This window comes from Cohnella abietis, from assembly GCF_004295585.1.
Classification (GTDB): Bacteria; Bacillota; Bacilli; order Paenibacillales; family Paenibacillaceae; genus Cohnella; species Cohnella abietis.
The window spans coordinates 4,254,803-4,485,488 of the sequence record NZ_AP019400.1; the positions used below are offsets into that span (position 1 = coordinate 4,254,803).

At 45.3% G+C, this 230,686-nt stretch carries 237 protein-coding genes, 5 tRNA genes, 2 pseudogenes and 1 riboswitch (2 of these 245 cut by a window edge); of the genes and pseudogenes, 45 read left to right on the forward strand and 199 right to left on the reverse strand.

Features of this window, described 5'->3' with window-relative positions:
* From proS to KCTCHS21_RS19015, 88 genes are all read right to left on the reverse strand, one after another.
* Positions 1–1,051, reverse strand: the 5' portion of a protein-coding gene (proS, locus tag KCTCHS21_RS18580) for a proline--tRNA ligase (RefSeq protein ID WP_130611643.1). 398 nt of this gene lie to the left of the window's left edge; only the first 1,051 of its 1,449 coding nucleotides appear in the window; the start codon lies at positions 1,049–1,051; its stop codon lies off the left edge, out of view.
* A gap of 64 nt (positions 1,052–1,115) precedes the next feature.
* The gene (gene rseP / locus KCTCHS21_RS18585; protein WP_130611646.1) at positions 1,116–2,378 is read right to left on the reverse strand and encodes an RIP metalloprotease RseP; all 1,263 of its coding nucleotides are present in this window, start codon (positions 2,376–2,378) and stop codon (positions 1,116–1,118) included.
* Between the two features lie 181 nt (positions 2,379–2,559).
* The gene (locus KCTCHS21_RS18590; RefSeq protein WP_130611649.1) at positions 2,560–3,702 is read right to left on the reverse strand and encodes a 1-deoxy-D-xylulose-5-phosphate reductoisomerase; all 1,143 of its coding nucleotides are present in this window, start codon (positions 3,700–3,702) and stop codon (positions 2,560–2,562) included.
* A gap of 47 nt (positions 3,703–3,749) precedes the next feature.
* Positions 3,750–4,538 (reverse strand): phosphatidate cytidylyltransferase, encoded by a 789-nt coding sequence (locus KCTCHS21_RS18595; RefSeq protein WP_130611652.1) that lies wholly within the window; start codon positions 4,536–4,538, stop codon positions 3,750–3,752.
* Positions 4,539–4,542: 4 nt separating this feature from the next.
* Positions 4,543–5,283: an undecaprenyl pyrophosphate synthase gene (locus KCTCHS21_RS18600; protein WP_130616581.1), complete on the reverse strand. Its 741-nt coding sequence runs from the start codon at positions 5,281–5,283 to the stop codon at positions 4,543–4,545.
* Between the two features lie 152 nt (positions 5,284–5,435).
* Entirely contained in the window at positions 5,436–5,990 is a 555-nt protein-coding gene (gene frr, locus KCTCHS21_RS18605; protein ID WP_130611655.1) for a ribosome recycling factor, read from the reverse strand.
* Positions 5,990–6,718 (reverse strand): UMP kinase, encoded by a 729-nt coding sequence (pyrH, locus tag KCTCHS21_RS18610; RefSeq protein ID WP_130611658.1) that lies wholly within the window; start codon positions 6,716–6,718, stop codon positions 5,990–5,992. Before pyrH ends, frr begins: the two co-directional genes overlap by 1 nt.
* A 69-nt stretch (positions 6,719–6,787) precedes the next feature.
* Positions 6,788–7,438, reverse strand: coding sequence for a translation elongation factor Ts (gene tsf / locus KCTCHS21_RS18615; RefSeq protein WP_130611661.1), 651 nt, complete (start codon positions 7,436–7,438; stop codon positions 6,788–6,790).
* A gap of 139 nt (positions 7,439–7,577) precedes the next feature.
* Positions 7,578–8,282 (reverse strand): 30S ribosomal protein S2, encoded by a 705-nt coding sequence (gene rpsB / locus KCTCHS21_RS18620; RefSeq protein WP_130611664.1) that lies wholly within the window; start codon positions 8,280–8,282, stop codon positions 7,578–7,580.
* Between the two features lie 207 nt (positions 8,283–8,489).
* Positions 8,490–9,056: a hypothetical protein gene (locus tag KCTCHS21_RS18625; protein WP_130611667.1), complete on the reverse strand. Its 567-nt coding sequence runs from the start codon at positions 9,054–9,056 to the stop codon at positions 8,490–8,492.
* Positions 9,049–9,651: a hypothetical protein gene (locus KCTCHS21_RS18630; protein ID WP_130611670.1), complete on the reverse strand. Its 603-nt coding sequence runs from the start codon at positions 9,649–9,651 to the stop codon at positions 9,049–9,051. The genes KCTCHS21_RS18625 and KCTCHS21_RS18630 overlap by 8 nt, the downstream gene beginning before the upstream one ends.
* Positions 9,652–9,678: 27 nt before the next feature.
* Positions 9,679–9,996, reverse strand: a complete 318-nt coding sequence (locus KCTCHS21_RS18635; RefSeq protein WP_130611673.1) for a hypothetical protein — start codon at positions 9,994–9,996, stop codon at positions 9,679–9,681.
* Between the two features lie 52 nt (positions 9,997–10,048).
* The gene (locus KCTCHS21_RS18640) at positions 10,049–11,464 is read right to left on the reverse strand and encodes a flagellar assembly protein A (RefSeq protein WP_130611676.1); all 1,416 of its coding nucleotides are present in this window, start codon (positions 11,462–11,464) and stop codon (positions 10,049–10,051) included.
* A gap of 26 nt (positions 11,465–11,490) precedes the next feature.
* Entirely contained in the window at positions 11,491–12,279 is a 789-nt protein-coding gene (locus KCTCHS21_RS18645) for a FliA/WhiG family RNA polymerase sigma factor (RefSeq protein WP_130611679.1), read from the reverse strand.
* A gap of 16 nt (positions 12,280–12,295) precedes the next feature.
* A complete protein-coding gene (locus KCTCHS21_RS18650) occupies positions 12,296–12,712 on the reverse strand; it encodes a hypothetical protein (protein WP_130611682.1) in 417 nt (138 codons plus the stop codon).
* A 1-nt stretch (position 12,713) separates the two neighbouring features.
* Positions 12,714–13,208 (reverse strand): chemotaxis protein CheD, encoded by a 495-nt coding sequence (locus KCTCHS21_RS18655; RefSeq protein ID WP_130611685.1) that lies wholly within the window; start codon positions 13,206–13,208, stop codon positions 12,714–12,716.
* The gene (locus KCTCHS21_RS18660; protein WP_130611688.1) at positions 13,208–13,825 is read right to left on the reverse strand and encodes a chemotaxis protein CheC; all 618 of its coding nucleotides are present in this window, start codon (positions 13,823–13,825) and stop codon (positions 13,208–13,210) included. Before KCTCHS21_RS18660 ends, KCTCHS21_RS18655 begins: the two co-directional genes overlap by 1 nt.
* A 4-nt stretch (positions 13,826–13,829) precedes the next feature.
* The gene (locus tag KCTCHS21_RS18665; RefSeq protein WP_130611691.1) at positions 13,830–14,291 is read right to left on the reverse strand and encodes a chemotaxis protein CheW; all 462 of its coding nucleotides are present in this window, start codon (positions 14,289–14,291) and stop codon (positions 13,830–13,832) included.
* A 30-nt stretch (positions 14,292–14,321) separates the two neighbouring features.
* Positions 14,322–16,400, reverse strand: a complete 2,079-nt coding sequence (locus KCTCHS21_RS18670; protein WP_130611695.1) for a chemotaxis protein CheA — start codon at positions 16,398–16,400, stop codon at positions 14,322–14,324.
* A 42-nt stretch (positions 16,401–16,442) separates the two neighbouring features.
* Complete coding sequence (locus tag KCTCHS21_RS18675) at positions 16,443–17,900, reverse strand: protein-glutamate methylesterase/protein-glutamine glutaminase (RefSeq protein ID WP_130611698.1); 1,458 nt, start codon at positions 17,898–17,900, stop codon at positions 16,443–16,445.
* Between the two features lie 73 nt (positions 17,901–17,973).
* The gene (locus KCTCHS21_RS18680) at positions 17,974–18,837 is read right to left on the reverse strand and encodes a MinD/ParA family protein (RefSeq protein ID WP_130611701.1); all 864 of its coding nucleotides are present in this window, start codon (positions 18,835–18,837) and stop codon (positions 17,974–17,976) included.
* On the reverse strand, positions 18,830–20,254 hold the full coding sequence (flhF, locus tag KCTCHS21_RS18685; RefSeq protein WP_130611704.1) for a flagellar biosynthesis GTPase FlhF: 1,425 nt from the start codon (positions 20,252–20,254) through the stop codon (positions 18,830–18,832). Before flhF ends, KCTCHS21_RS18680 begins: the two co-directional genes overlap by 8 nt.
* Positions 20,251–22,284: a flagellar biosynthesis protein FlhA gene (flhA, locus tag KCTCHS21_RS18690; RefSeq protein ID WP_130611707.1), complete on the reverse strand. Its 2,034-nt coding sequence runs from the start codon at positions 22,282–22,284 to the stop codon at positions 20,251–20,253. The genes flhF and flhA overlap by 4 nt, the downstream gene beginning before the upstream one ends.
* Before the next feature lie 197 nt (positions 22,285–22,481).
* Positions 22,482–23,570 (reverse strand): flagellar biosynthesis protein FlhB, encoded by a 1,089-nt coding sequence (gene flhB / locus KCTCHS21_RS18695; RefSeq protein ID WP_130611710.1) that lies wholly within the window; start codon positions 23,568–23,570, stop codon positions 22,482–22,484.
* A 24-nt stretch (positions 23,571–23,594) separates the two neighbouring features.
* A complete protein-coding gene (gene fliR, locus KCTCHS21_RS18700; protein WP_130611713.1) occupies positions 23,595–24,386 on the reverse strand; it encodes a flagellar biosynthetic protein FliR in 792 nt (263 codons plus the stop codon).
* Positions 24,387–24,392: 6 nt separating this feature from the next.
* Positions 24,393–24,662 carry a flagellar biosynthesis protein FliQ gene (fliQ, locus tag KCTCHS21_RS18705; protein WP_130611716.1) on the reverse strand — a complete coding sequence of 90 codons (270 nt, stop codon included), beginning with the start codon at positions 24,660–24,662 and terminating at the stop codon, positions 24,393–24,395.
* A 33-nt stretch (positions 24,663–24,695) separates the two neighbouring features.
* A complete protein-coding gene (fliP, locus tag KCTCHS21_RS18710) occupies positions 24,696–25,442 on the reverse strand; it encodes a flagellar type III secretion system pore protein FliP (RefSeq protein WP_130611719.1) in 747 nt (248 codons plus the stop codon).
* The gene (locus KCTCHS21_RS18715) at positions 25,439–25,981 is read right to left on the reverse strand and encodes a flagellar biosynthetic protein FliO (protein WP_130611722.1); all 543 of its coding nucleotides are present in this window, start codon (positions 25,979–25,981) and stop codon (positions 25,439–25,441) included. Before KCTCHS21_RS18715 ends, fliP begins: the two co-directional genes overlap by 4 nt.
* Positions 25,982–26,007: 26 nt before the next feature.
* Positions 26,008–26,370 carry a response regulator gene (locus tag KCTCHS21_RS18720; protein ID WP_130611725.1) on the reverse strand — a complete coding sequence of 121 codons (363 nt, stop codon included), beginning with the start codon at positions 26,368–26,370 and terminating at the stop codon, positions 26,008–26,010.
* A 21-nt stretch (positions 26,371–26,391) separates the two neighbouring features.
* Complete coding sequence (fliY, locus tag KCTCHS21_RS18725; protein WP_130611728.1) at positions 26,392–27,615, reverse strand: flagellar motor switch phosphatase FliY; 1,224 nt, start codon at positions 27,613–27,615, stop codon at positions 26,392–26,394.
* Entirely contained in the window at positions 27,605–28,606 is a 1,002-nt protein-coding gene (gene fliM / locus KCTCHS21_RS18730; protein WP_130611731.1) for a flagellar motor switch protein FliM, read from the reverse strand. Before fliM ends, fliY begins: the two co-directional genes overlap by 11 nt.
* A 94-nt stretch (positions 28,607–28,700) precedes the next feature.
* Entirely contained in the window at positions 28,701–29,183 is a 483-nt protein-coding gene (locus tag KCTCHS21_RS18735; RefSeq protein ID WP_130611734.1) for a flagellar basal body-associated FliL family protein, read from the reverse strand.
* On the reverse strand, positions 29,180–29,413 hold the full coding sequence (locus KCTCHS21_RS18740; protein ID WP_130611737.1) for a flagellar FlbD family protein: 234 nt from the start codon (positions 29,411–29,413) through the stop codon (positions 29,180–29,182). The genes KCTCHS21_RS18735 and KCTCHS21_RS18740 overlap by 4 nt, the downstream gene beginning before the upstream one ends.
* Before the next feature lie 61 nt (positions 29,414–29,474).
* On the reverse strand, positions 29,475–30,296 hold the full coding sequence (gene flgG, locus KCTCHS21_RS18745; protein WP_130611740.1) for a flagellar basal body rod protein FlgG: 822 nt from the start codon (positions 30,294–30,296) through the stop codon (positions 29,475–29,477).
* A 93-nt stretch (positions 30,297–30,389) separates the two neighbouring features.
* The gene (locus KCTCHS21_RS18750) at positions 30,390–30,776 is read right to left on the reverse strand and encodes a TIGR02530 family flagellar biosynthesis protein (RefSeq protein ID WP_130611743.1); all 387 of its coding nucleotides are present in this window, start codon (positions 30,774–30,776) and stop codon (positions 30,390–30,392) included.
* Positions 30,769–31,236: a flagellar hook capping FlgD N-terminal domain-containing protein gene (locus tag KCTCHS21_RS18755; RefSeq protein WP_130611746.1), complete on the reverse strand. Its 468-nt coding sequence runs from the start codon at positions 31,234–31,236 to the stop codon at positions 30,769–30,771. Before KCTCHS21_RS18755 ends, KCTCHS21_RS18750 begins: the two co-directional genes overlap by 8 nt.
* 23 nt (positions 31,237–31,259) lie before the next feature.
* Positions 31,260–32,672, reverse strand: a complete 1,413-nt coding sequence (locus KCTCHS21_RS18760) for a flagellar hook-length control protein FliK (RefSeq protein ID WP_130611749.1) — start codon at positions 32,670–32,672, stop codon at positions 31,260–31,262.
* Between the two features lie 33 nt (positions 32,673–32,705).
* Entirely contained in the window at positions 32,706–33,617 is a 912-nt protein-coding gene (locus KCTCHS21_RS18765) for a MotE family protein (RefSeq protein ID WP_130611753.1), read from the reverse strand.
* A 44-nt stretch (positions 33,618–33,661) separates the two neighbouring features.
* Positions 33,662–34,108, reverse strand: coding sequence for a flagellar export protein FliJ (gene fliJ, locus KCTCHS21_RS18770; RefSeq protein WP_130611756.1), 447 nt, complete (start codon positions 34,106–34,108; stop codon positions 33,662–33,664).
* Between the two features lie 12 nt (positions 34,109–34,120).
* Positions 34,121–35,440 carry a flagellar protein export ATPase FliI gene (fliI, locus tag KCTCHS21_RS18775; protein WP_130611760.1) on the reverse strand — a complete coding sequence of 440 codons (1,320 nt, stop codon included), beginning with the start codon at positions 35,438–35,440 and terminating at the stop codon, positions 34,121–34,123.
* The gene (gene fliH / locus KCTCHS21_RS18780; RefSeq protein WP_130611764.1) at positions 35,427–36,269 is read right to left on the reverse strand and encodes a flagellar assembly protein FliH; all 843 of its coding nucleotides are present in this window, start codon (positions 36,267–36,269) and stop codon (positions 35,427–35,429) included. The genes fliI and fliH overlap by 14 nt, the downstream gene beginning before the upstream one ends.
* Positions 36,262–37,272: a flagellar motor switch protein FliG gene (gene fliG, locus KCTCHS21_RS18785; RefSeq protein ID WP_130611767.1), complete on the reverse strand. Its 1,011-nt coding sequence runs from the start codon at positions 37,270–37,272 to the stop codon at positions 36,262–36,264. The genes fliH and fliG overlap by 8 nt, the downstream gene beginning before the upstream one ends.
* An 11-nt stretch (positions 37,273–37,283) precedes the next feature.
* A complete protein-coding gene (fliF, locus tag KCTCHS21_RS18790) occupies positions 37,284–38,852 on the reverse strand; it encodes a flagellar basal-body MS-ring/collar protein FliF (RefSeq protein ID WP_130611770.1) in 1,569 nt (522 codons plus the stop codon).
* Positions 38,853–38,939: 87 nt separating this feature from the next.
* Positions 38,940–39,242, reverse strand: coding sequence for a flagellar hook-basal body complex protein FliE (fliE, locus tag KCTCHS21_RS18795; RefSeq protein WP_130611773.1), 303 nt, complete (start codon positions 39,240–39,242; stop codon positions 38,940–38,942).
* Positions 39,243–39,286: 44 nt separating this feature from the next.
* On the reverse strand, positions 39,287–39,730 hold the full coding sequence (gene flgC, locus KCTCHS21_RS18800) for a flagellar basal body rod protein FlgC (protein ID WP_130611776.1): 444 nt from the start codon (positions 39,728–39,730) through the stop codon (positions 39,287–39,289).
* Between the two features lie 3 nt (positions 39,731–39,733).
* Complete coding sequence (flgB, locus tag KCTCHS21_RS18805; RefSeq protein ID WP_130611779.1) at positions 39,734–40,147, reverse strand: flagellar basal body rod protein FlgB; 414 nt, start codon at positions 40,145–40,147, stop codon at positions 39,734–39,736.
* Between the two features lie 247 nt (positions 40,148–40,394).
* Positions 40,395–41,165, reverse strand: a complete 771-nt coding sequence (gene codY / locus KCTCHS21_RS18810; protein WP_130611782.1) for a GTP-sensing pleiotropic transcriptional regulator CodY — start codon at positions 41,163–41,165, stop codon at positions 40,395–40,397.
* A 74-nt stretch (positions 41,166–41,239) separates the two neighbouring features.
* On the reverse strand, positions 41,240–42,628 hold the full coding sequence (hslU, locus tag KCTCHS21_RS18815; RefSeq protein ID WP_130611785.1) for an ATP-dependent protease ATPase subunit HslU: 1,389 nt from the start codon (positions 42,626–42,628) through the stop codon (positions 41,240–41,242).
* 26 nt (positions 42,629–42,654) lie between these two features.
* Entirely contained in the window at positions 42,655–43,200 is a 546-nt protein-coding gene (gene hslV, locus KCTCHS21_RS18820; RefSeq protein WP_130611788.1) for an ATP-dependent protease subunit HslV, read from the reverse strand.
* A gap of 83 nt (positions 43,201–43,283) precedes the next feature.
* Complete coding sequence (gene trmFO / locus KCTCHS21_RS18825) at positions 43,284–44,615, reverse strand: FADH(2)-oxidizing methylenetetrahydrofolate--tRNA-(uracil(54)-C(5))-methyltransferase TrmFO (protein ID WP_130611791.1); 1,332 nt, start codon at positions 44,613–44,615, stop codon at positions 43,284–43,286.
* 30 nt (positions 44,616–44,645) lie between these two features.
* Positions 44,646–46,742, reverse strand: a complete 2,097-nt coding sequence (gene topA / locus KCTCHS21_RS18830) for a type I DNA topoisomerase (RefSeq protein ID WP_130611794.1) — start codon at positions 46,740–46,742, stop codon at positions 44,646–44,648.
* A gap of 59 nt (positions 46,743–46,801) precedes the next feature.
* Positions 46,802–47,974 (reverse strand): DNA-processing protein DprA, encoded by a 1,173-nt coding sequence (gene dprA, locus KCTCHS21_RS18835; RefSeq protein WP_130611797.1) that lies wholly within the window; start codon positions 47,972–47,974, stop codon positions 46,802–46,804.
* Between the two features lie 153 nt (positions 47,975–48,127).
* On the reverse strand, positions 48,128–49,054 hold the full coding sequence (gene sucD, locus KCTCHS21_RS18840; RefSeq protein WP_130611800.1) for a succinate--CoA ligase subunit alpha: 927 nt from the start codon (positions 49,052–49,054) through the stop codon (positions 48,128–48,130).
* Positions 49,055–49,085: 31 nt separating this feature from the next.
* Positions 49,086–50,246, reverse strand: a complete 1,161-nt coding sequence (gene sucC, locus KCTCHS21_RS18845) for an ADP-forming succinate--CoA ligase subunit beta (protein WP_130611803.1) — start codon at positions 50,244–50,246, stop codon at positions 49,086–49,088.
* A gap of 363 nt (positions 50,247–50,609) precedes the next feature.
* Entirely contained in the window at positions 50,610–52,172 is a 1,563-nt protein-coding gene (locus KCTCHS21_RS18850) for a YifB family Mg chelatase-like AAA ATPase (RefSeq protein WP_232057882.1), read from the reverse strand.
* Between the two features lie 143 nt (positions 52,173–52,315).
* On the reverse strand, positions 52,316–53,059 hold the full coding sequence (locus KCTCHS21_RS18855) for a GTP pyrophosphokinase (protein WP_130611809.1): 744 nt from the start codon (positions 53,057–53,059) through the stop codon (positions 52,316–52,318).
* A gap of 37 nt (positions 53,060–53,096) precedes the next feature.
* On the reverse strand, positions 53,097–53,963 hold the full coding sequence (gene hflC, locus KCTCHS21_RS18860) for a protease modulator HflC (protein ID WP_130611812.1): 867 nt from the start codon (positions 53,961–53,963) through the stop codon (positions 53,097–53,099).
* Positions 53,960–55,027: an FtsH protease activity modulator HflK gene (hflK, locus tag KCTCHS21_RS18865; RefSeq protein WP_130611815.1), complete on the reverse strand. Its 1,068-nt coding sequence runs from the start codon at positions 55,025–55,027 to the stop codon at positions 53,960–53,962. Before hflK ends, hflC begins: the two co-directional genes overlap by 4 nt.
* A gap of 999 nt (positions 55,028–56,026) precedes the next feature.
* A complete protein-coding gene (locus KCTCHS21_RS18870) occupies positions 56,027–56,452 on the reverse strand; it encodes a YraN family protein (RefSeq protein ID WP_232057883.1) in 426 nt (141 codons plus the stop codon).
* A 37-nt stretch (positions 56,453–56,489) separates the two neighbouring features.
* Positions 56,490–56,789 (reverse strand): EscU/YscU/HrcU family type III secretion system export apparatus switch protein, encoded by a 300-nt coding sequence (locus KCTCHS21_RS18875; RefSeq protein WP_130611818.1) that lies wholly within the window; start codon positions 56,787–56,789, stop codon positions 56,490–56,492.
* Positions 56,786–58,654: a hypothetical protein gene (locus tag KCTCHS21_RS30935; protein ID WP_157994075.1), complete on the reverse strand. Its 1,869-nt coding sequence runs from the start codon at positions 58,652–58,654 to the stop codon at positions 56,786–56,788. Before KCTCHS21_RS30935 ends, KCTCHS21_RS18875 begins: the two co-directional genes overlap by 4 nt.
* 87 nt (positions 58,655–58,741) lie before the next feature.
* Positions 58,742–59,386 (reverse strand): ribonuclease HII, encoded by a 645-nt coding sequence (locus KCTCHS21_RS18885; RefSeq protein ID WP_130611821.1) that lies wholly within the window; start codon positions 59,384–59,386, stop codon positions 58,742–58,744.
* Between the two features lie 119 nt (positions 59,387–59,505).
* The gene (locus KCTCHS21_RS18890; RefSeq protein ID WP_130611826.1) at positions 59,506–60,183 is read right to left on the reverse strand and encodes a DUF4166 domain-containing protein; all 678 of its coding nucleotides are present in this window, start codon (positions 60,181–60,183) and stop codon (positions 59,506–59,508) included.
* Between the two features lie 37 nt (positions 60,184–60,220).
* Positions 60,221–61,138 carry a DoxX-like family protein gene (locus KCTCHS21_RS18895; protein ID WP_130611829.1) on the reverse strand — a complete coding sequence of 306 codons (918 nt, stop codon included), beginning with the start codon at positions 61,136–61,138 and terminating at the stop codon, positions 60,221–60,223.
* On the reverse strand, positions 61,113–61,580 hold the full coding sequence (locus tag KCTCHS21_RS18900) for a thiol-disulfide oxidoreductase DCC family protein (RefSeq protein ID WP_130611832.1): 468 nt from the start codon (positions 61,578–61,580) through the stop codon (positions 61,113–61,115). Before KCTCHS21_RS18900 ends, KCTCHS21_RS18895 begins: the two co-directional genes overlap by 26 nt.
* 601 nt (positions 61,581–62,181) lie before the next feature.
* A complete protein-coding gene (locus tag KCTCHS21_RS18905; RefSeq protein WP_130611835.1) occupies positions 62,182–62,808 on the reverse strand; it encodes a response regulator transcription factor in 627 nt (208 codons plus the stop codon).
* Between the two features lie 11 nt (positions 62,809–62,819).
* Positions 62,820–64,181, reverse strand: a complete 1,362-nt coding sequence (locus tag KCTCHS21_RS18910; protein WP_232057884.1) for a sensor histidine kinase — start codon at positions 64,179–64,181, stop codon at positions 62,820–62,822.
* Positions 64,182–64,280: 99 nt separating this feature from the next.
* Complete coding sequence (gene ylqF, locus KCTCHS21_RS18915) at positions 64,281–65,144, reverse strand: ribosome biogenesis GTPase YlqF (RefSeq protein ID WP_130611838.1); 864 nt, start codon at positions 65,142–65,144, stop codon at positions 64,281–64,283.
* A 53-nt stretch (positions 65,145–65,197) separates the two neighbouring features.
* Complete coding sequence (lepB, locus tag KCTCHS21_RS18920; RefSeq protein WP_130611842.1) at positions 65,198–65,941, reverse strand: signal peptidase I; 744 nt, start codon at positions 65,939–65,941, stop codon at positions 65,198–65,200.
* Between the two features lie 98 nt (positions 65,942–66,039).
* The gene (gene rplS, locus KCTCHS21_RS18925) at positions 66,040–66,384 is read right to left on the reverse strand and encodes a 50S ribosomal protein L19 (RefSeq protein ID WP_130611845.1); all 345 of its coding nucleotides are present in this window, start codon (positions 66,382–66,384) and stop codon (positions 66,040–66,042) included.
* Positions 66,385–66,559: 175 nt separating this feature from the next.
* Entirely contained in the window at positions 66,560–67,369 is an 810-nt protein-coding gene (gene trmD / locus KCTCHS21_RS18930; RefSeq protein ID WP_130611848.1) for a tRNA (guanosine(37)-N1)-methyltransferase TrmD, read from the reverse strand.
* Between the two features lie 2 nt (positions 67,370–67,371).
* Entirely contained in the window at positions 67,372–67,893 is a 522-nt protein-coding gene (gene rimM, locus KCTCHS21_RS18935) for a ribosome maturation factor RimM (protein WP_130611851.1), read from the reverse strand.
* 65 nt (positions 67,894–67,958) lie between these two features.
* Positions 67,959–68,192, reverse strand: a complete 234-nt coding sequence (locus KCTCHS21_RS18940) for a KH domain-containing protein (RefSeq protein WP_130611854.1) — start codon at positions 68,190–68,192, stop codon at positions 67,959–67,961.
* A gap of 26 nt (positions 68,193–68,218) precedes the next feature.
* Entirely contained in the window at positions 68,219–68,491 is a 273-nt protein-coding gene (gene rpsP / locus KCTCHS21_RS18945) for a 30S ribosomal protein S16 (RefSeq protein ID WP_130611858.1), read from the reverse strand.
* Between the two features lie 36 nt (positions 68,492–68,527).
* Positions 68,528–69,907 (reverse strand): signal recognition particle protein, encoded by a 1,380-nt coding sequence (ffh, locus tag KCTCHS21_RS18950; protein ID WP_130611862.1) that lies wholly within the window; start codon positions 69,905–69,907, stop codon positions 68,528–68,530.
* 62 nt (positions 69,908–69,969) lie between these two features.
* On the reverse strand, positions 69,970–70,320 hold the full coding sequence (gene ylxM, locus KCTCHS21_RS18955) for a YlxM family DNA-binding protein (protein ID WP_130611865.1): 351 nt from the start codon (positions 70,318–70,320) through the stop codon (positions 69,970–69,972).
* Positions 70,321–70,484: 164 nt separating this feature from the next.
* Positions 70,485–71,489 carry a signal recognition particle-docking protein FtsY gene (ftsY, locus tag KCTCHS21_RS18960; protein ID WP_130611868.1) on the reverse strand — a complete coding sequence of 335 codons (1,005 nt, stop codon included), beginning with the start codon at positions 71,487–71,489 and terminating at the stop codon, positions 70,485–70,487.
* Positions 71,490–71,536: 47 nt separating this feature from the next.
* Entirely contained in the window at positions 71,537–75,112 is a 3,576-nt protein-coding gene (gene smc / locus KCTCHS21_RS18965; RefSeq protein ID WP_130611871.1) for a chromosome segregation protein SMC, read from the reverse strand.
* Positions 75,113–75,141: 29 nt separating this feature from the next.
* Positions 75,142–75,843 carry a ribonuclease III gene (rnc, locus tag KCTCHS21_RS18970; RefSeq protein ID WP_130611874.1) on the reverse strand — a complete coding sequence of 234 codons (702 nt, stop codon included), beginning with the start codon at positions 75,841–75,843 and terminating at the stop codon, positions 75,142–75,144.
* A gap of 79 nt (positions 75,844–75,922) precedes the next feature.
* Positions 75,923–77,161: a beta-ketoacyl-ACP synthase II gene (gene fabF, locus KCTCHS21_RS18975; RefSeq protein ID WP_130616585.1), complete on the reverse strand. Its 1,239-nt coding sequence runs from the start codon at positions 77,159–77,161 to the stop codon at positions 75,923–75,925.
* A 100-nt stretch (positions 77,162–77,261) separates the two neighbouring features.
* Positions 77,262–77,495: an acyl carrier protein gene (gene acpP, locus KCTCHS21_RS18980; RefSeq protein ID WP_115990925.1), complete on the reverse strand. Its 234-nt coding sequence runs from the start codon at positions 77,493–77,495 to the stop codon at positions 77,262–77,264.
* 152 nt (positions 77,496–77,647) lie between these two features.
* Positions 77,648–78,394: a 3-oxoacyl-[acyl-carrier-protein] reductase gene (gene fabG / locus KCTCHS21_RS18985; protein WP_130616586.1), complete on the reverse strand. Its 747-nt coding sequence runs from the start codon at positions 78,392–78,394 to the stop codon at positions 77,648–77,650.
* A 45-nt stretch (positions 78,395–78,439) separates the two neighbouring features.
* Positions 78,440–79,360: an ACP S-malonyltransferase gene (gene fabD / locus KCTCHS21_RS18990; protein WP_130611877.1), complete on the reverse strand. Its 921-nt coding sequence runs from the start codon at positions 79,358–79,360 to the stop codon at positions 78,440–78,442.
* A 45-nt stretch (positions 79,361–79,405) separates the two neighbouring features.
* Positions 79,406–80,392, reverse strand: a complete 987-nt coding sequence (locus tag KCTCHS21_RS18995; RefSeq protein ID WP_130611880.1) for a beta-ketoacyl-ACP synthase III — start codon at positions 80,390–80,392, stop codon at positions 79,406–79,408.
* A 10-nt stretch (positions 80,393–80,402) separates the two neighbouring features.
* Positions 80,403–81,392: a phosphate acyltransferase PlsX gene (plsX, locus tag KCTCHS21_RS19000; protein WP_130611883.1), complete on the reverse strand. Its 990-nt coding sequence runs from the start codon at positions 81,390–81,392 to the stop codon at positions 80,403–80,405.
* A 13-nt stretch (positions 81,393–81,405) separates the two neighbouring features.
* Positions 81,406–81,981 carry a transcription factor FapR gene (gene fapR, locus KCTCHS21_RS19005; protein WP_130611886.1) on the reverse strand — a complete coding sequence of 192 codons (576 nt, stop codon included), beginning with the start codon at positions 81,979–81,981 and terminating at the stop codon, positions 81,406–81,408.
* A 157-nt stretch (positions 81,982–82,138) separates the two neighbouring features.
* Positions 82,139–82,312 carry a 50S ribosomal protein L32 gene (gene rpmF, locus KCTCHS21_RS19010; protein WP_130611889.1) on the reverse strand — a complete coding sequence of 58 codons (174 nt, stop codon included), beginning with the start codon at positions 82,310–82,312 and terminating at the stop codon, positions 82,139–82,141.
* Positions 82,313–82,364: 52 nt separating this feature from the next.
* Positions 82,365–82,883, reverse strand: coding sequence for a YceD family protein (locus KCTCHS21_RS19015; protein WP_130611892.1), 519 nt, complete (start codon positions 82,881–82,883; stop codon positions 82,365–82,367).
* A 286-nt stretch (positions 82,884–83,169) separates the two neighbouring features.
* Between KCTCHS21_RS19015 and KCTCHS21_RS19020 the strand changes: the two genes are divergently transcribed.
* Positions 83,170–84,405, forward strand: coding sequence for a nucleotidyltransferase (locus KCTCHS21_RS19020; protein WP_130611895.1), 1,236 nt, complete (start codon positions 83,170–83,172; stop codon positions 84,403–84,405).
* Positions 84,406–84,494: 89 nt separating this feature from the next.
* On the forward strand, positions 84,495–85,751 hold the full coding sequence (locus tag KCTCHS21_RS19025) for a hypothetical protein (RefSeq protein WP_130611898.1): 1,257 nt from the start codon (positions 84,495–84,497) through the stop codon (positions 85,749–85,751).
* 724 nt (positions 85,752–86,475) lie between these two features.
* Here KCTCHS21_RS19025 and coaD read toward each other — a convergent pair.
* The 3 genes from coaD to KCTCHS21_RS19040 form a co-directional block, all read right to left on the reverse strand.
* A complete protein-coding gene (gene coaD / locus KCTCHS21_RS19030) occupies positions 86,476–87,009 on the reverse strand; it encodes a pantetheine-phosphate adenylyltransferase (RefSeq protein ID WP_130611901.1) in 534 nt (177 codons plus the stop codon).
* Positions 87,009–87,614 (reverse strand): 16S rRNA (guanine(966)-N(2))-methyltransferase RsmD, encoded by a 606-nt coding sequence (gene rsmD, locus KCTCHS21_RS19035; protein ID WP_130611904.1) that lies wholly within the window; start codon positions 87,612–87,614, stop codon positions 87,009–87,011. The genes coaD and rsmD overlap by 1 nt, the downstream gene beginning before the upstream one ends.
* Positions 87,615–88,240: 626 nt before the next feature.
* Complete coding sequence (locus KCTCHS21_RS19040) at positions 88,241–88,690, reverse strand: ASCH domain-containing protein (RefSeq protein WP_130611907.1); 450 nt, start codon at positions 88,688–88,690, stop codon at positions 88,241–88,243.
* Between the two features lie 269 nt (positions 88,691–88,959).
* On the opposite strand from KCTCHS21_RS19040, the gene KCTCHS21_RS19045 reads away from it, so the two are divergent.
* Positions 88,960–89,184 (forward strand): hypothetical protein, encoded by a 225-nt coding sequence (locus KCTCHS21_RS19045; protein ID WP_130611910.1) that lies wholly within the window; start codon positions 88,960–88,962, stop codon positions 89,182–89,184.
* Here the strand turns inward: KCTCHS21_RS19045 and KCTCHS21_RS19050 are convergent.
* Complete coding sequence (locus KCTCHS21_RS19050; protein ID WP_130611913.1) at positions 89,170–89,391, reverse strand: hypothetical protein; 222 nt, start codon at positions 89,389–89,391, stop codon at positions 89,170–89,172. The two genes, KCTCHS21_RS19045 and KCTCHS21_RS19050, sit on opposite strands and share 15 nt — an antisense overlap.
* A 604-nt stretch (positions 89,392–89,995) precedes the next feature.
* On the opposite strand from KCTCHS21_RS19050, the gene KCTCHS21_RS19055 reads away from it, so the two are divergent.
* Both KCTCHS21_RS19055 and KCTCHS21_RS19060 read left to right on the forward strand, forming a co-directional pair.
* Complete coding sequence (locus tag KCTCHS21_RS19055) at positions 89,996–90,499, forward strand: GNAT family N-acetyltransferase (protein ID WP_130611916.1); 504 nt, start codon at positions 89,996–89,998, stop codon at positions 90,497–90,499.
* Positions 90,500–90,552: 53 nt separating this feature from the next.
* On the forward strand, positions 90,553–91,032 hold the full coding sequence (locus KCTCHS21_RS19060) for a GNAT family N-acetyltransferase (protein ID WP_130611919.1): 480 nt from the start codon (positions 90,553–90,555) through the stop codon (positions 91,030–91,032).
* Between the two features lie 87 nt (positions 91,033–91,119).
* Here the strand turns inward: KCTCHS21_RS19060 and KCTCHS21_RS30940 are convergent, their stop codons facing one another.
* The 3 genes from KCTCHS21_RS30940 to KCTCHS21_RS19070 all read right to left on the reverse strand — a co-directional run bounded on the left by KCTCHS21_RS30940 (position 91,120) and on the right by KCTCHS21_RS19070 (position 92,056).
* Positions 91,120–91,272 carry a hypothetical protein gene (locus KCTCHS21_RS30940; RefSeq protein ID WP_157994076.1) on the reverse strand — a complete coding sequence of 51 codons (153 nt, stop codon included), beginning with the start codon at positions 91,270–91,272 and terminating at the stop codon, positions 91,120–91,122.
* 114 nt (positions 91,273–91,386) lie between these two features.
* The gene (locus tag KCTCHS21_RS19065; RefSeq protein WP_232057885.1) at positions 91,387–91,617 is read right to left on the reverse strand and encodes a DUF2642 domain-containing protein; all 231 of its coding nucleotides are present in this window, start codon (positions 91,615–91,617) and stop codon (positions 91,387–91,389) included.
* A gap of 169 nt (positions 91,618–91,786) precedes the next feature.
* Entirely contained in the window at positions 91,787–92,056 is a 270-nt protein-coding gene (locus KCTCHS21_RS19070) for a YolD-like family protein (RefSeq protein ID WP_130611922.1), read from the reverse strand.
* A gap of 186 nt (positions 92,057–92,242) precedes the next feature.
* Between KCTCHS21_RS19070 and KCTCHS21_RS19075 the strand changes: the two genes are divergently transcribed.
* From KCTCHS21_RS19075 to KCTCHS21_RS19085, 3 genes are all read left to right on the forward strand, one after another.
* Positions 92,243–92,569: a YnfA family protein gene (locus KCTCHS21_RS19075; protein WP_130611925.1), complete on the forward strand. Its 327-nt coding sequence runs from the start codon at positions 92,243–92,245 to the stop codon at positions 92,567–92,569.
* A gap of 468 nt (positions 92,570–93,037) precedes the next feature.
* On the forward strand, positions 93,038–93,175 hold the full coding sequence (locus KCTCHS21_RS19080; protein ID WP_130611928.1) for a sporulation protein YjcZ: 138 nt from the start codon (positions 93,038–93,040) through the stop codon (positions 93,173–93,175).
* Positions 93,176–93,357: 182 nt separating this feature from the next.
* Complete coding sequence (locus KCTCHS21_RS19085) at positions 93,358–94,119, forward strand: HAD-IIB family hydrolase (RefSeq protein WP_130611931.1); 762 nt, start codon at positions 93,358–93,360, stop codon at positions 94,117–94,119.
* Positions 94,120–94,124: 5 nt separating this feature from the next.
* Here KCTCHS21_RS19085 and KCTCHS21_RS19090 read toward each other — a convergent pair whose 3' ends face one another.
* From KCTCHS21_RS19090 to KCTCHS21_RS19175, 18 genes are all read right to left on the reverse strand, one after another.
* Positions 94,125–95,216: a GerAB/ArcD/ProY family transporter gene (locus KCTCHS21_RS19090; protein ID WP_130611934.1), complete on the reverse strand. Its 1,092-nt coding sequence runs from the start codon at positions 95,214–95,216 to the stop codon at positions 94,125–94,127.
* Between the two features lie 28 nt (positions 95,217–95,244).
* Positions 95,245–95,469 (reverse strand): hypothetical protein, encoded by a 225-nt coding sequence (locus KCTCHS21_RS19095; RefSeq protein ID WP_130611937.1) that lies wholly within the window; start codon positions 95,467–95,469, stop codon positions 95,245–95,247.
* On the reverse strand, positions 95,466–96,692 hold the full coding sequence (locus KCTCHS21_RS19100) for a Ger(x)C family spore germination protein (protein ID WP_130611940.1): 1,227 nt from the start codon (positions 96,690–96,692) through the stop codon (positions 95,466–95,468). The genes KCTCHS21_RS19095 and KCTCHS21_RS19100 overlap by 4 nt, the downstream gene beginning before the upstream one ends.
* A complete protein-coding gene (locus tag KCTCHS21_RS19105; protein WP_162309351.1) occupies positions 96,692–98,083 on the reverse strand; it encodes a spore germination protein in 1,392 nt (463 codons plus the stop codon). The genes KCTCHS21_RS19100 and KCTCHS21_RS19105 overlap by 1 nt, the downstream gene beginning before the upstream one ends.
* A gap of 788 nt (positions 98,084–98,871) precedes the next feature.
* Positions 98,872–99,657, reverse strand: a complete 786-nt coding sequence (locus tag KCTCHS21_RS19110) for an ABC transporter ATP-binding protein (protein WP_130611945.1) — start codon at positions 99,655–99,657, stop codon at positions 98,872–98,874.
* The gene (locus KCTCHS21_RS19115; RefSeq protein ID WP_130611948.1) at positions 99,657–100,439 is read right to left on the reverse strand and encodes an ABC transporter permease; all 783 of its coding nucleotides are present in this window, start codon (positions 100,437–100,439) and stop codon (positions 99,657–99,659) included. Before KCTCHS21_RS19115 ends, KCTCHS21_RS19110 begins: the two co-directional genes overlap by 1 nt.
* Positions 100,429–100,731 carry a thiamine-binding protein gene (locus KCTCHS21_RS19120; RefSeq protein ID WP_130611951.1) on the reverse strand — a complete coding sequence of 101 codons (303 nt, stop codon included), beginning with the start codon at positions 100,729–100,731 and terminating at the stop codon, positions 100,429–100,431. The genes KCTCHS21_RS19115 and KCTCHS21_RS19120 overlap by 11 nt, the downstream gene beginning before the upstream one ends.
* Positions 100,732–100,761: 30 nt before the next feature.
* Entirely contained in the window at positions 100,762–101,811 is a 1,050-nt protein-coding gene (locus KCTCHS21_RS19125) for an ABC transporter substrate-binding protein (RefSeq protein WP_232057886.1), read from the reverse strand.
* A gap of 119 nt (positions 101,812–101,930) precedes the next feature.
* Positions 101,931–102,045, reverse strand: a riboswitch (TPP riboswitch).
* Between the two features lie 75 nt (positions 102,046–102,120).
* Positions 102,121–103,623, reverse strand: a complete 1,503-nt coding sequence (locus KCTCHS21_RS19130; RefSeq protein WP_130611954.1) for a glycosyltransferase — start codon at positions 103,621–103,623, stop codon at positions 102,121–102,123.
* Between the two features lie 12 nt (positions 103,624–103,635).
* A complete protein-coding gene (locus KCTCHS21_RS19135) occupies positions 103,636–104,397 on the reverse strand; it encodes a TylF/MycF/NovP-related O-methyltransferase (protein WP_130611956.1) in 762 nt (253 codons plus the stop codon).
* A 22-nt stretch (positions 104,398–104,419) separates the two neighbouring features.
* A complete protein-coding gene (locus KCTCHS21_RS19140; RefSeq protein WP_130611958.1) occupies positions 104,420–106,654 on the reverse strand; it encodes a methyltransferase domain-containing protein in 2,235 nt (744 codons plus the stop codon).
* Positions 106,651–107,739, reverse strand: coding sequence for a glycosyltransferase family 2 protein (locus KCTCHS21_RS19145; protein ID WP_130611960.1), 1,089 nt, complete (start codon positions 107,737–107,739; stop codon positions 106,651–106,653). The genes KCTCHS21_RS19140 and KCTCHS21_RS19145 overlap by 4 nt, the downstream gene beginning before the upstream one ends.
* Positions 107,740–107,886: 147 nt before the next feature.
* Positions 107,887–108,327: a hypothetical protein gene (locus KCTCHS21_RS19150; protein WP_130611962.1), complete on the reverse strand. Its 441-nt coding sequence runs from the start codon at positions 108,325–108,327 to the stop codon at positions 107,887–107,889.
* 162 nt (positions 108,328–108,489) lie between these two features.
* The gene (locus KCTCHS21_RS19155) at positions 108,490–108,783 is read right to left on the reverse strand and encodes a stage VI sporulation protein F (protein WP_269472717.1); all 294 of its coding nucleotides are present in this window, start codon (positions 108,781–108,783) and stop codon (positions 108,490–108,492) included.
* Between the two features lie 97 nt (positions 108,784–108,880).
* On the reverse strand, positions 108,881–110,932 hold the full coding sequence (gene recG, locus KCTCHS21_RS19160) for an ATP-dependent DNA helicase RecG (protein ID WP_179952625.1): 2,052 nt from the start codon (positions 110,930–110,932) through the stop codon (positions 108,881–108,883).
* A gap of 33 nt (positions 110,933–110,965) precedes the next feature.
* Positions 110,966–111,820 (reverse strand): DegV family protein, encoded by an 855-nt coding sequence (locus KCTCHS21_RS19165; RefSeq protein WP_130611964.1) that lies wholly within the window; start codon positions 111,818–111,820, stop codon positions 110,966–110,968.
* Positions 111,821–111,850: 30 nt separating this feature from the next.
* Positions 111,851–113,671 carry a DAK2 domain-containing protein gene (locus tag KCTCHS21_RS19170; RefSeq protein WP_130611966.1) on the reverse strand — a complete coding sequence of 607 codons (1,821 nt, stop codon included), beginning with the start codon at positions 113,669–113,671 and terminating at the stop codon, positions 111,851–111,853.
* 24 nt (positions 113,672–113,695) lie between these two features.
* A complete protein-coding gene (locus tag KCTCHS21_RS19175) occupies positions 113,696–114,055 on the reverse strand; it encodes an Asp23/Gls24 family envelope stress response protein (RefSeq protein WP_130611968.1) in 360 nt (119 codons plus the stop codon).
* A 201-nt stretch (positions 114,056–114,256) separates the two neighbouring features.
* Here KCTCHS21_RS19175 and rpmB point away from each other — a divergent pair, with 201 nt between their 5' ends.
* On the forward strand, positions 114,257–114,445 hold the full coding sequence (rpmB, locus tag KCTCHS21_RS19180) for a 50S ribosomal protein L28 (RefSeq protein WP_130611971.1): 189 nt from the start codon (positions 114,257–114,259) through the stop codon (positions 114,443–114,445).
* Positions 114,446–114,528: 83 nt separating this feature from the next.
* On the opposite strand, the gene spoVM is transcribed toward rpmB, so the two are convergent.
* From spoVM to KCTCHS21_RS19285, 20 genes are all read right to left on the reverse strand, one after another.
* On the reverse strand, positions 114,529–114,609 hold the full coding sequence (gene spoVM / locus KCTCHS21_RS19185) for a stage V sporulation protein SpoVM (protein WP_041064529.1): 81 nt from the start codon (positions 114,607–114,609) through the stop codon (positions 114,529–114,531).
* Positions 114,610–114,748: 139 nt separating this feature from the next.
* Complete coding sequence (gene rpe / locus KCTCHS21_RS19190; RefSeq protein WP_130611974.1) at positions 114,749–115,393, reverse strand: ribulose-phosphate 3-epimerase; 645 nt, start codon at positions 115,391–115,393, stop codon at positions 114,749–114,751.
* A 1-nt stretch (position 115,394) separates the two neighbouring features.
* The gene (rsgA, locus tag KCTCHS21_RS19195; RefSeq protein WP_130611977.1) at positions 115,395–116,300 is read right to left on the reverse strand and encodes a ribosome small subunit-dependent GTPase A; all 906 of its coding nucleotides are present in this window, start codon (positions 116,298–116,300) and stop codon (positions 115,395–115,397) included.
* A gap of 64 nt (positions 116,301–116,364) precedes the next feature.
* Positions 116,365–118,437 (reverse strand): Stk1 family PASTA domain-containing Ser/Thr kinase, encoded by a 2,073-nt coding sequence (gene pknB / locus KCTCHS21_RS19200; protein ID WP_130611980.1) that lies wholly within the window; start codon positions 118,435–118,437, stop codon positions 116,365–116,367.
* Positions 118,434–119,201, reverse strand: coding sequence for a Stp1/IreP family PP2C-type Ser/Thr phosphatase (locus KCTCHS21_RS19205; RefSeq protein WP_130616591.1), 768 nt, complete (start codon positions 119,199–119,201; stop codon positions 118,434–118,436). The genes pknB and KCTCHS21_RS19205 overlap by 4 nt, the downstream gene beginning before the upstream one ends.
* A gap of 7 nt (positions 119,202–119,208) precedes the next feature.
* Positions 119,209–120,264: a dual-specificity RNA methyltransferase RlmN gene (rlmN, locus tag KCTCHS21_RS19210; protein WP_408621811.1), complete on the reverse strand. Its 1,056-nt coding sequence runs from the start codon at positions 120,262–120,264 to the stop codon at positions 119,209–119,211.
* Positions 120,265–120,306: 42 nt separating this feature from the next.
* Positions 120,307–121,704 carry a 16S rRNA (cytosine(967)-C(5))-methyltransferase RsmB gene (gene rsmB / locus KCTCHS21_RS19215; protein ID WP_170211435.1) on the reverse strand — a complete coding sequence of 466 codons (1,398 nt, stop codon included), beginning with the start codon at positions 121,702–121,704 and terminating at the stop codon, positions 120,307–120,309.
* Between the two features lie 566 nt (positions 121,705–122,270).
* Positions 122,271–123,224, reverse strand: coding sequence for a methionyl-tRNA formyltransferase (gene fmt / locus KCTCHS21_RS19225; protein WP_130611992.1), 954 nt, complete (start codon positions 123,222–123,224; stop codon positions 122,271–122,273).
* 1 nt (position 123,225) lies between these two features.
* A complete protein-coding gene (def, locus tag KCTCHS21_RS19230; RefSeq protein WP_130611995.1) occupies positions 123,226–123,726 on the reverse strand; it encodes a peptide deformylase in 501 nt (166 codons plus the stop codon).
* 20 nt (positions 123,727–123,746) lie between these two features.
* Positions 123,747–126,242: a primosomal protein N' gene (gene priA / locus KCTCHS21_RS19235; RefSeq protein ID WP_130611998.1), complete on the reverse strand. Its 2,496-nt coding sequence runs from the start codon at positions 126,240–126,242 to the stop codon at positions 123,747–123,749.
* Positions 126,239–127,498 (reverse strand): bifunctional phosphopantothenoylcysteine decarboxylase/phosphopantothenate--cysteine ligase CoaBC, encoded by a 1,260-nt coding sequence (gene coaBC / locus KCTCHS21_RS19240; protein WP_130612001.1) that lies wholly within the window; start codon positions 127,496–127,498, stop codon positions 126,239–126,241. The genes priA and coaBC overlap by 4 nt, the downstream gene beginning before the upstream one ends.
* 191 nt (positions 127,499–127,689) lie before the next feature.
* Positions 127,690–127,908: a DNA-directed RNA polymerase subunit omega gene (gene rpoZ, locus KCTCHS21_RS19245; RefSeq protein ID WP_130612004.1), complete on the reverse strand. Its 219-nt coding sequence runs from the start codon at positions 127,906–127,908 to the stop codon at positions 127,690–127,692.
* A gap of 18 nt (positions 127,909–127,926) precedes the next feature.
* Entirely contained in the window at positions 127,927–128,553 is a 627-nt protein-coding gene (gmk, locus tag KCTCHS21_RS19250; RefSeq protein WP_130612007.1) for a guanylate kinase, read from the reverse strand.
* A 13-nt stretch (positions 128,554–128,566) separates the two neighbouring features.
* Entirely contained in the window at positions 128,567–128,827 is a 261-nt protein-coding gene (gene remA / locus KCTCHS21_RS19255; RefSeq protein ID WP_027084220.1) for an extracellular matrix/biofilm regulator RemA, read from the reverse strand.
* A gap of 182 nt (positions 128,828–129,009) precedes the next feature.
* Complete coding sequence (locus KCTCHS21_RS19260; protein ID WP_130612012.1) at positions 129,010–130,902, reverse strand: bifunctional homocysteine S-methyltransferase/methylenetetrahydrofolate reductase; 1,893 nt, start codon at positions 130,900–130,902, stop codon at positions 129,010–129,012.
* Positions 130,903–131,017: 115 nt separating this feature from the next.
* Positions 131,018–132,229, reverse strand: a complete 1,212-nt coding sequence (locus KCTCHS21_RS19265) for an MFS transporter (RefSeq protein WP_130612015.1) — start codon at positions 132,227–132,229, stop codon at positions 131,018–131,020.
* Positions 132,230–132,398: 169 nt separating this feature from the next.
* The gene (locus tag KCTCHS21_RS19270; RefSeq protein ID WP_130616592.1) at positions 132,399–132,689 is read right to left on the reverse strand and encodes an ArsR/SmtB family transcription factor; all 291 of its coding nucleotides are present in this window, start codon (positions 132,687–132,689) and stop codon (positions 132,399–132,401) included.
* 171 nt (positions 132,690–132,860) lie between these two features.
* Entirely contained in the window at positions 132,861–133,691 is an 831-nt protein-coding gene (gene dapF, locus KCTCHS21_RS19275) for a diaminopimelate epimerase (RefSeq protein ID WP_130612018.1), read from the reverse strand.
* A gap of 118 nt (positions 133,692–133,809) precedes the next feature.
* Positions 133,810–134,970 (reverse strand): phosphoribosylglycinamide formyltransferase 2, encoded by a 1,161-nt coding sequence (gene purT / locus KCTCHS21_RS19280; RefSeq protein WP_130612021.1) that lies wholly within the window; start codon positions 134,968–134,970, stop codon positions 133,810–133,812.
* A gap of 164 nt (positions 134,971–135,134) precedes the next feature.
* Positions 135,135–137,957, reverse strand: a complete 2,823-nt coding sequence (locus KCTCHS21_RS19285) for a calcium-translocating P-type ATPase, SERCA-type (RefSeq protein WP_408621716.1) — start codon at positions 137,955–137,957, stop codon at positions 135,135–135,137.
* 174 nt (positions 137,958–138,131) lie between these two features.
* On the opposite strand from KCTCHS21_RS19285, the gene KCTCHS21_RS19290 reads away from it, so the two are divergent.
* A complete protein-coding gene (locus KCTCHS21_RS19290; RefSeq protein WP_130612027.1) occupies positions 138,132–139,883 on the forward strand; it encodes an Rqc2 family fibronectin-binding protein in 1,752 nt (583 codons plus the stop codon).
* Positions 139,884–139,948: 65 nt separating this feature from the next.
* Here the strand turns inward: KCTCHS21_RS19290 and KCTCHS21_RS19295 are convergent, their stop codons facing one another.
* From KCTCHS21_RS19295 to KCTCHS21_RS19330, 8 genes are all read right to left on the reverse strand, one after another.
* Positions 139,949–140,779 carry a PHP domain-containing protein gene (locus KCTCHS21_RS19295; RefSeq protein WP_130612030.1) on the reverse strand — a complete coding sequence of 277 codons (831 nt, stop codon included), beginning with the start codon at positions 140,777–140,779 and terminating at the stop codon, positions 139,949–139,951.
* Positions 140,769–141,674 (reverse strand): LysR family transcriptional regulator, encoded by a 906-nt coding sequence (locus tag KCTCHS21_RS19300; RefSeq protein ID WP_130612033.1) that lies wholly within the window; start codon positions 141,672–141,674, stop codon positions 140,769–140,771. Before KCTCHS21_RS19300 ends, KCTCHS21_RS19295 begins: the two co-directional genes overlap by 11 nt.
* Before the next feature lie 209 nt (positions 141,675–141,883).
* The gene (locus KCTCHS21_RS19305; protein ID WP_130612036.1) at positions 141,884–142,321 is read right to left on the reverse strand and encodes a hypothetical protein; all 438 of its coding nucleotides are present in this window, start codon (positions 142,319–142,321) and stop codon (positions 141,884–141,886) included.
* A gap of 1,392 nt (positions 142,322–143,713) precedes the next feature.
* Positions 143,714–143,977 carry a YlbG family protein gene (locus tag KCTCHS21_RS19310; RefSeq protein WP_130612039.1) on the reverse strand — a complete coding sequence of 88 codons (264 nt, stop codon included), beginning with the start codon at positions 143,975–143,977 and terminating at the stop codon, positions 143,714–143,716.
* Between the two features lie 28 nt (positions 143,978–144,005).
* Positions 144,006–144,503, reverse strand: a complete 498-nt coding sequence (locus tag KCTCHS21_RS19315) for a YlbF/YmcA family competence regulator (protein ID WP_130612042.1) — start codon at positions 144,501–144,503, stop codon at positions 144,006–144,008.
* A 65-nt stretch (positions 144,504–144,568) separates the two neighbouring features.
* The gene (locus KCTCHS21_RS19320; RefSeq protein WP_157994078.1) at positions 144,569–146,521 is read right to left on the reverse strand and encodes a helicase-associated domain-containing protein; all 1,953 of its coding nucleotides are present in this window, start codon (positions 146,519–146,521) and stop codon (positions 144,569–144,571) included.
* Positions 146,518–148,242 carry a DNA repair helicase XPB gene (locus KCTCHS21_RS19325; protein WP_130612048.1) on the reverse strand — a complete coding sequence of 575 codons (1,725 nt, stop codon included), beginning with the start codon at positions 148,240–148,242 and terminating at the stop codon, positions 146,518–146,520. The genes KCTCHS21_RS19320 and KCTCHS21_RS19325 overlap by 4 nt, the downstream gene beginning before the upstream one ends.
* 184 nt (positions 148,243–148,426) lie before the next feature.
* The gene (locus KCTCHS21_RS19330) at positions 148,427–149,602 is read right to left on the reverse strand and encodes an amidohydrolase (protein WP_130612051.1); all 1,176 of its coding nucleotides are present in this window, start codon (positions 149,600–149,602) and stop codon (positions 148,427–148,429) included.
* Positions 149,603–149,804: 202 nt separating this feature from the next.
* Here KCTCHS21_RS19330 and KCTCHS21_RS19335 point away from each other — a divergent pair, with 202 nt between their 5' ends.
* Both KCTCHS21_RS19335 and ftsW read left to right on the forward strand, forming a co-directional pair.
* Positions 149,805–150,149: a YugN family protein gene (locus tag KCTCHS21_RS19335; protein WP_130612053.1), complete on the forward strand. Its 345-nt coding sequence runs from the start codon at positions 149,805–149,807 to the stop codon at positions 150,147–150,149.
* Between the two features lie 19 nt (positions 150,150–150,168).
* Positions 150,169–151,350, forward strand: a complete 1,182-nt coding sequence (gene ftsW, locus KCTCHS21_RS19340) for a putative lipid II flippase FtsW (RefSeq protein ID WP_130612056.1) — start codon at positions 150,169–150,171, stop codon at positions 151,348–151,350.
* Between the two features lie 60 nt (positions 151,351–151,410).
* Here ftsW and KCTCHS21_RS19345 read toward each other — a convergent pair whose 3' ends face one another.
* Entirely contained in the window at positions 151,411–151,788 is a 378-nt protein-coding gene (locus tag KCTCHS21_RS19345; protein ID WP_130612059.1) for an Asp23/Gls24 family envelope stress response protein, read from the reverse strand.
* Positions 151,789–151,980: 192 nt separating this feature from the next.
* Here KCTCHS21_RS19345 and cax point away from each other — a divergent pair, with 192 nt between their 5' ends.
* A complete protein-coding gene (cax, locus tag KCTCHS21_RS19350) occupies positions 151,981–153,042 on the forward strand; it encodes a calcium/proton exchanger (RefSeq protein WP_130612062.1) in 1,062 nt (353 codons plus the stop codon).
* Positions 153,043–153,508: 466 nt separating this feature from the next.
* Here the strand turns inward: cax and KCTCHS21_RS19355 are convergent, their stop codons facing one another.
* From KCTCHS21_RS19355 to KCTCHS21_RS19375, 5 genes are all read right to left on the reverse strand, one after another.
* Complete coding sequence (locus KCTCHS21_RS19355; RefSeq protein WP_130612065.1) at positions 153,509–153,799, reverse strand: Fpa/YlaN family protein; 291 nt, start codon at positions 153,797–153,799, stop codon at positions 153,509–153,511.
* A 209-nt stretch (positions 153,800–154,008) separates the two neighbouring features.
* Complete coding sequence (locus tag KCTCHS21_RS19360) at positions 154,009–154,248, reverse strand: HPr family phosphocarrier protein (protein WP_130612068.1); 240 nt, start codon at positions 154,246–154,248, stop codon at positions 154,009–154,011.
* Between the two features lie 84 nt (positions 154,249–154,332).
* Complete coding sequence (locus KCTCHS21_RS19365) at positions 154,333–155,448, reverse strand: aminopeptidase (protein ID WP_130612071.1); 1,116 nt, start codon at positions 155,446–155,448, stop codon at positions 154,333–154,335.
* Between the two features lie 22 nt (positions 155,449–155,470).
* Positions 155,471–156,361, reverse strand: a complete 891-nt coding sequence (locus KCTCHS21_RS19370) for a hypothetical protein (RefSeq protein ID WP_130612074.1) — start codon at positions 156,359–156,361, stop codon at positions 155,471–155,473.
* A gap of 801 nt (positions 156,362–157,162) precedes the next feature.
* A complete protein-coding gene (locus KCTCHS21_RS19375; RefSeq protein WP_130612077.1) occupies positions 157,163–159,142 on the reverse strand; it encodes a diguanylate cyclase in 1,980 nt (659 codons plus the stop codon).
* A 324-nt stretch (positions 159,143–159,466) separates the two neighbouring features.
* Here KCTCHS21_RS19375 and rpsD point away from each other — a divergent pair, with 324 nt between their 5' ends.
* The 4 genes from rpsD (at position 159,467) to KCTCHS21_RS19395 (ending at position 164,484) form a co-directional block, all read left to right on the forward strand.
* On the forward strand, positions 159,467–160,066 hold the full coding sequence (rpsD, locus tag KCTCHS21_RS19380; protein WP_130612080.1) for a 30S ribosomal protein S4: 600 nt from the start codon (positions 159,467–159,469) through the stop codon (positions 160,064–160,066).
* A 198-nt stretch (positions 160,067–160,264) separates the two neighbouring features.
* Entirely contained in the window at positions 160,265–160,489 is a 225-nt protein-coding gene (locus tag KCTCHS21_RS19385; protein WP_130616593.1) for a DUF1450 domain-containing protein, read from the forward strand.
* A 62-nt stretch (positions 160,490–160,551) separates the two neighbouring features.
* On the forward strand, positions 160,552–161,058 hold the full coding sequence (locus tag KCTCHS21_RS19390) for a ferritin (RefSeq protein WP_130612083.1): 507 nt from the start codon (positions 160,552–160,554) through the stop codon (positions 161,056–161,058).
* A 315-nt stretch (positions 161,059–161,373) separates the two neighbouring features.
* The gene (locus tag KCTCHS21_RS19395; RefSeq protein ID WP_130612086.1) at positions 161,374–164,484 is read left to right on the forward strand and encodes a penicillin-binding protein 1A; all 3,111 of its coding nucleotides are present in this window, start codon (positions 161,374–161,376) and stop codon (positions 164,482–164,484) included.
* 87 nt (positions 164,485–164,571) lie between these two features.
* Here the strand turns inward: KCTCHS21_RS19395 and acsA are convergent, their stop codons facing one another.
* On the reverse strand, positions 164,572–166,329 hold the full coding sequence (gene acsA / locus KCTCHS21_RS19400) for an acetate--CoA ligase (protein ID WP_130612090.1): 1,758 nt from the start codon (positions 166,327–166,329) through the stop codon (positions 164,572–164,574).
* A gap of 213 nt (positions 166,330–166,542) precedes the next feature.
* On the opposite strand from acsA, the gene KCTCHS21_RS19405 reads away from it, so the two are divergent.
* Together KCTCHS21_RS19405 and KCTCHS21_RS19410 are read left to right on the forward strand one after the other, a co-directional pair.
* Entirely contained in the window at positions 166,543–167,175 is a 633-nt protein-coding gene (locus tag KCTCHS21_RS19405) for a GNAT family N-acetyltransferase (protein WP_130612093.1), read from the forward strand.
* Positions 167,176–168,390 (forward strand): acetoin utilization protein AcuC, encoded by a 1,215-nt coding sequence (locus KCTCHS21_RS19410; RefSeq protein ID WP_130612096.1) that lies wholly within the window; start codon positions 167,176–167,178, stop codon positions 168,388–168,390.
* A 643-nt stretch (positions 168,391–169,033) separates the two neighbouring features.
* Here the strand turns inward: KCTCHS21_RS19410 and KCTCHS21_RS19415 are convergent.
* The 5 genes from KCTCHS21_RS19415 to KCTCHS21_RS19435 all read right to left on the reverse strand — a co-directional run bounded on the left by KCTCHS21_RS19415 (position 169,034) and on the right by KCTCHS21_RS19435 (position 172,309).
* Positions 169,034–169,735, reverse strand: coding sequence for a 5'-methylthioadenosine/adenosylhomocysteine nucleosidase (locus KCTCHS21_RS19415; RefSeq protein WP_130612099.1), 702 nt, complete (start codon positions 169,733–169,735; stop codon positions 169,034–169,036).
* Positions 169,736–169,823: 88 nt separating this feature from the next.
* Positions 169,824–170,837 (reverse strand): catabolite control protein A, encoded by a 1,014-nt coding sequence (gene ccpA / locus KCTCHS21_RS19420; protein WP_130616594.1) that lies wholly within the window; start codon positions 170,835–170,837, stop codon positions 169,824–169,826.
* A gap of 130 nt (positions 170,838–170,967) precedes the next feature.
* The gene (gene ytxJ / locus KCTCHS21_RS19425; RefSeq protein WP_130612102.1) at positions 170,968–171,327 is read right to left on the reverse strand and encodes a bacillithiol system redox-active protein YtxJ; all 360 of its coding nucleotides are present in this window, start codon (positions 171,325–171,327) and stop codon (positions 170,968–170,970) included.
* A 91-nt stretch (positions 171,328–171,418) separates the two neighbouring features.
* Positions 171,419–171,829 (reverse strand): TraR/DksA C4-type zinc finger protein, encoded by a 411-nt coding sequence (locus KCTCHS21_RS19430; protein WP_130612105.1) that lies wholly within the window; start codon positions 171,827–171,829, stop codon positions 171,419–171,421.
* 69 nt (positions 171,830–171,898) lie between these two features.
* Positions 171,899–172,309 carry a VanZ family protein gene (locus KCTCHS21_RS19435; protein ID WP_130612109.1) on the reverse strand — a complete coding sequence of 137 codons (411 nt, stop codon included), beginning with the start codon at positions 172,307–172,309 and terminating at the stop codon, positions 171,899–171,901.
* A gap of 155 nt (positions 172,310–172,464) precedes the next feature.
* Here KCTCHS21_RS19435 and KCTCHS21_RS19440 point away from each other — a divergent pair, with 155 nt between their 5' ends.
* Positions 172,465–172,986 (forward strand): type 1 glutamine amidotransferase domain-containing protein, encoded by a 522-nt coding sequence (locus KCTCHS21_RS19440; RefSeq protein WP_130612112.1) that lies wholly within the window; start codon positions 172,465–172,467, stop codon positions 172,984–172,986.
* 67 nt (positions 172,987–173,053) lie between these two features.
* On the opposite strand, the gene ptsP is transcribed toward KCTCHS21_RS19440, so the two are convergent.
* The 6 genes from ptsP to KCTCHS21_RS19470 all read right to left on the reverse strand — a co-directional run bounded on the left by ptsP (position 173,054) and on the right by KCTCHS21_RS19470 (position 179,304).
* Entirely contained in the window at positions 173,054–174,808 is a 1,755-nt protein-coding gene (ptsP, locus tag KCTCHS21_RS19445) for a phosphoenolpyruvate--protein phosphotransferase (protein WP_130612115.1), read from the reverse strand.
* Positions 174,805–176,652 carry a glucose PTS transporter subunit IIA gene (locus KCTCHS21_RS19450; RefSeq protein ID WP_408621813.1) on the reverse strand — a complete coding sequence of 616 codons (1,848 nt, stop codon included), beginning with the start codon at positions 176,650–176,652 and terminating at the stop codon, positions 174,805–174,807. The genes ptsP and KCTCHS21_RS19450 overlap by 4 nt, the downstream gene beginning before the upstream one ends.
* A gap of 108 nt (positions 176,653–176,760) precedes the next feature.
* Complete coding sequence (locus KCTCHS21_RS19455; RefSeq protein ID WP_130612121.1) at positions 176,761–177,195, reverse strand: CoA-binding protein; 435 nt, start codon at positions 177,193–177,195, stop codon at positions 176,761–176,763.
* A 36-nt stretch (positions 177,196–177,231) separates the two neighbouring features.
* Positions 177,232–178,524: a 3-phosphoshikimate 1-carboxyvinyltransferase gene (aroA, locus tag KCTCHS21_RS19460; RefSeq protein WP_130612124.1), complete on the reverse strand. Its 1,293-nt coding sequence runs from the start codon at positions 178,522–178,524 to the stop codon at positions 177,232–177,234.
* Between the two features lie 22 nt (positions 178,525–178,546).
* Positions 178,547–178,927: a fluoride efflux transporter FluC gene (locus KCTCHS21_RS19465; protein WP_130612127.1), complete on the reverse strand. Its 381-nt coding sequence runs from the start codon at positions 178,925–178,927 to the stop codon at positions 178,547–178,549.
* The gene (locus KCTCHS21_RS19470) at positions 178,924–179,304 is read right to left on the reverse strand and encodes a fluoride efflux transporter FluC (RefSeq protein ID WP_130612130.1); all 381 of its coding nucleotides are present in this window, start codon (positions 179,302–179,304) and stop codon (positions 178,924–178,926) included. The genes KCTCHS21_RS19465 and KCTCHS21_RS19470 overlap by 4 nt, the downstream gene beginning before the upstream one ends.
* A gap of 80 nt (positions 179,305–179,384) precedes the next feature.
* Between KCTCHS21_RS19470 and KCTCHS21_RS19475 the strand changes: the two genes are divergently transcribed.
* A complete protein-coding gene (locus KCTCHS21_RS19475; RefSeq protein WP_130612133.1) occupies positions 179,385–179,690 on the forward strand; it encodes a rhodanese-like domain-containing protein in 306 nt (101 codons plus the stop codon).
* Here KCTCHS21_RS19475 and KCTCHS21_RS19480 read toward each other — a convergent pair.
* On the reverse strand, positions 179,687–180,223 hold the full coding sequence (locus tag KCTCHS21_RS19480) for a shikimate kinase (protein WP_269472718.1): 537 nt from the start codon (positions 180,221–180,223) through the stop codon (positions 179,687–179,689). The two genes, KCTCHS21_RS19475 and KCTCHS21_RS19480, sit on opposite strands and share 4 nt — an antisense overlap.
* 412 nt (positions 180,224–180,635) lie before the next feature.
* Positions 180,636–182,051: an NADP-dependent phosphogluconate dehydrogenase gene (gndA, locus tag KCTCHS21_RS19485; RefSeq protein WP_130612136.1), complete on the reverse strand. Its 1,416-nt coding sequence runs from the start codon at positions 182,049–182,051 to the stop codon at positions 180,636–180,638.
* Between the two features lie 181 nt (positions 182,052–182,232).
* On the opposite strand from gndA, the gene KCTCHS21_RS19490 reads away from it, so the two are divergent.
* Positions 182,233–182,763: a YceI family protein gene (locus KCTCHS21_RS19490; RefSeq protein ID WP_130612139.1), complete on the forward strand. Its 531-nt coding sequence runs from the start codon at positions 182,233–182,235 to the stop codon at positions 182,761–182,763.
* Between the two features lie 74 nt (positions 182,764–182,837).
* Here the strand turns inward: KCTCHS21_RS19490 and KCTCHS21_RS19495 are convergent, their stop codons facing one another.
* The 4 genes from KCTCHS21_RS19495 to KCTCHS21_RS19510 form a co-directional block, all read right to left on the reverse strand.
* Positions 182,838–183,437, reverse strand: coding sequence for a hypothetical protein (locus tag KCTCHS21_RS19495; protein ID WP_130612142.1), 600 nt, complete (start codon positions 183,435–183,437; stop codon positions 182,838–182,840).
* Between the two features lie 186 nt (positions 183,438–183,623).
* On the reverse strand, positions 183,624–184,781 hold the full coding sequence (locus tag KCTCHS21_RS19500; protein ID WP_130612145.1) for an ABC transporter permease: 1,158 nt from the start codon (positions 184,779–184,781) through the stop codon (positions 183,624–183,626).
* The gene (locus tag KCTCHS21_RS19505; protein WP_130612148.1) at positions 184,778–185,911 is read right to left on the reverse strand and encodes an ABC transporter permease; all 1,134 of its coding nucleotides are present in this window, start codon (positions 185,909–185,911) and stop codon (positions 184,778–184,780) included. The genes KCTCHS21_RS19500 and KCTCHS21_RS19505 overlap by 4 nt, the downstream gene beginning before the upstream one ends.
* 30 nt (positions 185,912–185,941) lie before the next feature.
* Positions 185,942–186,886 carry an ABC transporter ATP-binding protein gene (locus tag KCTCHS21_RS19510; protein WP_130612151.1) on the reverse strand — a complete coding sequence of 315 codons (945 nt, stop codon included), beginning with the start codon at positions 186,884–186,886 and terminating at the stop codon, positions 185,942–185,944.
* Positions 186,887–187,044: 158 nt separating this feature from the next.
* Here KCTCHS21_RS19510 and KCTCHS21_RS19515 point away from each other — a divergent pair, with 158 nt between their 5' ends.
* The 6 genes from KCTCHS21_RS19515 to KCTCHS21_RS31195 all read left to right on the forward strand — a co-directional run bounded on the left by KCTCHS21_RS19515 (position 187,045) and on the right by KCTCHS21_RS31195 (position 190,349).
* Positions 187,045–188,193, forward strand: coding sequence for a sensor histidine kinase (locus KCTCHS21_RS19515; protein ID WP_130612153.1), 1,149 nt, complete (start codon positions 187,045–187,047; stop codon positions 188,191–188,193).
* Positions 188,194–188,196: 3 nt separating this feature from the next.
* On the forward strand, positions 188,197–188,859 hold the full coding sequence (locus KCTCHS21_RS19520; RefSeq protein ID WP_130612156.1) for a response regulator: 663 nt from the start codon (positions 188,197–188,199) through the stop codon (positions 188,857–188,859).
* A gap of 20 nt (positions 188,860–188,879) precedes the next feature.
* Positions 188,880–189,521, forward strand: a complete 642-nt coding sequence (locus KCTCHS21_RS19525) for a YktB family protein (RefSeq protein ID WP_130612159.1) — start codon at positions 188,880–188,882, stop codon at positions 189,519–189,521.
* A 117-nt stretch (positions 189,522–189,638) separates the two neighbouring features.
* Entirely contained in the window at positions 189,639–189,938 is a 300-nt protein-coding gene (locus tag KCTCHS21_RS19530; protein WP_130612162.1) for a hypothetical protein, read from the forward strand.
* 57 nt (positions 189,939–189,995) lie between these two features.
* A complete protein-coding gene (locus tag KCTCHS21_RS31190) occupies positions 189,996–190,178 on the forward strand; it encodes a hypothetical protein (protein WP_130612165.1) in 183 nt (60 codons plus the stop codon).
* A gap of 21 nt (positions 190,179–190,199) precedes the next feature.
* Positions 190,200–190,349, forward strand: a complete 150-nt coding sequence (locus KCTCHS21_RS31195) for a hypothetical protein (protein WP_162309352.1) — start codon at positions 190,200–190,202, stop codon at positions 190,347–190,349.
* Between the two features lie 100 nt (positions 190,350–190,449).
* On the opposite strand, the gene KCTCHS21_RS19540 is transcribed toward KCTCHS21_RS31195, so the two are convergent.
* Both KCTCHS21_RS19540 and KCTCHS21_RS19545 read right to left on the reverse strand, forming a co-directional pair.
* Positions 190,450–193,467, reverse strand: coding sequence for an efflux RND transporter permease subunit (locus tag KCTCHS21_RS19540; RefSeq protein WP_232057888.1), 3,018 nt, complete (start codon positions 193,465–193,467; stop codon positions 190,450–190,452).
* A 251-nt stretch (positions 193,468–193,718) separates the two neighbouring features.
* Positions 193,719–194,891, reverse strand: a complete 1,173-nt coding sequence (locus tag KCTCHS21_RS19545; RefSeq protein ID WP_130612173.1) for an MFS transporter — start codon at positions 194,889–194,891, stop codon at positions 193,719–193,721.
* A gap of 238 nt (positions 194,892–195,129) precedes the next feature.
* Here KCTCHS21_RS19545 and KCTCHS21_RS19550 point away from each other — a divergent pair, with 238 nt between their 5' ends.
* Positions 195,130–196,602, forward strand: a complete 1,473-nt coding sequence (locus tag KCTCHS21_RS19550; protein WP_130612176.1) for an aminotransferase class I/II-fold pyridoxal phosphate-dependent enzyme — start codon at positions 195,130–195,132, stop codon at positions 196,600–196,602.
* Positions 196,603–196,674: 72 nt separating this feature from the next.
* On the opposite strand, the gene KCTCHS21_RS19555 is transcribed toward KCTCHS21_RS19550, so the two are convergent.
* On the reverse strand, positions 196,675–196,962 hold the full coding sequence (locus KCTCHS21_RS19555) for a DUF3055 domain-containing protein (protein ID WP_130612179.1): 288 nt from the start codon (positions 196,960–196,962) through the stop codon (positions 196,675–196,677).
* Positions 196,963–197,095: 133 nt separating this feature from the next.
* Here KCTCHS21_RS19555 and KCTCHS21_RS19560 point away from each other — a divergent pair, with 133 nt between their 5' ends.
* Complete coding sequence (locus KCTCHS21_RS19560) at positions 197,096–197,515, forward strand: DUF1885 family protein (protein WP_130612182.1); 420 nt, start codon at positions 197,096–197,098, stop codon at positions 197,513–197,515.
* A 91-nt stretch (positions 197,516–197,606) separates the two neighbouring features.
* Here the strand turns inward: KCTCHS21_RS19560 and KCTCHS21_RS19565 are convergent, their stop codons facing one another.
* From KCTCHS21_RS19565 to KCTCHS21_RS19575, 3 genes are all read right to left on the reverse strand, one after another.
* The gene (locus KCTCHS21_RS19565; protein WP_130612185.1) at positions 197,607–197,906 is read right to left on the reverse strand and encodes a DUF1292 domain-containing protein; all 300 of its coding nucleotides are present in this window, start codon (positions 197,904–197,906) and stop codon (positions 197,607–197,609) included.
* A gap of 120 nt (positions 197,907–198,026) precedes the next feature.
* The gene (locus KCTCHS21_RS19570) at positions 198,027–198,614 is read right to left on the reverse strand and encodes a hypothetical protein (protein ID WP_130612188.1); all 588 of its coding nucleotides are present in this window, start codon (positions 198,612–198,614) and stop codon (positions 198,027–198,029) included.
* Positions 198,615–198,823: 209 nt separating this feature from the next.
* On the reverse strand, positions 198,824–199,024 hold the full coding sequence (locus KCTCHS21_RS19575) for a hypothetical protein (RefSeq protein WP_130612191.1): 201 nt from the start codon (positions 199,022–199,024) through the stop codon (positions 198,824–198,826).
* A gap of 174 nt (positions 199,025–199,198) precedes the next feature.
* Here KCTCHS21_RS19575 and KCTCHS21_RS19580 point away from each other — a divergent pair, with 174 nt between their 5' ends.
* The gene (locus KCTCHS21_RS19580) at positions 199,199–199,963 is read left to right on the forward strand and encodes an MBL fold metallo-hydrolase (protein ID WP_130612194.1); all 765 of its coding nucleotides are present in this window, start codon (positions 199,199–199,201) and stop codon (positions 199,961–199,963) included.
* A gap of 189 nt (positions 199,964–200,152) precedes the next feature.
* Here the strand turns inward: KCTCHS21_RS19580 and KCTCHS21_RS19585 are convergent, their stop codons facing one another.
* A complete protein-coding gene (locus tag KCTCHS21_RS19585) occupies positions 200,153–200,350 on the reverse strand; it encodes a hypothetical protein (protein WP_130612197.1) in 198 nt (65 codons plus the stop codon).
* 142 nt (positions 200,351–200,492) lie between these two features.
* On the opposite strand from KCTCHS21_RS19585, the gene KCTCHS21_RS19590 reads away from it, so the two are divergent.
* A tRNA-Val gene (locus KCTCHS21_RS19590) sits at positions 200,493–200,568 on the forward strand.
* A 141-nt stretch (positions 200,569–200,709) separates the two neighbouring features.
* Here KCTCHS21_RS19590 and KCTCHS21_RS31200 read toward each other — a convergent pair.
* From KCTCHS21_RS31200 to KCTCHS21_RS30945, 3 genes are all read right to left on the reverse strand, one after another.
* Complete coding sequence (locus KCTCHS21_RS31200) at positions 200,710–200,889, reverse strand: hypothetical protein (protein ID WP_130612200.1); 180 nt, start codon at positions 200,887–200,889, stop codon at positions 200,710–200,712.
* A gap of 111 nt (positions 200,890–201,000) precedes the next feature.
* Positions 201,001–201,438, reverse strand: a complete 438-nt coding sequence (locus KCTCHS21_RS19600) for a hypothetical protein (protein ID WP_130612204.1) — start codon at positions 201,436–201,438, stop codon at positions 201,001–201,003.
* 832 nt (positions 201,439–202,270) lie between these two features.
* Entirely contained in the window at positions 202,271–202,411 is a 141-nt protein-coding gene (locus KCTCHS21_RS30945; RefSeq protein WP_157994079.1) for a hypothetical protein, read from the reverse strand.
* Between the two features lie 458 nt (positions 202,412–202,869).
* Between KCTCHS21_RS30945 and KCTCHS21_RS19605 the strand changes: the two genes are divergently transcribed.
* Entirely contained in the window at positions 202,870–203,442 is a 573-nt protein-coding gene (locus tag KCTCHS21_RS19605) for a hypothetical protein (protein ID WP_130612207.1), read from the forward strand.
* A 78-nt stretch (positions 203,443–203,520) separates the two neighbouring features.
* On the forward strand, positions 203,521–204,324 hold the full coding sequence (locus KCTCHS21_RS19610) for a hypothetical protein (RefSeq protein ID WP_130612210.1): 804 nt from the start codon (positions 203,521–203,523) through the stop codon (positions 204,322–204,324).
* A gap of 69 nt (positions 204,325–204,393) precedes the next feature.
* Here the strand turns inward: KCTCHS21_RS19610 and KCTCHS21_RS19615 are convergent, their stop codons facing one another.
* The gene (locus KCTCHS21_RS19615; protein ID WP_145988963.1) at positions 204,394–204,780 is read right to left on the reverse strand and encodes a hypothetical protein; all 387 of its coding nucleotides are present in this window, start codon (positions 204,778–204,780) and stop codon (positions 204,394–204,396) included.
* Positions 204,781–205,070: 290 nt separating this feature from the next.
* On the opposite strand from KCTCHS21_RS19615, the gene KCTCHS21_RS19620 reads away from it, so the two are divergent.
* A complete protein-coding gene (locus KCTCHS21_RS19620; RefSeq protein WP_130612216.1) occupies positions 205,071–205,325 on the forward strand; it encodes a hypothetical protein in 255 nt (84 codons plus the stop codon).
* A gap of 26 nt (positions 205,326–205,351) precedes the next feature.
* Here the strand turns inward: KCTCHS21_RS19620 and KCTCHS21_RS19625 are convergent, their stop codons facing one another.
* Positions 205,352–206,389 carry an acyltransferase family protein gene (locus KCTCHS21_RS19625; protein ID WP_157994080.1) on the reverse strand — a complete coding sequence of 346 codons (1,038 nt, stop codon included), beginning with the start codon at positions 206,387–206,389 and terminating at the stop codon, positions 205,352–205,354.
* Between the two features lie 107 nt (positions 206,390–206,496).
* Positions 206,497–208,431, reverse strand: a complete 1,935-nt coding sequence (locus KCTCHS21_RS19630) for a hypothetical protein (RefSeq protein ID WP_130612222.1) — start codon at positions 208,429–208,431, stop codon at positions 206,497–206,499.
* A 364-nt stretch (positions 208,432–208,795) separates the two neighbouring features.
* Here KCTCHS21_RS19630 and KCTCHS21_RS32040 point away from each other — a divergent pair.
* A pseudogene (locus KCTCHS21_RS32040) lies at positions 208,796–208,942 on the forward strand (sporulation membrane protein YtaF); the annotation flags it as partial.
* Between the two features lie 84 nt (positions 208,943–209,026).
* Here KCTCHS21_RS32040 and KCTCHS21_RS31750 read toward each other — a convergent pair.
* Positions 209,027–209,122: pseudogene (locus KCTCHS21_RS31750) on the reverse strand (sporulation membrane protein YtaF); the annotation flags it as partial.
* A 175-nt stretch (positions 209,123–209,297) separates the two neighbouring features.
* Between KCTCHS21_RS31750 and KCTCHS21_RS19645 the strand changes: the two are divergent.
* Positions 209,298–209,960 (forward strand): helix-turn-helix domain-containing protein, encoded by a 663-nt coding sequence (locus tag KCTCHS21_RS19645; protein WP_130612225.1) that lies wholly within the window; start codon positions 209,298–209,300, stop codon positions 209,958–209,960.
* A gap of 130 nt (positions 209,961–210,090) precedes the next feature.
* Here the strand turns inward: KCTCHS21_RS19645 and KCTCHS21_RS19650 are convergent, their stop codons facing one another.
* Positions 210,091–210,318 (reverse strand): alpha/beta-type small acid-soluble spore protein, encoded by a 228-nt coding sequence (locus tag KCTCHS21_RS19650; protein ID WP_130612228.1) that lies wholly within the window; start codon positions 210,316–210,318, stop codon positions 210,091–210,093.
* Positions 210,319–210,453: 135 nt separating this feature from the next.
* Between KCTCHS21_RS19650 and KCTCHS21_RS19655 the strand changes: the two genes are divergently transcribed.
* Positions 210,454–211,305, forward strand: a complete 852-nt coding sequence (locus KCTCHS21_RS19655; protein WP_130612231.1) for an ATP-dependent DNA ligase — start codon at positions 210,454–210,456, stop codon at positions 211,303–211,305.
* Positions 211,306–211,428: 123 nt separating this feature from the next.
* Here the strand turns inward: KCTCHS21_RS19655 and KCTCHS21_RS19660 are convergent, their stop codons facing one another.
* Entirely contained in the window at positions 211,429–211,629 is a 201-nt protein-coding gene (locus KCTCHS21_RS19660; RefSeq protein ID WP_130612234.1) for a DUF378 domain-containing protein, read from the reverse strand.
* Between the two features lie 191 nt (positions 211,630–211,820).
* Here KCTCHS21_RS19660 and KCTCHS21_RS19665 point away from each other — a divergent pair, with 191 nt between their 5' ends.
* Positions 211,821–212,276 carry an acetyltransferase gene (locus KCTCHS21_RS19665; protein ID WP_130612237.1) on the forward strand — a complete coding sequence of 152 codons (456 nt, stop codon included), beginning with the start codon at positions 211,821–211,823 and terminating at the stop codon, positions 212,274–212,276.
* A gap of 365 nt (positions 212,277–212,641) precedes the next feature.
* Entirely contained in the window at positions 212,642–214,285 is a 1,644-nt protein-coding gene (locus KCTCHS21_RS19670; protein WP_157994081.1) for an amidase, read from the forward strand.
* Positions 214,286–214,379: 94 nt separating this feature from the next.
* On the opposite strand, the gene KCTCHS21_RS19675 is transcribed toward KCTCHS21_RS19670, so the two are convergent.
* The 8 genes from KCTCHS21_RS19675 to KCTCHS21_RS19710 all read right to left on the reverse strand — a co-directional run bounded on the left by KCTCHS21_RS19675 (position 214,380) and on the right by KCTCHS21_RS19710 (position 222,091).
* Entirely contained in the window at positions 214,380–215,384 is a 1,005-nt protein-coding gene (locus KCTCHS21_RS19675) for a PHP domain-containing protein (protein ID WP_130612243.1), read from the reverse strand.
* Between the two features lie 56 nt (positions 215,385–215,440).
* A complete protein-coding gene (locus tag KCTCHS21_RS19680) occupies positions 215,441–216,277 on the reverse strand; it encodes an alkaline phosphatase family protein (RefSeq protein ID WP_130616596.1) in 837 nt (278 codons plus the stop codon).
* Positions 216,274–217,059: a DeoR/GlpR family DNA-binding transcription regulator gene (locus tag KCTCHS21_RS19685; RefSeq protein ID WP_130612246.1), complete on the reverse strand. Its 786-nt coding sequence runs from the start codon at positions 217,057–217,059 to the stop codon at positions 216,274–216,276. The genes KCTCHS21_RS19680 and KCTCHS21_RS19685 overlap by 4 nt, the downstream gene beginning before the upstream one ends.
* Before the next feature lie 5 nt (positions 217,060–217,064).
* Entirely contained in the window at positions 217,065–218,108 is a 1,044-nt protein-coding gene (locus KCTCHS21_RS19690) for an ABC transporter ATP-binding protein (protein ID WP_130612250.1), read from the reverse strand.
* Complete coding sequence (locus tag KCTCHS21_RS19695; RefSeq protein ID WP_130612253.1) at positions 218,105–218,911, reverse strand: ABC transporter permease; 807 nt, start codon at positions 218,909–218,911, stop codon at positions 218,105–218,107. The genes KCTCHS21_RS19690 and KCTCHS21_RS19695 overlap by 4 nt, the downstream gene beginning before the upstream one ends.
* Positions 218,911–219,837, reverse strand: coding sequence for an ABC transporter permease (locus tag KCTCHS21_RS19700; protein WP_130612256.1), 927 nt, complete (start codon positions 219,835–219,837; stop codon positions 218,911–218,913). Before KCTCHS21_RS19700 ends, KCTCHS21_RS19695 begins: the two co-directional genes overlap by 1 nt.
* 110 nt (positions 219,838–219,947) lie before the next feature.
* Positions 219,948–221,054, reverse strand: coding sequence for an ABC transporter substrate-binding protein (locus KCTCHS21_RS19705; RefSeq protein ID WP_130612259.1), 1,107 nt, complete (start codon positions 221,052–221,054; stop codon positions 219,948–219,950).
* 596 nt (positions 221,055–221,650) lie between these two features.
* Positions 221,651–222,091: a hypothetical protein gene (locus KCTCHS21_RS19710; protein WP_130612262.1), complete on the reverse strand. Its 441-nt coding sequence runs from the start codon at positions 222,089–222,091 to the stop codon at positions 221,651–221,653.
* Positions 222,092–222,295: 204 nt separating this feature from the next.
* Between KCTCHS21_RS19710 and KCTCHS21_RS19715 the strand changes: the two genes are divergently transcribed.
* A complete protein-coding gene (locus tag KCTCHS21_RS19715) occupies positions 222,296–222,469 on the forward strand; it encodes an aspartyl-phosphate phosphatase Spo0E family protein (protein ID WP_197726476.1) in 174 nt (57 codons plus the stop codon).
* A gap of 86 nt (positions 222,470–222,555) precedes the next feature.
* Here the strand turns inward: KCTCHS21_RS19715 and KCTCHS21_RS19720 are convergent, their stop codons facing one another.
* On the reverse strand, positions 222,556–223,170 hold the full coding sequence (locus KCTCHS21_RS19720) for a manganese efflux pump (RefSeq protein ID WP_130612265.1): 615 nt from the start codon (positions 223,168–223,170) through the stop codon (positions 222,556–222,558).
* A 294-nt stretch (positions 223,171–223,464) separates the two neighbouring features.
* Here KCTCHS21_RS19720 and KCTCHS21_RS19725 point away from each other — a divergent pair, with 294 nt between their 5' ends.
* The 4 genes from KCTCHS21_RS19725 to KCTCHS21_RS19740 all read left to right on the forward strand — a co-directional run bounded on the left by KCTCHS21_RS19725 (position 223,465) and on the right by KCTCHS21_RS19740 (position 226,439).
* Entirely contained in the window at positions 223,465–224,496 is a 1,032-nt protein-coding gene (locus KCTCHS21_RS19725) for an MBL fold metallo-hydrolase (protein ID WP_232057890.1), read from the forward strand.
* A 1-nt stretch (position 224,497) separates the two neighbouring features.
* Positions 224,498–224,710, forward strand: coding sequence for a DUF3006 domain-containing protein (locus KCTCHS21_RS19730; RefSeq protein ID WP_130612268.1), 213 nt, complete (start codon positions 224,498–224,500; stop codon positions 224,708–224,710).
* Positions 224,711–224,817: 107 nt separating this feature from the next.
* Entirely contained in the window at positions 224,818–225,219 is a 402-nt protein-coding gene (locus KCTCHS21_RS31500) for a hypothetical protein (protein ID WP_130612271.1), read from the forward strand.
* Positions 225,220–225,602: 383 nt separating this feature from the next.
* A complete protein-coding gene (locus tag KCTCHS21_RS19740) occupies positions 225,603–226,439 on the forward strand; it encodes an S-layer homology domain-containing protein (RefSeq protein WP_130612274.1) in 837 nt (278 codons plus the stop codon).
* 68 nt (positions 226,440–226,507) lie between these two features.
* Here KCTCHS21_RS19740 and KCTCHS21_RS19745 read toward each other — a convergent pair whose 3' ends face one another.
* The 9 genes from KCTCHS21_RS19745 to KCTCHS21_RS19780 all read right to left on the reverse strand — a co-directional run.
* Entirely contained in the window at positions 226,508–227,197 is a 690-nt protein-coding gene (locus tag KCTCHS21_RS19745; RefSeq protein WP_408621718.1) for a uracil-DNA glycosylase, read from the reverse strand.
* A 124-nt stretch (positions 227,198–227,321) separates the two neighbouring features.
* Positions 227,322–227,410: transfer RNA gene (locus KCTCHS21_RS19750), tRNA-Leu, on the reverse strand.
* A 144-nt stretch (positions 227,411–227,554) separates the two neighbouring features.
* Entirely contained in the window at positions 227,555–228,469 is a 915-nt protein-coding gene (locus KCTCHS21_RS31955) for a methyl-accepting chemotaxis protein (RefSeq protein ID WP_130612277.1), read from the reverse strand.
* 275 nt (positions 228,470–228,744) lie between these two features.
* Positions 228,745–228,833 (reverse strand) — tRNA-Leu (locus KCTCHS21_RS19760).
* Positions 228,834–228,905: 72 nt separating this feature from the next.
* Positions 228,906–228,982, reverse strand: a tRNA-Ile gene (locus KCTCHS21_RS19765).
* A 23-nt stretch (positions 228,983–229,005) separates the two neighbouring features.
* Positions 229,006–229,082, reverse strand: a tRNA-Met gene (locus KCTCHS21_RS19770).
* Positions 229,083–229,158: 76 nt separating this feature from the next.
* Positions 229,159–229,326 carry a YycC family protein gene (locus KCTCHS21_RS19775; protein WP_130612280.1) on the reverse strand — a complete coding sequence of 56 codons (168 nt, stop codon included), beginning with the start codon at positions 229,324–229,326 and terminating at the stop codon, positions 229,159–229,161.
* Positions 229,327–229,402: 76 nt separating this feature from the next.
* Entirely contained in the window at positions 229,403–229,567 is a 165-nt protein-coding gene (locus KCTCHS21_RS31405; protein ID WP_170211436.1) for a hypothetical protein, read from the reverse strand.
* Positions 229,568–229,696: 129 nt separating this feature from the next.
* Positions 229,697–230,686, reverse strand: the 3' portion of a protein-coding gene (locus KCTCHS21_RS19780; protein WP_232057891.1) for an ABC transporter substrate-binding protein. 576 nt of this gene lie beyond the right edge of the window; 990 of the gene's 1,566 nt are visible here — the last part of the coding sequence; its start codon lies beyond the right edge, outside the window — the gene reads right to left on this strand; its stop codon occupies positions 229,697–229,699.

Sequence of the window (230,686 nt, forward strand, 5' to 3'; positions counted from 1 at the left end):
GAATTGGAATTCCCCGCATCTCGTATTCATTAAACTTCCAGCCAGGAGATACATCAGAACGATCGTCCACACGAACGCGGATACCTGCAGCCTTTAATTGGGCATATAGCTCGTCCGTCTTAGCAATAACGACATCTCGAGTTTTAGGCGGTCCAATCGGAATCATAATGACCTGTGTCGCTGCTACCTTAGGCGGCAGAACTAGACCGCGATCATCACCATGTACCATAATGAGAGCACCAATTAGACGGGTGCTAACTCCCCATGATGTCGTATGACAAAACTGCTGTGTATTCTCACGATCAAGATATTTGATATCGAATGCCACAGCAAATTTCGTGCCGAGATAATGAGATGTACCCGCTTGAACAGCGCGCCCGTCCTTCATCATTGCTTCGATAGAATAAGTATCTACAGCACCAGCGAATCGCTCAGATGGCGTTTTCTGGCCTTTAATAACAGGTATAGCTAGAACATTCTGCACGAAATCCGTATAAACCTCGAGCATCTGCATCGTTTCTTTGCGTGCATCCTCTTCATCCTCATGAGCAGTATGACCTTCCTGCCAGAGGAATTCACTTGTTCTTAGGAATGGAAGTGTTCTTTTCTCCCAACGCACGACATTAGCCCATTGATTAATTAAGAGGGGCAGATCGCGATAGGAATTAATCCACTTCGCATACATATGGCCGAACATCGTCTCAGACGTTGGACGAATGGCAAGTCTCTCTTCCAGCTTCTCTCCAGCCGCTTCCGTTACCCAAGGCAGCTCAGGGTTAAAGCCCTCAACATGCTCCTTTTCCTTCTGAAAGAAGCTCTCAGGAATGAATAAAGGGAAATAAGCATTGCGATGACCAGTATCCTTGAAGCGCTGATCAAGCTCCTTCTGCATATTCTCCCACAGCTCATATCCGTCTGGACGGAATACGATACAGCCACGAACGGGCGAGTAATCCATTAATTCCGCTTTCTTAATGACGTCAATATACCAGCGGGAAAAGTCCTCGCTCTGTGGCGTAATTTCCGTTACAAATCCTTTATCCTTCGACATGATGGCCCTCCAGCTCCCGGCTTATGCTTACATAGTGCGTCTCTTACGAAACGCTTTAAACGGTTTATCTTCTAACCAATCCTATAATATCGTTATAGGTTACTACAATCATAAGGAGCATGAGCATGGCAAACCCGATGAAATGTACCATACTTTCTCGGTTCGGATCAATCGGTCTTCCCCTTATCGCTTCCAAGCCAAGGAAAAGCAGCCGGCTTCCATCGAGCGCAGGTATAGGCAATAGATTGAAAATCCCCAAGTACAAGCTTAACACGGCAGCCCAAAGTGTCAGCTGGTCAATTCCCTCTTTGGCGATTTCAACAGTAACCTTCGTCGTCTTCACTGGTCCGCCGAGATCATCGAGCTTAAATTCACCAAATATCAATTTCCGGAAGCCTTCGAAAATCCGCTTAGTCATTTCAACCATGGATTTGCTTGCGAAGCTTATCGTCTCGCCTGCGCTTGGCTTTTTCATCTCTCCCGTAGGATAGATGCCGATTTTACCTGTTTGAGCATCTGGAGTCACTTTAAGAGTAACTTCAGTACCGTCCCGCTCGACAATCCAGTTCATTGGCTTACCCGCTGAGTCATTAATTTGCTTGACGAATTTATCAACATCGCCGCCAATTGGCTCACCGTTAATAGATTTCACCCAGTCCCCGTTTACCAGACCCGATTGCTGCGCCGGAGTATCGGGCAGGACTTTCGAAATAAACACTTTAGATGAGTTTTCAACAGGAACGCCTTGTAAGACCAAGTAGGTAGCAAATAACACGAATGCCAATAGGAAGTTCATAACCGGTCCCGCGAAAATAGCAAGTGCACGTTTACCAACAGACTTATGTCCGAATTGACGGTCGATAGGTGCAATTTGTGTTTCTCGGCCTCTGGCTATAATTAAAGCTTGAGGGTGGATGGAATAACGTTCTATTTCACCGTCGACATCAAGGGTAATGAATAGATCCCTCTCCAGATCAAGCGATTTCACTTCTCCGCGCATAACACCTGAGCGTTCATCAAGGCGATCTAAATATATGCGGGTAACCAAGTCATCCTTCACTCGAACAGCTAATGTCTGCCCTGGCTGAACCTCTACTATTTCCGGATCTTCACCCGCCATTCGTACAAATCCACCGATGGGGAGTAAACGAAGGGTGTATCGCGTTTCTCCACGCTTAATGGAGAACAGCTTTGGCCCGAATCCAATTGCGAATTCGCGTACCAGAATCCCCGCTCTACGAGCAAAATAGAAGTGACCCCATTCATGAAGCGACACCAGTAAAAAGAACATTAGCACGGTCAAGAGAGCGACCTGTATATTTTCCATCCTTCCAACCCCTTCTAAAACGATTTAGAACGTATACGCCTTTCTGTATCCTGATCTAAATCGTTTAGATACAAACGTATGTGCCCGTCCAAGAACAAAGAAGCTCTAATTTATTCCTGTACAACTGATCTTAGATTAACATTATTCTCCGAGGCGATACAAGAGAATACCAGCTTGCACATTATTCTAACGCTGCAGCTTCCAGACGAGCCCATCCATCTGTCTCTAGAATGGTTTCCAAGTCAGGAGCAGCAATCTTCGTATGGCGGGAAAGCACCTCTTCGATAATACGATCAATCGCCAGGAACGGGATTTCTCTCTTAAGAAACCGAGCTACCGCAATTTCGTTGGCTGCATTAAATACAGTTGTAGCTGTCCCTCCGCTTCGCCCAGCTTCATAAGCTAGCCGCAAGCAAGGATAGCGGTTGAAATCCATCTCCCGAAAATGTAGCGTTCCTTGCTTAAGCAAATCTAAAGCTGAGGCCGGTGAAGGCTTACGCTCTGGATAAGTTAGTGCGTATTGAATAGGAACTCTCATGTCCGGATTACCAAGCTGTGCCATCACGCTAGTATCCACAAACTCCACCATGGAGTGTATGATACTTTCTGGGTGAATGACTACATCAATTTGGTCGTAGTCCAAATCAAACAGCCAACGAGCTTCAATGACTTCAAGACCTTTATTCGCCATCGTTGCCGAATCGATCGTTACCTTGGCGCCCATGCTCCAGTTCGGATGCTTTAGTGCATCTTCTACTGTTACGTTGTTTAATTGATCACGCGTAAGATCCCGAAAGCTTCCACCGGAGGCTGTCAGCATTAGTCGCTTAATCGTTTTATGACTTTCTCCGTTGAGGCATTGAAATATAGCAGAGTGCTCACTATCAACTGGAACAATCGACACACCCTTGTCCTTCGCCCTCTGCATGACCAGATGACCCGCGGTCACCAAGGTCTCTTTATTAGCTAGACCGATATTAGCGCCTGCTTCAATAGCTGCCAAGGTCGATGTTAATCCTAAGCTCCCTACTAATGCACATACGACATAGTCCGCACCAGAATTTCCTGCGATTTCTATTAGTCCTGCTTCACCGTACACAACACGCACCTGCGAGGGTACTTGGGATTTGATTTGATCTGCTAAAGCTTCAGTCCCGGCAGAAACCCATTTCGGCTTGAACGTCCGTACCTGCTCGAGTAACAAAGATATATTGTTACCCGCAGCCAGTCCCACAACCTCGAAGTCCTCAGGATGGCGAGAGATGACGTCTAGCGTCTGAGTCCCAATCGACCCTGTACTCCCAAGCACCGTTATCTTTTTCATGGATGGGAACCTCCACTGCTCTTATGTACTCTTTGTTAAATAAATAATTACGTTAGAAGGCCGAGCAAATGCACTAATGGAAAGACGATTAGCCAGCTGTCTGTCCGGTCCAGCACTCCGCCGTGACCTGGCAGCAATTGACCAGAATCTTTAATATTGCGGAAACGCTTGTATGCGGATTGAACAAGATCACCAAGCTGACCTGCAACCGCTGCTGTTAGGCCGATAAGCACCGCTTGACCATAACCAAGCCAGTCCGGTTGACAGTAAGCCAAGATCAAGCCAGTAATAACAGCAATTACTACTCCACCTAAAGCCCCTTCAATCGTCTTATTAGGACTAATTGACGGCCAAAGCTTCGTTCTTCCAATCGCTTTCCCGACAAAGTAAGCTCCCGCATCCGATGCCCAGATACAAGCGAAGGTAAGAGCAGACCAGAATATCCCGTGCTCTAGCTCTCGAGTTAGCGCCATATAATGAAAGCCCGAGCCTACATAGACAGCACCTAGAAACAATATGCTTACATGCTCTAATTGTATACGGTTTTTACTGAATACCGTTCCACAAAGTAGAACAAACATTAGAAGCCAGGCTATCGTTGTAAAGGAAGGCATGTCCCATTCAAAGGGGAGTTTTGGTAAAGTAATTAAAGCTACCGCTGCGAACCCTATCAGTACGTCCAGACGAGTCCAGGCTTGTCCATTAAGCCGTGCATATTCCCAATAGCCAATAAGCGCCATAAGGAGCAGCAGGGCTGTATAATACCAGCCTCCGGCAGCAAGCAGACCGATGAACGCCGCGCCGGCAATAACTCCGGTAATTAAACGCTGACGCATAATGTCATAGCCCCCCGTAACGGCGCGCACGCCGCTGGTATTCGCGAATCGCGTCGAATAAATGTTGTTCGCTGAATTCTGGCCAATACACATCGGTAAACCAGAACTCACTATAAGCAGCCTGCCAGAGCATAAAATTGCTTAACCTTAATTCTCCGCTAGTCCTTATGAGTAAATCTGGATCAGGAAGTCCACTGGACAGCAATAAGCTTTCAAAATCAGCTTCCTCTATTTCATTCGGATCTATTTCTCCAGCGACAGCTTTACGTGCAAGCTCTCGAGCCGCTTCCACCATCTCTACTCTACTGCCGTAATTCAAAGCGAAATTAAGAATTAATCCGGTATTATGAGCTGTTTTGCGCACGGCTTCCTCAATAGCATGAATGGTATGGTCCGGCAATAGCTCTCGGTTACCCATCATTCTAACTTGGACATTGTTCTCGACCAGCTCATCTAACTCTAATGATAAAAATTCCTGCGGCAATTTCATTAAAAATTCGACTTCTGCTTTCGGACGTTTCCAATTTTCTGTCGAGAAAGCATATAAGGTCAGCACTTTTACACCGACACGATTAGCGGCTTTTGTAATTCGTTTAACTGCCTTCATCCCGTTGTGATGCCCAGCAATACGAGGTAATCCTCTTGCTTTGGCCCAGCGTCCATTTCCGTCCATGATAATGGCGATATGTCCCGGGATGCTGTCTCCTGTTGGCTCTTCCTCTGTTTTCACCTGATTGCGATTCATATCGCTTTCTGTGAAAACTCCGAAACGTAGCTTACCGAGCCATTTGCTGAACAAACTCATGGTTCTTCCCCCTAAGAGCGAGGCAATGCTCACTCGCTAGCTAACCAAAAGAGAATAAACCCCACCTGTCGGAGGGGTCTTACGAGTTCAAATCATACTTCCATGATTTCTTTTTCTTTGGCAACCAAGATTTTGTCGACTTCTGCAACGAAGCGGTCCGTTATTTTCTGAACGTCCTCTTGGTGACGGCGCGATTCATCCTCAGAGATGTCGCCTTTTTCTTTTTTCTTAATTTCATCGTTAGCATCACGACGGATGTTACGAATAGCTACTTTTGCTTCCTCGCCGAATTTCTTCGTTGATTTAACCAAGTCAGCGCGACGCTCTTCCGTAAGTGGCGGAATATTAAGACGAATGATGGAACCATCATTCGCAGGCGTCAAGCCAAGATCCGACTTCTGAATCGCCTTCTCTATAGCGGCTAAAGCAGTTTTATCCCAAGGAGTAATAATCAGTGTACGTGAATCAGGCGTGTTAATCGAACCCATCTGATTGATTGGCGTTGGTGTACCATAATAATCAACTTGAATCCGATCAAGCATTGCTCCTGATGCACGGCCTGCTCTTAAAGTTGTCAAATCGCGTTTCAAAGCGCCTAGCGCTTTCTCCATACGCTCTTCTGCATCCTTCTTAATTTCCTGAGGCATTAGTCGATACTCCCCTTCACGATTGTGCCGATTTTCTCACCTAAAATGGCACGTTTAATGTTTCCTTTCTCGGTAATTGCAAATACGAGAAGAGGAATATTGTTATCCATGCATAACGAGGAAGCGGTAGAATCCATTACGCCTAGATTTTTGTTCAATACATCCATATAAGTAAGCTGCTCATATTTCACTGCAGTAGCATCCTTAAATGGATCTGCGCTATATACGCCGTCTACTTTGTTTTTGGCCATAAGAATGACCTCAGCCTCGATCTCTGCAGCTCTAAGCGCTGCAGTCGTATCCGTCGAGAAGAACGGGTTGCCTGTACCAGCAGCGAAGATAACGACACGCCCCTTTTCCAAGTGACGGATGGCGCGACGACGAATGTAAGGCTCGGCGATTTGCTGCATAGCAATGGACGTTTGTACACGACTAGGTACATCCATTTGCTCTAAAGCATCCTGCAAAGCTAGGGAATTCATGACAGTTGCCAGCATGCCCATGTAATCGGCTGTTGCGCGGTCTATCCCCTTCTGGCTGCCTGCAATTCCACGCCAGATGTTTCCGCCTCCACATACAATAGCAACCTCAACACCTAATGCTACTACTTCTTTGATCTGCTCGGCAATCGACAAGATGGTCGTCGCGTCGATGCCGTACCCGTTCAATCCAGATAACGACTCTCCGCTCACCTTTAATACTACACGTTTATAAACAGGTTGTTGCAACGTTTGTACCTCCATCATGTCTTAAGTTTAAAAAATAGGGAACACACTGTGCCCCCTAGATTAGCTGTATTAGTGTTTAACTTGAGCCATAACTTCTTCTACAAAGTTATCGACTTTTTTCTCTAAGCCTTCGCCAAGCTCATAACGAGCAAATCTACGAATGGAGATTTTCTCTCCAATAGCGCTAATTTTCTCATTGAGCAAAGTTGTGATCGTTTTGTCTTGATCTTTAACGAACACTTGCTCCATAAGACAATTTTCTTCGTAGTATTTGTTCATACGGCCTTCAACCATTTTGTCAACAATTTTCTCTGGCTTGCCTTCGTTAAGCGCTTGGTTGCGAAGAATTTCTTTTTCCTTGTCTAGCTCGGCTTGGGAAACCTCTTCACGAGATAAGAATTTAGGATTAGCTGCAGCAATTTGCATCGCAATATCCTTAACGAAAGAACGGAACTGTTCTGTTTTACCAACGAAGTCCGTTTCGCAGTTAACTTCTACAAGAACTCCGATACGACCGCCAGCGTGAATATAGGATTCAACAATGCCTTCAGTTGCGATACGATCGCCCTTCTTAGCTGCTGCTGCAAGACCCTTCTCACGAAGAAGCTCAGCTGCTTTGGTCAAATCGCCGTTAGCTTCTTCCAGCGCTTTCTTACAATCCAACATGCCTGCTCCGGTTCTCTCGCGGAGTGATTTAACATCTGCTGCATTAACTGCCACGTGAATTCCTCCTGTACGGCTGCTCTCGCTGGCTCATGCCATTGCGACAAGCAACTCGATATTTTTTGAGAAAAAGGGCGGTGAGAAGGTTCTCTTCTGACCACCCTTTGCTAGTTTTTTTTATAGATGTTAGTGGCTATTAAGCCGTTGTTGTGTTGTCTTCGCCTTGACGCGTTTCAACGATTGCATCAGCCATCTTAGCTGTCAAAAGCTTAACAGCACGGATTGCATCATCGTTACCCGGGATAACATAATCGATTTCATCTGGATCACAGTTTGTATCCACGATTCCAACGATTGGAATACCAAGCTTGCGTGCTTCAGCAACAGCGATACGCTCTTTACGAGGATCGATGATGAACAAAGCATCAGGCAGTCTACGCATATTTTTAATACCGCCGAGGAATTTTTCAAGGCGCTCTTTCTCTTTACGGAGAATGATAACCTCTTTCTTAGGCAGTACTTCGAATGTACCGTCTTGTTCCCATTTGTCCAATTGGTGCAAACGATCTGTACGTTTTTGGATTGTGGAGAAGTTAGTCAATGTACCACCCAACCAACGTTGGTTGATGTAGTATTGACCGGAGCGCTCAGCTTCTTCCTTAACGGAATCTTGAGCTTGCTTTTTCGTACCTACGAACAGCATAGTACCGCCGTTCTCTCCAAGCTGACGCACGAAGTTATAAGCCTCGTCTACTTTTTTAACTGTTTTTTGCAAATCGATAATGTAAATTCCGTTACGTTCAGTAAAGATGTATTTATCCATTTTCGGGTTCCAACGACGTGTTTGGTGACCGAAATGTACCCCTGCTTCGAGCAGTTGTTTCATGGAAATTACTGCCATCTTCCTGCACCTCCTAATGGTTTTTGGTGAATCTCCGCCGCAATTCGCTTCTTTCGTCAAAACTCTCTCGTTTCTCACAAGATGAGCACCATTAACGAAATTGAAATGCGTGTGTTTTTTACACCGAAAAATAATATACCACATCGAGTAGTCTTGCGCAATGGCTGAAGAGCAATAAAGACGTTTTTTCCTTGAAAAAACGTAAGTTTAGTACTCTTTTTTGCGTGTAAGCTCGGTCATAATCTGCTCATATGTCGGTTTTCCGGTAAATACCGCTGTGCCAATATTCATTTTTTTCGATATTGGCCTTGCTTTATTAATAAAACCGTCAGTATCGTCAATAACACCAAGCTTCACTAGCTCTTTCGCAACTTCTGTTAACGTCATCATATGACGAACATATAAGGTCACAGCTTCAGAGGCTTCTAGGTCCGAAGTATTCGCAGCTGGCAATTCGCTGCCTTCCTTATTCTGCTCAGCAGGCTTCGACTCTTCCTTCACAGCTTCATCTTTTATAGTACTCTGATTTGCAAGAGCGGTGGCAACTGCTTCGTCAATTTTCGTTTCCAGCTGCTTCTGTGTGTAAGTAACCTCATTAGCTGGCACAATAACATAGCCTGATTTTTGTGCTTCTTTACTCAATTGCTCCTGAGTTAAGGTTTCATCAGTTAGCTTTCCCGATTGCTCTTGGGCGAATAAGATGAATTGTAGCATCGATGCTCCCAAAACCAATCCCATTCCTAGTCCCATCAATAAGCTCCGATATTTACGCATGCTGCTGTTCCTCCCGACGAACAAGCTGCACGATTAGTTGCACCTCTCCTTTGTTCATGCCCATTGCTTTAGCTATTTTATCGATTGAACTACCTTTATCGTGCATTTCAAGTAATTCCCTATACCTACCGCGAATTGTAGTAGGCGGGGACATGATTTCCTCAGTAGCGGTCATTTCCTCAGCTGTAGCGGAAGGATAAGCATCAGAGTTACTCATCTTATGTTCTATATCATTTGGTGCCACGAATAACTCATTAAAGGGAGACGTCGAGTGTTTTTCCGTAGTAGAAGGATTTGAATCGGGTACTATAGCTGGGTTTGAAGGCCCCGACCAATTTTTCATTTGCTGCTCCATATCGATGATACGTCGCCCTAGCTTTTCTACAGTATCATCTTGTTCCTTCTTGAACTTAGCAACCGCATCAAGCAGCTCTCGATTCTCATCCTCAAGATCTTCAAGCAATTGATTGTAGGCTGCTTCGCTTGAGAAATCTGATTGTTGCTCTTTCTCTTTATTGCTTGTCTTGGGCATCAAAAATGCATAACCTGTAATGGCTATGCCTATCAGCACAATGGTAATCCACGGAGAATTCACTTTGACACCCCTTTCTAACCAGAAAAATCAGCCCATGAAGTCGATATGCTTTCCTTTATAAGGGTGGTCAGTCCCTTTACTTTCCTCAGAGGATTCTTCATCCCCTTCTTGCTTCTTTGATGAGGAATGTTTATTGCGATTACGAGGCTGCCGCTCAGAAATTGTTCCATTCGACGTCGATTCCGTCTTCGCGCTTCGTTTGGCCTGCTCCTCTGCCGTTTTTACCGCTTGCTGGCCTAACAAAGTTTGCTCAGTCGCTGAACGCTGCTGCTGTTGGTGTTGAAGTGGCGTCATTTCCATAGAGCGGGGCATAGAAACCTGTAAATCGATCGGCCTATAGCTCATCGCAAGTTCACCTCGCACATATTTAATAGGAAGATCTTGATCCTTTTAACGTTTAATAATAGGGGACCATCACAATATCTCCATCCGAAAACCGAAAGGAAACTCTTTGACAAGCATCCTTAACAAAACGGGTATATCTCCCTATAACAATTTTAGTGCCTCCCCAAAGGGTATGAACAGCATCCACTCTTGCTGTCGTGGCATCTTCTAGCGTCTTCTCAATCTCTAGCACACGTTCCTTCGCTATGACAAGCTCTTCAAGAGTCTGACGCTTTGTTGCTGATAGCTTCACTCTCAAAGCAAGCTTATCTGGGGGCAGCTGCCCCAGAGATGCCATGTGATCTAGCATAGTGAGCGCTTTCTCAGATTTATCCACATTATCCGTTAACTGCCTCATAGTTACTTTCAGCTCGTTTAATTCCTGACGCATCTCCGGACGCACGCCGACCTCAATCACCGTTGCCGTAGACATTGAGTTGCCAATCATTCTAGCGGTAACACGATCTCCAGCTTGAATGTTTCCTCCAACAATAAGACCCTTAGATCCAACACATTTAACCGATTTTCCCGCACGAACATTGGAATGCATAATACTTTGCGAGACAAGAATATCCTCGCCCGCTATTGCATTCCCTTCCTGAATAAAGGAACAGCGGATGTTACGTCCAGCCTTGACATGCCCTTTATTACTGCCAATGATACCGCCTGAAATTTCGATAGATCCTTCAGACTCTACCTCCGCCCCTTCGATACCCCCGGTTACCCGAATATCTCCTGAAGCTTTAACTCTAAATCCGGTTAGAATATTACCTCTAATAACAACGGTTCCTACAAAATCAATATTACCAACACTGTAGTCGACATCTCCGTTTACCTCGAACACCGGAAATACATTCAGCTTATCTTTGTCGGTCTTGGTCACAAGTCCGTCAATGGCGGAATACATCGCTATTTTTTCAGCATTAACGACAACGTTTTTCCCGATCTTAAATTGGGCGTCGCGGCCCTCCTTAGGCGGAATATCATCACCTGTGACAGCCTTACCTGGAATACCATGAATGGCTTCGACTCTCTCAGCTATTAATTGTCCTGCTCTTACGTTAGCCAGCTGCGTAACTTCTTTATAGTCTACGCTGCCATCCTCTCTCTCCGTTGGACGGTGCCCTTCACCTTTGGATTCCCCGAAAAGAACATTAACGTAGCCATCCTTACCTGGCTGTGGCGGGACTCCGATAGCAACGATATTTTGTGAAAAGTAGTAATCCTGAGGCTTTTGAGAAATTAAATAAAGAGTATCCGTCTGAATCCCAAATTTAACCCCTTGTGACAATAGGTGTTGCTCCAATTGCCGAGAGGTTAGCTTTAAGTCACCTTCCACTCGCTTAAAAGTTAAATAAGCTTGCATTCTATCTTCAGAAATAGTGATCTGGAGACATTCCGCCAATGGAAAGCTTTCATTGCTAGACATGAATTGCGCCCCCTTATTGTGTCCGTTTATCCGTTATGAAGCAGTTGCTCCTTCTGCTTGGCAAGCGCTCCTCTGAGCCTAAGAATAGCTTTAGAGTGAAGCTGTGATATGCGTGAAGGTGATAAGCACATAACTTCGGCTATTTCACTTAAGGAGAGATCTTCATAATAGAACAAAGAAACTACCGTGCGTTCCTTCTCAGTCAATTTCTGAATGCCATATAACAAGGAGTCCTTCAGATAAGTCTCATGGACCTTTGACTCGGGATTTACAGCCTTTTCATCTATAAGAAGAGATAGTCTCGTTTCCGACTCTTCCTCACGAATGGGATCCTCAAGAGAAAAAACCGCAGCAACTGCAACCTCTTGCAGCATTTGTTGAAACTCTTTGTCGCTAATATTCAAATAGGCGCATATTTCGTCATCCGAAGCCGATCGTAAATTCATCTGCTCCAGCACTGCATAAGCGTCCTCCATTTTTTTCGCTTTATCACGTACAGAACGAGGAACCCAATCACCTTGGCGAAGGCCATCTATAATAGAACCACGGATTCTCCACGAGGCATAAGTTTCGAATTGAAGCCCTCGACGATGATCAAACTTCGCAATCGCATCGATTAAGCCCATGGCGCCATTACTCGCCAGGTCATCCTTTGTTACATTTTTGGGCAAGCCAACAGCCATTCGACTGGATACATAATCCACGAGTGGCAAATAGTGCTCGATCAGAAGTTTTCTCGCATCCGGATCATCGTCTTCTTTGCAACGCTGCCATAAATCTTGATGGGATAACCGTGAGCGTGTTTGATCGACCATACTAGCTTCACCATCCTTATTCGTCCGTCAGACGACGAATCGCCTGAACCACTTCCTGTGGATTGGGGTTGTCAAGAGAGACCAATCGCGTGGGCTGCAAGGGCTCGAAACCACTAGCTGCTGTTTCGCCCTTGCCTTCTGCCCATTGTTCCTTCATCATTTCTGATAATGAATCACCATCATCGGGGGTTGAGATATCAAGTACTGTTCCACGATCTTCTTCGGGAGCATCTATTGCTTCCATTTTTTTCACCGGATTCATCAGTTGCCCAAATACAAGTCGCACAACGAATGCTATCGCTGCAAATACTAGAAACGCATAAAAGCTACGAATACAAGTCGTACCTATAGGATTGTTCGATAGGGAAAACAAAAAGGTCAATATCGCACCGAATACACCAAATCCGATATTTAAGCGCCAGGAACCTACCATATTAAATCTCCTTTACTCCGAACTGAACGCTTCGAATGCTGAATATACCAGTCTGAATGCTCAGTTCAACCGTGCGACCATAGCTTCCTCCAGTATCTTCTGAAACAAGAGGAATCGAGTAATGCGCCAACGCCAGCTTCGTAGCTTCTACATTGCGTGGACCAATACGCATCGTATCGGAGCCACCCATGAAAGCAAACATCTGCGCTCCACCAGCCATTTTCGCAATTAAACGCGCCGTGATCGCTCCTTTGCTTTTCATCCGCTGCAGTAGCTCAGGCACAGCCGTATCTGCATATTTGGCAAGATTCAGCTGTCCTTCGCGGGCAATATCTGATGAGGGCAGCATAATATGGGCCATCCCACCAATCCGCAGCTGAGGGTCATATAGAGCTAAGCCAACACATGAGCCCAAGCCAGTAGTCTTTAGCACCGAGCCATCATGTGCAATGTTTAAATCAGCCATCCCTACTTTTACAAGGGTGCCTTCCATCATTAGATTGGCACTCCCAACGCACGGAATAGCTTATCGAACGACTCAGGATCAGGAATGAGGAAGAAATGACCTTCCGCTTCTTGATGTCCTTCCAAAAATGTCGTATCGATGAGAAGGGCATCTTCGCCCATCGTGCCGAACTGAAGTAAGCCAAAACTCAAAATCGCGCCTGCCATATCGACTGCTAGTGATGGAACCGTTGGCGACATATGTAGACCAGTGAAATCGGCAAGGGAGGACAAGTAGGAGCCTGCCAGAATATTCCCAATTTCACTAAGTGCCGATAATTCTAGCTCGCTGTATTGATCGTTCTCCGCTGCATTAAAGCCAAGTAAGCCTTGTAGAATGCGTCGAGCAGGCTCACGATTGATAATAAAGAACATATTCCCAGGAGCGTCGCCATCTACCCTTAGGAAAATGGCGATAACTACAGCTTCTGAGCCTCCAACACGATCTGCAATCTCTTCAAATGGAATAAAGTTGACCGTTGGTACGGCCATATCTACCGGCTTGTTAAGTAAAGTCGACAATGCAGTTGCGGCATTGCCTGCTCCGATATTTCCGACTTCCCTAAGCACATCCATCTTGAAATCCGCGTTATTCTTAAAAAGGCTCACTGGCTTATTCTCCGAACTGTTCTAATTGGATGATTTCACTACGGCTTAGAACCTCTACCAGGTTCAACAAAATGAGTAAGCGGCTTTCACCAATTTTGGCAACTCCGCTAATGTACTTCGCCTTGATTCCACCTAACACCTCCGGTGGATTCTCAATGGCGTCGCTCATCACATCCATAACATCATTGGCAGAATCAACGATAAAGCCAACCTCTAGATCATTAGCAGCGACAATAATAATACGTGAGTTTTCGGTTTGCTCAGCTTCTACAAGTCCAAAACGTCCACGTAAGTCTATAACTGGAATAACAATACCGCGTAGGTTAATAACTCCCTTAACGAATACAGGCGTTTTCGGCACTCGTGTAATGGGAACCATCCGCTCTATCGTGCGAACCTTATCCACCTCGATACCGTACTCCTCTTGCGCTAGCGTAAATACGATGACCTTTATTTCCTCTGCCATGGATAAATCCTCCCTTACAATCCGGTATTTTTATTTAATTAGTGCATTAGGATCTACAATCAAAGCAACCTGACCATCTCCGAGAATAGTCGCTCCTGAGACGACGCTTACGGTGCCTGCCATATACTTTCCAAGCGGCTTCAAGACGATTTCACTTTGCCCTATGAACTCATCTACTAGAATAGCAGCGAGCTTGTCCCCTTTGCGGATGACTAGCATTTCCGTCTCGTTCTCTTCCTCGTCGCTATAATCAGGAGAATCTACCAGAACAGCCAATGATACAACTGGAATGATAGAGTTGCGATAATCAATCATTCGGTTTCCATGTAACGTTCGAATATCTGATCTCTTAACAGATCCTGTTTCTACGATAGAGGAAAGCGGGAAAGCATATTTCTCTGAGCCTAGCTTGATGAGCATTGCTGCAATAATGGATAAGGTAAGCGGGAGTTGAATAGAAAATCTTGTACCGGTACCCCAATTCGAGTGCACGGTAACATGACCGCCCAGTGAAGAAATTTTGGATTTAACTACGTCAAGCCCAACGCCCCTGCCTGACACATCCGATACTTTATCTGCTGTACTAAAGCCAGCTGCGAATATAAGCATGTTTGTTTCTTCATCGGTTAGATTTTTAGCTTCTTCTGCTGACAAGACACCGCGCTTAATCGCAGTTTCCAACACCTTAGGACGGTTAATACCTTTGCCATCCTCTTCGATTTCAATGAAAACGTGATTTCCGCTATGGTAAGCTCGCAGATGAACTGTACCGACTTCTGACTTCCCTGCTTTGACCCGATCGGCAATTGACTCTATACCATGATCGACAGCATTACGGATGAGGTGAACGAGTGGATCCCCAATCTCGTCAATAACTGTACGATCTAATTCTGTCTCTGCTCCGACAATAACCAGATCAACCTTCTTATCTAGTGATTTGGCCAAATCGCGAACCATCCGAGGGAAACGGTTAAAGACACTCTCTACGGGTACCATGCGCAGCTTCAGAACGATATTCTGCAAATCCGCGCTAACTCGTGCCATATGCTCTACCGTCTCCGTCAAATCATTGCGGCGAACCTCTGAAGCAAGCTGTTCAAGGCGAACGCGATCTATGAGCAGCTCACTAAACAAATTCATAAGCGAATCCAGTCGTTCGATATCTACTCGAATGGTTCGTGGTGCCGCATTGCCTGAGGAAGCTGCTGCTGCTGGGGTCCGAGGAGCCGCACTTGTAGCAGCGCTTGGCGCTGTAGGCGAAATAGCAACAGCAGGCTCTGCCGCTGCTGCAACTTCACTAGCTGCCTCTTCTGATGGTGTAGAGCTGTCTTGTGAATGACCCAATTCAGCAAGAGAATCCCTGTCAACTAAAGTCAACACAACGGATTCAATCTCAGAAACTCTTGAAATTTGATCGCGTAGCAAGCTTTCTTCTGCCTGAGAAATATAGTAAACCGAGAAGCCACGATCGAACTGCTCCTGCTCAATCTCTTGCACGGATGGGAATGATTTGATTACTTCTCCGTTTCGCTCTAACACATCGAAAACCATGTATGCTCGTGCTGCTTTAAGCAAGCAATCTTCTCTTACCTTTACTTCAATATAATAAGCCTTATGTCCACTATCCAACGACTGATCCAGAATCGAGAGCTGATACTGATCCAGTACGAGAGATGCCGAGATAGCTTGTGGAGCTTTCGCTCCTTTGGTAGCACCTTTACCCTCTACGTCGCCTTTGACAATTGCCTTTAAGCGCTCTACTAGATCGACGACATCACCTTTACCCGCACCGCCGTTAATAATATCCTGAACCATAGCCTCTAGAGCATCTAAGCATTTGAATAGAGTGTCGAAAATATTACCATTCATGCTGAGCTTGCTATTACGCACGAGGTCCAGTACATTTTCCATCTCATGGGTCAGCGCTGCGAGATCCTCAAACCCCATCGTCGCGGACATTCCCTTCAGCGTATGCGCGGAACGGAAAATAATCTGAACGATGCTAATATCCTCCGGTTGCTGCTCCAGCCGAAGCATATTTTCGTTAAGTGATTGCAAGTGATCATTTGACTCATCAATGAACATAGACATGTATTGATTCATTTCCACAGGCCGGACACCTCCTTGTTGGCTGAGCTTTCAATGACAATCTTAGCTTTTACGCGCTTTCACTTCTTGAACAATAGCAGAAGCAATACTTTGGAGCGGAAGTAAATGCGATACAGCACCTAGCTCTACAGCGGAACGTGGCATTCCATAGACGACACAGGTTTGCTCGGCTTCCGCAATCGTAGTTACGGCACCATCCTGCTGCAGTGCCTTCATGCCTTTAGCCCCATCGCTTCCCATTCCGGTCATAATGACGACATGCCGTTTTAATTGCTGATGCCCGATCAATGACTCGAACAACACATCTACAGATGGCATATGCCCGCTTCTAGGGCCTTCTTCCGACAATCTAATGCGGTATTTGTTAGCTGCATCTTTGGCCAATGACATATGTTTTCCACCAGGAGCAATGTATGCTGTAGCGGTTTCAACAGGCTCGCCGTCAACAGCCTCCCGAACATGGATGTTACAAAAGTTATCCAATCGTTGTGCCAGTGAGTGCGTAAACTTAGGAGGCATGTGCTGAACGATAAGAATAGGTGCAGGGAAATCTGCAGGAATTCCAGTCAGTACTTCATGCAAAGCCCTAGGGCCTCCCGTTGACGTTCCAATAGCTACAATGTTTGTAAATGTGGTCGATGTCTTACTAGGTAAAGATTCAATTGGCTTTGCTTGGACCAACTTGCTGGTGCTTGCAGTTGCTTTAGATTGCCGCTTAGCGACTACTTCCCTTATCTCAGTTACCGCGGATGGCTTTAGCTCCTGCCGCTGTTTGCTTCGCACTGGTGCTAAAGGATCAGCTGGCTTAGCGTTCGAAGCTTTATCTGCGTTAATCGAAGGAACCTCATCTAGTGGAATTTTTTTCTGAGTCATACTCTTCAGCTCAGGACGGATTACCGGAGCCTTAGGTATTCGCGACTCTGTCAAAGGTTTCCTAGCTTCCACGCTGATCTTAGGTGGCTTGTTATCAGGAGGACGCTCCGCTAGCTTAGCCTCTTCAGCAACAGTTAAGTCAGCTTTAGTAAGTGGTGGTGCTGTCTGAGGTGGTATTTCTACCTTTTCCTCGACAGCCGGAAGCATTCGGAATGCTCCCTTACTCATTGATTCTCTTGCGATATGTAATTTCTCCAGCAATTGACCGCCTACCTGATGGATATCCAGCTTAACTGCGCCGTCAGGTTTGCGGATAAAGTCGATAGCCCCGTATTGCAGAGCTTTGATCGTATCCCTAGTCCCATTATCTGTAACGGCAGACAGCATAATAACTGGAGTTGGCTGCAAAGACATAATTTTCTGTAAAGCTTCAATTCCATTTAACTGCGGCATTTCCAAGTCCATTGTTATAATATCAGGCTTGAGCTTTAGCGCTAGTTCGACAGCCTCCTGGCCATTAGCGGCAGTTGCCAGAACTTTGAAGGCAGCGTCAGCATCAATAACATCACTGAACACCTTTCGCATAAATGGGGAATCATCTACAATTAACACTTTAAATCCCGACATTTGGCGACCCTCCCCGTTTATCTAGTTGTAGTCGTGGCTTCCTTGTTGCTGCATATCATGCTCATCTATAAGCTTAGGTCCAGAGTCTCTTCATTCGTTGTAAGAAGCCTGATAATCCACGGGCTGGATTGGATTCCCTTTCAAGAAGAAAACGTGACGCAATTCGATCAATGCCTCTTGTTGCTAAGCTATCGGGAAAAGCGATTGATAGCGGTGTTTGCTTCTTAACTGCTTTCATCACATTGGCATCATCTGGGATAAAGCCAAGGACCGATATATCTAACCCCAAATATTTGTCTGTTACGTGTTGAATATTATCTGCTGTCTGCTTACCTTCTTGATCATTAGTAACCCGATTCACGACTAGCTTAAATGAGATTTGATGTCCCATTGACTTCAGCATCTTAATAAGTGCATACGCATCCGTTATTGATGTCGGCTCAGGCGTCGTTACGACAATCGTTTCTTCCGCTGCCGTTATGAATCGTACCGTTTCCTTCGATAAGCCAGCACCGGTATCAAAAATAATAAAATCTACATGACCATGAAGTTTACCGATTTGTGTCGAGAAATACTCTAGCTCTTGATCACTTAATCGAACCAAATCTTGAAAACCTGACCCACCTGCTATAAATTGCAAGCCTCCTGGGCCGATTTGAATAATTTCCCAAATGTTTTTCTCGCCTTTAAGCAAGTGAATGAGATTGTATTTGGCGGGTGTCCCCAATAAAACATCGATATTCGCGAAGCTAATATCTGCATCGAAAACAAGTACACTGTATCCCCGATTTTGCAAAGCCATAGCGAAATTGAGGCTGAAATTGGATTTACCTACACCGCCCTTTCCACTAGTGACCGTAATAACCCGAGTAGAACGAGCAGTGTGAGTATCCTTGGAATGAACCAAATGCCTTAGGGCCTGCGCTTGGTCATTCATCAGTCGGTGCCCCCAGAATGCGTCCTACCAAATCCTCAGGATCAAACGGCTTTATATCGTCAGGTACTGCCTGACCACACGTTGTATAGGAAATTCTGAAATCGAACTCTTTCACTAAGTTTATAATAGCCCCGAAAGAATCCGTTTCATCGAATTTGGTCAGCAGTAGCTGGTTAACTCCATATTTCGCAAATTGGGAAGCAACCTGCTTCATGTCGTTATATTTATGTGTCATGCTTAGAACGAGCACCGTTTCCGTTTGCTCTCCCGGAGACAGCAGGCTATTCACTTCTGAGACAAATAGCTCATTCCGATAGTTTCGCCCTGCTGTATCCATGAATAGAAGATCAAGATCACTTAGCTTCTTGTAAGCACGCATTAGCTCACTTGGAGAAAATACAACCTCTAGAGGAACGTTAAGAATATCTGCATACGTTCTGAGCTGATCTACAGCCGCAATACGATAGGTATCTGCCGTAATGAAGCCTACTTTTCTCTGATGACTAAAGGATTGTTCAGCTGCCAGCTTAGCAATTGTCGTTGTTTTCCCTACTCCAGTGGGACCAACGAAGTGAACAATTCTAGTTGAATTGGCAATGCCAGAGCCTTTAGCATTTTCAAGCCAGGAGAGCAGTAAAATGCGTGCACATTCGTAGGCAGCATCCCAATCCGCCACACCCTTCTCCTCTAATTGCTTGTTAACAGCTTCAGCGAATTGTTCAACATAAGCAGGGTCTACTCCTTGCTCAGCTATTCGCCGACTTAGCTTCATGACGGCCTCTGGCATACTTCGGAAAGCCTGCTGCTTCGACATCTTAGTCATCATGTCTTTCATCGATCGAAGCTCCTGCATCAGGGCTGAGGTTTCATCTTTGGCGTTTCTGCTCTCTCTTGCATCTAAGTGTTGTACCGCAGCAGCGAGTGTCGCCGCTTGAGTATCGATGTGCTGCTCGGAGCTTCGGTCTTGAAACTCTTCACTTTCATGCACAGCATTTGCCTTCTCTAAAGTAGACTGGAAGCTAGCCATTTGTGAGAAGGTCAACTGTTCAGTAACTCGCTTAGGTTCGGATTTGGGTGCAGCCATTGTTCTTCCGCTATCCGCAAAGGGAGCTTGAGTATATCTTTCTCTAACTGCATTAGAGGGCATAGAGGGTAATGAAATGGAAGGTTCTTCAACTGGTGGAGCAGCTAGCTTTCTTTCAAAAGGACGCGCAGGCTGCGGTACGCGAGCTGGCGGCTTCTTAGCAGATTCATCCGTTGCAGCAATGACCTCCATACGCTTCTTGCGGAACATGCCAAGAAATCCGCCGATGCGGATTTCTTTCGTATTTAGAATTACAGCGTCTGAACCTAGCTCGCTTCGAATCATCTGAACGGCTTCAGGCAAATCATCGACAATATAACGTTTTACCTTCATGCGCTCACCACCCCAACACTTTGCACTTCAATGCTTGGCTCCAACTCACTATAAGAAATGACCGGAATATCCTGTAAGCTTCGTTCTAGTAATTGGCGCAGATACATACGAATCGTCGGAGAAGTTAGAATAATAGGCTGCTGCCCCGACTGAACCAACCGATTAACCTGTTCCGTCAAGCGTTGGTAGATCGCTTGGGAAGAAGCTGGGTCCATCGCCAGATAGCTCCCTTGATCAGATTGCTGCACTGCGTCGGCAATCTTCTTCTCAATGGCCGGACTAACCGTAATAACCTTGAGAGGCTCAGAGGAATTAGCGTACTGCTGCGTAATTTGCCTTGATAAGCTTTGTCGAACATACTCGGTTAGCACTTCCGGATCTTTTGTAAACTTTCCGTAATCAGCTAATGTTTCAAAAATAGTTACTAAATCTCTAATCGATATTTTCTCTTTAAGCAATTTCGATAGTACCTTCTGAACATCTCCGATAGAGAGAATAGAAGGGATAAGCTCTTCAACCAGAGCAGGATACGTTTCTTTAACGCTTTCGATCAATGCCTTAGTCTCTTGGCGACCAATAAGCTCATGAGCATACTTCTTGATGACCTCAGTTAAATGAGTTGCCACTACCGAAGGAGGATCAACAACCGTATATCCGGCCATTTCTGCCCTTTCCTTCGTTGCTTCATCTATCCATAATGCAGGTAATCCGAATGCAGGCTCTTGCGTCTCTATCCCCGTAACGGAGTCATCATCGAAACCAGGACTCATGGCAAGATAGTGATGTAACAATAATTCGCCACGAGCTACTGTATTTCCTTTCATTTTTATGACATATTCGTTCGGTTTTAGTTGAATATTGTCGCGTATTCGGATAACAGGGACAATTAATCCCATTTCTAGTGCACATTGCCGTCGAATCATAATAATTCTGTCGAGTAAATCCCCGCCCTGGGAAGTATCTGCAAGAGGAATCAATCCGTATCCAAATTCGAACTCGATTGGATCAACCTGCAACAAGCTAATGACACTTTCGGGGCTGCGTACTTCCTCGATATGCTTCTCTTCAACCAACAACTCTTCCTCTTGCTGTTTCTTATTAAGATTTTTCTGAAGTCGATAACCGGCTATAGCAAGGATGGCAGCATAAGGAATTGTACTAATCATAGGAATTGGAGTTGCAAGTCCAAGTAACGCTACTGTTCCTGCGACAATGTAAAGCAATTTAGGATAACGTAGCAGTTGCTTGCTTAGATCATCCGCCATGTTCCCCTCGGATGCTGCTCTTGTAACAATAATACCTGCTGCTGTGCTTATTAGTAGTGCGGGTATTTGGCTTACGAGTCCATCACCAATAGTAAGAATGGAGTATTTTTCCAATGAAGTCATAACATCCATTCCATGTACAGCCATACCGATAATGAAGCCTGCTATCAAGTTGATAAGAACGATAATGATAGATGCAATCGCATCCCCCTTAACGAACTTACTCGCACCATCCATAGCTCCGTAGAAATCCGCTTCCTTACCAATCTTCTCACGGCGTTCCCTTGCTTGATGCTCATTAATCAAGCCTGCGTTAAGATCCGCATCAATACTCATTTGCTTACCGGGCATGGCATCGAGAGTAAACCGCGCGCCAACCTCTGCAACACGCTCCGAGCCCTTAGTAATAACGATAAACTGAACGACGACGAGAATTAAGAATACGACGAACCCTATAGCGATTTGTCCCCCTGCCACAAACCTACCAAAGGTTTCTACCACATGTCCGGCATCGGCTTTGGAAAGTACTAGGCGTGTCGTGGAGACGTTAAGCGCGAGTCTGAATATCGTTGTGAGCAACAAGATCGTAGGGAATATGGAAAAATGAAGCGCATCCTGTGTGTTCATTGCGATGAGCAAAATCATGATCGCAATCGAAATGTTTAGGATAAGTAAAACATCTAAAAGTCCTTTGGGAATTGGAACGACCATCATCAGGACAATGCCGATGACGCCTATCAGTATGCTTAAGTCCCGAATTTTCATGATACGCCCCCCCTCAAATCGTCCTCTTACGCTGCAGAATGCGACAGAAAAGGATTGCCACTCCACCGTTGTTAAAACCAAGTTGTTTTTGAAATTATTAGTCGGTTACAACTCGGTTTTAAAGACGGCCGTAAACTTTCCGTGACAATTCCTTTTCCTCTGCATTCTTTCGTAAGCCAGCCGATCTTATTACTTCACTAACGCCGGCCCTTGAGCCGATATACGTATGCCAGCACTTCCGCTACTGCTTGGAAGAGGTCTCCGGGAACGCTTTGTCCTACTTCCGTTCTTTCAAACAGCGCACGGGCGAGCGGCTTATTTTCCATCATTATGACATCGTTTTGTTTAGCAATTTCCCTAATTCTCAGGGCCAGATAGTCTTGTCCTTTAGCGATTACTGTAGGTGCATCCATCTGGGTACTATCGTACTTAAGAGCTACTGCAAAGTGAGTCGGATTTGTAATAATAACGTCCGCTTTCGGCACTTCCTGCATCATGCGCATAAGAGCCATTCTTCGTTGACGCTCCTTAATCTTCGCTTTAATTAAGGGGTCACCTTCAGAATTTTTGTATTCATCTTTAATGTCTTGCTTACTCATCCTGAGGTTTTTCTCGAATTCGTAGCGCTGGTACATAAAATCACCAATTGCAAGAATGAATAAGAGCGCGGCAACGAATATTCCCATTCGAACAGTCAAGCTCGTTACAAAGGCGAAGATGTCTTCGACAGGTAAATGAGCTAAATCCAATAACCGCTTTTTTTGAGACCATAGAACTGTAAAAACAATGAGCCCCACCGAAATTAACTTCATTGAGCTTTTGAGAAACTCAACGACAGAGCGAATACCAAAAATATTTTTTGCGCCCTTTAACGGGCTCAGCTTTTCAAGCTTTGGCTTCAACGGCTCAAAAGTGAACAACCACCCGATTTGAACGTAATAAGCCGAAAATGCAATGATTACAACCATAATAAAAATAGGCGCCAAGAGGATAAGCATCTGTATCGCATAATGATTAAATAGACTAAGAACATTAAGCTCTGTTACATCCATGTTCAATCGGTGCAAATAAATATCACTGAAAATGACGATCACTTGTTTCTGCAAAAACGGTCCTAGCATTAACAAGCAGCAAATGCTCATAAGCAGAATAAGTGAGCTAGGAATTTCAGAGCTCTTGGCTACTTGCCCTTTTTTACGGCTTTCCTGACGCTTTTTCGGTGTCGCCTTCTCCGTTTTCTCGCCTGAAAACAATTGGAGATCCATCCTTAAGCGATTACGGGGCATGACACCACCTCCTCATCTGTTCACCTATGCTCTAGAGGATGATTTCAAGAGGGTAAAAAGCTTTTCAAGTGCGCCAAACATATTGTCGAACACAATCTGGAACAGGGCGCTAAAGCCCGGAAGAAGAAGAACCATCAATGATAACCCGACCAATATTTTGATAGGAATTCCAATGACGAACACATTGTACTGCGGAGCGGTTCGAGCAAGTAACGCCAAACCAAAATCCGTCAAAAACATAGCAACTACAATTGGAGCTGCTATCTGCAAGGCTACCAAGAAAGTATCAGCAAAGGTTCTTGCAAGAAACTCCGTAATCTGGCCCCCGTAATAAATTTGAAATAGTTGATTATCCAGCGGCAGCCATTTGTAGCTATCCATGATGGCAGCAAGCAAGTAATGATGGCCATTAATGGATAGAAACACAAGCATCAGCAGCATATACTTCAAATTCCCCATAATAGGAGACGAGGTTCCCGTAACCGGGTTCACGATATTCGCCATCGCTAAACCCATCTGCATATCCATAAGCGCACCAGAAGTCTGGACAATCGTAAAGAAAATGTAAGAGGTATATCCGATAAGCAGTCCGGCAAAAACCTCACGTAATATAGCTAATATGTATGTAGCATCCACCAAGACCTTAGAATCGAACCCGACAGTCAAAAAGACGATCAATGACACGAAGAAAGCTAGACCGATTTTGATAAAAGTAGGAAACGTTCTAGAAGAAAATATGGGTGCGACGATAAAAAACGATGATATTCGACAAAAAACGAGCAGAAAGCCAGGGAGTACCTGCATGATTAGTTCCATCCGACGTCACCCAATGTAGCTCGCAAGATTTCCTAGCAGCCGACTCGTGAAATCAATCATGATGTTAAGGATCCATGGACCGAAAATGAGTAGAGAAAGGAAAACAGCAATGATTTTGGGCACAAATGCAAGGGTCTGCTCTTGGATCTGCGTCGTCGCCTGAAAAATACTGACCATTAATCCGACAATCAATCCAACCCCAAGCATAGGTGCACTTACCTTTAGCACGGTAAACAATGCTTGACCGGCTAATCCAATAATAAACTCGGAGCTCATGAACTCCCTCCTACCTTACGATTACGCAGCGCATCAAGAGCTAAAGCTGGTCAACAGCGACTTTACGACTAGATACCATCCGTCGACTAGCACAAAAAGCAAAATCTTGAACGGTAGCGAAATCATTACGGGTGGAAGCATCATCATCCCCATTGCCATTAGTGTACTGGCAACGACCATATCAATAACTAGAAATGGTATGAAAATCATAAATCCCATCTGGAAAGCCGTCTTTAATTCGCTTATTGCATAAGCTGGAACAAGTACAGTAATCGGAATGTCCTGGTAGGTTGCCGGCTTTTCTGTTTTCGTATAATTCATGAAGAGCAATAAATCCTTCTCACGAGTATGCTTATACATGAATTCCTTCATTGGCACAGATGCCTTCTCCAAAGCTTCCGTTTGACTTATTTCACCAGCTAGATATGGCTTCAACGCTGTCTCGTTTAAAGTTGAAAACGTCGGTGCCATAACGAATAGGGTCATGAAGAGCGCTAATCCAATCAGCACCTGATTCGGTGGCATCTGCTGCGTACCCAGTGATGTCCGTACAAATCCAAGTACAATTACAATTCTAGTAAAGCTTGTCATCAGCACGAGTATGGCAGGCGCCAAGCTAAGAACTGTAATGAGAAGTAACATGGACAAGGCAGAAGCACCAACAGGCTCTGACCCATCACCAAGAGTGACACCGATAATGGGATCAGCGTATGCAGATGCCTGAAAACCGAGCAGTAAGGCTTGAATGGTAAAAAAGCTATAAATAAGTTTTTTTCTCATGGCTTGTCCGTCCCATCTCCAGAACGGCTATCCTCCAACAATTGTTCCACCCGTTGCCTTCTTTCTGAAACCTGGCGAAGTCGGTTCTCCAAGGTTTGCTCGAAACTTACTTTGCCGCCTGCATCCTTGGAAGGAACATCATCAGTGGGCGGATTGTTGCGACTAGCCCATTTGCGAAGCCATTCAGGTAGTGCGACTCCGCTATTGGCCGCCATAGTATCGTGTTCAGCCAGCAAAGCAGCGACAATATCAGGATCAGTAATAGATTCCAATAGCGTCACGTCATTTCCTATTCCAAGCACATAAATCCGATTGTTCCATTCTACGATTTGCATCGACTTGTTCGAACCGAGAGGAAACCCTCCCAGTGAACGAAGCGAATTGTTCATTCCCCATCCGCGATTGCGTTTAGCCAGAAACCGTAAAGTGACAACAATCAGGACGACTATAAGGCCGAGAACGAACAATATTTTGATTAAATCCCAAGCTGATGCGAAGCCCGATACCGGAAGCTCATCTACTAGCCCGTAAGTGCGCATGAATCCTCAACACTCCTGCCTTTAACCTAACCCAGTGTTTTCTTGATGGCTTCGATAACGCGGTCAGCTTGGAAAGGCTTAACAATAAAGTCCTTGGCTCCAGCTTGGATTGCATCAATTACCATTGCTTGCTGCCCCATCGCAGAACACATAATGACTTTAGCATTCGTATCCAGCTTACGTATTTCCTTCAGAGCTGTAATTCCATCCATTTCTGGCATGGTGATATCCATTGTGATAAGATCCGGGTTTAGTTCCTTGTATTTCTCGATTGCTTGAGCTCCATCTGGTGCTTCTCCAACAACCTCATAACCATTTTTTGTTAAAATATCACGAATCATCATACGCATGAATGCTGCGTCGTCTACTATAAGAATGCGGTTTGCCATATCAATTTCCTCCCGATGAGCTTATTGGATTTTTTGAACTCGATCCCATTGACTAACGATATCGGTTACGCGTACACCGAAATTCTCGTCAATAACGACGACTTCGCCTTTGGCGATCAGTTTGCTGTTTACTAAGATGTCGACGGGTTCGCCGGCCAGTTTGTCTAGCTCAATAATTGAGCCTTGGGACAGTTCCAAAATATCCTTGATCTGTTTCTGGGTGCGACCCAACTCTACCGTCACTTTAAGAGGAATGTCAAGCAACAGATTAAGATTTGTTTCTTCTCCTTGCGTATAACCCCCACCTTGGAGGTTGGCGAATTGAACCGGGTTAACATTAACATTCCGATTAACTCCACCACCCAATGTCTGCGGGTACGAAGGCGTTGGAGCAGCATAACCTTGTTGCGGAGCTGCGACCATAGGCGGCGCTTGTTGCACAGGCGGCGCTGGTGCCGGGGTCGGTGCTGGTGTCGGTGGAGCCGCATAGGCAGGCTGTGCCACCTGCGCTGCTGGTTGAGCGACTGGCTGTGAGGATGTATCCTCCACGCTTCCCATCAATGAACGGACCAATTCTTTTGCGAACGAAACTGCCAATAGCTGCATGATGGATGAATCTATTAAATCCCCAATTTTAAGTCTGAAGGAGATTTTAACAAATACATCTTCCTGCGGAATATTAGTTAATCCGGAGTTATTCCGGACATCCATAATATCAATGCCTGGAGGCGAAATGTTAACCATTCGATTAAAAATCGTCGACATTGAAGTAGCCGAAGAACCCATCATCTGATTCATCGCTTCTTGCACTGCACTAATATGTATCTCATTTAACTCTTCAGAGGTTACATTACCTTCCCCACCAAGCATTAAATCGGCAATAACCTGTGCATCATGAGATTTAATGACAAGAGAATTAATTCCCTCGAAGCCTTCAACGTAACTAACATGAACAGCTACATGAGGCTTAGGAAACTCAGACTCGAACTCCTCACGGTGAATAGTAGAAACGGTAGGTGTTGTAATATCGACCTTTTTACCAAGCAACGTTGAGAGTGCTGTAGCGGCACTTCCGAAAGTGATGTTACCAATTTCTCCAAGTGCATCCTGCTCTAGAGGAGTCAAATAGTCGTCTATTGAAAGCGTCGTATCATTTGAAGCGGCTGGTGCCTCATCTTCCCCGCCTGAGGATTGACGTAATAGTGCATCAATCTCTTCCTGAGATAAATAGTCTTTACTCGTCATGGATTTCATCTACCCCTTCACTGACGATTTCGTTGATTTGAATCGCCATTTTGTCGCGCACCGTACCCGGGCTGGCAATGAATTTCACCTTGTCCCCAACCTTAACTTCAAGACCTTCACCAGTTGGCTTATGCAGGGCAATGACATCCCCAACAGAGAGGTTTAGAAACTCCTGCACGGATATTTTGGAAGAACCTAGTTCAGCGATAATTGGGAGCTTGGCTTTATTCACTCTTTGCTCAAGCATCAACTGCTCTTCCGGAGCCCGTGTTTTTTTCTGGGATACAAACCAATGATGCACTGACAGTCTTGGCATAATCGGTTCAATGACAACATGCGGTATACATAAGTTAATCATTCCTGTTGTGTCGCCTATCTTCGTGCTAAGAGAAATGAGAGCAATCGTTTCATTAGGGGAAACAATTTGCATAAACTGCGGGTTCGTTTCTAATGCCTCTAACCGCGGTTGCAAATCAATTATTGTTTTCCAAGCTTCTTGCAAGCTTTCTAGAGCTCTGCTGAAAATCTTCTCCATGATGATTGTTTCAATTTCAGTTAAGCTGCCGATCTTACTAGGGGCGGTTCCCCCACCACCAAGCAGCCTATCTAGCATGGCGAAAGCGACGTTGGGATGTACCTCTAGAACCATCCGGCCTTCAAGCGGCTCCGCTTCAAAGATGTTTAACACAGTCATCTTAGGGATGGAACGGATGAATTCGTCATAGGGAAGCTGCTCAACCTGAACAACGTTAATCTGAACAAATGTTCGGAGCTGTGCAGAGAAATACGTAGTCAAAAATCGTGCGAAATTCTCATGTATTCGAGTTAAGCTCCGGATATGATCTTTGGAAAAACGCACCGCGCGTTTGAAATCATAGGCACGGACCTTTTTCTGTGTATCTTCCTTTTTGAGCTCTTCCGCATCCATTTCACCTGACGAGAGCGCCGCCAACAACGCATCAATCTCATTCTGCGAAAGTACATCTACCAAACCTCTCACCCCTTTCTTAGACCATTAGTGAAACAAAAGCTTCATCTATTAGCCAAAGTGTTCCGACAAAAGTCAATGCTGCGGGATTTCCCTATTAAACAGGCATCATAATAAAATCGGTAATTCCAACATTCATCAGCTTGCCTTCTGTCAGCACTGCATTAATAGAATTAATTAGGCCAGCGGTAAGCTGATCCTTACCTTTAGTTCCATTCATATCATCAGGGGACATAACCCACAGTGCACGGTTAACGATCGGCTTGATTTTGTTTTCTTTGATTTTGTTAAACTCATCTTTTGTTTTCTCGCTGCTAAATGTAAACGAGAAGCTAATCTGTACGATATAGTCTTTATCTGCGAGATTTGTTTTGATATCTATTAAATCGGATGTACGATTAATCAATTCATCCGCAGATATCGGCTCGATTTGTACATTCTCAGCCATTTCCTTAGCCGCTTGGTCAGGATCCTTAGCTTTTTTGTCCCCGAACAATGTGGTCCAGAAGTAAAAGGTGACAACGACAATCAACGTAATCGCTAATAATAGCGAAACGAGCCATGGCAACAATTTTTTCATGACGTAGCTCCCTCCGATTGCGAGTCCGCAGGGCTTACAATTGCCCCTAAGACACCGATACTGCGCAAGTAATTCCGGGTTTCCCGAATTACATCCGAAGAATTTTCGGTAACAATAAATTTCTTTCCAGTCGTAAGCGTAATTATGGTGTCTGGTGTTTCTTCCACTGTCTCAATCAATAACGAGTTAATATGAAACTTGCTGCCATTTAGGCGCGTGACATAAATCACTACAGGGCCCCCCCCAATGCTACCTGGGGGAGAGCTAAGCCCTCCCTAGGTAGGAGATCAATTACCGTTTCAGGTTAACAATTTCTTGTAATACTTCATCAGATGTCGTGATAATTTTGGAGTTCGCTTGGAAGCCGCGCTGTGCAACAATCATTTCCGTGAACTCGTTCGTTAAGTCAACATTAGACATTTCAAGTTGACCTGAGATGATAGCTCCTAGTCCAAGTTCAGGGTCGGAAGGTGCTCCTGTAATTAATTCACTTTCAAGATTGGCATTTGGTGTTAGTCGGTACATGTTGCCTCCGACCTTCTCCAACCCATTCGGGTTGTAAACCTTTGCCAGCCCGATTTGGAAACCGCTGTCCGTTGCAAGACCATCTGCATCGATTTGAATAATTCTACCATCTTGAGAAATATTGAATGCAGTAATTTCCCGTGGCAGAGTAATCGGTTCTCCATCTAAGCTCAGAAGCAACATTCCATCTGGATTAACCAATTGTCCAGCTGCATCGGGAGTGAAGTTTCCTGCTCTCGTGAGATAAGGAACAGCTTGCTCGGCAGAAGTCTTAACCATGAAAAATCCGTCGCCATCGATACGAAGATCCGTGGCATTACTGGTAGTCATTGCACTCCCAGCTGAATGGACAGTATCAATAGATGAAACCGCCACGCCTAGCCCTACTTGCTTCGCATTAACACCACCTGTAGTTCCCTCTACTGGAGCTGTTACACCTGACATCGATTGGCTCAAAATGTCCTTGAACATAACTCGTCCAGCTTTGAACCCGACAGTGTTTACGTTGGCAATGTTATTACCGATTACATCAAGCTTTGTTTGAAAACCTCTCATACCTGAAACACCTGAGTACATAGAACGTATCATGAATTGCCTACCTCCATTAGTGGTTGGAATAGGTCCGCTTCAATCGGTCGGCGGCCTTGGGCTTCCTTGGCAGGACCAGCCCCGTCATCCGGTTCAACTTACAACTATTGCACTATCGATTTGTGTGAAAATATGCTCCTTCATCGAGTTGCCATCCATTGCAGTAACAACAGTGCGATTAGGGACATTCACGATCATGGCAATATTCTGAAATAAGACTAATGAATCCTTGGCGCCTTTAGCTGCTGCCTGATCTACGGCATTGGCAATTCGCGAGATTTGATCCGGTAACAATTCAATACCTCTTTGCTGCAATCGCTGCTCGGCATGATGACTGAACTTCAACTGCTGCTGGCTAAGTATTTCGCGGAATGAAATCGAGTTCGCTATTTCTTGCTTCCTCTGATTTGCTATGCGATTATCTTGAATCGGTCCCGTACGACCCGTTGACAGATGGCCAACGAGGATCCGGTCATTCATTCCCATTCACCTCCGGCTCACTGCCCTTAGATGGCTCAGCGATGGAAATGATTTTATTCATTGGCACCTCAATGTCCTCAACTTTTACATATTGAACACCTTCACGCCAAAGAATCGAATTTACCGTTCCAGTATGCTGGACAACACCGTTTTTAACTTCTTCGGTCCACGATACCTCTTTACCTATTAGCCCCGCAGACATTCCCGCCGATTGCTTAAGAGCGGTAATTTCCTTAGCCATATTCATCGTTTGCTCTAAGGAAGAGAATTGCGCCATTTGAGCGATGAATTCTTTGTCTTGCATCGGCTGCATAGGATCTTGATTTCGCAGCTGTGTAACGAGAATTTGTAAAAATTCATCCTTGCCTAACTGCTTTACTGGTTCTCTGGCCGCTGCTTTAACGTTCTGTGCAGCATAATAAGGCCAAATATTAGACGTTCCAATACTGTTACCAGCCATTGGATTCACCTCCTTTGCCGATGTTACGCTGTAACATTTAATGAGCTTCCGTAACCGAATTCCTTCAAGAAGGAAGTTCGTTCAAGCTCTGCAGCGAACAATGCTGGATCCTCGTAAGAGTCTCCTTTTTCTTGGCCATTAGATCCTTTTCCGTTACCAGAATTGGAATTGCGGTTATCTTGCTGCATGAAAGCTGTGCCTGTAGAGGCAGGCTGCTGAACAACCTCAAGCCTTTCAACCTGCAAGCCTTGACCATTTAATGCTGTTTTGAGCTGCGCCATTTGATTTTCGATCATATCGCGAGCCATTGCATTATCGGTTATAAACTGTGCCGTTAATTGACCGTTGTGCAAGACGATACGAATGTCAACCTGTCCAAGATGCTCTGGAGTTAAAGTAAGCTTGGCTTCAGATACTCCGTTGCCTTGTGACAATTGAAATTGTTTAACTAGAAACTTCTCCATCTGCTGGGCGAATTGCTGCACTGGAACCTGAGCTGGAACGGTAGCTTTATCCGCAGCCACATCAGTGTTCGCTAACGAGTCACCTTGCATGAAGGTCCATGCTGGCTGCGATTCAGAATTAGCTACAGTTTCTACTGCTGCCACATTCGTAACGATTGCCGGCTGGCTCTCCTGTCCCTTAACTTCGTTAACACCCGCAACGTTGACCCTCCATAACGGCTCTCTTAGAGCTGGAATTGGACGGCGAGGCTCTTGAACTACTGCTGCTGTTTGGTTTAGTGCATCCTTCGGAACGGCAGTGCCCGAATCTGAAGCAGTCGAGGATTTAGTCGCAGTCGTAGCTGTTGTTAGCTTGTCAGCTCCTGCTTCATTAATTGGAGTAGCGTTAGCTGCTTGAGGCAACAGCTTATCCAATACGTTCTTAAGCTCTTCAGCAAAAGATGAAGGTAACTGCAAGCTATCCTTACCAGATGCAATAACCGATGATAGCTGCTGTAAGGCTTCACGAAGAACTTGAACAACAGGCTTTGATCCTTGAGTTATTGGCTGCTCTGATGGAGCTTGAGTAGTGACTGCAATTTCTTGCACAAGTACATTTGAAGATTGGCTTTGTCCTTGCTGCTGCATTAAGCCCTGTAAGGAAGCAAATAACGATGCTAATTGATCCTCAGCCTCTTGTGGAAGCTTTTCACTCTGCTCTAGCTGCTGCAATTGATCGACTAGCTTGGCTAACATGGTTAGCAAATCCTCCGACGTATTACTAGAAGATTCCAAGTTCAATTGGCCGAGTAAGCCTGCTAATCCTGCTGGTAAAGTCGAGCCTTTAGTTGCATTGGAATTACTGCTTCCATCGATTGCTTGAACTAATGCTCCTGCAAATCCACTTCCCGCAGCAGAACCAGATGCATTTCCGGATGAACCACTTACAGCTTTAGTAGATGATAATGGACTTGAAGTGATGGACATGTTCATTTTTTTCACCTCCTCTCATTATCAGATGAATGTTTAAGGATTAGCCGGCGTTAGTTTGCTAACTAGCCCAGTAGTTACCTTCTTATCAATATCTAACATAGCCGATAAAATATCAGAACGAGGTTTATCGTCCAGTACTCCTAGAATACGTAGCACTTTGGATTGGTTCGTTCCTGCTAGCTGAAGGAGTAGGATTGCCGCATTCTTAGGCTTCATTGCTGAGAACGTCTTATTGAGCTCAGTATTGTCCAATGTAGATGAGCCTTCACTTGCCTTAAGCTCCAACTCCTTGATTCGCGATTGCAAGGCAGCAACCTCGCGGTCATCAACGGTGTCGGTATCCTTAAGCTTCATCGTCACGTCAGCCGCTTTCTTAGGCTGCATTCGCTCAAGAACACGTCCGCGCTCTGCAACTGACATTGCCCCAAGCACGAGTGCTGATTCATCCAACGTCATATTCTCAAATATCGGTGCTGCTTTGCTTGGTGTCATCTTTGCGTACATACTTGCTAGTGAAGAAATACGAGCATGATAAGCATCAGCTGTAATGGTCTTCTCTGAGCTGTCTTTAGTAAGCAAATCGACTTTACCCTGCAAATCCTCAATTTGTTTTTTCTGCTGTACGGTTTGTTCCGTTGCTTGCTTTAGTGCCGAATCCCGATCCGCGAGAAGCGCGTTCAGCTCCTCCACTTTTGCTTTGGCATTGCTTACTGTCAGTTGTTCATCTGTATTGGTGCTAGCTTCAGCAGGCTTGGACGGTTCCGGAATGATTGATTTAATAACCGGAATCTTATTACCTATCTCGAGCGCAGCATTTCTCCAATCAGGGTTAAACATTAAGAGCAGTACGCCTAGCAAAACAGCGGTAAACAAGATCGGGGTAACAAAAAAGAGAAATCGTTCGAAGCCGCTGTAACTACTTTTTTCCACATCCGCGCTCGCCACGATTCTCCCTCCCTTCTCCTGCAATTTGTTCTTTAGCTATTGCTTTACCTTCGAGAGGATGCAACAGCCCGAACCATTGCGATTTCATCCAGTTCATTCTGTTCCTTGGCTAATCTTTCGATCCTAAAGCGCTCAAGCGCCCTATCCCTTGCATTAACCCATACCTTCTCGTCAACCATCTTGTCTTTCAGATGACCTTGGCACTTTCTGACTTGAATCTCGGCTGAACGAACGCCCTCTAGCTGCTTGAAAATCCTTTCATCCAGGATATCAATGTATCGCTGCAGCAGCACTATACTAGTGAGCGGGGTAGGCTTCATAGAAATTTCCTGCAAAGCCTGCTCCGTTTCCCTTCTTTCATTACGTAAATCCGCAAGCCGTTCTTCTTCTTTTCTTAATATCCCAAGCGCAGCAGCATATTCCCACTCCGCCATCGACTTCTCGCTGCCCTTCAGGTCTACGATTTTCTGCAAAGGATATCGAAATGACATATTGGCTTATTCTCATCTCCTGTAGAAATCGATAACTAACCGTTCTTGCGCTTCCTGCAGCGTAACCTTCTCGTTCGTTCGTTGCTGGGTAAAGGCTTTGATTAAATCATAGTATTGGATCGCCTTATCAATTTCTGGGTTTGATCCCCGTTGATACGCGCCTATATTGATTAAATCCTCTGATTCACGATAGACCGACAACAGCCTCTTTAGTTGCTCAGCAGCCCCTTGCTGCTCATCGCTTATGATGTCTTTCATAACACGACTCACACTAGAGAGAACATCAATGGCTGGAAAATGACCTTTATTAGCTAAGTTACGGTGAAGTACGATATGTCCATCCAATATCCCTCTAACTGCATCCGCAATTGGCTCGTTCATATCATCTCCGTCTACTAGCACTGTGTAGAATGCTGTTATCGAGCCGGTAGGCCCTGTTCCAGCACGTTCCAGTAGCTTCGGTAGCTCTGCGAACACCGATGGTGTATAACCCCGAGTTGCTGGGGGCTCACCTATCGCTAAGCCGACCTCGCGCTTTGCCATTGCAAAACGTGTAACCGAATCCATCATGAGCATGACATTCATCCCTCGGTCACGGAAGTATTCCGCGATCGTAGTGGCGATCAAAGCTCCTTTAATCCGAACGAGTGCAGGCTGATCCGATGTTGCAACAATGACAACTGATCTTGCTAAGCCTTCTGGACCGAGATCCTTCTCAATAAACTCCAGAACCTCACGTCCACGCTCACCGACTAAGGCAATAACGTTAACATCTGCTGAAGTATTCCTCGCTATCATACCAAGCAGGGTACTTTTACCCACACCGGAACCAGCGAATATCCCTACCCGCTGCCCTTGCCCTACTGTAAGCAATCCATCAATCGCCTTAACGCCGACTCCTAGAGGAGTTGTTACTCTCGGCCGTTTAAGAGGATTACCAGGTGTATTATGTGTGGAGTAATGAGGCATTCTGACCGGTAAGGCAGATCCATCCAACGGTTTACCTAGTCCATCAAGCACCTTGCCAAGCAGCTCTGAGCCAACCTGCACGGTAAGCGGTCCTCCAGTGGCAACCACATCACAGCCTGGCCCTACGGAATGAAGATCTCCGAGAGGCATGAGCAGCACCCGATTATCACGAAAGCCTACAACCTCCGCTAAAACCGGCTTGCCGCCCTTTACCGGATGGATTGTACACACATCGCCAATACTGGCATCCGGCCCCTCCGACTCTACGGTCAATCCAATGATCTGGGTCACCTTGCCATTCACCCGTACAGGATCCATTAATCGAAGCGTTTCCGTGTACCGATTAATATCAAGGATTGGCATCGTGCATTGCCTCCTCGGCACCATGAGCGGCAACTTTAAGCAGTTGCTCTCTTATAGCTTCCAATTGCGTATCCACCCGCGCATCAATGCTACCGAACGATGAACGAACGATACAGCCCCCATCTTTAACCGATGAATCTGGAACGATCTGCAGATCAGCCTGAGAATCCAATGTAACTATCAATTCATCCTTCGCAGCTTGCACGAAAGCGAATTGTGCAGGTGATACACAAAGCACGATAACTCCCTGCTCTTTTCTACGTGAAAGAGCCTGTTCAAACAATTTCATGGCCATTTCAGGTGCTTCGGAAAGCTTACGGTTAATGATTTTCTCTGCAATTGAACAGCTAAGCTCTACGAGAAAGGATTCGCCCTCAGTAATTAAAGTCTCTTTGGTCTCGTAAGCTTTCTCTACTATTGCTTGAGCACTATGTAAGCGAGCCTCCCAATCGAGCTTAAGATCTTCTTCCGCTTGTTTGACTCCGATGTGATAGCCCTCATCATAGCCCTGACGATTGACCTCTTCTCGGAAGAGCTCATCTTCTTCTCTGCGGGATTGCCACCAAGCTTCAGCTTCCTGTTCAGCAGCAGCACGAATGCCTGCTGCAGCCTCTTGAGCTTGTTGTAAAATCTGTTGAGCCGTTTGTTCCGCATCGCTAATAATTCGATCTGTTAATGTTTGAGTTTCGACATCTATTGTCGGATTTCCTTCGCTGTCGACACCTGATTCGGAAATATTTTGCGAAACAGGTAGAATTCTCTGCATGATCTCTAGTCTCTTAAGGTCATCTAATGAGATTACGTGAGAGGACTTGATGAGATTAGACAATAATATCGTCTCCTCCACCACGAGCGATAATGATCTCTCCGGCTTCTTCCAATTTGCGAATAGTTGCTACGATTCGAGTCTGTGCTTCTTCTACATCGCGTAAGCGCACCGGTCCCATGTATTCCATCTCTTCCTTGAATGTCTCGGCCATCCGCTTAGACATGTTACGGAATATGGATTCTCTAACCTCTTCACTTGCCACTTTAAGCGCCAATTGAAGATCTGCAGTCTCGATATCCCGCACGATTCGCTGAATGGAACGGTTGTCGAGATTGACAATATCCTCGAACACGAACATCCGCTTCTTGATTTCCTCTGCCAGCTCCGGATCCTGAATTTCCAACGAGTCCAAGATCGTTCTTTCCGTACCCCGGTCTACGCCATTCAAAATCTGCACGATAGCCTCTATACCGCCCGCATTAGTGTAATCTTGAGTAACTGTAGCGGAAAGCTTCTGCTCGAGCACTCTTTCTACTTGCGAGATAATTTCTGGTGAAGTGCTATCCATCAATGCAATTCGACGAGCAACCTCAGCTTGTTTTTCCTGAGGTAGCGATGATAGCACTGCAGATGATTGATCAGGCTGCAAGTAAGAAAGGACCAATGCTATTGTTTGTGAATTTTCATTTTGAATAAAGTTTAGAATTTGTGAAGGCTCAGCTTTGCGGGCAAAGTCGAATGGACGTACCTGCAAAGTTGCTGTCAACCTATTGAGAATGTCCAAAGCTCGTTGAGAGCCAAGTGCCTTCTCCAATATTTCCTTGGCGTACGTAATTCCACCTTGGGTAATGTATTCCTGCGCGACGCATATCTGATGAAACTCGCTAAGAATCATTTCCTTTTCTCCGCCATCTACTTTACGGACATTAGCAATTTCTAACGTCAACTGCTCAATCTCATCATCGCGCAAGTGCTTGAACACTTGCGCGGACACTTCCGGTCCGAGCGTGATAAGCAAAATGGCTGCTTTCTGCCTACCGGTTAATTGGGTTCCCTTAGCCATAACTGCCACCTCTATTCATCCACTAGCCATGTCCGGAGTAAGTTAACGAATTCATCCGGTTTACGTTTGGCTAAGCTTTCCAGCTGCTTGCGCACTTGGCTCTCATTGGAAACATTGTCTATATCGATAGTAGGCATCTCAACTCGTGGCATAGCGGCAAGCTCAGCCGCTTCCCGTGCCTCCTTACGACGACGAGACACAAGATAACCGCCTCCGCCAAGCAGAGCAAGAGCAAGTAAACCTGCACCCGCCAACCAGTATGTCGAGGATGATATTCCACCACTAGACACATCATTGCCAGAGAATGATTGCGAAAGAACGGATACTCTCTGCCCCAAAGCTTCGTCAGTCAAATCTAGACCTGACTCGGCAAGAAGTACTCTCGCACTCCGTAGAAGTAGACCTTGAATTTCGGCTAGCTTCTCAGGAGTCATTTTCCCATCATCGACGCCAACAAATATCGATAAATCCTTCACTTTATAAGGACCAAAGTCGATATTATTAGTAATTCGGTTGACTTCAAAGTTTAGAGTGCTTGAAACCTTCTCCGAGGATGATGACCCAGAACCACCGCTACCTGGATAGTTACTAATATCATTTTGCCCAGTGCCTGCAACGCCACCAGTTTGTCCATCCTGCCCGGTATACGTCTCGCTAGAATTTTGCTCACTAATAACAATTCCCTTATTATCATTGTCGGGCAGTGGCTGAACTAGCTCCTCCTTCGAAATTTTCTTATCGAAATTCAAAGAGGAAACAACACTTACAACTAAGTTATCCATACCAACAATCGGATATAGAAATTGCTGAATATTTCTTTTCAGACTATTCTCAAACTCTTTCTGGATTGCAAATTGGGTTTCAAATACTTGGCCTCCCCCAACTCCTGATCCACCCATTCCGTTGGAAGGGGTCAAATCCCCTGTACTGCTGCTAATCGTAATGTCTTTAACATCTAGCTTAGGTACTGCCGATTTAACAAGATTATAGTAGCTATCTACTTCTTCCTGTTTAGGACGAAAGCCCGGCTTAAAGGTCATAACGACAGCTGCTGTCGCCTTATCTTTGTCTGATTCGTTAAGAAATACGGAATCCGCAGGTAAGGTTACGATAGCTTTGACTCTAGTTACCCCTTGCTTGCTTAAGAGCAATTGCTGAATTTCTCCATTCAAAGCGTTACGGAATTTAACCTTAAACTCCTGATCCGTTGTACCTATCGTAGACGAAGACTTGCTTAAATCGTCGAACCCGATGGATCCGTTCTGAATTAGTCCTTGCGACCCAATATAAACTTTTACCTTAGTAGCAGAAGCGCTAGGAACCGAAATGCTTGTTCCAGCGTCATTCATTTTATAACTGATTCCGCTGCCGTCCAAATACTCCATAATGGCAGCTGCATCGGTGCTGTCCAAGTTCTGAAAGGCGAGTTCATACTCTGTTCTTGTGAACAAATACGTTAATATTATGATTGCAAATAACAATAGGGCTGCCGTTGACGCCAGAACCCATTTTTGCGCTTTGCTGTACTGGTTCCAGAAACTAACTACTTTTTCTCGAACCTGTGCCCACTTCTCGTTCACAATTTCACCTCACCTGCGGTTGGCACAACAAGAGAAGCGGACCCTGCCGCGTTCGTCCTGTTGCGTGTTTACTACATCGTTCAAACACTACATTTGCATACGCATGATTTCTTGATAAGCCTCTACGACCTTATTACGAACCTGGGAAGTTAAAGACAAGCTTAATTCAGCCTGTATGGATGCCATGATGACTTTATTCTCATCAACTTCGCCTATTAGAAATTGATCGTTTAATTTATGTACATTTTTTTCTTGAGCAGCCACACCGTCTATCGCGCTCTTTAGAAAAGTAGCAAAGCTCTCTGTTGCTTCAGCCGGAGTTGCCTTTGTTTGAATTGTATTTATGTTGGGTAATATCCCAACAGGTGAAATTATTGAGTTCGTAATCACGCTAAAGCCCCTCTTTCATTTCGTAGTCGAATAGTAGTAAGAAATTAGCGACCCATTTCCAACGCCTTCATAAACATAGACTTCCTGGCGTTAAGCGCTGTTACATTCGCCTCATAGGAGCGTGAGGCCTCCAATAGGTCAACCTGCTCTTTCAACATATCAACATTAGGCATATAGACCATACCATTCGGATCTGCATCGGGATGTGAGGGATTGTAAACCTGCTTGAATGGTGAAGAATCTTCCTTAATGGCCGTAACTCGCACTCCTTGTGCAGACGTTCCATTCATCTTCGCATTCAATAAATCTTGAAACTTAGGCTGCATCGCATCCATGACAACCATCTTGCGCCGATAAGGGACGAATTGACCATTTACATATCCTGCGCGAGTCGTTTCCGCATTCGCGATATTGGCCGATATAACGTCCATCCTGAGCCGCTGGGCAGTCAAAGCCGAAGCGCTAATATCAAATCCGCCAAGCTTCATTCATTAAGCACTCCCTTGTATACCGATTTTCATCATCTTCATATCGTGGTTAACCTGCTGACTCATTAGGTTGTAACGAAGCTGATTCTCCGCAAGCAAAGACATTTCCTTATCTACGTCAACATTATTACGATCATTAGTAATAGAGGTCGATTGCTCCGTAATGACTTGCGGAGACTGGATTCGGAAAGAGTTATTGATTGGAATATGGAGCGGATTTGTCATTTTACCTGCAAGAGCCTTCGTACCTTGGCTGCCAATTGCCTGGCTTAATGCTTCCTCAAAAGCAACATCAGATCTCTTAAAATATGGAGTATCCTTATTTGCAATATTGTTGGCAAGTACCCGCTGTCTCATGGCTGCGGCATCAATTGCACCTTCTAAGCGATGAAAAGCAGCGCCGCCTAATAATTCCATTTCTATCGCCCCTTCACTCTTACATGAGAACTTCATCATAATTCATCAAACTTGTAATTCCACGCGTAGATTACAAATTCCTGCTAGAGTCGACAATTTTCTTGTTTTAATCATAATTACAACACAATGTGACATATTAAAATTTTCTAAGAACATCATCTACGACATAGAGTCTCGTGACAATAAGAAAAAAGCCCTAATCTTTGGATTAAGATTGGGCTTCTTTAACATTTAGTGAACGAATCAATTAATTTTTTCGGTGCTCCAGCTCCAAAAGCAATTGAGGATTCAGAATGCGAATATATGTTCCTTTCATACCTAGAGAACGAGTTTCAATAACACCAGCACTCTCTAGCTTTCGAAGAGCATTAACAATTACTGACCTAGTAATTCCTGCTCGATCCGCAATTTGAGAAGCGACCAGGAGCCCTTCTTTTCCTTCAAGTTTCTCAATTATTTGCTCGACAGCCTCCATCTCACTGAAGGAAAGAGAGTTAACCGCAACAGACACAATCGCTTTATTTCTCGCCTCTGATTCTCTCTCTTCTATACGCTCTCTAAGTATCTCCATACCTATTATTGTAGAGCCGTATTCAGCCAAAATCAGATCATCGTCACCAAAAGATTCAACTTTTCTAGATAAGACTAAAGTACCAAGTCTATCTCCGCCACCTATAATCGGAACAATGGTTACAATGCCATTATCAAAAGCGGCTTCAAGTGGGGATAGAATACCTTCATGCGCAGAAATATTAGCGGCAGTCTCAAAAATACGTAATAATCGTTCATTCGTTTCTACTGGGAATCTTAATTCATTAGAATTATCCTTACGTAGCCACATATCTGAAAATTCGACAGAATGCGCTGTTCCCAATACTTTTCCTCTTCTGCTGAGCACGAATACATTCCCTTGCATCGTTTCCTGCAGTCCTTCAGCCATCTCACGAAAGCTAAGCGGCTTACCCGCGGCCTTGTGCAGAACTTTGTTGAGCGTCCGAATTTTCATCAACAGCGTCATGATTTCAGCTTCCTCCTAATGCGACGAGCAAGTAACGATTCCGCCGTCCATAGGACGGCGGTACACGTTTATAGTTATAAAATATATTGACTCAAATCACGATTACTTGCAATACTTGCTAGCTTCTCACGTACGTATTCCGGCGTAATCTCCATCTCTTCAAGCTGCAGCTCTGGTGCTTCAAAGGACAAATCCTCAAGCAGCTTCTCAAGAAGCGTATGAAGTCTGCGCGCACCGATGTTCTCCGTATTGTGATTGACCTCTTGCGCCATACGAGCCAGCTCAGAAATCGCCGTATCAGTGAAGGTCACCTTGATCCCCTCGGTTTGTAGCAGCGCCGTATACTGTTTCGTTAATGCATTCTCAGGCTCAGTCAGAATACGTATGAAATCCTCATCTGTCAGGCTGCTAAGTTCAACACGAATAGGAAAGCGCCCTTGCAGCTCTGGAATTAAATCCGAAGGCTTAGCCACATGAAATGCTCCAGCTGCTATGAAGAGCACGTAGTCAGTTTTGACAGGGCCGTACTTGGTCATGACAGTCGATCCCTCTACGATAGGTAGAATATCCCTCTGTACCCCTTCACGAGAGACGTCAGGCCCCTGTCCGCGTCCCTGGCTAGCAATCTTATCTATCTCATCAATAAAGATGATTCCCGATTGCTCAGCCCTTCTAACAGATTCGGAAATAACATCATCCATATCAATCAGCTTATTAGCTTCCTCGACGATCAATACTTTGCGCGCCTCCTTGACGGTAAGACGACGCTTTTTACGACGTTTCGGTAGAAACTGACCTAGCATTTCCTGCATATTGCCCATCTGCTCTTGTCCAGGGCCTCCGAGCATATCCATCATGTTCGGCGAGTTGTCTTCAACCTCAATCTCTATCGTTTCATTTTCCAAGCTACCGGCATCCAACTTAGCTTTGGTTTCTCGTCTTTTGTCCTGAAGACTAGGATCAACTGGCTCTGGCTCATCGCTTGGGGTAGTCATGCCGCCAAACAACATTTCTAAAGGGTTTTTCTGTGATTTCGGTTTGGATGGAGATGGGACCAGTAAAACAGCAAGTCGCTCATTGGCAGCTTTCTCAGCTTTGTCCTTAACCTTCTCTGTCCGCTCCTCCTTCACCATGCGTATAGCTGTTTCAACCAAATCCCTAACCATGGATTCAACATCTCTGCCTACGTAACCGACTTCAGTAAATTTCGTCGCCTCTATTTTAATAAATGGAGCATGAACCAGCTTAGCCAGCCTACGTGCGATTTCCGTCTTACCGACACCAGTTGGTCCAATCATCAAAATATTTTTAGGCACAACTTCATCACGTATTTCTTCTGGCAAGCGGTTGCGACGGTAACGATTACGTAAAGCAACAGCTACTGAACGCTTAGCTGGTTTTTGACCTACAATATATTTATCTAGCTCAGCCACGATTTGGCGGGGAGTCAGCGTATCGTTCATGGGATTCTCTCCTTTTGCAATCTTGATCATCCGATTTCCTCAACGACCAAGTTGTTATTAGTAAATACACAAATTTCGGAGGCAGTTTCCAGAGCAGCACGAGCGATTTCTTTAGCATCCATATTAGGCGCATAACGCTTTAAGGCACGCGCTGCCGCTAAAGCGAAGCTTCCGCCTGAGCCGATAGCAAGAATGCCATCATCAGGCTCGATGACCTCTCCGTTACCAGACAACAGTAGCATACCTGTTGCATCCACAACGATCATCATCGCTTCCAAACGACGTAATACACGATCAGAGCGCCAATCCTTCGCTAGCTCAACTGCAGCACGCTGCAGATTGCCATGATGCTCCTCAAGCTTACCTTCAAACTTCTCAAACAATGTAATAGCATCCGCAACAGAGCCTGCGAAGCCAGCAATGACTTGCCCACGATAAAGCCTACGTACTTTTTTAGCGGTATTCTTCATGACCATGCTATTACCGAATGTTACCTGACCATCACCCGCGATAGCACCTTTTCCATTATGGCGGACCGCGCAGATCGTCGTAGCGTGAAAGCTCATATCCATGGACTAAACCCCCTAGTGTAATTAGTTGTATAAAGCCGCAAAAGCAGCAACCTGTAGGTCAGGTGCTGCCGCTGCTTCATGGACTACAACTCGGAATTTTGCTTCATCTCCAAGCTTAGGGCATCGATGCCTTCCAGTGCCCTTGCAGCAATAGCTTCGTTTTTCTCTTTCTTGCTCCGAACCCGGTGCCCAAGGGGCGGGAAGAGGCCAAAATTTGCGTTCATCGGTTGAAAATGCTTAAAGTCCGCCGTTGTAATGTACTGCGCCATGCTCCCAAGAGTTGTATGTGCAGGTAAAGTTAACGGCTCCAGACCTTTTGCCAATCTTCCGGCATTTAAGCCCGAGATAAGACCTGAAGCAGCAGATTCAACATATCCCTCAACACCCGTCATTTGACCTGCGAAGAAGAGCTTCTCTCTGCCTCTGAATTGATAGGTCGGGTGCAACAGCTTAGGAGAATTAATGAATGTATTCCGATGCATAACTCCGAAGCGCACGAACTCCGCATTCTCGAGCCCAGGAATTAATGAAAATACTCGTTTCTGCTCCCCCCACTTGAGATGGGTTTGGAAGCCAACAAGATTATAAAGCGTACCCGCCGCATTATCCTGACGAAGCTGTATAACCGCATGTGATTGAATGCCTGTGCGCGGATCGACTAATCCTACCGGCTTCAGAGGACCGAACAGCAGTGTTTGTTTCCCTCGCTTAGCCATGACTTCAATCGGCATGCAGCCTTCAAAGTACATTTCCTTCTCGAAGTCTTTCACTTCTGCCGTTTCCGCTGTAATTAGGGCTTCATAGAAACGATCATATTCCTCTTCTGTCATGGGACAATTCAAGTATGCTGCTTCCCCTTTATCATACCGAGAAGCCAAGAATACCCTATCCAGATCGATAGAATCCTTCTCAACAATTGGTGCCGCTGCGTCAAAGAAATAAAAGTATTCCTCTCCCATCAGCTCTTTAATGCTATTAGAGAGCTCAGGGGAAGTTAATGGCCCCGTAGCAATTACGACAATGCCGTCTTTAGGAATGTCCGTGACCTCGTCATTAATGACCGTAATTAATGGATGCTCCCGAAGCCGCTTCGTGACTTCTCCGGAAAATCCATCACGATCAACAGCAAGTGCTCCTCCAGCAGGAACAGCATGTAGATCGGCACAAGACAATATTAACGAGTCGAGTCTTCTCATTTCTTCCTTTAGAACACCTACCGCATTGGCTAGACCATTTGCTCTAAGGCTGTTACTACACACTAGCTCCGCAAACCCATCCGTATGGTGGGCTGGCGTTCGCTTAACTGGTCGCATTTCGTATAAAGTGACGGGTACTCCTTGCTTGGCGATCTGCCAGGCAGCTTCGCTACCTGCAAGACCTGCGCCGATAACCGTCACGGATTGTAATTCACTCAAAGCAGAAACCTCCTTACCTTTCTTTACGCATCATTCCGCCGCTTCTTCGACATCCTCGACGTTCTCCGAGTGGGTGCATGCTGTACAGTGATATTGTATTTCGCCTTTAACCTTTTTCTCGATCATCATCCCGCCACAGCTAGGACATGGCTTAGCAACTGGCTTATCCCAGGATACATAGTCACAGCCAGGATAGAGATTACAGCCGTAGAACATACGTCCCTTCTTACTCCGTCGCTCGACAATTTGTCCTTCGGCGCATTTCGGGCAATGAACTCCCGTATCTTTAACGATGGGTTTCGTATTCCGGCAATTCGGAAAGCCGGAGCATGCGAGAAACTTACCGAAGCGACCCATTTTGTATACCATAGGACTTTCGCATTTGTCGCAAACCTCATCGGATGGTTCATCCTTGATTTCAATTTCCTTCATCTCTTCCTCGGCGAAATTCAATCTCACCTCGAACGATTTATAGAAATCTCCAATGACATTAACCCAATTCTGCGTTCCTTCCTCTACATGGTCTAAATCACCTTCCATGTTAGCGGTGAACTCGGCATCCAGAATTTCTGGAAAGAACTCCTCCATTAGCTGGATAACAAGCTCTCCAAGCTCGGTAGGAATAAACTTCTTCTCTTCCATCGCGACGTAATTTCTTTTCTGGATCGTTTCCAGCGTCGGTGCGTACGTGCTTGGACGACCAATACCAAGCTCCTCTAAGGTTTTAACCAGTCTCGCTTCGGTAAACCGTGGTGGCGGCTGTGTAAAATGCTGCTTGGGATCGATTTGATTGGACTTAACGTCATCACCCGCAGTGAGCGCAGGCAGTAGCTTATCCTCGTCCGTCGTACCATCATCATTACCTTCAACATATACCTTCATGAATCCAGCAAACTTTAATTTGGAGCCATTCGCACGGAACACTACCGGTCCGTTTCCTAAATCTACAGTCATCGTATCAAGCACTGCAGATGACATCTGGCTAGCTACAAAACGCTCCCAGACTAGCTTATACAAACGAAACTGATCCTTAGAAGTAAAAGCTTTGACAGAATCCGGGTCGCGAAGAATGGAAGTAGGACGAATCGCTTCATGCGCATCCTGTGCATTGGCGTTTTTCTTCGTATACACACGTGGTGTATCCGGCATAAACTTGTCTCCGTATTTACCTACAATATATTCTCGTGCTTCTTCCTGAGCTATTGGAGATATTCTTGGTGAATCTGTACGCATGTAGGTAATCAAACCAACCGTGCCCTCTTTGCCCAGATCGACCCCTTCATATAGCTGTTGGGCGATCTGCATCGTTTTCGATGCACGGAAATTAAGCTTGCGGGCAGCTTCCTGCTGAAGAGAGCTCGTAATGAAGGGAGGCGAAGGATTACGCAAGCGTTCCTTTTCCTTCACTTCACCAACGACAAAATCTTCACTAGCCATTAGAGCTAGAACGGCTTTAACATCTTCTTCGCTCGTAAGCTCCTTCTTCACTCCATTAAGGGAATGAAATTTGGCCTCGAATGTCGCCTTCTCTTTGATAAGATGCGCCGTAATGCTCCAATATTCTTCAGGGATGAAAGCGCTTATCTCATTTTCTCGATCATAAATCAGCTTTACAGCAACCGATTGCACACGACCAGCGCTCAAGCCTTTCTTAACCTTTTTCCACAGCAATGGACTTATCTTGTACCCAACGAGTCGATCAAGCACCCGTCTCGCTTGCTGCGCGTTTACTAAATCCATATCGATAGGACGAGGGCTCTTGAATGCATCCTTAACTGCTTGCTTCGTTATTTCATTAAATACGACACGACAAGCATCCTTCTCGTCTATTTCTAGATAGTGTGCCAAGTGCCAGGCGATTGCTTCGCCTTCCCTGTCGGGGTCAGCCGCGAGATACACTTTCTTAACTTTTTTACTTGCATCCCTTAATTCCTTAAGGATACTCCCCTTACCTCGAATAGTAATATATTTGGGCTCAAAATCATTGTCTACCTCCACGCCTATTTGGCTTTTTGGTAAATCACGAATATGGCCCATGGACGCTTTGACGATAAATTTGCTTCCTAAATATTTACCAATCGTCTTGGCTTTTGCTGGTGATTCTACGATAACGAGTGAATCCGCCACGTCCATTCCTCCTCTCCTACGGTCGACAAGTCCTCATGCCTATGTGCTTATGTCTCCATTTAAAGGACATTATATACAGAACCGGGTTGTTGATGAATCCGTCTTTTTAATAGTAAAGATAGCAGAACAGAGTGTAAATGTCCAAATGTCATCCCGGATTGTATCGTCAGCTCGTCCAAAGAGCAGGGGTTATCGAGTAAAAAATCATATATTTTCGCCTCATCAGGAGTTAATGGAGTAGGAATTAAACGAGGCTCAACAGAGCCTTCTTCTTTAATAAGAGCAGTAGAAGCTTCAGGCAGCCGATAGACGTAGGATTGAAAAATATCGGTCTCATCCAATACCGGAATCGCTCCTTTTCTGAAATACTCAAGTGCGCCAATGCTTCGGGGTGAAGTTATCTGTCCCGGCACAATAAAGACATCCCGATTGTACCCGAGCGCTAAATCTGCTGTAATGAGAGCCCCGCTTCTCTGCGCTGCCTCCGCAACAATTACGCCATAAGATAATCCAGCGATAATCCGATTACGAAGAGGAAATAAGCCAGGTCGAAGCGTAGTATCAGGCGGGCTCTCCGATAAAATCAAGCCTTTAGCGGCCAGTTCGTGATATAACGCTTTATTTTCAGGTGGATAGCATACATCTACGCCTCCTGCTAGCACCGCAATCGTCCCGTATGGCGCCCGTAAAGCACCGGAATGCGCAGCCGTATCAATTCCCTTCGCTAATCCGCTAACGACCGTCATACGCTTTGCACAGCCTGCAGCAATGTCTTCTGTTACCTTGCGCCCGTATCCAGTTGCTAATCGGGTGCCCACAATTGCAATTGCCGGATTATGAACGAGCTCCCAATTCCCTTTATAATAAAGCACCCAAGGCGGATCTGCGATTTGAACGAGTAATTCAGGATATTGTTCATCCAAATAGGTAACAACCTGCATCCCGCGCTCTTCATGCCTACGCTCCATCCGAATGATTGCTTCTGGGCGCAGGTTGGCGACTATTGCAGCAGCTTGTTTTTGGTTAAGTCCCATATCCCTCCAGTCACCTGCCAAAAAATCCGAAACATGCTTTAAGGAGCCCTGCCCTTTCATAGCGCCGTACATCAATATAGTGGCGATCGAAATTCGACCTACCCCTTCAGTCTCATGTAGTCCAATTAACACTTCCCTGGTAATACCTGTTAACAGCGCTTCTGACCTCGTCACGATCTTAACCTTGTCCTCGGACATCTAATGGATTCGCCCTTTCTCGTTTCTGTATATTTGAAAACAAAAAAGCCTCCCACACCCTCAACAGAGGGGGCGGAAGGCTGCTTGCCTTACCGATTCACAAAGATAACCATTCAACTATCTTCATAAATGTATATATGGATTACATCCGTATTAGGATTTACATTTTTCTAGCAGGCCTTTTTCCTCAAGCACGGCAACAAGCGTCGCGCCCATGTCGGATGGCGTAGGAGCAACGCGGATACCGCACGCTTCAAGCACAGAAATTTTCTCAGCAGCTGTACCTTTGCCTCCGGAAATAATTGCACCGGCATGTCCCATACGTTTGCCTTCAGGAGCAGTAGCGCCACCGATAAAACCAACGACTGGCTTAGTCATGTTCGCTTTAACCCATTCAGCTGCTTCTTCTTCAGCTGTACCACCGATTTCGCCTATCATGATTACCGCATAAGTATCCGGATCTTCATTGAAGAGCTTAAGAATATCGATGAACTCTGAACCTTTAACCGGGTCGCCACCGATTCCTACAGCAGACGATTGACCGATTCCGTTGGAAGTCAATTGATGAACCGCTTCGTATGTCAATGTCCCGGAACGGGAAACGACACCTACGTGGCCCTTTTGGTGAATATAACCCGGCATGATACCGATTTTAATTTCACCAGGTGTAATAACGCCTGGACAGTTAGGTCCGATTAGACGGGTTTTCTTGCCTTCCATGAAGCGCGTAACCTTAACCATATCAAGAACCGGAATGCCCTCTGTAATACAGATGACAAGCTCAAGCTCGGCATCTACCGCTTCCATGATCGCATCAGCTGCGAACGGAGGTGCGACATAGATTACCGACGCAGTAGCGCCTGTTGCATTGACAGCTTCAAGTACCGTGTTAAATACCGGCAAAGAAACGGTTGTGCCATTTTCCAAGTTGAAGTCTACATTCGTACCGCCTTTGCCCGGCGTAACGCCGCCGACCATTTGCGTACCATAGTCCAATGCACCCTTGGCGTGGAAATTTCCCGTTGCGCCCGTGATGCCTTGGGTGATCACCTTGGTGTTTTTATCGATCAAAATACTCATGATTATACACTCCCCGGTAGGTTCTCCCTAGTCAATTCACAAGCGATACGATTTTTTTCGCACCGTCGGACATCGAATCAGCAGCCACGATGTTAAGGCCAGATCCATTCAAAATCTCTTTACCTAAAGCAACATTCGTGCCTTCGAGACGAACGACCAATGGACGGTCAAGTCCCAAATCACGAGCCGCAGCTACAACACCCTCAGCGATAATATCGCACTTCATGATGCCGCCGAAAATATTAACAAATATCCCTTTGACGTTAGGATCTGAAAGGATAATTTTAAATGCTTCGGTTACTTTTTCCTTCGTAGCACCGCCGCCAACATCTAAGAAGTTAGCCGGGGATCCTCCGAAATATTTAATAATGTCCATCGTCGCCATAGCTAATCCAGCTCCATTAACCATGCAGCCAATGTTGCCGTCTAGGGCGATGTATGACAAATCGAATTTGGACGCTTGAATTTCTTTAGCATCTTCTTCATCAAGGTCACGAAGCTCAACGATATCCTTGTGACGGAACAATGCATTGGAATCAAAGTTCAGCTTGGCATCAAGTGCCATAACATCACCGGATCCAGTAACGACGAGTGGATTGATTTCTGCGATGGAGCAATCCTTCTCTTCGAACGCTTTGTACAATGCCAGCATGAACTTAACTGCTTTATTAACCAGTTCGCCAGGAATTTTAATGTCATAAGCCAATTGACGAGCTTGGAACATTTGCAATCCTACAGCTGGATCGACAATAACCTTAATAATTTTTTCAGGGGAATGTGCGGCTACTTCCTCGATGTCCATGCCGCCTTCTTCTGAACCCATCATTACAACGCGACCTGTACCACGGTCTACAACTACGCCGATGTAATATTCTTTCTTAATGTCGCAGCCTTCTTCAATAAGAAGACGCTTAACTTCCTTACCTTCAGGTCCAGTTTGGTGTGTAACCAATACTTTACCTAGCAATTCCTTCGCGAACTCCGCTACGTCATCAACGCTCTTAGCGATTTTGACGCCGCCCGCTTTTCCCCGTCCACCTGCGTGAATTTGGGCTTTAACGACCGTTACCGAGCTTCCGAGTTCTTTCGCGACGCTTACGGCTTCTTCGACGGTAAACGCCACTTTGCCGCGAGGCACGTTAACGCCATACTGCCTCAAGACTTCCTTGCCTTGATACTCATGAATATTCATGACCTGGCATCCTCCCGTTGTGCGCTTTAATATCGAGTGCGGCTGATCGCTTAATAGATTTTATCTTACGCAGCCGTCACAGGTGACTTTCAGTTAGCGATGCCTGCATCGCCCGTAGCTGTCACACAAGCTATTTATGTAACAAAACCTTCACCATTGTAACACTATTTATTAAACGGTTCCTCACTTTTTCAGCAATTTATTAGTCTTATTTGGCAATGGTTTCATCTCAAATTGAGATGGAAATAAGGCAAACACATATAACTTTTGCTATTTGTCGCCTTATTATTCTCAAGTAGTATGACCGATGACAACCTTGTTCAATCACAATTTGCCTTCAGAGAGTATGGAACCTGTCAGCTACTATTCTGTAGCCTGATCCAAGCATCGATAACTAATCGCTTCCGCTACATCCTCGGATCGAATGGCTTCCCGTCCGGCTAAATCCGCAATCGTTCGTGACATCTTTAGAATTCGGTCATGAGCTCGGAAGCTAAGTCCAAGCTGTGCATATACTTGCTGAAGCAGCATCTCAGCATCGGGAGAAAGCTTAGTGTACTTCTTCAATAAAGGTCCCTGAAGCTGGCTGTTCCAATGAATCCCATGCTTAGCGTATCGAAATTTTTGTCGCTGGGCCGCTTCCATTACGATTTCCCTAGCCTCCGCGGAGGACATTCCCGTTTCCGAGTTATTTCTGACCGATTGGCGAGGCAGCTCCACTTGCAAATCCAGCCGATCAGCAAGAGGACCAGACATACGAGCTCGATATCTTGCAATCGCAGCAGGTGAGCACGTGCAAGGCCTATCATCGACCCCACCCCCGAAAAAACCACAGGGGCAGGGATTCATTGAAGCTGCCAGCATAAAACGTGCTGGAAAACGACACACACCTCGTGCTCGCCCAATCGTTACTTCCCTGTCCTCCAGAGGCTGGCGCAGCGCTTCTAGGCATACACGAGAAAACTCAGGCATCTCATCCAAAAATAAAATGCCATGATGGGCCAGTGTCACCTCACCCGGCTTGGGAGTGGAGCCCCCACCAATTAGGCCAGCTGCTGAGATTGTATGGTGAGGTGCGCGAAAAGAACGTTGGCGGATAAGTCCAGATTGAGATTGAGTATGACTTAGCTTGCCACAAACACTTAGTATCTTAGTAACGGATAACGCTTCTTCATCGTCCAGTGGTGGCATAAGCGTTGGGAGACGGCGGCAGAGCATCGTTTTACCAGTGCCGGGTGGACCAATGAACATTAGATTATGCATGCCACTAGCTGCGATCAGGAGCGCGCGTTTCCCTAGCTCTTGACCAATAACATCGGACAAGTCGATCTCGCTTTCCGGTGTACTCGAATTCAAGCCAGATCGATTCAACAATCGTAATCGTTTCGTGCTAAATCCCGAATTACTCCGCGAAGGACTGCTTGCTTCTTCTTCGCCAGCAAATCCGCTTATCCATTCTGCTAGAGATGAAATGCCGAATACCTCTATTCCCGATATAAGGGATGCCTCCGCAACAGCGGCATGAGGGACGACAACTCTACCTATTCCCGCACTTCTTGCCAGCTCAGTCATTGGCAAAACGCCAGGCACACTTCTAACCATACCGTTTAATGATAATTCTCCGATAAACAACGTATCTTCAAGCAATTTGGCTTCAACCTGCCCACTCGCGCACAGTATACCGGCAGCAATAGCGAGATCAAATGCACTGCCTTCCTTGCGAAGGTCCGCAGGTGCGAGATTTATTGTGATGCGATCCATCGGAAACTTCATTCCACCATTCTGGATCGCAGCCCTTACACGTTCAACAGATTCCCGCACAGCAGAATCAGGTAAGCCAACAACGGAAACTTGAGGAAGCCCCGAGCAAATATTAACTTCTACCTCAATAAAACGACCTTCCACACCAAGCACACTAGCGCTCATGATTTTGACATACACAAAAAAGCACCTTCCTCCGTCGATGTTTAATCTGACGGGAAGGTGCTTCCTCTCCGAGCCATATTTACAATTAGAGTACTCCGATTATGCTGGGCTGTCAATGAATTTCCATTTGCATGCAAAATACATTATTCGTTGCTTTGCCCTAAATCAATCAGCTCCATCAAAGCTGCAGGTAATTGGAATTCTTGATTCCGAATAACAATCCGCTTCGTGCTGCCGATTTCTTCTTCCTCTTGGTTTTCCTTAATTTCAGCAATCTCTTTGTGCAGTCTCTCCATCTGACGATCCAGAGCTGCAGCCGAATCTGCCGCCTCTTTCAGTTCTTGTAGCAATCTCAAAGGTACAGTTTGCTTATATTTGTAGAAGATTTTATGCTCCAGGCTTGCCCAGAAATCCATGGCAATCGTCCGTATCTGCACTTCTACGCATACATTCTCATGTCGATCGGACATATATACCGGCACTTCTACGAGTAGATGAAGGCTTTGGTATCCATTAGGCTTAGGCTGCTTAATATAGTCCTTCGTTTCTATAATATTGAGATCACTTTGGCTGCGAAGCATTTCGCTAATACGGTAAATATCCGAGACAAATGAGCATGTAATCCGCAATCCAGCAATATCCTTTATGTTACTCCTGATGCTGGAGAACGATATGTCACATTGCTTACGGAATACTTTATTTAGAATACTCTCAGGTGTTTTCAAACGAGAATTCGTGTGCTCAATCGGATTGTAATCATGCAGGAATTGAAATTCTTCCTTCAGAATATCAATCTTCGTCTCTAAGGAATCAAGAGCAAATTTGTACATCATCATAAACCGGGTGATTTCTTCTTTGAATCTTTTAAATTGTTCTAGCTGCACCATCTGATTATTCAGAACTAATCACCCTTCATCAATCGGCTTATTTCCCTAATAGAATACGGGTATAGGGAGAATCGATCGGCAACATAATGACAGGCTCATTCTCAAGCGTTGTCACATAGCTTTGCAGCGTCCGATAAAAGCTGTAAAACTTAGGATCCTTGCCATACGATTCATTATATATTTTTGCGGCTTCCTGTTCACCTTGCGCAATAATTTTCTTGGCATCCGCTTCCGCCTGAGCAAGTAACTCAGTTGCTGTACGATCAGCTTTTGATGTAATTTTATGCGATTCTTCGTCTCCCTCAGACAAGTAACGCGCAGCGATAGACTGACGATCTGAAATCATCCGATTATAAACACTCTGCTTGTTGCCTTCCGGGAGATCTGTACGCTTAATTCTTACATCAATGATTTCAATACCATAATTATCCCGTATAAGCGCGGTGGAAACATCTTTGGTGATGTCATCATTTATGTTACCACGTTCTGTGTTCTCACTGATAATATTATCGTAATTAATTTCTGACAATTTCCGGCGAACAGAGTTATACACGGCTTCATCAATACGTTGCACACCAACACTAACGGTTTGAACTGTTTTCAAGAAGCTTTCAGGACTCTTTATTCGCCAAACGGTATAATTATCGACGATTATCGGTTTTTTATCCTTTGTGAGTATAGATGTTGGATTACTTTCATAAGTCATTTGATATTTCGGCAATTTAGAAACACTTTCTACAAAAGGTATCTTAAAGTACAGCCCCGGGCTTCCTTCAACTCGAACGGCCTCTCCAAACTTAAGGATAACCTTGTACTCGCCTTCTTTTACGACATATAGAGAAGCAGATCCTATGATTATTACTGCTAAAAATGAAACCAGTCCAACAATTAGTTTTTTACTCATGGCGTTGTACCTCCTTGCGCAGCCCCTGCGTTTCCTGCATTACCCGTTGCACTACCCGCACTACCCGAAGCACTACCTGTTGCTCCCGCTGTCACTCCTGTTTTACGAAGGAGCTCGTTTATCGGTAAATACTTGACGGTGTCGCCACCCGAATCGGAGATGAAGATTTTGGCCTTCGGCAATATTTTCTCCAACGTTTCCACAATCAAACGGCTTTCAGTTACGCCAGGGTTTTTAGAATACTCTACGAAAATAGCGTTAAACTGGGCTACATCCCCTTCAGCATTAAGAATACGTGATTTTTTCACACCTTCCGCATTCTCAAGCATAGCTTGCGCTTCTCCGCGAGCTTTTGGTATTTTATCATTTTCGTATTTTGCTGCATTGTTAATCTTCGTGTTTTTTTCCTCACGAGCATTCGTAACCGCGCGGAACGCTTCCTCTACTTGACCACTAGGCGGTTCTATATCTTGAAACTTAATATCGACAATCTGAATTCCTGTATTATATTTCGCTTGAAGATCAATTAGCTTTTCACGAACTTTATCTTGAATTTCAGTTTTTCCGTTTGTAATTGCATAATCAAGCTTTTCCGAACCAATAACGGATCGAATGGATGAGCTAGCTGCATTACGCAGGAACTGCTCCGGATTGCTAATATTGTATAAGTATTTTTGAACATCGCTTATTTTCCACTGTACAACGGCATCAGCGGATACAATATTCTCGTCTCCGGTTATCATCATCGATTCCTCTTCAACCGGGGTTGAGATGTCATTATCTAGACGATAACCTATGTAAATACGTTGTGTAAGCTCTGCCGGCACAAGAATAACCTGCTGAATCGGATAAGGCCATTTGAAATGAAGGCCCGCTGTCGACTCCCCTGTATACTTTCCGAATGTAAGGATAGCTGCCCTCTGTTGCTCTTGAACGGTGTAAAATGATGAATACGCGATTAGTGCCACGAGTACGCCGATAACACCTAAACCAATTTTCTTAAGTAATCCTGGCGGCAAATCAAGTGGATTTTCTGGCTTTTTTTGATTGTGAACAAGTTCCATATAGACTGATACCCCTCCCTGATGTAGCTTTCATATCTTTCTTTGTTACGTAACAGAACACTTTACGTTTCATAAAAATAGCCAAAATCCTCAGGAAAAACGTATTAAAACAAGCATAAACATTTTTCGCTGTCTTTTGGGTAGCGAAAAAATGTTTATGTTTGTGTTATTCAGGGATGGATTTCGTGAAACTTATTCGTTCTGAATAACCATGCATTAGCGGCTGACGCCGTCCTTTTCACGGCGTTCTAAGTTTATGTGGGAGATTATTCAGAAATGGATTTCGTGACATATGGCTTGCATGACATATGGCTTACGAACTCAGTAACTCTTATTTGATCAAAATCTAATGATTTTATATTTTAACGAGCTCCAGACATCTTATATCCAGCAAAGCGGCGCGTTTTCCCCTATATTTTCCTCAATAACGCTACTGGAGTTCGTAAGAACAAATAAGTAGTCAATTTATCGATAATAAGCACGATTCGATTCGTTAGCTAGGACAGACATTTCCCTCTTGCATGTGCGAAGCCGTAAGCGAGGTCGTAATTGGTATGCGGATTGTAGTGGGATGTGGGATGCCGTAAGCGAGGGAGTATCGGTATCCGGAATGTAGTGGGATGTAGGATGCCGTAAGCGCGGACGTATTCGGTATGTGGATTGTAGCGGGATGTAAGATGCCATTAACGAGGTCGTATTCGGTATGAGGATTGTAGTAGGATGTGAGATGCCGGAAGCGTGGTTGTGATCGGTATCCGGAATGTTGTGGGATGTGGGATGCCATTAGCGCGGTCGTAATTGATATGCAGATTGTAGTGGGATGTGAGATGCCGGAAGCGCGGTCGTGATCGGTATGTAGTGGAAGTTGTGGACTGTGGTGGGGTGCGGTAGATAATAAACTGTCTGACCTCGCTTGATAGGGTGCTGTTTTTATAATTCATTGTAAAAAACCACCCAAAAAGGGTGGCTTGTTAAGATGAAATCGTATATTTAGTTATTTCAGAAGGCACCTGGTAGATGCTTGATTTCTGTAGCCTTTCCTTCCGCATCGAGCGTTACAGCTACGACATCGAATCTAATCGATAGTGGATTGCCCTTGCGCTGCTTGAGATAAATAACAGCCAGTTCACGGACTTGACGGCACTTTCGTGGGGTTATAGCTTCTACCGCCGATCCATAGCGAGTAGGGTTTGTTCGCGAACGGACCTCTATGAACACCAAAGTGTCACCGTCTAATGCGATAAGATCAATCTCACCAGACCGGCAACGCCAATTGCGCTCTTCAATGACATAACCGGATTGCTGCTGTAGATGCGTTGCTGCGATTTCCTCACCCGCAAGTCCGACTGCCCGACGACTGTTGTTAGCAACGGAATGTCGCGATTTCACTGGGCCTTGCATGGGTGAGGTTGAATGTTCTTCCATGAGTCACGCACCTCCTCAAGGTAAGATCTTCTTGCAACTAGCTCTTGTTAAGCCCCGCCCTGCGGTCTGAACGATAAACAAAGCTAAGCACTTCAGCAACAAGCTTATAAAGCTCTGGAGGGATTTCTTGGTCCAAATCGAGCTTGGACAAAACCTCTACTAGCGAAGGATCCTCTTGAACCGGAATGCCGTGCTCAAGCGCGCGACGCATAATTTCATCCGCAATAACTCCCTGCCCCTTAGCTATCAGGGTTGGCGCGCTGCCTTGGGCTGGATCATATTTAAGGGCTACAGCCTTATTAGGTATATTTCTTTTGTTCTTATACGGTGAGTTCATGCTCTATAGTCGACTCCCTTATAAGGCTTAGTCGTGTATGTGCTGGAAATCGCTGGAGTATCTGTGCCAGCAGCGGATTGCGTTGAAGAAATAGCGCCATTCTTCCATGGTGGGAGAGGAGCAGTTGTCAGCGACAGCAGCTGGAAGCCTGCATCTGTCATGCCTGATGCTAGCTCTTCTCTTGCATGTTCAAGCAAATCCGTCATGCCAGAAAAATCACTTAGCAGCTTTAACGACACAATTCGGTCGACAACTTGAACATCGACGAGCGTATCGCCAAGATTACGCATTCGCAAATCAAACATGAGATGACAATTGTCCACATCCCATTCGCCCCGACGGCTCCGTCGGGTTTGCACATGAATGGTGGCCGTCGTCTCTCCGTCCTGCCCTTTCATTGGCACAAACAGTGTCATATGACTGAAGGGAGCAACGTTGCTCCGGTCAGAGGAGAGCAGAAGCTGCTGGCCGGTCACTTGATTGGCCAGCGTTTGCGCCGCCTCCCGCAGAGCGGGGGGGACGTCATCATGCGCCGCAAGGGCGAGCAAAGCGCCCTTGAGCGTATCCGCGGCCGCATGCCGCGCCTCTTGCCCGGGGGCATCCGCCCCAGGCGCTAGAGCTGCGGCTCCGCCCGCAGGAAGCCCGGCGGCATCGCCGGGCAACCGCGCCTCGGCGCCATGCATGAGCTGACGCTCATGCCCGGTGCCGAGCCATTGCAGGAAGCGGCCAATCCATGCCGCTTCCGGTTTAGGGGCTGACGGCTGCGCAGCGTCAGCCTGCTTGGGCGCGGCTGCGGAGCTCTCCGCCGCGCCTGCACCTACAGCAGCGACGCGATTCGCCGTCGCTGCGTTGCCCTCAGGGGCAGCAGCCTGCGCGCCCTGCCCCGCCGCATTCGCAGCACTATTTGCTGCGAATGCCCCTTGCCCTTGCACTTGACCTTGCACTTGGCCCTGACCTTGACCCTGCCCTTGCGCCCCCGTACCCAACGGCGCTGCATTCCCATTAGCCCGCCCAGCACTCCCATCATTGCTTTTACCTGCAGCCGCATCCGAGCTCTGATTCGCAAACTCGCCTACCATCCTCGATCCGACAGCTGCGTCCTTAATCTGCGCCTTATCGCCTTCCGTCCCCTTAGAGGTCGCAGCATTGTTCAAGCCTTCTTTGCCCGCTAGCTGAGCCTCTCCTTCCGCTATTAACGCGTTACCTTGCGCTAAAAGGCTCTGTAAACGCTGACCTAACGCAGTAGCTTCCGGGGAACGTGCCCCTGCGCCTCCTAGCCAATTACCGAGCTCAGTTTTCATATTCGCTAGCTCTTCATGAATAGGCTGACCAAACAAAGCTTGACGAAGCGAAGACAAAGTCGTTTCGGTTGGTGCTAAACCACGTCGAAAAGCCACATCAGCCGCATTAGACCAAGAAGCAGCATCTACCCCAGCAGGCTTTAAGGAAGCAGCCGTATTAAAAAAAGCCGCGGTTTCCTTCCCTATCGGGTAACCGTCCCGCTTCAAACCACGAATCAGCTCCATGGATGACTTCTGATCCGTCAGCCCGAACGATTTCAATATATCCTTCAACCCTTCCTCAGGTAAGGCATCCGAAGTATCCGTAAGAGGCTTTAAGGTGACTAATCCTCCGCTTCCTCCTGGCTGCACCTGTAGAAGAGTGCTTTTTCCAAGCAGCATCTCCGCATCTAGCTTTGCTTTCACTTGCACACCATTAATATTAATCATAGCCTCTTGATTATCGAGTAGCTCGACCAGCACTCCCCTAACAATCTGACCGATTCTAAGCTCCAGCGAGCGACTATCCGTTGGCTGGGCATCGCCCATTAACGCCCGCATCATCGGGCCAATATTCATGCCCATACCGTTTCCCCCTTGCGACAAGCCTTATATCGTTATGTATCGGCATTTTAACGGTTCACGATAAATGAATTTCTTCTCAATTTCTAACTAAAATAGCTCCTGCTGCTCCACAAACAAGTTTTTAAGAAAGCTACTTCGATGCATAGGTGTCGGACCTAGCTCTAGTAAAGCTTCCCGATGCACCTTCGTTGCGTAGCCTTTATGTACAGCTATTCCATAGCCTGGATACAATACATCCCACACTTCCACACATAAGCGATCTCGCGTAACTTTCGCTAGAATCGAAGCAGCAGCAATGGATTGACTTAAGCTATCGCCTTTAATAATCGCCGTTTGTTCAGTAGCCAAGTCTACGTTTTCCGCATCAACGAGCAAGTGCTCAGGTGCAACGCTTAAACCTTCTATCGCTTGCTTCATAGCGAGCCTTGACGCCTGTCTTATATTAATTGAATCAATAACGGATGCTTCAATGCGTGCAACCGACCATGCAACAGCCTCTTCAACGATCTGGTCGTACAGCCTGTCCCGCTTCTTCTCGCTAAGCTGCTTCGAGTCATTCACTTCTTCAAGCACGAGCCCTACCGGCAAAATAACTGCAGCAGCAACAACATCCCCGAACAAGCAGCCCCTTCCAACCTCATCCACGCCTGCAACAGCGGTCAACCCTTGCGTCCAAAGCGCCGTCTCAAAAGCTAGGCGATTGATCTCAATTAATTCATCCTTTTTAGCCATCTACAAAATGCCTCCTAAAGCCGTTCCATCCTCCTATTTTCCGACATGAATCGCCGAATGCCAAGTCTTATTTTGTAAACAGCCGCCCAACATGTTCTGAAGAAAGCCTTAACAGTCAATTACTCCCGCCGTTCCTCACGTAAAGGCTTAACATCTAAGGGTATTGCCACATCGTCCATCTCCTCAAATCTAGCCTGAAACCGCCCGCTATAGCGGAAAATGGTGCCGAGAATGGGGTTGTTCACTTCGACAGATATTTTATACGTGCTTTCCTCGTCGTCGTACCATTCACACACATCAGCGATACCTGTCAGTAAGGACGGAAACTTGAATTTAATGCCACCTTCATAAAACCGTTGCTCGCCGGAGCGGATTTTGATGCCTCCATTTTCCTGTGCCGAAATTTGTAAATCGACCGCAAGATGCTGCTTGCTTCCTAAATAATCAACAATTCTATCCCGAGCCTGGCTGTATATCATCGTGGCATCGAAGCAACGAATCGCTCTAGGGAATTTGAATTTACGACTCCAGGTTACCGTCTCCCGACCAAAGGAATCTACATAAGCATAATTTCCAATTGTAAAAGGGACCTGTTCCCCGCCCTGCGGAAACATAATATTACGAAGCGTACCGAGGTACAACGGCAGAAGCGCCCACTTAGAATACCAAATCCGTTCCATCACACCGTATCCAATCGAGGCAACTCGATCCTTACTATTGAAACCGAAACGCTGCTGTATGCGGGGGTGGAGCTTCTGAAAATCATTACCTAATACTTGCTGGTAGATCGATGCCATCCTTATCTCCTCCTCAATGTTACGCTTATCTTTTACTTCATTTCGGATCCGGTTTGCGCTTGCATCTCGAAGCATCCGGTAGATCTTCAATTGTTCTTGATGCAAAAAAACTTAATACAAACAGGGACAAATTAAACGTAAGTGGGTTAAAAGGGCTCTGCAAAAGCTCCGGAGTTCCCCAAACAGCGGCAATTCCCAGTAGGATAAGGCTCCAAGCTTGTACCTGATAAACCCATTTACGTCGATGCTGTAAACATAGAAGTAAGGCAAACGCAACTTCCGCTACGCCTACGCATGGCAACACCATCGTTTCCAAGCCTGGAAACCAACCCGTTTGCCGAAGCAGTTCAATTTCTCCGGACTCCGGATATAGCAGTTTAGGCACAATGCCCTGATATAGCCACGTCAAAGCGAGCACAATTACGGATAAGTAATGCATGAAGGCTCTCTGTAAGCTCACCGCTGGCGAAACTTGCTTTTCCAGCCAAATCCTCAGCATATCGAAGCTCCAAGCAGTCGCATATCCGAACAGAGGACGAAAGGCTATCCGATCTACCCACTCACCAAATGCTCCAAACCTAGTCCGGTAATCATATTGCGTAATGAAGGTTACACCGTCGCCCACATCAGTCGGCTTGTATTTCCAGTATCCGCCGCCTTTTCGAATTAATGACACGGCTTGATCCGATCCAAAAGCCAAGGCGGATACTCGCTCACCTGTCCGTTCCTCCCGCATAGCTTTCGTTATGCCAGTTCCAGCTATATTCAGCCCAAAGCCGATTCTTGTCCGATAGAGAAACGTTTGACGGTTGTCCCCATCATCGCGAGGTAAATACGTGATTTCCGAAAATCTTAAATCCCACTGCTGATGAAGATCGGGCGATTGCGTATGCTTCCATAGCTCGTCCATATTCGTCATCATTTTAATTTCAACGTAGATCGGTTTGCTGTTCATCCTGCACCTCCTCCGATGAGCCTTCCAAAAATCGCCTGCGGATGCTGTCCGTCGGAACAATGCAGCTCATCTGTCGACCGAACCAACGATATCTTCGATTAGCAATGAAGTCATACACCCTATCGCGAAGCCCTCGAGGAATAACGATCCCGACGTACAACAATCGCCATAACCCTCCGAGTTCCCTACAGGTACGTAGTGCTGCAGTGGATTTAATATAATAATGACCGTTCTCGATCATAACGAACGTATCTAGATCAGTCAGAGATAAGCCGCCTTTATGCAACAGCCTTTGCCCCTGCACAGACTGAAGCGATGCGAAACGAAACAACGCTTTCGGATCTCTCCTTATAACAAACCTAGTAATGCCATGGCACAAATTACACTGGCCATCGATCAATAAGATAACAGGCTCTTTGAAATGGTTCTCCCTATCCCTCATCGCACGTCCCCCTCTCGTTATCTTTATTTTAGACCGGTTTCCCACATTTGCTCAGTTCCAACTTTCAAGGTAGAAACACAAATAAGGTACTACGGATCGTAGTACCCTCAGCACCTTTTCACAGCCAAATCCCTCACCTTATCCAACAGACTCCTCACTATCGTCGCAAATTGCTGCTACTTTAAGCCCGCCTTCTCCAACAATCCCCTCGCCATCGTCGCAATTTGCTACTTTAAGCTCGCCTTATCCAACAAACTCCTCACCATCGTCGCAAATTGCTACTTTAACCTCGCCTTATCCAACAATCCCCTCACCATCGTTGCAAATTGCTACTTTGAGGCCCTCTTCTCCAACAATCCCCTCACCATCGTCGCAAATTGCTACTTTAATCTCGCCTTATCCAGCAAACCCCTCGCCATCGTCGCAATTTGCTACTTTAAGCCCGCCTTCTCCAACAATCCCCTCGCCATCGTCGCAATTTGCTACTTTAACCTCGCCCTCTCAAACAAACTCCTCACCATCGTCGCAAATTGCTACTTTAAGCTCGCCCTCTCCAACAGTCCTCGAGAGCCGAGCGAGCTATGGCCGATCTAGCCGCCGCCTACAACCCTTTCCTGCGAACCCTCTCGACCGCTTCCTTACTGCTCCTCACGCCAAGCTTCTTCAATATTTTGTTCACCTGATTTTTAAGCGTGCTTTCCGCCTTATACAGCTTCTGCTCCATTTGCGGCTGCGTGTAGCCCTCTTCGATCAGCTCGAACACCTCGCGCTCCGCCGGAGTGAGCTCCTTTAGCTGCTCCTCACGCTTAAGCCTAGCGTAATCCTTTAGCAATGCATCCATCGCCGATGGATGGTGATAGGCACTACGAATCGCTTGTGGAATTTCCTTGAATCGTGTTTTCTCAATATAATTAACAGCACCCGCCGTAAAAGCCTGCATAATGACGCTCTCTTCATTCACCGATGTCAGCATAATAATTTTGGCCGGATGAATTTCATGTATTTCTACTGCGGTAAGGATTCCTTCCATTCCGCCATCAGTTAGCTGAATATCCATGAGCACGACGTCGAACGCCAGCGTCTTGGCAAGCCTGATCGCCTCATCGGACTGCATGGCCGCTCCAACGACGAGCATATCCTCCTCATGATTCAAGAAAGCCGTCATCGCTTTGATCCAATCCGGATCGTCCTCCACTAACAATACTTTGATATACTCTTCCTTTGACATGGAATCCCTCCTTATCGCTTGCTCACTTTTGGAAAATGTAACGTAATCCGCGTACCTACACCCACCTGACTAGAAATATCGACAGATCCTCCACTTTTCCGCATTACATTGTACACGTAGGATAAGCCTAGACCGAAGTTGCGACTATTACTTTTCGTGCTATAAAAAGGTTCGAACACATGGGCCAGCTTATCCGCCGCAATCCCTGAACCTGTATCTTCTATGTTTACTGAAATCCCTTTATTATTTTCAGCTATTGCGGCACGAATTTCGCCACCATCCTTCATCGATTCCATAGCATTAACGAGAAGGTTACCTATAACTTCTTTAATATGGACGGGATCGCACGATAGATTAGGTTTTGCCGAAAAATCTCTATAGATAGTTACCCCTTGGGTGTCCAACCGAGGCTGATTGTGCTCTATACATTGCTCCACCAGCTCATCGAGTCTGCAAGGCTGCACTACCAACACAATATCTTTCATTCGGCTATGAATCCGATCAACCATTGCAAGCATATGATCCGTGGAATCCGAAATAATCTGTAGCTGCTGCCGAGACTGCTCGTCCCCAGGAATGGTCCTTCTCAAATTTTCGGAGCTAATGGCGATCTTGCCGATTTCATTTTTCAAAGTATGGTTTAGAAGCTTAGATCCCATGCTAACGGCTTTCATCGCATTGTCCAGCGGGTCCCTTTCAATTCTGAGCCGAACGCCGAGCACCCCGTAGAGGAATACACAGAGCAACGCAACCACGAAAGAATAGATAAGAAAGTAAGAGACATACTCAAAAAACTCGAAGCTTGGATAAACGACTTTGGCGACATAAATAAACGTCAACGCTGCTAGTAAGGTTGGAACGATAATTAGTGTAGTAACTAATCGATTCCTCCTTCTACTACGGTTGTTTTCTTTAAGGAGTGACCAAATCAAAAACCAGCAGCTACCTAAGTAATATGGAGCAGCCCATGCCAATATAAGCCCATAGCTTACAAGCATTTCGGGTGTATAAGTTGTATATGCCGCAGTCACGACGACTGGAATGAACAGCAATCCCTTTAGCCAAGCTTTCCGCCTACCCTCATTCAGAAGCTCCGAATACGCGATGCAGAAGATGAAAACGGCATAAGGAGTAATCGTTAAATTCATGAGCTGTATCGCATCAGCCCATCCTTCGTGCCCAGCATTCCGAACCTCGTCGGATAAGCCTCCAATAGATGCAAAGCTGAGAAATACAGCCGCCCATCGATTAATTTCGCTTCTGGGATTGTTGGCGAGTAGAATAAAGGCGGCCGCAAGAAGCACCGCAAAATAATAGAGCATCCTGTACCGTCCTTTGTCATTAATACTGTGATTTATAATGTAATTTAACATATTATTGGCGCTTGTAACACGAAAAGCTGCAACACAAGCGTCTAAAACCACTCATGCTGCAGCTTATTGAAAGCAAGCTTCTATTCCAATTTAATGCGCTTATTCAGGACTTTCCAACGTCATCCGCCCTAGCTTGCCAGACCGTAGATCACGCAGCAGCAGCGTAGCTGCTTTCTCATAATCTACATTTCCTCCGCTCACTAGACAGCCTCTGCGCCTCCCGATGTTTTCCAGCACGTCGATGGCAGCTTGCATATCCGGTAGCTCGGTAGGAAGATCTTCAAGCCCATATCTCTCTTCCATAGCAGGACGATAGCGCTCGACTAATATTTTAAGAACAAAGCAAGCTACCTCGTCAATATGAAGAATCTCTTCTTTAATCGCTCCAGTAGCAGCCAATCGAAATCCCGCTACAGGATCATCGAACCTAGGCCACAGAATACCAGGGGTATCCAAGAGCTCTAGCTCGCCACCGAAACGAATCCATTGCTGACCTTTCGTGACACCCGGACGATCACCCGTAATAGCAATGTTACGTCCAGCAAGTCGATTGATCAGTGTAGACTTACCTACATTCGGAATACCAACAATAAGCGCACGTAGTGGCCGAGGTTTCATCCCCTTGCTTATTTGACGCTGGATTTTCTCCTGTAGCAGCTCCTTCGATTTGCCAGCAAGATCTTTAACTCCGGTACCTATATTGGCATCAATCGCATGCGTTGCATGTCCTTTATCCCGAAAATAACGAGCCCATGCTTCTGTTTGCACTGGATCAGCCAAATCAGCCTTGTTCAGCAAAATAAGACGGGGCTTTGACCCTGTTATTTCATCAATCATCGGATTGCGGCTTGATTGCGGAATACGCGCATCCAGTAGCTCAAATACGACGTCTATTAACTTTAGTTTTTCTTCAATTTGCCGTTTCGCCCGGGTCATATGACCGGGGAACCATTGTATTGTCATCGTAAATCACCTCTCATGCAGAGCGAAGCGCGAGGGAATCCCTCGCGCTCTTATTAATGTGAAACCAATTTAAATTCTTTAATTGGCCAGAATATCAGATCTGCGCGACCTACAATACGATCGGTAGATATATAACCAATCATCCGACTGTCTTCACTGTTAGAGCGATTATCCCCCATAACGAACACAGATCCTTCTGGAACTACACCATCTGGAAACTCATTGTTCGGGAAATTAGCGCGATCACCGTCATTCCTATTGTATAAGGTGCCTTCAGCGTGCGCCTTCTCGTAAGCTTCCTTTAAGTAATTCTCTGCTAGTGGCTGTCCGTTTATGTATACGGTATCCCCGTCTACCTTAACTGTGTCGCCAGGTACCCCAATTACTCTCTTGATGAAATCTCTTCCTTCATCAGGCACATGGAATACAATAACTTCACCGCGTTTGGGGCTACGGATATCATAAATGATTTTATTGACGATAATTCTTTCCCTGTTCAAGAAATTCGGTTGCATAGATGGACCGTCAACGATAAAAGGACTTACGAGGAAAAAGCGAATAACGAATACAAGTAAGCCTGCAATCGCCAGTGCCTTAATCCATTCTGTCAACTCATTACCTGCTCGAGACTTACGCTTTCTTGGTCCAGTCGGGCCTGATGCACCTGAATCCGAGCCGTTAGCTTGTACATCCTGTGAGCCTTCGATTTGTTGATCACGAATTGCTGGTTCATTGGCGACAGCATTTGTCCCTTGATCGGCAAATTCGTTTGGTTTGTCACTCCGATGTTGTTCCATTCGCAATCGCCTCAAGCTTTCTATTAGAGAATACTTATAAACTCTGAATAACACAAAAAGGAGGACTTGAACTTCGCCAAGCCCTCCTTTGATGCAAATTATCGAATTTCTTTGATCCGTGCTGCTTTACCGCGAAGGTTACGCAGGTAGTACAGTTTCGCGCGACGAACTTTACCGCGACGAGCCACTTCGATTTTCTCCAAACGTGGGGAATGTACTGGGAAAGCACGCTCAACACCAACGCCATAAGAAATTTTACGAACCGTGAATGTTTCGCTAATACCGCCGCCGCGACGTTTAATAACAACGCCTTCGAACAATTGTACGCGCTCACGGGAACCCTCGACGACTTTTACGTGCACTTTAAGCGTATCGCCGGGACGGAAATTAGGAATGTCCTTGCGCAATTGCTCTTGTGTAATCGCTTGAATAAGGTTACTCATAGAGTTTTCACTCCTTCCATAACAGACGTTCGTACCCCGCTCCCCGAATGCTATCATTCGGATCATGGCGTGCAGCGGACCGTCCTACTTGTGTTGGGGGTGCTTTACTCCTTGCGGAGATTCAACACAAAACAACATTTGAAATTTTACCATATCCGCGATGAAATTACAACCTTCACTTCCTATGCTTTTCCTGCTCCTGCTCTATACGCACCGATTTCAGCCACTTTCGCTCCTCCGGTGAGAGCTCCGCATGATCCAACAGTTCCGGCCGTCGTTGAAGCGTTCGCTCCAGAGACTGTCTTCTTCGCCATTTTCCGATATTCAGGTGATGACCAGACAATAGCTCGTCTGGCACCTTCCAGCCCCGGAATTCTGCTGGACGAGTATAATGCGGATATTCCAATAGCCCGTCGCTAAAGGAATCGGTAACCGCAGACTGATCATTTCCGAGTACGCCGGGAAGCAGCCTTGCAACTGCATCTATGACTACCATAGCGGGCAGCTCGCCGCCAGTAAGCACGTAATCTCCGACTGACAGCTCGTCCGTCACAAGATGCTCCCGTATACGCTCGTCATAGCCCTCGTAATGGCCGCAAATGAAGATAAGGTGCGATTCCCCTGACAGTTCCTGTGCGATCTTCTGCGAGAAGGGAGCGCCCTGAGGACACATCAGAATAATACGCGGTTTTTTGCCACGAACCTGATCCTCATCTACATTTTCGACTTGTCGTGAGATAGCTTCAACGCTTTCGTCCTTCAACAAATGCTCAACAGCCCCGAAAATCGGCTCAGCCTTAAGCACCATCCCGCCACCGCCCCCATAAGGCATATCATCGACGGTGTTATGTTTATTGCCGGAAAAATCACGGAAATTCACAGTATTAAGCGAGACGATTCCCTTATCCCGGGCTTTGCCAAGAATGCTTGAGCCGAATACACCTGTAAACATCTCTGGAAATAAAGTTAATACATCAATACGCATTTTTAAAGCAGCCCTTCCATCAGATGCACTTTAACCTTGCGGGATGTAATGTCTACATCAAGAATGACATCGTCAATGACTGGGAGAAGCAGCTCCTTGCCCTTAGCCATCTTAACGACCCAAATATCATTGGCGCCTGGAGAAAGGATATCCGTAATGGTGCCCAACTTCTCACCTTCTTCGGTTTCAACCTCACAGCCGACAATATCACGGAAGTAGTATTCTCCATCAGGTAAAGGAACACGATCGCTATCGCTCACCTTCAGCTCCCAGCCCTTATACTTCTCCACCTGATTGATGTTATCGAAGCCTTTTAGCTTCAGCACATACATTTTTTTCTGCTCACGGGAGGACACAATCTCGATTGTTATCGGCTCGCCGCTTTCTGGCGGAAACATTTGCAGCTTATTGCCTGGCTTAAACCGAACCTCAGGGAAATCCGTTTGCGGATATACTTTTACTTCTCCCCTGATACCGTGTGTATTGACGATTTTACCTATATTAAGCAAACGCTCATCAGACATGGAATATGCTCCCTTCGTAAAGAGCCGCACCATGCAATAACGCACGGTACGGCCCCTCTGCCAAACTATTCTGAAATAATATCCACGATGACGCGCCTCCGCTCCTTAACTGCAGCGGAAGAGACTACCGTACGTACCGCCTTAGCGATACGTCCCTGCTTGCCGATTACTTTGCCGACATCGTCGGGATGAACGGAAAGCTCGTACACCAGGCCTCTCGCGTCTTCCTTGACCTGAATTTGCACGTCTTCCGGATGATCCACCAACGCTCGGGCAATGACCCGAATCAATTGTTCCATGGCTCAGCCCTCCGGTTTAATGACGATTACTTCTGGAGCTTGGAATCGTGGAACTTTTTCAAAACACCGGCTTTGCTAAGAAGGTTGCGAACTGTATCGGACGCTTGTGCGCCGTTTTGCAGCCATTTCAAAGCTTTTTCCTCGTCGATTTGTACGTGGGCTGGTTGAGCAACCGGATTGTACACGCCGATTTCTTCAATAAAACGACCATCACGAGGGGAACGGGAATCCGAAACAACTACGCGATAGAACGGAGCTTTATGAGCACCGATACGTTTCAAACGAATGCGAACTGACATTTAACTTTCACCTCCTTGAAAAGAATAAAATCTATTTTAGAACGGGAACTTCATATTCTTGCCGCCACCGAACATGTTTTTCAGGCCCTTCATGCCGCCCTTAGGTCCTTTAGGACCCATCATGCCGGAAAACTGCTTCATCATCTTCTTCATATCCTCGAATTGCTTCAGCAGTCGATTAACGTCAGCAACGGTCGTTCCGCTACCTGCCGCTATTCTCTTACGTCGGCTGTAGTTAATGATATCCGGCTTCTTCTTCTCTGCCTTCGTCATTGACTTAGCAATCGCTTCAGTACGCGCGATTTGCTTCTCATCGATCTTGAAGTTCGGATTACCTTTAAGCTTGTTCATTCCAGGCATCATATCAAGCAGCTGATCTAGCGGCCCCATCTTGCGAACCTGCTCCATCTGCTCAAGGAAATCGTCAAAGGTGAAATCCGCGGTGCGCATTTTGCGCTCCATCTCGGCTGCCTTCTCCGCATCCATGTTCGTCTGGGCTTTCTCTATCAGTGACAGCATGTCACCCATACCGAGTATTCGCGAAGCCATCCGATCCGGATGGAACGCTTCAAGCTGATCAATCTTCTCACCTGTTGAAGCAAACTTGATCGGACAGCCGGTTACAGCCTTAACAGATAACGCAGCACCACCACGAGTATCTCCATCAAGCTTAGTCAGAACAACTCCGGTAAGCGCTAGCTGCTCGTGGAAGCTTTTTGCAACATTAACCGCTTCTTGTCCAGTCATTGCATCAACGACGAGTAATACTTCATCAGGGTTGACCGCAGAATGAATGTCTTTGATCTCTTGCATAAGCTCAGCATCAATTTGCAATCGGCCTGCAGTATCGATTATGACATAATCATTACCTTGATCCTTAGCTAATTGAACACCTTGCTTTGCAATTTCGACAGGACTAACCTCGTCACCAAGCGTGAACACCGGAACGCTGATCTGGCCTCCGAGCACTTGCAATTGCTTGATAGCTGCGGGACGATAGATATCGCCTGCAACAAGCAAAGGCTTGTGATTCTGTGATTGCAGTAGCTTGGCTAGCTTACCCGTTAAGGTTGTCTTACCCGCACCCTGTAGACCCGCCATTAGAATAACTGTAGGAGGCTTATTCGCCTTAATCAGCTTTTCCTGTGTGCCGCCCATAAGCTCGGTTAATTCTTTGTTAACAATGTCGATAATGACCATCGCAGGTGTAAAGCTCTTCATTACCTCTAGGCCAGTGGCACGTTCTTTCACCTTGGCGATGAAATCTTTAACAACCTTGAAGTTAACGTCAGCTTCCAAGAGGGCAAGACGCACCTCACGCATCGCGTCGTTAACATCATCCTCGCTTACTTTACCTCGACCCTTCAGCTTGCCGAATACGTTCTGCAGCCGGGTTGATAATCCTTCGAATGCCATATTCCCATCCCTCCTTCGGAACGGTTTTTTACGTATTTATCGTTGTTCTTGGGTTGTTCGATTCATTCGCTACTCCGCAGCTTAGCGGCGGTTTCGGCAAACGTCTGTCGCCATTGTTCCGGTAATCCAGCAATTTGCGACTCCAGCAGATCAATTCCTGCATGTAACCGTCCATGCCTGTCCGCAAGCTGAAGCTTGGATTCGTAATCCTCCAACACTTGCTCTGCCCGCTTCAGATGCTCATACACTGCTTGTCGGCTAATCTGAAAATCGGCTGCAATTTCACCCAACGTATAATCATCGTGAAAGTAGCATTTTAAGAATGTTTGCTGTTTGTCAGTGAGCAGTGGTCCGTAAAAATCAAACAGCGCATTGATTCGGTTCGTCTTTTCTAATGCTTTCTCCCCGTCCACAATGGCTGCCCCCTTCATTCCCCTGCGGAAAAATCGTTCTTGATCGCATTTGCGATAACCCGCAATCTCATTGTCAAGGGAAATACCTTTACAACCTAACTACTCTCACTATGTTACTCAAAAGCAAATAAGATGTCAAGGGAAATCCCTTAACATCTTATTCATTAATTCGTTTCGGTATTTTCCTCTTCATCCGTACCAGCTAAACCCGCAAACAGGGCATGAACGAATTGATCCGCATCGAACTGCTGCAGGTCATCCATCTTCTCTCCCAAGCCAACGAATTTCACCGGAAGTGAAAGCTCATTGCGGATGGCGATGACGATACCACCCTTTGCCGTTCCGTCCAGCTTCGTAAGCACCAATCCGGTAACACCGCTTTTCTCTCCGAACAGCTTTGCTTGCTGAAGAGCATTCTGACCTGTCGTAGCATCAAGCACTAGCAAGGTTTCATGTGGGGCACCAGGAATTTCCCGTTGAATAACCCGATGAATTTTAGCGAGCTCTTCCATAAGGTTCGCCTTATTTTGCAATCTCCCAGCCGTATCGCAGATCAGTACATCCACGTTTTGCTTTTTCGCAGCTTGTACTGCGTCAAACATAACCGCTGCAGGGTCGGAGCCGGATTCCTGCTTAATAACCTGAACCCCTACACGTCCGCCCCAAACCTCTAGCTGCTCAATCGCACCCGCACGAAAAGTATCTCCAGCTGCCAAAAGCACTTTCTTTCCTTGCTGCTTGTAGCGCCACGCTAGCTTACCAATTGTCGTTGTTTTACCAACGCCGTTAACGCCAACAAACAAAATTACCGTAATTCCATTTGCATTTTCTTTGAGATTTATATCTTGGTCTTCCCCTTGCAACATATCCACTAGCTTCTCTGACAAAATCGGCCTGAGATCAGCAGGATCTTCAATTTTGCGTTTTTTCACTTCCGCACGAAGCTCATCGATCAAGCCCATAACCGTATTTACGCCGACGTCTGCCCCAATCAGTATTTCTTCCAGCTCTTCAAAAAACTCTTCATCTATCTTTTTGCGGCGGCTGAATAGTTCCTCTACTTTACCAACAAACGCATCACGTGTTTTCGCCAATCCTTCACGAAATTTACTCGTTACCGCTTCCGTCTTGGAGGCAATGCTTTCCTTCAACCTCTTAAAAAAACTCATACCCGATTCCTCCAACCTATTCCTATTGCATACCATCTGTCTCTTTATTACGCCGTAGCTGTACTAGTTAGTTCCTCGCTGTCCTCAAGACGGACGGAAACGAGCTTGGAAACTCCGCCTTCCTCCATCGTAACCCCGTATAACACATCCGCTTCCTCCATCGTACCTTTACGGTGAGTAACGACGATGAATTGCGTCGAATCGGAAAACTCTCTCATGTACTGGGCATAACGGGCTACATTCGCTTCATCTAACGCCGCTTCAACTTCATCCAATACGCAGAATGGCACTGGCTTGACGTTCAAAATAGCGAAAAGCAATGCGATAGCTGTAAGTGCCCGCTCTCCTCCCGACAGAAGCTGTAAATTGGTTAGCTTCTTGCCAGGTGGCTGTGCAACGATATCTATACCTGTATCTAACGGATGATCTGGGTCAACAAGAACAAGATCGGCACGACCGCCACCGAACATACGAGAAAACACGACTACGAAATGCTTGCGTATTTCCTCGAACGTCGTGCGGAATCGCTTGGACATTTCCTCATCCATCTCGCGGATAATGCCGTGAAGCTTTGTCTTCGCTTCAATAAGGTCATTTTCTTGCACGGATAGGAAGTCGAACCGTTCGAATACCCGCTTATATTCTTCAATTGCCCCTAGATTTACTTCGCCTAGCATCGTTATTTTACGTTTCATATCCCGGACTTCATTCTGGGTAGTCACAATGTCCTCAGGAACGGGATAACGTTCCTTCGCGAGCTCAAATCCAATCTCGTATTCCTCTGTTAGCTTGCGAAGGAGATTGTCGAGCTCTACATCCATCCTATTAACCGCAATCTCAGCTTGACGCAAGCTTTCCTCAACGCTTCTCAGCTTCGCGCGCTGATCCTTCGTTTCGCCTTCCTTGCGCTCCAAATCACGGTGCTTCTCAGCTCGATCTGCACGTTTGAATTCAATGTTTTCCGTAAATTGTTTCTTCTGAATACGGAGCTCATTGAGCCGTTCTCTGTGCTCTACAGATTCTGCATTTGTGCGCACAGTTTCTGCCTCATTATGCTCCATAGATTCTTTGAACTGCTTTCTCTCCACAGTCAAACGAGACAAATCAGCACGTTGGCGATTCGCTTGCTCATCCAGCGCACTCCGGTCCTGCTCCATACGTGCTATTGAAACCTTCATATCTGTGAGGGTCGCCTGAAGCTCTTCTTTAGCGGATTGGCTCTTACGGCGTAATTCCTCCGCTTCGGCAATTCGCTTCTGAATTCGCCCTTCTTCTTCCGTAAGCGCAGCAAGCCGGATTTCGGCTTCTTCCCGGCTAGAATTAAGCCCTCCCGCTTCGATATCAAAGGCGGCCTTCTCACTAAGCAACGCGGCGCGCTGCTCATCTAACTGCTTCTCATCCTGTAGAAGCTGCTGGTGCTCACCTGAAACCTGCTGCTCATTTAACCGTTCCTGCTCGCCTTGATTACGCAGCTGTTCAATATTTTGAGCTGCTATGACAAGCTCTTTCTTCAAGTCGTCCACTTCTGCCTTCGAACGCTCGCGGGCAACTTCGGCTTCCTTGATCTCCCGCTCTAATTCTTCAAGCTGCCGCTGACGGCCAAGCAAGCTAGAAGATTTCTTCGACAGGCTACCCCCTGTCATTGACCCGCCGGCATTTACAATATCGCCGTCACGAGTAACGACGCGGAACCGGTATTGCAGCCTCGAAGCAATGCGGTTAGCTTGTTCCAATGTTTCTGAAATCAGTACATTTCCAAGCATGCTGCTGACGATTGCTGCATATTTGGGCTCTGAACCAACAAGCTCAGATGCCACTCCGATAAAGCCATCAGCCTGCTCCAGAGAACGGCGATCACTATCTGACATATGCCTTGCTCGGATAACATCTAATGGAAGGAAGGTCGCGCGACCTGACTGGCGCTGCTTCAAATAAGCGATAGCCGTACGAGAAAGCTTCTCGTCTTCCATAACGATATGCTGAAGTGCTCCACCTAGCGCCGTTTCGATAGCGACCTCCAGATGAGCTGGTACATTTATTAGCTCCGCTACCGCCCCATGAACACCATGCAGGTTGCCGCGTTTAGACGCCTTTAGCACTTCCCGAACACCGTGTTGGAAGCCGTCATAATCGTTTTGCAGCTCTTTAATCGTATCCCGACGAGAAACTAACGCTTCACGTTTCTGCTCGAAACGGCGCACTCCCGCTTGCAATTCCTCAAGCTTGCGCTGAAGCTCGGACGAACGAGCACCCTCTGCAACATAACGATCACGCACTTCAGTCAATGCCAGTTTGACTGCCTCATGCCTTTGATCCAGCTGAGCACGCTTGTCCTTTAGCGCCTGTAATTGCTCCATCCATTTAGCTTCTTCTTCTTTAATCCTTGAAACCCGACGCTCCAACACTTCACGTTGTCCTTCGCCGTAACGGATATCATTACGTGCTTGGGCCATAGCATTAAGTGTGTCGAATAGCTCAGCCTTCAGCCGCTCTTCAGCCTCAGAGCTTCCATCTGCGAACGCAAGCTTTTCTTCTTCCTCATAGAGCTTAGTAGACTGCTCCTTCAGTAAAGCTTCAAGCTCTGCACGCTTACCCTTCAGAACAACTTCTTCGGCGGAGGCCTGTTCGAATCTTTCTTCCGCAGATGTCAACGATTGCTGCAAGCCTTCGCGAGTGCGTTCGAGATTGCTGCGACGTTCATTAAGCAATTCGACATACCCTTCCGACTTCTCGGTTTCCTCACTGCAGCGCAGCAATTCGTCCTGAAGCTTCTCCAACAGCTCCTCAAGATGAACTAACGCCTGACGTTCTTCTTCCAGTATCGAATCGTGCTGACTAACGAAAGTCGACAAACCGAGCTGCTCATCACGAAGAACCGCTAACCGTTCGTTCGTCTGCGACCAGGAGGTATGAACTCCTTCGATCTGATGAACGTACATTGCGATTTCTTTATTTTTCAAATCCTCTTTTAATTGCTTATAAGCCTCGGCTTTTTCCGATTGATTTTTCAACGGCTCGATCTGACCTTTAAGCTCGCTAACCAAATCGTGAATCCGCAGCAGATTGCCCTCTGTATCCTCAAGCTTCTTCTGCGCTTCCTTTTTCCGGCTTTTGTATTTCACGATTCCTGAAGCTTCTTCGAAAATCCCCCGCCGATCCTCAGACCGCGTGCTTAAGATTTCCTCAATTCTCCCTTGCCCGATAATAGAATAAGCTTCACGTCCAATACCCGTGTCCATGAACAGCTCAGTAATATCCTTCAGTCGGCAAGGCTGCTTATTAATTAAGTACTCGCTTTCACCATTCCGATGAACCCTACGCGTAACCGTAACCTCGCTGAAGTCTAGTGGCAACGCCTTGTCCATATTATCTAGCGTTAAAGAGACTTCCCCAAAGTTAACAGCCTTACGAGAATCACTCCCGGCAAAAATAATATCTTGCATATTGCCACCGCGAAGGGATTTCGCACTTTGCTCACCGAGCACCCAACGAATGCCATCGGAAATGTTGCTCTTTCCACTCCCATTTGGTCCGACCACCGCAGTAATACCACGCACAAATTCCAACTCGGTCCGGTCCGCGAATGACTTAAAACCAGTCAGCTCGATTCTTTTCAAAAACATAAGGATAAATTCCCCTCTCGAGTCGGCCCTTACTCTGGATATTGCTTCGCAAACGTTGTCAGCGCTTCAGAAGCAGCTTGCTGCTCCGCTTCCTTCTTTGATCGTCCGATCCCCTTGCCGAGCTGCTTCTTGCCGACAACAACAATAGCTACGAATTCCCGATCATGAGCGGGCCCAAGCTCCTCCACGATCTGGTAATCAAGCGCTCCCATTGACAATTGTTGTACTTTCTCCTGCAGCTCCGTCTTGAAATCCTTGAGTGATGCTTGCTTGTCCCTAGGAAGTAAAGAAAATAAATAGCGATCTAAAAACGCACGAACAGCATTTAATCCCTGATCCAAATAAAGAGCGCCTAAGAACGCTTCAAAAGCGTCCGCAAGCAAAGATGGCCTAGTCCGGCCTCCCGTTTGCTCCTCCCCTTTGCCCAGCAGCACGACCTGCCCGAATTCGAGCGCCTCGGCAAAACGGACAAGCGATGGTTCACAGACGATACTCGCCCGCAAACGGGTCATTTCCCCTTCCGGAGAATCCGGATAGAGGCGATATAAATATTCGGATACGGTCAGCTGCAGCACCGCATCGCCAAGAAACTCTAATCTTTCATTATCTTCAATGCGGGCTCCTCGTTGCTCATTCACATAGGAGGCATGCGTGAAAGCTTGCTTCAACAAGGCGGAATTGCGGAAAGTCACCTTAGTACGTTCTTGCAATTGTTGAAATACATCCTTCATATCTCTCACCTCAAGCTCAGCCCTTATAAACAATCGACGCAGGCAGCATAGGCCGCCTGCGTCGACGTTCACGCGCTTATTAGGCTTCGTATTTACGCATAATTATGGTCGCATTATGACCGCCAAATCCAAAGGAGTTCGACAAAGCCACTTGCACATCCGCTTCACGCGCTGTATTCGGAACATAATCCAAATCAAGCTCAGGATCTTGATTATCCAAATTAACTGTTGGAGGAATAACACCATTTTGCAGCGTCAATCCCAATATTACCGCTTCAACGCCACCAGCAGCTCCAAGAAGATGCCCAGTCATTGATTTAGTCGAGCTGACCGCAAGCTTGTAAGCGTGATCGCCGAAAGCTTTCTTAATCGCAGTCGTTTCAGATTTATCGCCAACTCCTGTTGATGTTCCGTGAGCGTTAATATACTGAATAGCCTCAGGCTCGATTCCAGCGTCATTCAACGCCTTCTTCATACAACGAGCCGCACCATCCGGATCAGGATCCGTCATGTGATAGGCATCGCCGCTCATTCCATAGCCGATTACTTCAGCATAAATGCGAGCGCCTCTTTGTTGTGCATGCTCTAGCGATTCAAGAATAAGAACACCTGCACCCTCACCCATTACGAAACCATCACGATCCACATCAAATGGACGGCTAGCTTTCTCGGGCTCATCGTTGCGGGTACTCATAGCTCTCATCGAACAAAAGCCTGCCATACCAATTGGGCGAATCGTAGCTTCGGCACCGCCGCAGATCATAACGTCGGCATCTCCACGCTGAATCATCTTAAAGCTGTCACCAATGGAATGTGTTCCTGTTGCGCAAGCTGATACCGCTGCGGAGTTCGGACCTTTGGCTCCAGTGCTAATAGACACTTGTCCGCTTGCCATGTTAGCAATCATCATCGGAATGAAGAATGGGCTTACGCGACGCGGGCCCTTCTCCATCAATATTGTATGCTGATCTTCCCAAGTACCTAAACCACCGATACCTGAGCCAACAACAACGCCCACACGTTCTGGGTCTGCATTGTCGCCAATAACAAGGTTTGCGTCTTCAACTGCTAGCTTACTAGCCATAACTCCAAACTGCACAAAGCGGTCCATCTTGCGTATTTCTTTTTTATCGATATATGCGCTAGGATCAAAATCCTTAATTTCTGCAGCTATCTTAGTTGTATATTCGGTTGTATCGAATGCTTCTATTTGACTAATTCCTGATTTGCCATTTAATATATTACTCCAAAATGTAGGCAAATCGGATCCGAGGGACGTTACGACCCCCATACCTGTGACAACAACACGCTGTGTCAAACCATTCACCTCTTCAGGGTATTTCAATCTCGCTCCCCTAGTGTGAAGCGGTGCCTAAATGTGCAGAAGTCCCGTCGCAATAACGGGACTCGGTCGATCATTACGCATGAGATTGTATGTATTTAACGACTTCTCCCACGGTTGTAATCTTCTCTGCATCCTCGTCTGAAATCTCCAAGTCGAATTCGTCTTCGAGTTCCATAACGAGCTCTACCACATCGAGAGAATCAGCGCCTAAGTCGTCTTTGAAGGATGCTTCGGCTGTTACCTCTGCCTCTTCAACACCTAGGCGTTCGATAACGATGCGTTTTACACGTTCTTGTACATCTGACATCCGGTTCACCTCCCTTAACGTATTATACGTGAATCATGGACAAAAAGCCATAGATGCATTACGCGGAAGCCGTGCAAATCTGTACATCCGAGGAAGCCGCGTTATACGCGGCATTCAAATGCAAGCTCACATGGATACCATGTAAAACAAAGCTACATATACATCCCGCCATCGACGTGAATCGTTTGGCCGGTCATATAGGATGCCGCATCTGAAGCTAAGTAAATCACGGCCGCCGCGATGTCCTCGGGACGGCCCATTCTTCCAATCGGGATTTCTCCGAGCAGCTTTACCCTATATTCCTCAGGAAGCTTATCGGTCATATCCGATTCAATAAAACCAGGGGCTATTGCGTTAACTGTAATACCACGCGACGCTAATTCCTTAGCGGCTGACTTTGTCAAACCAATTACACCCGCTTTGGCTGCAACATAGTTAGCTTGTCCTGCATTACCAATCGTACCAACAACCGAAGAAATATTAATAATGCGTCCGGAGCGTTGCTTCATCATCGATCTTGTAACGGACTTCAAGCCGTTGAACACGCCTTTTAGGTTCGTCTCGATAACTTCGTCAAACTCCGACTCTTTCATACGCATAATTAGATTATCACGAGTAATGCCCGCATTATTAACGAGAATATCCAGTTTGCCGAATGCTGCAATAGTCTGGGATACCATCTCGTCGAACTCAGCTGCCTTACCTACATTGGCCTTCACCATAATGGCTTTACGACCATGCGCTTCAACCAGTTTAACGGTTTCTGCTGCTGCTGCTTCGCTGCCGGAATAATTAACGGCTACGTCTGCTCCAGCTTCCGCGAGAGCAATCGCAATTGCTCTGCCAATTCCACGGGATGCCCCGGTTACTAGCGCACTTTTACCACTCAAGTCCCACATCGCCATATTAGATTCACCCTCTCGTCCATTGTCGCTGTTTCAGCTTCATTGTGCAACTGCGGTCGCTGCAGTGTTCACCGAGATGATTTGCACTGATTTGTCGATTTTCTTAATCAATCCAGCCAGCACAGTGCCCGAACCGATTTCCACGAAGGTATCGACTCCCTCACCGATCAGAAACTTTATCGTATCCTCCCACTGAACGGGAGAAACAACTTGTTTCACAAGCAGCTCGCGAAGCTCTTCACCAGATGTAACAGGTAAGGCATGTACGTTAGCTACAACAGGCACTTGAGCGACATTGAATGATATCTTCGACAGCTCACTCGCTAAATTATCAGCCGCAGGCTGCATAAGAGAAGAGTGAAATGGTCCGCTCACATCAAGCGGTATTACTCTCTTAGCTCCCGCTTCTTTGCCTCGTTCAACAACTGCCGCAACTCCCTGAGCGGAGCCTGATACAACAATCTGACCAGGACAGTTGACGTTAGCTAGCTCCACAAGCGCTCCCGATGCAGATATATCTGTGCATAGTGCTTGCAAGGCTTCACGTTCTGCGCCAAGCACCGCTGCCATCGCACCTTCCCCGCTAGGTACAGCTTGCTCCATAAATTGACCACGAGACCGTACCAGTCGAATCGCATCCTCAAAGGATAATACTCCTGCCGCTACAAGTGCGCTATATTCCCCTAAGGAATGTCCAGCAACAAAATCAGGAGTAACGCCCTGGCTCTTATAGGTTTCAAGCAAAGCTATGCTTGTTGCCAAAAGCGCAGGCTGCGTATTAGCTGTCTGACGCAGTTGTTCATCAGGACCTTCAAACGCCAGCTTCGATATCGAGAACCCTAGTGTTAGGTCAGCTTGATCAAATATAGCTCGTGCTGCGGGATTGCTCTCATAAGCATCTTTACCCATGCCTATCGCTTGCGCACCTTGTCCGGGAAATACGAATGCAATCTTACCCAAAGTAATTCCTCCCTTAGCCACGCGGCATAAACATTAAAAATAAACTTACCAAACCAAGACAGAAGCGCCCCAAGTTAATCCGCCGCCGAATCCGACAAGTACAAGGGTATCGCCTTCCTTAACGCGATTTTGTTCCACTGCTTCAGCAAGTGCAATCGGTATGGAGCCGGCTGAAACATTTCCATAACGGTCAAGATTGATCATTGCCTTCTCTTCTGGAAGATCCAATCTTTCCAAAGCGGATTGAATGATACGAATATTGGCTTGATGAGGAATAAGCAGGTCGATATCGGACTTTTCTAACCCGGCTTCAGCCAAAGCTTCCTCTGCTGCGCTTCCCATTATTCTAACGGCGAACTTGAATACATCCCGACCGTTCATTTCAATAAAGTGGCGTCGGTCTGTTACAGACTGCTCAGTTGATGGATACCTAGAGCCACCGCCACAAATTCGAAGCAGATCCCCACCAGCACCATCAGCTCCGAGCTTGAACGATTTAAAACCACGTCCTTCTGGAACTTGACCAAGAACAACCGCACCAGCACCATCTCCGAAAAGAATAGCCGTATTGCGATCCGTATAATCTGTTATACGAGACAAGCACTCAGCACCGACAACGAGTACATGACGATACATTCCCGTTGCAATAAGTCCAGTCCCATTTGCTAACCCGTAAATAAATCCTGAACAGGCAGCAGACAAATCAAAGGCAGCCGCCTTCTTGGCACCAAGCTTTTCTTGCAGCAAACATGCCGTTGACGGAAAAAACATATCCGGAGTTATCGTCGCGACGATAATTAAATCGAGCTCATCAGCCGTAATTCCGGCCGCTTGTAATGCGAGTATGGAAGCTTCATAAGCAAGATCGGAAGTCGCTTGTTCCGGAGCGGCAATTCTTCTTTCCCGAATTCCGGTACGAGTTACAATCCACTCGTCGTTCGTTTCCACCATTTGTTCCAATTCTTGATTTGTTAAGCGGCGGTCCGGAACGTATTTACCCGTTCCAAGAATGCCTACGGAAATTCCATTCATGCGTCTCGTCTCACTTTCCGCTGAATTCATCGGCTAATGCCGCGATTAGCCTATTGCCGATTGCCGTGCGTGTTTGCCGAATTGCCGTCTTCATTGCATTCGCATCCGAGGATCCATGCCCTTTAACGACCAATCCATTAACACCGAGCAATGGCGCTCCATTATATTCATTATAATCCATTCTATCTCGAACCCGGCGAAAGCTTGGCTTAAGAACAGCTGCAGCTAGCTTAGAAGTAAAAGATGCAGTTAGTTCCTCGCGAAGCAGCTTGAAAATAGTCGAGGCTGCTCCTTCTAAAGCTTTCAACAAAATATTGCCGGAGAAACCATCGCATATAATAACATCACATTGCCCATCCAATACGTCACGCGCCTCAATGTTACCTATAAAATTAATCGGCGCCTGCTCGAGCAACCCAAATGCAACCTTCGTTAACTCATTACCTTTCGCCGCTTCAGTACCCACGTTAAGCAAGCCCACTCTCGGCTTACTAATACCGTGAACCTTACTGCGGTAGAGGCTTCCCATTAGCGCATACTGTAGAAGATGCTCTGGCTTCGCATCCATGTTTGCTCCCATATCGAGAGCAAGCACACCCTGATTATCCAATGTAGGGAAAATTGCCGCTAAACCTGGACGTTCTATTCCTTTAAGGCGCCCTAATACTAGCAGCCCAGTCGCCATGAGGGCACCAGTATTCCCTGCTGATATCATAGCATCTGCGTTACCTTCTTTGACCAGTCGTCCAGCCACAACCATGGATGAATCCGTTTTGCGGCGGACAGCCTTTACAGGCTCGTCTGTATTATCAATGATTTCTAAAGCAGGCACAATGGTAATATTACTAGGAGCTCCCTTTCCCAACAAAGGCTGGAGCACCTCTGGATTACCAACTAAAATCAATTGTGTATCCGGCCATTCCGCTGCTGCAGACAACGCACTCTCGACGTGAGCATGTGGCGCATTGTCACCGCCCATAGCATCAATCGCAATCCGCATGAGCTTCACTCCTTTATGTTTTCGATTCTCCTGCGGACCGATAGATGATAAAGTTTCCTTGAAACACCATTTCTTCCCCTACATATGTAAACACTTCAACTTTAGCTTTTCCCTTTTGTTCACCACTAGCTCTAACATAAGCCTTCGCTATACATTTTTCCCCGAATCGAGCGGGACGAATAAACCGAAGATCTGCGGATGCCGTTAAAGCAATCTCGTCATTGATAACAGCGACAGCGAGTGAATTCGCTTGCGCAAATACATGATGTCCCCGTGCAATTCCTGATCGGGAAAAAACATGCTCATCGCTAATCTCAAATAAAGAAATCCCACTCTTATCTAGCTGCAGATCCACGATGTCACCGATGACTTCGTGTAAGGGCAGAGATCGAACGGAATCATGTGATCTCTCCGCCATTAGCTTCAGTCTTTCCCTAAGCTCCGGTATGGCCAATTCCAATCGATCCAAACGAATGGTCTGGATGCTAACCTTCAGTTGACGAGTCAGCTCGCGGTCGGTGAGAAATGGATTTTCGTCCAATAGCTCACTGAGCCTTTGATGGCGCTGACGTTTCGGGAGGCGTTCCAAGAGCACCACCGCTTTCTTGTAGATAACCTTTAATACCTGGTGCCAAAAAGAGGCTAAAGAAAAACGCGCCCGTATGCAACGACCGCAAGTAACGTCATAATCGCTAGAAATCAATCGATTACGTTTCCCCGTCGTGAATCCAGACGCGTCCTAAGCTTTATTGCTTGATAATTTCACGCGATTTGTACGTACCGCATACTTTACAGACGCGGTGCGAAATTTTCAATTCGCCACACTGTTCGCATTTCACCATACCAGGAACAACCAGTTTAAAGTGTGTCCGGCGCTTGTTCTTGCGGGCTTTCGATGTTTTTGCAAAAGGTACTGCCATTGCTGCCACCTCCTTATCAGGTCCAAATTCGTTACGGCTTTACAAGCCGAACTTATTCTTTCTGAGATTTAAACCAATCCTGAAGCGCAGCCATACGGATATCAACCTTCCCCGTATTGCAACCGCACGATTGTTCATTCAGGTTAATCCCGCAATCCGGGCACAAGCCTTTGCAATCCTCACTGCATAGGGGTGCATACGGCAATTGGACCACCAGCTCCTGCGCCAAATATGGCGAAAGATCGATCCGTTCCTCCGTTACCAGTACGGCTTCATCATCTTCATTCAACTCAGCTTCTCCATCTTTGGCAATCCGAAATTGCTCCTCAAAGGAAAGCTGAACGTTCTCATCGAAGATGTCCAAGCAGCGCGAGCACTGCATTCGAACATTACAGGTGAGATTACCCGACACCAGAATTCGATCGTCAGCAGCTTCTGCGACTAAATCGTATTTCATAGGCTCGAGCGGGCTGTATTCCGGGCTGTTCCGGAACATGTCCGTCATGTCGAGAGTTCCTTGTAGCTCTAACGGCTGCTGCCGGGATACAAGCTCTTGAACTTTTAACAACATAAAATCACTCCAAACAAACAAAAATTATTATATCGAGATTAGGGGGTCTTTGTCAACAATTTCAGAGACTTATCAAGTAATCTTCTCTTGAAGACGTCTGCATGTTATATTGTGGCAAACAGGTACAACAGCTTTTACGTCCTTAAAATAGCTATAAGCTTGTACCAACGAACAGAAGAGTATAAGGATATAGTAAATTATACTGTGTGATCGTACAAGCATAAACAGCTTTCTCTGCTCTTTTGGGGCTTGTGAAGTTACGTAAAACGATCAAAAGGAGACTGGCATGTCAACAGTCGGAGTTATTGTAGAGTATAACCCATTACACAATGGACATCTTTATCATTTGCAGCAATCCAAGAAAATAACGGGCTCGGACAATGTCGTAGCGGTTATGAGCGGTCATTTCCTCCAGCGCGGCGAACCCGCATTGGCTGATAAATGGGCTCGTACCGAAATGGCACTGCACGCAGGCTGCGATCTTGTTCTTGAGCTGCCAGTAGCCTACAGCTCACAACCTGCGCAGTGGTTCGCTTATGGATCCATTGCAACATTAGAAGCAACCGGCGTCGTAGATAGTATCTGCTTCGGAAGTGAGAGCGGGGATCTGCAATCACTTGAGATCATGGCTTCATTGCTTGCGGACGAACCACCGGAGTTTACTTCTGCTTTGTCTGCAAAGCTTAAAGAAGGTTTGCCCTATCCATCGGCATTTACAGCAGCTGCTAAAGCTTATTTACAAGCTAAAGGAATGGACAGTCTATCATTCTCCCTTGAGCAGCCTAATCATACACTCGGGCTCCATTATTTAATGGCTTTACGCAAAATAAATAGTCCAATTACCCCATTCACCCTTCGCCGCGAAAAGTCTGAATATAATCAATCCAACATAACAGATGTGCAAATCGCCAGCGCTACTGCTCTACGTAAGCTCTTACTAGGCGATACCGGCTCATTAGAGCAACTCGTCTCCTATGTTCCACCATCCACAATCGATATTTTACAGAGGGAAATCGCTGCCGGACAAGCACCCATTCACTGGGGACATTTCACCCGCCCGCTCTTTCATGAATTATATCGCCAGCATCCGTCTCAGCTTGAGACTTACGCCGAAGTAACAGAAGGGCTAGAGCATCGAATCAAAAACGTGTTGACTAGCTTACCAGAAATGACCGTAACCTCACTGCTTCAAGCATTAAAAACCAAAAGATATACTCATACAAAGCTACAGAGAATGCTTCTACGTATACTGCTCGGTCATCACAAAGAGCTGCTTAACGCCAACCGATTGGCCACGGGAGTCGAATATATTCGTGTGCTTGGATTTACAGAACGAGGGCAACGACTGCTCCACGACATGCGTAAAAAGGCGAAGGTTCCGGTTGTGACTTCCGCTGCAAAGGGAAACTTGCCTTATCTCTCTCTAGATGCGCGTGCATCTGCCGTATATTCGCTTGCATTCCAGGATAATAGCCCCGCCGCAGCAATGCGCGATTATACTAAACCGCCAATTCGTATTTAACTAAGCTGATTCCAAATTGGACAAGAAGGTCTATCCCTCCCAAACAAGGCGTACATTGTATTGTACTTGTCCGTGGGAGGCGACATATTATGGCTAAAGTTTGGAAACGAAGAGGGTCGGCCCTCCTTTCCATTATTCTCGGCACAGCAGCATTGCTTGTCGTAGCTGGAATCGTCCATTCACCTGGCGAAGCCTTTCGTGCTTCCTTGTCAGGTTTACAAATCTGGTGGCAGAACGTTTTCCCTGGTCTTCTGCCACCCTTAATGCTAGCAGAGCTTCTAGCTGCATCTGGTTTACTTCACGGCATAGCTACATTGACAGAGCCGCTAACACGAGGCTTATTCCGCTTGCCTGGTGCATCCGGCTGGGCGATTGCCTTTGGCTGGTCGGCAGGTGTACCAGCAGGCGCCAAAGAGACCGCTCGCCTACTTGAGGACGGCATGATAGAGAAGGATGATGTGGATACTGTTCTTCTTGTCTCTCATTTGCCGAGCCCATTCTTGGTTGTACTCGTTATTGGGTGCGCGTTTCTACAATCCCCGGAGCTTGGGTGGGCAATCGCTTTAGGACTTTGGCTTTCTGTAGTTGTAACCGGCTTTATATGGGCCAGAATTGCTAAACCTCGCAAGCCCAAAGTGCCACAGATCCCATTAAATCACCCCCGCGCCTTACTAAAAAGAGCCTTGCGTACAGCAGCAGATGCACGAAGAGATGATGGTCGCCCTCTTGGTAAGCAGCTCGCCGATTCCGTTACGAATGCAGTGGGATCTCTTATGACAATCGGCGGACTCATGATGATGAGTGCTGTTGTCGTATGCTTAATTCAACTATTCTTCCCTGGCAATGACATTTGGCTTGCAGTACCAGGGTTCTATGAAATGCATCTCGGCGCTTACGAAAGCAGCCGCTCCGCACTGTTCTCCTCTGCCCCTGAGCAAGGAGCGGCTCTACTTGCTGCTGCTTTAGCCTGGAGTGGCTGGAGCGGCCTACTACAAGCTCGTGCAGCCTTCAGAGCAGGCTCGGACTTCCCTTGGGGCAAAGTGATTGCAAGTCGTCTACTCCACAGTGCTATCGCCCTGCTTATAACCTACCCGCTCGCGTTGGCTGCCCTATCTAGCCCAGTGCAAAGCTTTATGACAAGCATATGGCCTAATCATTGGATTGCTCTAGAAGCTTGGACGACAACAGGCCCTCTGCCTAGCGGCTGGGGACACCTCACTGAAAATATTATAATAGCATTGGCCAGCTTTGCAGTTTTTCTACTGCTCGCCTTGTTCGCCTTACTCATCCGTCCGAAAACGCCAAAAAAAAGAGACAACACCCTCCCGCCTTCTTCACCTCAGTAGTGCGGCGGTGCAGCGCGGGACACCGCTCTACAAGGGATGTTACTCAAATGATTGTTGAATACATGAAACTACGATGTTTTTAATCGCACTCTCTGCTTGCCGGCGGGCTCGAGGTTTCATTAGCGATGTTATTCATCGCCTCTGCGAGGGATGTTACTCAAAAGATTGCTGCATACACGAAATTACGATGTTTTTAATCGTACTCCCTTCTTCGCGGCCGGCTCGAGGTTCCATTAGCGATGTTTTTCAATGTTTTTCATCGCTACCTCAAATTATTAGTATGAAACCTATCTGTTCCATAAACGGAACATACAACTAACGAACTGAGTAACTCTTATTTGACTAAAATGTAATGGTTTTATGTTGCAACGAACTCCAAACACGCTATATCCAGTAAAGTAGTAACTTTCCTTCTGTATATGACTCAATAGAGCCACTGGGGTTCGTTAGACCAAATAAGAAGCCATTTTACCACCAATAAGCACGGTACAATTCGTTAGCTAAAAACACACAGTTCCCGCTTGAATACCAGATACGGTTCTCGATTCGCGGTACTTAGTTTGCGGTCTCGGTTTGCGGTACTATTTTTGCGGCACTCGTTTCAAGGCATTCGGTTTGCGGTAAACTCCATGCAATCCTCGGAGCAACTACAAAAAAAACTCTTGCCCATGTTTATGGTAAAGAGCTCTTTCAATGTAGTTAGCCTTATGTAGTTTGGCTTATTTTACCTAATCCCAACAGAATCATCAGGAATGACATACTTCGCTTGCAACGCCAATTCGACGACAGGTGGAACCAAATCTTTAACAGGACCGTTAAATTTAGCGATCTCTTTAACGATGCTTGAGCTTAAATACGAATATTTAGGATTAGTCATCATAAAAACCGTTTCGATGCCCTCATCCAATTGTCTGTTCGTAGATGCCATCTGAAGCTCATATTCAAAGTCCGTCACCGAGCGTATGCCCCGAACGATTACTTGTGCTTGACGGGAGCGCATATAACGTACGAGTAAGTCTCTAAAGCTGTCGATTTCCACATTTGGCAAATCGCGCGTTACTTCTGCAAGTAAATCCTTTCTTTCCTGCACGCTGAACAACGGGTTTTTTACCGTATTATTCAAAACAGCTACGATTACACGATCAAACTGCTTCGTTGCCCGGCGGATAATATCTAAGTGACCAAGCGTAACAGGGTCAAAGCTCCCGGGATATACCGCAATCCGAAATTCGTGCTCCATGCGGGCTTGAGGACTCATTATTCAGTAGCCTCCTTCGTCTCCGAGGAGGTGACTGGCTCCGCCTCGTCTGTTAGTTCATAACGGTAGATCGACAATGCGATTTCACCATAAGTCACATATCGTGTACGCCGAAAGCCACCAATCTCATCACCATAAACGACCCTATGATGGTGCTCTACAACAGCTATGGCGTCAGCGGCCACCAAACCTTTAGCTATCATATCCAATAGCAAAGCATCGCAGTTGTTCATTTCATAAGGCGGATCAAGAAAAATAAGATCAAAGGGCTGTCCCGCACGACCTAGCAGCTTTAACGCTCTTAGCCCGTCATTACGGTAAACTTCCGCCCGTTCAGCTAATTTGGTTGATTTCAAATTTTGCCGGATAACCTCTATACTTTGCGTACTCGAATCAACAAAAACCGCACTCGCCGCCCCACGGCTTAGTGCTTCAATTCCTAGTCCCCCTGTACCCGCGAAAAGATCGAGCACACGTTCCTCATCAAAATAAGGGCCAATAATACTAAACATCGATTCCTTTACTTTATCCGTCGTCGGACGGGTAGTGCTACCGGGAACCGATTTGAGCGGATGACCCTTGGCTTGTCCTGATATGACTCGCAATTTCTCAACCCCATCTTGTGATGCTAATCATGTTAATTATTATCTGTATAGTTAACTGGTGTTATGTTACCACAATCCCCTTCATTACAAAAGTGTGAACATTCGTCCACTAGATGAATTTACACAAAACGTGAATATTTTTCCACACTAGCGTATATTTTTCTCGACCAAGGTCACAATGATAGTACCGGCGCCGAGAGGTGTCGGGGACAACCGCGGAGAAGACTTACGTTTCCCCATAAGTTCTTCGTCCGGTTTCTCCTCTCCCATGCAGGCCCTCGTCGCGAGACGGGGGTCGACTTTTTGTTTATTACCTTCCACGAACCCTTATCCTATATGCGTTTATCCTCTTGACACCTATAAGTTTATCCTCTTGACACCTATAAGTTTATCCTCTTGATACCCATTGGAAATAATCGATCATTAAGAGCAAAATTTCAGCCTTGGTAGCCACTGGGTAGCCAAATTCCTCAATGCCCATCATATCCAATCGTTTTCTACCTTAAAGTAGCCACATATTATATAGAAGAAAGCCCCGAGCTCAAGCTTCGTGCTTGTACTCTTTCTCGTTTTTCCAAAGTTGTTATGCAAGTTTAATCTATTTTTTCAAAATCTTAGGCCATCAGTTAAAATGTATAATTCCAGTTCCATAAACCTTGCTGCCCCTTGGCTGGAACGGGGTCAATAAGCCTCCGAACATCCTTCATCCGCCACGCGAAACGACCAACTCCGTAATCTCCAAAGTGATATTCGTTGGACAATGTTTCAAGATAAGTTCTCGTACTCTCTGCATGGAGAAGCACAAGACCGGCCAATATATCTCGATGCACCTTATAACATTCTCTTAGGTTTGTAATTGCAACAATTGCGCCTGTCGGAAGGTTATCCGCAGTGTATCCATGCTTTGCTAGAGTAGATTTAATGGACTCACGTTCACAAGCTTCACGATCTATCTTCATACCCGCATGTATGGCTAACGGCCCCCTATGCTTCGTTGCCCAACTGCGTGTTTCATATTTCTTTTCTCCAAGAGCAATCAATGTCGCCCAAGGCTGATGTATGGTTATAGCTTTCATTCTTCTATTCCTTCCTCTCAAAATTTGTATTGCCCCTAAGCTAATTATGTGTGTAAAATATTGGATATATCGTCCGTCTCTTAATTTCTAAATTTGTTAAAAAGTAACTTTTTTCGACATCTCGCGTATTACCATCGAGGTGACGGATATGAAAAGATGGACTACTAAGCGCATAGTATTTTTTGCTATATTTCTGCTAGTATTATTGGTTGTGTCTTTTATAGTAACCCAGTACATACTCGCCAATAAATAGCTTAGGAGGCAACTGGATGGACAACATTTGGGAACTTAATTTAGAAACGATTAAGATTGCCTTGATCGGCGTTATTTTCGGCTTTGGTATGCCGATTATTATTAAAAAATCAAAAAGATTAACCGAGCTGAGTCAACAACATTCCAAGCTACATCCAAAATACTTCAGATCAATTGGATATATTTTTCTGGCTTTAATTGCTTATTTAATTTACGAAGCGATTGTTTTAAGCAACCGGTGATCGGTGTAAATTTACTGCCTGCTCATATTTCCATTTAGTCTTCTTTTCACATCTATTGCTATAAGGAATATTCTGTAGTAAATCAATTTTAGGAGGGAGTGATTCCGATATGGCCTTATTCCCTCCATTCCCTCCTTGGACGATACCACCTGAGCCTTTTATTCCACCGATACCACCGATACCACCAACACCACCTACTCCAGCCATACCTCCAACGTCTCCTCCAATTCCGGCTATTCCAGCACACCGTGAAACTCGGACAGTAGAATAAAGCTAATTGCCTAATGCGATTCTGGTATATCTACCGAGGGGAAGGTATTACCCTCTAAATTTATACTCAAGGTTGATGGGGAAATCATACACTCCCATACAGGCCCTCGTCGAGAGACGGGGGTCGACTTTTTGTTAGTTTCTCTCACTAAGGATCTCTCACAAGATTGTATAACACTGTCTATATGATCAGAAAAATCTGGAATGCTGCGCTAGAAGAAGCTATATTTATAAGTGTGAATATTTGAACAACAATTAAAGCTTAATTTGCACTGGAGCTGATCTCATGCCTTTTAAACCTGGAAAAATACTCTATACCATTGCGGTTTATTTTGTAATACTAATGTTTTCTAGTGTAATAATTAGAGCATTCTTATCCACTCTTTTACCCGAAAATCAGCTATATTACTTGCTTTCTCTTTTATTCTCTGTTGGAGCTTCCTTTTATTTTACTAGAGAAATAATGCGCCGAAAGAATAAAAAATACCCATCACGATTATAAAAATAGTCCTCCCGGGCTTTACTTAGAAAAGGAACAAATATGGATATCCGACGTTTAGATCAGACGAAAGTTTCAGATATAATGGCACTTATGGTTGACGTAGTATCACGTCTCCCCTCTCAGGATCTTTTTGCAATGGACGATGAACAATATCTGTACACTCACATTCAAGAAAAAGGTGAAATATACGGCGCTTATCTTAACGGAGAGCTTGTTGCCTATTCCGTTTTGGCGTTCCCTGGACTGAGTGAAAGTAATCTCGGAAGGGAGTTTGGAGTGCCAGAGGAAGAGCTGCCTTATGTCGCAAGCTTGGACGCAACAATTGTCCACGAATCGGCTCGTGGCTTGGGTCTACAACGATATTTCCATAGGCTACGTGAACAACGCGCTCGAGAAAATGGTTACCGCCATCTCTATTCAACAGTTCATCCACAAAATCTAGTCAGCATCAAAAATTTAGAAAGTGAAGGATTTATACTCCAATTCACTCGCCCAATGTACAACGGAAAATCCCGACATTGTTATGCAAAGCTTTTACGGTGAACAGATATTATTAAGTTGTTAAGAACCATTAACAATAAGGAGATGATCGTGCAGTGGCCATTAATATCCGTCAAGTTGATGCTAACAATAATGCTGACTTACTAAATCTTATAGAAAAATTGGATCAATACTTATTCGAAAGGTATCCCGCGGATGAAGTGTTCGTCATTGATTTTACTGATTCTAGCAGCATCTCTGATACCATTTTTATGATCGCTTATGATGATGAACGACCTGTTGGCTGTGGAGCCATCCGGCCAATAGAAAGTAATGTTATTGAATTAAAAAGATTTTATGTAGAGCCAGAATATAGAAAGCAAGGAATCGCCGGAAAAATCCTCAACCAACTCGAAGAAAAGGGCCGCGACTTAAACTACAGCATTCTTCGACTTGAGGCAGGAGAGCAACAGCCTGAGGCAATTCATTTTTATAAGAAGCATGGCTATTATGAGATCGAACGATATGGAGAGTATGTGAATTGCGAATCTAGCCTTTGTTTTGAAAAGCAATTAGGCAATGTGCCCTCAGCTTAATATTTAGATGATAAAAAGAGCAGTGAGGTTACCCCAAGGTTACCACTTCTGCTCTTTCTTTGATTTTTCGTCATATCCAACCGGCGATTATTCCCGACAAATAGATTGATATCCTTCATTCTGGTGTAGGTCGTCAATAAGCTCGCAAAGCTCAACCTCTTCTTTTTCATTATTTTCAGGCTCGTCGCTGCGGTTTTGCGGAGTAATTGGCGGGTCAAGGAATTGGTTATTTTCAGTCATTGGTAAAGCTCCTTTAAGTGGGGTTCATTACCAACTCATCATTTGCTATAGGATCACTTTTTATTCAAACGCAAGGCATAAAAAAAGGAGCTGCGTGAGCAGCTTCTGCAAAGGTTACAAGGGCATAGTCCAAACAATTTCTGCAATACGGACGCATACCTGATGCTTATGTGTTTGAAGGAGGACATGATCAGGCTTCACATCTATAATAGTACCCACGATTCTTCCACGTGTTGTTTCAAAACAGACGTAACATCCAATAAGTCTTCTCAGGGCTTCGACTACGTAGGGGTCAACTAATGAAACAGTCTGTACTTGGCTAGGATTAATCTGCGCTGGACTCACTTGACTTGGGTGTTGCTGATACAAAAATATCCACTCCTCGGTTTATTATCAAAACCATCATATGCATATGCCTAATTTCTGGAGTGGGCGAAATAATGTGCTATTTCTAAAATAACGATGCCCCGCCCAGCCATATGGCCAACGCGAGGCTCTCTTTTCATACCAGGTTCTAATAATCCGGGTTATCTACCTTCATAATATCCATGAAAGGCACTTTGGTTATTCCATCGGTAGTCTGAACATGAACCAGTCTTGTTCTCGCATCTAACACGACGATTCGACCTTGGATAGACTCATCCAGTCCCCATATCGTCAGAACGACCTCGCTCTCCTCTTCCTTGGCCTCCACTAATCTTTCGCCCAATTCCTCCAACAAGGCTTCATCTCGAGTAGGTCTTTTATCTTTATATTTCTTTTTTGGTTTTTCCACTGGTGGCATTCTACTTGCTCCTCTGATGTAAGTTTGTTCATTATACGACATATCCCTCTAGCGTAACATTTATTTCGACTCGAAGACACCTGCGATACGATAGCGATCTAAGCAGCAAAAATTTCTAGATGCACGGTAATACGATATAATGATGAATAGCATAAGCACTTGTACTGAGAAAAGGAGCAAATATAATTGTTGTTAACTATTTTAATTTTTGTAATTGCGGGGTTAGCTGAGATTGGCGGAGGCTATCTCGTTTGGCTTTGGCTACGAGAATCCAAACCCCTTTGGTATGGTATTGTTGGAAGTATAACCCTCATCCTGTATGGCATTATCCCAACACTACAGAGCTTCCCGTCATTTGGACGAGTCTATGCCGCTTATGGCGGTGTTTTCGTTGTTCTTGCTGTACTGTGGGGCTGGCTAGTCGATAAAAAGACACCGGATATGTACGATTGGATCGGTGCTGCTATTTGCGTTGTTGGAGTTTCGATTATACTTTGGGCCCCTAGAAATTAATATACTTATTTTCTTAATCGCGGAAAATAGAATTAGCTGTACATATGCACTGACCGTATATTCACCTTTACATAAGCTAACAAGTGATCAATAGCAACCTAATCCTCTTCAAGAGACTGACGGGCTATATAATGAGTCGAAATTCCAATAGGCGGTGAATCTATGCGCATTTCGGTTGTAGCCCTATTCGTACTCGTTATTTTTATCCTCTTGGTATTTATACTCATTGGTAAAGTTTTTCTAGATAATACCCATTGGTATACTCCAGTGGCAGTAGGATAAATCTAACAGCGGCCGGTACCCACTTTGTCATCCGTGCCGCCTGTCTCTTTCTCTCCATTAAGATCAACTTAAACATAAATTTCATTTTATTTATTCACTGGTTATATGCACAGTCGCTTTATGCTCAGCTACATAAGCTAAGCAGGTGATGTGACATCATCACAATAAATATTGGTGGTGATATACATGGGATACCCATCTGAAGTTGGTGGTGCTGGTTGCGGCGGACACGTTGGACACGGCGGAATGAGCGCAGCTGCTTTTGTACTTGTACTCTTTATCTTGCTCGTAATTATCCTTAAAGCTGGTACTGGAGTCTGTTAAAGAACTAAATAACAATTTATCTCCCCATGCTTCGTATTTCAGATGGCGAATAAAAGCTCCCCGCTCAGCCAATTGGCCAGGCGGGGTTGTTCTTGATACGGGGTAATAACAATTAATGATTAACTACTCAACCCACTTTGTAGTAAAATAAAACGAATATGGCCCAACAGGAGTGAATAAAAGTGATTTTCGTGTTTGATTTAGATGGAACGATTTGTTACAAGGGGCAGCCCATAACAGAAAAGATTTTACATGTATTAGAATGTCTTCAAGTAAACGGACATACTGTCATATTTGCTTCCGCAAGGCCAATTCGTGATATGCTGCCTATTTTGAATCCACGGTTTCATGCTTACACAATGATTGGTGGGAACGGGTCGCTTGTATCTGAGAACGGTCAATTAACTTATTCTACTTCTTTTACATCCCATCAAACCCATTCGATTAAATCACTTCTAAATGAGTATGACGCTACATACCTAATAGACGGAGAGTGGGACTATTCCTATACCGGTTCTCCAGACCATCCTATTCTTACTCAAGTTGACCCAGCACGGTTAGCAAAGATGGTACCACTGGAAGCTCATGAGGCTATTGTAAAGGTGCTAGTTCTGACTGCTAATGCAATGGAACAATTGGCAGATAAAATAACGCTACTCGATGTAGTTGTTCATACGCACAGAAATGAAAATGTACTTGATATTAGCCCAAATAACATTCATAAATGGGCAGCATTAAAAAAATTAAACATAGGCCGAGAACAATATATCGCTTTTGGCAATGATGCCAATGACATTTCGATGTTTAAGAACGCTGCTCATTCCGTTATGATTGGATATCATGAAGAGCTTGCACAATATGCAACAGAGGCCATTCCCCTTGAAGAGAACATTGAAGATAAAATCGTTGAAAAGCTAAATTATCTTTCCACAATCTATAATTGAACTGATTATTTCTTTTGTAGCGCTCCTAGTCTCATTCTAGCGACAGCTAGCATGAGAAAGGGGACTACGGCAAAGCCCGTAAGGATGTAAAAGGTCCCCGAAGTTGCAACAAAGCCTGCCATCGCCTGAAAGTTAGGAGCAATCCAAATTGACATCACTAAAATGAGAAGACCGAGGGGAAATACACTCGATTTATAATCCTTGATTCCGATCCATTCTGTTGTCGTGATAACAGTAATATAAAAACCAACACTAATTTTAACATATGCCCCTAATACCCAGATCATCATCACGATGGCTTCTACATGCTCAAAAAAATCAGCAAGCTGTATGTATCTAGCCGCCATAAAAACGGGGTAATTATAGAAGGCTGTGCTATCTCCAAACAGCATTAGAGTTGCTATATTGACGCAAAACATTGTAAGAGTAATCCCAATAACAGTAAGATACCCCCATTTCCCTGCGTTTTTCTTATCTTTAACATAAGGCAGAAAGTAAATCATTGCGATTAATTGACAGAACCATCCACTTACAATGGTTGAACCTTTCAGAGTAGGTACGATACCCTTCTCGAACATCGGTAGTATTTGTGCAGGCTTTAAATCGGGTATCAGAAATACTAACGTAAGCACCGTAAAGAGAAATATAAAAGGGATAAATATTTGTCCACTTCTCGTTAGCACGTCCACTCCCCCTCTTACTGCGAAGGCACAAAGCAGTAGCATGGAGCCGATGATCATAAGCAACGGAGTTTTGAAGAAAAAATTACCGATTACAAACTCCCCGTAATCTCTCACTCCAACGGCCAATACGTGTAAATTAAATAGGACAAAAATAAACCCCATTATTTTCCCCGGCACCTTCCCTAGAAGCTTGACCGCCATCTGAGGAAATGTAGCATGTGGAAAATAACGATGAAGCCTTAAGCATAACCAAACCATAGCAAAACCAACAATTGAACCAACGATAGGTGTCAACCACATATCGTGCCCAGATAATTTAGTCGTAATGGCAGGCATGAGCAAAATAGACGAGCCAAGAATCAGCTGGTACATCAGCATCCCTAATTGCCAGGAGGTAATCCGGCTTTTATCCATTTTCTGCCTCTTTTCTATCCATTCTGATCTATTTCTCAAGTAATTTACCTAACGGCTTGTACAAGGTGTCTATCCATTGAGTAGGACCCGGCAGTTCATGTACCCATACAAGCGCCAAGCTAATGGCATAACATGCTCCTATTAATGATAATAAGAGTACCTTTTCTTTGAGCTTACCTTTCAATTTGCCTTGCTCCATCAAGCCGATTGCTCCTCCGAGAAGCCAAATCATGACCACTTCACTCCAGCTCATTCCTCGTTCGCCTTTCTCTTGCCAGAGGCCGTATTTATATTAACCGTTCCCGGTCGAAGCACATGAGACTGCACCTGAATGTTCACATGTATTCGAGAAAAGCGCTCATCCCATTGGTCAGAGGCTTTCCGCCACTGCTTAGGATATTTGCGCCTGAAGGCATCCCCAAAGCCAATGATATCGGCTCTCATTTTGTGCTGAGCTTGCTCCAACGCATCTTCAATACGGCCTCTTAGTAAGTTATTCATCCCGGTTTCTACAACCGCAACATCTGAAGGCTTCATCAAATCTAACTGACTCGTATTCTGAATGACATCCCCATCCGCTCTAATGACTACATCCATGGTCCACATATCTTCACTCTGAATATGCGGTATCAACATTACCTTAGTGCGCGACAAATTCATGGATACCGTGGAGCCTGCAGAGTTGACACGAAAAGTTAGAATGGAAGTTTTAATCCTTTCGTTTAACCATAATATTCCTCTTGTTTCATTGGAATTAATATCACCAACCATCTTACCCTCCTTAAACACAGCAGCGCCGGTATAATAGGGCTTGGAGTTAGAGTGTGGATCATTCATATCTGACTTAATATCCTGATTGGAAATCAAAGGAACAAAAAAGCTTCTTTGCCCTTTTTGCCCCAGCCAATCGTTAATAATGTCTTTAAGCGTAACTTCTGTGCTTACTTGAGATTTAGATATCTCACGGAATATTTCCGCGGAGCTACGTTCAAGCTGCGGATTAATTCGCAATGCATTAATAGCTTTCCCCTTGCTTACATATACGTTTGCTCTCTCCCGCATCTGGGCAAACTTCAGCAGGAAATCAAGATCTTCTGTAATACCAGCCCTTGCACGCTCTTCTCCGAAAATATAAACATCATCGTGCCCCCAGAACAACCGGCGTGACAAATTTTCCTGCAAATGAGCCATGGCATCTGCAAGTGAAATTCCTAAGGCGCTACTAACAAGTGTTTGACCGCTGCTTGATTCCTTACCAATATCCCCGCCTTCTGACATTCCCTTACTGCTCTTTCCGGATGGAACAAACACCTGGACAGAAAGCTCAACCTTGCCTCCTTCCTTCTGATCAATTCCTGCAGCTAGAACAATGGCTATATCATTGATTTCGACGCGATCCCAGCAGCCTATTAGAAACACAAGCATGCCCAGAAGCAACAAAAACTTGGACTTATAGCTTATTAAATGAATGCCCATTATTTGTTCCTTCCTTTATCTCGAAAGGTGGAAACCTGTGTCCGTTTGTCCGTACTCCAAAGGGGTATTCGCAGCAATACCTCCTTCCATTTGCTGTTCTTTAGAGGAACTAAGGGCATCAAATACGGGGTTCCAAATGAACGAAGTGAGCACAGATGAATAACGACAGCAATAACTCCCATCAATAACCCTAATAAACCCATAACCCCTGCTAGGATCATAATTGGAAAACGAAGCAGCCGAATAGGAATTCCCATTGTGTAATTCGGTATCATAAAGGATGCAATGCCCGTTATCGCAACTACCATAACCATGGGAGAAGAAACAAGCCCTGCAGAAGTTGCAGCTTGTCCAATAACCAAAGCGCCTACAATGCTCACTGCGGAACCAACCTGCTTCGGCAATCTCACCCCTGCTTCTCTAAGCGCCTCGAAAGTGATTTCCATAATAAAAGCTTCTACAACCGCAGGGAAAGGAATCTCTTCTCTTGATTTGGCAATGCTCAAAAGCAAGGCAGTTGGAATCATTTCATGATGATAGGTTAGAATGGCTACATAAGCAGATGGAGCAAGCAAGGCCACCATGAAAAAAATATAGCGTAGCCAAAGAATCGCCATAGAGATCATAAATCTTTGATAAGAATCCTCTGGCGTATGAAGAAATGAGAATAGCCCCGTCGGAGCTATTAATACGAATGGAGTGCCATCAATTAGTATGACGACCTTCCCTTCAAGCAGGCTGGCTATAGCATTGTCCGGACGCTCCGTGCTCAGCATCTGTGGAAAGGGAGAGAAATGAGAGTCCTCAATTAATTCCTCGATATTTCCACTTTCGAGTACTCCATCAATTTGGATAGCACTCAGACGTTTCATAACTTCGTCCACAAGCTCTGGCTCTGCTAATTTTTCAATATAAGCTACATTAACCCTTGACTTCGTATAGGTTCCGATCTCTATTGCTTTAACCTTTAGAAGCGGAGTACGTAATCTACGACGCAATAATGAAATATTAACTGTTAACGTCTCCGTAAATCCTTCCCTAGGTCCTCGAACAACAGATTCCGCGATTGGCTCCTCTATTGCTCGTTTATCCACCTTCGGTAATACAAAGCACATCCCTCGGTCCGAGCCATCTGTTAGCATAACTGGATTACCAATTGAAACCTTTTCGATAAGCTCACTAAAGGATGTAACCTCTAGCACTCTCTGAACATAGCTGGCAGGCTCCAATGATGGTTGAGATGAATTGATTTTCATAATGGTTTCGTTTAATCGTTCCTCGTCTGTAATCCCTTCAAAAAATACAACTATCGCCTTATCCCCAGCAGAATTAATTATTTCTCGAATAATTAAATCCTCGCAGGAAGCATAAACAGATTCCAGCTCGGACAAATTTTCACTAATGTTTTTGGAGAACATATCCATAATTGCTCACAGTCCCTGTAAGTCAGATATGTAAATCGTTCCCTGATGCCCGAAGACTATTCAATATACATTCGCAAAATTTTAATTAAATGTGGTACCGACGGAAATACGATGGTTCTTATCGTACTTGCTGCTTGCGGGCAGGCTTGAAGTACGATTAGCGATGTTTTTCATCGCTTCTGCTTGTTGGTAGCTAAAACTTATCTGTTCCAAAACGGAACATGAGGTTAACGAACCCAGCAACTCTTATTTGCTCCAAATGTAATGATTTTATTTTGTAAACTCCAGACACCTTGTACCCTGCAAAGTAGCTCCATTCCGCCTACTTGATACTCAATAACACCAGTGGAGTTTAGAATAAATACGAGGTCATTTTATCGAAAATAAGCTCAATTAGGTTCGTTAGCTTTTACACATGGCGTTTTCCTTGCGAGATACTGTAAGCGAGGTGGTACTCGGTATGCATGATGCAGCGGGCGGCGGGTACTAGCGAGGTGGTACTTGTTATGCATGATACAGACGGCGGAATACTAGTGAGATGGTTCTCGGTATGCATGACGCCAGTGGGATCGGGATATTTGTAGGCGAGGTGGTACTCGGTATGCATAATGCAGTCGGTGGCGGTAAGCAGCTGATGATTAAGTAAGCTTATACGAAGAAGACAAAAGGACCTCGCTTGTGCGAGATCCCTTCATGGTTGTTACTTCTCTGGTGGACTAATGTGAGCTTAGTAGAGAAGGCATTCCAGGCCTCGCTCACACAATGGATCTTTCCCCCTTCTCCAACAAGTCCAGCACTTCCCGCTTGAGTTCGACGAATGCTGGATCGGTCCATACATCAACTTGTCTTGGACGGTTGAATGGAACGATTATTTCCCTCAGGACAGTAGCAGGTGCCGGAGATAGCACATAAATGCGATCCGACAGCATCAATGCCTCTTCGATACTGTGAGTAACGAACAATACCGAACGCCTGTCTGCTTCCCACAATTGTAGAAGCCAACGTTGCATGTCTGCTCTTGTTAGAGCATCTAAAGCTGCGAAGGGCTCATCTAAGCACATGATATCGCGGCGCATAAGCAATGCCCGCAAGAATGAAACTCTCTGCTGCATCCCGCCGGATAGTACATGTGGGTATTCTTTAGCTACATTATCTAATTGAATTTTACGCAGCCATTCGGAAGCCTGCTCCTTGGCTTCTTTCTTGGAGGTTCCCGTAGTAACCAAAGCTGATGAAATGTTGTCCTCTACGGAAAGCCAAGGGAACAACGCCGCTTGCTGCGGCATATAGCTGATCAGCCCACGTTCACCGGTAACTTCTTTTCCTTCCATGACAATCCGCCCAGTATCAGGTCTCTCGACTCCACCAATCAGGCGGAAGAGTGTCGATTTCCCACTGCCCGAAGGTCCAATTAACGTGACAAACTCTCCTTCGCCAACGTGTAAGGAAATGTTATTCAGCACCGGTACTCTTTTTTTGCCACGCATATATGCTTTTGTTATTCCACTAAGCTCTAGCTTGCTCTTAATGAGTCTACTCATCAGGAAGCCCCCTTCCAGTCCCTGCTCGGACGTGGTTTCCATCTGATGATCAGATGCTCTGCTAGAACGACCATGTAATAGAACAGCAGACTGAGCGCAACTACACAGACAATGGAGCCGAACACGCCTGGCTGATCGTAGCCGTTAGAATTGAGCTTCAAATAATAACCGATGCCCTTGTTCGCCCCTAACCATTCCGCTACCATTGCTGATGATACCACGTAGGTTGCGGCTATTTTGAGCCCTGAGAACAAATAGGAGAGCGATGCCGGAAACTCCAGCCGTTTCAATCTCTCCCACCTCGAGGCACCAATCATTCCTAAATACTCACGTAGCTGAGGCTCAGCTTGACCAAGGCCTACAAGAATGGATAGCGTAATCGGGAAAAAGCATACAAGGACAAGTAAGATTAATTTTGGTGTTACACCAAAGCCGAACCAGATCATCAGCAATGGTCCAAGCGCAATAATCGGAATATTCTGGGACAGTACTAATATCGGAGCAAATGCCTCGCGCAATATAGGAACAATGTGAAGAAATACGGCAACAATAATTCCGAAACCTAGACCCAAGCCAAGCCCTGTGAGAGCAAGATACAGAGTAGCCAGCACATGCTTCCAGAGCAAAGCGGAATCCTCGTACATAGTCAGTGCAATATCCCAAGGGGACGGTAATGTAAAGGTTTTAATCTCGAAAATAGCACAGGCTGCTTGCCACAGTCCGATAAAGACAAGCATCGTCACAACAGGCAGCAGTATTCCTCTAAGCGCTCTATTGCCCATCCGGATACTTTAGCAATTGCTTGGAGATCGAAGCGCCTTCTTGTCCATCGACCACCAATTTAATTTGTGACATTACTGAAGGACTGCCCATCTCGAACATAGCTGCATTCATCCGTTTAACAATGTCAATTAATAAATCCAGATCGCCCTCTATTGTCGTTTCCAATGGTCCCACACGATAGTTAACTCCTGATTCCTTAATAATCTCAATCGCCCGGTCAACGTATGGAATAACCTCTTCACCAGGCTTAACCTTCGGTAGTATCTGAATGCTTAATAATGCTTGAGCCATGAACAGCATCTCCTCTTCGTTAGTTTATTTTTATTGTGGTAGGAATTCTGTTGTAAACATATCGTCATAATTCAATTCTTTCTTCAACAATCCATTCTGCTTTAACCAATCCCCATAGCCAGACCAAACCTCACGCTTCTGCTCTCCCCAACGTGGTGCATCATCCTTGTATTTAGGGCTTAGCCACTTCTGACTCGCCTTAACGAGCTCAGCGTTTATTTCTGGAATAGCCTTAATCAAAATATCAGCAGCTTCCTCCGGGTGGTCAATTGCATAATTATAGCCTTCCGATGCTCCGGCAAGGAATGCACGCACAAGCTCCGGTTTTTCTTTAATTAGCTTCTCGTTAGTAAGCAGCAACGGGGTGTAATAATCTAATTGCTTGCTGTAATCAGTCAAATAGACGATATTAATTGGCTCCTTGCGAAGCTCGGCTTCAATTCCCGTCCATCCGTAGAAAATCCACTCAAAGTCGATTCCCTTTTTCACAGCCGTGAAGAAATCAGCCGAACCTGCACTAACAAAATTGACCTTGCTAACGTCCGCCTTCTGCACATTCATCATCGATTCGATAACCGCTTGCTCTGCAGGAGATCCCCAGCCGCCGTATGATTTACCTTCGAAATCCTTAGGCTCTTTAATATTTTTATCAACCGGCGATGCGAAACCGGACGTATTATGCTGAATGATCGGAGCGATTGATACGAGCGGCAGCCCCTGCTCCCGTGCTAATATCATGCTCTCCTGAACTCCGACACCAAACTCAGCCTTACCATTAGCTACTAAAGTGCTTGCTCCCGCTTCTGGTGGTAAAATAATTTCTACATCCAAGCCCTGCTTTTCCCACAAGCCCTGCTCCTTCGCCACGTAAAGACCGGTGTGGTTCGTGTTCGGCGTCCAATCCAATACTAGCGTTACTTTCTGAAGCTCCTTAGCAGAAGTGTCAGGGCTGCCCGTTGCTGTAGCTGGTGGATTCTCGGAGGCATTAGCCCCATTTTTGTTGCCACAGCCGGTCAACAGAATTGCACCCGCTATCATCGTAATCCCTAAACCCTGCCAAACCTTACTTCTCTTATTCATCTTTCTCTCCCTCTCTGTCTTCCTTGTGATGAGAAAGGGCTTCTTCAAATCAAAAAACGCCCCCCGATTCCGGAGGGCGTCCTAAATATACGGACGAATGACACGACAGCAATGAAACTTCCGTCGTGTTCCCACCTTCCTACGCTGGTACTAACCAGATCAGGTTTTAAGGGTCTGCATCTTCAATGGGATGCACTCTCAGCCGGCCTTACTCCAGCTCCCCCGGGGCTTATTCAATTATTTGAAACCCAATTCTTTCATTCCTTATTATAGCAAACAACTTGGAGTTGTCTATCACTTATTCCTTTATTACAAGCTACTTCCCTCATTTTCTCTCGGTACAACGGCCAATATTCGGCGTACTTCAGTCAAATACTCCTCATAGTAGGGCTCTTGGTCATAATGCTCTGTAAACACAGCTTCGAACCCTTCATAATCAAATTGGAAGCCGATTTCGATCATTAATTCCAAGCGTGGCAGGACGAAACGATCAAGCAGTATTTTCTTCTCTGCAACGTATACCTGTTCCGTAATGCCTTTGCCAACAAAATGCTTTAAGATTTCCAAGTACCCTCTTATAGCCACATCTCCATAGTTATAGCCTCGAGGAGCATTAAACTCATAACGAAACATCGACAGCTTAAGCAAGCAAAAACGAGGGTCCTCCTGAAGGAGTGCGTAGAGCCAATAAATATGATTTAAGCTTGTGCCAATAAATCGGTCCAAGTCAGGTAGGCTAAGCAAAGCCTCACGATCCACTACTATGGAGGTTATGAAGCCAGTAGCTAGAGATAGCTCTTTAAGTAGAGTATCCATCCCCTCCATAACTTCCACGGTTCCGTCATTCCTTAATACATCAATGAAGAGGAATCGGCACTTTTTGTATAATAAAGCATACAAGATCGGTTGAACGGCACCAGGTACAAAATAATCATCATCCCCGTGCAGCTTTGCATATTTTCCTCGGGCAAACTTTACAATCTCCAAGTAGTTCCTCTCTCCACCGATGTTCTCTGCTTGCCTAACTACCCTTAATTGTGGATACTTCATGACATATTCAGCAAGTATAGCTGGCGTTGCATCATCGGAGGCATTGTCGGATACGCATACCTCAATCAATCCACTAGCACTCGTCTGCGGCATAACGGATTCTAAGCATTCTATGAGCTCTTTGCTCCGATTATAGGTAGGAATGCAGATGGATAACAGGGGATGATCACGACGACGCTGCAGTACCTCTGCTATGTCAGTCTCTGTGTCAACTTTAATCCAATCCTCAGCAATCGTATCGAACATCTCTGTCAGCTTTGCCGGAACGCCAGAGACAACACTATAATCGGGTACATCTCCCCGAACAACGCTACCTGCGCCTACTACACAGCCTTTTCCGATAACAATAGGACCTTCGATGACGGAGTTTGCACCTAAGTAGGTCCCCTCACCAATAAACAAGCGATTCCTGCTGCCCTTGCGTGAGCCTTGTTTAGAAATGGGGAGCCCTGTTTGGCGGTATTCCGCTTCGGTGTCTGACAAATATACATGAGGACCGCACCATACAAGTCGCTCCAGCTCGACATGCTGCTCCGCTGTTATGATAAGCCCAATATCAGCTTGAACGCCGTCTCCGATAATAATTTTGGGCCTTGAGCCGTTAATAGGAGTTGTTACGATGAGTCGATGCCCTGAGCTAATAATCGCTTCCTGTCCAATTGATATTTCTTCATTTCCGTGTAATAGCCCTGGTGCTTCCAAAACCGCATTTTGTCCAAGATAATAAAACGAAGGTGCGCTCTGTGACAGTTCCCCCTCCATTTCGCCCCCTCCTCACACTTTGAAATACGAAATCCACGGGTCAAACGGAAATCTACGCAGCTCGGTGTCCCGGATAGGCAGCATCTCCAATAAAGCGGCGGTTTCTCCTGGAAAAGCGGAACAATTTAACTCGTCAAAACAAACAATGGCGCCCTTAGGCATACGCGGGAGGAACAGCTCCAACGCTTTGCGAGTAGGCTCATATAGGTCAAAATCCAAATATAGCAGTGCAATAAGCAGGTGAGGGTGATCATGCAAATAGGGGGCAGCCGTTTCTGTAAAGTCTCCTTGGACGAACTCGGTATTAGAAATATGCGACAGATGCCTTTCAGCATCATATTTTGCGATGGAAGCACGCAATTGCTCTACATCATCCCCCCGCATATCTCCCGTCTCGAATGTTTTCTCCGAATCTTCATCTTGCTCTGCAAGCGAGGGGAAGCCGGCGAACGTATCGAAGCCAATAATTTTGCGGGAGTGATTAGAAGGCTCAAAAATATTCGTAAACTGTGCCCAAGAGTAAAATCCTGCCCCATTAAACACACCACATTCTACTATGCTCCCGTTGACATGCAAGATCTCCTTATAAATCTCATATCGGGTCAAAAATCGGGCCACGCTTCGTTTCGTTGCGAACCGAGGGAATGCCTCCAGCTTATTAATAAGAGAAGTTTGCGAAGAACGGAAAGTCTGTTCCGCAAGCCTGTGTGCCAATCGGTCTTGCTGGGAATGATGACGGGTTATTGCGGCCATTGGCGGCTTTCTTATGCGCATATCGTACTGCTCCCCCTTCCGTTCATTTCTTGCGGCATACGGCAATCACATATGCGGGCCGAGCGTTCTTTATACTGGCGAGGGAAGCGGGAGCGTAATAACGAATAATATCAGGATTAAATCCCGCCATCGTCGTATTCGCAGCCCCAACAGCAGCCTCAATGTTGCTCCACTCTGGAGCCACATGACCATTCGGACCAACGAATGTTTGACCATATAACCCTTCAATATCATATAGAGCCGATAACTCACCAACAAACTCACTTAAACTATATTCAAAGCAGTGGTAGGGATTGCGTACCTGTTGACCAAAAAGCCGATCAGGATTCGTTACTTCCCGGTTTGGTGTTGAAACAATTAAGCGCCCTCCTGGACGAAGAACACGTGCGGCCTCTCTCAGCCAAGCTGAACCGTCCGGGACATGCTCAATCGTCTCGAATGACACAACAACATCGAACGATTCCTTAACGAATGGAAGCTGCAATACATCGCTGATCTGGTAATCAACGCCCTCCCCACCGTAATCACGCTTGGCCAAATGGATTGAAGCAGCATCTATGTCCACTCCAGTGACACTTTTAGCCCCGCCATCCTTCATCATTCGTACGCCATACCCCGCACCACACGCGGCATCCAGTACTGCTTTTCCGGAGCAATAAGCCTGAGCTAGCCGATATCGATATACGTGTTCAGCTAATACGTCGGGGTGCGCGCCGGAAACAGCAGAGCTGAGAATGAGTCTTTCTCCCGTAAAAGCAACGTCTTCCTGCGCCTTCGGCAAATAGGCCATATCTGTCACCGCCGTCTCTAATAATTTACTGGGCGCCACAGACGCCGGGTTAGGGCGAAGCACCGGGTTAACATCTTTTTTAGCAAAAGTAGCTTCCCTCTGCATGGGCTGCTGCTTTATGGCATTTGATTTACCTACAACCGCTTTGAATGCCCTCACGATAAAGTACATGGTCATAAGCTCTTCCCTCCGAGCCTGGCCTACTAGCACGCCTAAAGCATCCACCTCATGCTTTTGTATTTCTTCCGAAGTAATTGAAGTAAATTCGATATTATCAAAGCCAGTTTTTTGTAATCGTTCTGTAACTTCTTCTTTAGACAGCAAAGCATCCGAAGGCACACGATTTATAGGCTTTATATAGGCTTTTACATATTCTATAAACATTCTATTAGGAACACTTGTAACAACAATTCCTCCTGGACGAAGCAGTCTCTGGATCTGTTCTAAAACCGCTATCGGCACAGGTACAGATAGAATGTCATTCAGTATAATGACATCAAAGCCCTTCGTTCCCGTAGGAATATTAATCTCTTCATTACCCCACCATGTCTTCTCAGTTACCAATGCTGCTACACGTGCAGTAGATTCATCGCTTTCATATCCATATAGTCGAATATTATTATGACGATTATGAAGCTTAAGCAATGTCGCCCCGCAGCCACAGCCGATCTCTAGCACACTCATCCCCGGTTTTATCGCTTGTAGCGACTGAAGAAAATCTTCTCGTATATTCGTGGCGATGTGCGGATGAAACCCCCACTTGCTTATAAACTGCTGCTCATTTTTTTGCATCACTTTTTTATAAGCGTCCTTCACAACCTTAAAGGAAGCATGACCTTCATGATGGATGAATGTATCCATACACAGTAATAGCTTATGTCCCGCTAATCTCGCTCTCACACACCAATCATCATCCTCATAATTACCTAACCCATAGCGTTCATCAAGCGGTCCGACCATTTCCCATACGTTACGCTTAATAAGCATGCAAAATCCGATAAGCTTAAGCCGCTCCTCCCATCGGTTAGGTGAGGAGGCATTATATATTTCTGCGAAGCGCTGCATATCATCTAACGTGCGATACGATGTTTCGATCATCTGCCCATACCCTGCAAAGTTAGTAAGGGGACCTACAGCACCAATGCTATCGTCGCTGTTGATAGCGAGCTTCAATTGCTTAAGCCAGCGCGGGGTCACGACGGTATCATTATTGAGCAGCAATATTAGATCACCAGTGGAGTTAGCAACACCAATGTTGCATCCCGCTGGAAAGCCCGTATTTTTGCTTTGCTCCAGCAGTTTTACGTCCTCCTGCTGCCTTAGCCAAGCTACGGTACCATCCGTTGAAGCATTGTCCACGATGACTAGCTCGTAATCTTCCTTTGGCGTATGCTTTCGGATACTTTCAATGCAGCGCTTGGTCATGGTTAGTTGGTTATGCGTAACTAGGATTATGCTAGTTATCATCCCGGTTTGCCTCCCATACCCAGTGCCTGCTCTAGCTTATTTTTATTTTCAAGCAAATTTTGATCGTCTGGTAAATACTTTAAGGCTTTTTCGTTATGCTCATAAGCTAGCTCCAGCTCGCCTTCCATCCCATAGCAAATACAGAGCTGAAAATGCGGATACCAGGTCCAGCAAATAAGGTTTAACACTCCAAAATGGTTCGGTACCTCATCCTGAGCAATAGCTTGCTTAAACCAGTAAATCGCTTTAGAAAATTCCTCTTTGTCAACGAAGCATTGACCGATAGAACAGCAGAAATCTGCTCTAGGAATATCATAAGCCATCGATTGCAGCAAGGCTTGGAGCTTCAATTCATAATTTCCTAGCTGATGATAACATGCTGATAACCGGGCACAAGCCATAAGATTATCCTCGAAAAAATCGACAGGGCTTTCCAAAAATCGACGGTATTGCTCCACAGCTTCAACAAGCCGATCCGTATCCGCTAGCTCATTGGCATAATAGAGAACATCACGGCCCTCAACACTTCCGTTTTTTTCTATTATTTTCTCGAGAATATGCAAATTTCGCTTTGTATTCTGATGGACTCTACCATGAGTGACAGCAATATCTGTCAAATAGACATTGCCTTCAATAAACAAATATTCATGGACCGGATTATACCAAGTAAACTGTCGGCTACGCTTAACAATTCGGTTTCTTCGCGACATTGCAATTGGATTATCATAGCCGTCGAAAGCCAAGTGATATTCCATCACTACTGAATCTATCTCCGGATCAAGCGTCTGCTTCAGCTCCCGCAGCTTCTCGCTATCCTTCTCCCGTAAGAAGTCGTCAGCATCAAGCCACATTACATATTCCTGCGTTGCGAGTGAGAATGAATAATTGCGGGCGGCCGCGAAATCGTCCGTCCACTCCAGATCATAAATCCGATCCGTATAACGAATTGCGATTTCCTTTGTCCTGTCCGTCGAGCCCGTGTCTACAATAATGATTTCATCCATCAAGTCTTTCACGGAATCCAAACAACGCGCTAGCACTTCTTCCTCATTACGCACTATCATACATAAGCTGATATTAGCCACGCTTATCCTCCTCTACATACAACCTCTGTCCCATTTTATGTTGCTTGCATCTGCTCCGCTTGGACAGCTGATGGAGGTACAGCCCCAGTAGAAGCACAAAAGAGCCAACAACATAAGTTGTCGACTCTTCTTCTGATAACTCTTTCCTCAGCCCGGAGCGCTTTGCGAAGCGATGCCCCAGAAAACCTCTGGACCAGTACGCTCGCCGGTAAACAACAGACCAAGTAAGCTTCCTCCAAAAATAAAGGACGAATAAATCGTCTCAGCTGCAGCTGGAGCAAGTAAATCCTGTGCTGTGAACGTGTAAGTGTCAGAGAACACAGATAGGCGAATATGCTGCACAGCCGTATAGATGACGTTCGCTGGATTGTACACTGTAGTACCACGACAAATTTGAATGGCAAATGTGCTTCCGATTACAAAGGAGCTAACCCCTACCATTCCTGTAAGTGTAATAACCTTATTAACAACATTATTCGTTTGCAAGCCAATTACACCAAACAAAGCAGGTGTCGCCGAAATCGGTGTTCCCGGAAAACCAGTCGAACCCGCGTTCATCGAGCTACGTAAATCTAGAAAACTTCCCATTTTTCATTACCTCCTTCTTTGTGAAGTTGGTATAGTGTATGTCTGATTTCCTTTCGTGCTTGGACAAACTGCAGGGGGCAGTCGTGCATTTTCGGTGGATAAGCATTAACAGAAAAGGACTGCACACCGTAGAGATCACGGCGGCAGTCCTCTTAAGTGCTCTTATCTAAACATCGTATATAGCTTGATTAGATGTAGCATGTTATTCGGATCGATTTTCTGCGCAATAATGAAATTAACTAACTGATCCTCCTGCGTTTCTGTTAACGGTTCATTTAAGATTTTCGCAAATGTCTTAGCCCACTTGCGTACTTTTGCACGATCCTGCAAATCGTATTTCGTGATGCCCTCCAGCAGACCTTTAATCCGCTCTTTGGTCGCCGGGTTTTTCATCTTCACTTTAACGCGTTCCACAAACTCGGCCTTAATGCCGAACTGTTTCCAGCTTGGGCTCAAAGAGGGTCACACTCCTTTTGGCAGCTTTTCGGTACATCATATGCCAGCAGAAGACGCGTAATGACAATCTTTCAAGCCCAACTCAGCTTCTTTGGGCCTAATCCAATGGCTCCGTTTGCTGTTTAGCATCACGATTAAGGTTGTCTCTAAGCTCTTTGTATGACTGAGAAGACCAGAAAGACTCACTAGCCGTTAATGCAGCAGCGTCGTCCCGAGCTTGTTCCAGCACCTCGAAATCATTCACCAGGTTCGCCAGCCGGAATTCCGGCATACCACTCTGCTTCGTTCCGAAAAATTCACCCGGCCCTCTTATTTCTAGATCGCGGCGTGAAATCTCAAAGCCATCATCCGTATCCGTCATGGCTTTCATTCTTTCCTGACCATTCTCCGATTTCGGATCGGCAATAAGAATACAGAACGACTGATGCTCACCTCGACCAACTCGCCCCCTCAATTGGTGAAGCTGGGACAAGCCAAACCGGTCAGCATCCATAACAATCATTAACGTCGCATTCGGCACGTCTACGCCGACTTCAATAACCGTAGTCGAGACGAGTACATTCGTCTCCCCCGCCGCGTATGTCGCCATTGTAGCTTCCTTCTCCGCCGCATTCATTCGGCCATGTAGAAGGCCAATTGCTAGTTCTGGTAAAGCATGAGTAAGCTGCATATGTAAATCAATCGCATTCTGCACATCAAGCTTCTCAGATTCTTCAATTAACGGACAGATAAAAAAGGTCTGCCTCCCCTGCTCCGCTTCCTTGCGAATAAAACCGAGCACCCGATCCATCATATTGTGTTTAACCGAGTAGGTTTTAATCGGTTTCCGACCCTTCGGACGTTCTCTTAGCGTTGATACATCCATATCACCGAACACAGTAATCGCAAGTGTCCGAGGAATGGGGGTAGCAGTCATCGTAAGCACATCAGGGTTCATCCCTTTACGGCGCAAAATACTTCTCTGATTCACACCGAATCGATGCTGTTCATCTGTAATGACTAAACCCAGACTTCTAAAGTAAACGTCTTCCTGTATGAGTGCGTGAGTTCCCACTACGATATCTAGCAAGCCCATCTGCAACGATGCTATGAGATCCCGCCGCTTCCTTTCAGTCAGGCTTCCCGTTAACAAGCCAACCTGAATCCCATAAGGCTCAAACATAGCTCCGAGTGAGCGTGTATGCTGCTCCGCCAATATTTCCGTTGGAACCATAAGCGCTCCCTGATGTCCTGCTTTAACAGTTGCGTAGAGGCCTACAGCGGCAACTACTGTTTTGCCTGAGCCTACATCTCCCTGAAGCAACCGATTCATAACATAGGGCTGCTTCATATCATGAAGAATTTCGTTAATGACTTGTTTCTGAGAACCTGTTAGTTCAAATGGCAGCCTGCTAACGAACTGGCGAATTTCTTCATTGTTAACGGGATGAACTAGACCGTCAGCTTGTTTCATGTGGGTCGCACGATAAGCTTGTAGTTTAAGCTGAAATAGGAACAGCTCTTCATATACCATTCTACGTCTAGCTTCCTGACCTTCAAGCGTATTTTCCGGACGGTGAATCCGTGTAATGGCTGATCTACGGGGAAGAAGAGCATGCTTTTCTAGAAGCTCAGCAGGTAAAATCTCTGGAATTAGCGCTCCGAATTGAATCAAAGCTTGATTGATCATTTTCCGGATCGAGGCTTGTGTAAGACTCCCCCCTACCGAATAGACGGGCTGAAGCGTACCTGTCTTCGCCCCCCCTTTATCAGGAAATTCCGAATCCGCCACTGTCATTTGCCGACGTCGCTGCTCCCACTTCCCAGTCAACGTAATTTCCCGCCCTGGTGTCAGCTGCTCCTTCAGAAATGCCCGATTAAACCACACTGCCGTTACTAGCATTGATTCTACTGTAACGCGGCAAATCAACCGGGTTTTACCGCCAAACCGCTGCATCGTAGGTAGCGAAGCTATAGTCCCTTGAATGGTAATTCTTTCTCCATCCTTAATCTCGTGCATCTCACGAACCCGGTAATCCTCATAACGGAATGGGTAATATTCAATTAAATCTCCGACCGTAGAAATACCCAAGGCGTGGAGCTCCTCCGCTTTCTGGGGGCCCACGCCTTGAAGTTGTGTCAGAGAGATTTGGAACAAATGAATGGACATTAGACCAACCTCTTTATACTTGCATAATCTCGATTAATCGACCGGAAATATGAACAGCCCAATCGTTCCAGGGCCCGTATGAGTGCCAATAACTGGACCAATTTCAGTCTCATGGCTGATTTGCACATTTAGGTGCTGCTTCACAAGCTCAACCACTTCTGATACTCCAGAGACGTGACCGGGGGTTACTGCAATCGTCAGATTAATAGGACGATCTTTCAGATCAGCCTTCAACACCTCTACAATACGTGCCATCGCACGCTTCTGCCCTCTAGCTTTATCGAACGAGTACACAGTGCCTTCATTATCTACGGATAATATCGGTTTAATGTTTAAGAGCGAACCCAGTACAGCCGATGCTTTACCGATTCTGCCCCCTTTTCGTAAATATTCAAGCGTATCTACTAGAAAATAGAGCCGCAATTCCGAACGCAAACGGTGTACCTCTGCAACAATATCATCTCTAGAAGCCCCTGCTTTTGCCATTTGAGCCGCAGCAACGACTATGTGGCCATAGCCGTAGGAGGCTGATTTAGAATCAATGACGGTTACGTCAGCACCCTCGTCGAGCATAGATTTCGCAATTGTTGCTGATTGATAGGTTCCACTGAGAGCCCCGGATAGTTGAATAGAAATAACGACATGCCCTTCATCCGTTAATTTCTTATATACCTCGTAAAAATCTGCAGGAGATGGCTGAGAGGTAGTAGCAAGACCGTCAAATGCAATCAGCTTCTCATAAAATTGGGCTGGTTGTAGCGTAATACTATCCAAATAGCTGTCATCCCCGAAATTCACCTTTAAAGGCACCATCGAGATCCCGAGCTTATTTCTCGTCTCGAGTGGAATATCCGCTGTACTATCCGTTACAAGAACAACAGATGCCATTGCTTGTCCCTCCATCGCCTCATTTAATTACTATGGCTCTACTGCAAACAAGTAAGGGTATAACGGCTGACCGCCTTCATGTACCTCGACTTCAGCATTTGGGTATTTCTCAGACAGCCACTGCTCCAGCTGATCCGTTTGCTCCGCATCGGCGTCCTCGCCCGTTAAAATCGTAACAATTTCCCCGCCTGATACAAGTAACTCAGTTAAGAGATCTCGGCAAGCTTCCGCTTGAGTTTGAGCCGACGCTACGATTGTCTTATCTTTAATGCCAATATAGTGACCGGCTTTTATTTGCAAGCCATCCATTTCCGTATCTCTTACCGCTTGAGTAACGGAGCCTGTGACCACTTGCTCGAACGCCTTCGTCATGCGTTCGGTATTTGAAGTCTCGGAATCACTTTCTTGGAAGGCCAGCATCGCAGCCATTCCTTGTGGTAATGTGCGGGTAGGAATGACTGTAACCGGCCTGTCCGCCAGCTCCGCTGCTTGCTTCGCAGCCATTATTATATTCGGATTGTTGGGCAGAAGGAAAATGTGATGGGCCGACAAGGATTGGATAGCCCCTAGCAAATCTTCCGTGCTCGGATTCATGCTCTGTCCACCCGAAAGCACGATATCCACACCAAGACTGTTAAATAGCTCTGCATTGCCATCTCCTACACTAACTACAACAATGCCGTAAGGTGCCAATTCATACACATCAGGGTTGGGCTCGCTTTCTGGAGCAGCAGCTATAGAAGGTAAATTAACAACCCCTGGCAATGAATAATCCACAATGGGCACACTGGACTCTTGAGTATTGGACTGCGCCAATGAAGATATTCCTGTTTCTGAATGGGACTTCTGAGCAAGCAGCTCACGATGCTGCTCCTGCATATTAAGAATATGAATATGAGTTATTTCGCCATACGTAAGTGCCATATTCATAACATCGCCAGGGCGACGAGAATGAACATGAACCTTAACAATACCTTCATCCTCAATGAGAATAATCGAATCTCCATCCCTCTCAAGATACTGACGGAAGGTTCGTTCAGGGAAAGGCGACGAAATGGAACTACGATGAATAAAAAATTCCATATCATAAGGAAATGCAATGCTTTCCGTTGTAATTTTGGATTGTGCTGCAACATTTGTCGCTCCCGATAGCCGAGGAGCCAACGTCTCGGTACTCTTCTGAGTAATAACAGGCTTTGCTTCGATAGGCTCTGGAGTGCTAATCGTAAAATTCCCATCACTTAAGTACGAAACAAATCCCTCATATATATACACGAGTCCTTGCCCACCCGAGTCGACAACGCCTACCTGTTTTAAGATAGGTAGCATTTCTTGTGTGCGTGCAAGAGTCTCAAGAGCTTTAGCATGTACCTCAAGCATCCATTCAGTCAGGTCGGAGGTCCGACGTGCAGCCGTTAGGCCGTGACGCGCAGCTTCTCGTGCTACGGTCAGAATAGTGCCTTCTACAGGTTTAACGACCGCCTTGTAAGCGGTATCAACACCTTGTTGGAGAGCATTCGCAAACAAAGGCACCGTAAGCTCACGTTGACCTGAAATTGCCCGCGCAAACCCACGGAAAAGCTGGGAGAGGATAACTCCCGAATTGCCCCTGGCGCCCATTAGAAGTCCTTTGGAAAGCACCTCCGCGGCGCGACCGACTTCCTCTGAGGGCTTATGTTTTAATTCGGCCACGCCGGCCGACATCGTTAAGTTCATATTTGTTCCCGTGTCGCCATCCGGCACGGGAAACACATTCAGTGCGTTTATCTGCTCAACATTGCCGGACAAACGCTCAGCGCCCGCCAATATCATGGCGGTCCATTCCTTACCGTTCAAGAAGCGCTTACTCAATGAGATATTCCCCTTCCTAATAAGCTACTTCAACACTCGCACTCCTTGAACATTCACGTTGACGATATCAACCTTAAGTCCAACGACTTCTTCCAGAACGTATTTAACCTTAGATTGAATATTATGAGCTACTTCAGAAATTTTGGTTCCATAGCTAACAATAACATACAGATCAAGGTGTACGAGCTCCCCTTCATGACGAACCTCTACACCCCGGGACAGGTTTTCCCTGCCTAGAAGCTCCGCAATGCCATCCTTAAAGCCTTTGCGGGAGGCCATGCCAACAAGACCATAACAATCTAATGCTGCTGAACCAGCAATTACCGCAATGACCTGATCGGCCACGTCAATCTTCCCGTTCTCTGAGACCAACTGCAGAGGCATGGAAATTCACTCCTTTATGCCTTATTATGGACCATACCTAATTGTACTATAAAAAAACGGGAGAATGAAGTCGTTATCTGGGAAAATCAGACGAATAAGCATTAAAAGCTCAATCATATCCACTTTTTCATTGCATCAAACTACTTGCTATGCTAAGATAGTGTAGTATTTGTATGGACGTGGTAGGGAGGTGTATTTTTAGTGGCTCGTAAATGTTATATTACAGGGAAAAAGCCGGGTTCCGGCAACAACAAATCTCACGCGAATAACACTACCCGCCGTTCTTGGGGGGTTAACGTACAAAAAGTGCGCATTTTGGTGAACGGTAAACCTAAACGTGTTTATGTTAGCACCCGCGCTTTGAAGTCCGGAGCAGTAACACGCGTATAATTAACCTCGATTAACGGGTTATGAAGAAAAAACCGTCAGGTTCTCCTGACGGTTCTTTTTTTGTGATTAACAGCCTAAAGGCGTCAATTTTTGTGAAATGTATTGAGAATTGCTTTGACGAAGCCACCCAAAAATTTCGGCAGCTTGATGGTGTAAAACTTCATCGTCCCATCCCTCCTCCGCAGGCTGAACCCTTACCGACTTCTACAATCGAAGTGCGCTATTGATTCATTTGTATGCAGCAAGCACTTTGTCCTATACCAGACAAATAGGAAGGATGAGACAATTTTATTTGAAAGGCTATTAGCGTAATGCGGCAATTGCAGCTGCCCTGTCCTCGTGACCAAAAATATAAGTACCAGCAACAAGAGAATTTGCTCCTGCTTCTCTAACCCATGCAGCAGTTTCTGCGTTTATCCCGCCATCAACTTGGATGTGAATGTCCGTTCGGCCGTGTCGTTCCAGCATCTCCTTTAGCTCACGCAGCTTGGGTAGCATAGCAGGCAAGAAAGATTGGCCTCCGAATCCTGGATTGATTGTCATAATCAATATAAGATCAATTTCGTCCAATATATATTCCAGCACGGACAGAGGTGTGTGCGGATTTAATGCTACTCCCGCCTTAATACCAAGCTCCTTTATTTCAGTCAGCGTCCGGTGAAGGTGGACGCAAGCCTCGGGGTGTACAGTGATCCGATCGGCACCTGCCGCAGCTAAAGCTGGGAACAATAGCTGAGGTGCTTCCACCATCAGATGAACATCAAAGAAAAGCTTTGTTACTGGGCGGATCATAGATACAATTGGTGGTCCAAACGTAAGATTGGGAACAAAATGTCCATCCATGATATCGATATGAACCCAATCCGCGCCGGCTGCCTCTATACTCCTAATCTCATCTCCTAGCGATGCGAAATTTGAAGCTAGGATTGAGGGTGCAATTATAGTCATATTAATACCTCCGCTTGATTTCTTTCCACTCTGTCATGAAGCTAACGTAGTTATTGTAACGGCTCTCGGCTATTTCCCCACGTTCCTTAGCTTGCAGAACAGCGCAATGCGGCTCATGGGTATGCGTGCAGCCGCGAAATTTGCACGAGGATGGTAGCTCTCTGAATTCACGAAAGCACGAGCTTATTTCATCAATACCGAGCTCACCGAAATCGAGCTGGCTAAAGCCTGGAGTATCTGCCATGTAGCCACCTCCAGGAATCGCAACAAGCTCTACATGACGAGTCGTATGCTTTCCGCGGCCAAGCTTAACGCTAATTTCATTCGTCTCCAGCTTCAGTCCGGGTATAAGCGCATTCACTAGCGAGGACTTACCTACTCCGGATTGTCCTGCGAGCATATTGATATGCCCTGCAAGAGCTGAGCGTAGCTGCTCCAGCCCCTCTCCTTCGTGCGCGCTTGTAAGCACAACCTGATAGCCGATAGAGCTATACAGCAAGCGAGCTGCTTCCACTGTCTGACGGATGCTCTCGCCTTCTGCGCCCTCAGGAATTCTGTCCATCTTCGTAAAAACAAGCAAAGCATTCATACGAGCATGCTCAGTATGCACTAGAAATTTATCTAGCAGCACGAAGCTCAGCTCAGGCCGTACAACGGAAAATACAAGAACAGCTAGATCTGCATTCGCGATCTGAGGACGAATAAGCTCTGATTGTCGAGGCAGTATCTCCTCAACCGTTCCTTCTCCGTTTTCCGTATTGCTATAGACGACACGATCGCCGACTAGCGGCGATTCGCCCCGTTTCTTAAATATACCGCGCCCACGGCATTGCACAAGACTTCCGACTTCAGCATCCTGCACATAGTAATAACCACTTAAAGCTTTGACGATCAAGCCTTCGGGCATTGGGAAACAGCTCCTTCTCCTAGCCCGATTAGGCTCCAGTAGTCACTCATTACTCATTTGCTCTTTATTGATTTGTTAACTCACCTGTATCTGGATCAGTACCCTCAGCCCCCGTATTGTCAGTACCGCTATTACCTTCACCAGTACCTGGATCTGGTTGGTGTTCAGGTGTTGATATAACAGGGACAATTAGGTAAGGCACCTTTTCCTCCTGCAGAAATTGTCCGTCACGGAAGATTTGGATTTTGCCGTCCTTTTGAGGAGACAACACTAACGTTACTTCTATAAAAGTCGTTGTGCTTATTTTTTGCGTACCCCACTCAATATTATCGCCTCTAGCATCGAAATAAACGATTCTAATCTTACTCGATTTGCCCTCTTGCGCTGGCGAGATGCTTACACTAAGCTTTTGCTGCCTTGAATCATCTGGAAAACCGCTACTGACCCAGATTGACACTTCGCTCTTAGGCTGCACCTGCTCGTTCGGCTCGACAGGAAACTGCTTAAATACCGTTCCGATTGGTGCGTAGCTAGGCTCTCGATGAATATTTTTCTCAGGTAGCTTTAAGTTATTTTGCTCTATTATTGCCTTAGCTTCGGTTTCCTTCTTATTAATCAGATCTGGCATAGGAATCGTTTCCTCACCTTTGCTGATTGTCAGTGTAACGGTATCTTTGCTCGGATCAAATAGCGCCTCGAACTTAGGGAATTGATCAAGTACGGTCCCTGGTTCGCTTTCTGAGAACTTTTCGTATGGAAGAATATTATCCTTGTGAACACCCATGCCGATTAAGGTATCTTTCGCTTCTTCGAAGGATTTACCCTTAAAATCAGGCATAGCAGGAAGATCGACACCTGTTCCTATCGTTAATTCAATCTGTGAGCCCTCTTTAACGACCATGTTGAGCTTCGATTGCTTAATGACCTTGCCTTTATCCTCTTCAGAGCTAGGCTCCTCCAAAACGGGATCTACTGTAAAGCCTGCTTTAGTCAATATATCGATTGCTTCTACCTTCTCATGGCCCATCACATCAGGCACCTGCACATCTTTAGGACTAACGCCTTTTAGTGCTGATACCGCCCATATCAATACTCCAATTAATATTAACGCTAATACCCCTAGAACAATAGGGACAACCCATTTGCGCTTAGGTTTATCTGTCCCATCAGAGTTCCAGCGATCTTGGTTGCTCATGCTCTTAATAGCAGGAGCTTCGATCGTGTTACGCATATCTGGTCGGATAGCAGGCATTACCCTTGTCTTATCCTCTTCATTTTCTTCATCACTTGTAAAATGAACTGGAGGCTCATTTAATCTCTGCGGCTGCAAGCAGGTCTCTAAATCAGCATGCATCTGACGCGCAGATTGATAACGCTCATGAGGATTTTTGCGCATAGCTCTGAGAATGATATTTTCCACGCTTTGTGGGATGTAAGGATTAACCTTACGTGGTTGATCAAACGGATCCTGAAGATGCTTAAGAGCTACGCTAATCGGGCTTTCGCCTAGAAAAGGTAATCGGGCCGTTAGCATTTGGTAAAGTACGATTCCCAAAGAATATAAATCAGATTTCTCCCCAGTGGCCACACCTTTAGCATGCTCTGGCGAGAAATAGTGCACAGAACCAATAACAGATCCCGTCTGTGTTATCGTCGAGGACGTAACTGCACGGGCAATACCGAAATCCGTTACCTTAACCCGTCCATTGTTACCAATAAGTATATTATGGGGCTTAATGTCGCGGTGTATAATTTGATTATGGTGAGCATGCTCTAGGGCATCACAAATTTGCGCTGTTATTCTAACAGCTTCATCCGCCTGAAGAGGAGCTCTATCGCGAATAATTTCATTTAAGTTAGCACCGTCTATGTACTCCATAACGATGTAATGTGTATCTTCTACTTGTCCAACATCATATATGCTTACGATGTTCGGGTGCGACAAGGATGCTGCCGCTTGCGCTTCCCTACGGAACCGTTTTACGAAATCATCATCATGCGTAAACTGCTGCCGCAATACCTTTACCGCTACAAATCGATTCAATAATAAATCACGCGCTTTGTATACTAGCGCCATTCCCCCGCCGCCAACACGGGCCAGCAGCTCGTAACGCCCACTTAGCGTCAATCCGATCATGCCGTTTCCCCTCCTACGCCGTTAGCCCCGTCATTGTCCGATATAAGAACGACGGTTACATTGTCGTCTCCACCAGCATCAAGAGCGGATTCGACAAGCCTAAGAGCCTGTTGCTCTAATTCAGCATCAGGGTCCTCTAAGGTTGCTTTGAGTAAGGAAGGCTCCACTAAACCACTCAATCCATCACTGCATAGCAATAACAGGTCGCCGATTTGCCAATCGATGACCTGCACGTCCACGTCGACCTCACTGTCTGTTCCTAGTGCTCTTGTTAATACATTTCGCCTTGGGTGATGTGCTGCTTCATCCGGACTTAGCTGCCCCGACTTCGTTAGCTCATTCACAAGCGTGTGATCCTCTGTCAATAGCTCCAGCTGCCCTCGGCGAAGCCGATAAGCTCTACTGTCCCCGATGTGACCAATTATTCCGCTATTTCCGTCCAAGATAGCCATAACTACTGTTGTCCCCATGTTATGGTATTGGTCGTTCAGGGACGCTGTTTCGTATACGACGGTATTAGCTTTACGAATCATTTCTTTGAGCTGAGAAACCTCTTCCTTAACAGAAGAGATTTCCTCCCAAGCGTTCAATGATTGAACCAAGCTATCAACAGCTAACGCACTTGCTACGTCTCCAGCACGATGACCGCCCATTCCATCAGCAACGATAGCGACCGTTAGTCCACTAGACAAAACGCCACTCCATGCTTTGTCCTCATTGACCTGCCTTACCTTGCCGACATGACTACGTAATACCGTCTTCATACCCACATCACCCCGTCGTCTTCTCCATATGCTTCGCTCGCAGTTGTCCGCAAGCAGCAGCAATGTCATGGCCTTGCTCCCTGCGAATCGTTACATTCACATTATTCTTCTGCAATATGCGCTGGAACTCAAAAATATCGTCCCGTGGAGTTCTGACATAGTTACGCTCAGGCACATAATTAACTGGGATCAAGTTGACGTGGCACAGCATGCCTTGAAGTACATTTGCCAATTCCTCCGCGTGCTCCGGACGATCGTTAACACCGCCGATAAGAGCATATTCGAACGTAATTCGCCGACCTGTTTTTTCAATGTAATATTTGCAGGCATTCATAACGTCAACAAAAGGAAAGCGTCTGTTGACCGGCATTAGCTTCGAACGGAGCGCATCATTAGGCGCGTGGATAGAAATGGCTAAGTTAATCTGGGTGTTCTCATCTGCAAATTTCAGCATGTTAGGAACGATTCCACTTGTTGAAACAGTGATATGCCTCGCTCCGATATTCAACCCTTTCGGATGAATCATCGTACGCAGAAACTGCATTGTCGCTTCATAATTTTCGAAAGGCTCTCCAATGCCCATAATGACAATACTCGAAACACGCTCATTATGAGGATCAAGAATTCTTTGCGCCTGCACGACTTGGGCAATTATTTCTCCGGCTGTTAAGCTTCGTTTAAGACCACCTAACGTAGATGCACAGAACGTACAACCTACCCGACAGCCAACCTGAGTTGTTACGCATACGCTATTGCCGTAACTATGCTTCATGATGACTGTTTCTATTGCGTGATCGTCATGCAGACCGAATAGAAATTTCATCGTGCCATCCTTGGATTCAAACTTCGCAATTTCCGTCAAAGTTATAAAACGGAAGCTTGCGAGCAGCTTATCCCTTAAGGGCTTTGGCAAATTGGACATGTCCTCGAAGGAGCCTACCCGTTTCACGTACACCCAATCGAATATTTGTCCAGCACGAAATGCAGGCTCTCCCTGCTCCTTCGTCCAGTCTTGAATTTGCTCTAACGTTAAGTCATAAATAAAAGGCTTGTTTAGTTCAATATCCAAATTCGTCACCACCATTCGTTCTATTTTACCATAAAATTAAAGGGATTGCTTCCGCAGGCGGGCTATAAAAAACCCATCGCTCCCGAACATCTGAGGAAGCAGCTGGAGCATACCTGTAAAGGCATCAGGCAAATATCCTTTCTCCCGCAAAGGAGCTAGCACTTCGTTCGGCCAATCCGCATCCAGAGTAAATTCAGGGAACCTCTCCAGAAACCGTCTGATCGTATTCTCATTCTCATCTACTGCAATTGTACATGTACTGTACACAAGCGTCCCCCCTGGCTTAACTAGGGATTGAACCTTGCTCAGCAGCTCGCTTTGAAGAATGGATAAGCTTGTAATATCCTCATTGGTTTTGTTCCATTTGATCTCCGGCTTGCGGCGAATGACCCCTAGTCCAGAGCATGGAGCATCTAACAGGACAACATCACAAGATTGTTGAGGTAATTTATCCGCAAGCTCAATAGCATTGCTCGTCATCGTCTCTACACTCGATAAGCCCAAACGTTCCGCTTGCTGCTTAATTAGCGCTTCTTTATGAGGATGTACATCATTGGCAATGATCTTACCTTCATTACGCATAATTTCAGCTAAATGCGTTGTTTTTCCACCGGGAGCGGCACAGCAATCGAGCACTTGCATTCCTGGCTTCGGATCAGCAACCGCTGCAACGAGCATTGAGCTTTCGTCCTGAACGGAAATAAAGCCTTCCTTAAACCAATCAGAATGGACAAGGTTTCCTGCCTTAGTCGCAATAATACCAGATGGAGATAACGGAGAAGCAGCGACCTCCATCCCCGCATCCGTCATACCCGCTACAATCTGATCACGCGAACCACGTATAGGGTTAACACGTGCGGAAGCATGAGGATGCTCATTGTTAGCGGCACATATTTCTTCGGTCGCTTGCAAGCCGAATTCAGAAATCCAGCGCTCTACTAACCAAATCGGATGGCTATATACAAGAGAAACTCGCTCAGCCTCGGGCATGCCCTCTGGTAATGGGCTATCAAATCCATCACGCAGTAGCCCTCGTAGTACGCCATTCACAAGACCGCCAATTCCTGCATGACCACGCTTCTTAGCGATACGCACAGCTTCGTCCACTGCGGCATGAGCGGGCACGCGGGAAAGCCATCTCAGCTGATAATAGCTCATACGCAACAGGCTTCGCACCCAAGGCTCAACCTTCCTCGGCCACCCTTTTACTCGACTAGCTAGATCATAATCTATCGTGTTCAGTCGTTGAATGGTTCCATAGACTAATTCAGTTGCAAGTGCTGCATCCGGTCGGGACAGTTCTGACGCTTGCAGCGCCTGATTCAGCTCAAGACCACTGTATGCGCCCTTCATCTCAACGTTATGCAGCACACTCATAGCGACTTCTCTTGCCCCTTGCGGCTTGCCGCCGGGCAGGCGATTCGGTTTATTCATTATTCGCATCCTTATCTATAAAAAAGCTTATACTTTCTAGCAACAAAAACGACATGCGCTGCTGTGGTGCTGACGAAACTACGATGTTTTTCATTGCTTCTGAATGAGATGTTACTCAATTGCTCGTTACGGCTCCGATACTAAGATGTTTTGATCGTACTTCGTGCTTCGAGGTGGGCTTGAAGTCACATTAGCGTTGTTATTCATCTCTTCTGCCAATTAGATGTCGAAGGCCTAATTGAGCTTCACCTTACAAACTCAGTAACTCTTATTTGATCAAAATCACTTGTTTTTAAGATGTAACGAACGCCAGACACCTTATATCCAACAAAGTAGCACCATTCCGCCTAAATATCGCACAATAGCACCACTGAAGTTCGTTAGAAAAAATAAGAAGTCAATTTATCCGTCTTAAGCTCGATAGGGTTCGTTAGCCAAAACACACACACTTCCCTCTTGTATGCGAAAAGCCTTAGGCAGTGATATGCAGTTCAACTACTGGTCCCGATTCCTATTTCCTAACAACGGAGGTGGTTTTATACTTTCGTATAAAAAAGAGCCCGGGGTTACCCGAGCACCTTACCGGGAGTAAGCCGCGCGCCCTTGGCAAATTCTGCTGCCGCTAGCGCCTTCTTTCCGGCTGGCTGAACTTCTGTTAATACAATGCTGCCATCCCCCGTGCGGACACGAATGCCGACAGCGCCCAATTCAAGCACTGAGCCCGGCACTGCGGCCATCCAGTCAGGACTCAACTCGTTGTCTGAGGCTTGCGGTATGCGGCAGCCCCAAACCTTAAACACCTCGCCGTCTAAGTATGTGAATCCACCTGCCATTGGATTCAATCCTCTTACCCGATTAAACAGCTGGCGGGAGCTATGCTGCCAGTCCAGCTTCTCGTCCTCGCGGGATAGGTTCGGAGCATACGTCGCATCGGCATCGTTTTGCGGCGTTCGTGTAATCGAGCCTTCAGCAATACGCGGCAGCCACTCGATGAGTAGCTTAGACCCTGCATCGCTCAGCTTCTCAAATATGGAGCCTGCTGTATCCTCGTCGGTAATTGGCACCTCTACCTTAGAGATCATATCCCCGGTGTCCAAGCCCTCGGCCATGTACATTAAGGTCACGCCTGTCTCTGACTCACCATTAATGATGGATCGCTGAATAGGGGCTCCTCCACGATAACGTGGCAATAACGAACCGTGCACATTAATACATCCTAAACGAGGCAGATCAAGGACAGACTTAGGCAGTATCTGTCCATAAGCAGCCGTAATGATGATATCAGGGGCAATCGCAGTAACCTCCGCAACGCCTTCCGGCGAGCGTAGCTTCTCTGGCTGCAATACGGTGAGCCCTCGCTCCAACGCATAAGCTTTTACAGGCGATGGAGTCAGCTCCCGCTTGCGTCCCTTTGGTCGATCCGGCTGCGTGACAACAGCTGCAATCTCATAGCCTTGATCAAGTAAAAGTGCTAAAGAAGAAACAGCGAATTGCGGTGTTCCCATAAACAAAATTTTCATGCTATTCTCCATCCTGCTCTTGCTCACCCGGCTCACTTGGCTTACGAGCTTCATAGACTGATTCCGCCGTATCAATGAACAATACGCCGTTCAGATGATCAACCTCATGCTGAAACGCCCTGGACAGAAATTCCGAACCCTCATATTGTATCGGCTTACCGTTGCGATCCTGGCCCCGAATAACGATCCGGTTCGCACGTCGAACATCTCCTTGAAGCCCGGGAATGCTGAGACAGCCTTCCGGCCCTAGCTGTTCGCCTTCTGCAGAAATGATCTCAGGATTAACCAACTCGATAAGCTCATGTTCATCCCCCACATCCACAACAATGACACGTTTCAATATTCCTACCTGAGGTGCAGCCAACCCGACTCCGTCGGCATCATACATTGTATCTGCCATGTCGTCTAGCAATTTGTGCAGGTTTGAATTGAACTTGGTCACTTCCTGCGCCCTCTCCCGAAGCACAGCATCAGGGTGTTTCACGATTAATCGAATTGACATAACGGCATCCTTCCTTTTCGCTAAAGCATCATCTGCGGATCCACATCGACGCTAATTTGCACGCCGTTGCGCTTAACCGCATCCCCCATCTCCTCAAGCACCTGTGCAGTCACAAGGCTTGCGTCAACGTCTCCCCGATATTTTACCATACATTGAAAACGGTAGCGATCCTTCAATCGAGCAATTGGCGAAGAAACTGGACCTAATACCTCCAGCGCCGTTCCGCCACCATGATCAAAATCCCTCCGAACACCCAATGCCGCTGATTTTTCTCGCATACCTGTGGCAAATCTTTCCCCAGTGGAAAGCAGCATTGGGACCGATTCATGAGAAAAGGTCACAGACAGGAGCCGGCTATATGGTGGATAACCAAGCTGTCTACGTAAAGTCAGCGCCCTCTCCACGAAGCCTTTATAGTCATGGCCTTGGACAGAGGTAATTGATTCATGCTCGGGATCATAGGTTTGAATAATAACCTCCCCCGGTAGTTCATGGCGTCCAGCTCTCCCTGCAACCTGTGTCAACAGCTGAAATGTTCGCTCTGAGGCTCGAAAATCTGGCAATCTGAGAGCAGAGTCTGCCGCAAGAACGCCAACTAAAGTTACAAAAGGAAAATCTAACCCTTTGGCTACCATCTGAGTTCCAAGTAATAGATCCGCTCTTCGCTCCCGGAATTCCGTGAGCCATTTTTCGTGAGAGCCCTTTTCCGTCGTTGTGTCCACATCCATTCGGATGACCCGAATACCGGGAAAGGTTTCTGCCAGCGACTCCTCTACCTTTTGTGTGCCCGTCCCAAAAAAACGGATATGCGGACTTTCACAGCTTGGACAGGTTTTCGGCTCCGATTCTGAATAGCCGCAATAATGGCAACGGAGATTTTGCGATCCCTTATGATGTGTAAGTGATATCTCACAATGCGGACAAGCTGCAGTATAGCCACAAGAGCGGCACATAACGAACGTTGCATACCCTCGGCGGTTGAGCAACAGAACGATCTGCTCATTCTTAGCCAGACGATCTCTAATGGCATCTGCCAAAGATCTACTGAACATTGCCCGGTTACCAAGCCTGAGCTCCTCACGCATATCAACAATTTCAACACCCGGCAATGGCCGATTCGCCACCCTCTCCGGTAGTTCGATATACTTCATTTGAACATTGTCCGTGTCATGCCTGCGATGAACTGCTGCTTCGTAAGTTTCGAGTGCAGGAGTTGCAGAGCCAAGTACAACTACTGCTCCATGAAGACGCGCTCGCTCTACCGCAACATCTCGAGCATGATATTTCGGGCTCTCTTCCTGTTTATAAGAAGTTTCGTGCTCTTCATCAATTACGATAAGTCCAATGCTAGCGAATGGTGCAAAAATAGCAGAACGAGCCCCAACAGCTACCTGTGCTCGACCCTCCCTTATTTTACGCCATTCATCGTAACGCTCTCCCTGGGATAAGCGACTATGCAGAACAGCTACTCGTGCTCCGAATCGACTTTTGAAGCGCTCGACCATTTGTGGCGTAAGGGCGATTTCTGGTACAAGCACAATCGCTTCTCTGCCCATCTCAAGACATCGCTGAATAGCTTGTAAATACACTTCTGTTTTACCGCTTCCCGTAACGCCGTGCAGAAGAAAGGTCTCATGGATATTGTCATCTAATGCCTTCTGGATCGGGGCCAATACACTAGCCTGAGCAGGCGTCAATGTCATTGGCGAGGAAGCAGGAAATTCCCGACCGGCATAAGGATCTCGATCCTCAGTAATCGCCTGTATAGAAATCCATCCACGATCTTCCAAAGCACGTATCGTCGACGTTGTTGTTGCTACTTCCTCTGCAAGCTTAATTACCGTGACAGGTTCATTATTCTCCGCCAAGTAACGCAGCACTTCCTTTTGCTTGTGCGCTCTCGCCGGAAGCTCTTCACTTGCCTGCCATAAAGTCGGTGAATCCGAGGGAAAAACCGTTAGAACGGTTTTGACTGACAATTGGTCTTCCACTCGTTGACGCTCCTCGAGCTTCCCTTGACGAAGCCACCGCTTAAGCAGCTGCCCCTGCTCAGGATACTGCTGCAGCAAGCTAGTAAGTTTCAAAGGCTTCCCTTTCTTGAGCGCAAGCAAAAGACCGCCACTTTGTGCGGTCTCTTCCTCAGACCATTGTGCGCCGGAGGCAGCAAAAACATATTTCTCCGAGCGCCCTTTAAGCGCCGCCGGTAACATAGCCTGTAAGGCAATTGTTAGTGGACATAACCATCTCTTACTAATCCACACTCCAAGCTCCACTAGCTCAGGAGAAAGCGGTGGAATAGCGTCTAACAAATCCTCTATCGGCTTCAGCTTCGCATATTCAACCTCAGCATCTGCCGCAAAACCCGTAACAATGCCTTGAAGCTTGCGGGGTCCGAACGGAACAGCTACCCGACTTCCGATTTCTACCCACCCTGTTAGCCTGTCTGGAATTAAGTAATCAAAAGTACGATCCGTATCACGGCTCGGAACGTCCACGATAACCCGAGCAACCGTCATCCTTTCGTTCCTTTCTCGTCTCCCTGATCGTTCAGGCGATTCATTCTCGCTTGTGCGATATCCCAAAGCCGCTCTGCGACAGCCTTCTTAGTCATCTGCGGAATATGCTCAACAAGCCCCTCAGATGCGTAGACACTGACGATATTCGTCTCTGTTCCGAAGCCCGCACCCGCTGCTGCTACATTATTAGCTACAATAAGATCACATTTCTTGCGATTTAATTTATCTAAAGCGTGCTTCTCCACGTCCATGGTTTCCGCGGCAAATCCGATGACGAACAGCTTGTCCGCATCTAGCTGATCAGCATTCCAATCCCCAACCGCCTGCAAAATATCAGGATTTCGAGTAAGCTCTAGCGTTAACGCTTCAGAAGTTTTCTTCATTTTATGCTCTTCCTGATGTAAGGGGCGATAGTCGGCAACTGCCGCAGCTTTAACGATGACATCTGTATTCGGAAGATTCGACATAACGGCATCGTACATCTGCAGCGCAGAATCAACCCTAACAATACGCATTCCGTTAGGGGCTGCCGCGTCTGTCCTTCCGCATATGAGCGTCACTTCTGCTCCACGATTTCTAGCCGCTTCGGCGATAGCAAACCCCATTTTTCCAGACGAGTCATTCGTAATGTAACGAACGGGATCGATTCTTTCGATCGTCCCTCCTGCAGTTACGAGCACTCGTTTCCCTTGCAAGGGCTTGGGTCCTACTAGCATGTTAACGATAGCACCGACTATTTCATCCGGTTCAGCAAGACGTCCCTTACCTACGTAACCGCAGGCTAATTGACCCGTCCCTGGTTCCACGAAAGTAACTCCGCGCGAGGCAAGCTTGTTGACATTATCAATTACTGCAGGGTGCTCCCACATATGAACATTCATGGCTGGTGCAATTAAGAGCGGCGCTGTCGTAGCTAGCAAAGTCGTACTAAGCATATCATCGGCTAAACCGTTAGCCAGCTTAGATAAAATATTCGCCGTAGCAGGAGCTATAACCGCTAAATCTGCTGCATCCGCCAAATCAATATGCTGGACACCCGCAGCATCACGCTCATCAAACACATCCGTTGCCACAGGATGGCGAGTAAGTATTTGCAGCGTTAGCGGAGTAATAAATTTCGTCGCTCCTTCGGTCATAATAACCTTGACAGAAGCACCTAAGCTAACTAAACGACTGCATAGTGTAGCTGCCTTATAAGCAGCAATCCCACCCGTTATACCTAGCAAAATTGTCTTCCCTGTGAGCGGCTTGTCCATGCTTTCCCCTCCTACAAATATAACCGCTACAAGTAAAACGGCTTCGCCGTCCTTGGGACGGCAGTATACGTTTGTATCGAGCGATTAGATGAGTATACGGTACCAAAAAACTTATACTTTCTAATAGTCGAAAAAAAACAACCGCAGGGGTTGTCCTTCCTTCGAGCTTATCTAATTCACGCATTCTAGATTTAGTCTCTATTCAACGTGTTTGTCTTCAGATGCTCAACTTTAATGGCTTCGTGGTAAATTTCTTCCAACGCGACGCCAACGTATTTGTGCGACTTAGGAGCACCTAGATTACACATTACACCTTCACGCAATTCACGCGCTCTCTTGGAAGCAGCAACAACTAACGTGTACTTGCTGTCTACCTTCTTAACTAATTCATCAATAGATGGATATAACATATTTGATTTTCACCTCTTTCAGACGTTGTCGGCGGCATTAACAGCTTCAAGCTGCGGGAAAAGCTCTCCTAGAAATCTTTCCCGTTTGCAATGCTCTGCCGTAATTATGGAGCTAATTCGGTCACACGCCTGATCAATCTCATCGTTGACGACTGCGTAATCGTAATGGTGCAGCAAATTCATCTCTTCAACAGCTACCGATAGCCGATTGTCGATAGTTGCCTGGGATTCCGTGCCTCTTCCTACGATTCTCTGCTTCAATTCATTCAAAGAGGGAGGCATTAGGAAAATAAACACGCCCCCGGAGAACTTCTCCCTTACCTTCAATGCTCCTTGAACTTCAATCTCAAGAATAATATCTTTACCTTCAGATAATGTCTTCTCTACAAAATCACGGGGCGTCCCATAATAGTTGCCTACATACTCCGCATGTTCCAGAAGAGCGTCTGTTTCTATCATATGATGAAACTGCTCCCGTGATCTAAAGAAATAGTTAACCCCGTCCTGCTCACCTTCCCTAGGTGACCGGGTAGTAGCAGATACGGAATAAATTAATTGCGGAAGCTTGCGGCGCAATGCTGCACACACCGTTCCTTTGCCAACTCCGGAAGGACCGGATAGTACGAATAATATGCCTCTGCTCATGGTGCTCTCCCATTCATTCATCGTGTTCGTCGTCTTTGGTAGACAACCGGTGAGCAACCGTCTCCGGTTGAACAGCCGACAAGATAACGTGATCGCTGTCAGTAATAATAACAGCTCGGGTACGGCGGCCATAAGTGGCATCGATTAACATATGCCGATCCCGTGCTTCTTGAATAATCCGTTTAATCGGCGCCGACTCTGGGCTGACGATAGAAATAATCCGATTAGCTGAAACGATATTGCCGAATCCGATATTAATCAGCTTGATCGCCATAGTTAGCACTTTCCCTCCGGTCATTCCTACCAAACAGATAAGGGGAACCGAACTACGCTTCCATTGTTGCCGAAAGCTGTCCACCGCATACTGTAGGCTTGAAAATGCCTATTTTCATCTTATATTGATTTCTTGCTTCATTGTACTTCAAATCCCCAAGGTGGACAAGAGGATGAGACAGGTTACTTGCCGGAAACCATGCTCTTACTTTTCTCTCTCACATATTTAGTAAGAGATACTGTCATTTCATAGGCAAGGAAAGGGGTCATCAAATATATTCCGTTAAAATGCTTCATGGCAACATCGAGCAGCTCTTCCGCGATCTTAACGCCTTCCGCGCGTCCCGCTGGACCCTCTAGCCCACTCATTCGCTCACGTACCGAATCTGAGAGCTGGATACCCGGAACCTCATTATGAAGGTACTCTGCATTACGACCACTAGCGAGTGGGAAAATCCCAATGAAAATCGGAATGCTAAGGTGCTTTGTTGACTCCGCAATACGTTCAATAAGATCAGGATCATATACGGGCTGGGTCATAATGTAGTCCGCTCCAGCGGATATTTTCCGTTCCAATCGCTGTACGGCTTTATCCAAATGCTTAACATTCGGATTAAAGGCAGCACCAACAATGAAATTAGCCTTTTGTTTAAGAGGTCTACCGGAAAAGGCAATACCCTCGTTTAATTGTTTAATCATTCGAATGATTTCAAAAGAAGTTAAATCGTATACCGAGCTAGAGCCTGGCAAATCTCCGAATTTGGCTGGATCGCCAGTTACCGCAAGCACGTGATCTATGCCAAGTGCATCAAAGCCCATCATATGAGACTGCGTACCGATCAAATTGCGATCTCTGCAGGCTATGTGCGCAAGCGGCTTAATGCCTACTCGTTCCTTCAAGAGTGCGGCTAGCGCCATATTGCTCATCCTTGTGACAGCAAGTGAATTATCCGCCAACGTTAACGCATCCGCCTCTGCATCCTTCAAGGCTTGTGCGCCTGCCATGAACTTAGTAATATCCAAATCTCGTGGCGGATCCAATTCTACTATTACTGTATGCCTTTCGCGTACAAGGTCTACAATACTAGGCTCAGCATTGTGCGGCGGTTCAGTGCTAGCAGCATTATGAGATGGATCCTCCTTCACCTCAATCACTTCTACTTGCTCCACTGTCGGCGCATCAGAAGGAGTACTTACGTGTACAAGCGGCGAGTAGCTTTGGAGCGCTTTGGCCATTGCTGAAATATGTTCAGGTGTCGTACCACAGCAGCCTCCAATTAACCGCGCTCCCGCATCAGCGAACTTAATAGCAGAGGATGCGAAATATTCAGGCGACGCTGAATAAATAACTTTACCATCGACATAATCCGGTATTCCGGCATTAGGAAATACACTTAAAGGTACGCCTAGATCCCCAGGAATCGTCTCAATTGCACGTAGAATGCCGTTAGGACCGCTGCGGCAATTAAAGCCGATAACGTCTGCTCCCTCACCCTTCAATCTTCGGAAAGCTTCTGGTAAAGGAATTCCGTCATGAGTTCTCGCTGCATCCTCAACTGCAAATTGGCAGATGACGCTTATATCACTTTTCTTACGAATAATAGATAACGCCAAAGATAGCTCTTCAAGATCAAAAAAGGTCTCGAGCAGTAGGCCGTCCACTCCAGTTGCAAGAAGAACACCAATTTGTTCCTCGAAGTCCCTTTTAACGACGGCTGTTCTCACATTTTTACCGGCGCCGCCACGTACAGCTCCAATAGATCCAATGACATATGCGTCATGTCCGACGGCTTTACGGGCGATCGCAACGCCTGCAGCGTTAATTTCTTCGGTTTTCTTCTCTAATCCATATTTGGACAGCTTATTATGTTGTGCGGAATAAGTATTAGTCTCAATAACTTCTGCCCCCGCGGCTGCATATCGGCGATGAACATCGGCGATGACGTCGGGCTTAAGCAGATTAAACTCCTCGAACGACACTCCAACGGGCAATCCAAGCTGATATAAGTAAGTAGCCATCGCACCGTCGCCAACAATGGGCCTTTGGGCTAATGCCGTACGTAAGTCCGGTTTCATGAAGCTTCCCCATCCATTCTATCTATAAAGTAATCTAAATGTAGCACAAATTCGTCTCCGGTAAAATGGAAAAACCCGACCATATTCGATCGGGTTGTAAGGAATTACGTTATTTTCAGGAGGAAGAGGCTTCTGGCTTTACATCAACCCGTCCTAATTCGTGCCCAGCTACTCTGGATTTATTGCGTAGTAAACCGAATGACATCGCAGTCAAGGTGGCGGCAATCGCTATTCCGATCGCTCCAATCCAGCTAATCGCTGACAATGACACACTTTCCACGATAATGCCGCCAATGCCAGCTCCCGCTGCCATGGCCAATTGGAGCACGGAAGAATTTAAGCTCAGCATAATGCCAGACGCTTCAGGCGACAAGGTCATTAAATAATATTGCTGCGTCGGTCCAGAAGACCAGGCTGAGAACGCCCATAGCATAAGCAAAGGAAATACGAGAACAGCTGATTGAGAAAAAGCTGTGAGAAGGAATAGCACTCCACAATGAAGTAGCAGCCCACCGATCAAGGTTCGCGGTATTCCCCACTTATCAGTTCCGTACCCTCCAAGCTTTGAACCAATAAGGCTCGCCACACCGAAAGCGAATAACCCGATGCTTACGGCCCGTTCGCTCATATGGGTAATCGTAAGCAAATAAGGAGAGATATAGGTATAGACGATGGAGTAGCCGAATATCCAGAAGAAGGTGACTGATAGGGCGAGGGCAATCCGCGGATTTCTAAGCAGCTTGAACTGCTCACGAACGGGCACCGGCGCCTCCCCTTCTGATTTGGGAATTGTACGTAGGATAATAAGCATTCCTAGCAAGCCAAGTACCCCAATTCCTACAAAAATCAACTTCCAATCATATGCGGATGCAATAACCCGCCCTAGCGGGACCCCGATGATTAATGAAGTACTGAAGCCCATTACTAGTGTTGCAATGGCGGCTCCCTGCTTCCCTGGCTGTGCAAGCTTAGCTGCGACCGTCAAAGCAACAACAACGAATACCCCTGTGCTAAGTGCCAATATTATTCTTGACCCCATGAGGGAAATATACCCAGTGGCCGTCACAGCTACAATATTCCCTACAAAAAATACAGAAAGTGCTGCTAACATTAGCTTCCTTCGCTCCACACGTGCCGTAACGGCCATGAGAATCGGAGTGCCGAATGCATAGGCGAGTGAGAACACCGTAATGAGCTGCCCTGCTGCGGCAAGTGATACCCCCATATCCTCTGCAACCATGTCCAATATACCTGCGATAATGTTTTCTGACGTTCCAACGAGAAAGCTGACGATAGCCAGCACATAAATTTTCCACGAATTTGACAACCTTATTCTAGCTCCCTTCACATACTTACATTCACTAATTTTATATTTCTAAAAATATAGAAATATAACCCAAAAAAATTACACTAACAAGCATAAACGGCTGACGCCTTCCTTTCACGACGTTCAACGTTTATGTCGAGCGATCAGATGAGTATAAGGACATTGAAGTCTATACTTCCTGATCGTACAAATAAGGCGCATATTTCTCCGCAGTCTTACGGTTCACACTATAATAAATATACGTGCCATCCTTACGTAGGGTAAGCAATCCGCATTCCGTAAGCTGCTTCAGATGGTGCGATAATGTTGAGCCAGCTACGGATTCCAGCTTGCTACTTATACTGGAGCAGCATAGATTTTGTTCCTCTGTCAGCAGCAAAGCAATCTTTAGCCTTGTCGGCTCCCCAAGTGCTTTGTACACCTTAACTGCTTGCTGGATATCTGCTTTATCCTCAACCATCTTCTTCACCTCGGCATACGCATTGTATATTTCTATATCTATCGAATTAAAGACTAGCACAATTCCTTCGAGATGTAAACTGAACATTAATCCAATTTGCAAAGAAAAGAAAAGCCGCCTCAGCAGATGAATATCCACCTGCTAAAGACAGCCTCTTCTAACATTCTCAACTTATACTGTTCCTGTGAATGCGAAAGCAGCAGGACCTGTCATGTAAATGCGGTTATTTGCTTCGTTCCAGTCAATTAACAGATCGCCACCGGCTAGGGAGATCGTCGCTTTGCGGTCGGTCAATCCGTTCAAGACAGAGGAAACTAAAGTTGCGCAAGCGCCTGTGCCACAAGCGAGCGTCGGTCCCGCACCACGTTCCCATACCCGCATATCCACTTGGTTTCGGGAATTAACTTTAGCGAACTCCACATTGATTTTACGCGGGAAAAGGGGATGCTTCTCCAGCTTAGGACCCCAAGTCGCCAAATCAAAGTTGGCTGCATCGTCTACATAAATGACACAGTGAGGATTACCCATAGAAACAGCTGTAAAAGCGAACTCACGATCATCTACTGTAATGGAATGGCCGATCACAGGATTGGCATCTATCGTTGTAGGAACATCCAATCCATTCAGAATCGGTTGTCCCATATCAACAGTAACGAGCGTAGCTACACCATTTTCCGTCGTCAATCGTACAGGTTGAACACCCGCACCTAGCGTTTCAATGGTAAGCTCCGTTTGACTTGTTAACCCGTTATCAAATACATATTTAGCTACACAGCGAATCGCGTTTCCACACTGCTCTGCTTCTGAGCCATCAGAGTTGATAATTCTCATCCGAAAATCGGCATTGTCCGATGGCAGAATATATACTAAACCGTCAGCTCCAATGCCGAAAAATCGATTGCATAATCGAATAGCCAAGTCCGCAACGTTATTAGGAAGCTCATGTTCTCCCGCTACGATAATAAAGTCATTGCCCAAGCCATGCATTTTAGTAAATTCCATTGTCCTCTGCCCCCCGCTAAAATCCGTTAATCCATTTTCTTAATCATAACGGTCATTCAGCGGGATGAGCATACAACAATCCTCTGTTTATTTGCACTTTTCCGACTATGGGTTGGGTTTATTTTTGTAAAACACTAAGGTGATCCAATGCTTTTTTTGCTCGTTCGCGAGCTTGCTCTACAGTTCCTGCAGTAGATAAGGCCACTGCTATACGCCGCCCTATCTTGGTAACTGGCTTACCAAACACACGAATTTGCGTCTGCGGGACAGACAAAGCTTCTCCAATGCCCTCTATTCGATAATCGCTTAACTCCGTTTCCGCTTTCAATGGCCTGCTAGCACCCGGAGAAACAATTTGTATTTCTGGAATAGGGTAGCCTAGAATCGCCCTTACATGTAAAGCAAATTCCGAAATATTCTGACTAGCTAATGTTACCAGACCTGTATCGTGAGGCCTTGGAGATACTTCGCTGAAATATACTTTATCCTTGGATAGGAATAGCTCTACTCCAAAAATGCCCAATCCACCCAATGCATCCGTAATTACGCCAGCTATTCTTTTCGATTCCACCAGCTGCTCCTCTGTCATTTCGTGTGGCTGCCAAGACTCGATATAGTCCCCGTCCTTCTGAATATGACCGATAGGAGGGCAGTAAGACGTTCCATTCTCAGAACGGACAGTAAGGAGTGTAATTTCCGATTCAAATGAAATAAAAGCTTCCACGATAACTCTCGTTTGCTGTACTCTGCCACCTTCCATCGCGATTGACCAGCAGCGGTCCAAATCGTCCTCAGAGCGACAAACACTTTGTCCTTTGCCAGATGAGCTCATAAGAGGCTTTACAACACATGGAAAGCCCAGTTCTCGTGCCGCTTGTCCGAATTGCTCATAAGTATCAGCAAATCGATAGCCTGCCGTTGGCAGTCCAAGTGTCTCGGATGCTAGACGCCTTATACCTTCACGATCCATTGTAAGCTGTGCCGCCCTTGCAGTAGGAATGACTTTATAGCCCTCTTCCTCAAGCTTGACGAGCTCCGCCGTGGCAATGGCTTCGATCTCTGGAACAATTAAATCTGGCTTCTCCCTCTCTATGACTCCTCGAAGAGCTTCACGATCCAGCATGTCGATAACGTAGCTGCGATGAGCAACCTGCATCGCTGGCGCATGATCATAGCGGTCTACTGCTATTGTCTCAATTCCTAGTCGCTGCGCCTCAATAATAACTTCTTTACCCAATTCTCCTGATCCGAGCAATAGCAGTTTTTTACCTATGTACATGAGCCAATTCCTCCAAGTTGTATTTAATATCGTCCATTATACACCAAGTAAGCACAAACGGCTTTCGCTGTCTTTTGGTCAAAATAAAAACTACCCCGCCGAGATAAGCTCCGGCACAGGGTAGTATTTCTTAGCAACGTTTAATGATCATTAACAAGCTCATATTATCTAGCTACATTAGGTGGGGCAGAGCTTCTGCCATAAGTGATTTTGCGATTTCTCTTTTTCTTCGCTGTGCCAAACACGCTTCCGATTCCCATTGCAAAGGTTGGGATACCAGCGGCTACAATGACAAGTGCCCAATCACGTAAATTTAACGGAACGGTTTTGAATACGGGCTGCAACGGCTCCACATATAACACCAAGAGCATGAGCACAAGAGACGATAAAACCGCCACGACTAGAAATTTATTTTCAAACATATTGCGATGGAAAATTGAGCGCGAGCTGCGGCAATCAAATACGTGAATGAGCTGTGCCATAACTAATGTCGCGAAAGCAACGGTTTGAGCATGAATAAGCTGCTGTGAATGTCCCGCTCCTTCATTGAGTGCTAGAACGAATGCGGCTAATGTGCAGATACCTATGAGAATGCCACGGCTAATTATCTTCCATCCAAGGCGGCGAGCGAAAATATTTTCTTTAGCAGAACGCGGCTTATGCTGCATCAGATCGCTCTCTGCTTGATCCACACCAAGTGCCATAGCAGGCAATCCATCGGTAACCAGGTTCACCCACAAGATTTGAATAGGCACTAGCGGCAACGGAAACCCTGCCATCATCGCCATAAACATGGTCATAATTTCTCCGACATTGGAAGCGAGCAAATAACGAATAAATTTACGGATATTCTCATAGATGCCGCGCCCTTCTTCTACAGCCGCAACAATACTGGAGAAATTATCATCTGCAAGCACGAGTGCGGATGCTTCCTTTGTTACGTCCGTTCCAGAAATGCCCATTGCAATTCCGATATCTGCAGCTTTTACAGCAGGGGCATCGTTAACCCCGTCACCCGTCATCGCCACTACATGCCCACGTCGCTGTAAGGCTTGGACGATTCTAAGCTTATGCTCTGGTGATACACGAGCATATACCTGTATATCATCCGCAATCGCTTCAAGCTCGTTATCGTCCATATTGGACAATTCCCCACCGGTAACTACCCTACCCCCGCGCACCATAATACCTAATTTCTTAGCGATCGCCTCAGCAGTGGTACCATGATCACCGGTAATCATAACCGTCTTAATGCCCGCCTGACGACATTTTGCAATTGCTTCTTTGACTTCACGTCGTGGCGGATCCATCATCCCTGTCAAACCTACGAATATGAGTCCATTTTCCGCTTGCTCATTACTATCACACTCGTCAAAAGATTTAACCTCTCTGAAAGCCAATCCCAGCACACGCAGGGAATCCTTCGCCATAGCTTCATTCGCTGAAAGGACCTTTTGCTTCAATGTTGCTGTAAAAGGAACGACCTGATCCCCCCATAGTACATATGAGCATTGCCCTACAAGTAAGTCAGGTGCTCCTTTGGTGCATATGAGCTTCCCGCCCTGATGGGATACGAGAACAGACATCCGTTTGCGCTCAGAGTCAAAAGGGAATTCCTTAACTCTCGTATATAGGCTTTGTAGCGAGGTTTTATGCAGCCCCGTTTTCGCGGCGAGTACGAGCAATGCCCCTTCTGTTGGATCTCCTTTGATTTTCCATTCTTTGGCTTGCCCTAATGTTTGTTCCCCTTTGCCAGCCTTACGCTTTTTGGGATCCTCAATTTTCTCTTGCTCAGACAAATCCGAGTTATTGCACAATGCAGCGATTTGGGTAAGCCGTCTTAGTGAGGAATCGCCTTTGGCATCGATTCCTTTCCCGCCTTCCCGAAGGCTGCCTACTGGCTCGTACCCTTCTCCTGATACTTCAATCGCCCTACCTCCAAGCCATACTTGGGTGACCGTCATTTTATTTTGCGTTAGCGTGCCTGTTTTGTCTGAGCAAATAACAGATGCACAACCAAGCGTCTCAACGGATGGCAGCTTACGAACAATTGCCCTTCGTTTAATCATACGCTGCACGCCAAGCGCAAGAGCAATCGTTACGATGGCAGGAAGGCCTTCAGGAATAGCAGCAACAGCTAAGCTAACTCCTGCTAAGAACATTTCATACATAGGTTGTCCGTGCAGAATACCTGCAAGAACGACAACTACCGTCAGTATGATGGAAACAATAATCAATATTTTACCCAACTGCTCTAGCCGATGCTGCAGCGGTGTATCCGCCTCTTCCGTCTGTTGGATTAGGTTTGCTATTTTACCCATCTCAGTATTCATTCCTGTGACGGTAACAACCCCCCTTGCCGTTCCGCGTGTAACCATCGTGCCCAAATAGCCACAATTTTTACGATCCCCGAGAGGTAACTCATCTGCAGCTATTCGCGCAGCTTCTTTAACTACCGGAACTGATTCTCCTGTTAGTGCTGCCTCGTCGATTGAGCATTGATTACACTCCGTAAACCTGAGATCCGCAGGCACGCGATCTCCACTCTCCAGTAATACAACATCCCCCGCTACAAGCTCTCGAGCAGGTATATCGTGATACTCTCCTCCACGAATAACTTTAGCATAAGGTGCAGATAGCTCTTTAAGCGCACGCAATGATCGTTCAGCCCTAAATTCTTGATAAAAGCCAAGCACACCATTAATAATGATGATAGCAACAATCGTTAGAGCATCCAGCATTTCACCAAGCAAACCAGAAATAACAGTTGCCCCTAACAGCACCAGCACCATAAAATCCTTGAATTGATTAAGCAATAGCTTAAGCGGGGATTCCCCCTTCTTCTCTTCAAGCTCATTAGGGCCTAACTGCTGCAAACGATTCGCCGCTTCATCAAGTGTTAGACCTGTTGTTAAATTTGAATCCAATACCTCTAATAGCTGATCCTCGCTAAGCTGATGCCAAGCCTTTCCTTCCACCCCGGTCATCCCCTTCCGTCTTATCCGCGCTTTGACCTATATGTATTCAGACAAGCTGCGAAATATCCCCTCGGTTATAAGGAGCTCTACCCGAAGACTTTCCCTTTATCAGGATGTATGGCATCATAAGAGGACAGAAAATATCGCAATCTAGGCGATTGCGATTTAACAGGAGCAGCTATCATGTCATTAGACGGTATCGTAACTAGAGCGCTCGTACACGAGCTGCAAGCTTGCGTCAAAGCGCGTATTCCCAAAATATATCAACCTACAGATAATGAATTGATTTTGCATATCCGCGGACAAGGGGTAAACGGAAAGCTACTTTTGTCAGCCCATCCTTCTATGCCGCGCATTCATTGGACGGAACAAACTTGGGCAAACCCTCAGGAGCCCCCGATGTTCTGTATGCTGCTGCGCAAATATTGTGAAGGCGGAATTATTGAAGCCGTCCGGCAGGTCGGTCTAGAAAGAATTGTACATATCGACATCCGGCATCGCGATGAATTAGGGGATTCGTCCTTCAAAACAATTGTGCTGGAAATTATGGGACGGCATAGCAATCTTATTTTGCTCGATCCCGCAACTGGAATTATTCATGACGGAATCCGCCATGTAACTCCGGCTATCAGCAGCTATCGTGTCGTCCTGCCAGGGACCGCCTATGTTTCTCCACCCTCTCAAGATAAAGTAAACCCTCTGGAGGCTACTGAGGCTGAATTTGCATCGGTAATGGAGCAAGTATCTAATGTTGATGATAATGATGATGAGCAATACTCGAACGCAATTTCTTCATCCTTGCTGAATGCCTATACCGGATTAAGTCCTTTGATTACACGAGAGATCGCTTATAGGGCGCAGACGCAAAAGGCTGATCCATGGGTTATTTTCACAGCTATGATGGAGCAGGTTACAAAGCAAGCCTATGAGCCGAATATCGTCTTAATGGACGATGGCAAAGCATTGTTCTCAGCCTTAGCATTAACACATGCACAAGGAGAGATTCAGAGCTTCACATCGATTCATTCATGCATAGATGCTTTCTATCGAGACAAAGCGTCAAGGGACATCGTGCGGCAACGTACGACGGATCTGAATAGATTTTTGCTGAATGAAGTCGCCAAAAATGAGAAAAAGCTACTAAAGCTGCAGGACACGCTAACGGAAGCGAATGAAGCGGATCTCGTTCGCCGAATGGGTGAGCTGCTTACCGCACATTTGCACGCCTATAAGCGGGGCGACAAAGCTGTTGAGGTGACTGATTACTACGAGGAAGATCAGCCGACCGTAAAGATCACACTAGATCCTCTCCTCACGCCAAACGAGAATGCGCAGCGTTATTTCCGCAAATACAACAAGCTTAAGAATAGCCGCACTGTTGTATCCGAGCAAATGGAATCAACAGAGGCTGAAATTAAGTATTTGGCATCCGTATTGCAAGGCTTAGAATCAGCAACGCCTAATGACATTGGTGAAATCCGCGAGGAGCTTGTCGAGCAAGGTTACATTAGGGAACGCGGTCTTAAACGGGGCATGAAGAAGAAAAAGAAAGGTACCCCTTCTGTGCTTTGTTATACTTCGAGCGAAGGGATTTCCATCTATGTTGGTAAAAATAATACACAGAACGATTATGTAACGAATAGGCTAGCCTCATCGTCTGATACGTGGCTCCACACGAAAGACATTCCCGGCTCTCACGTGCTCATCCGCAGCACGGAGTTTGGAGAGGCTACCCTGCACGAGGCAGCCGTGCTCGCAGCCTATTACAGTAAAGCGCGAGTGTCCAGCAGCGTTCCAGTAGATTACACTCGAATTCGTAACGTCCGCAAGCCTAGTGGAGCTAAGCCTGGCTTCGTCATCTACGACGGGCAGAAAACATTGTTCGTAACACCGGACGAAGCACTAGTTCAGCAAATGCCTTCTACAATCAAATAGCGAGTAAGTAAGAGAGTCAGCCCCTTCGGTCAAATAAGACCAAAGGGGCTGACTCTTTCACACTTTTATATGAACCGATTAACAATTGACGAATCTATCCAGCGACTTCCCATGGTTCCATGAAAGGCTACTCCATCCTTGATGCCATGGAAATCCGATCCGCCAGTTACAAGCTTACTTCGGTCTTCTGCCCATTGCCTATATCTTTGCTCCATCTGGGGATCATGATCGGAATGATAGGCTTCCAATCCATCAGCCCCTGCATCCAAAATAGATAGAACAAGATCATCATCATTGTACAGACCAGGATGTGCAATAATGGCTGTTCCTCCTGCTTCATGAATCCATGCAACCGCCTCGCTTGGCGTAATTCTTGGCGGATTAACAAATGCTGGCTTTCCTTCGCCTATATACTTCTCGAAAGCATCCCTAATATTATCGACATAACCTTTATCGACTAGAACCTGGGCAATATGCGGTCTGCCAACCGATCCGTCACTGTTCTGTGTTTTACCTGCTGCTACCTCTAGCTCTTCTTGTGAAATGCTCATACCTAATTGGTTTAGCCTAGCTAGAATATCCGCATTACGTCGATTTCTAACATCTCGAAGAGATAATAGTCTATCTTGCAGTTGGGAGTCTTCATGGGAAATGCCATAGCCCAAAATATGAATGTCCTTGCCATTATCTGCTGTGCTAATTTCTACTCCCGGAACAACAACAATTCCGTAAGCTTTTCCAGCTTCTAGCGCTTCCTCAATTCCAGACAATGTATCATGATCGGTGATGGCGAGTGCATCTAAACCTAGCTCCTTAGCCATACGTACATTTTCCGTTGGACTGAACATACCGTCGGATGCCGTTGTGTGTGAATGCAAATCCGCCTTATTGTTCATGTGAGAGCTCCCTAAGGTCATGAAGTAATGCTGCAGCAGGTATTGGAAGTAAGGATGATTGCAGCCTGACGGCAAAAAACTGCCTTCTAAAGCTTACACCGCTTATTTTCACAGGCTTCAGCAAGCCTAGTGCTATTTCATGCTTAATGGTCCACATTGAAATAATCGACAATCCCAATCCCGCTTCCACTGCAGATTTGACCGCGCCAGTACTTCCGAATTCGCTAACGACACGTAGCTGCTCTTCTGTAACGCCATGATTCAACAGCTCTTCCTCCATAATCTGACGGGTTCCAGAGCCTTTCTCCCGCAGAACCAATGGTTCAGCAATAACTTCCGCAAGCGTAACCTCAGTCCGCGAAGCAAAAGGGTGATTTGTTGGTGTCACAAGCATCAACTCATCGTTCATAACCGGCTCAGTATCGAACCCGGGAACATCGCAGGGAGCTTCTATAATTCCAAAATCGAGCCCCTGGTGAGCAACAGCCTCTATAATCTCAGTCGTGTTCATTACCTTCATGTCCACCGAAACCTCGGGGAATCGGCGAAGGAATGAACCGAGCAATCTGGGCAGCACGTATTCCCCTATCGTTAAGCTGGCAGCAAATTGCAATCGACCTTTTAAATTCTCGATAAATTTAATCATAAGCACGTCTGTATCCCGCATCAGCTCAACGGCTTTACGTGCTTGCGGCAATAACCGATAGCCAGCCTCCGTTAGTTCGAGCTTCTTTGTCGTACGATTAAGTAGCTTTGTTCCAAATCTCTCCTCTAAAGCTTGCACCTGCATCGTTACGGCTGGCTGAGTCATATGCAATGTCTGAGCCGCGGCCGAGAAGCTGCCTCGCTCCGCCACTGTGTAGAAGATGTGTAATTGATGTACGTTCAGAGCCATGCATGTTCCGCCTTCCGCTCGATATTTGATTTCAAAATTATACCACATGCTAGCTTAAACAGCTGTCCCTGGTTATTCAGGGATGGATGAGCGTAAAGCTTACAGACGCTGCGCAGCTAAAAAATCACGTTTCCAGAAACTCAAGCTTCGTAAAATAAAACAAACCGAGCGAGGTTACCCTCCAGCCCGGCTGTCGAAATATATACGCTTTAACGGCGTTTACGGTTATTTTTAATTAAGGTCATGCGCCTTGAATGCCGTAGCCACGAATAATACGTTTTCAAATCGCGTAGCTCCATTGTCTCGGACATTCTGCCTAAGAAGGTTACGACTATCATTTTGTGTAAGGGATTTCCGAGTAAGTCTGTATCTGTCTCACTAATAGAGAACTCCGCAACAAATACAAGATCATCGTCGATTGTATATACGTCTTGTTCATTCCGATAATAAGATACGATGCGATCTTCCTTCAAGCACTCCCACATATACTCGGCAATGTCAGAATAACCCGTTTTCTCGCTTTCCACCCGATCAGTCCAACGTGTGCGAGCATGGTTGGTTATGATGATATCGACGACCTTCTTATCCCCTAGAATAACATGAAAGGGTTCGTACGTGTTCCATCGCTCCGTGTGTTTATCCTTCACCGGGCTATCCCCTTCCCGATTCTAGGTCTTCCGAATCATATTAATTCCATACATAAATAGGAACTTAAGTTCATTTTACCCCATTTATTCCCGAGGATTCAACAAAAATATATATTGAATCTCCCTAATCCATTTTTCAGATGTTAAATATGTATATCACAATAGATGTACTTTTAATCCTACATGTCTGTAATGATGAACTGATAGCCATATTGACATAGATTGTTAGCGTATGGGAAGCCCTATTTCCGCCTCGCTCGGATTGACGCTCCATCCTCAAAACCTACTCCAACGTCCTTAACAAACATCCTCATTCTATTGTCTAGTATTATCTCTGTGGGCATTATCCCCTTCGTTCAGCAACACAGCGACTTCTACGACTAACTTCCCGCCAGCAGCGTAGTTTGGAGCGGAATTAAGCGGTACCTTCGACTAATTCCTTGCCAGCAGCAGAGTTTGGAGCGGACTTAAGCGGCATCTACGACTAACTCCTCGCCAGCAGGGTAGATTGGAGCGGAGTTAAGCGGCACCTTCGACTAACTCACCGCCTGCAGCGTAGTTTGGAGCGGACTTAAGCGGCACCTTCGACTAACTCACCTCCACCAGCGTAGTTTGGAGCGGAGATAAGCGGTACCTACGACTAAATCACCGCCACCAGCGTAGTTTGGAGCAGACTTAAGCGGTACCTTCGACTAACTCACCGCCAGCAGCGTAGTTTGGAGCGGAGTTAAGCGGTACCTACGACTAACTCCTCGTCAGCAGCGGAGTTTGGAGCGGAGTTAAGCGGTACCTTCGACTAACTCACCGCCAGCAGCGGAGTTTGGAGCGGAGTTAAGCGGCAACTACGACTAACTCACCGCCACTAGCTCAGTTTGGAGCGGAGTTACGCGGTACCTACGACTAACTCACCTCCACCAGCTCAGTTTGGAGCGGAGTTAAGCGGTACCTACGACTAACTCACCGCCACCAGCGTAGTTTGGAGCGGAGTTATGCGGCACCTTCGACTAATTCCTCGCCACTAGCGTAGTTTGGAGCGGACTTAAGCGGCACCTTCGACTAACTCACCGCCAGCATCTTAGTTTGGAGCGGAGTTAGGCGGCATCTACGACTAATTCCTTGCCAGCAGCAGAGTTTGGAGCGGACTTAAGCGGCATCTATTACGACTAACTCCTCGCCACCAGCGTAGTTTGGAGCAGACTTAAGCGGTACCTACGACTAACTCCTCGCCACCAGCGTAGTTTGGAGCGGACTTAAGCGGCATCTACGACTAACTCACCGCCACCGGCACAGTTGATGCGGAGTTATGCTGTATTGGAAGCAAAAAAAGTCCCCAGTGAGGGGACTTTTCTGCAATAAAGCGATAATGGGCTATCCATTTTAAATAAAAATGCGCTATAGACCGTAAAACTGGGTTTTGTCTGGTACATTTTTCTCGTATTCGGTTTTAATTTCGTTACGGTAAGAGCGCTCGATCTTCCGGACAAAGGGTAGACGCTGCAAATTACGAACCGCTTCCTCTGCTACGTCAGCGTTCATGTACATAACGGCATATTGCATTTTGCGAGACATGTAATGCAACGTTCCGTATTTATCTAAACCTCTGGCCGCTTTCGAATCGCTAAACCATACGATATAACCTGTCCGCTCGGCAAACATGTATAACCTCCGGCTTCATTCAAAATGTTTAACCGCAACCTCCGCCGCCGCTACTGCAAGAGCAGCTACCACCATTTCCACAGCCCGAAGCTTTAGGATTTGGATTGTTGTCCGGAACCTTAATGCTTTGTGAGACTGCATAAGCCAAAGTCCGGGATATATCGTTAAGCAATTCATCCATAAAAGTTTCTGCTGCTTTATACTTACGTACGGACTCCACTTGATCCAGTCGGCCCTCAGCAGCATAAACCTGATCCAATGCAGCGTTGTAATCCGGATGGAATCTTCCGAAACGTTCGCATTCTGCAAACTTCTCTTTCGCCTTGGCAAATTGCTTTGTTAAGCTCTGTACCTCGGCGTCATTATGAACTTGCTCTTTCCAATAAATATACTCCGCTACGTAAGCGGACTGCTTAAGTGAATCTCCCAGCTCGAAGGCGCGGGATATGAGTAACGCCATGTCAGCAGGCGTATTCTCCCTCACACCTTGTTCTGCCGTAGAGAGGGTTTGTGTCATACTGGCCATCGGCCTCACCTCACCTTTCGGCTTTGCCATACCCAATAATAATAACACATATTGACGATATCTAGTCAATTGGTTTCAATATAGGCAAGTGAAGGAAGCACAATCATTAATTCATCAATTTCTTCCACCCGAATCTTAACTGGTCTAAGTCCGCTTCCTTTACTATCAAAATCACTAACCGATCGCCAGTGCCCAAGTACTGACCATCTCGCTTCCTCCTCCTCAATAGCGTGTGGGACAAAGGTTTTCCTCTCTCCTCCATGCTCCATTTGCACAGACGCCTGCCATTGTATAGCCCGCTGCATCAGCTCCCTGGATGTAGACCAATGGTAAGCACGAGAGCTACTCAGCCAAGCTGTCGGGATGCTGGACATTCCCGGAAAAAGCTCGTCTTTGCTAGGCAGTAATCGATCTGCTTCAAATAGCGACAGCTTATGGCGTTTATTAATAAATCCTTGCTCTGCAAGCCGATTTTCTACAGCTGTCTTCTCCCCTAGCTCTTCCAACATAACCTTATTTAATTTTTGATCTGTTGGTGGGTACCCTAGCTTTACTAGCCTCGCCCGCAAAAACTTTATGGATGAAGCATCTACAATAAAATCGCGCTCACCCAATTGCTCCAGCAGCTTGCCCGATATTTCTGGATCCTGTTTAAGCAAGGCTGCCACTGCTCCATTTTCCGTCCTAAGCAACATTTCCTCTGAAAACTTTACTTTCCCAATTGAAAAGAACCAATCCTCCAGCGCTCTCCGCACAGGATCTGGAAGACATTGCTGTGAACTTTGCTCAAGAAAAATAATCATGGATTGTAGAGTATGGCCTGCATCGAATCCCTTAATACAAGATTCCCGTGTCAATCGATATACGAACACAGCATCCGCCGTCACTTTTTCCGCGATTTCCCCAAGCACCCAACGCTGTCCTAAGCCTATTTCAGGCGGCACCAGAATTTCCCCATCAGGTTGTATGAAAATAGTTCCTGCATCTACTGCAGATGTCCGAGTTGCTGCTACATGGTCTATCTTCTTTCTAAATATCGCTTGCCCGTTTATGCTACCCCGTTCAAGCCATCCGAACGATTCCAGTATTTCAAGCCATTCATTGATTGCTCCTGCACTTCCAACCTCACACAAAGCATCGTCATAATACCACTCTGATGCGGTCATTGTAGAAATTGCCGAAGCTATTAAATGGATTTCCGGATTAATGGAGCAGTACCTTGTCATGATCAGATCATACAGCTTGTTATCTGCTTCAGAAGGTGTACATTTTAACCATTCTTTAAGTCCATCCTCGCAAATCCTTATCTCTTTATCCATTTTCCGCAAAATGCCAGAGCATAATCCAATATCAAGTGCCAAAGCCACATTCGCAGGAATCTGATCATTCTGTGGGTAGCTCAAGTATAAGCTCCGCAGTTCTTCGGCTGTGAGCCGCATTTGAGCTTTCATTCGGGTAACAAAGGAACAATTTAATTGACCTTTAGCATTGATTGAGATGGGATAACCGTCCATTTCAAACCAGACTGAGAGCAATTCCAAAGAAAGCGGTAGACGAAAGGCGCTGGATGAAAGCTTAATTTCTCTCGGATCAAGATGTGTAAGTGGTTTGCCTTCTATCGGAGCCAGCAAGTGCTGCCAAAGAGAAATATTATCTGTAGGCAAATATACCAGCTGATCCCCCCACGCCTTGCGAACGGCAAACAAAATACCACATCTTCTCAGTCGTGCGACAGCAACTCGAATTTCAGCCCCGGTTATTGCAGAGACGTCCTCTTGTGCTTTTATTAAAGCTTCAATCTCAAAGGGCTGCGCCCCGAATCGGAAAAGTATTCTCTTAACAGTCTCTAATTGAATGGTATCGGAGGATTGAAGCTTCCATTCCTTTGCCCATTGCGCATTACTTAGCAATTCTTCCAGCTTTTCACCAAGCTCAAGTCTATTTTTTATTGTTGGTTCAGTTATGATTAACTCGCGAATGGAATCTGAGAGTCGCTCTACGGACATTTTTAAGTTCATGAATGCACCTGCCTTGGCTGATCTCCCACTTCCACTTCCACTTCTGCTATCTGCGCATCCCATAAATCAACACTATAAGGATAGCCCTGCTCCAGCAAAAACCTCCCCCGATTGCGGGAAAATTCCACTTCATCCGTCCCCTCGCTTACTAGTGTGTAGAAGATTGCTCCCGAGCCTGTCTTTTTGGGCCTTAAAATACGCCCTAGCCGCTGCGCTTCCTCTTGTCTTGAGCCGTAGCTCCCCGATACTTGAATGGCAACTGACGCATCCGGGAGATCTACTGCAAAGTTAGCAACCTTGGAAACAAGGAGCACGCGAATTTCCCCTCGGTTAAACTGATCGTACAATTCCTTCCGACTACGATTCGCCATTTCGCCTGTTATGAGTGGCAACGACAGCTCTCGAGATAGCTCATGTAATTGGTCCAAATATTGCCCTATAACAAGAGTTGGCACACCCGAATGGCGGTTCAATAATGCTCTAACTACTTCCGTTTTACGCGGATTTTCTCCAGCTATACGGTGGCGATTCCTTTTAGGAGCGGTAGAGTAGCTTATCGCAGATTCGGGATCAAGCGGAACCCTCACTTCCTTGCAGGTGGCTTCGGCAATCCATCCTCTGCTCTCCATCGTTTTCCACGGAATTTCGTATCTTTTAGGTCCAATCAAAGCAAAAGCATCGCCTTCTCGTCCATCTTCGCGCACAAGGGTAGCTGTTAATCCCAATCTTCTAGTTGCCTGAATATCAGCTGTAATCCGGAATACCGGAGCCGGTAAAAGATGAACCTCATCGTATATAATTAGTCCCCAATCGCGATTAACGAATAGCTGCAGATGGGGATACGTATCATCTTCTTTAGAGCGGCGGTGGGTCATAACTTGGTATGTTGCTACTGTTATCGGCTTCACGTTTTTGATTTGTCCAGAGTATTCCCCGATATCATTATCCGTTAGTGTTGTATTTTTGAGCAGCTCTGAAATCCATTGAGAGACGGAAACACCGTTAGGAGTTAAAATAAGCGTTTCACACTTTAGTCGCGTAATTGCTGCCATTCCTACCCATGTCTTCCCTGCTCCACAGGGCAATACCACAACACCACTGCCGCCATCCAATGCCTGGTTCCCTAACATGGCTTCGACCGCTTCCAGCTGATAATCTCTCAGAGTGACAGGGGCTCCAGAATCCATATGAGTTCGCAAGGACACATCTAATGCTTTCCCCGCATGAAAACCCGCTTCATCCTTAACGGGATATCCTCTAGCAGCAAGCTCCTGTTTAATCCAGCCACGTGAATCAGCCCGAATGTGGACATGGGTACCCGAAGGGGGCTGCAAGAAAACCTCAGCAATCTCCCCCCATAAGCACAAGTGCTCCATCAATTCGGCTGTTTCAGCAATCAGCATTAACCCACCATCATCGTGAACAAGGCGGATTTGACCATAGCTGTCCATATGCTTTCGGATGTCCTCTTGTACGTTGCTCGGTAGCACATATCGGGATAGCTCAGTTAGTCGCTGTAAAACAGACGATGAACTCCATCCGGATGCAGCAGCATTCCATAATGTGACCGGGGTTATTTGATACGTGTGCCAAGCACCGGGACGCTTCTGAAGCTCAGCAATTCCTCTTAGGAAATCTCGTGCTTCTTCATATTCAGAATGGCGTTCATCTAGCAATAACGTGCCATCGGATTGAACCCATAAAGGTCTTGTATTGTTCATCTGGCAACCCTCCTTACCCTCATCAGCCTTCCCTTCCCAAATTTGTTAATGCATCTTTATCCAAAACAAATAAAAAGGGCCTTCCCATTAGGTCAAGATGACCTGTGGCGAAAGCCCTTAATGTAGCAATTGTATGAGTTTGAGCAAGTTTGAAAATGGACCTTTTAGTACAAAGTAGGCTTTCTTATCGGGCTTCCTTAGCCGCATCGTCTGATACAGCAATTAGGAGCTTTGCCGCAATAAGCATTGCCCGCTCATCTATATCGAACATAGGATGATGATGTGGTGGCGATGCACCGTCCTGTAAGCCTGCACCTACGAAAAAGAAGCAACCGGGACGCTGCTCTAGGTAATAAGCGAAATCTTCCCCAGCCATAATCTGATCGCAAGGTCCTTGATCCGTTTCCGGTAACCATTCGGATATGATGCGAAGCACCCTACCCGCCTCATTCACATCGTTCACAACTGGAGGATAGCCTTCCACATACTTCAGGGTAAACTCACACCCATACATCTCGCATGTGCTCTTCACAATTTCCTCGAGCCTTCTTCTAGTAAGGCTCCTAACTTCCTTATTAAAGGACCGAACCGTTCCACTTAGCTTACATCTCTCCGCAATAACATTATTCGCGGAACCTGCATTAAATCTTCCTACTGATACGACAGCAGCATCTAAAGGGTTAACGCTTCGCGAAACAATCGTTTGGAGAGCCATAACCAGAGAGGATCCGACCACAAGCGCATCCTTACATTGATGAGGAAGGCCACCGTGGCCTCCTTTACCGATAATTTCAATCTCAAACTCATCCGGAGTAGCCATAAACGCACCAGGACGTGTTGCAGCCGTACCATAGGGCATTGGTGCCCAGAGGTGAATGCCATAGATACAATCTACGCCCTCAAGAGCACCCTCTTCGATCATGCGTATAGCGCCGCCAGGCAATACTTCCTCGCCTGGCTGGAAAATAAAAATTCTTGTTCCCACCATTTCATTCTGGTGAAGGCTATAATATCGGGCTATAGCTAGCAGTTCAGACGTATGTCCATCGTGACCGCAAGCGTGCATTACACCAGGAACAGTGGAAGAATATGAACTGTTCTTGGCATCCTGAATCGGTAGGGCATCTATATCTGCTCTAAGCGCTATCGTGCGCCCTGGTAATTTCCCAACTAGCTTAGCGATAACTCCAGTCCCGGCAACGCCACGCCGGACTTCAAGTCCCCAGGATGACAATAAATTAGCAATCATAAGAGATGTTTGGTGTTCTTCGAAGCTTAGCTCTGGGTACTGATGTAAATGACGGCGCCAAGTCACCATATCATCGTATAGCGACAGCAGTGTCTGTTCATGAACTGTCATGATGACGCCTCCCTTAACGTGCTCTGTTTATTGTACTATTGTATCAGAAAGAATGCCCTCACGTAACCTTGCCTACCTACAGTAGGAGATAAATGTCAATGAACGTTCTAACTTGGGACGGTTGTGGGCTTGCAGAAGGTTCGTAAACCGTCTATCATGTAATGGAACAATGCTTGTTTGACCTTCCAAAGGAGGATTATCAATGTTACTCGACAATACAGGATTAAACGGAATGCGCAGCGACCTTGGACATTTGGACGAATCCGGAGACAAATTAGGCTTCGTACGTTGGCAGTGGGAATATCGCCGTGCTACATATGATCTTAAGCTGCATGATCGCACGAACGGGCAAGATTACTTCTTACGCATTACGACTAGGGCTATAGAAGGAAAGCTTGAGAATCCGGATGCCATACTTGAAGTGGAAGCGGTCTATATTGGTCGCGCTACCTTCCCTCATGGCTTAGATTATGAATCACCAATTCCCCAACCGATTTTGAATGCCGCAACGCAGCGTACACAGGATTTAAAAAAGCTGCTTTCTTGACGGCACGGAGGAAACAGAGATGAAGACTCTGGAAAGCAAACAGCGAGGCACACCTGATTTTCTGTTGCTTATTCTAACGCTTCTTCTCGTGGCTTTCGGACTAATTATGGTATTCAGCGCCAGCTCCAGCATGGCAGTATCTAAATCCGTATATAACAATGACGCTCTATATTTTGTGAAGCGTCAATTAATATGGGTCGGGTTAGGTACGTTCGTCATGCTGGTCATGATGAATATCCATTTCCAGAGGTTTAAGAAGCTATTTAAGTTATTTTTCATCGGAACACTCGTTCTGCTTTTTCTTGTTGCTATTATTGGTGTTGAGAAAAATGGAGCGAAAAGCTGGATCGAAATTGGTAGCTTTAGCTTGCAACCGACTGAGTTTGCCAAGCTAGCTATCATTTTATATTTAGCAGCCATTATTGCTAAGAAAGATGAGAAGTTCCGCGAATTCAAGCGCGGATTGCTTCCCGTCATGATCGTAGTAGGCTTTTTTGCTTTCTTGATCATGCTCCAGCCTGACTTCGGCTCCTGTGCCATACTCGTCATGTGCGCATCTGCCATGATGATCGCTGGCGGCTCGAATTTGAAGCATGTTCTATTGTCTGCAGGAGTATTGCTCGGTCTTGCAGCACTTGGGACAAGCTTTTATTTTCTCATTAACGACAATGCCAGCTTCGGGTTTCGGGGTGCACGCTTTACCGCTTTTCTGGACCCTCTCGCGGATCAGCAGGCGACAGGTTATCATCTAACCCGTTCTCTTGAAGCATTTGGTCATGGAGGCTTCTCCGGAGCAGGACTTGGCCATAGCGTGCAGAAGCTCTTTTACTTACCTTATGCTTATAATGACTTTATCTTTGCCGTCATTGGGGAAGAGCTCGGTTTTATCGGGACGACTTTGTTTATCTTGTTCTTTATTATATTTCTCTGGAGAGCGCTAATCGTCTCCCTTCGATGCCCTGATATTTATGGCACTCTAGTTGGCGTAGGTTTAGTATCGCTAATCTCCATCCAAGCGCTAATCAATATGGGAGGCGTTAGTGGCGCCATTCCTATTACAGGTGTCACTTTACCCTTCGTTAGCTATGGTGGATCCTCTATGCTAACGTTGCTAATGGGCATGGGAGTACTGCTTAGTATATCAAGAGAGTATAATCGTGTAGAAAAAGAACAAACTGCCCCTTTTTCCAAGCAAGGCTAAAAAAAACGTGACCAAGCTGCTTTATAAATCAGCTTGGTCACGTTTTTTAGTTGATAAGGCCTATTTTACTCGATGTGCCTCTTCTGTTTCGTCATCCTTGAATGCTACGCCTTCAACCTTAACGTTCACTTCAACAACGTTAAGTCCAGTCATATTCTCAACCGCTTCTCGGACATTATCCTGCAGTCGGCGCCCAACCTCTTGAATCGGAATACCATATTGCACTACGATTCTTAGATCAATGGCTGCCTCTACTTGCCCAACCTCTACGGACACACCCTTCTGAGCGTTACGTCCACTAAGTCGTTTGGCCAAGCCTTCCGAAATTCCGCCCGACATAGCGGCGACTCCGGGTGTCTCTAATGCCGCTAATCCTGCAATGGTAGCGACTACATCATCTGAAATACGAATTAAACCTTGCTGCTGCTCTTCCGTCATGGCGGCTCACTCTCCCGAACCTAGTATGTTTCCATTGTAAAGGATGAATAAGCGAGAAGCAACCGAAAGGATTGCCAGCATATCCCACTCTTTATTTTATCTAAATATGTACGTTTACTTCATAATACTTATTGGGTATAGTAGGAAATGCTAAATCTGCATTCTAAAATTGCCAGCTGATGGGGTGTCAGTATGATGAAAAAAATGTTTTTCCCTTTATTAATCTTTACTTTTGCGCTTAGTGCTCTATCTCATTTCATGAAATGGGGAGCAGAAATTGAATTCGCGTTAGCTGGCTTAGCGATTTTATTCGCTGCGGGTCTTCTCGGTAAAGCGACCGAATCAGTTGCGCATTACGCAGGACAGCGGCTTGGAGGATTTCTTAACGCCACATTTGGCAACGCGGCCGAGCTCATTATTGCGATCTTCCTGATCAAAGAAGGATTGTTCGACATTGTTAAAGCCAGCTTGACCGGAGCAATTATCGGTAACCTGCTTCTAGTCCTCGGAGCAAGCGCATTAATAGGTGGTATAAAATTTAAAGAGCAGAAATTCAACGTTCACCTCGCTGGCCAGAATGCTTCCTTAATGCTGCTTGGCATTATTGCCCTCTTCATCCCAGCAATCTTCGTCAAAACAGAGCATATTTCTACAGAAAATACGCTGACGATTAGTATCATTGTTGCTGCTTTTCTTATTTTCGCCTACCTAGGGTGGTTGGTCTACTCCATGTTCACGCATAAAGACTTGCTAGAGGATCACGTAGATACGCAAGCCGATCATGGTGAAGTAGCCGCATGGTCACGTGGAAAGTCCATTTTCTATCTCGTTGTCGCTACAGTAATGGTCGCATTCATTAGTGAATGGCTCGTACATACGCTTGACACGTTCTCCTCGCGCTTTGGGCTTTCCGAATTATTCGTGGGTGCATTTGTAGTCGCGATAGTCGGCAACGCCGCTGAGCACAGCGCAGCGGTTATGCTTGCTCTGAAGAACAAGATGGGCGCCGCAGTAGAGATCGCTGTTGGCAGCAGTCTACAAATCGCTTTGTTCGTAGCTCCTGTCCTCGTATTCATCAGCCTGCTCTTCGGAGATGGAATGAATTTAATATTCTCTACGATAGAGCTTGCCGCTATCGGCGTTGCAGTACTGATTGCCACCTCTATTTCTCGAGACGGCGCAACAACATGGTTTGAGGGAAAGCTGCTGCTTATCGTCTACGTCATTCTGGGCGTTTCCTTCTACTTCGTGTAATTTAAAGCTTCAGAACCATTAACAGGCCAAGCAAAAACGTTGAAAGCCATCCTTCACGGCGTTCAACGTTTTTGTCGGAGTGACGATGCATATGCCAACGAACCCCGCAACTCTTATTTACTCAAAATGTAATACTTTTATTTTGTAAACTCCAAGCACTTTATATCCAGCAAAGTAGCTTCGTTCCTCCTAAATATGACTCATTAACGCCGCTGAAGTTCGTTTAGAAATTAAAAGGAGTCATTTTATCGGTAATAAGCACGATGCGGTTCGTTAGCCAAGACACACATTTCCCTCTTGTGTGCGGGATACGGGATGTGGTGCCGGAATGTGGGACGCGGACTCGGGGTATGGAACGCAGGAGACGGAACGCGGGATGCGGGAGACAATGGTATGTGGTACTCATTATGTGATTTCATACTTTCTGATAGGCGAAAAAAAGAAGAGAAGCAACCCCATCGGGTTGCTACTCTTCTTTTCTTTCTAATGCCTCGTATAAAATCGCCAGATTCCGTTCCAGCTGACTTATTAACCATTTCCCCGCGCCTTCTTCAACTAATCCTGTCCTTACCGCGAAATCAACCGCTCTCGAGAAGCCATACATCTGGGTGTCCAGTACTTCCTCATATAGCGGGCATTTGCGGGTTGTCAGGTTCTCCATCTGGATGGCGATTAATTTCTCAATTTTATCGGCATCTTCCTGAAGAAGACGTGCTGCCTTTTGATTCAGATCGATGATTGTGTCCGATGCTGCCATTCCCACTCCCCCTGTGCCCAAACTCCCAATAAAAAACGCTCAGTTGCGTCAATGTTAAAACTTTAACTCCACGACTTGTCTAGCTATCACTTTTATATTAGACGATATTGGACAGAAGTACAAGATCACGTCGCCCCGTATTTACGAAAAAAACACCTCAACTATAGTTGAGGTGTTTTTTTAACCCATATTTTCTCTGAATTGTCTTACTATTCCACAACTTTAACGTTCAAGCTGTGCTTAGCGAAAATTTCACCAAGTTCCTTCTTCGCTTCGTCAGCATCAGGTCCATGAACATGAAGCTCATACGAAAGGTTGCCCACTAGCGTAGTGAACAGTCCCAGAATACTTTTTACATCAATGTACTTACTTTCCGCTTGAAGAACGATAGAAGAACGGTATTTGTTAGCTGCTTGGGACAATTCTACAATAGCCGCATTGTTCGACATAGGATACCCTCCTAAATTTTAGGCATTTAGATTTCTTTCACATCATACCTTGTTCCCCCAAATTCACGCAAGGGGGAATATACACTATTTCAAGGAATCAGGATTGAGCCCTTCTAATTCAGGAATAACGAAAATACCATCTTTTCGAATTAATACATCGTCAAAATAAACCTCACCACCACCATATTCAGGCCGCTGGATGAGCACAAGATCCCAGTGTATGGAGGAACGGTTTCCATTATCGGTTACCTCGTAGGCTTGCCCAGGGGTGAAGTGCAGGCTACCTGCAATCTTCTCGTCAAACAAAGTATCTTTCATCGGATGCAAAATATAAGGATTAAAGCCTAAGCTGAATTCACCAATATAACGAGCCCCTTCATCACTGTCTAGGAGAGCATTGATTCGATCCGTATCGTTAGCGGTTGCTTCAACAATTTTACCGTTCTCGAATGTGAATTTTACATTTTCATAAGTAAAGCCATTATATACACTTGGAGTATTGTAAGAGATTGTACCGTTTACCGAGTCACGAACCGGACAAGAATACACTTCCCCATCTGGAATATTCCTTTCCCCAGAACACTTCTGCGCTCCAATACCTTTTATAGAAAAGTTCAGATCTGTCCCCGGCGCAACAATTCTTACTTTATCTGTTTTACTCATCAGTTCCTGCAGCGGGTCCATGGCACGATCCATTTTCCCATAATCAAGGTTACAAACATCAAAGTAGAAATTCTCGAATGCTTCCGTGCTCATATTCGCCAACTGGGCCATCGATGCATTCGGATAGCGTAAAATAACCCACTTAGTTTTCTTGACTCTCTGCTCCATGTGAACGGGATGACGATGAATCCGATCATATGATTTCATTTTATTAGCAGGAACATCGGCAAGCTCGTTCACGTTTTCACCCGCACGAATACCTATGTAGCCTTGCATCTTCTTCATTCTCTCCAAATCATAAGCTGCCCAGGTTGCCAATTGCTCATCAGTTGAGTTATTAAGTAGCGTGCGAGTTACGGAACGATCCTCAATCTCGATAAATGGGTTACCACCTAGCTTAGCCACTTCTTCAATAAGACATTTCAACAATTCTCTCTCTGAACCAATCATCTCGATAAGAACATTATCGCCTGGCTGTACCTTGATAGAGTAACCTGCCAAATTGGCAGCTAATTTTTGCAGACGCGGATCTCTCATCGTTATTTATCTCCTTTGTGCATTATTGCTTCGTTTTCTTACTTATTGTACCATCTTGAGTATTGTGGAGGAAATTCGTTTTCGATAACCGCATCTCTTGGAGCGCCTTTCCTTCCCAGCTATAAGTCAAAACCGTCTCTTCTCTTAATTGCTTGGGAAACCAATTTTTCGAATTTGCTGTCCAGTAGCATGTCGTCTTCACCTTTAACGTCGATAAAGCCGCCTCCAGCCGTTTGTTGGCCTTACCGAGTATTTTCTCAGCCCCCGTAGAATCGCCGCCCAGAAGGCCGCTCTCGCGCCTCAGAAGCGCAAATTCCTCCCTAAGCCCTTCAACTATCCGTTCCCTTGCCACTGCATCGTCCAATTTGATTTGAAAATTGACGTTTTGTGACAAAATTGCCGGTTTAGCATAAGAAATTACAGCGGTTTTACCGCTCAAAGATTTTAGTAGCTGTAATGGCTGGTAAGCTGTCATGTTTTCGGTAGTTGCGGAGGAGGACTCGGCGTAAGGAGCAGCATTCTTAATGGTACTGGGCGAATTATTGGAGGCGTTATTAGGTGCAGGGTTTGACTCACTGTTAGAAGCAATATTGGATGCTTTCCAGCTGAGCTTCAAATTTCCATGGGAAGTCACTTCCCCTTCATAGGCTGCTTTTTTTCCGACAAAGCCTGCCGGATCCACAACGGAAATTTCTCCATCGATGCTATAATTTTCACTTCCCGATAAAGCGGATGCTGACAAAGCAAATGCTTCCTCCGCTGACATTGATTTTGTTGAAGCTGTACATCCTTGCAAGAAGATCACTAGCAACATGACTCCGCCAAATAAACTACGCAAGCTATTCTCATTCCGCACATTACCACCCCTTTTGTCCGTATCGTCTCCCTTTTCTCCGTCTATATGCACAAACAAACGAAAAGCCCCTCTCAGAAGCTAAATCTTCCTTCAAACAGACCTCTCCCAGGTCCGTTACTCGAAATATTCGTACACCTCCCTACAATCGTGCCTCCTCGCAGTCGCGTTACTCGAAATCTTCGAACATCTCCCTTCAAACAGGCCTTCTCCCAGGTCCATTGCTCGAAATTTTCGTACACCTCCCTACAATCGTGCCTCCTCGCAGTCGCGTTACTCGAAATTTTCGTACACCTCCCATCAAACTGGCCCTCTCCCAGGTCCGTTACTCGAAAATTTCGTATACCTGCCTACAATCCTGCCTCCTCGCAGTCACGTTACTCGAAATTTTCGTACACCTCCCATCAAACTGGCCTTCTCCCAGGTCCGTTACTCGAAAATTCCGAACACCTCCCTACAATCGTGCCTCCTCGCAGTCGCGTTACTCGAAATTTTCGAGCATCTCCCTTCAAACAGACCTCTCCCAGGTCCGTTACTCGAATTTTTCGTACACCTCCCTACAATCGTGCCTCCTCGCAGTCGCGTTACTCGATATTTTCGTACATCTCTCTTCATACAAGCCTTCTCCCAGGTCCGTTACTAGTAATTTTCGAACACCTTTTACAATCCTGCCTCCTCGCAGTCGCGTTACTCGAAATTTTCGTTCACCTCCCATCAAACTGCCCCTCTCTCAGGCTTTCACTTACCGCAATCGATAAACATGGCGCTAGACTGCCCCATTTTCTAATTGAAAAACACAAAAAGCTCACCCAAAGTCTGACGACTTCAAGCAAGCTCCCGTTTTTACCCGTTAGTACCCGTTTATCCAACTACAATACAATTTCGTCCATGATGCTTAGCTTCGTACAACGCCATGTCCGCTTTGTAGAACAATGACTCTACACTGACCCTGTCATCAATTACTCGCCATTCTGAAATACCGCAGGAAACTGTAACCTTAGGATTAGTTTCTGTTTCAACCCGATACCGAATCCTTTCCGCGACTCTTTCAGTTTGATCAAGATTAAGCAATGGCAAGTAAATCGCCAGCTCTTCTCCACCCCAACGTGCGGCAATATCACTATCCCGAATCGACGTGCGAATAATTCCACTTACTTGAATGAGGATGTCATCCCCAACCTGGTGACCAAAAGTATCATTAATTTTTTTGAAATGATCAATGTCAACTACAATAAGCGACCCGGAGCTGTCCTTAACCTGTTTTCTGCGAATTCTCTCGTTCAAGTAATGGCGTGCATACAGACCAGTTAGATTATCGGTAATGACCATTCTCCTAACTTCAGCATGAAGCGTTGCATTAGACATAGCGAGCCCAAGGTGCGCTGATAGCACCTGAAGCAGCTTGTAATTGTCATAGGAGTAATGATTAGCCTCGGCCTTCGTAATTAACACAGCCCCAATTACCTCACCATTAAGCAGCAATGGTGACGCTAAAAGTGAGCGAGAGTTCGTAATGTCCATCAGCTTAGAAGATACAGGAGTAGCTGAGCAGTAATCTGATAAAATAATCGGTTCCTTCGTAGACCACATGACGCCGCAGAAACCATATTCGTATGGATAGGTTTCTCCAATCATCTCTTCCACGTTAGACGACATGACAACAAATTCATGTGACGTGGAATCAACCTGAAGGATACAGCAATAATCGGACTTAAATATATTCAACAATTCCGCAGAAGCAAACTGCATCGTATCCGACAGCTTTAAGCTACTATTAAGCCTCTGAGTCAACTCGTTAATAAGGCGTAACTCACCGACTAGAATATTCGCTTGCTCGTGAAGCTTCGCCTTCTCAAAAGCAGCTCCAGCAGCTCCAGCTAACATCGTCAAGAAACTGATGTCCGCATCATCGAATACATGCTCCGGCAAATCCAACCGTAGCACTCCGTAAACACCCTGCTTCCCTGATAGCGGAAGCGCAAGCTGATGTCGCCCAACAGATCGTTCCTCGCGAATTTGTCCGTCTACAAACGCAGACTTACATAGATCCATGTCATTCAGATGGAAGGCCAACGGCTTAACTTTCTCATTCGGACTGTTGTAATCCTGAGACAAAAACAAGTCCGCCTTACATATTGGGTAGAGCTTTTCAAGGCTATCAAGCACCTCGGACAACACATTCTCAACATCGATATGATCATTCAGCCTACGCATTACATCAAACAAAATATCTCTACGGCTCTCTTCTTTCTTCGAGAGCTTCTGATCTCTTAGTAGACCACCAACGAAGAGGTTTTCAAAATGTCGATACATACAGCTACGTATATGTAACGCAGCAGCCTGTAGCAACTTAAGATCTCCAGCTTGAGCTGTCCCCGCCGGAAGCAGACATGCGACGATAGCGCATGGAAATCCCGCAGTACGCGTAAAAATAGGAACAGCAATCGAATCAAACGCTTTAAATCTAGGATGATGGTGCTCCTCAGCACGCATTAATGTAGGACGACAAGTTTCAAGAGCCGTGTTAGCGGCATTAGGACCTATAATCTCTCTATTCCATGAAACAGGAAGTGACTCATTGTCTTCTACTAATCCGTCGAGTGATATACTCGTTCCATCTGGATGAAGCAATATTAATTGGCCGTCTAACCAAGGAAATCCATCTGCTTCCTCTTGCCAATCTGCGAAGCTACTTACCAGTAAAGCATGGATGTACGGGAGGTCCGCTTCTGTAAAGTCCTGCTTCTGCAGCCAATGAGGCAACTGCTGGCGGGTGCGGGATGGATTCTTGATATCCTCCAGTAATTCCTGGTGCTGCTGCGTTTTTCTCTTATTGACCATGCCCGACACCTCCGCCCCCGATGTCCTCTCTTTCTTTAACTATACAATGAAACAGTGAATTTTGCACTAGGTTCTAATAAGTCCATAGGCTTATAACCTTATTTTTTCAAAAATAAAATAAGAGCTCTACTCTTGACATTTGTGTACAGTTTCATATAATATAACTTGTTGAATACTGGGCTTAGCTCTTGTGACACCCTCTCGGACAAACCACCAGTCGGCTGCGGCTGAACATCCCTCTGGAACCGATTAATCGGTTATGGTGAAATCCGCGCAACGAAACCCATTTTCAAAACTTTATTTTGAAAAAGGAGTTTTTCAATCATGTCAAGATATACAGGTCCTAAGTTCAAGTTAAGTCGCCGTCTTGGAGTTTCTCTAAGCGGGTCGGGCAAAGAATTAAAGCGTGCTTTCCCTCCAGGTCAGCATGGCGCTAACCAACGCCGCAAAATCAGCGGTTACGGTATGCAACTACAAGAAAAACAAAAATTGCGTCACATGTATGGTTTGAACGAGAAGCAATTCCGCAACTTGTTCGATCGTGCATCCAAGCAACAAGGTATCGCGGGCGAGAACTTCCTGTTCCTGCTTGAGAGCCGTCTCGACAACCTCGTTTATCGTCTTGGATGGGCTAACTCCCGTTACGGTTCCCGCCAATTGGTTTCTCACGGTCACGTGACTGTCAATGGCAAGAAAGTCGACATCGCTTCCTACCTTGTACAAGTTGGCGACATCATCGGTCTTCGTGAGCGTAGCCGCTCCCTGAAGTCGATCAAAGAAGCTTCAGAAGGCCGTCATCACTTGCCGGGCTACGTTGAATTCGATGCTAACGCAATGGAAGGTAAGTATGTTCGTCTTCCAGATCGTGGCGAGTTAACTCAAGACGTTGACGTTAAACAAATCGTTGAGTTTTACAGCCGTTAATTTTAACGGAAAACAGACCACTCCAGCTCTAAGCTGGGGTGGTTTTTTTGTGTTATTCAGAATGTATAAGTTTCGCTATCTAAAAGGCAGCGATAGCTGTTTATGCATGATTTTTTTCTTCATTCCCCATTGACAATGATAATGAGAATTAATATCATCAAAGACAGAAATCAAATTTTCCACGAAAGCTGGTCCGGCATGAGGAAAATTAAATATTGCTGCAGAAATTTTAAGCACGGGTCCAAAGACGTTTACAAAACGCTAAAGGCCGAGTTTCCAGATATGAAGCAAAAGAAAAAAGATTGCCTAGGCGAATGCAAGCTTTGCACTAAGCAATGTATGGTCTTAATAGGTAAAACAGACATCATTCTGGCCCCCTCCCCTCAAATTCTTTACGAAAAAATAAAACACCGGATAGGATGACCCGTTTATTTGTGTTACAATTTGGGTATATTCTAGTGATCACCAAGGGAGTGAATAGCCACATGTTAAATGAATCTCTAAGTAAATCCTTAAATGATCAACTCAATTTCGAGCTCTATTCTGCTCATGTTTATTTGGCTATTGCTGCGTATTGTTCAGGTGAGAGCCTGGATGGATTCGCTAACTTCTTTATGGTTCAAGCAGAAGAAGAGAAATTTCATGCTATGAAAATTTACAAATTTCTAAACGATCGTGGCCAGCGCGTCACAATGGCGGGAATGGATACGCCGAATAACGAGTATTCTTCCATCTTAGATGCCTTTGAGCACGCGTATGAGCATGAGATAGAGGTTACACGCCGGATCTATCACCTATCTGATCTAGCACTGAATGACCGGGAGCATGCTACAATGCAGTTTTTAAAATGGTTTGTTGATGAGCAAGTTGAAGAAGAAGCTATGTTCGATAGCATCATCAACAAGCTTAAACGTATTGACAAGGATAGCAACGCCTTCTTCATGATGGATGCGGAATTCGCTCTGCGCAGCTTCACCCCCCCTGCTCTATAAGAGATGAGCTCGCGGATTTCTATACCTTTTATTAATGGCTGGGCAGACAAAGTCTGCATCCAGCCATTTTTGTGTGTTTTTAATAAAAAATCATATTAAAAGCATACTTTTTTTACATCTTAGAATGAGATTTACAAATTTTATATAACATATTTTTTAACGATGCTCTATCGAAAAAATCCATATCTACCAATAATGATATCGCTTTCATGATCTTATAAATATTTAGCTTGGCTATAGTCCTCCTATTGAGAGGAAGTCAGACAATGGGTAAATGTGCTATAATAGTTCTGTTTGTTGAAGGAGGCTTTCTTAATGACGAATACTAAACAACCCCCTTCCGAGCCAAAGCCTAAAGGCGAAGGCTTCAAGACAGCGGGGAAGATTGCAGGTTTCACCGTACTCTGGCTCATCTTGTTCGGATTGCTTGCCGGACTTGTAGGCGTAGGTGCGGTAACTGGATACATTGCTTCATTAGTACACGATGATCCGATACGTAGCCAAAAATTAATTGAACAGAAAATCAATGAAAATGCAATTACAGGTTTTGTCTATTTTAATGACAATACTCCTATCGGGCAATTACGCACTGAAGAAGATCGCCGCCCAGTTACATATGACCAAATCCCATCTATTATTATCGATGCTGTTGTCTCAATAGAAGATAAAAACTTCGAAACGCATAACGGTGTCGATACGAATGGCTTATTACGCGCAGTTAAGCAGCAATTGCTGAACGAAAGCGTACAAACCGGAGGTAGTACGATTACCCAACAGCTGGCACGGCGCGTGTTCTTGAATTTGGATCAAACATCCAGTCGTAAAGCCAAAGAAATATTCTTGTCACTTAGGCTCGAACAATTTCTAAGCAAACCGCAAATTATTACGGCCTACTTAAATAAAGTTCCTTATGGCAACGGTTCATCCGGATATCAGTTGTTCGGTATTAAGGCTGCTGCCAAAGGTATATTCGGCATTGATAAATTAGAAAAACTAAACATCGCCCAAGCTGCTTATTTAGCAGGGGTACCTCAATTGCCATCATTATATTCCGCCTTTAACGGTAAAGGCGATTTTAACGAGAAAAACTTCAAGCGTGCGGTTAACAGGCAGAAGCTAGTTCTTAATCGTATGCTGGAGGAAAAAAAGATCACTAAGACAGAGCTTGATGAAGCGCTAGCGTTCGATCTATATGCTTCCCTGGCCAAGCCTAGTGAGAAAGCCTACAATACCTATCCGTACCTAATGCTTGAAGTAGAACGTCAAGCAGCTGAAATATTGGTGCTTCAGCAGAACCCTGAGCTTACTCCTGCAGATTTGAAAAAGAAGGCAAACAACGCCCTTATCGAAGAGGCACGTGGTCAGTTACTGCGCAATGGGTATAAAGTAAAGACTACCATTGATAAAAAGGTGTACAACCTTATGCATAAGGTTGCTGAGAATCCGGATAACTTTGCTCCTGACCATCCCGTTAAAGGTGTCGAACAAATATCAGCAGTTATGATCGATCAGAAAACTGGTGCTATATTGGGTATGATCGAAGGACGCGACTTTCATATCGAGCAGATGAACTTCGCAACTCAGATGGTTCGACAGCCCGGCTCTGCCATGAAGCCGATAGCTGCTTACTTGCCTGCTATTGATAAGGGACTTATTCAGCCCGCAAGTGTTCTTGATGATTCACCTATCATTCTAAAGAACGGAAACAGCGGTTATCATATTCCGAAAAACTCTAATAATCGTTACTCAGGTCTAGTAACCGCTCGTCAAGCGCTTAACAATTCTTACAACATTCCTGCTTTGAAAATTTTCTTAGATAAGGTGACCATTAAGGACTCATGGGCATTTGCCCGTTCGCTCGGAATTACTACACTAGTTAAAGAGGATGATCAATCCCAAACAGGAGTAATCGGGGGATTAAAGTACGGGGTTTCTGTTGAAGAATTAACCAATGCCTATGCAGCCATCGCTAACAAGGGTGTATACAATGACTCCTACTTAATCGAGAGTATTCGTGATGCCGATAATAAAATAGTGTACAAGCATGAGCCTGCTCCAAAACAAATCGTTTCCGAGCAATCGGCTTATCTCATGACCGACATGCTGCGCACAGTTGTTACGAATGGTACAGCAACATCCATTATGTCACAATTCAAAAACTACAAAACCATCCCTGTAGTCGGTAAAACAGGAACAACTCAAAACTATAGTGATGTATGGTTTCAAGGATACACTCCCGATATCACTTTAGGAGTATGGTCCGGGTATGAGAAGGTCATCCATACTCTATCCACTGATAGTCACAGTCGAGCTCGATCCATATGGGCTAAAATAATGAACGAGGTTTCGGAAGCTAAGCCTGAGCTATTCCCAACTAAGACTTTTGAGAAGCCAGAAGGCATTGTATCTATGACCGTATCCAGTGTTAGCGGTAAGCTGCCAACCGAATTAACTAGGGCAGCTGGCAAGCTTGTGACCGATATCTTTAACCGTAAATTCATTCCGACTGCGGAAGATGATGCACTCGTCAGGGTTAAATATATTTCTTACAATGGCGTAAACTATTTGCCACAGTCCGAAACACCTGAAGATTTCCTACGTGAATCTGTCATGGTCGTTCGCGAATCGCCGCTCGATAAGCTTATCGAGGAGCTTCAGGCGAAGCTTGCAAAAGTATCCGCTCAATCTCGTAAATCACTTTCCTACTATTTACCGAAGGATGCAGCCGAAAGCGCGCCTTCAAAAATCGATCCACGAGTCGATGATGGTGCTGCTCCGAGTCCTCCAGCTCATATTACGGTGGAATCGGTAGGCAACACGGCGCGGATTACCTTCTCGCCTTCTATGCAGACGGACGTTGTCGGGTACAGACTTTACGCTTCTGTCGATGGTGGTGTGTTCCAGAAGATTGAGGCTTCCGTACCAACTGGTGACGAAACAAAATTCACCAGCTCTATTGCATCAAACCATTCCTATGTGTATTACGTCACAGCAGTTGATGTTGCAGGCAACGAATCAGTGCCAAGCGAGAAAATTTCAAGCGACGGCGGGCAAGGCGGCGGAGATCCTCTTTTTCCTAATGGAGAAACTCCAGTAGACAATACTGATCCAGTAATTCCAAGTAACCCGGGTAACCCAGGAAACGTTAGCAAAAATCCTACGGCGCCAACTGGACTAAACGCTCAAGGAACAGAAATCGGCGTAACACTTTCTTGGAATTCAAATTCCAGCGGTGATGCTGTAACACAATATCAAGTGTGGTACAGCACTACTGAGCAGGGAAAATATAAGCTGTTAGGATCAACAGAATTAACAGCTTTCGAGTACATCGCTCCTATGTCAGCTGGATGGTATCGTATCGTTGCTATAAACGCTTCAGGAGAGTCACCCCCTACTAGTTCGGTAGAGGTGAAATCAAAAGCTTAGATCGACTTTACCAGCTTCTGAATATACTAAAAAAAGTGATGCCTCAGGAAATTTCCTGAAGCATCACTTTTTTTGTACCGTTTCGTTCTAATCTTCAATCGTGGACAAGTCACCTGTTGGCAAGTTTAGCTCCCAGGCTTTAAGCACCCTACGCATAATTTTACCGCTACGGGTTTTTGGAAGCTTGTCTTTGAATTCGATTTCGCGCGGAGAGGCATGGGCAGACAGCCCTTCCTTCACAAACTTGGAAATATCCGCTTTTAGCTCATCAGAAGGCGTGAAGCCTTCACGGAGAGAAATGAATGCTTTAATTATTTCACCACGTAGAGGATCAGGTTTACCAATGACACCCGCCTCTGCTACAGCAGGATGCTCAACGAGCTTGCTTTCTACCTCGAAGGGACCTACACGCTCACCAGACGTATTAATAACATCATCGATACGTCCTTGGAACCAGAAATAACCTTCTTCATCCTGATAAGCGGAGTCTCCAGATACATACCATCCTGGGATGTGGAAGTACTCAGCATACTTAGTTGGGTTGTTCCATATCGTGCGCATCATAGATGGCCACGGAGTCTTAATCGCCAGATTACCCATCCGGAACGGCGGAAGCTCGTTGCCTTGATCGTCTATGATTGCCGCTTGAACGCCAGGTATAGGACGTCCCATAGAGCCAGGTTTGATTTCCATGCTTGGATAGTTACAGATGAGCTGACCACCTGTTTCTGTCATCCACCATGTATCATGGATGCGTTGTCCGTATATTTTATTACCCCAACGAACAACCTCAGGGTTAAGCGGCTCTCCAACGCTTAGTACGTGTCGTAGGCTGGACAGATCGAACGATTTAACAACATCGTCTCCTGCTCCCATTAACATGCGGAAAGCTGTTGGTGCGCTATACCACACCGTTACTTTATATTTCTGTATCGTTGAATACCAATCCTGTGGGCTGAACCTTCCGCCGCGAACAACATTAGTAACGCCATTCAGCCATGGTGCGAAAATACCATATGAAGTTCCCGTTACCCAGCCCGGATCAGCCGTACACCAGTAAATATCGTCTTCCCTTAGGTCAAGAACGACTCTTCCAGTGTGATAGTGCTGAAGCATAGCATTCTGAACGTGGAATACTCCCTTAGGCTTTCCAGTTGAACCAGAGGTATAATGAAGAATAAGGCCGTCTTCCCGGTCAAGGAAAGTGAGTTCTGCTTCCTCAGAAGCGTCCACCATTGCGGAACGATAGTCAACAATTCCATTACCGGCTTCTATGTTATCACCGTAAACGATGACTTGCTTCAGATCCGGCAATTCAGCTCGTGGTACACGCGGGAGTAAGGATGGTGTCGTGACGATAGCAACTGCTCCACTATCCAGCAAGCGATCCCTTACGGCCGTTTCCATGAATGCCTCAAATAAAGGTCCAACTACTGCTCCTACTTTGAGCGCTCCGAATAAAGCGAAATACAATTCAGGAGTACGAGGCATAAAAATAAAAACACGATCGCCTTTATTCACACCTAATCCGCGCAAAATATTGGCGAATTTGTTGGATTGCCTCGACAGTTCCGCGAAGGTATAGCTTTCTTCTCGCGAGTTATCACTGTAGTGTAACGCGATTTTGTCACCGCGACCATCGACTACATGGCGATCAATCGCTTCGTAAGCCATGTTAACCTTACCTGTTGTGGCCCATGAGAATTGGTTCTCTACATCTGCCCACTTAAAGCTTTCTACAGCATCTTCATACGATTGCATGTTAGATACGGTAGCTGTAACTTCTAATTTCTCATCTGATTGAAACGTCACGATTACATCACCTTCCCATTGGAATGCCGACATCCGAGTCCGAATGCGCTTTCATTATATTGAAATATTTGTATATCTACCTTTGACATTATACCACAGTGAGTGTGCGCTAGGCATAGGGGGAAAGCACTTTTTCTACTGCAAAAGGGACATTTTTCCTTAGTCGCCCCTCAAATCTGTTTCTTCCACTTTCAAAATTGGTGTATAATGGACTTCGAAGTTCTAATAGGCTGAAGGGAGAACGGCATGGAGCATATCAAGTCTTATGTCCGCAATCCGATAGAACGACACGGTCGGTCTATTATTGTTGAAGGCCCCGTAAGTCCTGAGGTATTAAAAAGCCTAACTCTGCATCCGAAGCTGGATGCATTTCGGAGACCGAAAGACCAGCATGAAGCATTGGTTGAGATTGCAGGGCTGCCAGAAGGCAGAATAATTATTGCTAGAGAAGAAAATGAGATCGTCGGCTACGTAACCTTCCACTATCCAGATGAGATGGAACGCTGGTCTGAGGGTGGCATGGAAGACCTAGTAGAGCTTGGAGCCATAGAAGTTGCGGATGAATACCGTAATTTCGGGCTAGGGAAAGCGCTTATTTTTACTTCATTTGAAAATGGGCAATTGGATAATATGATCGTATTTACGACGGAATATTATTGGCATTGGGATTTGGAATCTAGCGGATTAAATGTATGGGAATATCGTGAGATGATGGAACGTCTTATGAAATCAGTCGGCATGGTATGGTTCGCGACTGACGATCCAGAAATCTGTGCCCATCCTGCCAATTGCCTAATGGTAACTATCGGAAAAGACGTACCCCTCTCATCCGTAGAACAATTTGATAGGGTTAGATTTCGGCAACGCTTCATGTACTAGATGAAAGGCAGGCGACCTTCTCTGTCCTCCAGAACGATTTGGATCAATAATGCAGCTTCCGGGCGTTATCTTTTTTCCGATGATCATCCCTTTCATCCCGTACGCCTGGAATTGACGGAAGATCTTCTACGTAAATGTGGAGCGCTGGATAATGTTCAAATGACAGCACCCTTCTCGCAGGAAGAAGCCGAGAGAGCCATCCGGAATATTCATCGGAAGGATTATATGGATACCGTTAACGCTCTAAGCACTCATAACCCTAGCCCGCATATCATTAGCCTTGCAGAGCAGTATGGCCTTGAAGCTGATGGGGACACGCCATACTTCCCTGGGATGAATGACGCGGCTACAGCCATCACTGCGGGCTCGCTAGCGGCAGCTGACGCCGTCATGTCGGGGCGTGCGGATCGCGCCTTACATTTGGGTGGCGGGCTCCATCATGCGTTCCCGCACCGCTCTTCGGGGTTCTGCGTGTATAACGATGCTGCTACAGCTATTTCCTATCTGCGTCAGCAATATAATGCACGGGTATTATACATCGACACAGACGTTCATCACGGAGATGGCGTTCAGTGGTTTTTCTACACGGATCCAGAGGTATTCACGCTCTCCATACATGAGACAGGCAAATTCCTTTTCCCTGGAAGCGGTTTCGTCCATGAGAGAGGCGACTCGTCAGGATACGGCGCTTGTCTTAACCTGTCGATGGAGCCCTATACCGAGGATGCCTCATGGCTTGATTGTTTTACACAGGCTGTGGAAAGCGTTGCCCTTTCCTTCCGACCTGACATTATCGTCAGCCAGCATGGCTGTGACGCTCATGCTTTCGATCCACTTGCTCACATTCAATGCAGCATGCAAATCTATCGCGAAATGCCGAGAATCATTCACGAGCTCGCAGATCGCCATACACAGGGCAAATGGGTAGCACTTGGCGGAGGAGGCTATGACCATTGGCGGGTCGTACCAAGAGCCTGGGGCATGCTATGGCTTGAAATGAGTCAGCACCCCCTGCTCTCTTCTATTGACTCGAACCCCCAAGGGGGGCTCCTCCCAGAGAACTGGCCTCTTATCCAAACAAATCTTAAATCAGAGTTTCCATTACCTACCACATGGCTGGACGATGTCGCCTCTTGGGAACCGATGCCAAGAAGAGCAGAGATAACCGCTAAAAATAAACAAATGCTTGAAGTAGCTCTGCAGCACGTTAGATGATTATGCTCTAATTGCAGCACTGGAATAACCAAGCATACACGTTGAACGCCGTCCTTTTGCGGCGTTCAACGTTTTTTTTGGCACCTTGCGCAGCTCCCCGCGCGAGGTGTAACGGTGCTTGATGGCTGTCAACCTCAAATGTCTGAGGTTATTCAGATATGGATCGCGAGACATATGGCTTACGAACTCAGTAACTCTTATTTGATCAAAAACTAATGGTTTTATATTTTAAAGAACTCCAGACATCTTATATCCACTAAAATAGCACCTTTCCCCCTATATTTACCTCAATAACGCTACTGGAGTTCGTAAGAAAAAATAAGTAGTCAATTTGTCGGTAATAAGCACAATAGGGTTCGTTAGCTAGGACACACCTTCCCTCTAGCATGTGCGATGCCGTAAGCGAGGTCGTAATCGGTATCCGGAATGTAGCGGGATGCGAGGTGCCGTAAGCAAGGTCGTAATTGGTTTGGGCAAAGTAGTGGAATGCGGCGGGGTGCGGTTGGATACGGTAGATAATAAACTGTCTAGCTTCTCTAAATAGGGTAATGGTTTTATACGTTCTTATATATTGCGTGAAAAGCCTTCAAAGCCATTGTAGCGATGGCATTGAAGGCTTTTTGTATGGCTATACTGCTTTGACTTACAACCCTTTTATCATCTCATCAACAATCGCAAAAGATCGATTAGCAGCTTCAATAGTGAACTCAGCAAAATTAACATCTGCTGATCCATCGGCTTTATCAGACATAGAACGGATAATAACGTGCGGAATGTCGTTCATGAAGCATACTTGTGCAACCGACGCCCCTTCCATTTCCGTACAAGCGCCGCCTAGCTCCTCATATAATCCCTTTACTATAGCACGGTCAGCAATAAACTGATCTCCTGACAATACCTTACCTGTTATACATCGACCCGGAAATACCCTCTGGCCCGCTTCCTCAGCCAATTGAATAAGTCTACTATCAGCCGGATATTCCGAAACATCCTGATAGGGAATCGTACCTCGCGGGAAACCAAGCGGTGTAGCGTCCACATCATGCTGCAGGCTGCTTGAAGAAATGACAATATCGCCGATATTAAGCGTTGGATCGACTGCTCCCGCAACTCCGGTAAAAATGACAGCATCCGCACCGAAACGATCGATTAGAACCTGAGTGCAAACCGCTGCATTTACTTTACCTACACCAGAACGAGTTATGACGACCTTCCTGCCCTCAAACTCACCACGATAATAAGTAATGCCTGCATGCTGCTCACTCGCTTTATTATCCAATTTAGCAAGCAGCAATTTTATTTCCTCTTGCATTGCTCCGATAATGCCAATAGTTCCAAATGCCATGGTCACCTTCCCTTTCCAAGCCTCTAAATAAATAGCCCCGCATCGGTCATAAAAGAACCGTTACAGGGCTTACTATTTGTAAATAGGTTTATTTGCCTTTAGGACCTGTAACAGAACGACGAGTGATTAATTCGTGCGGCAATGTTACCTTAGCATTTTCTACCGTTTCCTTCTTCATCAGCTTCGTAAGAAGTCTCATGGATACCGCACCAATATCGTACATCGGCTGCGCAACCGTTGTTAGAAGAGGACGTACCATAGAGGAAATGCGACTGTTATCTACACTAATAACGGAAACATCCTCTGGGACGTTTAATCCAGCATCCTGGATGCAATGAATAGCTCCAATTGCCATTTCGTCCGTTGCCGAGAATATTGCCGTTGGACGCTCATTCAAATCAAGGAAATACTGCATGGCATCGATACCCGATTCATACTTGTAATTTCCAACGCGGACAAACTCTTCCCGATAGGGTAGACCCGCTTCTTCAATTGCGCGCTTATAGCCTTGATAACGTGCATAGCCGTTCGCTGGATCCTGCAAAGTACCGCTAATCATAGCAATCGAGGTATGACCCTCTTGAATCAGTCGGTTAACCGCATCAAAAGCAGCAGCTTCATGATCAATGTCCACGGATGGAATTGTAGACTTCTCATCAGTCGTCGCACAAAGCACGATTGGAACGTTAGAAGTCTTGAATGCTTGAACATGCTCTTCGGTCACTGCACCGCCCATGAATAGCAAGCCATCGACTTGTTTCTCCAATAGCGTGTTTATTACTCGAATCTCTTTGTCTTTGCGTTTATCCGCATTACAAAGAATAATATTGTAATGATACATATTAGCAATATCTTCGATTCCCCTGGCTACTTCTGCAAATATAGCATTAGCAATATCAGGGATAACAACACCGACCGTTGTTGTTTTCTTACTGGCTAGACCACGTGCTACCGCATTTGGTCGATAGCCGAGACGTTCAATAGCCTCGAATACTTTCTTGCGAGTTTGCGGCTTGACATTCGGATTGTTATTGACGACACGAGATACTGTCGCCATTGAAACCCCTGCTTCGCGTGCCACGTCGTAAATGGTTACCGTCACAATGATTCGCTCCAATGTTCGTGACCGGATGTTAAAAGCTTGTCCGGTCATGGATTATTAAGGTAATCATACGATAAATGCGTATGTTTAGCAATCTGACATGAGGTTTATACAAGATTTGAGCCTAAAATTACGAATTATTCGTAGGAGAACCCAGCTTATCGGATAAGAAAGCATAAGTAATATGCCAATGGGAAGTATCCCAAACCGGCTGTCCATCCTTAACTAGAATGGCTTGTGGGGAAGCATGCTTGATTCCCAATTGCTCGGCTATTGCATTACTAACAGGACGATCTTCAATCACATGCACAATTGCAAATTCGACCGGAGCTGTCTGTGCATCTTTAATATAATGCATAAATTCTTCATGCGCGCCTGCGCTAACGGAGCAGCTAGTACTGTGCTTGAAAACCAATAAAGGCTTATCTGAAGTTCCCTTAAGCGCATTATCCCACTGCTCTATTGTAGTTAATTGTTGGATATTTGTCATTTCATGCTGCCTCCTTCAAAATTCATATTACAATCGTATCAGAAAAAAGTTCCATTCGCAAAAAAAGGAGCTGATAGACCCATGGTTTAAGCTATGACACATTATGCCCGCTCAGTTGAGATAATCTACTATGTAGCTCCTTCTTCCATTCCTCATCCTGCAGCGACGTAGCAATCAACAACAGATCTAACAGCTGATTAACTCTTTCCTCCGCTGTTCTAGTGATAACAGAAGCCTGCAATGGATCTGAAAGATTGGATGCCTTGGACAGTACTCCTGCCCATTCATGCACCTGATCGAAGGGGATACTGCCCGGTGCTGGCTGGTTTCCCAATTTCCCGACCAATTTTCCAACGTCCTCTTTAACGCCAGGGAACACATCATTACGACCGCAGAAGGAACAATTATATACCGGAACATTGTTGATATTCACTTTTTTGGCGAAAATAACAGTGCGAAGCATGAGACTCATATCTCCTCCGCAAGAGCAGCGTTTAAGCACGGGATTCTCTCCTTATATTCAAAGAGCTTACCCGATTTATATTCGTTCAGACGACTATTAAATCCTGCTTTATCCCTCTCTGTAATTTTTGGATTTTTTCCTATTTACTAGAGAAAAGATAAGGAACACAAGCAGGCTTGCCGCAGCAGCCCCCATTCCATCATGCAGCAAATCAAGCGGATCGGGACTTCTCTTCGGTACAAAGGATTGATGCCACTCATCAGACAAGCCATAAAGCACACAGAAAGCAATATTTAACAACACTCCCAGCCAAGTTCCAGCCCGTCTTCCGAGTGCAAAGGCAACCGTTAATCCGAGAATAAAATAGGCCACATAGTGCATCGGGTTAAAATCGCTTAAACCTGGCAACCATTTCTGCACCCATGGTAAATAGCTGTCCAATTGCTCGCCGCTCCGTGATGAGCTAATGAATATAGCTATCATACATATTAAAGCAGGGATGTATCTCCAATTTTTCATAAAGAAAGATTGATTCTTGCTGGTGGATTTGATTACCAAAATAGATCTCGCTCCTCTCAATGCCGATAATAACGTGAAGGAATGCCAATGATTTGGTACAATAGATTCCTGAACGACAACATTTTATTATGCTTATTAATAGGAGGACTGCATAAATGGCAGCAAGCAAAAGCGTAGTATGTTTGCTAGATGATGAATTTGAAGATTTAGAGCTATGGTACCCTGTATATCGCTTACGTGAAGAAGGTGCCGAAGTTCTATATGCCGGCCCAGAAAAGGGGCGCAAGCATATCGGCAAATATGGCGTTCCTGCTGTGGCCGATATTTCTTATGACGATCTAGATGTAAATCGGTTCGATGGTCTGCTAGTACCTGGCGGTTGGGCACCGGACAAAATACGCCGCGATCCCCGTGTTCTTGATTTTGTGCGCAGTATGAACGATGCTAATAAGCCGATCGGGCAAATTTGCCATGCCGGCTGGGTGCTCATCTCTGCCAAAATTCTAGAAGGAAGAACCGTTACTTCCACACCAGGTATTAGAGATGATATGGAAAACGCTGGTTCCGTTTGGCTTGATGAAGCGGTTGTCATTGATCGCAACATTGTATCCGCACGCAGACCGCCAGATCTTCCACCTTATGCTAAAGCGTTCTGCGATTTAGTGTTCAATCGCTAGTCTAGAAATAAGAAGTGCCTCCACGCTGCCGGGCTTCCCGAGTTAATGGCGTGGAGGCACTTTCTAGTTAAATTAAAGGTTTGATATTCCCCAATGCCATAGCCGCTTCCATATGAAACTGACTAGCTAACGCTCGAACTTCAGCCGCAGTTTTGCATCGGAACATTTCTTCTAGTAGCTGGCGGCTCTCTGAAGCCTTTGTACGAAGCATACTCTCTTTGACCGGAAGTATCGCCTGCGCAGACAAGCTTAATTCTTCAATACCAAGTCCTAGCCAGATCGGCAGTGCGTTTACATCCCCTGCGATCTCACCACATATATTAACAGGAATTCCGTTCTTATGTGCCGCATTAGCCACTGTGCGCAGCATACGCAATATAGCGGGATGGTATGGCTCATACAAATGGCTAATTTGCTCGTTCATCCGATCAACCGCTAAAGTGAATTGAATCAAATCATTCGTACCGATACTGAAAAATGATACTTCCTCCGCAAGCATATCTGCGATGGCAACCGCAGCAGGAACCTCAATCATTATGCCCACTTTAATATTAGCTTGATGAGGTATGCCCTCCTCAGTCAGCTCACGCTCAGCCTCGGCTAATACGGTATTCGCTTCTCGAACCTCGTCAACGGAAGCGATGAGCGGATACATGATTTGCACATCACCGAAATGAGAGGCTCGGAGAATGGCACGAAGCTGCGTCTTGAATAAATCCTTACGGTCCAGACTAAAGCGAATGGCTCTGAAGCCGAGAAAAGGATTTTCTTCTTCTGGCAGCTCATAATAATCAAGCTGTTTGTCTCCCCCAATATCGAGAGTACGTATAATTAAAGTCTCGCCCTTAATCTTCTCCACAACTGCACGGTAAACCTCGAATTGCTCTTGCTCTGAAGGAAACTGGTTACGATCCATATACAGAAATTCAGTACGGAATAGCCCCACGCCTTGGGCTCCATTGCTGAGCGCCGCCTCTAGCTCCTTCAATGAGCTAATATTAGCCGCAAGTGTCAATGACACTCCATCCTTCGTAACCGCAGGTAATTCCGCTATCGACAGCAGCTGCTCCCTTTGGGATATTTGGCGTCTGCGTAAGTCTGTATAGCGAGCTACAGTTTCCGAGCTCGGATCGACCTGTAGAACACCAGTCCCGCCATCAATAATAAGCAGGTCTCCTGTTCCAATGATTTGCTCGAGCTTTCCTTCTAGTCCCATAACCATTGGAATCCCAAACGCTCTAGCCATAATGGCAGAATGGGACGTTGGACTCCCAACCATCGTAACTATTCCAAGCACCAAATCCGGCTTCAAATGGACAAGCTGCGAGGGTGACAGCTCACGTACGACAAGAACGAAGGGCTGTGTATCCTCGGGCAATGAAATATCAGGTGCTCCTAGCAAATGCTTAAGAAGACGATTACCTACATCTTTAATATCAAGCGCACGCTCTTTCATATACTCATCATCCAGAAGATCAAACATCGTTACAAAATGATCAATCGCTTCTTTAACGGCTACTTCGGCGACTTTATATTGCCTTTGAATGATCCCTTGAATTTCGTACATGAACACAGGATCCTCAAGAATGGCCAGATGTGCATCGAAAATACTAGCCTCCTCGGAGCCGACAACCTCGTCTAGCTCCGTTCTCATCTGGTTGATCTCCGTTTTAGAACGACGAATCCCTTCATACAGTCGATCGAATTCCTTCGCTAAATCTGCAACGTCAATTTTTTGATCCGGTAGCTCCCACTCCCAATGCGGTAGTACGAATGCTTTACCAATGGCTATCCCCTGCGAGGCACCTAATGCTTGTATCATTTCTCCGCCCCCTTGTTCTCTCTCTCGTTCACGACAACCGACATCACCGCAGCCTGACCCTTTTTAACGACTTTAAATGGTGCGAAGCGCCAGGATTTAACGATATCACTGTTTGTAATGACCATCGGCGTGGCTAATGACTTGGCATGCTTCTTCAAGGTTGGAAGATGGAATTTAAGTAAGGGCTGTCCTGGTGATACCTCGTCCCCCATCTTGACTAGAATGGTGAAACCTTTTCCTTCTAGATGCGAGGTATTAATTCCTACATGAAGGAGAACCTCCAGCCCGTCTTTCGTTAATAAGCCGATAGCATGCAAGGAAGGATGGATATGAATGACTTTCCCCTGAACAGGTGCGACCAACTCTCCCTTATCGGGAATAAATGCGACTCCACGTCCAACCAATCGCTGAGCAAAAATCGGATCGTCCACCTCTTCAAGTGGAATCATTCTTCCTTGAACAGGAGAGTGGAATTGTACCTGTTGAACGTCCATCTGCATATGCTTATGAATTTCTTCTCTAATAAGTTCAGAGAAGGTGCCGAACACAACCTGGACATTACCGCCCCCAAGGCGAATAACTCCTGCCGCGCCTAGATGACGCAGCGATTGTACATCCACCTTGCGATCATCCTCTAACGTAAGCCGAAGTCGAGTTATACAAGCCTCCAGCCTGATCATATTTTCCTTACCGCCTAGTGCCTGCAAGATTAAAGGCGCGCGGTACGGAATATGTCCAGCCCAATCGTCCAGCCTTGTCGCGTCTTCCCGCCCAGGTGTAGCCAGTTGAAAGCGCCTGATGCTCCAGCGAAATAATACATAATAAATCAGTGCTACCGCAACACCTATCGGAAGCAATAGCCATCCTCGGTGCGCTAGCGGCATATTAACTAGGTATTCAAGCGCCCCCGCGGAGAAGGTAAATCCATGATGGATATCAAGCTCGTACACAAGCCACATGATCCCCCCCGAAAGAAGCGCATGAATAAGAAATAAATAGGGGGCCACGAATAAGAAAGCAAATTCAACCGGCTCTGTAATTCCTGTAAGAAAAGAGCCAAGCGCTGCTACTCTAAATTGCTTGCTTGTCTTTGGCTTCAAATCTTCTCGGGCTTCATGAATAATTGCAAATGCTATCGCTGGTAAAGCAAACATCATCACAGGATAGAGCCCTGCCATGAACGTTCCAGCTGTAGGATCTCCTGCAAAAAAACGCGGCAAATCACCGAAATATATCGCACCGCTCGTGTCCTCATACTGCCCGACCTGAAACCAGAACAAATGGTTCAATATATGATGAAGACCAAAAGCTACTAATATTCGATGTAAAAAGCCATATAAAAAAACACCAAAGCCACCTGCAGAATAAACAAGCGTGCCTGCTGATGCTGCCCAGCTCTTAAGTCCTTCACCTGCACCGATCATAAGCCAAGCGAATAGCAAGGAGACGACACTCATGAAAAGCGGAACAAACCGCGAGCCCCCAATAAATTGCAAAAATTCGGGTAGCTGAAACGATTTAAACCGATCATGAGCCCAAGCGGAAAGAACCCCAATGATTGCTCCCGCAAACATGGAGGGTTGTACGCCGTTCGGATCATAGGTATGAGTTACAATATGAAAAATAAACATCCCTGTTAACGCGGCCATTCCTGCGGTCGCGGTCTGATTGGACATTCCTAGTGCGATGCCTATCGCAAATACATAGGGAACATATTGAAATATAGCCATTCCCGCAGCATGAAGAAGCTCGGGCACTAGTGGCCATCCGAAGGAATCCCAAGGCAATCGAGCCAGCATTAGAAATATAGCGGCGGCAGGTAGCACCGTCATCGGCAGCATCATAGCCCTTCCTAACCTCTGGAGATAGCCAATTCCGTACAAGCGTTTCCCCTCCTTTCCGTTAGAAAGAGTTGCTGGATGCAACTCTTTCTTGAATGATAACTTAGTCTCCTACAGTGTCGCCCTACCGTTCGGAAGAAGAATGGAATCTTCTACTTTGATGCAACGATCCATAATAACGCGCAGCCCGCGTGCGCTGGCGATCTCTGCCGCTTCCTCATTCAATATACCTAATTGGAGCCACAGCACTTTAGCGCCGATAGCAACAGCCTCCTCCGCAATCGGAGGAGTATGCTCAGGACGACGAAAAACATTAACGATATCAACAGGATGAGGAATATCCTTTAGCGATGCATAGCAGGTTTCACCGAGTATAGATGCTGCTTTCGGATTAACCGGGATAATTCGGTAGCCCTTCTTCTGCATAGCCTCGGAAACCATGTATGAAACCTTGGAAGGATCATCAGACAATCCGACCACTGCTATTGTAGGAGAATCCAACAATATTTGTTTAATTTCTTCGCGTGATGGATGAACGTACGACATAGCCTCATTGCCTCCCTTTGTAGTTGGTAGATCCGCTTAGTCTACCCATTCAACCTTAGCGCCAAGCGCTTTCAGATGGTCAAAATAGATGGGGTACGATTTAGCGACATGATGTGCATCCTTGATTCGAATCGGAGCAGCAGAACGCAAACCTACAACCGTGAGCGCCATAATAACACGATGGTCGTAGTGAGCATCAATTTCCACGCCGCCTTCTACGCCTTCTGGTCGACCATGGACGATAATTTCATCCTTCTTCTCTTCCACTCGCGCTCCCGCTTTACGTAGCTCCGCTAAATAATCGGTAATTCGATCACACTCTTTGTAACGCAAATTTTCAACATTATAGAAACGAGAGGTTCCTTCTGCGAATACGGCAGCGGCAACCATCGCTAACACGCCGTCTGTGAATTCATCTCCATCGAACTCAACTGCCGTCAATCGTCCGTTACCTTTAACATGAACAACGCCATTCTCATGTGTTAAAGGAACGTTCATAGCACGAAGTACATCAACAACTGCGCGCTCCCCTTGCTTGCTCTCCTCCATCAGACGGTGAACGACAACATCGGATTCCGTTACTGCAGCAGCAGCTAATATCGCTGCAGAGCCAGGATAATCTCCTTGCACCGTATAGGTCTGCGCCTTGTACTTCTGTTTGCCGGGAATTTTATAATGCATAAGATCCTCGGAAGCTTCAATGACAATACCTGCTTGAGCAAGCACCTCTAAGGTTTGACCGATAACGACCTTAGACTTCAGATCATGTAACACTTCGATCTCGCTGTCTTCATCAAGAAGTGGTGTCAAGAACAAGAGAGAGCTAAGAAACTGGGAGCTTACGTGACCCGAAACCTTTATTTTACCACCACGAGGGTTTCCACCTTTAATTGTCATCGGCAGGCGACCATTCGTATGCTCAATTTCCACGCCCATGCTCTCTAGAGCGACAATTAAGTCATCATGAGGTCTTTTGCCTAGAGACTCGGGGTATGCATTGATGAAATTGACCTCTGGCAGCAATGCAGCAATGGACATAATGAACCGTAAAACGGCACCTGCATTACCTACATCAAGCTCTTTCGTAGGATGAGGGTTACGACCAAAGCCAGTAATAACAATTTTCTCTGAATCTTCCTCCACCACAGCTCCCAGATCACGAATACAGCGACGCATCGCTTCTCCATCTTCACTGTGTGCGGGATACAATATTGTGCTTGTCCCTTCAGATAATGCAGACACAAGCAAATAACGTGTCGTATAGTTTTTAGACGATAGGGCTTGTATTTCACCATTGAGCTTTCCTGTAGGGGTAACGATCATATCCATTAACAAACACGCTCCTTGTAAACTATGTATGTAGAAGATAACCTAATCCGACACCTAACGCCGTTAAGCCAAATCCTCCAATGTATGTAGCAGCTAAATAAATCCCAATTGTACGTTTGGACTCCCTATCCCTCATCGTCACTTTCTGTACGTTGAGAGTAGAATAAGTCGTGAATCCACCTAACAAGCCAACGACTGCAATCCGATTAGCCATAAGGTGCTCCTGTTCGAATTGGAGTCCTAAAAATACACCTATCGCGAATGAGCCCACAAGATTAACAATTAAGGTGCCATAGTAGCTAGGTCGTCTATTCTTAACAACCCATCGACCAATTCCATAACGCAGCAGCGCACCGATTGCTCCACCTACTCCAACCAGAGCCATTACAGCTATATCGCTCATGAAGGCTTGCCCCTTCCCCAAGCTAAGCCAGCAACTGCAAGCAGCCAGCCACCAACGCCACTTAATAAGACGTAGGCTGCTGAATAAACATAAGCATGATGCTCTAGCAATTCCCACAACTGCCCATTAAATGCGCTGAACGTCGTATAAGAGCCTATAAAACCGGTGCCAACGACTTCACCTACCCATTCCGGCATACGCAGACGGGACAACCTTCCGAATAAATAACCAAGCATTAAGGTGCCGGATAAATTAATAAAAAGGGTTGCCCAGGGAAAGGACAGCGGGCTCGTGCTTTGTGGAAACAATAAGCCGATTTCATAACGGGTTATCGTCCCAAGAAAGCCAGCTATGGCAATACCGAGTACAATTCTCATGATAAACCTCGCCCCTACATTGACATTCCCATCCACAGTTTCTTATGATGATGCTAGGCAATAAGAAAGGATGATCGATCATGAGCTCATACTCTACAACGACAGTTGAGGAACTGAAAGCAAGGCTCGATGCAGGAGAAAAAATTCACCTCATTGACGTTCGCGAAGCAGAAGAAGTCGCACAAGGAATTATTCCGGGAGCTATTCATATGCCCCTCGGTCAAGTACCTCAGCAGCTCGAAGAAATTCCACGGGACGAAGAGGTTATATTTATCTGTCGCAGCGGCTACCGTAGCGATCAGGCATGCCAATACTTATCTTCCCTAGGCTATACAGGGGTAACCAATCTTATCGGCGGTATGCTTGCTTGGGCGAATCAGCCCTAACCTCTCGGTTTAGGCAGCCACTGTATAAGTAGATCAGCCACTTCGGAAGGCGAACGCTTGGACGTGTCCACCATCACATGCGCGAAATCGTAGGCATTCCGCCTCGTCTCCAGCAAGGTGGTGACCCGTTCCTCCGCATCGCCTGCCAGAAGCGGTCTTGTTCCAGCGGCGGCTGCACTCGTAACACGGCGAATAAGGCTTTGCTTGTCCGCTGTAAGTGCTACAACCCATCCTCCAGCTAGCATCTTGCGCCGATTGCTCTCACGCAGCACGGCTCCGCCTCCGGTCGCCACTACGCGCTTGCCCTGGTTAAGAACATTTTCTATAACCTTACTTTCCCAGTCGCGGAAGATGACTTCTCCATCTTCGGAAAATATCTGTTTAATGGATCGACCGGCTACCCTTTCAATTTCTTCGTCCGTATCCACACTTTCCCAGCCAAGACGGTCAGACAACAAACGGCTAACCGTAGATTTGCCCGTCCCCATGAAGCCAACAATAATAATATTCTGGCTTGAGTCGTTTCCGCTCAAAAAAAGTTCCCCATTCCTTAATTTTACGCTTTATCTATCATAGCATATCGATCTAGTGGTATAAAACGACGAGTTTTTCCGTAACTTTGATAGTGTACAAACTTATCCCCAAAGGTGATGCTGCATTTGGAATATAAACCTGTTTTTCCGCAAAACGATCAATCGCTCCGCCGTCTACTCGACCCCTCGTACCCGCTATGCAGGGAGGATGTGCTGTGGGCACTCGGCTTCATTAAGAAAAAAGTGGCCGACGGAGCTCCCGAATGGTCGGGGCTCGATCGGCCACAGCTGCTTGCCCATTTCGCCTGTTTCGCGGATATGGCCTTACTTCTCCTACATCGGCGCAGTCCAAGCGGTCAAGAAACCGCCTGCTTCCGTGCGATGTTGAACGAGCTTCTTCCCCACGACTGAATTAAGAATTAATCCAGTTGTGGTGGAAGGAGCCTTCTTTGTCCAAACGTTTGAATGTATGTGCACCAAAGTAGTCGCGTTGAGCTTGAAGCAAATTCGCAGGCAAACGCTCAGAACGGTAGCTATCATAATAAGCAATAGCGCTCGCGAACGACGGTACTGGAATTCCGTAAGCGATAGCCGTAGATACGACCTCGCGCCAAGCATCCTGATACGCTTCAACAACGTCTTTGAAGTATTCGTCCAACAGAAGGTTGCGTAGCTCTGGATCACGGTCATAGGCATCTTTAATGTTTTGCAAGAAGCGTGCACGAATGATGCAACCACCGCGGAAGATCATCGCGATATCGCCGTAGCGCAAGTCCCAGCCATACTCTTCTGAAGCAGCACGCATTTGAGCGAACCCTTGTGCATAAGAGCAAATTTTGCTGGCGAACAATGCTTTTCTTACACTCTCAATGAATGCAGCTTTGTCGCCTTGGAATGCGTTTGTTTTAGGTCCTTTAAGCACTTTGCTTGCAGCAACCCGTTCTTCCTTCATTGCGGAAAGGAAACGTGAGAAAACCGACTCCGTAATAATCGACAAAGGAACACCAAGATCAAGCGCGCTTTGGCTCGTCCATTTTCCTGTTCCCTTTTGACCAGCAGCATCTAGGATGACATCAATCATAGGCTTGCCAGTTTCCGGATCCTTCTGAGCAAAAATATCAGTAGTGATCTCGATTAGGTAGCTATCCAGCTCACCCTTGTTCCACTCAGCGAAGATAGTGTGAAGCTCATCCGTTGAAACTCCAAGAACGTCTTTCAGCAATTGGTAAGCTTCGCAGATAAGCTGCATATCACCGTACTCAATACCGTTGTGCACCATCTTAACATAGTGACCAGCACCGTCAGGTCCGATGTATGTACAGCAAGGATCGCCGTTCACTTTAGCGGAAATTCCAGTAAGGATTGGTTCGACTAAACGGTAAGCTTCTTCTGGTCCACCTGGCATAATGGATGGGCCTTTAAGCGCGCCTTCTTCTCCGCCAGATACGCCTGTTCCGATAAAGTGGAAACCTTTTGCCGTCAAATCCTTGCTACGACGCTGTGTATCCGGGAAGTATGCATTACCGCCATCAATGATGATATCTCCTTGATCCAAATGTGGAATTAAGGATTCAATCGTCGCATCCGTTCCTGCCCCTGCTTGTACCATGATAAGAATTTTACGAGGCTTCTCAAGGGAGTTTACGAATTCTTCAACAGAATACGTTCCAACAAGCTTCTTACCTTGTCCGTCTGTATTCAACAAATCATCTGTTTTTTCTTTCGAGCGGTTGTATACCGCAACAGTAAATCCACGGCTCTCAATATTAAGAGCAAGGTTACGACCCATTACAGCTAAGCCGACTACACCAATGTTTGCATTAGACATGATTATCTTCATCCTTTAGAACAAAATTTTCACAATAGAACTATTGTACTCTTTTTACACAAAGATGAAAACCATCATTTGTCTTCTTTGAGATTTTCCAACGTTTCCCTAAAATTTCTCTTGCTATTTTTTGTTACTTATTATTTAATAGTAAATATAAAAAGTAAAGGAAGTGTTCATTATGGCAGCAAGCAATTGGGTACTGGATAAGTCACACAGCGGAATTAATTTCAGCGTACGTCACATGATGATTACTAACGTACGTGGAAGCTTTAATGAATTCGATGCTGTTGTATTAGCAGACAGCGATAATCTCTCCGCATTAGAAGCAAGCTTATCCATCAACGTAGACAGCATTAACACTAAGGACGATGGACGCGACGGCCATTTGAAATCTCCTGATTTCTTCAATGTCGAGCAATTTCCACAAATTGTTTTCAAGAAAACTTCACTCGAAGCCAAAGGCGGAGAAGATTACAAGCTGACCGGCGATATTACCATTGCTGGTGTAACCAAGTCGATTACGCTTAATACTGAAATCGCAGGTCCTGCCAAGGACCCGTGGGGCAACTCAAAATTCGGAGTCGTTGCAGATGGAATTATTAATCGTTCTGATTTCGGTCTTACTTATAACGCTGCACTTGAAACCGGCGGCATTCTCATCGGTGATGCGATCAAAATTCACATCGAGCTTGAGTTCGCTCAAGGATAAACAAGCATAAACAAAAGCGGAGCCCTCCCATACAGGGAACTCCGCTTTTGTTGTATATTGAGTTACTGCCCTCGTCACAGCTCCAAAAGCAACATCTCCGTGCGCATGCCCTTCAGTCTCTCTTTACTTGCTTCGATCGTTTCCGACCATCCATTCACAAGTGCCTCATGAAGAACTGCAAGCTCATAATCAATTTCTAGACGCATAACTCCCGCACGTTGTTCGGCTCTTTTGGATTTGAAAGCCTGAACCATGTCTTCAACTGTAACTTGCGGCCTTTTTTGAAAAATAATCCGATGTTCCATGCCGGACACCTCCACGAGACGGATAATTTCACCGAACATGATGTTCTCGATCCTAAGCACTTGGTGGTCATGAATTCTCTTTACAACAGCATGACCTCGAGAATCATTGATTAGCTTCTCAATCCAGAGCGATAGCTTCTCATCCTTAACCAAATAATCTCCAACCATCTTGTAGCGACCCAGTACCCTTAGAAATTTAAGCTTGAGCAGCTTCCGCCCTGTCCGGATGGAAACAATAAATTGGTGCTCGCTCTCGTTCCAGTACAAGGAATAGCCTTCCTGAATCAATTCACGAATCAAATTCTGAATTTGGCGACGATCAAATCGAAGCTCCAGATTACAATATTCCACTTCATGACTGCGATTCACGGCCATCCCCCCTCCTGCTTTTATCGCATGGTTTGAGATATTGACCGAATTGTCTGACTATTGCCGCTTACTTATATCTTATACTCCATCTTATGTAATGGCAACTTGGTTTCTTGACTATTTTCTCGCACATTTTATACAAAAATTCCGCTCCGGTATAACCGAAGCGAAATTAACGAGTTAGTATTAGCTTTGGGCAGGTCTTAGAACATAGGAACCAAATGCCAACAGCACAGCTGCAAAAAGAAGCAATATACCGAGCTCCAAGCCGATATCAGACAACGTGGAACCGAATGAAGCTCGCTCCATAGCAACAATGGCCCACCTCTGTGGCGTGAAGCTTGAGAGCTTCTGCATAAATTCAGGCATCATCGACACCGGCCAGAAACAGCCTCCGATCATACACGTCGGGATGACCACCAAATTGTTAATGCTCCCTAGATTGGCACTATTCTTGACAATTCCAGCAACTGCAGAAGAGATGCCAACTGCTGCGAGCAAGAAAAATTCCATAATAATGAGCAGCTTACCAAACGAAAGTCCAAAATCAAATCCAATGACATAGCGAGTGACAGCTAATATTAGAACCAACTGTAGCGTCCCGAGAATTAAGCAGCCTAGAAAGTTACCAAGTGCAATCTCAAAGGCCCTCACTGGTGCAGTGAACATTCTTGCCATCGTCCGGTTACCCCGGTCCTCCATAATGCCGTGTATCGATTGATTAGCCAAAATCATAATGAACAAAAGTGTTAGACCAACTACCAGAACAAAGGCATTATTGTACGTATTAACTATTTTCGTATGGATGACAGGGATGCCCCACTCCTCCTGCTGTTGCAGGAGCTCAGGAACTAGCTGATCTTTCCGCTGCGTTTCTTCTCCGGATAGTGAAACGAGCTGAACGCTTTGGGCTATTTTCCCCGTTGCCTCCTTAAGCGTAATCCCAAGAGAGGCGCTCCATAGCTGTTCATTTTTGCGAAACAGATTAACTTCTATCGGATCACCAGCTAGCATTTTCTCCGTGAAGCCAGCAGGTATATGGATTAGCCCAGCCCATTTGCCATCATAAACATTATTTTTTAGTTGCTCTAGTTTAGCTGTACTAGGGTCCTGCATTTCAATTTGATAGCTATCAATGGATTGAACAGATTGTATAATGCGATCGCCCATCCAACTCTGATCTTCATTTAGAACAGCAATTAGAGCCTTGTCATCTGATGCTTTACCGAACAAACCAATAATTCCAGAAATAACGATAATGGGTAAGAGAACTAACATTATGATGCTTTTACGAGTACCAATTGTTCTTTTAATAATGAGCCTTGCAATAAATAAGCTGTTCATGACAAGGCCACCGCCTTTCGAAATCTTACAATTGATAATCCAATAAGTACTAGCGTAATCGCGCTTAAGATTGTGACAGCCTGCCAGCTCTCAGATAAGCTTCCTCCAGCCATCATGCGGCGGAGCGCTTCATTGGCCCAATGATTGATGGTGAACTTTCCAATTCTCCGAATGCTAGCCCCTAAATCAACAATCATCCCCCCGCTTAGGAAGGTCATTACAATAATCAATAGACTGAAAATAGACTCAATCCCTCTGCGGCTTCTAATGAACGAGGAGATAATAATCGCAAAGCTCACCGTTGCCATAGAAACCAGTACACAAACGAGTGCAATTCCTCCATAATCCGTTCCCCAATTCACACCATATATCTCTTTAGTGAACAAAATAATAAAGGCAGCTTGGATAAAGGAAAACATTGTTACCCCTATTAATTTGCCTAACAGCATCGTATTCAGAGATACTGGCATCGCATACAGCCTTAGTAATGTTCCTGTATCCCTCTCTTTCGTAATCCCAATCGCTCCTGTCATTCCCGAATACAACATAAACATAACCAAATAAGCAACTGAATTGTACTGAAGTGCCGAAAACTTATTGAAATCTGTTATGTCGCCTGAAACAAGATTGCCGATTTGAACCAAGGAGCGAGAGCTAGCCAATTCTTTCTGACTGCTATTAACCTGATCTTGTGTCAGCTGCGGAAGCAGTATTTGAGCCGATTGGATGATGTTCCTATCCGCTATAAACCGATTCAGCATCGATTCTGCAATCATATTACGCTCCGTGAATTTGCCTGGATAGAGGTGGATCTCTCCTTCCACTACCACAAATCCGTAATCTGATTTACCCGAGAGCAAATCATCCTGAACCTCATCCACACTATCGCGTATTCGAGAATCCAAATAAGAGCTAACCTCAGCAGATGTTAAATATTGCTTAGCCGATAAGCTTAATTCATCATTTTCCGCTGAATATATAGAGAGCTTCACAGCCCTAGTATCACCATCCAAAGCATTGCCTAATAGAAAAATGAGCAATAAAGGAAGCACCAGCAGCATTAAAATAACAGTACGAATTCTAATAAGCTGATTGATCTCGTTCCATGCCATTAACAGCACTAATCTCATGATTATATTCCTCCTTCCTCTTCCCAGTCGTTAAACCCCATCACGCAAGGTGTGCCCAGTCATGGACAAAAATAAGCTTTCTAAATCCGGCTCTACCCGAGTTAGCTTCTGTAGTGCCAGACCATGCTTACTTAGAATGAACAAGATGTCTTGAAGATACGTCTGCGACTCTTGTAGCACGAGCTCCAGCTTGCTATCCTCTCTCCGTTGGAAAAAAGTGATCCGTGGATGCGTGCGAATTTCTTCTGCGGCTTCCTCCGTGAACCGGTTGCATTCCAGCATCAACCGTTCCTTAAGCCCGGCTTGCTGAATAAGCTCCTCCTTTGTCCCATGTGCGACAAGCTTACCCTGATCCATAATCCCAATTCTGGTGCTAATGGCTTCGACTTCTTCCATGTAGTGGCTCGTATAAATAATAGTCGACCCCATGGCGTTAAGCTTTTTAACCGATTCTAGAATATGGTTACGGGATTGAGGGTCTATGCCGACCGTTGGCTCATCCATAATAATTAATTTGGGCCTATGCATAATTGAACATGCGATATTCAATCTTCTCTTCATCCCTCCGGAAAAGGACTGCGGCTTATCTTTGGCATACTTCTGTAGCCCAGTAAATTCGAGCGCCTCTTCTACCCTTTCCTTCAGCAGGCTACCTTTAAGCCCATATAGTCTAGCGAAAAAGGTTACATTCTCACGCGCAGTTAACAAAGGGTAGATCGCCAGCTCCTGTGGCACAAGTCCAAGCCGCCGTTTAACCTCAAGCGGGTTCTTTGCCGTGGAATATCCATCGAGCGTAATTTCACCGCCATCAAGTGAAAGTAACCCAGCAAGCAAATGAATTGTCGTGCTTTTGCCTGCGCCATTAGGACCTAATAGCCCGAATATTTCACCTTGAGTAATTTCTAGATTTAAATGATTAACACTTATATTTGTTTCGTATCTTTTAACGACTCCTTTGAATTCAACCAATGCCATAACGGAAAGCCCCTCTCCAACCTTATTTATTCCATTGTAAACGACAGCATCTCATCCAACAGGTACACTGAGTCACCTTCTTAATCGTTATAAGGTGACAAAAGTCATTTACTGAATGCTATAATGTTCTCAACCCTGATCCCGGAAGGAGCGCCTGCATGCGGCAGCTGCTTGTCTGGTTGCAGCATCTGCTCATCGTGCTGCCTGCCATTGCCACCGTTTACGTAATATCCATACCTTCAATAGCTACTTATGTAGCTTATCTGTTGTTTGCCCTTCTGCTCGTAAGGATTACTGAGCTAGCACCACGATTTAGTTACTTGCTAGTACCTATTGAGATAATAGGCTTCGGATGGTTATCCTACACCTACGGCGGACTGTTATTTTTTCTTCTCTATTCCAGCTTAGTTTCAATCTTCCTCTATTTTCGCAGACCTATTGAGATTGTGTCCTTGGTACTTCTCACTAATGTTGCGTTGAACGTAGCTTCTCACCAAGAAGATTCGCTTCATATTTGGATTGTGAATTTAACTTGGCTAGCACTAACATTGCTGTTAGTGGCCATTCAAGCCATGACACGCAAACAGCTTCAGCTTGAGCGCAGCTATGAAACACTATCCTTGAAGCAAGATATTGTTGAACAGGAGCTTACAAGAACGCTGGAGTACGCTAGGAAGATCGAGGATTATGCACAGGTTCAGGAGCGTGGCCGCATTGCCACTGAGCTCCACGATGATTTAGGCCACCGACTCATTCGCGTTAAGATGATGACGGAAGCGGCGCTACAGCTCCTGGAACGGGATCCTAAGAAAGCTAACCATATGATTGAGCAGGTTCGCGATCAATTGGAAGAGAGTATGAACAATATGCGCTATACTGTTCGGAAGCTCCAGCCCAAGGAAGCAAGCAATGCAAGACGTTACGCGTTACATAGATTAATTGAGGATGCTGGAAGAGACTTGCAAATCGATGTTTCTTTCGACATAACGGGCAAGCCTTTTCCACTTTATCCGAGCGTGGAATATGTTTTGTACCGGAATGCACAAGAAGCCATCACCAACGCCGTCCGACATGGCGGTGCATCAACTGTTGAAATCGTAGTTGATTTCACTTCTGATCAAATAACAATGAGCATTACGAACAACGGCAAGCTTCCAGATGCAGTTGCATTTGGAATGGGTCTAAGAGGGATGCAGGAAAGACTAACCCTGTTAGGCGGCCAGCTTGTTGTGTCACTAGAACACGGATTTGTCATTACGACTATTGTGCCCTACCATGAAACAACGCCACCAATAGAAGGAGAATAGCCCTTGATACAAGTACTCATAGTTGACGATGATCCCTTCATTCGCGAAAGCCTGAATGTCATATTAGATCTTGATCCCGAGTTACAAATCGTTGGGACTTGCGGAAATGGTGAGGAAGCCTATCAATTCGCTAAGCAGCAATCGGGTATTGATATTGTACTCATGGATATCCGAATGCCCATTTGCGACGGAGTAGAAGGTACGCGAAAGCTCAAGCAGCTGGATAAACCACCATCCGTGCTTATTCTCACTACCTTCGATGATGATGAATATATCGTTCAAGCTATTCGCAATGGCGCGAATGGCTATTTACTTAAAAATGTCCCCCCAGCACGAATTATTTCTGGCATTAAATCAGTATTCGAAGGCAATCATCTGATCCATCCCGATATTGCACGCAAGCTAGCAGGCATGCTCGATTTACGCGGAAGCCATGCTGAACAAGCATCTAAACCAGATAAGACTGAAAAAGATCTGGCAGCACTTGGTTTAACTCCAGCCGAGCAAGACATTATTCGTTTGATCGCAGAGGGTAATTCCAACAAAGAAATTGCTGGCGCACTTTTCTTAAGTGAAGGCACTGTCAAAAACTATATTTCCGAAATATTAAGCAAATTAGCTTTACGCGACCGTACGCAAATCGCTATTTTTTATTTGAAAAAATAACTACTAGGAGAAATGAGACAATGAGTGCAATCGACACCGCCCTATTTACGGGCTTTAGTAGCAATGATTTTGATGTTTTTGAAATTGAAGGACTGGAGCCCCGTATGGAAGCTTTAATTGACCGGGTACGCCCTAAGTTAAATTCGCTCGGAGATCAGCTTGCTCGGTACCTCTCGCAAGCATGTGGGGAAGAAATGTTTGCCCATGTCGCTAAGCACGCTCGCCGTACCGTCAACCCGCCACATGACACTTGGGTAGCTTACGCCAACAACAAACGCGGGTACAAAGCGCATCCGCATTTTCAAATCGGGCTTTGGTCTACACATGTGTTCGTTCAATTTGCAATCATTTATGAATGCCCTAGCAAAAATATTTTTGCAGAGCGTGCTCTGGCCGAGCTAGATTCCATTAGAAGTGCCGTACCTCCTCATTTCGTATGGTCTAAGGATCACATGGTTCCGACAGGGATGGTTCACGGTGAATTATCCGACGAACAGCTAAGTGAGCTGTTTACCCGATTAAAAACAGTAAAAGCCTCTGAGCTCACCTGCGGTATCCATCTTGGACGGACAGATGACTTGCTTAAGAACGGCGATGCGTTCATCCAACGTGCTGAGGAAACCTTCTCTACGCTTCTTCCGCTGTATCGGATGGCTTTTTAGTCGGTTTTGTACGAGTTGTACGATTTTTTCGAGCTACTCGGTGAAATATGGCTTGATCGGTCGGCGTTGTACGATATTTTCGAGCTACGTGGCATGAAACGGCTTGAATAGTGGGAGATGTACGATTTTTTCGAGTTGCTCGGTGAAATATGGCTTGATCGGTGGACGTTGTACGATATTTTCGAGTTACTCGGTTGGATACAGCTTGATCGGTGGGCGTTGTGCGAATTTTTCGAGGTACGTGGCTGGAAACAGCCTGATCGGTCGGCTTTGTACGATATTTTCGAGCTACGTGGCTGGAAACGGCTTGATTATTGGGAAATGTACGATTTTTTCGAGCTACTCGGTTGGATACAGCTTGATCGGTCGGCGTTGTACGATATTTTCGAGCTACGTGGCTTGAAACGGCTTGAATAGTGGGAGATGTACGAATTTTTCGAGCTGCTCAGTAGGATACGGCTTGATTGATGGGCGTTGTACGATATTTTCGAGCTAAGTGCTGGAAACAGCTTGAATAGTGGGAGATGTACGATTTTTTCGAGCTGCTCTGTTGGGATACGACTTGATTGGTGGGAAATATACGATATTTTCGAGCTACTCGGTTGGATACAGCTTGATCCGTCGGCGTTGTACGATTTTTTCGAGCTACGTGGCTAGAAACGGCTTGATTAGTGGGAGATGTACGATTTTTTCGTGCTACTCGGTTGGATACAGCTTGATTGGTCGGTGTTGTACGATATTTTCGAGTTACTCGGTTGGATACAGCTTGATCGGTGGGCGTTGTGCGAATTTTTCGAGGTACGTGGCTGGAAACAGCCTGATCGGTAAGAGTTGCGTATATGTTTCACAACTGGAATACCCAAAAAGGCGTTGGTACAGGTAGATTATACCCGTACCAACGCCTTTTTGACTTTGTGTGTCCCGCCGACTATGCCGCAATATTCTGTTTAGTAGCGATTTCTTTACGTTGACGAGCAGACTTACGGAAATACAGCAGCTCGTAAAGGCACGGTACGATAACAAGCGTCAGTAGTGTTGAAACGACCAGACCACCGATTACGACGATAGCTAGGCTTTGAGAGACAATGCTCCCACCCTCTGCTGAGCCGAAGACAAGTGGTAGCATGGCACCGACTGTTGCAATTGCTGTCATTAGAATCGGGCGCATACGAGTTCCTGCAGCTTCTAGCAACGAAGCGCGGATGGTCATCTCTCTCTCTAGCTCGTTATGCTTCACACGGTCAATGAGTACTATCGCATTCGTAACAACGATACCGATGAGCATGACGACACCAAAGATAGCAGTAAAGTCAGGCGTCACTCCTGTCACAATAAGACCAAGCACAGCACCAATCGGAACGAACGCGATTGAGCTAATAATAGCGAGTGGAGCTTTTAATGTTTTGAAAGTAAATACCATAATCAAGTATACGATCCCTACAGACACAAGCATCATCATGAAGAGACTCATAATATCTGCTGACTGGTCGGCGGACGCCCCTCCTACATTCAGCTTAACGCCCTCTGGAGGCTTAACATCCTTTAATTGCTTATTGATCTCCGCTCCAACCTTAGACAGCTGTGACGGCTCCACAGAAGCGGATACGCGAACATAGCTTTTGCCATCCTTTTGGAAAAATGTTGTTGCTTGCTCTTCTTTAACCCACTTTGCCACGCTCGATATCGGCTTAGGCCCCGCATCGGTCATAACAGTAAGCGAGGAAAGCTCATTTTCAGACTTGGGCTTCAAGCTTGGCTCGAGCAGAACTTCAACCATCTGACCATCTAACGTAATTGAGCCTACTGGAATGGAGTTAAGCATTCCTTGCAGCTGTGTTGCAATATTCCCGGCTTTGGCTTCTGTCGGGTTGACTTCGAGCGTATATACCGTTTTCTTCTCTTGCTGGTTGCTCTCGACCTTTAGAACATCCTTGATCGGTTTAATCTTAGCTATGACTTCATCTGCCGTCTTACCGATCATTTCTAGATTATCACCGGTAATATCGACAATAACCTGAGTGGAGCTTCCTCCTGACATGAAACCACCGGTTGCAGTAATCAGCTCAGCTCCTGGGTAATGGGCACCCTCCGATTTAACTGCCTCCATAACCTTCGCGGCATCAGCGCCCTTTTTCATTTTCAACATATACGATACAAGCGTTGGGGATGATACTGAGCCATATTTGGCAGCATCCGCACTATTACCGTTCCCCATCGTAACCCAGTCAACCTCTTCCCGGTTCATCAGAAAGGTTTCGAGCTTATGACCGTTCTCCAATACTTGTGCAACTGGCGTATCCGGTTTATATTCCAGACTAACCGTGAGGTTCTCTGCACTTGATGTATCAATCGCACCTTTCGGCATTACCACGTATGTCCCAATGGAAGCGATCAAGAGTACAAAGGCTCCGATAATTGGCAACCACTTATGACGTAAGTTCCATTCGAGCAAACGGACGAAACGTTGGGACGGCTGGTGCTCTTTGATCTTGGAATTTCTCAACACCCCAGCACTCATGAGAGGAATAAGTGTCAAAGCAACAAGTAAAGAGGACAACAATGAGTAGGTCATCGTTAAAGCAAACGGGAGCAAGAACGATTGCAGACCACCCCTAAGCAAGCTCATCGGCAAGAATACAGCAATCGTAGTCAGAGTAGATGCCGTAATCGCTCTTGCAACCTCTTTGGTTGCATCGATAACTAATTCTGAAGAGAACTTTTCTTTCTGCAGCCTGCGGAAAATATTTTCAATGACAACGATGCTATCATCGACTAAACGTCCGACAGCAACTGCCACCCCGCCCAGCGTGAGAATATTAAGCGTAATTCCGGACAAATCAAGTAAGTATAGTGTCATCGCTAGTGATAGCGGAATCGATACGATCGTGACAAGAGTAGCACGCACATTGCGCATAAAGATTAGAATGACAATTGTAGCGAACAACGCACCGAGAAGAACCTCTCTCATCATGCTATTGACTGAATGTACGACCTGATCAGATGTACTGACCATGACTTTCATGTTTACCGCTTTGTTTTCTTCGTTATACTTCTCGATAATTTTGTCTACGCCTTGGCCAACCTTCACCGCATTGGAGTTAGCTCCTTTGGAGATGACATATTCCAGCGCATCCTTACCGTCGATCCGGAAGAGACTCTCCTTCGCATTATTGAAAGTCACGTTAGCTACATCGCCCAGCTTAACTCCCTCAGCAACTGGAAGCTTCTTTACGGATTCCAAATCCTGTAGGCTTGCCGAGACATTCAAGTTCACGATTTGACCATCCAATGTGCTCTCGCCAATGGAGGCAGCCGCGTCACGTCCTTGAAGTACGCCGTAAAGCGCCTCAAGCGGGACACCTCTGGCTGCAAGCTTCTCTACATCAGGAATAATACTAACCTTCGGCAATGACTTGCCGGACAGCTGGACTTCACCAACGCCGTCAATGGCTTTGAATTCATCAAGCACCTGCTGCTCCAGAATTTCTTTCTGCGCGTCGCTAACACCATCGTTGAAGGTCAGAGTGACGAAGGAAATAGGAATCATTGAGGTGTTAAATTGTACAACATACGGCGGCGATACGTTAGCTGGAAGCTGAACGGAATTGACAGCCTTCTCAACCTCCAGCTTTGCTTCCTTCATATTCGTGTTAGAATCAAAATTCAGATTGACCTGTGAGAAGCCGTCTCCCGATGATGAGAAGGTATTCGTCTTCCCTTTAATCGCGGATAATGATTTCTCAAGTGGCCCTGTAACCGCTCTGTCCATAGAGGAAGCGTTATACCCCGGTCCGATGACTGAGACAGTTACTTGTGGATTATCTGCCTCTGGCAGAAACTCCATAGGTAGCTTGGTGTAGCTAAGCACCCCCATAGCTAAAACCATAATCACAATAATAATCATTGCAGCCTTGTTACGGAAAGCACCGTTAATAATACTTTTCACTTCGTTTTTCCCCTTCCACTCCATTGTTTCTTGTTTGATAGCATTAGCATAACGGAATCAACTGCCCCTCGATAAACGGCTGCAGACCGGACTTGATACTAGACTAAAGACTGATGTTGATTCAGACTGAAGTCGCTGAAGTAAACCCGACCCATCTTTAATTAACGAACCGTCACCCCGAAAAAGACAGCAAAAAAACTGGAGAAGTTGCCCCCAGTTTTGGTCAAACGCTGTAATATACTATTTCGTGATTATACCGTTGCCCTCTGGCGATCTTCACTGCGGAATTTCGCTAGTAATCCAAGCGCTGCAATGGAAAGAATACCTGATACAACAAACGGTAACCAAGACACCGCTCCTAGCAATGCTGCTCCTAGCAATGGACCGACAATACGTCCCAAGCTATCCATAGAAGAGCTAAGCCCAGATGCTATACCTTGTCCGACAGTTGTCTTCTGTGTAATTAGAGAAGTGACACATGGTTTAATGAGCGAGTTACCAATTCCGAATATGCATAAGTAAACCGTCGCCATTTTCCAGCTATTAGCTGTAAGCATTAAGAAAAATCCTGCAGCCGATATAAGAAGCCCAATGGCAATATACTTTCCTTCCTGCCCCGGCTTCACACGACGTCGAACGATGCCGCCCTGCACGAGCGCCCCGGCAATACCACAGAAGAAAAACATCATCCCAATCTGTAGAGGGGTAACATCAAACTTCTTGATTCCGAACAGCTGCAAGGTTCCTTCCAATATAGCCAAAGAGAACGTTACGAAGAAGGCCAGCACATACAAATACTTCAGCGGCCCTTGGAATGCAAGCCAACGTGAAACTCTTTTGCCTTTTCCTCCGGTTGCTCGTCGCTCTGGCGGAAGTGATTCTGGAAGCTTAAACCACGCTGCTACAAATACGAGAAAGGATAACGCTGCTGCAGCGAAAAAGGGTGTATGAATCGAAACTTCACTTAAGAACCCACCAAATCCAGGTCCGAATGTAAAGCCGAGTCCGATACTCATGCCTACTACAGCCATCCCTTTCGTGCGTTCCTCTTCTGTCGTAATGTCCGCGACATAGGCGACGATACAAGAAACAACTGCGCCAGAGAATAATCCACCTAGTATACGAGATGCGTACATAATGGCTAGATTTTCTCCTGAAAAACCAAACACTAGAAAGCTAATAGCGAAGCCTAATACACCTGTCATAATAACGGGGCGACGACCGATTCGCTCTGAAAGCGCACCCCATAAAGGGCTGAGCAAAAATGACATGAGAGAATAAATAGCAAGCATGGCTCCAGTGTGCCAATTCGCTGATTTATCACTGGCTTCTGTGACCAATTGTGGTAATACAGGAATAATGATGCCGAATCCGATAAAAATCGTAAAGAGCATGAGTCCGACAATGGCTAATTTGCTTTTCACGGTAGTTCTCTCTCCTCTGTCTAGAACAATCAAGAGCATAATTTATTCGTATAATCTATACCTGATGGTAGCATAACGAGAGCAATGTTCCAAATAAGATCTGTTGACGTTTTCGTGACAAGTTCAACTTTAAACAGAGAGCAGTTGATTTCCCCCCCATTTTTGTTATACTCATGCTTGTTTGAATAACGTCATTCAACCCTTTAGTTGAACGTTTGAGAAAGGCAGGGATTGTCTCTTGGATCACAACCGTACTCCCTTATTCGATGCATTACGCTCCCACGCTGAGCAAAATCCGGTGCAGTTTCATATTCCGGGACATAAGAAGGGTGTCGGAATGGACCCCGAATACCGTGAATTTATCGGGCAAAACATTCTGGATATCGATTTAATTAACATCGCTCCACTAGATGATCTTCATCAGCCTGTCGGCGTTATTCTAGAGGCGCAGCAGCTTGCAGCAGATGCTTTCGGCGCGGATGCAACCTACTTCTCTGTTCAAGGCACCAGTACCGCCATAATGACCATGATATTATCGGTATGTAGCAATGGAGATAAAATAATCGTGCCTCGCAATGTTCATAAATCAATTCTATCAGCCATTATCTTCGCTGGCGCCCGCCCAGTATTCTTGTCGCCTGTTCGCGATACGAATTTGGGTATTGACCACGGGGTAACTACGAAATCGGTAAGACGAGCACTGGAGCGCCATCCAGACGCTGCAGCCGTTCTCATTATTAATCCAACCTATTACGGAGTATGTACCCATCTAAAAGAAATCGTTGATCTCGTGCACGAGTATGATATTCCGGTTCTTGTTGATGAAGCGCACGGTGCTTTAATTCATTTTTCCGACGAGCTACCTCTATCTGCTATGCAGGCAGGTGCCGATATGTCCGCAACAAGTATCCACAAGCTCGGTGGTTCAATGACTCAGAGCTCGATTCTTAACATTCGCAAAGGCTTGGTCAACCCGCAAAGAGTACAGACGATTCTGAGCTTACTCATGACCACGTCAACTTCATACCCGTTGCTTGCCTCATTAGATACCGCACGGAGACAGCTCGCTATTAACGGTAAAGAAATCGCAAACAGAACCTTAGCCTTAGCTAATAAAGCCAGAGCAGCGGTGAACGAAATTCAGGGTCTCCATAGCTTCGGAGAGGAGCTCTTAGGCGAGGAAGCTACCTACGATCATGATCCGACAAAGCTGGCCATTCATGTCCGGCATTTAGGCATTACGGGGTATGATGCAGAAAACTGGCTTCGCGAGAACTTCCGTCTAGAAGTTGAGCTGAGCGACATGTACAACATTCTCTGTCTTATTACTCCTGGCGATAACGAAGAATCGATTGCGATTCTGCTTGAAGCATTAGAAGCAATGTCCAAAGCTTATCTCGCGGATTCAAGGGAAATTCTCGATGTAGTGGTCAAGATTCCTGAAATCCCCCATCTCGCGTTAACACCTAGGGATGCTTTCTATGGAGAAACCGAACTTGTACCTTTCGTAGAATCTGCGGGCAAGATCATTGCTGAGTTCATCTACGTTTACCCACCGGGCATTCCGATCCTACTTCCTGGTGAAGTCATCTCGCAAGAGAATATTGACTATATTGTTGATCATCTGAAAGTAGGACTACCAGTAAAAGGTCCCGAGGATAGATCAGTTACTAACGTTAAGGTCATCTTAGAAGAAACTGCAATCTCATAAAGCGCCCAAAAAGGGTCTGATTTCGTTTACTGAAATCAGACCCTTTCTATTTATTTCAGTAGCAAACTCAGCTTAATACTGATCCTTCATCTCAAGATTCGGTAAACGACTCCCCAGCAAGCTCCTTAGCTCAATTGCAGCTTCCTCTGTAACAAGAAAACGTGAGCTAAGCAAATCTGTGTCCCCAAGATCATCGGCACTAAGCGGCAATGACCGTCCGGTTTGCATACAAATGACAAGTGGTTTGCCGAAAAAATGGCTCGTGTATACAATAGCGAAATCAAAGCGACTCTCCTCGGAAATACAGCCAACAAAATTGACGTTAGACGATTCGATTACGTCGTAGAGGTTCTCAAGCATAGGCTTCCCTCCCGAATTCATCAAATTTTCTGAATATTATGTTTATTTTAACATGGAGAGCTTGTTTGAGACAATTAGGTAATCATTGCCAACCTAATATGGAAATGCTATCATGGGCGTGGGGGTGGAACCGATGAGTCAAAGTGCATATATTTCTCTTGTTCAAGGCTCGACCGTGGCAGAGATTGATCTGAATGGCGTGAAGGAGCAGCTTCACCATTATCGGGAACAGATGTCCTTAACCGGCAAGCAATTGGGCTGGGATTACGCCGAAGCGGCTTTTCCTTACAGCATCGAGAATAAACCCGAATCCAAAGACGAATGGTTTTATCTTAAAGGAATTAATCCGAAATATCGTTATATCGTGTTCGGAACAGGTAAGCGGGATGAAGCTGGAGCTTCCGTCCCTTATATTCACCTTGTCCTCCCTGACGATTCTACCCATGGAGACAAGTCTAAGGCCAATGAGCTTTGCAAGTGGATTGGTAAGCAATTGCAAGCCGAAGTGAAGATGTTTAACGGGCGGACTATTTATTTTAATCCTCGTAAATAATAAGAATCCTATAACTAGATAATAAACAAGAAGCATTTCCCGGACTCCATAAGAATCCGGGAAATGCTTCTGTGTTTTAATGAATGATAGCTTATCCTTCAGAGTTCTCTAGGGCAGCTAGCTCTTCATATACCTTCATGACCGTTTCCCATTCCTGATCGTCTTCGATATTGACTAGGACTTCGTCTTCGCCTTCTTCTTCAACGCGGAAAATAACTCCATCATCTTCTGGGTCGTTGCGGTCCAACAGAACAGCGTATGCACGATCGTTATTTTCGAAGGTGTATACGAGCACCATCTCGTGCTCTTTGCCGTCTTCGTCCGTTACGATGAATACGGCTTCCTCATCGTGGTCATGTTCGCAATTCTCGTCGTGGACATGATCGCTCATGGCGAACCTCCGTTCAATCAATAGATTTACCTACCCACGTATAGTATCATTTCCGGTTTCGAGGGTCAAACGAAAAAAACGCCTAAGCCACATAACTCGGCCTAGACGTTTCACTCTCTATTATTTCGAGGAGATCACTTTCTCAGAAATAAGCTGGAAAGAGGAAGCTCCTACTGGTTTCACCCAAAAACGAAGCGTATACGAGCCGACTGAATCGAAATTATACGAAATATCCTTCATCGTGATCCAGAAATCATTTTTACCATCAGGGAAATCGCTATCTCCGGATTTACGAGACTCAATTAGCGTATCGTCTCCGTAAGGATCAGATATTGTTAGCTTGAGTGCACTAATATCTGCTTTCAATGAGTCAACCTGAACAAAAGTATTAAACTTGAATTTATCCTTGAGCTTCACATCTCCAAATATTCTGCTTCCTTCGCTAGTAATCATATGCACGTTAGGCTTATAGATCGTAGCTTTCTTATCGCCTTCGTCCCATATTACGATAGCCTGCAGCTTATCAGAAACGACGTCAGAAGATATATATAGCTTGTTATCTACAACAATGCTTCCGTTTGCCACTTCGACCTTCTTATTATTGATTACCCATAACTTGATTTTCTGAGTAACAGAATCTGCATAGACAGCGCTTGTGCAGATTAAGGTAAATACTAAGGTTAATAAGATAAGTTTACGGAATTTCATGATCAGCATCCTCCGTCTTCACCGACTCTAATTCTTGTCTGTATTTGGTTATACCGACTGTCAGGTAGAAAGTTGCGCTGAACATTAAAATTCCTTAACGTTTATTATTGGAGTGCCCTACAGAGATTTTGTCACTTCATGGCGAGTCTTGCGCTCGCCTGGGAAATAACGATATAGTCGCGTTTAATATCTTGTTCTTGTTCGGCTTATTATGCTTTTCTCCCAGGCAAGGTTAGTACACAGGGTACGCCGGTTCCGACCGCACCGGGCAAGCTCATTTTTTCCAGGTAGCTTAACCCTCTCTTGCATTGGGATTTACAAACGACACAGGTTTCTGATGTAACGATTTTCATTTGCGCTCTCTTGTGTTCAATCGCAGCAGCTTTCTTTTTCTTGTTCACCTTAGACATTGGAATCTTCCTCTCGCTAGCGCAAAGGCGTATATAACTTCCCCTCACACTATGCGAAATCAGCCCAAACCGTCACAATATCCAATATGTTTTTTCCACCTTACTTAGTAAGTAAAATTATGGTACATTGATTAGAGCAAATCTTGGAGCGGGACCGCATCCAAATACGGAGGCATCGATTTGAAAATTCAAATGCTGGGAACTGGCAGTGCGTTTGCCAAAACCTTTAACAATAACAATGCTTTGCTTAAGATCGATGGTCTAACCCTTCTAGTAGATTGCGGAATTACCGCACCAAAAGCGCTGCACGAGCTAGGGTATAACTTCAATGATCTTGACGCGATACTGCTTACACATATGCATGCTGACCATATTGGAGGGCTGGAAGAGCTCGCCTTTCAAATGAAATTCATATACAAACGCAAACCGATACTATACTTAGCTGATACATTGGTGGCGCCGCTTTGGGAGAATTCTTTAAGGGGTGGCCTTCAGCAGGAAGAGAACGAAACGTTGGAGGACTTTTTTGAAGTTCGTCCTCTATCCGAAGGACAAGCCCAAGAGATTTTACCCGGCTTAAAGCTTGAATTAATTGCTACTCGGCACATTCCCAACAAACCAAACTATTCTCTGCTGTTTAACGACTTCTTTTACTATTCGGGAGATACCACATTTGATCCAGACTTACTCGACTCCTTAGTTAATTCCAGAGGTGTTCGGGTCATCTTTCATGATTGCCAGCTGCACGCGCCAGGAGTTGTTCATACTTGCCTGCCTCAGCTACTTACATTACCTATAGCTATTCAGCAGCACGTGTTTCTTATGCATTATGGCGACGACCAGCCGGATTTTATTGGACATACAGGACAAATGACATTCATTGAACAGCATCGCATATACGATTTAGATGATTTAACAATTCCCGAAAAAGGGTTATGATGGAGTAACACACGCTAGAAAGGAAGTCATAACGTGGTTGCTACTTACATTTTTGCCGCTATTTTTACCGTCCTGCTCATCTGGGTCGTTCTCTGGGTCACTAAAAAAGCATATTCCCGTAAGTGGGAAGAAGACGAATAAACACAGCGGATGAGCTACGTTGTAAGGATGTTGCGGACTGCTTTAATTTTAGTTGTCATCAATGTTCGGATCATCTATCGGATTATCATTCCGATTTTTATTCCAAAACGGATATGAGCTCCAAGTAAATTGCTTGTCATATTTCATGGAGTCTCTTTTCACGAATCTTGCCACCGCTGCCATTACGCCTCCAATTAACCCAAATAGCGCGACTAGCCATACCATGAGTAAAGCTGCGTCCCTCATTTGCAGTTCCTCCCGCTCGATTACCCCATTAATACATTTGTACGTCGAGTGGTCGAGAAACATCCCTATAAAAAATATCAATTTTTATGTTGACTTTACTCCGCTCAGTTGTTATTATATTACTTGTCGCCACAAAAAATATGATCTGATAGCTCAGCTGGGAGAGCACTATCTTGACAGGGTAGGGGTCACAGGTTCGATCCCTGTTCAGATCACCATACTTAAACTCCGAGAAGCCTTGATACATAAGGCTTCTTTTCTTTTTATATACAATCTTCAATCTTTTCCCTGTCTAGTATTTCGCTGCTTGGGGGCAATCGGGGGGGGCAATGACCTGTTTGACCTGTTTTCAGATTAATTTATATAATTAGCACTGTCTCTTCTTCAAACGGGATGAATACTTTGATCCCACATTGTTCAGTGACCCCATTTACTAACAGAATACTTTTTATTAAAACTAAAAACTCATTTTTGTCATATACACTCTCGCTCATTTGGATTGTATGCTCACTCATTAATTTTCCGCTTCCTTTGCTCATTCCTCTACAATGGTCTGAAGGCTCTTCCCCAACGATTTCTACAAAAAAAGGGGTATCCCTTTATCATGTAAAATGACTTTTGGGACGCCCCCTTCATCAAAGCCTATTTGATTAAGTTTCGTAATAAAGTACGATCATGAATTCATTCGATCCGCTTGGTGCACCATAAATAAATAGTAAATAACTATGACCTGCTTGAGAAACGAAGGAGGAGAAATCTGGAGCTGACACATTAACTCTACTTAAGACATGCCCTACGGTCGACCCTGGCGTATACAGGGCCGCATCATAAATGGCATAACCTATTGTTTGTCCGCTTGGAGGGACTACGAGCACATTTTGCAAAGCATTCACCGAAGCTGCGTTGAATTTATACCATTGGATGGTTTCTGAATCAGTGAGTTTGCCGAACGTCGCAGTACCTGTTTGACCAAATGGAGTGTTTTCTACGGGTATGGCTTGGGTGTAGGTGTTGGCAAATGCTGATCCGGCAAAACATAAACTCATAATCATCGCAATCAACCCTACACGTACTACAAACTTTTTCATTTTAATTCCTCCAATTCTAGTTTTGTATAACTATAAAAATCACTTTGTCAATATAAATTCATTTTTTTGAATTATATATTGACACCTAAAATATACTATTTTTTAATTTTATTGGAAATGGGGCGAAAGTTTCTATTTGCGGTCGAAGTTTGTGTTTTTATGTCGATAAATTAATAACTATATGGCTATAAATCGGAAAAAGCTGTTGGCATTAGAGATTTATGACCTTTCTGGTCAGGATATTTTGTAGCTCTGACAAAAGAAAAAGCACCCGAAGGCGCTCTTAGATAAATCCAAACCCATTATTTAGTTATGCCGCTATCACAAATATAGCTAATCCGGCACCTATTGAGAAACCTAACTCACCTTCATTAAAGACCCTTTTGAACACAATTCTCCCAACAATATATAATATTTCCTTTTATAACAACAAAATAGAGCAGGAGGCTACCCATTAGTTGAGCGGCCAACCTCCCACACCACAAGACTGTGCGCTCCCGCACACCCCTCGTACACCTTCACTCTTGGCTAGCGATTGGCAACTACAAGCCCCCACAGCAGACTTTCACCGCCTAGTTAATCGCCATGCGTGGCACACCAAAAAGGTCGATTCCCGTTAAGAGGATCGGCCTTTAACTGCTTGCTATTACCCAATAGAACCTTCCATTTCGATAGCGATGTGACGTGTTAAACCGCAAATGGCGCAATATAACGCTGTTTACACAGTAACGCGCAATGTATTTTTGATGTGTTTCTTCTATTATATAAGGTAAACGGTATCACCACCGGTATCACGAATGAGGGTGCTAGATGAACAAATAAAACCCCGGATTCACTCTCCGAGGTCATCATCAAGATATTCAATTCCGTCCCTCTTCATCTTCTCTTCGATGGCTTCCAGCACATAGTCGTTCCTGCTCACCCCTGCCTTTTCTGCTGCAGCATCAATTATCCCAAGATATGTTTCTTTCATATCTCGTAAAAGGCAGGACTGAGAAAAAACTTCATGAAGTACTTGTGTCAGGCTTCAAAGATGTGCCCTAACCGAAAAACCCCTCATCCGAGGTCGTCAGTCAAGTCTGACAATGTCTTTTTTAGCAGTAGCCCAAGCATCGCCTTCAAATAGTACCGACCGTTCACTTATAGCGATATTCAGCAGCATACCCGACTTTATCAAATTGTCCTTTTCTACCCATTCACCAATTCAACGACGACTTCACCCCATTTCAAAATTTCACCATCCATTCAAGTTCTCCCATTTTTACTATTGCGAATTGATTCGAGTTTTTCGACAAATTAATACAATTCGACAAAATAAATAAGCTATATTTCTCATAGTTTATAAAATACAAAAATGGTATTATTTAGTTGTCAATAGAAATTCAAAGTTTTTAATTTCTATTGACAAAATAAAAATACGGAGGTTTCATAATGAAAAAGTTGTTTCAATTACTTCTCGTTTTAACACTTGTTTTATCGATTGGAAATGCTGCATATGCAGAATCGTCAAATGAAACTAGCAAGGACGTACTCGCTGTTCAAGCTGTAAGAGACCCCGAGCCAAATATTATTAGTCCTTTTGCCAGCGGAGAAACGATTGAAACTAGTGCACTTGGTGCAAAGTACGTCGATTCAAAAGCATTTATTAGATTCTTATCATCAAGTTGGTCTAAAGCAGATAAATATAACTGGACAGAGTCGCAATCCTATTCACTTTCTTTCACTACTTCTGTAGCAACTGATGTAGCAAAAGCGATTAAAGCCAATTTCGGACTTGCTGGTAGTTATACATCGACGTACTCTGTTGGGACGAGCATCCCTGCAGATCAAACTAAATTTAGTAAACTAAGCTATAATATGGATCTAAATAAACAATACGTAAAATATAGAAAAAAATTAGTTACCTGTAATGTTGCGTCTTGCTGGGAAAGTTATACTACGTGGACCGAAACTACCTACATTGAACCTACAGCTAATTCTTATCTTATTGTGAATTATCAGTAACCATTTTAAAATACATTCACCACCTCTCATGAGGGGTGGTGAATGTAAAGAATAATGAAATGGAGTTGTACTAATTGTATGCGAAAAAAAAGTTTATTACTTTTGATATTGTTAGTTACTTTATTTGTAGTGTCATGTTCTTCGAAAAAACAATACGAAGAACCACATTTTATACACTACAATACTTCTTTCTATGCAGAAAAGGAATCCGATTACACTCTCGTCCTTAACTATTTAATTAATAAAAATTCGAATGATTACCTGGTCCCTTCAGAAGTTGAATCCATTCGTTTTAAAGACGCAAAAAATGTAGAAATCAAAAAATTCAACTTTTTTGACAGTGAATCTTCAAAGGTATATAAGGTTAAAAATATTGAACTGAATTTGCATTTCACTAACCTAGGCAAAGAAAATTTAACTGAGCTAGAAATTACTTTTAAGGACAAATCAAGTAAAAGCTATAAAATTGGAAATTGGTTTTTTAATGTTGAAAGTAAAGATTCATTAGACAAATCGCCAATTGAAATGGGAGAAGATTACGCAATTGTCTCTGCTGTTTTCGATGGCTATTTAATTAATCTGAAAAATATGTCTGGGGGAAATGCCACAATAAACGATCTACTTATTAATCTAAAAGAAGTACAAATAGATAAGCCATCAGCATTGGAATTTGATTCATCTGGTAATGTTAAAATTAAGATTCCTGCTACTATCGGTGATCGTTCATACAAATTCTACATTATCCGACCTAAAGTAATGTATACATACAAAGGGCAAAAACATAGTTATTTTCCTTATGCTTCTCTATACGGAGTTATAAATGTTACAGATGCTGACTTTGAAAATGAATATAAGAAAACTAAAACAAGGACTCTACAGTAGGAGAACTCATTAATTTCATTAATGTAATTATCAGCAGGTATTGGGCGAACAAGAACTAATGTTCATTATTTATACATTAGGTACATGGTGTTTCGAGATAAACAAAGATAACAAGAGCAGAATTATGAGGATCCAAAACATGGCCATTTGGTCCAAATGAAAATCCTGCAGCCCTTTAGATGACAATACAACAATATCATTTGGATTAACCTTGCTCAGGAGGACAGTACCTCTTGGATCGTAGATGACCTCTGACTTAGGGTTGTTAATGTCGGAGACTGCTTGAGCTGCAAATGTTTCAAGCGCTGAAGTAACAACCTTTCCTCCGCTTATGATCCTATCAACAATTTGTTTTGACTTGTCCAAGTCGGCAATACTGTCGTTGTAGTCTCGAAGGAAATAGTTGGTCAGCGTAAAAGATGGATGCTTATCTGGATTAAAGAGTGGTTCACGCAACTCCATCACCCGAGCTGAGATATCATTTATCTGCGTCAAACATCCGAATTGTATCGCCAAGCTCGACGATGGGCTCCGTTGGGTCAATCCGGTGCAGATCAGCCGAGTTTAAGTCCACATCGATTGCTGGTACTCCCTGTTCCCTAAGTGCAGCTCGCGTTGCCTTAAGAAGCTCTAATGGGTACTCTATATCCTGGTTAATGATCTCTCAGTAAAAATAGGTGTTGGTTGTATTTGACCAATAGCCTGCATAGGGAGATATTAAATAGTTAACCCTGATTATCCCGCCAATGATTGCATTCGGCACGATGCTCAGAAGCGCTAATTCCCAGTTAATTGCCGCTAGGCGCTCCCGGATGTCGTTGATACTTAGTTATCCGATTCCATCCCATGTGAACGAAGCGAGTATATCTATTGAAAAAGTTCGGTTAAATAGAAAACGATTGAATGCACCACGGTTAAACATGGAGCAGCTCCTTTCCAAAATAAAAAGCCCCGTATTTACGGGGCTGGTTGTTGAGCGCAATCGTCCAGAATTTCATTAATTATGGTATAAAAATTTGCAGGAGCCCTACACCTTTAATGTTATAGCTTGTTTTCGAGCATTCATTTTCAAAGTAACCAAACGGTCGATAATATATTGGATTGCCAACGGTACGAACAGTCCACATAAGGCAACAATGACCCATGTGTTGCTTACTATAACGCTGCTTACTTGCATTTTGCTATAAATGTTTGCTTCAATATAGGAAGTAATCATCCTTCCATAGTATAGTCCCAAATACTGAGTAGCCATTATTATGATTGTTTTTTTACCGCAATAATTCAAAAAGTTCAAGCTCCCATATTTTCTGCAAATAAACTTACTAATAAAGATTATCAAATATATCCCCATAAGAGCATTCATATAAAAAAATACAGGATTAATATACACATCCGTACTCATATCAACTCTTTTGACCATATTAAAAAGTAAAACAACTGCGCAAAAGATTGCGATTCCAATATTACTTTTAATCTTATCCTCAAAGCGCTTAAACAGATAGCCACAATAAAATAAAACAATTGCCACCATCGATGTTCTCAAACTCCAACTTAAAACGATATTATGCTTAATTAATATAAAGCCGGCAGCAGATATTGCTACTACCATAATGAGTTTGCATACTTCCGAATATCTTCCTGCTTTATTTGCTACCATATTAATCATTAGAAACATCATACTCGAAAAGAAAAGGCTAGGGAAAAACCAAAATGTAAATGTCATGATTTGCGTATGGTTGAAACTTAAAATCTGCTGCGCTATCGCAATGAATTCCTGTATGGAATAATTATTTGTCATTTGCGACGTGTATATGCCCCAGTTCAAAAATGCGTTGTGAAGAACGAGAGAAATAAGCTCGAATGTTATAAATGGGACATATAACCCTGTCACCTTTTTCTTAAAGAACTCCCAGGGCGAAAGAGTATTTTTGTCCTTATAGAAATATCCTGAAACAAAAAAGAATAACGGCATATGAAAAAGGTAGATAAAATTCAACAAATTAATATTCGTTGTTGAATGGCCAATGACAACGGCAATAATTCCTATACCTTTAGCGACATTCATGTATCGAACTTCCATGTACATCATCCATTTCTAGCAGAGTAATAATCAAACATCGTCCTAATGCTCATGAATTATAATACCAAAACCATTTATTAGAGAGTTTCCGTCTAATTTGTTTTAATTTTTTCGATTTGAATTCCTAATGTTCTATCATCATTATTAATGCCCATTTGTTTTGGAATGAAAGATTTGTCCAAAACAAATTGTAAATTAACCGTTTCTCCTGGTTGTGATTCTATTTCGAATTGTAAAGTAGAAACCCCTTCGTTAGTAATTTTGATTTCTTTTATCAAATGGTTGTTATTCAGTATTGATAATTTATTAGGTACGTTGACATTTGGTACAGTAATTTTAAATGATTGGGAAGTTGTATCAAATAAAAAGCTACATTCTGCTTTTTTACCAATCCAGCCGTCTTCAAATCTCCCTTCCCATAAAACACCTTCGCCCGTTATTTTGTATAGCTGGTAACCAAAATACGTTAATCCGTATTTTGGTTTACCATGCATATCCATGTAAAATAGAGATTTATTTATTTGATCTGACGCCGATAGTTGTAAATCCCACCCCGTATTCAACAAAATCGATTTCGTGTTATTAAAAGGTGCAACTCCGCGAATATTCCAATATGCTGGCTTGTTTCCTGTTATCACAAGAACGAAATCACCAATTTGCGGCCTTTTATTTCTGTCTGATATATTTTTCACTTGATAAAGTGATTTGACTTCGTTTGTTAATGAGGCAGTATTAAACAAATCTGCCATACCAACAACTTCTAAATTTTTCTTATTCAGCAGTTCTTTTAGTAGTAGATTACTTTGAATCACTGGTTCTTCGTAAGAGGACCAATTTTCCACAAATAAACGCTGATTATCTTTAGCTAACTTCGAATATTCTTGGATAGCCCCTGAATATACTACATCCATCGATTTTTGAGTGGTAGAAACGTAATAGTTATAAGGAATCGAATATAACTTCGACAATAGAATTAATAGTATTAAGATAAGCGTAAAAATGAACCTCATCTTGCCTTTGCTGATAAATTTAAATATAAAGACTGCAGATAATAAGTTGAATATACATGAAGACACTAATAAATAATAACCAAACGGCCATCGCCAAATTAGCAATCCAATAATATATCCCAATGCCAAAGCATACAACCCAATGCAATAAATGACGGTTAATTTTTCTTCTACTGATTTATTTTTCATAGTGAACAAAAGAAAGAATAAAAAAGGGAGTAATGCCAGACAAATAATAAATACGTCCGGTTGCTGTTTGAGGTAATACAATAAATTATCCTTTATCAATTGGAAAGTAACTTTGTAAGTAGATGTATAATAACTTTCAGCATTTGAATCTCTAAATAAATAATGTGATCTCGCAAGTAGTACGCCTAGGACACTGCCAAAAGTAAATAAAGATATTCGTTTTGTCATCTCTTTTACAAACACATAGGAAAGTAATGTGCAAGTTAAACCAAAGGAAATTATTACCATAGAGGTTTCTTTTGACCAAACTGAGAGAACAGTGATGACAACAATGCCGGCGAAAGTTAAATAACTATGCTTGTTAATTTTCAGGAATAACCACACACATAAGAGCATCATAAATATAACCAAGTGTTCCGGTTTCCCTACCGTAAAAGCATTTTCTGCAATTGGTGATCCCGTCAAAAAAAGTAAAACTGCCAAAACACCGGACCATTTGTTATTCGTTAATTTATTGCTGATTAAAAATACTAAAATGGCAGATCCCAAGATAACTGTAGATTGGACTAAAAAGTAACCGAACGGCTGTCCTCCGGCTAAGAGAAAAGTTATTCTTTGATATAGCCAATAGACAGGAACAAATCTGCCCGAACTGATATTTGGATTAATCCATTCGTTACTGTGAAAGATATTTTTGCCAATCAAAACGCTTGTTGGCATATCTAAGTAGAACCAAGTTGACCCATAAACAGATGGGAATACTATGACTAGCCAAGCTAAAACAATTATGAAAACATATTTACCAGTTCGATTTGCAAATTCAATCATGATAACAGCTCCCCACGAAATTCCACATCAATCATCATAGTAATACATTTTTTCACAAAACTCCAGATTTCCATAATATAAATAAGAGAAACATACGACCGAGCAGACGTGGAACTTCTTAGGGTTATATGATCTAATATCGTCCTACAACGGTGTTGCCCTATACTTGTTTCCCGTAATTTTTAATTGTGTATAGATGTTTGTATTATTAGCATTCGCCCCTTGTAACTGTGCCGACAATTTAAAAGAACTTACATTTGATGTTGTTATATGATTTATTTGATTTCCTATTGTGCCTGTTTTGTCCTCTTTGATTAAGGCTACAGCTACTCCGGAACCATCGTAACTTAATAAATAAGAGCTCCTGTTTATTATAGTTCCTTCGAACTTGTTGATAGCCTTTGTTTGTTTCTTGTTCAGCTATTTGGGGATTTGGTTTGGAAAATGGATCTCTGCCGTACTTCCCGGCGTAGTTACAGTAATTCTAGGGGCATTTATACTTCTTGTTCTTAACGAAGCAAGCAATGATGGGTATTGTGCGGATCATCAAGAGTTCATCAATACTGTTCAAACTAGCAGCAGTGACGAAGATGATGCTGATCCGGATCTTCCTTATCCCGCAAGAAATTCCTACTCCAAGATTGTCGAGACTGGATGAAATCGTGAAACCTAAGATGAGCAGCCAAGCCATAAAACCACCTCATGTTGTTCAATTTGCTATTAATGTATGTGGTGTTGAGATAAAGGTGCAGGTACATGAGAAAAACTCAACAAACGATTCTCTGTTTTGGATCGTGTATAAGGAAAACTTCTCAACGCGATCTCATATACTATCATATAAATGATCTTAGGAAAGGGGCGGCAGAATGGAAAAGTTAGATCAATCAAAGGAACACCAGATCGGAGATCTGATCAAGCATCTATTGAAAAAGCATTCTCTCTCCATGCGCAAGCTTAGCAGTCTTTGTGGAATGGACACCGCTACCATTTCAAGGATAGTGAACGGCAAACAACAACCGAAGCTGATTCATCTGAAGCAATTTTCCGAACATCTAGATATTTCATTGGACAAACTGATTGAAGCTTCCGGTTATGACATAGTTGACGAAAAAAAAGAACGCGATATGGGGATCCTGAATTCACTTGATGAGATAGGGAAAATACTTGGGAATTCCAAATTATTCGATCCTCAAATTACGACAGCGCTAATCGAACAAGAATTGGTCAAGTATGAGCAATATGCGCAGACAGAAGAAGGCCACCGCATGATCTGTCACGAATTTACTGCCAAAGTAAACCAAGTAAACGGCGTCGGGCCATTCATCGAGCATTTGAAAGAAATGCATATGCGATACTGCGATGAAAACACACCTAGCAACTATCGAACTTTGCTGGGAAGCGCATTGTTATACTTTATTTTGTCAGCGGATATCATTCCTGACTATATCTTTCCGGTAGGTTATCTAGATGATGCCATCGCTGTCTACCTGGTCTTGGACCGACTGAATCAGAAGGGATATACAGCCTAACCAACAGTAAAAACGACCGCCCCCTTTAAATACAGGAAGCGGTCGTGAGTAAGATATGGCTAATTCAACTGTGCGAACAAGAGATACCTCAGTTAAGAGCAATAGGTTGTAGCCTACTGCTCTTTCTGCATTATCTGAAGCTGTTCGATTGCCCTGAAAGCTGTTGTTCAGCCATCTGGACCAAACGACGGGTAATGTTACCACCAATACGTCCAGCGTCTCTGGAAAGTAATTCACCGTGATACCCATCTTTCGGGAAATTGATCCCCAATTCTTGAGCCGCTTCATACTTCATTTGATCTAGCGCAGCCCGAGCCTCGTTTACTACGAGCTGATTTGAACTCCGATTATTTGCCATTATGTATCACCTCCATCATTTACCACATATTATGCTTCCCTTCTTTTCCTCCTATGCATAAATTTACTGGGATCACCTCTTTATCTTGAATGTTACAATTAGTATATCAACGCTGATATACAGGTGGTGTGCAAGATGCTCCTTCCTCCAACGCAACTGGACGAACGTGAAAAACCGTTTGATGATGAGCGGTACATATTTGAGCCTAAAATTAATGGGCACCGCCTCACCCTCTCTATGGAGGGGGGCGCAGTCCGACTATATACCCGCCATAATCATGATGTCACTCGGCAATATCCAGAGCTTTATAATGTACCGATTGAGGATAACTCCGATTTTGTCCTGGATGGCGAGGTTGCTTGTATTAATCCAGAATCGGGATCTATTGATTTCGAATTGGTTATGGAACGATTGACATTGAAGAAACCAATGCAAATACGAGAAGCAATAACCCTCCTGCCGGTTCACTTTTTTGTTTTTGATATTTTGAGATATAAAGGTGAGGATTTACGTGGATGGCCGCTTGTAGAACGCAAGAAGCTCCTGAGAGAGGTGCTATGTGCCAACAACTATATAAGTCCCCTCATGAGCGTAGACAATACTGGAGTTTCCTTATTTGATGCCATTCAAGGCAAGGAGCTTGAGGGTATTGTTGCTAAAAAGAAGGTAAGCAAATACTTTGACCAACCCGAAGATAATTGGATAAAAATCATTAACTACAACTATGCCGTAGTTCAGATTGTCGGGTACCGGAAAAATCAATTCGGATGGTTATTGGAGTATAGAGGAAAAAACGTAGGCATCCTAGACGTTGCTGTTCCTTCAGCGCATAAGAATGCATTCTTCGGAGTTTCAAAGGTATTATTAACTGGGGAAGACCGAAATTTTGTTTATGTGAAACCGCAAATAAATGCGCGAGTTAAGTTTCGGAGTTGGACACGGACGGGATTGCTTAGGAAGCCTGTGTTTGTGGAGTTTGTTGTTTAAGGTTAAATAATACTTAGCTCTTCGGGGTTCGTCGGTAGATCAAAGTGTAATTAATTGATTCAACCAAGAAAGCGCACTATACACAGGTATGGTGCGCTTTTTACAAATATGGAATGTAACACATTATCTAGCCGACTCTTCAGAACCCACATCATTGAAGAACTTCAAAGCATAGAGAGCGCATATTCCTACAATTGTAAAAATAACTCTGGAGGCCTTCCCGAAAATACCAGCAACTAAATCGTATTCAAATAAACCAATCAACAGCCAGTTAACCCCACCGATAATTAACAAAGCAAGCGCCACAATATTGAGTATTTTCATAATATCCTCCTTTGCATCTATGACTTTAAATCTAACAATATCTTCCCCTGAACATAACTATGTATTCATCCATCCCAAATCTTAATTGGATTTATCTTATTGAAATTGGCAGCGATAATGTTTTATTCTAGGTTTGTACGCATTATTCGATGGTACAATAAAATAAACTTCAGAATTATGGAGGATTAGTCATGCTAAACACAATTTCCCCCTATCAAGAGAACGTGCATGATAAATTAGTTGATATTTGGTATCGAGCAGTATGTCTTACTCACACATTTTTGGAAGAGAAGGATATTGAATTTTACCATCAGATGCTTCAAAATGGAGCGTTAAAAGAAGTTGAGATTTGGGTAGACTTTAACGAAAACAAAGAACCAACGGGATTTATTGGACTTGACAGATCAAAAATAGAAATGCTTTTCGTGGATACAAATTACCACGGGAAGGGAATTGGGAGCCGACTAATAAGGCATGCCGAAAAAATAAAAGGGAGCCCCCTCCAAGTTGATGTCAACGAGCAAAACGATAGAGCATGCGGATTTTATAAGAAATTTGGTTTTGTACAAACAGGACGGTCTGAGTTGGACAGCTCAGGACAGCCCTTTCCTCTACTTCATTTAGAATATAAGGCACCAGCACAATAAGAAAGAGCAGCAGGCATAATAGCCCGCTGCTCTTTCTTTATTATTTTCGCAGAACAATTAATAGTATCATTTAGAGAAATAAACTGTTACTGCCAAAGCATAACGCCCGGTGGAGATGAGTTATGTTTTCTAACACAAAAAATCCAACACTTGTCCGAACACAGAAAAAAAAGGATTTTCACCTTCATTTATGTTATATAACATAACACAAATTGTTGCGAAGATTAAATAATAACGCTATAATGACATCAACCTAATCGATTTTCGACAGAAATCGACACATAGTTACATTCATAATAGAAAAATATATCTAACAATGTGAGGTTTAATCTAAGTTGTCATAAATGATAGGAGGAACTTACCAGATGAACAAGACAATTAAGAAAACAAGTTTCGCCATCATTGCTATATCGTTCGCGGTTAGCAGCTTGCTCGTTGGATGCAGCAAGGATGAAAAAATTGAAAATGTACAGACTGAGCCTACTCCACCTCGTTCTATCGATGTTGTTGAACTAGGACTCACAGGCTCCCTCGCTTTACTTGAAAGTGGAGATGCAACCTCCTTCGAGCTTACATCCAGTTACTTGGCTCGAATTAAGGCATACGATGATGCATACGGTTCCGAACCAGGGTTGCATGCGATTATTACCGTAAATAAGAATGCATTGGACGAAGCGAAACAGCTTGATGAAGAACGTGCTGCCGGCACACTGCGTGGCCCTTTACACGGCGTCCCCTTAATTATTAAGGACAACTTCGCAACCAAAGACATGCCGACAACGAATGGGTCTATCGCCTTCGCGGATTACCAGACCGATAAAGATGCGACTATCGTTAACAAGCTGCGCGAAGCTGGAGCCATTATCTTAGCCAAATCCAACTTATCCGAGTTCGCATGGTCCGGAGAAGATTCCATTAGCAGCATCCGGGGAGAAGTACGGAACCCCTACGATCAGACGCGTACATCCAGTGGCTCAAGTGGTGGCACGGCTGCAGCAATATCGGCAAGTATGGGAGCTGCTGGTTTCGGATCGGATACGTATGGTTCAATTCGTAATCCAAGCGCACACCAGAGTCTCGTCGGGGTCCGTACAACTAAAGGCTTGGTGAGCACCGCAGGCATAACGCCTCAAGTAGCTTACCTCGATACTGCAGGTCCTATGACAATAAGCGTCACAGATGCTGCAATTCTGCTTGACGTGGTTGCGGGGTATGATCCAGAAGATCCTTATACAAACGCCATTCAGGGTAAGAAATTGGGATCCTATGCGAGTTCGCTTAGTAATAGTTCACTTAAAGGCAAGAAAATAGGCTTTGTTGACCTCTCCGATGATCCTGACGGAACCTATGCGAAATTCGCTGATGAACGCAATAGGGTCAAAGTGTTAATCAATCAGGCGAAAGCCGACATCGAGGCGCAGGGTGCAACAGTGGTACTTATCAAGGAGTCTGATTTCTCCTCAATGTGGAATCACATTGAATGGGATAGCATCAAATATTATATTGATGACTGGTTCACAAAGATCCCAGCGAATTGGCCGAATCATCTTGCCGAATTGGCCGAGCCTACTAACGCCCTGACCCTAGACGACTATATTGCTGATGGCCGGGCTATCCAGGAGATTGCAGATTCCAAGGACTGGTTGCTAACAGCAAGCAAACCTTCAGTATTCGAGGAAGATGTCGCACGCAAATCTGTCAACTTAGAAAAATTCAAGGCCTTGTATACAAAGCTAGGACTTGATGCCATTGTCTATGCAACAGATTCAATAACAGCATCCAAAATAACCGGGGATGATAAATTCCATAATGATGCATGGTCCGCATTGGCCTCCGGCCTCGGTCTTCCAGTCGTAACTGTACCGGCAGGGTTCACATCCAGCGGCCTTCCTGTTGGACTCTCTCTATTGGGCCTTCCTTATTCAGAAGGAGAACTACTCTCCTATGCTTACAACTACGAGCAAGCGACACATCATCGGGTAGCTCCATCCAGCACACCGAAGCTATAATACACAAATAAATAAAACAATCACTCTATCGTGGAGTGATTGTTTTATTTGCAAAACATGCTAGATGATTATAATCAGACCCACTAACCAAAGCCTAATAGGCTCCGATAGGCACCTTAATCGGCTTACGGTCTCTGAATACAGTCAATTCCGTATATCCCACTTCTATTGCAGCTGCCCTCGCCTCGTCTAGTAACGTTCCGATATCATCAGGAAAATGAGCGTCAGAGGACAAAGTAAGCGGCACATGGTACTGGGCTAGAACGGACAAAAACAAGGGACTCGGGCAGCTTTCGGCAATTGGAAATCGATAGGCTAGGCCGGTATTAATTTCTGTTGCAACTCCACCAAGTATCATTTCCTCTGCTACCTTTCTGTAAAAGGGAAGCAAGTCGTCCTCATTAGCTGGACGGAAGCCAAATACTTTCAGATTATCTGGGTGGGCTATTATTTGAAACAAACCCGACATACAGGCTTGCCGAAGCATTTCGTAATAACGAGCGTAAGTTTCTAGAGGCTCCAGCTTCTTAAACTCAGCTTGTGTCTCTGGATTGTCAAAGCCCCAGCCTTCAATGAAATGAACTGAACCAATAATATAATCCCACTCATATTCAGCTAATAGAGCTCGAAGATCATCTTCTCCACCTGGGAAAAAATCCGCCTCTACCCCTAACGCTAAATCCGGACGAGTTTTCTTCGCCTCTGTCACAAATCTAACAAAATCGGAGAGCGAAGCCACGCAAACCTGATCCAGCCAAGCTTGCTGCAGCTTGCCGATAGGACTGTCATCTAACAGCATATGCTTCTCGTAATAAGGCCGGCATTCCTTAAAGCGGTACAAATGATCAACTACACCGAATGCTTTAATGCCTCTCGCACGACCTAGGGTCAAATACCGATCCAACCACTCTTCACTAAAGCTTCCCGCATGAAGCCTGTTATTCATCAGCTTTGACATTTCCTCGGCATATTGAAGTGTATGATGTCCAAGTGCCTGATCCGGCTTCGGCTCCGTGGCAGCTAAGGCCTGCAAGGTACGCGATAACCAGCGCAACGAATAAGGACCTTCCTCTAGATGAAAATGCATATCAACTTTCATTGGCGACCTCTCCCGCTTGATTGTTAGTTAATCACGAATAAACTTTATAAAGCTGATTAGTCAATCTGAATCATTGCCTCTGAAGGAGTAAGCCCGAGATAACGGCACATTAACGGGGCAAGAATAAGCTGCGATAACGTCTCAACGCTGTTCTGCCCTTGAGGGATAAGCGACCTTCCGGATATATAGAGAGGAACGTTACGCTCGGTTACATCCGTGCCTCCATGCTGGCCGGAGTCGCTCATTCCATGATCGGATGTCACAATAACCTCATAGCCCTGAGCTACCCATGAAGGAACTAGAGTTGCAAGCATTCCGTCGGCCGCTCGAACGGCAGCCTCATATTGCTTACTTTCCCCTCCGTGCTTATGACCTACATCATCTATGTTCATGGAATGGATATACAGAAAATGAGGGTCATAGGTAGAACGCAAATATTCAGCGTCAACGAAGAGATGACTATCCGGATAATGATCCTCGAAGTAGAAGACTCCGTGTTGAATCGGTTTACTGTCGTCATGCTGATGACGATCCACAATAGGGTTAAAGGGAGCAGAATTGTACAGCTCACTAACCCAATGATACGCTGCTGCAGCCGTTCTTAATCCGGACTCCGTAGCAATATGAAATACACTCTGCTCCTTGCTTGCTCTCACGATATGATTAGCCGTGATCCCATTCCTCGCAGCCGGAGTGCCGGTAAGCAATACTTCATAGAGCGGGCGAGAGAGACTGGGCAGCTGGGATTGAACCTGGTAACAAGTTACTTCCCCCTGTTCCACAAGGTGTTCCATATAACCTAAATACTTGCGGGCCGAATCATATCTCAATCCATCCAAGACAACAACGACTAGCTTAGCTGATGCATTCGTCAATTGACTCTCCCCTTTCATTTTGCTTCTATCCAATTTAGATGCTCGGATTTGATCAGTTGTACCCAATCCCTTGGAGGTGCAGCATTGCAAACGAGGGTATGCACTTTGCGAAGGGGGATAATTTCTAGGAATGCTTCCTTGTCCAGCTTGGAATCATCCGCCAGCACAATGGTTTGATTGGCTGCCTCCACCATCCGCCGGGACATGGCTGTCTCGCCTAGATCGTAATCGCTAACTCCCCGCTTTAAGGAAACCCCTCCAACGGACAAGAAGGCTTTGTCGACCCGGAATTGTGACATTAAGTTCTCGCCGAGGCTACCAGAAATGGATTGCTGCTCGGGGTTCAATTCCCCTCCAATGACGATAATCTTGCCAGTGAAGCGACCGCTATTCAGAGATTCCATTAAATGATAAGCAACAGCAAGAGAATTGGTTAAAATGGTAAGCCGCTCTCGACCAACGATCGCTTTAGCTAGCTCTAAAGTCGTCGTACCTACATCAATAGCAATCGTATCACCCGATTCGATGAGATCAGCCGCCACTCGTCCAATTCGCTCCTTCTCCTCCATCCTTACCTTCTGTCGTTGCAAATAGGGAGGCTCGTAATTAGACGGCTTCGTAAGTACAGCTCCACCATATACACGTTTAACTAACCCTTCCTTTTCCAATAAGAGAAGATCTCGACGTATGGTTTCTTCCGAGACGGTCAAACGAAACGATAATTCGGGCACCTTGACTTGCCCTTGCAGCTTCAAGTGATCCATGATGACTCGTTTGCGTTCTTCCGATGATATGGACACACTCCTTACGCCCCTTCCCTGTCGAGGTGCAAGAGCTGTGACCCATCTAAGGCTAAGCTAACAAGGCTTCGCTCTTTAATTCGCAGCGAACGTCCATCATTAAGGGTATCAATCGTCAGCATCACACCTGCAACATCAATTGAGTACCGAATGATATTGCCTAGAATTGTGACCGAATAAACCGTACCTTCTACGATTCGTTTTCCTGCATGTACGGCATCGGAACGGGTTTCCTCACTCAGGAGAAGGACCGATTCGGGCCGAATAGCGAAGCTTTCCGACGCACTGTCCAGCTGTTCAAACAGCCTGAGCGCTTCAGGCCTTGTTAGCACGTTGTAGCTTCCCATAAAACGAGCAACAAATTCCGTTCTCGGAGTCGTATATACCGCTTCCGGGGTCCCCTCCTGAACAATACTTCCCTTATTCATAAGACATACCCGATCGGATAAGGTTAACGCCTCCTCCTGATCGTGGGTTACGAATATTGTCGTCATATTGAATTTCTTCTGGATGTCGCGAATTTCCGTTCGCAGGTTTTTACGAATTTTAGCATCCAATGCACTAAGCGGTTCATCAAGTAATAGAAGCTTGGGCTGAACAGCAAGCGAACGAGCAAGCGCTACACGCTGCTGCTGTCCGCCGGATAGGTGCTGGGGATATGCATCGCGTTTGTCCTCTAAGTCAATAAGTACAAGCAATTCCTCGGACCGATTGCGTCTAGCTTCCTTGGAGGCACCTCTCATTTTCATCCCATATTGAATATTCTCACTGACCGTTAAGTTGGGAAACAACGCATAGGATTGGAATACCATCCCGATCTCTCGACTTCGTGGGGGAAGATTCACGATATCCTTCTGTTCTAGCAGCATCCGTCCCCCATCTATTTCCGTGAGACCTGCTATACAGCGAAGAAGCGTGCTTTTTCCACAGCCAGAAGGTCCGAGTAACGTCACGAGCTCTCCTTCTCGGATTTTCAAATCCACATTGTTCAGCACGCTCGTATTCCCGAATTGCTTACGAATGCCTTGCAGCTCCAAATACGCGTTCATCCCTGTACCCCCTTGTTCATTTTTTGGCCGAGCTTCATTAAAATCATGGACAGCAACAAAATAAATACGAAATATGAAATCGCAATGGCGCTCGCCAAGTGTCCGCTTTCTCCGACCCGTTGATAGAGGTAAACCTGAATCGTTTGGATATGCCCCCCAACTAGCAGATTAGTCAGCACGAATTCCCCAAATAGCACAGAGAACGATAATAACGTTGAAATGATAACCCCAGGCCATATATTTGGTAGCACGACGCTCCTAAAGGCTTTAATTCTAGTGGCACCTAGCATCTCTGCCGAGTTAAGAAGCTCTACCGCCGAAACTGTTAATAGACTATTGCGAATCCCCTGATACATATAAGGTAAAATAACGATGAAATAGGCACCGATTAGAATATAAGCCGTTCCGGTGATATTAATTGGTCCAGAGGAATAGGCACGAATGAGTCCGACCGCCGCTACAACCCCAGGTACAGCGTAGGGAAGCACAACAAGACCTTTCATGAACGTCTCCCACTTAGGTAAATAAACCGTAATGATAAATACAGCAGGAAGCATAATAACTAAACTAAACGCTACACTTATGCCGCACAAATACAGAGAAGTCCATAGCGCATCCAGAAAACGAATATCCTGAAACATTCCACTGAACCATTCTAACGTCCACCGCTCAGGAAGCACGGTTGCCTGCCAATCTTTAGCAAATGCATAGATGGTAGTCGCAAGTAAAGGAAGCAGCAAATAGATCATGAGCACGAGCATAAGTGATCGGTGTGCCCAGCCTGTCTTCTTCTTTGTACCCATTACAGCTCCTCCTTCACAGATGATGCACCCCATGGTCGCAATAGCTTACGACGAGAACGAGCTTTTCTAGCAAATGCGTGAGTGGAATTAAACATCTGAGAACGCTGAGTCATTTTATGATTGAGGTACACCGCCAGTAAGGTAGATAACGCAAGAATAACAGCGAGCGCATTACCAAGCTGAGGCTGATTTACCACGTCACCCGACACCAACGAGCCAATCCGAACAGCCAGTAAATTGTAATTCCCCCCTACTAGAGCGTAGGCCGTTGCATAGGCACCCATCGCGTTCGCGAAAAGAATTCCCAACGTTCCGAACACGGCGGGCGTCAGAATCGGAATACCGATTGTTGTCCAGAATCGCCACTTACTAGCTCCTAGTAGAGACGCCGCTTCCATCCACTGCTCCCGAATGCCATAGAAGGAAGGATATAATAGTAGCAACGCGAGGGGAACCTGAAAGTATACATAGACTAGAACAAGCCCCGACCAGCTATACAAATTAAAATCGGCGAACACACTCCAGCCCCATTGCTTAAACAGTAGCGTAAATACCCCATTGCTACCAAGTAAGATAATATAAGCGAATGCGAGCGGAACACCGGCAAAATTCGAAGTCATGTTGGAGAGCATTAGAAGTCGATCCCGCACCCTTGGCGAGAAGCGTGTAATCGAATATGCGCAAATAAGTCCAACGATAATACCGATTACACTCGAAAAAATAGAGATGAGCAGACTGTTCTTAATGGCCTGTAAATAATACTTACTATTAATAATTTTAGTGTAAAAATCAAAGGAAATACCCGAGCCCGCTTCTGGCTTTAAGCTACCGGTGAGCATAGATAAGATTGGGGCAAATTGAAATGCGATCACCATAATCGCAAAAGGGACTAGCCCTAGAAAAACCCATCGATTTCTACGCTTCATACCGCCCACTCACCTTCCTACATAAATAAGAGAGGGCGCCTTCGGCATGAACAAGAAGACGCCCCAATACTAGTGATACACGTTACATTAATGCTTGCATGTTTAACTGATTAGCTCATGTGTACAAGAACACGTTCTTGCCACAGCTGCGGAATCGTCTTCGCTGTAGCTTCCCACACCTTGAAATCGCCAACCGGTTTAACGTTAGCATAATCTGCAGTAGGTAGAAGCTTTGCTGCTACGTCATCAGGCAGCTTCACACTGTCACGAATAGGTCTAGCATAACCTTTTGCCAAATTAATCTGACCTGCATCGCTCAAAATATATTCACGAGCAAGTTTTGCCGCATTCGGATGCGGGGCATATTTATTAATAATGGTAGCATACCCGCTCACAACGCTGCCTTCTTTCGGAATAGCTACGTTATATTGATCCTTGCCAAGCTGATCTCTGTAGTTAAGCGCGTTAAAATCCCACAACAGTGTTACTTGAACTTCACCCTTTTCGATATTCGCGAGTGATGCCTCTGCATTGGACAGACGGCCTTTTTTCGCGAGATCCTCAAAATAGGCAATTCCCGGTTCAATGTTCGATTCGTCTCCACCAAAAGCAATCGCCGCGGCCAATACAGCCATTTGAGCTTGCGCAGCTTTCGTTACGTCACCGACAATAATTTTGTAATCGCCATTTTTAAGATCTTCCCAGCTCTTAGGTGGCGTTTGGACAAGCTTAGTATTCGTTAAGAAAGAGATCGATCCTTGATAACCTACTATCCAATGTCCGTCCTTATCTTTAGCCCAGTCGGGTATTTCACCCCAGTACGAGGTTTTATAAGGTTGCGTTACTCCTTTATCAATGGCCACCGATCCGAATGCAATACCAACATCACCTATATCCGCAGTTGGCTTAGCTTTCTCAGCTTCAAACTTAGCGATTTCTTCGGCACTCGACATATCTGTATCTGTATGAGCGAGTGAGTATTTAGTTTGCAAATCTCCCCAAGTGTCTTTCCAGTTTGCCCACGTATCCGGCATACCGACGCTTACGACGGTGCCTTCTTCCTTGGCTTTCTTCTCAAGATCAGCTACTGAAATTTTTTCAGCCCCCGCACTTGATTCCACTTCCTTATTGTTATTACTCCCACAAGCAGCAAGCATTAGAACGAGTACAGATAGAACAAGACCGACAGCTAATTCTTTCTTTAACCAATGTTTCATGATTTCTCTCTCACTCCCATGTGGATTATTGTGGGTTCTCTCTTTAATCTTGTTGCTTTCTACCCTACTAAAGTATAGATTCTGACTATTTGCGCTAGATTATCTAAATTGCTAACATTTGTTAAATCGAGAACTTACAAAAATTGAAAGAGGGAGTCCCATAAGGTAACTTAAGGGGCAGCCTCTTGCTAAATGTATATCGATTATAGTTTTTGCGGGGAAGTATCTCCTTCCGGTTGTTGATTGAGATCGTGAAATCTGAATAGGTAAACTCGTAACAAGGAGATTTCACGATCTCAAAGACAAACGCTTCGCTCCTACAGGAGATACTTCCCCTCTTTTCTTATCGATTACAGTAAGAAAAATACAAAACCTATGATTTAGCTTTGGACACCTCAAGAAAAACAGGGAATTTCGTCGCTTCCTACTTCGTGACCTGCCGAAGGTAAGCCTAAAGGTTGATTGGCTTTCGTTTAGGCATAATCTGCTTAAGCAAGCAGAAGTTGATCAAAAACGAAAGGTGTTGGCACAGGATTAACCTCCTGCACCAACACCTTTTCGTTTGAACGTCATTTTTGATCAAAGTGAATTAAGCGTTATGAATTAAAGAAAGTGCTAAGTGAATACTTTTGGCTGGTCCCTCCAAAATTTTCAGTAGACACTTTAAGATAAATAGTTGCCCCGGGGGTTAATTGCACACTATATAAATAATCTATCGTTCCTGATTTAGCAGCCCGGAACAAGGTTGATGTGTGACTAGCGTCATATACAATTTTCGCTTCAAGTTTAAAGTAATTCGGATAGGATGAGGAAGAAAGATGAGTAGAGAAATATTGAGTCGAGGTTGTGGTGTTCTTGTAATAGTACCAATCCTCATCTGAGGCACTGTCCAACTCTGAAGACAGCACTGATGTTCCGCTTGGTCTTACTAGTGCAGAGCTCTCACTATCATACATTCCGGTAACTGCGAATGCAGACTGTGAAAATACAAGCATCATTGCAACACTCATAATCAGCAAACCAACTTTTCTTTTCATAAATTATTCCTCCATAAGTTTTTATTTGAAGACTATCCAGTCTTCTACTATATATGACAATTTGGAGGGCGATTCGTTGCACTCTGAACTTTTTTAAATTACTCCCCTTCCTCTACTTCATATAGACAATGGAATAACTTGGTCTTCATGGACTACTCAATTGTGGGAAAGGTAACAAAAACCCCTAATTGAAGGAGTCCTACCGTGACCAAAAACCTTGAGGAATTGCTCCGACAAATCGAGCAGATGAGACACGAGCTTCATGAATTGATTAACAGTAAAAGCTTTTCCGATCAGGAAGTCGTTGTGGCAAGCCAGATGCTTGATTCTATTTTAAATGAATACCAACGTTTGTTATCCAAAAAGTCTAAAGAATGATGGAAGCAAAGGAATCTCAGTCCCCCTCCTTCATAATAATAAAAAGAACCCCATTAACCAAATTTGGTTGGTGGGGTATTCCCGTCTTACGCGAAAATCTCATATATACCAATCAAAATTAGCATAAACCCTGAAATGTAGTTTGAATATTTTCCAATAAAAGTTTTAGTAAGCATATATCCAAAGTGGCTACCGATTCCAACGGTTAATATCGAGAACAATCCAATAGAAATAACTGTCCACGTAGCTGAAATGCCATTTGCGCCAATACCTATTCCACCTGCTAAGCAGTTTGCAGATAAAATAAAACCAAGAGTTATCGCTTCTCTGGAAGAAATAATATGATTCTTGTCCTTATCAATCAGGTCGGGATTTTTTAATGACTCCTGTTTAGAAAATAGATTAGACAAGAGAGTCCATAAGCCAATAGCACATAACAAAAGACTACCCAAAAGACTGGCAGTAGATGGTGATATATATTCAATAATCGTACCACCAGCTATTACGGCAATATAAGTAACAATCGCAGATATAAGAGCAATAATTATGTTTGATGATATCGGAATCTTCGTCTGCTTAACCCCATAGGCTAGGCTAATCCCCAAATTATCCAAGTTCGCAGCTATACCTATAACAATAATCGTAATCCAATGCATAGTATCAGTTTCCTCCTCGAAGCCCTTCAATGTTTCTTTAAACATATGCGGAAAATAATCCTTTGTTCAAAAACAAACCTTCAGCAACGCAAAAAGCACCTCTGATCGTGCACCCGTGAGGCACCTCTACTATTATAGTGGTTTTTACACGCGAATTCTTTATAGATTTCTGACTTAAATAATCATAAATAATTACTAAAACCTGAATAACATTTCGGGTTTTGTTGTTATTGCAAACCTTTATCACATATTTGTATGAAATTGAGAATTATTTCCTGTGTATTCTTTGCCAATCATTGTAAGCTTAAGCTATCACACGAATAGAGGAGAAGAACTCCCTTGCGCAAATTAGGCCTCGCTCTACTTATGCTTTCAATTGTTTTTGTCAACACAAGCGTGTCAATGGCACACCCAGGAAGAACGGATGCTAATGGCGGTCATACGTGCCGCACAAATTGTGCGAAATGGGGTCTCAAGGATGGTGAATACCATTATCACAACGGTGGCACGACATCTACTCCAGCAGCCCCTTCAAGTAGCCCAAGCAGCCCAAGTGGCTCAAACGACTCAAAGAGCACAGCACTTAAGGCCGATAAAATTAAACCTCCAGCTAAGGGTAAGCTTTCCGTCTATTTCTTGAACGTCGGGCAAGGCGATGCTACCTATATTAAGACTGCTGCCGGAGATGATATTCTTATTGATGCCGGCAAGAAAGAAGCTGGAGAAATTGTCGTCAATTATCTTAAGCAGCTTGGTGTCGATGATATCGAGGTCATGATCTCCACTCATCCTGATGCGGATCATGTTGGCGGACTTGATACCGTTCTGAAAAACTTCAAGGTCAAGGCGGTATATGCACCTAAGGTTTCACACACGACTGATACTTTCAAAAATTTTCTGGTAGCTGTAAAAAAACAAGGTTTAACCATTAAAGAAGCTAAGGCTGGGGTAGCTTTACCCTTGAAAGGCGTAACAGCCAAATTTGTTGGACCCGTAAAGACTTATGGAGACGATCTGAACGATTGGAGCGCAGTCCTTCATCTGACTCATGGCAGCAATACGTTTCTCTTCACCGGCGATGCCGAGAAAAAATCAGAGGCAGATATGCTTGCAGATAACCAGACCCTTAAAGCAGATGTATTAAAAGTAGGACACCATGGCTCAGTTTCTTCTACGAACGCGGCTTTTCTGAAAGCTGTTGCTCCCAAATATGCGATCATTAGTGTAGGTAAGAACAGTTATGGGCACCCTGCTGCAACAATCTTAAATAGACTTGAAACAGCTAAAGCAACAATCTACAGAACAGATTTGAACGGAACAATTACTGCTGTAAGCGATAGTAAAAAAATTACTTTTATAAAGGTGAAATAATATGGAAAAGGGAATAATTGATCGGTTCGAGGGAAACATTGCTGTTATTGAAATTAACGGGATCACGAGAGAATTCCCTAAAGCTTCTTTACCAAAGGGAAGCAAGGCTGGAGATTGCGTAGAAATCGAAGCTGGAGAAATTCGTTTAGATACCGAGGAAACAACCAAGAGAAAGAAAGAAATAAAGGATTTAATGGATGAGCTATTCGAATAGCAAATAGAGTGAAAGGCCTGTTTTGATAGAGAGCAACACTTGTCCCTTTCGATAACCATCGATCCATCATACACTATACCATCCTAACACAATGGAGGTGTAATGATATGAGTTTAGAACTAAGTAACTTAGGACCCGGCGGGCCAGGTGGACCCGGTGGAATTGGAGGCCCCGGTGGTCGTTCCGGTGGTCGCTCTGGTGGTCGTTCCGGTGGTCGTTCCGGTGGTCGCTCTGGTGGTCGTTCCGGCGGTCGCTCTGGCGGTCGTTCTGGCGGTCGCTCCGGCGGTCGTTCTGGTGGTCGCTCTGGCGGTCACTCTTGCGGTCGCTCCGGTGGTCGCTCTGGCGGTCGTTCTGATGGTCGCTCTGGCGGTCGTTCTGGTGGTCGTTCTGGCGGTCACTCTTGTGGTCGCTCCGGCGGTCGCTCTGGCGGTCGTTCTGGTGGTCGCTCTGGCGGTCGTTCTGGTGGTCGCTCTGGTGGTCGCTCTGGCGGTCGTTCCGGCCGTCGTTAATAAGAATGCATATGCGGACAAAGGAAATCTCATGTACCAACGTACTGTTCCTACTTCTTTCCCGGGACAAGCTATCTAGTAATGGATAATCACAATGACTTACAGTGGTTAAAGTATGAGCTATCCTGTTACTGATAGTGTAGGTTCTGGAGCTGCATTTGCACTTATTATATTCGTCTTTTGGTTATTATCTTAAGTGCTGGCGGAATCTAAGCTTTCTTCCGCCCCTTTCCCAGCAAGGCTCATCTGAGCTTCGCTGGGATTTTCTTGTTCAGAGGCTCACTTAGTACATAAACATCTCTTACATCAGCGCAACATTTTCCAAACCAACCTCGTCTATAGAATTAACCATGGGAAATCTTTAACAACACGGAGGGACATTCATGAATCAAATTTTGAAAAAACCAATCACCCTGCTTTTACTAATCGTCGTTTTCACTATGACAATTAGCGGATCCGCATTCGCACACAGCAACCAGAGCAACAAGAAGAACAGCATAGACGTCGCTACTGCCGTAAGCTTAATTGTGAAAGGCTTAGATTTAAACCTTGGAGACTTAAGATTTATTAAAGCACCTCAAGTTAGCGACTACTTTTCAAAGATTAAAGATAATGCTCCTTATGCTCAGAGCTTCATAATCGCGGCTCATAATGGGCTTGGGCTGCCCAAAGATATTAATCCATCCGCAAAAGTAACGAAAGAGCAATTCGCTAAATGGCTTTTTGGAGCCATGAGCTATAACAAAGATTATGTATGGACACAGGTATACCAAAAAATCTCTGATGATAATCAAGTAACCAAAGAATATATGGATAGCATTCAGAAGCTTCTTAGCGCCAAGATCATCACACTAGACAACAAACAAAAGCTTTATCCAAAAAGCAACATCACAAAGTCCTTCGCAGTAACAGTAATCGAAAGAACAGCTAAATACATTAAAAATACCCAGCCTGCTGCAACACCGATACTTACTGACGTCAAACTAACCTCTGATAAGGAAACTGATGCTATTACACGAGTTACGATATCCGCGACAGCTCCTCATCCTGGCTATGGCATAGAGATAACAAGCATTAAATTCGAGAAGGGCACTGCCACTATTAATTATAAAACGGTGCTTCCTGATCCCGATAAGGTGTACATTCAAATAACTACCGAAGTGAACGCTGTCACCTATATACCGTCAAGCTACCAAGCTGTTTTAGGCAAGCAACAGTAGTCTCTAGCATAATAATAAAATCAGCGTTGCAGGAAAGCTTCCCTGCAACGCTGATTTTTTGCCTCCCATTACAGGCTAGGGAGCTCCCAATCGATTTCAGCCTGGCCACTGGCTTTAAGGAAAGCATTACATTGGGAGAAGGGCTTACTTCCCCAGAAGCCCCCGTAGGCCGACAATGGACTGGGATGCACAGAATTAAGGACAAAATGCTTTGACTGATCGATATAGCGCCCTTTATTCTGCGCGTGCTTACCCCACAATACAAAGGCAATAGGCTTATTTCTCTCATTAAGCAAGCTTATTATTCTATCCGTCATCTTCTCCCATCCCAGCTTGCGATGAGAATTAGCTTGACCCTCTCTAACCGTCAGCACATTGTTCAGCAGCAGCACTCCCTGCTTCGCCCAGTGCTCCAGAAATCCGTGCTCAGGCATTGGACAGCCAATATCATCCTGCAGCTCTTTGAATATATTTCTAAGCGACGGAGGCAGCTTAACGCCGGGCTGAACCGAGAAGCTTAGACCATGCGCCTGATTTGCCCCATGATAAGGATCCTGCCCCAGAATAACGACCTTAACATCCTCATAAGAAGTTAGCTCTAACGCTCGGTAAATGTCGCTACGAGGCGGATAGACGGTGTTCTCCAGATACTGCTCCTCTACTTTACGAACAAGCTCCTGATAGTATAGCTTCTCTTGTTCGTCACTCAACAATTTTCCCCACTCATTATCCAACCTTACTCGCAAGCTTCTATCCATACCTTCCACCTCTTTGCTCTTCATTAAAAATAAAGAGATACCCACTCAAGAACATCACGGGGTCTGTATAGCAAAAGAAGTTCCTCGGCTGAGGAACTTCACGATCATTCGTTAATTAAGTAAATGGTGCCGAAGACCGGGGTCGAACCGGTACGGTAGTCACCTACCGCAGGATTTTAAGTCCTGTGCGTCTGCCGATTCCGCCACTCCGGCAAGCAAATCAATAGTACATTTTTTTTCAATATTGCAGTTCCTGTGTATCGACAACGAAAATTAATATACCATGTTTAGGGAGCGATTGCAACCCTAAATTACTTCCTCTGCTATGATTTTTCACCCCACTTCCCACTTTCTCTGTTACATTATTTGGCTCAAAGCTTTAGCCTGAACATCTAACTTGCCAACAGCTTCGCCAATACCTGCAAATTCATCAACTGCTTGTTGAATTTGATGCTGACTATCGACTATTGCTCTTTGGGAGGTTTTCGTTCCCTCACTGACTCTATTAACCTGCTTGGAAATCCCCTCAACGGTGACTTGAATCTCTTGTGCCGCTTCTTGAACGTTCTTCGCTAACTTTCGCACTTCGGTTGCTACCACATTAAAGCCACGTCCATGCTCTCCGGCGTGTGCCGCTTCAATTGCCGCATTCAAGGCGAGCAGATTCGTTTGCGATGCGAATTCCCGTATCGTCTGCACAATGCGGTGAACGGCTATTGTCTGCTTTTCCAAGTCGTGAAGATAGTTTAGGTTGCTCTCATTGTCATTCATAACACGACCAATTGCCGAAGCCACTTGTTGATTGCGTGTAATACCTTTCTCTGTACGAATGAGTAAATTTTCCGCCATTTTCTGCAATTCGGTAGTTACTTGGTTTGTGGCGGTTTCCCGTGCTGTTATGTCAGTTGCTACTTTCAAGACTGCCACCACTTGTCCATCTTCACCGAGAATAGGCATATACGTGGCTTCAAGCAACAGAATAACACCTTCCTTTGACACTCGTGTGATTTTATCTTGAAATTTATTACCGCTTCTCAAGTTATCCCAAAGCGTCTCATAATCCGGACTTCTGACGAAATCTGGTGTACAAAATTTTCGATGATGTATTCCCGTCAGTTCTGACACCTGATAGCCCATCGCACGAGCGAAGTTCTCGTTTGCCCAAAGAACATCACCATGCATATTAAATTCAATCATAGCAAGTGATTGCTCTAATGCGGCAAGTACAGCCTTTTCATTCAGCACTTGCGTGGTAGCTATTTCCAATAACATATGCAGCTTCCTTCACTTGAAAATTTTTGGCGCAAAAGTATCATTTTCATGGAATCCATAGGTGTTATCTGCTACCAATTAGTTATTCTACAATAATTCTACATCAAATTGATACAATAATTTTTCGGCATCCAATAAAACAAAACACCCAACTTGGGGTGAAATGAGAAAATATCGAAGTTGCGAATGAAAAAAAGCCCTAATGTGATAAATTACCACACAGGACTTCTTATGTATTATGGGTTGATACTAACACTACAATAAGTAAACGTTAGTGGTGCCGAGGACCGGGGTCGAACCGGTACGGTAGTCACCTACCGCAGGATTTTAAGTCCTGTGCGTCTGCCAATTCCGCCACCCCGGCATAAGGAACATTGTTGTTTAGACATGTCCAAAGGGTGCGTATGTACTACGAATAATTCCAGGTAAATCTTAATGGTGGGCCTTGAGGGACTCGAACCCCCGACCAATCGGTTATGAGCCGACCGCTCTAACCAACTGAGCTAAAGGCCCCCGTCTCGGTCCAGAGAAAAGGTTGGTTGCGGGGGCAGGATTTGAACCTGCGGCCTTCGGGTTATGAGCCCGACGAGCTACCGGGCTGCTCCACCCCGCGACATTTTGCTTACGTCGCTCTTATTGGCGACAAGTAATAATATACAACATTACATACCCCATCGTCAAGAACTTTTTTAACTTTCTTTTTTTTCTGTGTTTGTTTCCTCAACTTGTCCCTTCGCCATTTCCGCCAGCTTCTGTATCATAATGTGCTGCGGCATGTGCATCAGATGCTCTAAGGGTACCTTCATATATTCCGCAAGCTTTACAGCCGTGTCGGCTGATAGTGGCATTCTCCTCATTGTAGTGCCTCCTTCATCCTCTATTTCCTAGGACTCAGCTTAGCACAGGATCGCCCTTGTTGCCAGCATAAACCGCCTAAGGTAAATAGCGCACCCCATACTTCCCTCTCCGTGAACGGAACACCTCGATCTCCTGAGGGACATCTACACCAAACACCCAGCTGTCGTGCTCCATTCTCTGAACAAGGCATCCCGCTTGAAACTTGCTGTCGTAAAGCCTCGACCAATAAATCCATTTCATCTCGTTCCCTCCGCTAGAATAAATTTTTATATTGTCTATAGCATGCGCGGACTTTACCATTTTGAATCGTCAAAAAAACTGAAGCGACCCTCCATTGTGGTGGATCGCTTCAGCTTTATATGATTGGTCTTATTCAGACGTGCTAGAAACAGCCTCTCCTGCTGCCTCCATTAAACGTTGCTTCTCTATTGACATGCCACCGTCGCCATAGACGTCATCGAAAATGCCGTCAATCTGCCCCTTCGGGTTCGCTTTAATTTTTTGCAGCAGATCGTTTCCTTTTGATTCCCATTGCGCTAGAGCTTCCTTAACTGATTTTTTCCCCTGAATAACATCTGAATAAGCTCTCGATGCTAGATCGGTCACCAATCTCAAATTCGGTTTTTCAAGATATAATGCTTGCTCTTTAGCAGAAGATTGTGGGAATGGTGCAGGCTTCATCTTTGTAAAAGCAGCTATATTGTATGTCATTCCTTCGCGTGGCTTAACAAAATCCTGACGAGTAGACATTTCATACGTGCTTCTGGATTTCAGCTTAGCCCATTCCTTACCATTCATGAATTTCACGAATTCCCATGCATCATCAGAATTAGCTGCATTCGCATTAATGCCAGATAAGCTGTTCAGATAAATACTTCCTCCGACTTTTTCATTACCCGGGTGGAATGGCATAGTAACAACATCCCAATCCAGCTTTTCAACTTTCAGCTTTTCGCTATTATCATTCATCTGCTGAATTTGGTTGATCAAACCATAATCGCCAACCGTCATTGCTACTCTACCGTTTAAGAACAATTGACCTTGGAAAGGGTTATACCTGTAGTTTTCACCCTGTGGTTGATCATACTGCATGTCATCCTGATGTGGTGTGACATGATCTTTATAAAGGTCTGTTACGGTTTTCCAAAGATTTTCCCATTGTGGCGTATTTACGGTCATCGTTTCGCCTTTGTCGTCGAACATTTTTAATTGCAACGGCGCGGCGAAATTTTGTACGTCCCAGAAGTTTTCACTGGATCCCCATTGGTTAAAAGAAAATCCAAACACAGCTTCTTTACCCTTGCCGGATTTCATTCGTTTAGCTAAGTTAAACACATCATCCCAGCTCATATTATCCTT

Coding starts and splice junctions, on each gene's coding strand:
- rseP (WP_130611646.1), bottom strand. CDS start 2,378: ATGGAAAATATACAGGTCGCTCTCTTGACCGTGCTAATGTTCTTTTTA.
- KCTCHS21_RS18590 (WP_130611649.1), bottom strand. CDS start 3,702: ATGAAAAAGATAACGGTGCTTGGGAGTACAGGGTCGATTGGGACTCAG.
- KCTCHS21_RS18595 (WP_130611652.1), bottom strand. CDS start 4,538: ATGCGTCAGCGTTTAATTACCGGAGTTATTGCCGGCGCGGCGTTCATC.
- KCTCHS21_RS18600 (WP_130616581.1), bottom strand. CDS start 5,283: ATGAATCGCAATCAGGTGAAAACAGAGGAAGAGCCAACAGGAGACAGC.
- frr (WP_130611655.1), bottom strand. CDS start 5,990: ATGCCTCAGGAAATTAAGAAGGATGCAGAAGAGCGTATGGAGAAAGCG.
- rpsB (WP_130611664.1), bottom strand. CDS start 8,282: ATGGCAGTAATTTCCATGAAACAACTGCTCGAAGCAGGGGTACATTTC.
- KCTCHS21_RS18625 (WP_130611667.1), bottom strand. CDS start 9,056: ATGCGTAAATATCGGAGCTTATTGATGGGACTAGGAATGGGATTGGTT.
- KCTCHS21_RS18635 (WP_130611673.1), bottom strand. CDS start 9,996: ATGAGCTATAGGCCGATCGATTTACAGGTTTCTATGCCCCGCTCTATG.
- KCTCHS21_RS18640 (WP_130611676.1), bottom strand. CDS start 11,464: ATGTCTAGCAATGAAAGCTTTCCATTGGCGGAATGTCTCCAGATCACT.
- KCTCHS21_RS18645 (WP_130611679.1), bottom strand. CDS start 12,279: ATGGTCGATCAAACACGCTCACGGTTATCCCATCAAGATTTATGGCAG.
- KCTCHS21_RS18650 (WP_130611682.1), bottom strand. CDS start 12,712: ATGGTAGGTTCCTGGCGCTTAAATATCGGATTTGGTGTATTCGGTGCG.
- KCTCHS21_RS18655 (WP_130611685.1), bottom strand. CDS start 13,208: ATGATGGAAGGCACCCTTGTAAAAGTAGGGATGGCTGATTTAAACATT.
- KCTCHS21_RS18665 (WP_130611691.1), bottom strand. CDS start 14,291: ATGGCAGAGGAAATAAAGGTCATCGTATTTACGCTAGCGCAAGAGGAG.
- KCTCHS21_RS18675 (WP_130611698.1), bottom strand. CDS start 17,900: ATGTCGGGATTTAAAGTGTTAATTGTAGATGATTCCCCATTTATGCGA.
- KCTCHS21_RS18680 (WP_130611701.1), bottom strand. CDS start 18,837: ATGAATGACCAAGCGCAGGCCCTAAGGCATTTGGTTCATTCCAAGGAT.
- flhF (WP_130611704.1), bottom strand. CDS start 20,254: ATGAAGGTAAAACGTTATATTGTCGATGATTTGCCTGAAGCCGTTCAG.
- flhA (WP_130611707.1), bottom strand. CDS start 22,284: ATGAAAATTCGGGACTTAAGCATACTGATAGGCGTCATCGGCATTGTC.
- flhB (WP_130611710.1), bottom strand. CDS start 23,570: ATGCCCCGTAATCGCTTAAGGATGGATCTCCAATTGTTTTCAGGCGAG.
- fliR (WP_130611713.1), bottom strand. CDS start 24,386: ATGGAACTAATCATGCAGGTACTCCCTGGCTTTCTGCTCGTTTTTTGT.
- fliQ (WP_130611716.1), bottom strand. CDS start 24,662: ATGAGCTCCGAGTTTATTATTGGATTAGCCGGTCAAGCATTGTTTACC.
- fliP (WP_130611719.1), bottom strand. CDS start 25,442: ATGAGAAAAAAACTTATTTATAGCTTTTTTACCATTCAAGCCTTACTG.
- KCTCHS21_RS18715 (WP_130611722.1), bottom strand. CDS start 25,981: ATGCGCACTTACGGGCTAGTAGATGAGCTTCCGGTATCGGGCTTCGCA.
- KCTCHS21_RS18720 (WP_130611725.1), bottom strand. CDS start 26,370: ATGGCAAACCGCATTCTTATAGTAGACGACGCAGCATTCATGCGTATG.
- fliY (WP_130611728.1), bottom strand. CDS start 27,615: ATGACGAGTAAAGACTATTTATCTCAGGAAGAGATTGATGCACTATTA.
- KCTCHS21_RS18735 (WP_130611734.1), bottom strand. CDS start 29,183: ATGAAAAAATTGTTGCCATGGCTCGTTTCGCTATTATTAGCGATTACG.
- flgG (WP_130611740.1), bottom strand. CDS start 30,296: ATGATACGTTCTATGTACTCAGGTGTTTCAGGTATGAGAGGTTTTCAA.
- KCTCHS21_RS18750 (WP_130611743.1), bottom strand. CDS start 30,776: ATGAATGACCGGATCCTCGTTGGCCATCTGTCAACGGGTCGTACGGGA.
- KCTCHS21_RS18755 (WP_130611746.1), bottom strand. CDS start 31,236: ATGGCTGGTAACAGTATTGGAACGTCTAATATTTGGCCTTATTATGCT.
- KCTCHS21_RS18760 (WP_130611749.1), bottom strand. CDS start 32,672: ATGAACATGTCCATCACTTCAAGTCCATTATCATCTACTAAAGCTGTA.
- fliJ (WP_130611756.1), bottom strand. CDS start 34,108: ATGTCATTTCGATATCCTTTGCAGAAAATCGTAGACCTGAAGGGCAGC.
- fliI (WP_130611760.1), bottom strand. CDS start 35,440: ATGCCAATCCTTGATATTAATCGGTACACGGAAACGCTTCGATTAATG.
- fliG (WP_130611767.1), bottom strand. CDS start 37,272: ATGGCTAAGGGAACCCAATTAACCGGTAGGCAGAAAGCAGCCATTTTG.
- flgC (WP_130611776.1), bottom strand. CDS start 39,730: ATGAAGCTTGGCGGATTTGATATTAGCGCTTCGGCTTTGACTGCCCAG.
- flgB (WP_130611779.1), bottom strand. CDS start 40,147: ATGGAATTATTAGGCGGCGCTGCTTTTCATCGCTTAGAAGGTGCAATT.
- codY (WP_130611782.1), bottom strand. CDS start 41,165: ATGACGCTGTTGATGAAAATTCGGACGCTCAACAAAGTTCTGCACAAG.
- hslU (WP_130611785.1), bottom strand. CDS start 42,628: ATGAACGATACGCTGACTCCCCGCCAAATCGTGGCTGAGCTAGATAAA.
- hslV (WP_130611788.1), bottom strand. CDS start 43,200: ATGGATATGAGCTTTCACGCTACGACGATCTGCGCGGTCCGCCATAAT.
- dprA (WP_130611797.1), bottom strand. CDS start 47,974: ATGTCCGAGGACAAGGTTAAGATCGTGACGAGGTCAGAAGCGCTGTTA.
- sucD (WP_130611800.1), bottom strand. CDS start 49,054: ATGAGTATTTTGATCGATAAAAACACCAAGGTGATCACCCAAGGCATC.
- sucC (WP_130611803.1), bottom strand. CDS start 50,246: ATGAATATTCATGAGTATCAAGGCAAGGAAGTCTTGAGGCAGTATGGC.
- KCTCHS21_RS18850 (WP_232057882.1), bottom strand. CDS start 52,172: ATGAGCGCTAGTGTGCTTGGTGTGGAAGGTCGTTTTATTGAGGTAGAA.
- KCTCHS21_RS18855 (WP_130611809.1), bottom strand. CDS start 53,059: ATGGTGCAGCTAGAACAATTTAAAAGATTCAAAGAAGAAATCACCCGG.
- hflC (WP_130611812.1), bottom strand. CDS start 53,963: ATGAGTAAAAAACTAATTGTTGGACTGGTTTCATTTTTAGCAGTAATA.
- hflK (WP_130611815.1), bottom strand. CDS start 55,027: ATGGAACTTGTTCACAATCAAAAAAAGCCAGAAAATCCACTTGATTTG.
- KCTCHS21_RS18870 (WP_232057883.1), bottom strand. CDS start 56,452: ATGGAAGAACATTCAACCTCACCCATGCAAGGCCCAGTGAAATCGCGA.
- KCTCHS21_RS18875 (WP_130611818.1), bottom strand. CDS start 56,789: ATGAACTCACCGTATAAGAACAAAAGAAATATACCTAATAAGGCTGTA.
- KCTCHS21_RS30935 (WP_157994075.1), bottom strand. CDS start 58,654: ATGGGCATGAATATTGGCCCGATGATGCGGGCGTTAATGGGCGATGCC.
- KCTCHS21_RS18885 (WP_130611821.1), bottom strand. CDS start 59,386: ATGGCTAAAAAGGATGAATTAATTGAGATCAATCGCCTAGCTTTTGAG.
- KCTCHS21_RS18890 (WP_130611826.1), bottom strand. CDS start 60,183: ATGGCATCGATCTACCAGCAAGTATTAGGTAATGATTTTCAGAAGCTC.
- KCTCHS21_RS18895 (WP_130611829.1), bottom strand. CDS start 61,138: ATGAACAGCAAACCGATCTACGTTGAAATTAAAATGATGACGAATATG.
- KCTCHS21_RS18900 (WP_130611832.1), bottom strand. CDS start 61,580: ATGAGGGATAGGGAGAACCATTTCAAAGAGCCTGTTATCTTATTGATC.
- KCTCHS21_RS18905 (WP_130611835.1), bottom strand. CDS start 62,808: ATGTCAAAGGAAGAGTATATCAAAGTATTGTTAGTGGAGGACGATCCG.
- KCTCHS21_RS18910 (WP_232057884.1), bottom strand. CDS start 64,181: ATGTTAAATTACATTATAAATCACAGTATTAATGACAAAGGACGGTAC.
- ylqF (WP_130611838.1), bottom strand. CDS start 65,144: ATGACAATACAATGGTTCCCCGGTCATATGACCCGGGCGAAACGGCAA.
- lepB (WP_130611842.1), bottom strand. CDS start 65,941: ATGGAACAACATCGGAGTGACAAACCAAACGAATTTGCCGATCAAGGG.
- rplS (WP_130611845.1), bottom strand. CDS start 66,384: ATGAGTAACCTTATTCAAGCGATTACACAAGAGCAATTGCGCAAGGAC.
- trmD (WP_130611848.1), bottom strand. CDS start 67,369: ATGCGTATTGATGTATTAACTTTATTTCCAGAGATGTTTACAGGTGTA.
- rimM (WP_130611851.1), bottom strand. CDS start 67,893: ATGTCTGATGAGCGTTTGCTTAATATAGGTAAAATCGTCAATACACAC.
- KCTCHS21_RS18940 (WP_130611854.1), bottom strand. CDS start 68,192: ATGGAACAATTGATTCGGGTCATTGCCCGAGCGTTGGTGGATCATCCG.
- rpsP (WP_130611858.1), bottom strand. CDS start 68,491: ATGTCAGTTCGCATTCGTTTGAAACGTATCGGTGCTCATAAAGCTCCG.
- ffh (WP_130611862.1), bottom strand. CDS start 69,907: ATGGCATTCGAAGGATTATCAACCCGGCTGCAGAACGTATTCGGCAAG.
- ftsY (WP_130611868.1), bottom strand. CDS start 71,489: ATGAGTTTTTTTAAGAGGTTGAAGGAAAGCATTGCCTCCAAGACGGAA.
- smc (WP_130611871.1), bottom strand. CDS start 75,112: ATGTTTTTGAAAAGAATCGAGCTGACTGGTTTTAAGTCATTCGCGGAC.
- rnc (WP_130611874.1), bottom strand. CDS start 75,843: ATGAAGGATGTATTTCAACAATTGCAAGAACGTACTAAGGTGACTTTC.
- acpP (WP_115990925.1), bottom strand. CDS start 77,495: ATGTCAGATGTACAAGAACGTGTAAAACGCATCGTTATCGAACGCCTA.
- fabG (WP_130616586.1), bottom strand. CDS start 78,394: ATGTGGGACTTGAGTGGTAAAAGTGCGCTAGTAACCGGGGCATCCCGT.
- KCTCHS21_RS18995 (WP_130611880.1), bottom strand. CDS start 80,392: ATGAATGGAATTTCCGTAGGCATTCTTGGAACGGGTAAATACGTTCCG.
- plsX (WP_130611883.1), bottom strand. CDS start 81,392: ATGCGGATTGCGATTGATGCTATGGGCGGTGACAATGCGCCACATGCT.
- rpmF (WP_130611889.1), bottom strand. CDS start 82,312: ATGGCAGTACCTTTTGCAAAAACATCGAAAGCCCGCAAGAACAAGCGC.
- KCTCHS21_RS19015 (WP_130611892.1), bottom strand. CDS start 82,883: ATGTTGTTAAAAGTTCAAGAGCTTGTATCCCGGCAGCAGCCGTTAGAG.
- KCTCHS21_RS19020 (WP_130611895.1), top strand. CDS start 83,170: ATGTCAACAGTCGGAGTTATTGTAGAGTATAACCCATTACACAATGGA.
- KCTCHS21_RS19025 (WP_130611898.1), top strand. CDS start 84,495: ATGGCTAAAGTTTGGAAACGAAGAGGGTCGGCCCTCCTTTCCATTATT.
- coaD (WP_130611901.1), bottom strand. CDS start 87,009: ATGAGTCCTCAAGCCCGCATGGAGCACGAATTTCGGATTGCGGTATAT.
- KCTCHS21_RS19040 (WP_130611907.1), bottom strand. CDS start 88,690: ATGAAAGCTATAACCATACATCAGCCTTGGGCGACATTGATTGCTCTT.
- KCTCHS21_RS19045 (WP_130611910.1), top strand. CDS start 88,960: ATGGACAACATTTGGGAACTTAATTTAGAAACGATTAAGATTGCCTTG.
- KCTCHS21_RS19050 (WP_130611913.1), bottom strand. CDS start 89,391: ATGGCTGGAGTAGGTGGTGTTGGTGGTATCGGTGGTATCGGTGGAATA.
- KCTCHS21_RS19055 (WP_130611916.1), top strand. CDS start 89,996: ATGGATATCCGACGTTTAGATCAGACGAAAGTTTCAGATATAATGGCA.
- KCTCHS21_RS30940 (WP_157994076.1), bottom strand. CDS start 91,272: ATGACTGAAAATAACCAATTCCTTGACCCGCCAATTACTCCGCAAAAC.
- KCTCHS21_RS19070 (WP_130611922.1), bottom strand. CDS start 92,056: ATGCCACCAGTGGAAAAACCAAAAAAGAAATATAAAGATAAAAGACCT.
- KCTCHS21_RS19080 (WP_130611928.1), top strand. CDS start 93,038: ATGGGATACCCATCTGAAGTTGGTGGTGCTGGTTGCGGCGGACACGTT.
- KCTCHS21_RS19090 (WP_130611934.1), bottom strand. CDS start 95,216: ATGGATAAAAGCCGGATTACCTCCTGGCAATTAGGGATGCTGATGTAC.
- KCTCHS21_RS19095 (WP_130611937.1), bottom strand. CDS start 95,469: ATGAGCTGGAGTGAAGTGGTCATGATTTGGCTTCTCGGAGGAGCAATC.
- KCTCHS21_RS19100 (WP_130611940.1), bottom strand. CDS start 96,692: ATGGGCATTCATTTAATAAGCTATAAGTCCAAGTTTTTGTTGCTTCTG.
- KCTCHS21_RS19110 (WP_130611945.1), bottom strand. CDS start 99,657: ATGAGTAGACTCATTAAGAGCAAGCTAGAGCTTAGTGGAATAACAAAA.
- KCTCHS21_RS19115 (WP_130611948.1), bottom strand. CDS start 100,439: ATGGGCAATAGAGCGCTTAGAGGAATACTGCTGCCTGTTGTGACGATG.
- KCTCHS21_RS19120 (WP_130611951.1), bottom strand. CDS start 100,731: ATGGCTCAAGCATTATTAAGCATTCAGATACTACCGAAGGTTAAGCCT.
- KCTCHS21_RS19125 (WP_232057886.1), bottom strand. CDS start 101,811: ATGAATAAGAGAAGTAAGGTTTGGCAGGGTTTAGGGATTACGATGATA.
- KCTCHS21_RS19130 (WP_130611954.1), bottom strand. CDS start 103,623: ATGGAGGGGGAACTGTCACAGAGCGCACCTTCGTTTTATTATCTTGGA.
- KCTCHS21_RS19135 (WP_130611956.1), bottom strand. CDS start 104,397: ATGCGCATAAGAAAGCCGCCAATGGCCGCAATAACCCGTCATCATTCC.
- KCTCHS21_RS19140 (WP_130611958.1), bottom strand. CDS start 106,654: ATGATAACTAGCATAATCCTAGTTACGCATAACCAACTAACCATGACC.
- KCTCHS21_RS19150 (WP_130611962.1), bottom strand. CDS start 108,327: ATGGGAAGTTTTCTAGATTTACGTAGCTCGATGAACGCGGGTTCGACT.
- recG (WP_179952625.1), bottom strand. CDS start 110,932: ATGTCCATTCATTTGTTCCAAATCTCTCTGACACAACTTCAAGGCGTG.
- KCTCHS21_RS19165 (WP_130611964.1), bottom strand. CDS start 111,820: ATGGCATCTGTTGTTCTTGTAACGGATAGTACAGCGGATATTCCACTC.
- KCTCHS21_RS19175 (WP_130611968.1), bottom strand. CDS start 114,055: ATGCCTCTGCAGTTGGTCTCAGAGAACGGGAAGATTGACGTGGCCGAT.
- spoVM (WP_041064529.1), bottom strand. CDS start 114,609: ATGAAGTTTTACACCATCAAGCTGCCGAAATTTTTGGGTGGCTTCGTC.
- rpe (WP_130611974.1), bottom strand. CDS start 115,393: ATGACTATAATTGCACCCTCAATCCTAGCTTCAAATTTCGCATCGCTA.
- rsgA (WP_130611977.1), bottom strand. CDS start 116,300: ATGCCCGAAGGCTTGATCGTCAAAGCTTTAAGTGGTTATTACTATGTG.
- pknB (WP_130611980.1), bottom strand. CDS start 118,437: ATGATCGGATTGACGCTAAGTGGGCGTTACGAGCTGCTGGCCCGTGTT.
- KCTCHS21_RS19205 (WP_130616591.1), bottom strand. CDS start 119,201: ATGAAGACGGTATTACGTAGTCATGTCGGCAAGGTAAGGCAGGTCAAT.
- rsmB (WP_170211435.1), bottom strand. CDS start 121,704: ATGAATAAACCGAATCGCCTGCCCGGCGGCAAGCCGCAAGGGGCAAGA.
- fmt (WP_130611992.1), bottom strand. CDS start 123,224: ATGAAAATTTTGTTTATGGGAACACCGCAATTCGCTGTTTCTTCTTTA.
- def (WP_130611995.1), bottom strand. CDS start 123,726: ATGTCAATTCGATTAATCGTGAAACACCCTGATGCTGTGCTTCGGGAG.
- priA (WP_130611998.1), bottom strand. CDS start 126,242: ATGACGGTTGCTCGGGTTATCGTGGACGTTCCGAGCCGTGATACGGAT.
- coaBC (WP_130612001.1), bottom strand. CDS start 127,498: ATGGACAAGCCGCTCACAGGGAAGACAATTTTGCTAGGTATAACGGGT.
- rpoZ (WP_130612004.1), bottom strand. CDS start 127,908: ATGTTATATCCATCTATTGATGAATTAGTTAAGAAGGTAGACAGCAAG.
- gmk (WP_130612007.1), bottom strand. CDS start 128,553: ATGAGCAGAGGCATATTATTCGTACTATCCGGTCCTTCCGGAGTTGGC.
- remA (WP_027084220.1), bottom strand. CDS start 128,827: ATGGCGATCAAGCTGATTAATATCGGATTCGGCAATATCGTTTCAGCT.
- KCTCHS21_RS19260 (WP_130612012.1), bottom strand. CDS start 130,902: ATGAAACCGGACTTACGTACGGCATTAGCCCAAAGGCCCATTGTTGGC.
- KCTCHS21_RS19270 (WP_130616592.1), bottom strand. CDS start 132,689: ATGGTTGAGGATAAAGCAGATATCCAGCAAGCAGTTAAGGTGTACAAA.
- dapF (WP_130612018.1), bottom strand. CDS start 133,691: ATGGAATTTACTAAAATGCATGGCTTGGGCAATGACTTTATTATCGTA.
- purT (WP_130612021.1), bottom strand. CDS start 134,970: ATGTACATAGGTAAAAAACTGCTATTGCTCGGATCAGGAGAATTGGGT.
- KCTCHS21_RS19285 (WP_408621716.1), bottom strand. CDS start 137,957: ATGACCGGGGTGGAAGGAAAGGCTTGGCATCAGCTTAGCGAGGATCAG.
- KCTCHS21_RS19290 (WP_130612027.1), top strand. CDS start 138,132: ATGTCATTAGACGGTATCGTAACTAGAGCGCTCGTACACGAGCTGCAA.
- KCTCHS21_RS19295 (WP_130612030.1), bottom strand. CDS start 140,779: ATGAACAATAAGGCGGATTTGCATTCACACACAACGGCATCCGACGGT.
- KCTCHS21_RS19300 (WP_130612033.1), bottom strand. CDS start 141,674: ATGGCTCTGAACGTACATCAATTACACATCTTCTACACAGTGGCGGAG.
- KCTCHS21_RS19310 (WP_130612039.1), bottom strand. CDS start 143,977: ATGTTTGCCGAGCGGACAGGTTATATCGTATGGTTTAGCGATTCGAAA.
- KCTCHS21_RS19315 (WP_130612042.1), bottom strand. CDS start 144,503: ATGGCCAGTATGACACAAACCCTCTCTACGGCAGAACAAGGTGTGAGG.
- KCTCHS21_RS19320 (WP_157994078.1), bottom strand. CDS start 146,521: ATGAACTTAAAAATGTCCGTAGAGCGACTCTCAGATTCCATTCGCGAG.
- KCTCHS21_RS19325 (WP_130612048.1), bottom strand. CDS start 148,242: ATGAACAATACAAGACCTTTATGGGTTCAATCCGATGGCACGTTATTG.
- KCTCHS21_RS19330 (WP_130612051.1), bottom strand. CDS start 149,602: ATGACAGTTCATGAACAGACACTGCTGTCGCTATACGATGATATGGTG.
- KCTCHS21_RS19335 (WP_130612053.1), top strand. CDS start 149,805: ATGTTACTCGACAATACAGGATTAAACGGAATGCGCAGCGACCTTGGA.
- ftsW (WP_130612056.1), top strand. CDS start 150,169: ATGAAGACTCTGGAAAGCAAACAGCGAGGCACACCTGATTTTCTGTTG.
- KCTCHS21_RS19345 (WP_130612059.1), bottom strand. CDS start 151,788: ATGACGGAAGAGCAGCAGCAAGGTTTAATTCGTATTTCAGATGATGTA.
- cax (WP_130612062.1), top strand. CDS start 151,981: ATGATGAAAAAAATGTTTTTCCCTTTATTAATCTTTACTTTTGCGCTT.
- KCTCHS21_RS19355 (WP_130612065.1), bottom strand. CDS start 153,799: ATGGCAGCATCGGACACAATCATCGATCTGAATCAAAAGGCAGCACGT.
- KCTCHS21_RS19360 (WP_130612068.1), bottom strand. CDS start 154,248: ATGTCGAACAATGCGGCTATTGTAGAATTGTCCCAAGCAGCTAACAAA.
- KCTCHS21_RS19365 (WP_130612071.1), bottom strand. CDS start 155,448: ATGAGAGATCCGCGTCTGCAAAAATTAGCTGCCAATTTGGCAGGTTAC.
- KCTCHS21_RS19375 (WP_130612077.1), bottom strand. CDS start 159,142: ATGGTCAATAAGAGAAAAACGCAGCAGCACCAGGAATTACTGGAGGAT.
- rpsD (WP_130612080.1), top strand. CDS start 159,467: ATGTCAAGATATACAGGTCCTAAGTTCAAGTTAAGTCGCCGTCTTGGA.
- KCTCHS21_RS19385 (WP_130616593.1), top strand. CDS start 160,265: ATGAGGAAAATTAAATATTGCTGCAGAAATTTTAAGCACGGGTCCAAA.
- KCTCHS21_RS19390 (WP_130612083.1), top strand. CDS start 160,552: ATGTTAAATGAATCTCTAAGTAAATCCTTAAATGATCAACTCAATTTC.
- KCTCHS21_RS19395 (WP_130612086.1), top strand. CDS start 161,374: ATGACGAATACTAAACAACCCCCTTCCGAGCCAAAGCCTAAAGGCGAA.
- acsA (WP_130612090.1), bottom strand. CDS start 166,329: ATGTCGGCATTCCAATGGGAAGGTGATGTAATCGTGACGTTTCAATCA.
- KCTCHS21_RS19405 (WP_130612093.1), top strand. CDS start 166,543: ATGGAGCATATCAAGTCTTATGTCCGCAATCCGATAGAACGACACGGT.
- KCTCHS21_RS19410 (WP_130612096.1), top strand. CDS start 167,176: ATGAAAGGCAGGCGACCTTCTCTGTCCTCCAGAACGATTTGGATCAAT.
- KCTCHS21_RS19415 (WP_130612099.1), bottom strand. CDS start 169,735: ATGGCATTTGGAACTATTGGCATTATCGGAGCAATGCAAGAGGAAATA.
- ytxJ (WP_130612102.1), bottom strand. CDS start 171,327: ATGACAAATATCCAACAATTAACTACAATAGAGCAGTGGGATAATGCG.
- KCTCHS21_RS19435 (WP_130612109.1), bottom strand. CDS start 172,309: ATGAAAAATTGGAGATACATCCCTGCTTTAATATGTATGATAGCTATA.
- KCTCHS21_RS19440 (WP_130612112.1), top strand. CDS start 172,465: ATGGCAGCAAGCAAAAGCGTAGTATGTTTGCTAGATGATGAATTTGAA.
- ptsP (WP_130612115.1), bottom strand. CDS start 174,808: ATGATACAAGCATTAGGTGCCTCGCAGGGGATAGCCATTGGTAAAGCA.
- KCTCHS21_RS19450 (WP_408621813.1), bottom strand. CDS start 176,652: ATGATGCTGCCGATGACGGTGCTACCTGCCGCCGCTATATTTCTAATG.
- KCTCHS21_RS19455 (WP_130612121.1), bottom strand. CDS start 177,195: ATGTCGTACGTTCATCCATCACGCGAAGAAATTAAACAAATATTGTTG.
- aroA (WP_130612124.1), bottom strand. CDS start 178,524: ATGGATATGATCGTTACCCCTACAGGAAAGCTCAATGGTGAAATACAA.
- KCTCHS21_RS19465 (WP_130612127.1), bottom strand. CDS start 178,927: ATGAGCGATATAGCTGTAATGGCTCTGGTTGGAGTAGGTGGAGCAATC.
- KCTCHS21_RS19470 (WP_130612130.1), bottom strand. CDS start 179,304: ATGAGAATTGTACTCGGTATTGCCATAGCTGGCTTTCTTGGGACGATA.
- KCTCHS21_RS19475 (WP_130612133.1), top strand. CDS start 179,385: ATGAGCTCATACTCTACAACGACAGTTGAGGAACTGAAAGCAAGGCTC.
- gndA (WP_130612136.1), bottom strand. CDS start 182,051: ATGTCTAATGCAAACATTGGTGTAGTCGGCTTAGCTGTAATGGGTCGT.
- KCTCHS21_RS19490 (WP_130612139.1), top strand. CDS start 182,233: ATGGCAGCAAGCAATTGGGTACTGGATAAGTCACACAGCGGAATTAAT.
- KCTCHS21_RS19500 (WP_130612145.1), bottom strand. CDS start 184,781: ATGAACAGCTTATTTATTGCAAGGCTCATTATTAAAAGAACAATTGGT.
- KCTCHS21_RS19505 (WP_130612148.1), bottom strand. CDS start 185,911: ATGAGATTAGTGCTGTTAATGGCATGGAACGAGATCAATCAGCTTATT.
- KCTCHS21_RS19510 (WP_130612151.1), bottom strand. CDS start 186,886: ATGGCATTGGTTGAATTCAAAGGAGTCGTTAAAAGATACGAAACAAAT.
- KCTCHS21_RS19515 (WP_130612153.1), top strand. CDS start 187,045: ATGCGGCAGCTGCTTGTCTGGTTGCAGCATCTGCTCATCGTGCTGCCT.
- KCTCHS21_RS19525 (WP_130612159.1), top strand. CDS start 188,880: ATGAGTGCAATCGACACCGCCCTATTTACGGGCTTTAGTAGCAATGAT.
- KCTCHS21_RS19530 (WP_130612162.1), top strand. CDS start 189,639: ATGTACGATTTTTTCGAGTTGCTCGGTGAAATATGGCTTGATCGGTGG.
- KCTCHS21_RS31195 (WP_162309352.1), top strand. CDS start 190,200: ATGTACGATTTTTTCGTGCTACTCGGTTGGATACAGCTTGATTGGTCG.
- KCTCHS21_RS19555 (WP_130612179.1), bottom strand. CDS start 196,962: ATGCTTGAGAACCTCTACGACGTAATCGAATCGTCTAACGTCAATTTT.
- KCTCHS21_RS19560 (WP_130612182.1), top strand. CDS start 197,096: ATGAGTCAAAGTGCATATATTTCTCTTGTTCAAGGCTCGACCGTGGCA.
- KCTCHS21_RS19565 (WP_130612185.1), bottom strand. CDS start 197,906: ATGAGCGATCATGTCCACGACGAGAATTGCGAACATGACCACGATGAG.
- KCTCHS21_RS19570 (WP_130612188.1), bottom strand. CDS start 198,614: ATGAAATTCCGTAAACTTATCTTATTAACCTTAGTATTTACCTTAATC.
- KCTCHS21_RS19575 (WP_130612191.1), bottom strand. CDS start 199,024: ATGTCTAAGGTGAACAAGAAAAAGAAAGCTGCTGCGATTGAACACAAG.
- KCTCHS21_RS19585 (WP_130612197.1), bottom strand. CDS start 200,350: ATGAGGGACGCAGCTTTACTCATGGTATGGCTAGTCGCGCTATTTGGG.
- KCTCHS21_RS31200 (WP_130612200.1), bottom strand. CDS start 200,889: ATGAGCAAAGGAAGCGGAAAATTAATGAGTGAGCATACAATCCAAATG.
- KCTCHS21_RS19600 (WP_130612204.1), bottom strand. CDS start 201,438: ATGAAAAAGTTTGTAGTACGTGTAGGGTTGATTGCGATGATTATGAGT.
- KCTCHS21_RS30945 (WP_157994079.1), bottom strand. CDS start 202,411: ATGAAAGAAACATATCTTGGGATAATTGATGCTGCAGCAGAAAAGGCA.
- KCTCHS21_RS19605 (WP_130612207.1), top strand. CDS start 202,870: ATGAAAAAGTTGTTTCAATTACTTCTCGTTTTAACACTTGTTTTATCG.
- KCTCHS21_RS19610 (WP_130612210.1), top strand. CDS start 203,521: ATGCGAAAAAAAAGTTTATTACTTTTGATATTGTTAGTTACTTTATTT.
- KCTCHS21_RS19620 (WP_130612216.1), top strand. CDS start 205,071: ATGATTGCATTCGGCACGATGCTCAGAAGCGCTAATTCCCAGTTAATT.
- KCTCHS21_RS19625 (WP_157994080.1), bottom strand. CDS start 206,389: ATGAATGTCGCTAAAGGTATAGGAATTATTGCCGTTGTCATTGGCCAT.
- KCTCHS21_RS19630 (WP_130612222.1), bottom strand. CDS start 208,431: ATGATTGAATTTGCAAATCGAACTGGTAAATATGTTTTCATAATTGTT.
- KCTCHS21_RS19645 (WP_130612225.1), top strand. CDS start 209,298: ATGGAAAAGTTAGATCAATCAAAGGAACACCAGATCGGAGATCTGATC.
- KCTCHS21_RS19650 (WP_130612228.1), bottom strand. CDS start 210,318: ATGGCAAATAATCGGAGTTCAAATCAGCTCGTAGTAAACGAGGCTCGG.
- KCTCHS21_RS19655 (WP_130612231.1), top strand. CDS start 210,454: ATGCTCCTTCCTCCAACGCAACTGGACGAACGTGAAAAACCGTTTGAT.
- KCTCHS21_RS19660 (WP_130612234.1), bottom strand. CDS start 211,629: ATGAAAATACTCAATATTGTGGCGCTTGCTTTGTTAATTATCGGTGGG.
- KCTCHS21_RS19665 (WP_130612237.1), top strand. CDS start 211,821: ATGCTAAACACAATTTCCCCCTATCAAGAGAACGTGCATGATAAATTA.
- KCTCHS21_RS19670 (WP_157994081.1), top strand. CDS start 212,642: ATGAACAAGACAATTAAGAAAACAAGTTTCGCCATCATTGCTATATCG.
- KCTCHS21_RS19675 (WP_130612243.1), bottom strand. CDS start 215,384: ATGAAAGTTGATATGCATTTTCATCTAGAGGAAGGTCCTTATTCGTTG.
- KCTCHS21_RS19680 (WP_130616596.1), bottom strand. CDS start 216,277: ATGAAAGGGGAGAGTCAATTGACGAATGCATCAGCTAAGCTAGTCGTT.
- KCTCHS21_RS19690 (WP_130612250.1), bottom strand. CDS start 218,108: ATGAACGCGTATTTGGAGCTGCAAGGCATTCGTAAGCAATTCGGGAAT.
- KCTCHS21_RS19695 (WP_130612253.1), bottom strand. CDS start 218,911: ATGGGTACAAAGAAGAAGACAGGCTGGGCACACCGATCACTTATGCTC.
- KCTCHS21_RS19700 (WP_130612256.1), bottom strand. CDS start 219,837: ATGAAGCGTAGAAATCGATGGGTTTTTCTAGGGCTAGTCCCTTTTGCG.
- KCTCHS21_RS19705 (WP_130612259.1), bottom strand. CDS start 221,054: ATGAAACATTGGTTAAAGAAAGAATTAGCTGTCGGTCTTGTTCTATCT.
- KCTCHS21_RS19710 (WP_130612262.1), bottom strand. CDS start 222,091: ATGAAAAGAAAAGTTGGTTTGCTGATTATGAGTGTTGCAATGATGCTT.
- KCTCHS21_RS19720 (WP_130612265.1), bottom strand. CDS start 223,170: ATGTTTAAAGAAACATTGAAGGGCTTCGAGGAGGAAACTGATACTATG.
- KCTCHS21_RS19730 (WP_130612268.1), top strand. CDS start 224,498: ATGGAAAAGGGAATAATTGATCGGTTCGAGGGAAACATTGCTGTTATT.
- KCTCHS21_RS31500 (WP_130612271.1), top strand. CDS start 224,818: ATGAGTTTAGAACTAAGTAACTTAGGACCCGGCGGGCCAGGTGGACCC.
- KCTCHS21_RS19740 (WP_130612274.1), top strand. CDS start 225,603: ATGAATCAAATTTTGAAAAAACCAATCACCCTGCTTTTACTAATCGTC.
- KCTCHS21_RS19745 (WP_408621718.1), bottom strand. CDS start 227,197: ATGGATAGAAGCTTGCGAGTAAGGTTGGATAATGAGTGGGGAAAATTG.
- KCTCHS21_RS31955 (WP_130612277.1), bottom strand. CDS start 228,469: ATGTTATTGGAAATAGCTACCACGCAAGTGCTGAATGAAAAGGCTGTA.
- KCTCHS21_RS19775 (WP_130612280.1), bottom strand. CDS start 229,326: ATGAGGAGAATGCCACTATCAGCCGACACGGCTGTAAAGCTTGCGGAA.
- KCTCHS21_RS31405 (WP_170211436.1), bottom strand. CDS start 229,567: ATGAAATGGATTTATTGGTCGAGGCTTTACGACAGCAAGTTTCAAGCG.